The sequence below is a fragment of the Brucella sp. RRSP16 genome, assembly GCF_052246815.1.
GTDB lineage: Bacteria > Pseudomonadota > Alphaproteobacteria > Rhizobiales > Rhizobiaceae > Brucella > Brucella intermedia.
Genome location: NZ_JBQQAM010000005.1, coordinates 115,343 through 313,530 on the forward strand (window position 1 = coordinate 115,343; position 198,188 = coordinate 313,530).

The following is a 198,188-nucleotide window of genomic DNA, read 5'->3' on the forward strand; positions in this document are numbered from 1 at the left end:
TTATATGAGCGCGCAAAGCTGCGTGAAGCAAGCCGGTCTTTGGAGTTCCGGCCGCAAATTCGCAATTGCCGGGCTTGCGGGACGGCATTTGCCAGCGGTGGGAAACTCCAATAGTTTTGCACCTGCTGATCGAATGATAAACGTAGCCGATGCGATATTCTGCTTGGGCAGGCCGATACCGGGATGCAATTCATGAACTTCAACAACAGAAGCACCCGGGGAAATTTCCGCTCTGCCCTATTGCCGTTTTTCGTGTGGCTGCTGATCAATCTCGTGGCGATGGGCGGCCTTGTGATCTACCAGCGCGCCGCACTTTTGTCCGAGCTTCAGGCCGCCAGTTTCACGTTGCACCGCGAGGCCTCGCAGCGCGCAGGCCAGCACGATGCCCATCTGACTGCGCTTTCCACGATAGCCCAGTCCAAGGCGCGAACCGCCGATGTTTCGCAGAACGATGTCTTTCTCGAAGTGGCGGGGACGATCACCCGGTTCTATCCGCGCATCGACGAAATTCAACTGGTGCCGATGGACCCGGCCCTGCCCGTGGCCGGCACCAGAGCGCTGGAACCGGAGTTGGCCGACACCATACGGGCGGCCGTCCGTTCCTATCGCGGCCTTCCGGAATTGCTGGCGCCATCCGCGCGGCCCGGCCACTACATGATGGTAAAACGCAGCCCCAATACCGACAATCCGCATGACGGTCTCACATTGTCGATCGATGCGGGGAGCCTCATCGGTTCCGACGATGCGTTCTGGAGCGGCAAAGGTGTCGCGCGACGCATCCTCATGCCCGATGGCACGGTTCTTTTCAGCCATCCGGCCTCCTTTGGCGATGTGGATTTCTCCAAGAAGCTCGGCAGTGCCTCGCAGCCGCTGCTTTTCCAGACAGCGCTTGCCATGAGCTGGGGCGACCTGCTGCCGTTTGACCAACTGATACCGCTTCTCATCCTCACCAACCTGTTGTTCTTCGGCGGATTGTTCATCGTTCGCCAGACGCAACGCACCCGCCATGCGGAACGCCGCGCGGAGCTGAGCGGCTTCGAGGCGCGGCTCGCCCATGCCTCGCGGGTCAATACGATGGGCGAAATGGCAAGCGGCATGGCGCATGAGCTGACGCAACCCCTGACCGCCCTTCTTGCCGGCGCGCAGGCAGGGCGCCGCCTGTTGAGCCGCAACAATACGGCGGCTCTCGCCGGAGCGCTGGACGATATGGTGGAACAGGCACGCCGGGCATCCGCCATTCTGGACCGTCTGCGCAACTGGTCTCGTCCGCAACGCCGGCAGACGACGCATGCCGATCTGCGCCTGTCGCTTCAAAACGTGCAGACCCTGCTCGCCTCGGAAGCCGCCCGCCGGGGCGTCAAGGTCGAGCTTGGGATGCCGGAGACACCGGTGATGGCAGCGGTCGATCCGGTGGAAATGGAACAGGTCATGTTCAATCTTCTCCGCAATGCGATCGAATCCTTTCATGAGGATGATCGGGACCGGCGCGTCAACGCGTCCCTGAAAGCCGATGGAGCGGTGGCGGTTTTGGAAATTGCGGATAATGGTCCGGGCGTCGCGCCGGACCTGTTGCCCCGCCTTTTTACCCCGTTTACCACGAGCCGTCCTGAAGGGACCGGCCTCGGTCTGGCCCTCAGCCAGCGGCTGGTGGAGCGTTTTGGCGGAGAGATTTCCTATATCCCACGGGAGCGCGGCGCGCTGTTTCGCGTTGTGCTGCCAATCGCCGAAGAGACAGGAAGTTAAGAGAATGGTTCAGCCGGTCTATCTTGTCGATGACGATGAAGCAGTGCGAAAGTCGCTCAGCCTGCTTTTGTCGACCATAGACATGGAGGTCAGGAGTTTTGCCGATCCGTCTGCATTTCTGGCGCAGCTGCCCCGGTTGAAGCCGGGCTGCATGATCTTCGATATCCGCATGCCGGTCATGACCGGCCTGAAACTCCAGGAACTTCTGGCCGGACAGGAAATCGACTGGCCGGTGATCATCATTTCGGGCCATGGCGACATCGAAGCCTGCCGCCGCGCGTTTCGAAACGGCGCGGTGGACTATCTTTCCAAGCCCGTCGATGAGCAGGATCTGATCGATGCAATCCAGAAAGCGCAGCAATTGCTGGATCAGCGGCTCGGGAGCAAGGCGCTGAGGGCCGAAACACTGGCGCTGCTGGACACACTGACGGCGCGCGAGCGTGAAGTGCTTGGCCGTATCGCGCAGGGGTTCACGACCCGGCAGATTGCCGATGGGCTTGAACTGTCGCCACGCACGATCGACAGCCATCGCGCCGCCATCGGGTCGAAACTGGGCACGACCTCGCAGGCGGAAATGACGCGCTTGTGGCTGGAAGGGCAGTCCACTCCGTAGAACTACCGAGAAGTTTGTAAGAGCTACGGATTTCGCCGCACGCCGACGGAAACTAAATGTTCCTCATCACAACCGAGGAACGACCATGATCCGTAAACTTGCAATTGTCGCCCTGTCAATGGCTCCCGCTACCGCTTTCGCCCAGACCCTCCCCAGCACGCCTTACCTGCCGCTCGATCTGGCAACCAAGGTCGCACAGGCTGCGCTGGATGCCTGCGTCGCCAAGGGCAGCAATGTGAGCGTCGCGGTCGTGGCGCGCGACGGGGCAACCAAGGTTCTGCTCAAGGCCGATCTTTCCGGTCCGCATACTGGCAACAGTGCCGAAGGAAAGGCATTTACGGCAGCCGCTCTGGGCCGCGACTCGGGCGAGCTTGCGGAGTTCATCGCTTCGAAGCCAGCCAATAACGGCATGCGCGACATGGATTCGCGCTTCGTTATCCAGGCGGGCGGCCTGCCGATCAAGATCGGCGACGCGCTGGTCGGCGGCATCGGAGTCGGCGGCGCACCGTCCGGCGCGGTTGACGCGGAATGTGCTCTGGCCGGTCTTCAGGCTATCGAAGCCAAGTAAAATGACAGGCAGGGCCGGACATTGTCCGGTCCTGCCTTTATGTGCCCACGGGCAACTCCCCGACGCCCGCGCCCTGATCGCCGCAATCCCTGCAAAAGCCGTGCCGCTCAAGGAATATGGCTTGCATCGGGGCGCAGGGGCTGATTTTCTGCTCGCCAAAGCCGACGCATCGACGGCTTCGTGGCCGGCGGAACACCGCATCTGCGGATTTTCTGATACGCTTGTATCGCAGACGAAAATCGGCACCGTGACCTGCGGTGGGCGGTCCATCCTGCGCGAACCGGCCCGAAACGTCGCATGCTCGGGATAATGCGGAGGGGACGGAATGGCCGCGAGCCCGGAAAAGCGACTGACGACATTCGGCATGGTTATTCTGCGTGAAGCGGTCGGCGTCTACTGGACGCTGATCAAGATCATGCTGCCGGTGATGGTGCTGACACAACTGGCTATCGAAATGGGGTTGATCAAGGCCATCTCGCCCGCCTTCGCCCCGGTCATGCAGTTCGTCGGCCTGCCGCCGGAGGCAGGGTTCGTCTGGGCGATGAACCTTCTGGTCGGCATCTGGAGCGGGGCCGTGGTGATGTTCGCCGTCCTGCCGGTCGACACACTGACCACAGCCCAAGTGACAATCCTCGGTTCGCTTTTCCTCTTTGCCCATGCTCTTCCCATCGAACAGCGTATTGTTCAGAAGGCGGGTCCGCGCCTGATCGTCTCGACGCTGATCCGGCTTGGCGGCGGGCTTTTCTTCGCCTGGGGAATTAACCTGATTTCCAGCCGCACCGGATGGCTCGCGGAACCCGCTGCGCCAAACTGGGTGCCGGGCCATTACGATGCAAGCTGGACCAGTTTCGTGGCGGATACGGCCTCCACGCTGGTCTGGATATTCATTGTCCTGCTCGGTCTGGTCGCGGTGCTGAGAACAATGGACGCCCTCGATGTAACGCGCTTCCTCAACCTGCTTCTTTCGCCCCTCCTGCGCCTGCTCGGCATAGCGAAGGACGCCGCTCCGCTAACGGTGGTCGGGTTGGTGTTGGGACTGTCCTATGGCGGGGGCCTCATCATTCGTGAAGCGCAGCGCGGCCATATCCAGCCTCGCGACGTCTTTCTGGCGTCGAGCTTCATGGGGCTCTGCCACAGCCTGATCGAAGATACGCTGATCGTCGTGGCTCTCGGTGCGGATATCTACGTGGTCCTGTTTGGCCGCCTGATTTTCTCGGTTCTGCTGGTTGCAGTTCTCGCAAGGCTTCTGCGCGGAACGGGCGACGCCTTCTTCTTCCGCTTTCTTTACCGCGACAGGATGCATGGCAAATCGCGGCTGCAATACGGGACGGCCGCAGAGGGCCCACTGGATTCGTAGGTGGAGATTTCGGAAGCTTCAGATATGACAGCGCGCTTCAGTTCGCACAAAAAAATCCCCCACGCGAGGGCGTAGGGGTAGGGGATCCACAGATTAATGGGTGGATGCAACCGAGGGGAAGCGCTTCCATGAAAACAAATAATCAAAATAGTATTCTGAGGCTGAACGGAGTCCTAATCTGTTCGTGCTATCAATATGGATAGAAAGCACCTTTCTCACCTGCAAATCAATCGCAACAATTAGAGGGGGAAAAGTTGGGACCCTTAATTCGGAGCTGGAAGCCGTCGGGCAAAAGAAACCCCGGTGCTGTTGCTGCGCCGGGGCTGTGCGCGGCAAGGGCCACTCTACCACCGGCTTTGCACACAAGAAGTGTAGGAAAAGGCTGGAAGGTGGGAAATCCCATGGTTGCGGGAGGGCATTCTGGATCGCATCTGGCTCGGAACAGGCAGAGTTTCCGTGACCTGAGCGCATCTGAAAAGTGTGAAACGCTTTTCAGAACAGGTTGCGGGGAAGAATCCCGGACAATCGATATTTGGAGAGGCCGTCAATGTTCCATGGCGGGTCGCAGGAACAATGCCTCGGCTATTGTTGAAAGATCCTTGTGGCGAGCGCTCAGCACGAAACCGGCGAAGCGCTGGCTGTCCAGTCTGGGATTTTCGGGCAGGGCGAATATGAAGGGTATGGCACCCCGTTCCAGTTGGTCGATGAGCGGGAGCACCGCGTCCGGTTCCAGCGCGACATCCATCACAACGGCGTCTACCGCGCCGCTTTCCAGATAATTCAGCGCCTGGTTGGCAGTACTGACCGGACCAAGCACGATGGCTCCGGCATTTGTCAGTCTGGCTGCCGCTTCTTCCGATAGCAGGAACCCGTCTTCAAAAACCAGAATGCGTTTTCCCGAGAACAGACGCATAATATCATCATTAGACTTATTCATTACAAACAGTTGGCCATGTCTGGGACCAAATGACAAGATGCCTCGTGCTGAATTCACATCGCGGGCCAAAACACGATAGCGCGGGATAATACGCCTGAAAAACACTATCTAGGCTCCCTCCATGATATCGTGCAGTTTGTGTCGAGCGCGGTGCAGGCGGCTCTTCACCGTGCCGATCGAGCAATCACAAAGCTCTGCGGTACGCTCATAGCTTTTGCCTTCCAACACCACCATCGCCAATACCCGACGATATTTATGAGGCAGGGTCGCCATCGCGGTCTGCACATCATGCGCTTCAAGGGTCAGTTCCTGCGAGGCTTCCACCGAGACTATCGGGGAAACGCACTCGACTGCGCCTGGTGCTTCGCGTTTCTGAATCCGAATCCGGGTGCAGAATGTGTTGCGCATGATCGTAAAAAGCCACGATTTCAGCGGCGAATATGGCGTGTACTTTTCCCGGTTGGCCAGGGCTTTCATCAGGGTTTCCTGAACGAGATCTTCAGCGTCTTCCTTCTGGCTGTAAAATGTGCGGGAAAAAGCGCGAAGCGCCGGTATCATCTCGACGAGATGTTCCGGCTCCAGCATGTAGTCGGGATCGGGGGTGAACGACATCGCAGTGGCCTTTCCGAACCAATGTCCGGTTAGAGGATGGGGCGGCACAAGGCCGCCCCTTTAATTTACGAATTCTTATGGCTCTGCTGGCCTGCCTTCACATGCTGTTCGTGGCTTCCGCCACGCGAAGATGACTGCTGCTTGTCGCCGCCGCCTCCGCTGCTTGCTTGCTTGCCATCGTTCTTGTGGCTCTGCTGGCCGGCTTTCACGTGTTGTTCGTGTGTGCCACCTTGCGTGTGATTCTGTGCCATTCTCTTTCCTTTCAGTGGTTCCAGACCAATGATTTTGGGAGTGGAGTTTGTCGCGCGTGACATAAGCCTAACCTTGAGGCCCGGAGGATGTTCCAAGAAAAAGCCTGTAACAAACTTCACGTTTCGGACGCGCGCCCGAACTCCGCAACCTGGCCAAGTTCCTTCAGGAACATCGCCCGTTCGCGGTCGTAGCCGCTCCTGCCGCGCAGCCGCAGCAGATAGGAGGGGTGGATGGTCACAAAGACGTGGCGGTTTTCGTGCTGCAGGCGACGGCCGCGCACGGCGGCTATCTTCACAGGCTTATCAAAAACGGCGCGGGCGGCCACGGCTCCCAGCGCAACGATGATATGCGGCGACACGTGTTCGATTTCCTGCTCAAGCCACCACCGGCAGGCTTCTATGTGGCTGGTCGACGGGCGCTGGTGGAGGCGTCTCTTGCCGCGCTGGATGTGGCGAAAATGTTTGACGGCGTTGGTGATGTAGCACCGTTCGCGCTCAATGCCGACTTCGGCGAGACAGGCGTCGAAGACCAGGCCCGCAGGACCGATCAGCGGGCGCCCTTCGAAATCCTCCTTGTCGCCGGGTTGTTCGGCGACAAAGAAAATTCCGGCCCCGACAGGGCCTTCCCCGAAAACGGTCTGTGTCGCATCCTTGTAGAGCTCGCAACGCCGACAAGTCTGCGCTTCCGCGCAGACTTGCTCAAGGGTAGGCTGGCGATGTGAAATTGCCGGGGCGGAGCTTGTCATTGCCGCCCCGTGGCGGAAGGCGGCGGCTGCGATTCCGTGGATGCAGGCGGTGTGCTGTTGTCATCCATGAAACCGCGCCCCGGACGCATTTGTCCGTAAAGTTCCACCGCGCCCCAGACAATCATCGCCAGTATCAGGCTGGAAACGAGGATTGTGAGGATACGCCCTCCATTCAAACCTTGACGGGCCTTGCGCGGATCTACCTCTTTCATTGGCCGATCCACCTAGCCCCAGCGCTGACGTTCGCGTTCGATCTCGTCTGCCGTGTAGGGCGCAGCCGACGCATTGAAGCTCTCCCATCCTTCCTCCAGATAAGCGTCGCGGCGCTGGCCGATATTGACACGTCCCCAGTCTTCCAGAATGGCTTCGACCTTCTCGCGCTCGCTTTCGTCGCAGCGGACCGCGACCAACGCGCTGCCCCGGCGAATGGCTTCGCTATAGGCCTGCGCCTCTTCCTCGGGTACGCCGGTATCAACGAGGGCGCCAACGATACCCCCTGCGACGCCGCCGGCTGTCGCGCCGCCAACAAGCCCGACCAGCGTGGCGGTCAGCCACCCACCTGCCACGACGGGGCCAACGCCGGGAATGGACAGAAGGCCAAGCCCCGTCAGCAGTCCGGCACCGCCGCCTGCGACCGCGCCGAGACCGGCCCCGGTTTCGACGCCCGTCACGGTGCTCCCGTCCCCTTCCACGGCATCACCTGCATATCGACCATCGGTATTATTCGAAATCAGGCTGATATTGTCCGAAGAAATCCCCGCTTCCTCAAGGGAACGAACGGCGTCCATTGCTTCGTCATAATTGTCGAACAGACCTGTGATATAAGCCATTTTCATCTCCTTTAATTCGGTTGCCGGTTACAGCCGGATCACTGCGTGGTGATGTTTCCCTGGAAATCGAAAAGAACCTTCACGGGCTGCCCGTTACGCGCAGCATCGGCGCGCCAGACGCCATCCTCGCCAAGCTGAAGGTGCATGATGTTGGTATAGCCTCCTTCGGTCAGGCGTTCCTTCACCTGATCTTCGGTAAAGCTGTTCTGCCCCGGCACGGGCGCCTTGGGGTTTTTCTCTCCGGGTGTCGTCACCGCAGGTGTTTGCGGGTCACTGGAGGGGGCGGCGGTTTGGGCAAAAGCTGCCGGCGTGACCAGCAGGAAAACCGCGCTTGCGCAATATCGAATAGACTGTTTCATCGTAGGCTCCCTTGTTTCTGGGGACTGTCCCAACCAACGAGCCGATCGAATGTTCCCTTGGAATTTCAACGGGCACCGAGAACCATTTCCCTGATCCAGCGGGTCAGGAGCTGGTTGTAGGTCTTTTGATGGCGCTCTTCCGTGAGGGCATGGTCTGCGCCGTCCAGCATGCGAACGGTCAGCGAACGGGCATTGATGAAGGCGGTTTGATAGCTCGCCACTGTCGGATGCGGAACGATGACGTCATGCTCGGACTCGACCAGAAGCACATCGCCGCGAAATTCCCGCGCCTGCCGCAAGGCGCGGTTGTCGTCATAACTGACCAGTGCCGAGCGATAGGATTGCAGGTCCCTGCGATCGAGCCTTGCCTTGGGAACCTGCCAGAGCTCGTCACGATAAAGGGCGGGGGCTCTGAGCGCCAGCCAGCGGACGGGGCGAAATTCTGTCAGCAATGTCGCGAGATATCCGCCATAGCTGCTGCCTATGACGACAATAGAGTCGTCCTCGACCATCTTGAGGCTGGCCAGGCTGTCATAGGCGGCGATTGCGTCGTCGAGGTTTTCGCCGCGCGTCACGGTCTTGTTGCCGGAGAGCAAATCCCCGTGGCCGCGCATATCGAAGGTGAGGCAAACGCAGCCGAGCGAGGATATTGCATTCGCCCTTTCGATGTCGCGTTCCTGGCTCCCGGCCCAGCCATGAAGAAAAAGGACGCCGGGAATGGTGGTGTCTGGAGAGATTACTGTCGCGGCCAGTTCATACTGGTCGACACGGACGGCGGTATCGTTACGGATCATGATAGATTTTCTCGATTCTCGCATACTTATGCAGGGGCTGACCGAAATCGTCCTCACCGGAATAGACGATGAAATCATCATCCCGGAATGCCGGTGCTTCATCGCGGCTCTCGTGCAGAACGGCCTGCACGGCGGTCACGGTTTCATCCTGCATCAGTTTTTCCATTGCCAGCAGTTCAGCGGGGGAAGCGCCTCCCACGCGCCACGACTGTTCAAGCACTCCACAGCGCACGCCGTTTTCGGTTATCGGCCCGACAAGCACGTCATAGTTCCTGCGGGATGCGACAAGTCCAAGATGCTCGCGGGCCGCTTCATCGTAGCGCCGGGCATTCTCCACGACCTTGCGTGCAGTTGGCGATTGCAGAAGGTGAAGAAGCGCATCCCAGTCGCCGCGCACCACGCGCAACCGGCTGCCGGCATAAAATTCCTTACCGGCCTTGTCGCGGGAACTATACTGACGGCCCAGATAGGTTCCGACATGGTTTTCAAGCTGGATCTGCCCGACGGAATAGGTCGTGGAATTGTCCACATCCTCTTCGAGAACCAGTCCGTTTGCGATATCGACCTCTGAAACCTCGGCAAGAAAACTGTCGAGCGAGCGGACGGTGTCGATGACGCTCTGGTCCTCGCCGCCGGACGCATAGGGATTCTTGAACCGTATTTTGTGGTTTTTCAGCAAGGCACTCGCGGCTTCCAGAGCGTGACGGTGCGAGAACACCGAGAAGCCCGGCAGAACGCAATCCTGCAAACATGCCGCGAACTGTCCCGTCCATCCCTCGGGCAGGTCGTCGTAGTCGTGCCAATGTGGATGGGTAACGAGCTTTGTCGCCATGAAACCGCGATGAACGATGCCGCCATAGAAGCGATCCACAGTCATGTCGGGGTTCCCGTCCTGCCGGGCGAGAGCGAAGGTCGGGACGAAAAACATTTCGCCGTCTTCGTCGAAGTCTTGCCCAGTGGGAAGTAGCTGTCGGCCTGTGAGGGCCGAAAGACGGGTAGCCAGCGCTTGCGCGCTGGCTACGGTGTGGCGGCTGTCCGACGCCCGGCAGACGACGCGAATTTTCCGCATGGGGTCTTCCCGCAAAAGGACGCTTTCCATGCCGTCACCTCGCTGTCGATCCCGGGCTAGCGGTTGCGTACAGGCTGCGATCAGGCCGCTTCCGCACGGAGATTGGCGGAAGTTTCAGCAAGCTTGGTCAGGTCCTTGTCGGTCTGGCCTTCTTCCTGCAGGGTTTGATCGAGGATATTCGCCACGTCCTTGTATCCAAGAGTTTCAGCCCAGCGCTTCAATGTGCCGTACCGGGTGATTTCATAATGTTCCACGGCCTGGGCAGCGGAGATCAAACCCGCGTCGAGCGCAGGGCTGTTCGAAAATTCCTCCATGATCTCCTCGCCCTCGGCGATGATGCCTTCAATGGCGTCACAGGTCTTGCCCTGCGCACGCTTGCCGAGAATCTCGAAGCACTGCTGCAGACGTTCCACATGTCCTTCGGTCTGTTCCCGGTGTTTTTCGAACGCGCTCTTCAGCTTCTCATCATTGGCCGCGCGGGACATTTTCGGAAGCGTTTTCAGAATCTTGCGCTCCGCGTAATAAATGTCCTTGAGGGTATCGTAGAAAAGATCTTCGAGATTGCGTTGCTTGGTGCTGGCCATTTCAGGCTCCTCCTATGGTTCCGAAACTGTCATTGTCGTGCGGCTGAAAATCCCGACGACGGCACACCTAACTCCCCAGCGATCGTTTTGTTTCGCCCGTTGGACAAAAATCAAAATGTCAGGGCTGCGTGGGAGAGCGGGCCGGTTGGGTTGGGCTCTCCGGCGAGACGTCCCCCTTGTCGGAAGTGATGAACAGGCTGCCCAACCCCAGCAGCGCCACGGCGAACATCACGACGGCAAGCCATTTCAAAGTGGTCATCGTTACGTCCCGTCAGGATTTCGACTTGTGCTCGGGCTTGCCCTTCTGCTTGGTGGAGGCCATCTTCTCGAGCTCTTTTTCGCTCATGGATTTGGCCATTTCCTTGGACGCTCCACGCAGTTCGCTTTTTGCCTTGTCTCCGCGCTTTGTGGCCAAAGCCGCGCCGGCAGCCTGTTGCTGCGCTTTGGATTTTGCAGGCATCTTCACCTCCTGTGATGGTCAGTTCTGTTCGGTTCCACGGCTTTCCCGCCGCAGTTCACGCGCGCTGGGGTTGGCCAGATCATTCGGGCGCTCGCCGTTGGGGCTGTCGAAATCGAAATCCGTTTGCGGGTCGTCCGGCTGCGGCTGGCGCGGGTTGCCCGGCGCGTTCGACTGCTCATGCGTCGGTCGCGCCTGATGATCGCGTGGATCGTGCTCGGACGGTTCGCCCGCCCCGACGCGATCCTTGTCGAAGCAAGGAAAGCGGATGCTTGCGGCATCGTAGAACATGACGGTTCCTCCAGTTGGGTGCCATGGGGTGCCCATGGGTGTCATGACGGCTGAACGTGCTTCCGAACCGGCTTGCGAGCAGTTTGTTCCATCGAGGCACCGAAACCGGTCGATGTCGCGGACAGGTAAGTCGATGTCGCGGACAGGTAAAAGGAACATGGGCAGCCTTCCGCAGTTATCGAAACTCGCAATAGAGGAGTTTTGATATGGCCCAGACAAGGAAATGGTCAGGCGAAGTAACAGAACACAGCGACGCGCTCGATCTGGAGCCGCATGTGTTCGAACAGGACGATCCGAAGAAAATTGCAGCTTCCCTGAAGCGCTCAGCGGACAAGAGCCATAAGCGCAAGGCGGAGCCGTTCCGCTCGGCAATGTCCATGCTGACTTTCTACATCAACCGCGCGGGCAAGAATCTACCGGAAAAACGCAGGCATGTGCTGGAAGCAGCCAAGGGCGAACTGCGCAAGGCCTACGGCAAGCCGGACCACGCTTGACGCCCGCTGAAGGGAGAAATCGCATGAAAACTCATATCGAAGAAAGGGACGCGGCATCGAGGTTCGTCCTGTCCGCAGACCCTGAGCTGCCTTCCGATCCACCGGAAATACCCGAAAAGGAGCCGGAAGGCATTCCCGTCGAGCCGCCTGAAACCATTCCGCAACCGGACAAGGGACCGTTCAGCCCCGACGAACCGGAACAGATACCGCCGCTTCCCATGCCCGAACATCCTTCGCCCGGTCCGGCAAGTCCGGATCAGCCGACAATGCAGCAAGCATCGGGGTGAATGGAGCGACGGTCGTCATCCGTCGTCGTCATTTCGTCCCGCATGCTTCGGCTCACTCAGCGCATCGGAAAGGTTCTTGCGGTCGGGATCGGACAGGTTGTGCCCGGCGGCGTCGCGCTTTTTTGCCGGGTCATCAACGGCGGGTTCATAGCCGCGCGGCCTGTTTTCCGGCGGGCCTTCCCATTTCGGCTTCTGGTCCGTGGTGCCGGCTTTCGGGTCGTGTTTCATTGCAGCCTCCATTTGTTGAAACTCATCCCCAACCGAGCAAACGCCTGATTGTTTCGTTGAACGACGCGAACGCTGCGTGAAGGCAAGGCGGCACGATTGTCGAGATAAAGTTCCGGAACAATTGGCCCGCCTCATGGTTGGAACCCGGAGGTCCAAAGCGATGAACACAGTTTCAGAAAACAAAAGCACTGGCGCCCGCACGCGAGGCGCGATCCAACGGGGCGAGACCGGCGACAAGGTTCCCGGTTTCGATCCTGCGGCAGCTCCTATGGAAACGGACGCCGAGGCAGGCGGCAGTTCCCAGCCTGCTGGCAAGCCCCAGCCGCAGCCCGCGAAGGCTGATGACAGCAACGCTTCCAGCCATGCATCCGGCCTGCGGGCGTGGTCGTCCGAAGGAAACGCGCAAACCGCAAGAGGAAAAGCCCCACTGAGGGAAGGCCCTGCCTATCTCGTCTGGTGGTTCATCATCGCGATGGTCGTCATCGGTTATTTCATAATCTCATGGGTGTGGCGATGAATATGCAATCGAAACCTGAGCAAGACAAAAGAGCCGAGCCTTCGCGAACGCTCGGATACTTTCCGCGCTTCGCCCTGGTCATATTGGCGGTTCTGCTGCTTCTGTTCCTTGGGTGGAGCCTGACCGGCGGCGGATCGGTATCGCAGCAGCAGGGCATAGAGACGCCCCCCCCGACGGATACCGGCGACCAGCCGGACAAGAACCCGCCGGTCGAAAACCAGCGGCCGCAGACGGGCACGGGAGGCGACCAGCCGACCAATCCGCCAGAAGGACAGAAATGAAGGGCGGAAACGGAGATCAGAAAAGAGGTCGATTATGAACAAGCAACCAACCACCCCGCTTACGGATGATGAAGACGTAAAGTTTCTTGCCGAGAACTCGGATGTTTCACCGCTTCAGGCGCGCCAGCTGATCGAACGTTTCGGCAGGGACAGGGAAAAGCTGCTTGAAGAAGCGAAGAAGTTTAAAGCGGAAGGATAGGACAATGGCTGAGATCACACGCGATCACGACAAGATCCGCCGGTGGGCGGAAGACCGCAACGGACACCCGGCAATGGTGGATACTGGCAAAGAAGGCGGCATATTACGCATTGATTTCGCGGAGAAGGACGAAGACCTGGAAGAGATAAACTGGGACGATTTCTTTGCGATATTCGACGACCGAAATCTTGCCTTCCTCTACGAAGATGCGGGCAGCAGCCGCTTCAACAAGTTTGTGGATGCAGACAAGAATGCTTGAAAGCACCCGGAGCGTATAGCGGAACCCGGCAGATCAGGAAGAGGCTTCCGAGTCCGGCACGATGTTCAGGTTAGCAGCGGCGGTGTCTCTGCGTGGCGGTCCTGATATCGCTTGTGGGCAAGTCGCGACGCCAGTTCGGCAATGTAGTTCAGGTCCCTCAGGCCGTTCTGGTAAAGCATTATGATGGCGGTAGAAAGATCTGTCGCAGCATATTCCCTGTCGCTTTCTTCAAGAATAATCGCGGCATGGGAAAAGCAACTGCCCATGAAGGTCACTTCTTCCGGCTTATAGATACGGCTCGCTTCGTTGAAGAGCGGCATACGATCCTCCTTCGGGACACATCAACAATACGCTTCTTAACTATTTAAGATAGGCATGATTGATCACTTCATATTTCGGTGCTGCCATGGGCTCACGGCAGGCGGCCGCTTCCTTGTTCGGGATGGCGCTCAAGGTTTTGGCGGTTGAGGCAATCGAAAACCCGCTGCGCCTCCTCTTCGTTCAAGGCGATCTGCAACCGCCCCTCGAACGTGATGGGGTTGCCCTTGAAGGCATCGATCACCGACCAGGTGCCATCGCCATTCTTTTGAAGTTTGTACCCGTTTTCTACCATCGTCGTCTCCCGTCGCCGCCAGTCTCCGGCAAACTCGATGGGCCCGAATTCAACGGGTACCCATGGTCGATCTGCTCGAGGCCGCCCGGCTCCAGATGAAGCCGAGCCACCATTGATGCAAATGCCGGAGAAAAGAAGTTAACGAAGCAATGGTTCGGTTGGTTCCGTCGAACGCTGGACAGCATGCGGTCCGCCAGATGCAGCGCCGCGATATTCCAAGTTTCGGCGACAGGGGGGTAGGGCGTCAATCCGGTAGCGAATTGACGCCCGTGGGAGTGTTTACAGATGATCGCGCGGAATGGTCTGGTTCCATTCGCGGGTCGTCACCGCGTCACCATTTTCCTTTGCCGTAAGCACGCCGGAAATATAGAAATTCGCGGCGTCCGAATGCATTTTGGTGGTGCTTTCGATATCGATCATCCAGCCTTCGCGGCCCATCTGATAAGCCTGTGTCAGCACGTAGGATGCGGACAGCGGGTCGTTGTCATTGATGCGCAGTTCACGCTTGAGGCTGTGGCTCAACTGCGTACCGATATCGTCAAAGCGCAGAATTCCCTCACCGAAAAGACCGCCGATGCCCTCCGTCACATAAAGCGTTTCGCCGGTGACGTGATCCTGCTCGGTCCAGCGGCGCACGCTGCCCGGATCAAGCTGGGTGATCGGCGTCGCAGGTCCATGAGCGGGTTTCTGGAAGGAAATCTTTGCATCGTCGGCGGAAGCCGGACGTAGCGGCAGATCGAGGACCGACGCTGCGGTATCGAGTGTCAGTGTCACACGTTTTGGCGATGGCCAGACCATCGGCCAATAGCCGGTGGCAACCGAAAGACGGATGCGATGTCCTTTCTTGAAGCTGTAGCCGCTGTCGTTGAGCTTGATCGCGATTTCATAGGTCTTGCCCGGCACCAGCATTTCCGGCTTGTCGTGGCCATTGATGTGATTGATGTTGAAGACCTGATAGCTGACACGGGTGATACGGCCATCGGGCAGAATATCGCTCAAACGCAGCGAAACCTGCGCAACCGGCTGATCAACAGTAAACTTCAGACGCGCAACCGGTGCACCAAGAATTTCGAGATCTTCGATAAGAACAGCAGTGTCGAAGTTGAGCGAGCCGCCATCGTCGAGGCGTTGGTCGGTCGGGTGCTCGCCAGGACAGCCCGTAGCCATCCATTCGCCACCTGCCTTGCCATGACTGTTCGGCGAAGAGATCGAAAGCACACCGTGAACGGCATCGGCCTTGCCGAGCGTGAAGTCTGCGCCAAGAGCAAAAGGCTTCGGCGTGATTTCGGTCGATGGCCAGTTTTTTTCGCCAACCCAGCGACCATTGGTGAAGTCGCGCGAGCCGGTCGGTTCGATGGTGTCGCAGATATAGGCACGGAGCTTCGGCTCATCCATGATGCCGGTCTCTTCGCCCTTGAGCCACTGGTCCCACCAGCGCACTGCTTCCTGCAGAAAGCCGATAGCCGGCCCTGGCAAGCCGCCCTGCGGGTAGACATGACCCCAAGGACCGATAATGCCACGCGCTGGAACCTGAAGGTTTTCGAGCAGGCGGGGAACAGCATTGGTATAGCTGTCGGCCCATGCGCCGATGGCCAGAACCGGGCACTGGATCGCAGACCAGTCTTCGCAGACAGAGCCATGCTTCCAGTATTCGTCGAAATGCTGGTGTTCGAGCCACAGCGCCGGGAAGAACGGCAGGCGTTCCAGACGTTCGATCCAGGCATCGCGCCAGCCAGCGCCCACAATCGCCGGATCGAGCGGACGCGACTGATAGGCGAGCATGATCGTGCCCCACCACAGATTATCGTTGAGCAGCAGGCCACCCATGTAATGAATGTCGTCGCGGAAACGGTCGTCGGTCGAATAGGCGGTAATGATCGCCTTCAGTGCCGGTGGACGGCAGGCGGCGACCTGAAGGCCGTTGAAGCCGCCCCAGCTTTTTCCCATCATGCCGACATTGCCGCTGCACCAGGGCTGGGCCGCAATCCAGGCAATGACTTCCAGCGCATCATTTTGTTCCTGCTGGATATATTCGTCCGCCATATGACCATCGGATTCGCCCGTACCGCGCATATCGACGCGGATTGCCGCATAGCCGTTCTGCGCGAAATAGCCGTGCATCGGCTCATCGCGGCCACGCGTACCGTCACGCTTGCGATACGGAATATATTCGAGCACGGCAGGAACGGGATTTTCCTCGGCGCCTTCAGGCAGCCACAGGCGCGCGCCAAGACGGGTGCCATCCTTGAGGGTGATCCACAGATGCTCGGTGACGTTTACGGTCATGATGGGTTCCACTTGTTCAATGAGAGTTTCGATGCGGCATTGGCGCCGCATCGACAGGTCGACTGGTGCTAGACGGCGGCGCGAGCCTTGAGGATGTCGTCCAGCCAGTCACGGCGCAGCTCCGGAACGGATGTGATGAGCTGCTCCGTATAGGGCTCGTAAGGCGGTTCGAAGATAGCCTTCGTGGTGCCGGTTTCGACCACCTTGCCCTTCTGCATCACCATGGTGCGGTCGGCGAGCCGACGGACGACGCCAAGGTCGTGGGTGATGAAGAGATAGGACACGTGCAATTCGTCCTGCAACTTGCGCAGAAGCTTCAGGATTTCCTCCGCGACCAGCGGGTCGAGCGCCGAAGTGACTTCATCGCAGATGATAAGATCCGGCTTTGCCGCCAGCGCCCGGGCGATGCACACGCGCTGTTTTTGCCCACCCGAAAGCGCGCCGGGCAGGCGGCTTGCAAAATCGGCAGGCAGACCGATGAGTTCGAGCAGGCGCCTGACCTCGATCTCACGCTGATCCTCATTCATGCCGAAATAAAACTTCATCGGACGTCCAATGATTTCGCCAACAGTCTGGCGCGGGTTCAGCGCCACGTCCGGAAGCTGATAGACGAGCTGGATGCGGCGCAGTTCTTCACGGCTGCGCTTTTTGTAACTTGCTTCCAGACGTTGTCCGGCGAGCGAAATGATGCCGCTCGAATGGGGTGGCAGGCCCGCAATAATCCGCGCGAGCGTGGATTTGCCCGACCCGGATTCACCAACAATGGCAAGCGTTTCGCCGCGACGGACATAACAATCTACATCGGTCAGAACGAGCTTCTTGCCATAATAGGCAGTCGCGTTCTTCACTTCGAGCAGGATTTCGCCCGTCTTGTGCTCGGCCTGCTCGCCCGAAATGCTGGCTTCGCGTTCGGACACCAGACGCTGCGTGTAGTCCTGCTTTGGCGCTTTCAGGATTTCTTCCGCAGAACCAAGCTCAACCATTTTGCCATGACGCAGAACCATGATGCGGTCGGCGATCTGGGCCACCACTGCAAGATCGTGCGTGATGTAAAGTGCAGCGGTGTTGTAACGCTGGATCAGGCTGCGCAGGAGTGCGAGCACTTCGATCTGGGTTGTCACGTCCAGCGCTGTAGTAGGCTCGTCCAGAACCAGAATATCGGGGCGGCAGGACATAGCCATGGCCACCATGGCGCGCTGCAGCTGCCCCCCGGAGACCTGATGCGGATAGCGGTCGCCGAAATTATCCGGGTCGGGAAGTTGCAGCGCGTGCAGCAGTTCCAGCATCCAGCTCCTGGCTTCCCCTTTGGTCATGAGCCCATGATAGAGCGGACCTTCCATGATCTGGTCGCCGATGCGATGCGCGGGATTGAACGACGCTGCCGCGCTCTGCGCCACGTAGGCGATGCGTGCGCCGCGTACCTTTTCACGCGTTTCGCGGGTGCCATCCATCAGCGAAACATCGTCGACGACGATGGTGCCTTCAGCGATCCTGCAACCGCCGCGACCATAACCCATTGCAGCGAGCCCGATGGTGGACTTGCCCGCACCGGACTCGCCAATCAGGCCCAGCACTTCGCCACGCTTCAGCGTAACGTCCACATGGTCGACAAGCGTTGCGCCAGTGGGTGCTTTGACGACAAGGTCGGAGATTGAAAGAACGATATCCTTGTTCATCGGTCCGCTCCCTGCGTGGTTGTGCGTCCGGCCAGAAGCCAGTCAACGACCAGGTTGACGCCAACCGTGAGGATGGCGATTGCAGCCGCCGGGAAAAGCGGTGCGTAAAGCCCGTAGAGAATAGCCTGCTGGTTATCCTTCACCATGCCGCCCCAATCCGCGAATGGCGGCTGGATGCCAAGGCCAAGGAACGACAGGCCGGCAACGAACAGGAAGGTGAAACAGAAACGCAGACCGAATTCCGCAATCAGCGGCGGCAGCGTGTTGGGCAGGATTTCCCGCCAGATCAGCCAGCCAAGACCTTCGCCACGAAGGCGTGCGGTTTCGGCATATTCCAGCACATTGACGCCCTGCGCCACGATGCGCGCCAGACGGAACACGCGGGTAGAATCGAGCAATGCGATGGTGATGATCAGAACCGGCAGTGACGAGCCGAGCGCCTGCAGGATGACGAGCGCCGAAATGAGCACCGGAATGCACATGACGGAATCGACAATGCGCGACAGGATCGTATCGACCCAGCCGCCGAAAATGGCGGCAAGAAAGCCGAGCGGCACGCCGACGCTGAACGACAGGAGCGATGCGGCAAGCGAAACGCCAATGGACATCTGCGCACCAAAGAGCAGGCGCGAGAGCATATCACGGCCATTCTGATCGAGACCGAACCAGAACTGTGCCGATGGCGGATCAAACGGTGCGCCGACGATTTCTTCCTGACCATAGGGCGCGATCAGCGGGCCAAACAGGAACATCAGCAGGCAGATGGAGACGATGGCGAGACCGACCCATGCCGTCAAGGGAATAGATTTCTTCATAGTCTTCATCGTGGGTGCCTCAGGCGCGGATTGAGCGCGATGGCAGCGACATCGGCGATGATATTGAGAATGACATAGGCCGCACCGAAGACGAGGGCCGCTGCCTGCACGAGCGGAAGATCACGCTTGGAAACGGCATCAACCATGAAGCGGCCAAGGCCGTTATAGTTGAACACGGCTTCAACAAGCACCACACCAGTTATGAGGTAAGCAATGTTGAATGCCACCACATTGACGATAGGCGCCGCTGCATTTGGCAGGGCATGTTTGGTCACGACGCGCTTGGTGCGCAGCCCCTTGAGATATGCCGTTTCGACATAGGCCTGATCCATGACCGACAAAACGGCGGTGCGGGTCATGCGCATCATCTGCGCAACGGTCACCAGAACCAGTGTCAGTGCGGGCAGGGCGGTTGCCTGAACCCATTCGAGGAATGTCATGCCTTCATAGGTGTCGGCAAGGCTTGGCAGCAGGTTGAAGCGGATCGACAGAAACAGGATCAGCAGCAGGCCAAGGAAATATTCAGGCAAGGACACGAAAGCCAGCGCCACGATATTTATCACCCGGTCGAAAATGCCGCCGCGCTTTACCGCAGTGACAAGACCGAGAAGAATGGCGACAGGAACACTGACGACGGCAGCAAAGGCTGCGAGCGCCATCGTATTCCAGAAACGTGGCCAGAGGAGATCAGCTACCGGTTGTTGATTGGCAAGCGAGGTGCCCAGATCGCCGGTAACAAACCCGGCGAGCCACGAGAAATAGCGCGCAAGGACCGGTTGATTAAGCCCGAGGCTTTCGCGCAGCGTGGCGAGCGCTTCCGGGGTGGCATTCTGACCGAGAATGGCTGATGCGACATCGCCCGGCAGGATCTGCGTGCCGGCGAAAATCAACGCCGACACGAGGAACAGCGTGAGGAACCCGAGCCCCACACGCTTGAGAATTAGAACGAACATTTATGCTTCCAGCCAGACTTTTTCGGCAAGGCGCGCACCCATCAGATTGAACATCGGATGCGTGGTCACGCCCTTGAGCTTCTTGGAGGTGGCGTCGAGATAGTCGCCGAACATTGGGATAAGAGCACCACCATCATTGCTGATCATGGCCTGCAGTTCAGCATAGATTTCCTTGCGCTTGGCCTGATCGAGCATTGCGCGGGCTTCGAGCAGCTTGGTGTCGAAATCGGCGCTCTTCCAATGCGTGTCGTTTTGCGATGCGTTGGAGGCATAAGCGACTGAGAGAGCTTGATCGGCGGTTGGACGACCACCACGATAAGACATGCAGAACGGTGCCTTCATCCAGACATTGTCCCAATATCCGTCAGCGGGTTCGCGCTTGATGTCGATCTCGATGCCCGACTTGGCGGCGGCGGTGCGGAAGATCGCCGCTGCATCGACGGCGCCGGTGAAGGCCGCATCGGAAGCCGCGAGCTGAATTTTCAGCGAATCCATGCCAGCCTGCTTCAAATGGAACTTGGCTTTCTCCGGATCATAGGCACGCTGCGGCAATGCCGCATCGAAGAACGGGTCGGTGCTTGGGATCGGGTTATCGTTGCCCAGACGACCGTAACCCCGCAAGGCCGTCTTGAGCAGCTGTTCGCGGTCGATGGCATATTTGATGGCGAGGCGGACATTGTTGTCGGTGAACGGTGCCTGCGTGCAATCCATCAGGAAGGAGAAATGCTGGCCACCGGAAGACTGCACGATGTTCAGGTTCGGGTTGCGCTTCAGCAGATCGACGGTCTTGAAGTCGAGCTGGTTGATGGCGTGCACCTGACCGGACATCATGGCGTTGGTACGGGCAGACACGTCGTTGATAACGATGACCTCAACTGCATCAACCCAGGCCGTGTTCGGCTTCCAATAGCTTTCGTTGCGCGTGAAACGCGAACGCACGCCCGGCTGGAAACGCTCGAAGACGAAAGGTCCGGTGCCGACCGGTTTGTTGAAATCCGTCCAGTCCTTGGGAACCACGAGGAAGTGATAGTCGGACAGGATGTAAGGCAGATCGGCATTGCCGCTCTTCAGCGTAATCTTGACCGTCCCGGCATCAACCTTGATGACATCGGTGAATTCCGATGCGAGGGATCGCGCGCCGGAGGTGGTTTCGCCGCGATGCAGGTTGATGGAATAGATGATGTCATCGGCGTCCAGTGTCTTGCCGTTGTGGAAGGTCACGCCTTGCCGAACCTTGAAGGTCCATTCCTTGGCATCGACTGACGGTTCCCAGCTCTCGAACAGTTCGGGTACAGCCTTGTTGTTGACGTCGATTTCCACGAGGCCGTTCATCAGCATGTAGGCCTGATTGACCGGAACCCAATCCTTCAAGAGACGCGGGTCGAAATTGTCGGTGGTGGAGCCGCCGCCGATGCCGAGCTTGAGCACTCCGCCTTTTTTGGGCGTGCCGTCGCCTGCTGCGGCAGCGGGCGAAGTAATCAGACCTCCCATGCCGCTAAGGCTAACCAGGCCGATGCCGGCTGCACCCGCCATGAAAGAGCGACGCGTCAATTGAAACTGGCTTTTTTGCTCAGGCATTTCGTACCCCTGTGTTTAAGTCATAGCCTATTGGCTTTTAGGGGTGGGTAACTTACCGCACCCCTCGTTTTCAAGGGTTGATGTCCGGTTGATGGGTATGACTTTTGTGCATACCCCCATGCGAAATGTGTGTGTTGGCATTTGCGCGAACAAGAATAAAGGAGCGTCCAACAGTAATGGCAGGGCGCTTTCTTCGAGGAACGTGATTGCTGCCTTTTCGGATTTGGATGATCCTGGAGATCAAAAATGGGTTTGCCGGATGTTATCGGCTTGGTGGGCGCGTTCTTCTACCTTTTGGGCTACGCGCTGATTCAATTGCGTATTTTTACCGTCGACGATCCGGTCATTCCGTTGCTGAATGTTCTGGGCGGGGTCGCCCTGATTTATTCACTCGCCTGGAATTTCAACCTCGGTTCCTTCATCTCGCAGGTAGCCTGGCTCATCATTACCGTTATCGGTTACATCCGTTTTCGCCTGGTTTCGCGTCGCCGCTCCGCGCTTCCGCAGGAATGAAGCGGAGCCGGAGATCCGATCATCTTTATGTGATCGGATCGGTTCCGTTGCTGGCGATCAGCCACTCCGAGACCTCGCGCACGATTTTCCGCTGGTGGCGATCAGCAGGCCGCATCAGATAGAAATAGGCGTCCGACCGCATCATATGGTCATGGGCGGCCACCAGTGTTCCGCTGGCGAGCTGTTCCCGGATCAGCCATGTCCAGCCGAGCGTAATGCCGATCCCCTGTGCTGCGGCGGCGACGCAAAGGCCATAATCCCCGAGCCGCCATTCCAGAGCACCGGGCGGGGGCGACAGCCTGGCATCGTGCCACCATTCCGGCCAACCCTGCCATTCGCGCATTGTATCCTCGATCGCCAGCAGAACCGGTGCTTCCTGCTCCATGATGCCGGGAGCGCCGGGTGCCGAAACCGGCACCACTTCCTCCCGACCCAGCACCGTCAGATTGACTCCGATGGGCCGTTCCTTGCGGTAGAACAGGGCAAGATCGAACTCGTCCAATCGCAAATGTGCGACGTCATCCGTTACGCGCAGCCGTATTTCGATGCCGGGGATATCGGCTTTCAGCTTGCCGATCCGCGACAGGAACCATTGGTCGGCGATCCCGCGCGAGCAGGCGATGGTGATCTGTCGGGGCCCGATCCATGCACGAAGGCCATCGGTGACGGCGCTGAGGTCACCCAGGAGACGGCTCACTTCGGAAGCGTAGCTTTCGCCGATGGCAGTCAGCTGCACACCTGCGGGCAGGCGGTTGAACAGTTTAGAGCCGATGAACGCTTCCAGCTTGCCGATCTGGCGGCTGACGGCGCTCTGGGTGAGGCCGAGTTCCAGACCGGCGCGCGAGAAGCTGCCAAGCCGGGCGCGCTGTCGAAGGCAACCAGCGCATTGAGGGGAGGCATGGATTGACGACCGACCGCCAAGTGATTTCTCCATTTTCCAGTGCATCGTTTCAACGGTTTGGTTTTACCGTAGCCGATCTCGGGGATCGTTGTTCGCGTCCCCACACCGTCGGTCCTGCGTCTCTATCCAAATAACGCGCTGATATCCATGGGTGCGGCTCGCTCTTCATTAAATCAAATTGCTTCAGGAACAAACCCGGTCGAGTGCGGTTCGGAGTGCTGTCATCACGACTGTGAAGAGGAGCAATCTCATGCCAGGTCGATATCAGAACGAAGATCGTGACGATTACTACAACGAACCCTACCGGGAGCGCGATTATGAAGCGCGGGGAGGCGACTACCGAGGCTATGATGACCGCTACTCTAGCGATTATGCCCGGGGACGCTACTCCGACGACAATGACGAACGATATGCTTCCCGGCGAGAGCCAAACCGCGAGCGGGAAAGTGACCGGTACCGTCAGCGGACGGAAGGCCAATCCCGAAGCAGCTACGCTTCAGGCGGCCAGCATCGGGGAAAAGGACCGAAGGGATACACACGCTCCGATGACCGCATCAAGGAGGACGTATCGGACGCATTGATGGAAGATGCGGAACTCGATGCATCCGATATAGAGGTGACGGTCAAGAAGGGCGAAGTGACCCTGCAGGGGCAGGTTGGAAATCGTCAGGACAAGCGCAGAGCAGAAGAATGCGCAGAAATGTGCGCCGGCGTTGTTGATGTTCAGAACAACATCAAAATCCGTTCAGCAACATCGGCTTCGTCAAAGGGTACTGCCTGAAATTTGAAACTCGCGGCTGGAGAACGCAGCCGGAGATGAGCCCTTGGCGGGGCTCATGCGCCTTGGGGCGCGAAAACTCACAACAATTGGAGGATGAAATGCCACGCAATATGCCAGAACGTGACGATCAGGGCCGTTTCGTAAGCGATGACGACCGGGGTCGGGGCGGAGATGATCGCCGCAGATATGCCAGCAGTCGCCGGGATGACGACGACCGCCGTTCCAGCCGTTATGACGACGACGACCGGGGCCGCGGCCACGGAGGCTGGTTCGGGGATTCCCGCGGCCATGCTGAAGCTGCCCGTCGCGGATGGGACGAGCGTCGGGACGATCGTGACTATGATGACCGGCGCCGCTATTCCAGCCGCGAAGACGACTACGATGATCGCCGTTCCAGATATGACGACGATGACCGCGGACGGGGTTGGCATGGCGATTCCCGCGGCCACGCGGAAGCCGCACGGCGCGGATGGGACGAGCGACGCGACCAGGATTATGACGACCGTCGCAGATATTCCAGCCGCGACGGTGACCGTGGATATTCGAGCCGGGACGATGATCGTCGCTCGGGCGGCGGTCGGGGTCATGGCGGTTGGTTCGGCGACTCTCGCGGCCATGCGGAAGCTGCCCGCAGGGGTTGGGAGGAGCGCCGGGACGATGATTACGACAACCGTCGCGGTCGCTAGAGCATGAGTTCCCCAAAGCGGAAAGCCGGTTTTGGAACAGTAAATGCTCTGGACACCGGCAAACAGACAGGGCGGCCTTCGGGCCGCCTTGCACGCCTCTCCGCAGGAATGAGCGTTCTTTTCAAGGAATTTCACGATGGGTGCTAAAGCCACGCGCGAATTGGATATCATCGCCGAAAAGGCGCGCCTTCGCTACCTACGAGCCCGCAATATGCTGATACTGGAAGCAGCAATCAGCGCTATGCTCGACACCGAAACGCCGCAGGACGCCGCAAAAACCCTGCGGGAACAGGCGGATTTGCTCGTTCGCTATCTTTGAGAACCCATGAAGCTTCCACTCGATTGCCTGCGCGCGATGGGGCCGGAACATAATTCTCCGGCGTGGGTTCGAATTTCTTTCAAGGGAAAGGAAACAGGATCATGAAAACAGTATTGCTTGCCTTCTCGGCAATTCTTCTCATGTCGGCTCCGGTATCTGCCCAGTCGACGAGCGAGAAGACAGGGATCAATTCTCTCGTCGGATCAGCGCCGTCCACTCAGGATTTCGTGACACTGAGCGGAAGCGGCGACATGTTCGAGATTGAATCGAGTAAACTCGCGCTTGCAAAGGCCGATCCAACCACCAAGAGCTTTGCTCAGCAAATGATCGCCGATCATCAAAAGACCAGCGAGGAACTGAAAGCGCTCCTGAGCACGAAAGTGAACTCGGTGAAGGCCCCGACCGCGCTTTCCGATGATCATCAGGAAATGCTGGACAAGCTGAAGGGGCTCGAAGGCGAGGATTTCACGAAGCAGTATCGAAGCGATCAGGAAGAGGTGCACGAAGACGCTGTCGATCTGTTCAAGCGATATGGCGAAGGCGGCGAGAATGCCGACCTGCGGGCCTGGGCCAATGCGACTCGGCCCGCGCTGGAGCATCATCTCGAAATGGCAAAGAAGCTCAACGAATAAGCGGGAAGGTCTCGCGATCACCGCGTGCGGCGCTCAATAAGGCAATGCCGAATGCAATGCGGATCGCGAGCCCCCGCCCGGCAAAAGCAGCAATGCTGATTCAGTCATTGGAGCCGTTACGTTCCATAGTGATAACGCCTCGTGGCGTGTCTATCGGCTCGTCACTGACGCGATGCACCTGATAGGATTTCTCGTTGCGAAATGCACTGAAATCGTTAGTCGTAAGGTCGGTATCCCCTATTGCTACCTGTCCCCGGAAGGCCTCCGTCTCACCCTGGCTGGCGACTACTCTCGCATCGGCCTCGGAGCGGGCGGAAACCAGAGCCGTTCCATGCTTGGGAGCAAGCTCATTGTCGTCTCCCGGTGAAGGAATGAGCAGGAAGGCATAGCATTGGTAATCGGTCTGGACCTTTACGCCGCTGTCCGGCGTTTCTTTCCATTCGGTGAAAACATTTTTGTCCCGATATTCCATTTTTACCTCCATTGGCTGCAAGGGCCGTGCTCTTGCAGCCGGGCCTGAGCTGCCAGCCCGGTCGCCCTTGATAAGGATGTTGTTTCGTCGCGTACTCGCGGCAAATTCCTCTGCCGCGAGTGCCAAGAAAGAGCTGCTGACGATTGAGTTCCGGCATGCTTCTGCCGAACTGGCACTCACATGGAGTGCGCCGTTACGTTGCCGTCCGCATCAAGCGTTACCATGACGGTCTCGGCTCCCTTCATGGCTGACGCTTCCCACAATCCCTTGTCGTTCAGCTTGAGATTGGAAATTCCGGTATAGCCGGCTTTGGTAAAGCGTTCGGTGGCCTGCTCTTCGGTGAAGCTGTTCTGGCCTGCATCGGGCGCCTTGTCGTCATGCGTCGTCGGCGTAGCGGAAGTAGGGGCATTGGCGTTGGGCGCAGGCGCATTGGTGGATGGCGTGTTCGGCGTCGTCGTCGCATCCTGAGCACTGCCGACAGTCGGAACAATTACGAGTGCGCTTGCCAATAGAATAGCTGGAATGTTCATCTATCTTCCTCCGTTTTCAGCCCCACCGCGTTGTAACAAAGGCAACTCGGGATTGTTCCGCTTTCTGAACTTGGAATTTTCGATCTCTATTCAGATAGCCCCTGCTGTTAATCCTCGAACGTCTTGTCGCTTTATTCGACAGGGCTTCGAAAAATAAAAAGTTTGGGGAACACCCTTCTGCGAACATTGTTAGAAAGGGGAAACCTCAAGCAAAGGAGAAGCCCAATGGCTGATCAGACGGCGAACTGCAATTTTGCGTTCAGGGCTGACAAGCAGCGCGAGATTGCTTCCAACGAGGGCCAGGCATCCGGCGGCAACGTCAAAACCGACCCGGCGCGCGCGGCCGATGCGGGCCCAAGGGTGCAGAGCACTGGAGGCGCTTTATTGCGGTGATGTCGATGAGAACCGTTTTCATGATTGTTATCGGAATAGTGCTCCTGCTGGTGGCGGGGGCGCTTCTGCGTGGCATTGGTCCGGCTGCGGACAATGGGCAGAGCCCACCGCATTCCCTGCAGACCGATCCACCCGACTGAACCATGGGCGAGGGGCCTGATCGCAGTTCATAAACATGTCTACGTCAACGAAATCTCCAAACACGATCCGACAGGGCGGCCCCGGAGCCGCTCATGAAAATGCAAAAAACGATCTGAAGATTACCAAACCGCCAGCCGATGGGGAAACCAAAGGCCGCCGCAGCAAGGTCTCCGGCGGTGGCGGAGAAAGGGACATCCACCATACGCACAATCCCGCGACCAAGAAGTGAAGCCTCTGGCTGAACCGGCGAATGTCTGCGTCCATTTCGCTTGGATATGCGGCGCATCTGCAAGAACGCGGCAGGCGGTTCATTTTGCTTTGAGGAACAAGACTTGATGCTCCGCAGTTAGGTCTATCGAAGGAGATAGACAATGAGCACAAAGCTTCCCCCTGTACCCAAAGGCAACCGCAGCGGAAAAGGCCCCGGCGAACAGAAACATGTTCCGCTGAAAAGCAACCTGTCGCCCCAGGATAACAAATCCGGAAAACAAGGCCAGCAGGCCAACACCAGGATCAATACGACACACCAGGGCTTGCAGCAGGACCGTTAGTCCAATGGAGGAATGGAATGCGTTCGTTTCTCAGAGACAACGGATTGACGATTGCGCTCGCCATCTTGTTCGGCATATCGATCCTCGGCATGGCAGCGGCAGGCTTTGCAAGCTACAACGAAGAGCTTGCAAAACACGGAGAGGCTCCTCTGCCCCTCCTCCAATATTTGATAAGCGGACAATTTCTCTCGGCCCTTTTTGAAAACTGGGAGAGCGAGTTTTTGCAGATGGGGGTCTATGTCGTGCTGACAGCATGGCTCTTTCAGCGCGGTTCGGCGGAATCGCGTGACCCGGACGAGGAAAAGCCGGAGAAGGAGCGGATCGGGCAACCGTCTTTTCTTTATTCGCATTCGCTGGGGCTGACGCTGTTCGGGCTGTTTATTGCCAGCTTTTTGCTGCACTGGTTCGGCAGTGCTCGTGCCTCGGAAATGGATATGGCCCGCCACGGAGCCGCTTCGACCGGTTACCTGCAATATTTGCTGGATGCCGAATTATGGTTTGAATCCTTCCAGAACTGGCAGTCGGAATTCCTATCCACGGCAGTCCTTGTAGTCCTCTCCATCTTCCTGCGCGAAAAAGGTTCGCCGGAATCCAAACCCGTCAGCGCTCCTGACGAACAGACAGGGAGCTAGACGTCCTCGGGAGCGATGGTTTCACCATTCGCGTATGAACTGGTGCGGGAGCGCGTGTCGAACGGTAATTTCGTTCGACACGCGCATCGCAGTCAGGCCGCGCCTCTCAGATGCACGAACCGAGATCAGAAGCTGTTACGTTCGTGATAGGTGCGCAGGAAGCTCTGGATACGGGCGTCTTGAGGTTGATGCAGAATTTTGGCAGGAGCGTCCACGCCCACCAGTTCGCCCTTTTCCATGAAGGCCACCTGATCGGCGACATGGGCCGCAAATCCCATTTCATGGGTTACCACGACCATGGTCATGCCTTCAGCAGCAAGCGTCTTCATCACGCTCAGCACTTCACCAACCAGTTCAGGATCGAGCGCCGATGTAGGCTCATCGAATAACATTAGCCGCGGCTCCATGGCGATAGCCCGGGCGATGGCCACCCGCTGCTGCTGGCCGCCGGACAGGCGGGAAGGGAAGCTGGCGGTCTTGTCAGACAGTCCCACTTTTTTCAATGCCTCGGCAGCGCGCGCCTCTGCTTCCGCCCTCGGCAGGCCACGTACGCGCAGCAGCCCCTCGGCGACATTCTGGAGCGCGGTCATGTGCGGCCACAGATTGAACTGCTGGAACACCATGCCGATGGAGCGGCGCATCTCCCGCAATTTGCTGCCCGGCATCTTGCGACCGCCGGGGCTGACATAGCCGATCATCTGCCCATCGATGCTGATCTCGCCGGAATCATATTCCTCCAGAAAATTGATGCAGCGCAGCAGCGTGGACTTGCCCGAGCCCGACGGCCCGATCAGACAGGTGACCTTGCCAGGCAGGATAGACAGGTTCACATCTTTCAGCGCGTGAAAGGGGCCGTAGAATTTGTTGACCTTGCGGATCTCGACGGATGACGCGGCGAGCATCTTACGTCCTTTCAACCAGATGTTTCGTTATGCGCGCCTCCAGCCAGCGGCCGGCGCGTGAGATTGTCTCGACCAGTGCCCAGAAAAACAGCGCCAGCACGAGATTTGCTTCGAGATAGCGGAAGGTTTCCGTGGACATGCGCTGCACTGAATACATGAGTTCAGGCACCGTGATGATCGACAGAATCACTGTTTCCTTGGTCAGAATGATCGAGAAATTGACCAGTGCGGGCAGGGCCGAGACGAGGCCGAGCGGCAGGAGAATCCGACGCACGATGGTCGGTTCCGACATGCCGATGGCTCGGGCGGCCTCAAGCTGTCCCGCCGGCACGGCGAGGAAGCCGGCGCGGAAGATTTCGGCGAAATAGGGGCTGCCGTAAACCGTCAGGCCTACAAGCCCCGCAGTCAGCGCCTCGAGCCGCAATCCGATCAGCGGGCCGCCATAATAGAGGACGAAGAGCTGCACCAGAAAGGGCGTGCCGCGAATGATCTCGATATAGGCCTGGATCAGCCAGGACACCGGGCGCGGCCCGTAGCGCTGCACGAGCGCAATGACAAGACCCAGCGCCATGCCAAAGAGAGTGCCCAGCGCCCAACACAGGATCGTCAGCGCAAAGCCGTTCGACAGGATAGGCCAATATTGTTGCAGGATCGTCAGGCTCATGTGGCGCTCATCCTGTGTTCGAGATAGCGCCCCAGTGCGGCGAGGCAGAGATTGATGAGCAGATAGATGCACGCGGCTGCAACATACACTTCCAGAGGACGGAAAGTGGTTGCCGCCTGTGCCTGGCTGGCGCGTGTGACTTCCAGTATGCCAACCACGGAAACCAGCGACGAAGCCTTGACCAGCAGGATCATCTCATTGACAAGGGCAGGCAGTGAAAGCCTGGCCGCCTGCGGCAGGATGATCCGGGTCCAGATATCGCGCGGCCCCATGCCGATGGCGGATGCGGCTTCTGCCTGTCCCGGCGGCAGGGCGATGATCGCACCGCGCCAGATTTCCGAAACATAGGCGCTTGAACAGATGCCGACCGTAACCACGGCGGCGACCAGCGCGGGAACATTGATGCCGATGACGGGCAGAAGATAATAGCAAAGCAGAAGCTGCACCAGCAGCGGCACCCCGCGCAGGAAACTAACCCAGAGTGCAGCAAACCTGCGCAGCCAGACTCTGCGGGAAAGTGCCGCCGCGCAGATCAGCGCGCCGATCACCAGTCCCAGTCCGATGCCCAGCAGGGATATCAGCAGCGTGAAACGCGCCGCCCAGAAGAGCGGCCCGAAACTGGCCAGGAAGGTCGAGGTGGAAAACATCGCTGCTCCGTTTGGTGGCGGGCAGGATTGCTCCTGCCCGCATGTCGTATCACTTGGTCGGAACTTCGCGAGGCAGTTCGGTATAGGTGCCCAGCCACTTCTCCTGAATGGTCTTGATGCGGCCATCATCCGTCATCTTGAGGATAGCGTCATTCACGGCCTTGATGAAGCTTGCACTGTCGGCGTCCTTGCGAGCGACCCAGGCGAAGTAGGTCGGGTTGCCAAAGGTCGGCTTGTCGGACATCGCGAAGGTTTCCGGCCGTGTCTTCACCAGATATGTGAGGTTGGGCAAGGAGCCGGCGACGGCATCCAGACGTCCGGCCGCCAGGTCGGCATAAGCCTCGTCGGTGGTGCCGTATTCCTTGACGTTGACGCCGCCCAGGCTTTCCCCGAAAGCCTGCAACTGCTTGAACTGCGCGGTGCCCTGCTGGACGCCGACGGTCTTGCCCTTGATATCCTCGGGCTTCTTCAGTTCGGTGTTGCTGGCAGCGTGCACCAGCGCCACCGTGGCGTCGGCGATCGGCAGGCTGAAGGCGTAGCGTTCGAGACGCTCGGGGGTGATGGTGACGGGCGCGATCACGATATCGAACTTCTTGACCTCGAGACCGGGAAGTTCCGCAGTCCACGGAATATCCTGGTAAACCGGCTCTGCGCCGAGTTCCTTGGCGACGCCGTCGAAGAGATCCTTCGTCATGCCTTCATACGTGCCATTGGTCAGCATGTCGAACGGCGCATAGTGCATATCGGTAGCTGTTTCGATCTTGCCCTTGGCCTTGATATCCGACAGCTGATCGGCCATTGCAGGCATGGTCAAGCCCAGCACGGCGATACCGAGGAGGGCGGATTTCAATGTTCCCGAAAACGTCATTTTATTTTCTCCCAGATAAACTGCGTGGCGATGTTCGCCCTACAGAACGTTATTAAGCACATTTCACGCGGCGCCGGATATGGCCGCTCACAGAAAAGTCGAGCGGGATGATAACCGAACCCGTCAGGCCAGCATATTGCCGGAGATGATCATGCGCTGGATTTCGCTGGACCCCTCATAGATACGCATGATGCGCAGGTCGCGATTGATCCGCTCTATGGGGAAATCACGCGTGTAACCGTAACCGCCGTGTATTTGCAGCGCTATATCGGCTATTTTCCCGGCTGCTTCGGAAGCGCCGAGCTTGGCCATGGATGCTGCCAGCGAGAAGCGTCCACCCTGGTGATGCGCCAGATCGCGCTGGCGCGAGGCTTCCTGCGACAGCAAAAGTGCAGAATGATATGCAAGGGCCATATCGGCGATCATCCATCGGATGCCCTGCCGCTCGGACAGCGGCATGCCGCCGATGATGCGTTCTTTCGCATAGGCGATGGCAGCATTCATCGCTGCGCCAGCAAGGCCGAGACATTGGGCGGCCACTTCAATGCGGCCATTGTCGAGCACCTGCATGGCAGTGCGAAAGCCCTTGCCCTCTTCACCGAGCAAAGCATGTTCGGGAAGTGTGCAGTCCAGATTGAGCGTGAAGACATGGCCGCCTTTGAGGCCCATTGTCTTTTCCGCCGGGCCCGCCTCGAAACCAGGCGTATCCTTCGGCAGAATGAAAGCAGAAATGCCTCGATGCGCCTTTTCAGGATCAGTGACTGCATAAACCACAATGAAGTCGGCCACACCGCCGTTCGAAATAAAGCACTTTGTGCCTTTGAGATGCCAGCCGCCCTCTATTCGCTTGGCACGTGTCTTCATGTCCGCAGGATCGGAACCAGCCGTCGGCTCGGTGAGCGCGAAGGCGGCGAGCGCTTCGCCGCTGGCAGCTTTTGGTAACCACTCCTGTTTCTGGGCCTTCGTGCCGCCGATCAGGATGGAATCGGTTGCCAGATAATGCGCTGTCAGTGCCGAGGCTGTGGACCCACAGGCGGCCGCCACGATTGACACGGCTCGCAGCAGAGCGGGCGCGGAAATGGCGCTGCCGCCATAGGCTTCCGGCAAGTTGGCTCCCATCATGCCCGCTTCGCCGAGTGTGGCGATCTGCCGGTCGACAAAGCGCGATGTCTCGTCGGTTTCTGCCGCCAGCGGCGCAATCTTGTCAGCACATATCCGCTCCAGCACATCGCAGAACATGCTCTCTTCTTCGGCCAGCATATGCCAGGGATCATTGATCTGCGTCATGCGCGCTCCTTCAGTCCGAATTCCTTCAACACCGTGGCGATGTCGCCGCCAAGTCGTGGTGCGGCGGTCGCAGCGACGGGCTTGTGTCCATCGAAACGAACTGGCTGTCCAACCACTGGCACCTGACCCAGAACCGAATGGGCGAGCTGGGTAACAAGGCCGCGCGCAGCCGCATGTTCATTGTCGGCGGCCTGTGCGATGTTCCAGATTGGCGCGGCGGGCAGGCCTTCCGCTGCGAGCGCCGTCACCGCGTCTTCAGTGGTCATGCTGCCCGACCATTCCTCGATGAATGCCTTGAGTGCCGGTTCGTGTTCGGTACGGCTGCTGTCGCTGGCAAAACGCGGATCGTCCGCAATCTCCGGTTTGCCCATGAGTTTTGCCAGTTTTCCGAACTGCCCTCCGTTCAGCACTGCGATTACCACCTCTCCGTCACTTGTGTTGAAACAGCCGAAAGGCGTGGATATCGGATGTCGGTTGCCAACACGGCTTGGCAGAACGCCGCTGTAGAAATGCTGGGCGTGACTGGTGGTCAACATCGAAAACAGCGCGTCATACATGGCAACATCGAGCGTCGCGCCATGCCCCGTCGCATTGCGCTGAACCAGTGCGGCCATAATCGACCAGCTGGCAAACAGGCCCGCGATCAGATCGGCGATGCTTTCGCCGGTTTTCAGTGGCGCGCCGCCCTCTTCGCCGGTAGCTGTCATCAGGCCGGACATGGCCTGCACCACCAGGTCATAGGCTGGAAGGTCCCTGAACGGCCCCTCCTGCCCGAAACCGGAAATGGAACAATAGATGAGCCGGCGATTGGCTTCGCGCAAGGCAGCTGCGCCAAGTCCAAGCCGGGCGGCAACGCCCGGGCGGAAATTTTCCACGACTACATCCACGCGGGCCGCGAGCGTCCGCGCCAGTTCAAGGTCAGCCTGGTTTTTAAGATCGAGTGCTATGCTTTTTTTGCCGCGATTGTTGAGCGTGAACAAGGCACTTTCACCATCCTTGAACGGCCCGACATGTCGATAGTCGTCACCCGAAAGCGGTTCCAGCTTGATGATTACCGCCCCCAGATCGGCGAGCAGTGCCGTGCAATACGGCCCCGCGAGAACGCGGGACAGATCGAGCACCCGGATTCCCGTCAGCGGGCCGCTCATATTTTCCACTCCCGGCCCGGGATTTCGATCCGTTCGATCCGTTCGATTCGATCGTCTTCGATAATGATGGAAGTACGTTCTGCAGGGAGACAGCTCCTCTGCTTTCCCTCCATACGCGCGGTGGCATGCTTCAAAATCTGCATCTGGGCTTGCTCCCGAAAGCCTCGCTATTTTTTGTGAGCTAATCATAAAAAAATGTATATGTCTAAACTTATTTCTTTATATGTTTAAACTTATCGATGCGGTAAACTGGCGGACACGGCGTGGGTGTTCGTATTGCGAAAGTCGGAATGGACATGTATCGTTCGGCGCTGAGCATGTTGAGTTGCTGCTGTGTGTCCTGGGGATTGATGCAGGAGCGACGGCTGCAGGACGTAAATTCGATGCCAAACAGGCTAGCCAGCGACGTCCGGGCTGTGAGGCGTCATGGGGTGCGAAATGGCATGCATCTTGACCATGATCGTATGATCGCTGATTACCTGATTTCTATCGGCGGATTGCAGGAGTGCATGTGATCGACAAGCGATCTGGCGGCCATCTGGGCTCAACGTCTCCAAAAGCACAGAAAATTGCCAGCGAAGTGCGGCGCCGCATCGTTGAACTTGAATGGCGTCAGGGCGACCGAATTCCGGACGAGGCCGATCTTGCGATCGAGTTTGACGCCGCGCGAGCGACCGTCAACAAGGCATTGCAGCTGCTGGCTGACGAAGGATTGTTGGACCGCCGCCGCCGAGCCGGTACTCGTATCGCGATTGATCCGGTGCGCAAGGCGACAGTCTCAATCTCGATTGTGCGTGAACAGGTTGAACAGGCCGGCATGGTCTACAGTTATCGCGTCGTGGCGCAGCGGAAAAGTCCGATCCCGGCAGAGGTTGCGGCGCGGCTCGGTCTTCCGGAAGGGGAAATTCTCGTTCATATGAAGGCTGTGCATTACGGCAATGGCCAGCCCTTCCAGCTGGAGGACCGCTGGGTCAATCTGCGCGCGTCACCAGAACTTGAAAAGGCCGACTTCTGGCAACTGAATGCCAATGAATGGCTGGTGCGCAACGCGCCTTATTTGAGAGCTGACCTGACATTTTCAGCCGAAAATGCCAATCGCCGCGATGCCAGATTGCTGCAGACCGAACCGGGGCAGGCATTGCTGATCATGCACCGCACGACCTGGAACGCGCTGGGCCCAATCACGACCGCCCGGGTGGCGTTCCAGCCCGGCCATCTCGTAAGTACAGAAAAGGCTGCGAACCGAGGCTGAGTTTGATCGCGTGCGGAAAACTGCGATCGGCCACTTCGGCGAGGCAGACGCATAGACTGGGGACCGAACTCTCTCATGGCGAGGCAGCCATTACAGTTCACGGCAGCACTCGGTTCAAGCGCGCCTTGTACCATTGAGATCAGGCTGCTTCTTTCAAAATAGCGCGGATAGGCTGGGGTGCGGTGCCGAGATATCCCGCAACCATCCGGGTGATATGTTCCACAATATCCGCTTCATCGGAAAGGGAGTGGCCGCAGTCATTGAGAACGATGGCATGGGTCAATGTCTCCACGGTAGTCACGCAGATGAATGCAGCCGTATCCAGATCTTTGAGCTGAATGTCGTCCTTGCATTTTTCGAGATAATGCCGAACCAAATCCAGCGTATCCTTTCGGATGGCTTCCACCTCGGCGAGTTTTCCAATTCTGGGCACTTCTTCCTTGAAGATGCGGTGGAGATCCGGGTCGACCCGGTGTGCAGCGATCATCGCGCGAATGAGCTCCCGCATGGCGCTGTTCAGGTCGTCTGAGGCGCATGCCTGCATCGCGTTTCCCAACAGAGCCAGAATTTCACGATTATGTCTGGCGACGAGCGCAGCCACAAGCGACTCCTTGTTGGGAAAATACTGATAGAGCGATCCAATACTCACGCCTGCCACGGCGGCGACGCGATTTGTGCTGGTTCGAGCGTATCCTTCGCGCACCAAAACGCGAGCAGTGGCATCCAATATCGCCTCGACAGTCATCCGTGACCTCTCTTGCGAGGCCGATTTTCTGGGAGTTGTGGCGCTGAACTTGCTCATATCCTCGATTTTCCTAATGCGAGTAGACAATGCGAGTAAACACTCACATATTTTGTATAAATCGTCAACAACAATGAACGTGAATAATATTTCGGCAATAAATTGTCGAAATTCAACTTACCTGTTCCGCGTTCAAAATAGATAACAAGAGTTTTACAATATGATGAAGGTCGTCCGAGGATTTTTACTCGTTTCTGTGGTGGCACTCGCAGCTGGCTGCGTCAGTTCCGGGCAAAAAGACGTTTTCGTTGCAGAATGTGCTCTTGCAGGGCATGGTGAAACAATCAATGAAAAATGCAACGCGTCGAAACTGGGCTGGAAGGGCGCGAATTCGAGCGATTTCACCTTTAGCCACTAATCGACCGCTGATGGTCGAAAATCTCGGTACTCGGTAACCTGTCTCTGACAGCTTCACGAGATGAAGCGAGGGGAGATCAGTTCAAGCGGTCACGTCGAAAGGTTATGGCCGAAACCGGGAAATCGTCGAAGCCGGATTAGACGATGGGTGCGTTTCTGGCGTCGAAAGGCCTGGGACGCTCGGAAACCGTACGGGCGGCATTTTCAATCAAGGGGCCAAAATTGTCGCTGAAGCTTTCTACCGACCATTCCTGTAGATTGCCAGCGATATGGATTGCTCCGATGGGCACGCCCTTTGCATCGGTAACCGGCGCGCCGATTGCTATTTCGTGGGCCAGCAACTGACGGCAGAGAACGGAGTGTCCCCGTCTGCGCGTGGCATCGACCTGTTCCATTACGCCGGCAAGATCGGTGATGGTATAGGGCGTGAACGGGGTGAGGTCGGAACGGTTTACGATATCCGCAATTCGGTCGTCCGGCAGGCGCGACAGGACTGCGATGCCGCCCGCCGTGCAGTAAGTCGGAACCGCATTGCCAACGATGGTTGCGCTGAAAACTTCGTGTTTTGACGGCATACGCAGGGCATAGACCAGCCGTACATCATCGAAAAGCGATAGATCCACGCGTTCGCGCACCCTTCGGCGCAGTTCCAGCATAACCGGATTGGCTCGCTGGAGCATCGGGTTCAGCCGCAGAAAATCATGTGTCATATCCAGAATTCGTAAGCCGGGAAGATAGCCGCGATCCTCCGGGTCCCGCGCAACCATGCCGAGTTTCATAAGCGAATTGACGATGCGCTGCGTCGCGCTGCGATCAAGTCCCGATGCGGTCGCTATCTGCGTAAGGGATAAGGGGTGTCGAGCGCTCTGGAAGGCGGACAGCACAGCGACCGTGCGCGCAACCGAACGTAGAAACAAGGGGTCGTCTTTGAATTCATCCGCTTCGTCAGGGTCGAAAGTGGACAATCCGGTCAGGTCGCGAAATTGGTTCATGGGTCCAAGCTTTAGTCGCCATTCATAGATTGACAAGGAGCAAAATTGGTTCCTATCATAAAAACAATATAGATGTATCGCTGACAGATACACGTTTTCGCTCTGGGGATAAATCGTTAGATGGGAGTATGCTCGTGCTCAAGCGCGTGGCTGTGGCTGGCTTCTTGCATGAAACGAACACCTTCGCTTCGGCGCCAGCCGATATGGCGGCGTTTGTCCAGGGAGGCGGATATATTCCGCTCTCTCGCGGCGAGGCGGTTCTTCAAAATGCGCGGAATGTAAATCTCGGTATTGCCGGTGCGCTGGATTTCGCTCGCGAAGCTGGGTGGGAAGTCGTTCCCATTTTGTGGGCCGGTGCTATTCCGTCCGCCCCGGTCACCCGGGATGCCTATGAAACCATCGTTTCAGAAATTGTCGAAGAGCTCAGGGATTGCGGCCGGCTCGACGGGATATTCATCGACTTGCATGGTGCTATGGTCGCCGCGCATGTCGACGATGGCGAGGGGGAGCTGCTTGAGCGTGTGCGGGCGGTTCGCCCGACCGAACCGATAGCTGTCGCCCTCGACCTCCACGGAAATATCACGCGAAGGATGTTCGAACATTGCGACGTGATGGTAGGTTTTCGTACCTATCCTCATGTTGATATGGCCGAAACCGGCTACCGGGCGGCACAAGCGTTGCAAGCCTTGATGGACAAGCCGAAGGGCTGGCACAAGGCAATGCGGCAGGGTGATTACCTAATCCCGATTGCCTGGCAATGCACGGATGAGGAGCCGGCTAAAGGCCTTTATGCCCTGACGGCGGAGCTGCCTGAGAATGTGTTGACGGCATCCTTGTTCATGGGCTTTCCGGCAGCAGACTTTGCCGAATGCGGTCCGTCCGTTTTCGCCTATGGTTGGGATCGGACGGCCGTTGAGGCCCACGCAAACGCGATCATTGCCGCATTGGCCGCTGCCGAACCCTCCTTTGCGGGCACGGCTTATCAGCCAGAGGAGGGAGTGGCGAAGGCGATTGAGCTGGCGCGAGACGCACGCCGACCGATCATCATCGCAGATACTCAGGATAATCCGGGAGCAGGTGGCAGTTCCGATACGACCGGGATGCTTCGTGCACTCGTGGCCTGTGGTGCGGAGCGGGCTTCCATCGGGTGCATTCACGACCCGGAAGCGGCAAGGATTGCACATCAGGCCGGAGAGGGAGCGGCGGTGGAAATCGCGCTCGGCGGTAAGTCGGGGATTGAGGGCGACGCGCCGTTCAAGGCCCTGTTTACCGTGGAAAAGCTTTCGGACGGCAAGGCTCATGCGACAGGACCCTACTACGGTGGAACCTGGCTGAACATGGGGCCGTCAGCATGCCTGCGTGTGGGCGGCACACGGATCGTCGTCACCACCAATCTCGCCCAGATGGCGGATCGTGCGCTTTATCGCATGGTGGGTATCGAGCCGGAAAAGGAAGCCATTCTCGTCAATAAGAGCTCGGTACATTTTCGTGCAGACTTTGCACCCATTGCCGAACAACTCCTGGTCTGCACCGCACCGGGCGCGATGCCGCTCAGCCCGGCCAGACTATCATGGAAAAATTTGCGTTCGGGCATACGGCTGGAGCCGCTCGGACTGGAATTCAAATAAAAACAAAAACAACCTTCAGAGGAACCCAAGCAGATGCAGTTTTTCAAATCTCCTGAACCTGGCCCCGTTCTTCGCAGGCTTAAATTTGGCCTTGCCGCTTCCCTGTTTGCTCTGGGCGCTGGCAACGCATGGGCGGAAACCACACTCACTGCCGTAATGCATTCGGATTTGCGCATCCTCGATCCGATAATCACGACTGCGCATATCACCCGCGATCATGCCTATATGATCTATGACGTGTTGATCGCCGTAGACGAGAACTTCAAGCCTCAGCCGCAGATGGCCGACTGGACCGTTTCAGACGACAAGAAGGTCTATACTTTCACGCTGCGCGACGGTCTGAAATTCCACGATGGAGCGCCCGTCACGGCTGCTGATGCCGTGGCTTCACTGGAACGCTGGTCCAAGCGCGATGCTGGTGGCCAGCTTATCATGGACATCACAGATTCGCTTAAGGCGACTGATGACAAAACCCTTGTCTGGACCCTGAAAGAGCCGTTTGCGCCCTTCCTCGATACCCTGGCCAAGCAGGCGGCTCTGCCTCCTTTCATCATGCCCGCGCGTATCGCGGCGACGCCAGCCGATACAGCCATCACCGAACATATAGGTTCCGGGCCGTTCAAATTCGTGCCGGGTGAGTTCCAGCCCGGCGTCGGCGTGAGCTACGTCAAGAATGAAGATTATGTTCCGCGCAAGGAACCGGCAAACTGGATGGCTGGCGGCAAGGTCGTCAATGTCGACAAGGTTCGCTGGGTGACGATGACCGATGCGCAGACAGCCGTAAATGCCCTGACCAGCGGCGAGATCGACTATATCGAGCAGGTTCCGGTTGATCTCGTTCCATTGCTCGAAGGTGACGACAGTGTTGTGCTGGAGCAGCGAGATCCGCTGGGATACCAGACGATGGGCCGTCTCAACTTCAAGCATCCCCCTTTCGACAATCCCGATATCCGCCGCGCAGCTTTTCTCGCCATGTCGCAGGAGCCGGTGCTTGCCGCTCTGATGGCTGATCCGAACTATTACAAGGTTTGTGGGGCGATTTTTGGTTGCGGAACGCCCAATGCCACTAATGTCGGCTCCGAGAGCATCATAGGGCAGGGCAATATCGAAGAAGCGAAGGCGCTGTTGCAGAAGGCAGGTTATGACGGCAAGCGGGTTGTGCTGATGCAGCCGACGGATGTTACCAGCCTGTCGCCGCAGCCTGTTGTTGCCGCGCAACAATTGAGAGCCGCCGGGTTTAACGTCGACATGCAGCCGATGGATTGGCAAACGCTGGTCGGCCGCCGTGCGTCCAAGGACGAACCGTCCAAGGGTGGATGGAATATCTTCTTCACGAACTGGCAGATACCGGAAATTTGGACGCCGCTGAACTCGGTCATGTTGAACGGCCGTGGCGATCAAGGCTGGTTCGGCTGGCCGCAGGATGACAAGATCGAAGCGTTGAAGAAAGAGTATATTTCAGCCCAGACGCCTGAAGATCAGAAAGCTGTGGTCGAGAAGATCCAGGCGCACACGCTTGAGAATGTGCTCTACATTCCGCTCGGCGAATACAACCCGCCTCAGGGACGTCGTGCCAATATCGTTGAGATGCTTGGTTCGCCCGTGCCGGTCTTCTGGAACGTGAAGAAGAACGAAGAGTAACTTTGCCCGCCGTTATCGTGCCCATCTGTTTTGGGCGCGATAACTCCCAGTCCACCGCGGAGCTGGTTTTTTCAGCCGGTTCCGCATCACGCGGGGCGTGCATATGGCTGTCTATCTCATAAAACGCATTTTTGCGCTGGTGCCGGTGTTGTTGCTGGTATCGATTTTCGTATTCCTCCTCCTGAGACTGACGCCGGGCGATCCGGCTGCAATTCTCGCGGGGGATGCCGCGACGACAGAGCAATTGGAGCGTATTCGTGAGGCCATGGGCCTTAATGAACCGATCCTGACGCAATATTTCACATGGATGGGGAAGATCTTTCAGGGCGATCTTGGTGTTTCGTTGATTTCGGGCGTGCCTGTTCTTGATATGGTTTCGCAGCGCATCGGACCGACGATTTCGATCGCTGTCCTGACCATCATCATTGCGATCCTTGTTGCGATACCGATGGGTGTACTTGCTGCATGGCGGCACCGCTCATGGATCGACTATCTGGTAATGAGCTTTTCCGTCCTCGGCTTCTCCGTCCCGGTTTTTCTGGTCGGCTATGTGCTGTTGCTGGTCTTTTCCGTCAATCTGGGCTGGCTGCCGGTACAGGGGTTCAAACCGATCTCGGCGGGTTTGGGCGCCTTCATGGAACGGGCAATCCTGCCTGCACTGACACTGGCTTCCATCTATATCGCACTTATCGCCCGCATGACTCGCGCAGCGATGCTGGACGTTCTGGGCGAGGATTATATCCGGACCGCGCGTGCCAAAGGTGTGAGTGATCGCCGTCTTCTGTTCGTGCATGCTTTGAAGAACGCGGCCGTGCCTGTCGTTACCATTGTGGGGACGGGCTTCGCGCTGCTGATCTCCGGCGTCGTGGTCACGGAAAGCATCTTCAACATACCCGGTATCGGCCGCCTGACGGTGGATGCGGTGCTTGCCCGCGATTATCCGGTAATTCAGGCCATGATCTTGCTGACGAGTGCACTCTATGTGTTCGTCAATCTGGTGATCGATCTCTCATACACATTGTTCGACCCGAGGATTCGTTATTGATGCGCACAGAATCGACATCGGCTGGCATGCACTGGATGCTTCGCCTGTTTTCGCTACCGCGCGTCGCCCGCGTTGGCATCGGACCGCTGATTGCTGCCTTGCTTCTCGCCGCAATCATTATTCTCACTCTGATCTCTCCGTGGATCGCACCCCATGATCCGCTGGCCATGAACCCGATGATGCGTCTCAAGCCACCTTCAGACGAATATCTGCTTGGCACGGACAATTACGGTCGGGACCTTTTCTCGCGTATGATCCTCGGGGGGCGCATTTCCCTCCTCATCGGGCTTTTCGCGGCGGCTTCCTCGATAATGGTCGGTGTATTCATCGGTCTTATCGCCGGTTTCTTCCGTACTGCCGATGCGATCATCATGCGCATGATGGATGCGCTGATGGCGATGCCCTCGATCCTGATCGCCATTGCGCTGGTCGCGCTTAATGGACCCTCCATTGGTTCGGTGATCGTGGCGATCACGATTCCGGAAATTCCCCGGGTGGTGCGTCTGGTCCGTTCAGTCATTCTCAGTGCCAGAGAGGAGCCTTATGTCGAGGCCGCCTTGGCGCTCGGTTCCAGCACGCCGAAAATCCTGTTCCGACATCTTCTGCCGAACACAATGGCACCGCTGATCGTGCAGGGCACATATATCGTTGCATCGGCGATCCTTACCGAAGCAATCCTTTCCTTCCTTGGAGCTGGCATCAGCACCGAGATACCGACCTGGGGGAACATCATGGCGGAAGGGCGCCAGTTCTTTCGCATCAAGCCGTCGATCGTGCTCTGGCCGGGACTTTTGCTGACGCTATGCGTCCTTTCTATCAACCTTCTGGGCGATGCGGCACGCGACACACTCGATCCGCGCCTGAAAAAGCGGGAGGGCTGACATGGAACTGCGAAATCGCGACTTTTCGGCAGAGCCTGTCGTTTTGGAAGTGGATAATCTTGCCGTGGCACTTCCCGCAGGCACGCCTGTACTTCGCGGCGTGAGCTTCGATATTCGAAAAGGCGAAACCGTCTGTCTCGTAGGTGAATCGGGGTCGGGAAAATCCGTCACATCCCTCACGGCCATGGGGCTTTTGCCGCAAAATGCACTGCGCGTGACGGGTGGTGCAATCCGCCTCGACGGGCGGGACCTGCTGCAACTATCGCCGGCTGATATGAAGCAGATGCGTGCCACGCGCATCTCGATGATCTTTCAGGAGCCGATGACCGCGCTCAATCCTGTGATGCGGGTCGGAGAGCAGATCACGGAAGTTCTGGATATCCATACCGGGCTTTCGGCTGCCGCCAAGCGTGCCAAAGTCATCAATATCATGGAGCAGGTCCATCTGCCGGACGTGGAACGCATCTACCAAAGCTATCCGCATCAGTTGTCGGGCGGCCAGCGCCAGCGCATCATGATTGCCATGGCGCTAATCCTGGAGCCCGTGGTTCTGATTGCAGATGAGCCGACCACAGCGCTCGACGTAACGACACAGAAGCAGATTCTGTCCCTGATCGCCGAACTACAGGAAAAGCACGGAACAGCTGTGCTGTTCATCACGCATGATATGGGCGTCGTTGCCGAAATCGCGGACCGGGTCTGCGTCATGCGCAGTGGCGAAATCGTGGAGCGTGGCACTATTCGTCAGGTTTTGTCTGAACCTCAACAGCAATACACGAAGGATCTGCTTGGCTCCGTTCCAAGTCTCATCCCTCGCCCTGCACGCGGAAAGGAAGAGCGGGAAGCCGTCATCCGGGTGCGTGATCTCGGTATGACTTATCGAAGCGGCGGGCTTTTCAGCAGGAAGCCAGGCGTCAAGGCATCGCGCGCGGTCAGCTTCGATCTCCAGCCGGGGCGAACGCTGGGCATTGTTGGCGAATCGGGTTCAGGCAAAACCACTGTGGCGCGTTCGATCATGCGTCTGATCGAGCCGACGGAGGGAGAAATCGTCGTGGGCGGACGCGACATTGCCCACCTTGGAAAACGCGACATGAAGCCGTTCCGAAAAAAACTTCAGGTAGTCTTTCAGGACCCGTTTCGCTCGCTCAATCCTCGTTGGACCATCGAACAGAGCCTGACCGAAGGGCCGCTGAACTATGGCGTTCCCTATGAGGATGCGGTCACTGAAGCGAGGCGTCTGCTCAAGATCGTTTCATTGCCGGAAGATGCGCTGAAGAGATATCCGCATCAGTTTTCGGGCGGGCAGCGCCAGCGCATCGCGATTGCGCGCGCCGTCGCTCTTCGCCCGGACATTCTCGTCGCTGATGAAGCCGTGTCTGCGCTCGATGTGTCCGTGCAGGCGCAGGTTCTCGATCTTCTGGCTGAATTGCAGAAGGATACCGGTATCGCGATTATTTTCATCACGCATGACCTGCGTGTTGCGGCACAGATTTGCGATGAAGTGCTGGTAATGAAGCACGGTCAGGTTGTGGAGCAGGGTAACGCCGCGGACGTGCTCGGCAATCCTTCCCACGACTATACGCGCTCGTTGATCGAAGCCGCCCCGGGCCGCTTCTGGGATTTTGCCGCGGGACGTCCCGCAGCCTGATCGAAGGGCTGCAGGTGGCAGCCCTGGTCTTCAAAGTTTCAAACAGGAATGAAATCATGCCCATCATACCGTTTATTGAGGAGAAAGCCGGCGAGATGCGCGCGGTTTTCGAAGATCTCCATCGTCATCCCGAAATCGGCTTCGAGGAGAAGCACGCTTCCGGTGTGGTGGCCGCACTGCTGGAAAGATGGGGTTTCGATGAAGTTCATACCGGCATCGCCGGGACCGGCGTCGTCGGCATATTGAAGGGGCGCAATGGTGGCAATCGCCGCATCGGCCTGCGCGCCGATATGGACGCACTGCCCATCGATGAGATTTCCGGCGTCCCCTACAGCTCGCAAAATCCGGGGCGCATGCATGCATGCGGCCATGACGGACACACGACGATGCTGCTTGGCGCCGCACAGTATCTTGCGGCAACGCGCAATTTCGAAGGCAGCGCGGTTTTTGTCTTCCAGCCAGCCGAAGAAGGCCTTGGTGGAGCGCGCAGGATGATTTCGGAAGGGCTTTTCGAGCGATTTCCCTGTGATGAAATCTATGGAATGCACAATCAGCCCCTTGGTACACTGGGCAAAGCCGCGATCCGCAAGGGCGCAGCCATGGCGGGCGCCAGCTTCTTCGACATCAAGCTGACCGGCAAGGGCAGCCATGCGGCCCAGCCACATAATGCGCGTGACGTACTGGTGATCGGTGCCGATCTTGTCGGCCAACTGCAGACCATTGTTTCCCGCAATATTCCAGCTACGGAAGCCTGTGTCGTCTCCTGCACGCAATTCCATACCGGCAGCGCCTACAACATCGTGCCGGAAGTCGCCACGATCACCGGCACGATCCGTTATTTCGAAAAGCGGGTCTGCGATCTGGCCGAAGCCCGCCTGCGCGAGATCTGTTCCGGTATCGCTGCAGGTTTCGGCATTACTGTCGATGTCGATATCCGCAACGTGTTTGATGTTCTGCGCAACGATCAGGGATTAACCGACGCTTATATCGCCGCAGCACGCGATGTGCTGGGCGAGGAAAACGTGACCGAGGATTGCCCCGCTTTCATGGGCAGCGAAGATTTCGCCGACATGCTAGCCCGCGTTCCCGGTGCTTACATCAATGTGCTGCACGGCGGCAAAGCCGCCCTCCACAATCCTGCCTTTACGCTCGATCCCGCGACGTTGCCCATCGGATCGTCGATCTATGCCCGGATCGTGGAAACCCGTTTGCCAGTGAATAAGGAACTTTCCGCATGAGTGCGCATGAATTGCCGTTCGATCTCAATGATATGATTGCCCGCTTGCGTCCATGGATCGAAACAGAAAGTCCGACCTTCGACGCGGCCGCCGTGAACCGCATGGTTGACACTGCGGCCTATGATTTTGCTGCTGCCGGTGCGAGCGTGGAATTCATACCCGGCCGCATGGGCTTTGGAGGGTCGTTGCGTGCCCGTTTTCCCCATGCGGATCAAGGCAGGCCGGGCATTCTGGTTTCCGGCCATCTCGATACGGTCCATCCGCTCGGCGTCATCAATGTGAACCCCTATCGCCGCGAGGACGGCAAGATTTACGGGCCGGGCATCCAGGATATGAAGGGCGGCAATTTCGTGGCCCTTGAGGCAATGCGCCAGATCGCCCGTTCGGGACTGACGACAAAGCTGCCTGTGACGTTCCTGCTGACTCCTGACGAGGAGGTCGGAACGCCCTCCACACGTGATCTGATCGAACAGGAAGCACTCAAAAACCAATATGTGCTTGTCCCTGAGCCGGCGCGCCGCGACGGTGGTGCCGTCGTGGGACGTTACGCGATTGCGCGCTATAATCTCGAAACGATAGGACGTCCGAGCCATGCTGGCTGGTTGCTCAAGGAAGGTCGTTCTGCAATCCGCCGCATGTCGGAAAAGATACTGGAGATCGAAGCTCTGACGACGGATGACTGCACCTTCTCGGTCGGTGTCATTCATGCCGGACAATGGGTCAATTGCGTATCTTCGAGCTGCAAGGCGGAAGCACTCAGCATGGCCAAGACCCAGCGGGATCTGGAAGAGGGTGTTTCTCGCATCTTGGCGCTTGCCAGCGTGAAAGACGATGTGGAATTCATCGTGACGCGCGGCGTCACGCGCCCGGTTTGGGAACACGGACAGCCGCAAGATATGGAGCTCTTCAACTTCGCCAATGATATTGCGAAGGAGATCGGGTTCAAGATGACGGCCCAGAGTTCTGGCGGTGGTTCGGACGGCAATTTCACAGGCGCGCTTGGCGTGCCGACGCTCGATTCCATCGGCGTTCGGGGGGAAGGTCTTCATACCTTGGGTGAACATATCTTCGAGGACAGCCTCATAGAACGGGCGCGTCTCCACGCGGGCTTGTTTCTGCGGCTCAACTGAACAAACGGATATAGCCATGCGCGACGAGAAGCGACTTGCAGCCCATGAGGTTCCAGGTCTTAAGGAAGACGTCACGATCAGGGTCGACCGGTGGGGCGTAGCCCATATTCAGGCGAACAATTTTCATGATCTTTTCTTCGCGCAAGGCTGGAATGCCGCACGTGATCGCCTCTGGCAGATCGATATCGCGCGCAAGCGCGGTCTCGGCCTGCTGGCACGTGATTTAGGTCCCGGCTATCTCGAACAGGACAGGGCGGCGCGGCTGTTTCTCTATCGCGGCGATATGGCACCCGAATGGAAAGCCTATGGGGCTCACGCGGAAGAAATCTGCTCCGCATTCGCCAATGGGATCAATGCCTATATAGATGCCTGCGATGCAGGTTCGATACCACTTCCGCCGGAGTTTACGCTGCTTGGCCATCGCCCCGACCGATGGAAGGCGGAAGATGTGGTGCGTGTGCGCACCCACTCGCTGACACGCAATGCATCTTCCGAACTATTGCGGTCAAAGGTGATGGCCGCTGTTGGAAGCGAGCTTGGCGCAAGGCTCGATGGATTGCGCAAGCAGTTGTCGCATGGCGTTGTGTCGAAGCCGGTCGATGGGTTTGATCCGACGATCATGACGGATCGAGTTTTGCGTGATTTCAACCTTGCCGTCAGTCCGGCGACCTTCTCCCGTGACAGGCTTTCGGCCACGCTTATGGATGCAGCTCTCTGGACGACCGTTACGCCATCCGGTGAGATCATCAGGGCTTCCTTCGAAGAAGGCTCAAACAATTGGGCAATCTCAGCCGAGAAAACCACTACAGGGCGCCCGATACTGGCGCTTGATCCGCATCGGACGCATGTCTTGCCGTCTATTCGTTACGTAGTGCATCTGTCGGCGCCGGGCCTTGATGTGATTGGCGCAGGCGAACCGATGGTGCCGGGAATATCGATGGGTCATAACGGGACTGCCGCTTTCGGGCTCACCATTTTCGGGGCGGATCAGGAAGACATCTATGTCTATCGGACCCGTGAAGATGATCCTGAACGATATGTGTATCGGGATGGTTGGGAAAAACTCACGACCATTACGGAAGCCATTCCAGTAAAAGGTTGTCCAGACCAGTCAGTGGCACTGGAGTTTACCCGCCATGGCCCTGTCATCTATCGGGATGCTGTGAACAATAGGGCTTTTGGACTGCGAACCGTCTGGATGGATGCTGGTATGGCACCTTACATGGCCAGCCTCTCCGTCATGGAGGCAAGGAACTATGCGGAATATGTCAAAGCGTTGAATGGATGGGGCTGTCCGTCCGTCAATCACATTTACGCGGATACGACCAATAAGATTGCATGGAAACCCTCCGGTGCGTCGCCCATACGTCAGAATTGGGATGGGTTGCTACCCGTTCCCGGTGATGGGCGCTACGAATGGAACGGTTATCTGCTCCCGCAAGCAGGACCGTGTGAAGTCAATCCCGCGCGTGGTTTCATCGCGACCGCCAATGCGATGAACGTGCCGGATGACTGGGCTGCCGCAAGTCCGGCCATTGGCTATGAATGGCTCGACAGCAGCAGGCACGACACGCTGCATCGAGAACTGTCGCGCGAAACGCCGATTTCCCTTGAGGATTGCGTGAGATTGCAATGTTCGACCTTTTCGCCCATTGCTACGCGCGCTCTGAAATGCCTGAAAGCGATGGGTGTAACGGGCGAGCCCGCCGCATGGCAACTGCTTCGAAACTGGGATGGTAATCTGGCAGCAGATTCAGCTCCTGCCGCCTTGTTTGAAGTTTGGCTCAGCAAGCATCTCGGCCCGCTTGTCGCCCGAAGGGAAGGCGCGGAGCCTCATATCATTCCGATGCTCATGCCGTTCGATGCTCCCAGCATCGTGGAATGGCTGGAAGAAGCGGTGCCGGCAGGAGAGGTCCACAAGAATATTGCACAAAGTCTTGATGATGCCTGGGCAGAGTGCGTGTCATTGATGGGAGAGAAGCCGGACGAGTGGTCGTGGGGCCGTGTTCATCGACTCAAGCTCTCTCATCCCCTGCAATCCCTGACGGACGAGGACTGGTCCCTCGCGACTTTGGAGTTGGGCGGTAGCAGCTCCACCCTCAATTATGCCAATTACCGCCTCAATGATTTTTCTGTTCTGGCTGGCCCATCGGTCCGGATGGTGATCGATGTGGGAGAATGGGACAACAGCCTGTTCGTCAACAATCCGGGACAGTCTGGCTTGCCCGGCTCGCCCCATTACAAGGACCTTCTTCCCCGCTGGCACGAGGGCGTCCATTGTCCCCTGGTCTATTCACCAAATGCCGTGCAGGCTGCGACTGTGCACACGATCATGCTGAAAGCATAACCAATAAGGTCGCCCGTCCCGCCTTCCGTCGTAGCCGGGCCGGAGAGGGATCATTCGCTGACTGCTTCGCCATCCTCCATAAGACACTTGTGGATGGCTGTGCAGGCTTCCTGTTCGAGGATCAAATGGATGATTAACGTCTCTATGGCTGAAAAGCCACGACGAAGCCGAAGTTTTGACCGAAATTCCGAAAACGATAAGGCCCTACGCTGATTCTGTTCTGAGGAGATCTACAGTGTTCCAACGCATCCATGTAGCCGGGGCTGCCGCACTGCTCCTTGGTACTGCACTTTCCGGTATCGCCGTAGCGGGTGATGGCGGTGGGGTCGACGCGATCCGGTTATCCTCTGGCGGATTGGCGGAAATTTCCAGAAAAGCCGTCCCAACGGCTGACGGAACGATACAGATCGAAGTGCCCTTCGACCAGGTCGACGACATTCTGAAAAGCCTGGTCTTGAATGGCAACGCTGGAACGATCGATCGGGTATCGCTCGCCGGACCAAGGCCTCTCGAGGAGACCTTCAAGGGGCTGCCGTTCACGCCTGAAACTTTAGCGTCAGCGCCTGCACTTCTCGCGTCCATGCAAGGTACGGTGGTATCGGTCACGAGTGGCGGAAAAACAGTGACGGGCAAGGTTCTTGGCGTGGAAACGCGCGACAGCGAGAAAACGGCTGAACGTGCACTGCTGACAGTGCTTGGCAAGGACGACCGGATTGACACACTCAAACTTGGCGACGATGCCGCGTTGACAGTCGAAGATCCGGAAATGCGCCAGAAACTGGCCGACGCCGTTGCGGCGACGGGACGCGCAAAGAATGACGGTGCACGTGTCGTTAATGTGCATATTGCCGGAACTGGTGGACAAGAAGTCCGGCTTAACTATGTGATCGCCGCGCCGATCTGGAAGACAGCCTATCGGGTGGTTGTCGGCAAGGACGCCAAGGCTCGTCTTCAGGCGTGGGCCATACTTGAAAATGCCAGCGGAGTAGATTGGAAAGGTGTGAAGATCGCGCTGTCCTCGGCCGATCCCGTTACGTTGAAACAGCGCTTGCATCAGCTCTACTGGAAAGAGCGGTCAGAAGTCGTCGTCAACACGGCGTCGGATAATGTGGCGGCACCCGATACAGGCAACTTGTTAAATCGAGTTCGGACGCGCGCCGCTTCCGATAAAAAAGCCATGATGGCGCCAACCATGGAGACTGTAGCGGAGCAGGCGGCAGTAGCGCCGGCTCCCGCGGACTATGGGGGTGGGACAGGGGAGGCGGAGACTGGCGCAACTGCCACCGAAAGCGACACTTCAGCCACGTTCGATTTGCCCGGCAGCTATGATCTGGCAAATGGCGATACCCTCTCGGTTCCTATTGCGGATGCCTCAGTGGAGGCACAGATGGTTTCTGTCTATACCGCGGGAAGCAAGCTGCGCCATCCGATTGCGGCGATCAAGATCAGCAATTCGACGGGCGCAAGCATGCCGGGCGGTATCCTGACCGTTTATGATGCCAATGCAGGCTATATTGGTGATGCCGAACTCACGGGTTTGCCCAAGGGCGATATACGCATGGCAAGTTTTGCCACGGACCGGAAAGTGACCGTAACCGAGGATCGCAAGCCAACGCAGAAGATCGTGGATATCAAAGTCGTGGATGGGGCGATCCGCACGACAGAAAAACTGCTGGAAACCACGACCTATACGATTTCGGGTGCTCTGGATGGTGAACGGACAATAGTGATCGAACATCCGGTTCGTGAGGGCTGGTCGTTTGTGTCGCAGGCAGAGAACGGTCGAACCGCCACGCATCACCGGTTGCAGACAAATGTTGAAGCGGGGGGCGAAGCTTCCGTCACCGCGGTAGACGAACTGCTCCTAAGTAACAGCTACACACTGGCTGGCGCGGAACCGGACGTTCTGCTGGGCTGGTCATCTTCCGCCAGCGACAAGGGGGTGGCGGAAAAGCTTGAACAGCTTGCCGAGGCACGCAGGAAGCAGGTCGATGCGCACAGGGAACTGGAAAAATCCAGTGAAGATATTCAGCGCCTTGCTGGAGAGCAGGAGCGCATTCGAGAAAACATCGGTGCCGTTCCTGAAAATAGCGACTTGAAAACCAAGTATCTGAAAATTCTTGAAGAGAGCGAAACGAGTATCGCTCGGGCTGTTGAAAAACGCGAAGCCGCCCAGAAAGTCGCGGATCATATTGATGAACAGGTGCGTGAGACGATCCGCCAATTTTGATCGGCCTTGAAGCTCGAGGGGCGGCTTGGCGCCCCCAGCACACATTCGCGGGGCATACCTTGAAGCTATTGGGCGTGTGGGTTTGGTCGAATAGCCAATAGGTTCACCTCAGGCTCGACGAACCTGAAGAGCGCCACATATCAGCAGCGCTACTTTTCATAACCAATTGATTTGTTTTGGGTTCGAATGGTGGGCGTGACAGGGATTGAACCTGTGACCCCTACGATGTCAACGTAGTGCTCTCCCGCTGAGCTACACGCCCATTCGATGTGGCGCATACACCATATCGCGTTGCGCCCGTCAATGCCCTTTTATGAAGTTTTTTCGTCTTTTTGTTGATGACAAAACAAAGGGGCGCAAATCCGCCCGATCGCCTCAGGCGGCGATCAGCATTTTTTCGATTTCATTCACCAGATCGCGCAGGTGGAACGGCTTGGAGAGCACCTTTGCGTCGCGCGGTGCGTCCGAATCGGGATTGAGCGCGACAGCGGCAAAGCCTGTAATGAACATGATCTTCAGGTCGGGGTCGATTTCTGTCGCGCGGCGCGCCAGTTCGATACCGTCCATTTCCGGCATGACGATGTCGGTCAGCAGAAGCGAGAAGGGCTCTTCCTGCAGTCTTTCATAGGCGCTCGCACCATTGTCGAAATGCGTCACGTGATAACCGGCTTTTTCCAACGCCTTGACGAGGAAGCGGCGCATATCATTGTCATCTTCAGCTAGAAGGATTCTCTTCATTGTTCCGTCCGAATTCTGTGTCGTGTTCATCGCTCAAAAGCTGACCCTTAACGACTCAATATCCACCGTAGAAAACGCTTCTTTGGTAAATATGGAATGAATGCTCGCACGAATGTTAATTGTTATGGCGCGTATTTGGCAACAAGCTGTTCAGTGTGACAGGATTGTCGCATATGGACACCGGGAAGGGTTCGAAAGATTCGTCTTCCGGCCATTTGCGCGCATGGGCTGTCTGACGTAGTTTGTTACGTTATTAACGTGGATCGTTGGCGAATGGCCTGACTATTGCGGTCGAGAACGGGTGAAGAATGAGTTTGGAGCGCGATTTTAGTCTGATACCGCCCTTCGAGATATGCGCTCCGGCGGAACAGCGCATTCCGTTCGTCTTTAATTCCCCGCATAGCGGGCGCTATTACCCGCATTCCTTCATCGAAGCGTCGCGTCTGGATGCCTTGAGCATTCGCCATTCGGAAGACTGTTACGTCGATGACTTGTTTGCTTCGGCGGTGCGGCTCGGCGCGCCCCTGCTCAAGGCGCATTTCCCACGGGCTTTTCTGGATGTGAATCGTGAAGCCTATGAGCTCGATCCGCGCATGTTCGCCGAGCCGCTGCCGCCTTTCGTGAACAGCCAGTCGGCGCGCGTCGCTGGCGGGCTTGGCACCGTGCCGCGTCTGGTCGGTGAGGGCCAGTTGATTTATCCGGGCCGAATTTCCCTCGCGGAAGCATTTTACCGCATTGAAGATCTCTACAAGCCTTATCATCAGACGCTTGATGCTTTGCTTCAATCCACGCGCCAGCGTTTTGGCTATGCGGTGCTGATAGACTGCCACTCCATGCCGGGCGGCACACGTCCCGGTGAAGTCGGGTCACGACCGGATTTTATCGTCGGCGACCGTTTCGGTCGTTCGTGCAGCGAAAGGCTGACGCAGGCTGCCATCGATCTCCTCCAGGACCTGGGTTACACGGTTGCGCACAACAAGCCCTATGCGGGTGGCTTCATCACCGAGCATTATGGACGGCCAGCTACCGCTTGCCATGCTCTCCAGATCGAGATCAACCGAAGCCTTTATGTGAACGAACAGAGCTTGCACAAGCTTGCCGGTTTCGAAACGCTCTGCGCCGATCTCCATGGATTTCTGAGCGACCTGACATCCCTGCCGGATGATCTCTTTTTCGCGCCTCCTCTGGCGGCGGAATAAGCCGTTCCTTAAGCTCCTCTCGCAGATAAAAAGAACCGCGCCCGAACGATACGAGCGCGGCCAAAGACTAGGGAGGAAATGCCCCGAAAGGCATAGACAGGAAAACCTGTCAGGAATTTAAGTTACGTCTGAACGGCGCTAACGTCAAGAAAACAAGCATATTTTTTGAGCTGATTTTATCATGCTCATTATATAGGCAAAATTAGCATGGTTTGCACAAGCGCGCGCCATGCATTGGAAACAGGAGTTCGGGGTTGCTGATCGACAAGGCATTTTTTTCCGAAGTGGCTGCTGCTGCGGCTGCTGAAACGCTTCCGCGTTTTCGTCAACTGACGGAAATAGACAACAAATATAGCGTTGGTTTCGATCCGGTGACCGAAGCAGACCGCGCGGCGGAGCGTGCGATTCGGGCGGTGATTGGCGAGGCTTTTCCCGACCATGGCATTCTGGGGGAAGAATACGGACCGGAGAATATCGACCGCAGCCATGTCTGGGTTATCGATCCCATCGATGGAACCCGCGCCTTCATTTCCGGCCTGCCGGTGTGGGGCACACTTCTGGGCCTCACTGTCGATGGCGATGCCCGGGCGGGAATGATGTCGCAGCCGTTTACCGGCGAACTTTTCTACAGCGACGGCGATGGCGCCTATCTCGCCCGCCAAAGCGGTGAAGATATGCCGCGCCGTTTGTCGGTGCGCCAGAACGCCGCCCTGGCCGATGCGACGATGTTCACGACGACGCCTGCTCTCTTCAAGGGAGACAACCGCAGAGGTTTCGACCGGCTGGAAAATTCTGTCCGTCTGTCGCGTTACGGGGTCGATTGTTACGCCTTCGTCATGCTGGCAAGCGGCTTTGCCGATATTGTGGTCGAGGCCGGTTTGCAGCCCTATGACATCGTTGCCCTCATCCCGCTGATTGAACAGGCGGGCGGAGTGGTGACGCAACGCGATGGTGGTCCGGCGGAAAAGGGCGGTGACATTGTCGCCGCCGCTTCTCCCGAACTGCACAAGGCAGCGCTCGATCTGCTCAACAGCTAGCTAAATACCGGAGGCCACGGGTTCAATGGTCTCCGGCATGGTCTCGACTTCCGACGATCCGGGAATGAACGCATCGAAGGCAGCCCAGAGCTGCTCCCGATAAAAATCGGCTTCCTGCAGCATTTCATGACGTGCGCCGGCAATCGTCGTCAGTGAGACATTGCGCGTTCGCGCCACAAAACGTTCGATCACCGGCGTGGAAACCACACGATCCGCGCCGGCGGCGACGATAAGAACCGGCACCGTTGACCCTTCGTAGAAATCCGGCTGGTTGATCCGCCGCGATGTTTCGAGCGCGCTCCAGAGCCAGCGGGCTGTCGGACCGCCAAGCGCAAGGTCGGGATGAAGACGTGGAATTTCCATATTCCGCATGAAGCGCTCCGGGTCGCTGGTCAGCGGATTGCCTGCAAAGGGGCGGGAAGCAAGCCTGCGTCCGCCGGAGGCGTAAACCCGCCCGAGGCCGAGCCATCGAAAGGCGGAGGCGATGCGGCGTACGTTGTCGTCGCTGAGTTTTTGGCCATCGAGCCCCATGAAGGGTGCACAGAGCACCATGCGGCTGACACGGGATGTCAGCCTGCCCATTGAAGCAAGCGCCACGAGCGCGCCTGCGGAGTGACCGAGGACGTAGAAGGGCGGCGGACAGTCAGGCAAAGCGATCTGGCTCAGGGTCAGATCGAGATCGTCGGAATAGTCGTCGAAACTGCGGACATAGCCACGCTGGCGATCCTTCAGCAGTCGGGTCGAGCCGCCTTGTCCGCGCCAGTCGAAAGTCAGGACCGTGAAACCGCGAGCACTCAGGTCGGCCATGGTTTCAAAGTATTTTTCAATGAACTCGTTGCGCCCCTGCAGCAGGACCACCGTTCCCCGCATCGGCCTTGTCTCGGCTTTCAGGATGGCATAGCGCAGCGTCTTGCCCCCATGTGCTTCAAGCAGTCCGGCTCTTATCCCATGCGGGACGGGATTCGCATCGGTTTCGAAAAGCAGTTCCGACATCCGATTGCGGGCCTTTCTGTTCGGTTGGGATATGCGCTGCCAGCATAATGGAGCAATTGATGATAAAAAGTAACCGGAAGTTCGAGAGAGAACTTCCGGTTCAAAGAACAGCCGGTGCAAGGGACGTTACGCCAGCTGATATGTTCAGAAACATGAAGAGAGATCAGTAACCGCCCGGACGACGTTCGCCGACGATGCGGCCTGAATAGGCGTCGACCATAACGATGACACGACGGCCATTTGGCCGCGTGGCGCGGACGAAATAAGTGTCGCGGTTAAGGCGCATATCGCCGACATCATAGCCGCGGCGTTCCAGCGAGCGCGCGATACGGCGCGGGCTCATGATGTCGCGGCGACCGTACTCATCGCCCCAGCCCGGGCGGCGGTCCGGGCCACCATCCCAGCCGGGACGCGGACCCGGATAAGGACGCGGCGGACGATAGCCGTCATCATCGTAATACTGAACCTGAACGCTCAGGCCGCTATCGGCTGCGAAGGTGGGCGTCGCAAAACCGGTCGCGACGGTGGCAAGTGCGGCAAAAGCAAGAACAGCTTTTTTCATAACCGTGATCCTTTGATGAACCCGCTTTGCAGCAGGCATGGTGGGACATTAGCCCCAAGCGGCTGAACGCTCGCCAAAGATGATGTTCATTTTGGGTTCATTGTGCGGCGAACCCTCAAGATTGTAGCCCCCTATCGATCAGGAGTTATTACGCAGCGTGACAGCCCGTGTTTCGCAAATCTTCGCGCGCTACTGGTCTTGAAAAGAAAAAGAACCGTTCCCAAATGAGTTTTGCGGTCGCCTGGAAGGGGCCGCCGGCAACAAGGAATTCGCCATAAGGGAATTTCGCCGCCCTGCATGATCCCGGACGCGTCTGGCGCTGTTCGGAAAAGATCATGCTGAACAAGCATCTTGTCGCTCTAAAGGAGGGCTAATACATGCGTCACGTAGATTTTTCCCCGCTTTATCGTTCCACGGTCGGTTTCGATCGTCTTTTCACCATGCTTGATACGCTCGCTTCGCCGGAAGGTAACCAGTCCTACCCGCCGTATAATATCGAGCGCACGGGTGAAAACACCTATCGCATCACCATGGCGGTTGCGGGCTTTTCCGAAAGCGAACTCGAAATCGAAGCACATCGCAACCAGTTGACCGTGAAGGGTCAGAAGGCCGATGAGAATGCTTCCGATATCGGTGAAGTTCTCTATCGCGGTATTGCTTCACGTGCTTTCGAGCGCCGTTTCCAGCTTGCCGACTTCGTGGAAGTCGCCGGTGCGAGCCTCAAGAATGGCCTCCTGCACATCGATCTCAAGCGCGAAATCCCGGAGCAGATGAAGCCGCGCAAGATCGAAGTCACCAAGGCTGGCTCGGAAAGCGCCCAGCAGATCGAGGCGAAAACCGCGCATTAAAGCATTTCCAGCTGAGTACAAAAAAAGGCGGCGCTCAAAGCGCCGCCTTCTTTGTTTTCATGCTTATTGAAAGGCGTCAGGCAATCAATTCGGCGAAGCGGTCCACGTCTTCTTCCGTATTGGCGAAGCTCGTGACGAAACGGGCGAAAATCTCGCCGTCGCTGATGCGGTTCACTTCCGAATGCGGCGGGTTCCAGTCGTAGAAAATCGCTCCGGCATTGCGCAGGCGGTCATAGACCGACTGTTTCATGATGGCGAACACCTCGTTGGCTTCCGGCTTCCAGGCAAGGCGCATCTGGCTCGACGCATTGATATGGCCGGCAAGGCGCGTTGCAAGCGCGTTTGAATGACGCGCCAGTTCCAGCCAGAGATTGCCTTGCAGATAAGCATCGAACTGAGCGGCCACGAAACGTGTCTTGGAAAAGAGCTGGGCCGCGCGCTTGCGGATGAACGGCAGGTCGCTGGCGCGTGCAGGGTCCATGAAGACCAGAGCTTCGGCGCACCAGCAACCGTTTTTCGTCCCGCCGAAGGAAACGATGTCCACACCCTGTTTCCAGGTCATTTCGGCAGGCGTCATGTCCAGGGAAACGAGTGCGTTGGCAAAGCGTGCACCGTCCATGTGCAGCGGCAGGCCTGCATCGCGGCAGATCTTGGAGATGGCGGCGATATGCTCGGGCTGGTAGAGTGTGCCGACTTCGGTCGCCTGCGTGATGCTGACGGCCATCGGCTGCCCGGCGTGAACGAAAGCCGGATTGAACCGCTTCAGTTCGCGCTTGAGAAGCTCGGGGTCGATGCGGCCATGTGCGCCGTCAATCGGATGCAGACGGGCTCCGCCGGTGAAATATTCCGGCGCGCCGCATTCATCCTCGATCACATGCGCCTCGCGGTGTACCAGCGAAACGCCGCCGGGCCGGTTGACGCTGGCAAGCGCCAGCGAGTTGGCGGCGGTGCCGGTTCCGACAAAGAATACGGCAACTTCACGCTCGAACAGTTCGTTGAACCGTTGCTCGACGCGCTTGTCGATTTCACTTGCGCCATAGGCTGCCGCAAAACCCGCAGCATGCAATGAAAGGCTCTCGGCGATTTTCGGATGGGCACCTGCCCAGTTGTCTGACGCAAAATGCACGTGTTCCTCCGGATGCGTTCAATCAGGCTGTCGCCAGCCCTCGTGTCTATGGCTGTCTACAGCATCGTTTGGAGAATCGGAATCACTTTTCGGAAAGTACGACGCGCGGATTTCACTGGGTTCCTGCGCTCGAACGTATCCGTTAGCGCGCAGCGTTCTGCAAAAGCGGTTGGGGCTGCTTGTGATAAAAATGCCGCCACGCTGCCTATTTTTTAGGCATAAAAGAAGAAAACGGCGTGGGGCCAAACTGACGCAATGGCCGCCAAACGCAATTTAAAGCCCACAAAATCACCGCTTTTGATATTTTATTACGGAAGTTGCCGAGAAAAATTGCGTTTCCATCTTGTGAGGCAATTTGAATTCTGTCATACGTAATTAGGACAGCAATGCTGTCCAATTAGAAGCTGATGCGAACGGAAGCGACGCAGCGCTCTCCGAAAGTTTCAGAAAGAGGCGCCGGAACCGGCAGGCAGATCGCCTGGCGGTAACAGGCGCCCCGACCGCGACAGGAGGAATTCGAGTGCGCCGTTCCGGCGGGCTGGGTGTCGTCTGTCCAAGCCTGATGAGAATAAGGCGCTAAACATCGTTCCTCGCATCGGCTTTGCCGCTCGTCCGGAACCTCGTCCAACGCCTTGTCGATAAGGCTTCCTTTATATGCAAAGCAACGGCGGGATGGTTGTCACACCATCTCGGTATATACTGATCGCGCACCTCATGATGAGGGCCAAACGGAGGGAATGACGATGACGCATTTGACGCCATCTGTATCGACTGTGGTTTCTCACAACGTACAGAACGGAACGGTCAAAGCTGCGACGACCGCTCCCAACCGAACGACGCGAAAAACGAAAGCGGCGGGTTTGCCCGCAGCGCAAGGACTTTATGATCCGCGCAATGAACATGATGCGTGCGGCGTTGGTTTCATTGCGCATATGAAGGGCAAGAAGTCGCATCAGGTCGTGAAAAGCGGCCTCCAGATGCTGGAAAACCTCACCCATCGCGGTGCGGTCGGTGCCGATCCGCTGATGGGCGATGGCGCTGGTATTCTGGTGCAGATTCCAGATCGCTTCTTCCGCGAGGAAATGGCGCGTCAGGGCATCGATCTGCCGCAGCCGGGTCACTACGGCGTCGGCTATCTGTTCATGCCGCGCGATGCGCAACTGCGCGCCCATATTGAAGAGATCGTCAAGGAAGTGATCGCTGCCGAAGGCCAGACCTTCATCGGCTTCCGCGAGGTTCCGGTCGACAACTCATCGCTCTCCAAGGCGCCTGACATTGCCGCAACCGAACCGTTTCACGTTCAGGTCTTCATCGGGCGCAATCCGATGCTGGAGACGGATGACGATTTCGAGCGCCGCCTGTTCGTTCTGCGCAAGGTCATTTCCAACCGCATCTATCAGGAAAACGACGGCGACGATAAAGGCTTCTATGTCGTGTCCATGTCGGCCCGCACGGTCGTCTACAAGGGCATGTTCCTCGCCTATCAGGTCGGAGCCTATTATCAGGATCTGAAGGACCCGCGTTTTGAAAGCGCGGTGGCGCTGGTGCACCAGCGTTTCTCCACCAACACTTTTCCGTCCTGGCGTCTGGCGCATCCATACCGCATGGTTGCGCATAACGGCGAGATCAACACGCTGCGCGGCAACGTCAACTGGATGGCAGCGCGTCAGGCCTCTGTCGACTCGGAACTGTTCGGCAACGACATTTCCAAGCTGTGGCCCATTTCCTATGAAGGCCAGTCGGATACGGCCTGCTTCGACAATGCGCTCGAATTCCTGCATCAGGGCGGTTACAGCCTTGCCCATGCGATGATGATGCTGATCCCGGAAGCATGGTCCGGCAACAAGCTGATGTCGGATGAGCGCCGCGCATTCTACGAATATCACGCAGCACTGATGGAACCGTGGGACGGCCCCGCCGCCGTTGCCTTCACCGATGGTCGCCAGATTGGCGCGACGCTCGACCGCAATGGCCTGCGTCCCGCACGCTATATCGTCACCGACGACGATTTCGTCATTCTGGCTTCGGAGGCAGGCGTGCTGCCGGTCGAGGAAAAGAAGGTCGTCAAGAAGTGGCGTCTCCAGCCGGGCCGCATGCTGCTCATCGATATGGAAGAAGGCCGCATCGTCTCGGATGAGGAAATCAAGTCGCAGATCGCGCAGAAGCATCCTTACAAGCAGTGGCTCGCCAATACGCAGCTCATACTGGAAGAGCTGAACCCGGTCGAACCGCGTGCGCTGCGCAAGGATGTAAGCCTTCTCGACCGCCAGCAGAGCTTCGGCTACACGCAGGAAGACACGCGGATTCTGATGGCTCCCATGGCCACGACCGGTCAGGAAGCCATCGGCTCGATGGGAACGGACACGCCTATCTCGGCCATGTCCGACAAGTCGAAGCTGCTCTACACCTATTTCAAGCAGAACTTCGCGCAGGTCACCAACCCGCCGATCGATCCGATCCGCGAAGAACTGGTGATGAGCCTGGTCTCCTTCATCGGCCCGCGCCCGAACATCTTCGATCTTGTCGGCACGTCGCGCCGCAAGCGTCTGGAAGTGCGCCAGCCGATCCTGACCAATGGCGATCTGGAAAAAATCCGCTCCATCGGCCACACAGAAGACCGTTTCGACACCAAGACGCTCGACATAACTTATAATGTCGGAGAAGGTGCTGCGGGCATGCATGGCGCAATCGAACGCCTTTGCGACCGCGCCGAAGCAGCCGTCCACGGCGGCTATAACATCGTCATCCTGTCGGACCGTCAGGTCGGGCCGGACCGCATTCCGATCCCCGCCCTTCTGGCAACGGCAGCCGTGCACCATCACTTGATCCGCAAGGGCCTGCGCACCTCGGTCGGCCTTGTGGTGGAATCGGGCGAGCCGCGCGAAATCCATCATTTCTGCTGTCTTGCCGGTTATGGCGCCGAGGCGATCAATCCTTATCTCGCCTTCGACACGCTGCTGGACATGCACCGCCGTCGCGAGTTTCCGCCGGAGGTGGACGAAGATGAAGTGGTCAAGCGCTACATCAAGTCCATCGGCAAGGGCATGCTCAAGGTCATGTCCAAGATGGGCATCTCGACATACCAGTCCTATTGCGGCGCGCAGATTTTCGATGCCGTGGGCTTGCAGTCGAGCTTTGTCGATAAATTCTTCTTCGGCACGGCGACGAGCATCGAAGGCGTCGGCCTTGATGAAGTCGCGGAAGAAACCGTACGCCGCCACCGCGACGCCTTCGGCAATGATCCGGTTCTGCTGACCGCGCTGGAAGTGGGCGGTGAATATGCATACCGCATGCGCGGTGAGGCGCATTTGTGGTCGCCGGATGCGGTGGCAAGGTTGCAGCATGCGGTGCGTACCTCCAATCCGGAGACCTTCACCGAATATACCTCCATGCTTGACTCCAAGTCGGCGCAGGCGAAGACCATTCGCGGCCTGTTCAATATCCGCTTCGCCGAAGAACGCGGTCTGAAGCCGGTTTCCATCGATGAGGTTGAACCGGCGGCGGAAATCGTCAAGCGCTTCTCCACTGGCGCGATGTCGTTCGGTTCCATCTCGCGTGAAGCGCATACCACGCTTGCCCGCGCCATGAATGCCATTGGCGGCAAGTCGAACACAGGCGAGGGTGGTGAGGAGCCGGATCGTTTCTATCCGCTGCCGGATGGCACGCCGAACCCGGAACGCTCTGCAATCAAGCAGGTGGCATCGGGCCGTTTCGGTGTGACGACGGAATATCTGGTCAATTCCGACCTGATCCAGATCAAGGTCGCGCAGGGCGCCAAGCCCGGTGAGGGCGGCCAGTTGCCGGGGCACAAGGTCGATGCGACCATTGCCAAGACCCGACATTCCACGCCGGGCGTCGGTCTCATTTCGCCGCCGCCGCACCATGACATCTATTCCATCGAAGATCTGGCGCAGCTGATCTACGACCTAAAGAACGTCAATCCGGCTGCTGATATTTCGGTCAAGCTGGTGTCGGAAGTAGGCGTTGGCACTGTTGCCGCGGGCGTCGCCAAGGCGCGCGCCGACCATATCACGGTGTCGGGATATGATGGCGGCACTGGTGCCTCGCCACTCACTTCGCTCAAACATGCTGGTTCGCCTTGGGAAATCGGCCTTGCCGAAACCCACCAGACGCTGGTGCTGAACGGGCTTCGCTCCCGCGTGGCATTGCAGGTGGATGGAGGCTTGCGTACCGGGCGCGATGTCATCATCGGCGCGCTGCTCGGTGCCGACGAGTTCGGTTTCTCGACCGCTCCGCTGATTGCGGCTGGCTGCATCATGATGCGCAAGTGCCATCTGAACACCTGTCCGGTGGGCGTGGCCACGCAAGATCCGGTTCTGCGCAAGCGGTTCAAGGGCACGCCGGAACACGTCATCAACTTCTTCTTCTATCTGGCGGAAGAGGTGCGGGCGCTTTTGGCCGAAATGGGCTTTACCAGGCTGGAACAGATTATCGGCGAAACGGAGTTGCTCGAAAAGCAGGCCATGATCGATCACTGGAAAGCCAAGGGACTGGATTTCAGCCGCATCTTCTACAAGCCTGAGGCCGAGAAGCACGAAATCCACTGGACCGAACGCCAGCATCACCCGATCGAGGATGTTCTTGACCGCAAGCTGATTGCCGAGGCCATGCCAGCGTTGGAAGACCGCCAGCCGGTGAAGATCGACGTGGAGATCAAGAATGTCGACCGTTCTGCCGGTGCGATGCTTTCCGGTGAAGTTGCCAAGCGCTTCCGCCACAAGGGTCTGCCGGAAGACACCATCGCCGTTACGCTTCGCGGTACGGCTGGCCAGTCCTTCGGCGCGTTTCTGGCGCGTGGCATCTCGTTCGAGCTGATCGGCGACGGCAATGATTATGTCGGCAAGGGTCTTTCGGGTGGCCGTATTGTCATACGTCCGCCAGAAGATACGCGTATCGTTGCCGAAGATTCCATCATCGTCGGCAATACGGTGCTCTATGGTGCGCTTGAAGGCGAATGCTACTTCCGCGGCGTGGCAGGCGAGCGTTTTGCCGTGCGCAACTCTGGTGCGGTGACGGTTGTCGAAGGTGTGGGCGACCATGGCTGCGAATATATGACCGGTGGCGTTGTCGTGGTCATCGGGCAGACGGGCCGCAACTTCGCGGCGGGCATGTCGGGCGGTGTCGCCTATGTGCTCGACGAGGAAGGCGATTTCGCCCAGCGCTGCAACATGGCGATGGTCGAACTCGAGCCTGTGCCGGAAGAGGACGACATTCTCGAAAAGCTGCATCACCATGGCGGCGACCTCATGCATAAGGGCCGCGTGGACGTTTCCGCCAACATGACCCATCATGACGAGGAACGTCTCGTGCAGCTGATCGCCAATCACCTGCATTACACCGGCTCGACGCGGGCGAAGGACATTCTCGACAATTGGGAGAGCTATCGCCCGAAATTCGTGAAGGTCATGCCGGTCGAATACCGCCGCGCTCTGGAAGAGATGGAGCGTATGCGGATCGGTGTCGCGGCTGAGTAAGTGCTATCGTTAAAACGCAGTGCTTGTGCGCCTGGGATGGCGCACGGCACGGCGAGCCTCGCACAGCGAGAGGAGAATAATATGGGTAAGGTAACTGGTTTTCTTGAAATCGACCGGCAGGTGGCAAAGTACCAGCCAGCGTCGGATCGTATCCGTCACTTCCGCGAGTTCACCATTCCAATGACGGATGGTGAAGTGCAGAAGCAGGCGGCACGCTGCATGGATTGCGGCATTCCGTTCTGCCATGGGCCGACGGGCTGCCCGGTGCACAACCAGATCCCGGACTGGAACGATCTCGTCTATAACAACAACTGGGATCAGGCGATCCGCAACCTGCATTTGACCAATAATTTCCCGGAATTCACGGGTCGCGTCTGCCCCGCGCCCTGCGAGGAAGCCTGCACGCTGAACCTTGAAGATACGCCGGTTGCGATCAAGACGGTCGAACAGGCGCTCGGCGACAAGGCATATGAGTTGGGCTATATCGTGCCGCAGCCCGCCGCCAACAAGACCGGCAAGTCGGTCGCCATCATCGGTTCCGGCCCGGCGGGTCTCTCGGCCGCGCAGCAGCTGGCCCGGGCCGGTCACATGGTCGATGTCTATGAGCGCGAAAGCCGTCCCGGTGGCCTGCTGCGCTACGGCATTCCCGATTTCAAGATGGAAAAGCACCTGATCGACCGCCGCATCGCACAGATGGAAGGCGAGGGCGTCCGCTTCCTGTGCGGCGTGAATATCGGCGTGGACAAGCCGCTGCGCGGCCTCCTCGATACCTATGATGCCGTCCTTTATTCGGGCGGTTCGGAAACGCCGCGTCCGGCGGGCATTCCGGGGGCTGATCTGGAAGGTGTGCATGATGCCATGCCTTATCTGGTGCAGCAGAACCGTCGGGTGGGCCGCGAAAATATCGAATCCGTCGCCTGGGCTTCGGCTCCTATTCTAGCTGGCGGCAAGCACGTCGTGGTGGTCGGCGGCGGCGATACGGCTTCGGATTGCGTGGGCACCGCATTTCGTCAGGGCGCGGTCAACGTCACCCAGCTCGACATTCGCCCGCAGCCGCCGGAAAAGGAAGACAAGCTCAGCGTCTGGCCCTATTGGGCGACCAAGATGCGCACGTCCTCCAGCCAGGCGGAAGGTGCATCGCGCGAGTTTCAGGTGGCGACATTGGAATTCATCGGCGAAGACGGCCGTCTGACCCATGTGAAGTGCTGTCAGGTCGATGAAAAGCGCAAACCTATCGCCGGCTCTGAGTTCTTCATCAAGGCCGACCTCGCCTTCATCGCGATCGGCTTTGCCGGCCCGGCAGAAAACAGCGTGGTCAAGGAACTGGGCGACAAGCTTGAAATTGCCACCGACCGCCGTGGTTCCAAGTCGGTCAAGGCCAATGAACGCGATTACCGCACCAATGTCGACAAGCTCTACGCCGCGGGCGATGTGCGCCGTGGCCAGTCGCTTGTCGTCTGGGCAATCCGCGAAGGCCGCCAGGCAGCGCACGCCATCGATGCCGATCTGATGGGGAGTTCGGTCTTACCACGTTGATAAGGCCATATGGAATTGAAAAAGCCCGCCGATTGGCGGGCTTTTTGCTTTTAACCTTGGCTGCGCCGTGACTTCATCACCAGATAAGCGACGGCGAGAAGCACGAACCACACCGGCGTGATTTTCAGTGCTGCCGCAGTATCCGGCTTTTGTGCCAATGCCCACAGAATGAAGGCGAAGAAGGCGAAAACCATCACCACGGCTGCGCGTCCACCGGGCATCTTGAAGGTGGACTTTTCATGCAGGTCCGGGCGCTTGCGGCGATATTGAAGATAAGACGCCAGAATGACCGACCAGATGAAGATGAAGAGCAACGCCGAAATCGTCGTGACGATGGTGAAGGCTTCAATGATGCTCTGGCCCGCATAAAGCAGCACCACCCCTGCGAGCAGGAAAATGCACGAGAAGAACAGCGCGTTGACCGGTACTTTTCGCTTGTTCAGCTTGCCGAACGCCTTTGGCGCGAGTTTGGACGTGGCGAGACCGTAGATCATGCGCGACGTCGAATAGATGCCGGAATTCGCGCTCGACGTTGCGGAAGTCAGCACGACGAAATTCACGACATGGGCGGCGATACCGAGACCAGCGAGCGAGAACATGGCGACGAACGGGCTTGAACTCGGGTCGACCTGATCCCAGGGAATGACGGTGATGATGACGAAGAGCGCGCCGAGATAGAACAGCACCACGCGGATCGGAATGGAGTTGATCGCCTTGGGCAGATTGCGCACGGGGTCCTTGGTTTCCGCAGCGGCGGTGCCGACCAGTTCGATGCCGACGAAAGCAAAGACCGCGATCTGGAAACCGGCGACAAAGCCAAGGAAACCATTGGGGAAGAACCCGCCATGGTTCCAAAGATGCGCGACCGATGCCTGGCTGCCGTTCGGCAGGGTGAAGCCGGTCGAGAGCATGTAGACGCCAGCAATAATCAGGCCGACAATGGCAACGATCTTGATGAGAGCGAACCAGAATTCGATTTCACCGAAATTGCGCACCGTTGGCAGATTGAGCGCCAGAAGCGTAAAAATCAGGCCGAGGGCCGGTATCCAGAGCGCCAGTTCCGGGAACCAGAACGAGACATAGCCCGAAACGGCGACAACGTCGGCCACGCCGGTCACGATCCAGCAAAGCCAATAGGTCCAGCCGGTGAAGAACTGCGCCCAGGGCCCCAGATAATCGCCAGCGAAATCCGCGAAGGAGCGATATTCGAGATTGGACAGCAGGATTTCGCCCAGTGCGCGCATGACGAAAAACAGCATGAAGCCGATCACTGCGTAGACGAGCAGGATCGAAGGGCCTGCCAGCGAAATGGTCTTGCCCGAGCCCATGAAAAGGCCCGTGCCGATGGCCCCGCCAATGGCAATCAGCTGAAGGTGCCTGTTGGACAGATTGCGTGCAAGATGGGGTTCCTCCTCCCGATGTGGATCGACAGAAGGCTTTGATGCAATATTCATTCAAACGCCTCTTGTTTTCTGACGGACGCCAAGAACAATTCCTCGCTCACGCGAGTGATTGCGCCCTCCCATGAGCCTTTTCAGGCCGACGGTGCCTCCTGATAGACGATGCAGACGCTTCTGGAAACAGCGCGGAATGTAGCAATTAGAATCATATTGGGTAGAGGAAGCCGCTGGCTATCAGTTGGGTGATAGTTCAATCCTACTGATATGGGTGCAGAAATTAGGGATTTGCGCTCTTCTGCGGCCAGGAAAAATCATCTGCCCGACCGGGGGACGGCTTGGTGTCATTTCGGGGGAGGCGTGCGGCTTGCGGGCGCGCTGCGAGGTTGCCCCCCATCAGGACGCCGCTTTCATCCTTGTCGATATCGCGAATGCTGACCGGGGCTACGCGATCAACCGGTTTAGACGGATCGTGGGCGCCTGCCGCGGGCAGGGGCTGATCCTCTTCCTTCGCCCCGCCGAGATAGGCGCGAAGCGATTTTTCGGCATAGAAAGCAAGCTTGCGCTTGCCTGCCGAAGTGATGTTGATGCCGTCATTGCCGCGCAGGCGCGCGGTCTGGCCGTTGATATCGAAGCCAGTCTGGGTAAAATTGCCTTCTTCATCGACAAAACCATCCCAGACATCGGCGAATTTGCCTCCCGCCTTCTCGGTGGCGGTGCGGTGGATTTCGTTGAGCGCCAGCATATCCTGCGACATGCCCTTCGGGCGGAAAGGCGGCTGGCCGATCCAGGCGAACGGGACGTGCCGGTCACCGATCGCCTTGATGAAAACCGCGACGCGCTTCTGGTATTCTTCGTTCCATTCCGGAGACCGGGGCGGCAGGCTCACGCCCTTCTCTGTCATTGCCTGCCTGTCATTGGAGCCGATCATCACGACAAGGGCAGCAGGCTTCTCCTCATCCAGTATCTTGCCGATATTGTCTGGCCAGTCGAAATGGTCGTTGCGGACAAAGCCGGAAGAGCCGTTTATGCGCGATACGACCTTGAGATCGGGGTCAGAAGCGAAGGCAAGGTCGAGCCCTTCCGCAAGACCATTGCCAATGAAATCTCCGACAACCAGAATCTTCCTGGCATCCGGCTTCTTGTCCACGAATTCGACAGCGGGGCTCGCCAATGGCGGCGGTGTCGGGCGTGATGCGGGCGATGCCGCCTTGGGTCGTTTCGGTTTAGGCCGTGCACGCTGCGGAGCAGGTTGCTGATATTGCCGCTGCGGTTGCGCTTGCCGGGGCCCGAACAACAGATCGAAAAGCGTGCGCGGGCGCTCCTGCGCAGAGGCGGTGGCGACGGCTGAAAACAGCAGCGCTGCAATGGCGAGCACCATGCCAGCAGCTTTCATCAGCTTCCGCAACTTTCGACTTTCGTGCATTCGTCTCGCCTTCATGCCTGTATATTAGCTCGACGATGTTGAAAAACCAAATGGGCGCACTTCTGTTGAAGCGCGCCCATTTGATCAATTCGCCAGTTTAACGGCGGCGCAGGACCGACAGAACTTCCTTGCTCGGATGGCCGTCCGGCTGAAGTCCATTCCGCTGCTGGAAGGCTTCGATGGCGGCCCGGGAGGTGGAGCCGATCTTGCCGTCGATATTGCCGTCATAATAACCGAGCGCTTTCAGATGGGTCTGTAATTCCAGCCGCTCATTCATGGAAATGGGCGTGAACGGGCGATTCCAGTCCTGCCGAAGCCCCTGATAGCCGCCGATACGGTCCGCGAGCAGGCCCACGGCCAGCGCATATTTGTCGGCGTTGTTATAGCGCTTCAACACGAAGAAGTTCTTCGTCATCAGGAAGGCTGGCCCCTGACGGCCATCGGGAACTTTCAGTGTCGCCTTTTCATTCGGATCGGGGAACGGGCGTCCGTTGGCTCGGACAATGCCGATCTGCTGCCACTCGGCAATCGAGAGCGATCCGTTGGGGAACTTGCGTCCCTGCGGCAAGGCTACTTCGTAGCCCCAGGTGCGGCCGGGCTGCCAGCCATTGCGATGCAGCAGGTTCGCAGCCGTACCAAGCGCATCGGGAACCGAGTTCCAGATATCACGCTTGCCGTTTCCGTCCACGTCGACGGCATAAGCCTGATAGCTGGTCGGGATGAATTGCGTGTGGCCGAGCGCACCGGCCCACGAACCGGAAAGATGGCCGCGGTCGATATCCCCGGTCTGGAGAATCTTCATTGCGGCAATGAGCTGTGTGCGGCCGTACTTGGCGCGGCGCTGGTCCGCATAGGCAAGCGTTGCCAGCGAACGCACTGCATCCCGCATGACGTCGTCGCGCTTGAGGATTTCGCCGTAATTGCTTTCCATCGACCAGATGGCAAGCAGGATATTGCGGTCAACCGAAAAACGCTGCTCGATGCGCTGGAGCCACGGACCCCATTTGCGAGCCATGCTCTGGCCGACGGAGACCGACTGTTCGTTCACGCGATTGTCGATGTAGTTCCAGACAGGCTCGGTAAATTCAGGCTGATAGCGCGCTTTCTGCAGCACAACCGGGTCAGGCGCATCCACGCCGCGAAATGCGCGGTCGAACGTGGAGGGCGAAACACCTGCCTTTATGGCGACAGGACGGAAGCTCGCGACCCATTGGCGAAATTGCGCATCAGCCAGTGCAGAACCGGTCGTAAGCGTTGAGGCGAGCGCAGCTATCGCAACCGTTGCAGCTTTCAGCTTCATTGACGGGTTCACCGTGAATGGAAATCGCAGCATTCTGTGTTTCCCTTCTGCAATCAAATTTAGCCGATACCGGCGCGTTTCCCTTCGACCTGGATTCTGCTCGCCCCGGATTGCATTAATCAATTAATACCATCCTGTGTTGAATTTGAGCCAGCGGAAAATTCCTGGTCGAACTGTTGAACGTTCAAATTAGAACCTGTCGGTTAGCAATTGGTTTACCATCGCCGCTTCAGGTAAGAATTTGCCCGAAGTTTCGAAAAATTTTTGAATCAAGCAACATTAAGGGCGGGTCATTGAATGTGATGGGATCGGTCCGGCAATTTCGTCGTTCTTTAATGAAAAGGCCTTATTTGAAATTCAGTCGTTTCAATGCTTTGATAGCAAATCTGAAATAGTGAAATCGAGGAGAGGAATGAGTTCGATCCGAAAAATTCGCAAGGCCGTGTTCCCTGTCGCAGGTCTTGGCACCCGTTTCCTGCCCGCCACCAAATCGATCCCGAAAGAAATGCTGACGGTCGTCGACAAGCCCGTCATCCAGTATGTAGTCGATGAGGCGCGCGAAGCTGGTATCGAACATCTGATTTTCGTCACCGGACGCAACAAGGCAGTTATCGAAGACTATTTCGATGCGCAGGTGGAGCTTTATTCCACGCTCGCCGAACGCGGCAAGACGGCGGAACTGGAGCATCTGCAGGATATCCAGCCGCAGCCGGGAACGACCAGCTTCACGCGCCAGCAGGTGCCGCTCGGCCTTGGCCATGCGGTCTGGTGTGCGCGCGAACTCGTCGGTGACGAGCCGTTTGCTTTGCTGTTGCCGGATATGGTCATGCAGTCCAAGAAGGGCTGCCTGAAGGAAATGGTCGAGCTTTACGAAAAGACCGGCGGCAATGTCGTCGCCGTGCAGGAATGCGATCCGGAAGAGGCGCATAAATACGGCATCGTGGGCAAGGGCGAAACCATCGGCAGCGGTTTCGAGATCACGCAGATGGTCGAAAAGCCAGCCAAGGGCACAGCGCCATCCAATCTCTACATCAATGGCCGCTACATCCTGCAGCCGGAAATCTTCGAGCTTCTGAGCAAGCAGGAAAAAGGTGCCGGCAATGAAATCCAGCTGACCGATGCGATGCTGAAGCTTGCTGATGCCCAGAAATTCTTCGGCTTCAATTATCAGGGCCTCACCTTCGACTGCGGCTCCAAGGCCGGCTTCATCGAAGCCAATGTTGCTTTCGCCTTGTGGCGCAACGATATTCGCCCCTCGGTGGAAGGCTCGATCGGCCATCTGCTGAATACAATCAAGCCAGCCTGATTAAATCCGGTCTGGACTCTGGTCGCGCCCCCTGAAAAGGGGGCGTTTTTTTTTGTGATTTGAGCACTATTTCGTGAAATTTGCTTTTCCGGACAACGATAGTAGGTATTTTGCCTAGTATGCATCCCAAAAAGTGTGAAACACATTTAGGGCGCAATGATAAACGGGCTCCTCCCCACATAAGGAATAAAGCATGCAGGAATTCCAGCAGACGATGGGTGCGGGTGCGCTCATCTCGATAGCGGTTGGCGCTGTCCTCTTATTGCTTTTGCTCATCATCCGGTTTCGCGTTCATGCTTTCGTGGCGCTTGTGATCGTCAGCCTTTTAACGGCGCTCGCGACCGGCATCCCGGCGGGCAACATCCTGACCACCATCACATCGGCCTTCGGATCTACCCTTGGCGGGGTGGCGCTTCTGGTCGGCCTTGGAGCGATGCTCGGCCGTTTGCTTGAAATATCGGGCGGCGCGCAGGCGCTCGCCGATGATCTCATCCGGCGATTCGGCGAAGAACGCGCACCCATGGCGCTTGGCATCGCATCGCTGATTTTCGGCTTTCCGATCTTTTTCGACGCGGGGCTGGTCGTGATGCTCCCGGTGGTCTTCACGGTCGGGCGGCGCCTCAAGGGAAGCCTGCTGCTCTATGGTATCCCGGTTGCCGCAGCCTTTTCGGTGATGCATGTTTTCGTGCCTCCGCATCCGGGTCCGGTCGCGGCATCCGAGCTTTTGGGCGCTGACGTGGGGCTTCTCATTCTCGTCGGGATCGTCGTCGTCATCCCGGTCTGGTTTATCGCCGGGCACCTTTTCGGTGCGTGGATCGGCAAGCGGATCAATCTTACCATCCCCGACAATTTCGATGCCGGGAGGGACGTGGAGGAGACGAAAAACCCCCCGAGTTCCAGTCTGGTCGTATTGCTTCTTCTTCTGCCGCTGGTCCTCATTTTCATCAATACGGGTCTCGACTTCGCCCGCGCGCAAGGCTGGGTCAACGCCGACGCAAACTGGTATCAGCTGGCGCGAATGATTGGATCGACGCCGGTTGCTCTCCTGATTTCGGTGCTGGTGGCTTCCTACGTGCTGGGACCACGGCGCGGCACAGATGCAGCCAGCGTGGAACGCATTCTCGATTCGGCGCTGGGCCCGGTCTGCTCCATCATCCTGATCACGGGAGCAGGCGGCATGTTCGGCGGCGTCCTGCGTGCTTCCGGCATTGGCGATGCCTTGTCCACCGCGTTCGCGAATACGGGATTGCCCGTCATCGTGGCGGGATTCCTGCTCGCAACGATTTTACGTGTAGCACAAGGGTCGGCAACAGTGGCGCTGATCACTGCTGCCGGGCTTGTTCAGCCTGCCGTTCAGGCTGCCGGATATCACGGGCTTGAAACCGCGGCGATGGTGATCTCCCTTGCTGCAGGTTCTGTCATGCTGTCCCACGTCAACGATTCCGGTTTCTGGCTGGTCGGACGTTTCTTCAACATGGATGTGAAGACGACGCTGAAAACATGGACAGTTCTGGAGACCCTTATTGGGCTTCTGGGATTCGGCATTGCCTGTTTGCTGTTCTGGCTCGCCTGAACGCACCTCGACACGGCATCCCGGAAGGGATGCCGTTCTCTTTTCTAGCGCTGAACTTTTACGCCAAGATAGACGCTGTCGGCTCTATATTCGCGGTCGGAGATGCGGCTCGTCAGGAATTCGTGACGCAGGCGCGCATCCAGTCCGACGAACCGATTGATCCAATAGGTTGCACCAATCTGCGCGCCAAGGGTGTAGTCGGTGCCGGTCCCGTCCTTGTTCTGCCGGATATTCGCGTCGAGCCTGCCATTGAGGCTGAGGTCGGAACGTATGCGGCGGGTCACCTCCAGGCTTGCGAAATGCAGGAGCGACCCGGCAATACCCGGCGTGGTGGAAGTATCGACCGTACTCTGGGCATAAAGGCGCACATCGGTTCCGCGCAGCGGTGACCAGTTGAGCGCAGCATTGACAGAAGGACCGCTAACGCCGCCGAGACGGGAATCATCGCTGTTGGCGCGCATGTATCCGGCAGCGAACTCGCCGCTCAGTTTTTCGCCCATGTCGAGCATCAGGCCGCCGCGCAGTGCGAATTGCGATCCGCTGCGCTCATAGCCGTTGCTGTCCACCTTCTCATCGAAGATGCGCTTGCCCAATTCGACTTCCGCGAAGGGGTTGATCGCCGGCGACAGGCTGAAGCCGCCGCGCAGCGTAATGCTGGCATAGGTGTTGTCGCGGTCTTTCTGGCTGACGGTGCCGCCGGACGACAGTTCGGCGTCGCCATAGATATTGTGCTCTACCCGCCCCGTGGCGCTGCCGAAGAGCAGGCCCATATCGCGTTCGATGCCGAGACTTCCATTGAGGGTATGAACCAGCGGGCGTTGCAGCGCGCCGACCACCCCATTCGGGCTGGACGCGCTTTCACGGCGCAACTGATAACTGGCACCGGTATTGACCGTCGTCTGGTCGCCGAGATCGAGCCGAAGCTTGCCCTGAATATCAACGCGCGGTTCGGAAACGTCTTCTCCCGAAATGGATTTGGACCACGTACCCGATGCGTCGAGCGTTGCCCGATGGCGTGCCCAGTCCGACTGCGCATTGAGCCGCAATGTTGTTTCGTTGAGAACGGCGCTAGAACCGGCAGCGCTATTGTCGCCGTTGGTGGTAGCCCGGATACCCTGTTCGAGCGAGGGTCGCAGGACAAACGAACCGGTGCGAATGCCGAGCGGTGCGAACGGATCGGCGTCCTGTGTAGAACCGCGCCCCTGCTCGGGCAACTGCCGCAGATTTTCGCGCTGTGTCCGGCCCGTTTCCTCACCCGCCTCGGTATCGACCGAGCCCACACGCATGTTGTCGGGTGGAATGGACTGGCGGTCCTGCGGCACGGGAACCGTCGGAGCAGTTTGGACTGTAGTGGCCGGGTCAGTCGCCGTGGTGTTTTCAGGCGGGGTGTAACTGTCGTTGTCGGTCGTCTCGCCAGACCCGTCATCATATCCCGGCGCGGCAAGTCCGCGATTCGCCAGTGTCTCCGGCGAGGAGGCCGAAAGCACGTCCTCGGCAACGCTTCCGCGCAGATAGGCTTCCTGGGCAAATGCAGAACCATGACAAATTGCCAGCGCCACGCCCGACAAAAACAGGCATCGCAGCCTGCGGGCAATGGGCGTCGAACCGCCAGATGGGGCCTTGGCAAAAAGCATGTCGTGTTTTCAAACCGTCGCAACGTGGTGGATGAACGGTAAAGGCACATGGTTAATTCTTGGTTGCTGCGGCCCGCATCCTGACGGTTCCGGCCACACAAATGTTTGGACAAGCGCCTGCGAAGAAGCTAACCCTTGCGGCCATGGAAAAGCTCGATCAGATCACCCCTCCGGCAAACGCAGAAGCGGCCATCGCGTCAGCGTTGCGCACCATAAAAACCGAAAATGCGGGTCTCGCCGCGCTGGAAGACGCGCTGAACAATGGCCTTTCCGCCCCATTCGTCGAAGCGGTGAAGCTGATCGTCGCTTCGCGCGGACGTCTGGTCGTGACCGGCGTCGGCAAAAGCGGTCATATCGGTTCCAAGCTTGCGGCCACCTTTGCCTCCACCGGCACCTCGGCATTTTTCGTCCATTCGGCAGAAGCCAATCACGGTGATCTCGGCATGATCGGCCGCGATGATGTCATTCTGGCCATCTCATGGTCGGGCGAAACGGCGGAACTGAAGGGCATCGTCAATTATTCGCAGCGCTTCCGTATTCCGCTGATCGCGATCACTGCAGGCGAGAATTCGGCCCTCGGCCGCGCGGCGGATGTCGTGTTGCTGCTGCCGAAGACCGCCGAGGCCTGCCCGCATGGTCTGGCGCCCACGACCTCGACCATGATGCAGCTCGCCATCGGCGACGCGCTGGCAATCGCGCTGCTGGAAGCGCGCGGCTTTACCCCGAGCGACTTCAAGACTTTTCATCCCGGTGGATCCCTGGGCGCAAGTCTGATCCATATCCGCGATATCATGCATCGCGGCGATCGTATGCCGTTGGTAAAGATGGGCACCTCCATGCCCGATGCGATGAAGGTACTGGCCCAGAAGAGCTTTGGCTGCGTCGTTGTTGTGGATGATGGCGGCGATCTGGCCGGCATTGTCACGGATGGCGATATCTCGCGCAATCTGAGCCGCAACCTTGCCGCGTTGTCGGTCGATGAAATCATGACGCGCAAGCCGAAAACCGTTGACCAGAACATGCTGGCGACCGCAGCCCTCAATACGATCAACGAAAATCACATCGGTGCGCTGATCGTCGTTGAGGCCGGTCGCCCGATCGGGCTCGTGCATTTCCACGATCTGTTGCGCATAGGCGCAGCCTGACAAGACGTTCAAGCCGTTTGTTTTCGCGCCAATGCGGCCAGTCCGGCCATCGAAACGATAGCCGGATTGCGTGAAGGTCGATTTGCGAGCCTCATAGAGGCTCATTTTGCGGAACTATCTGCATTCGTCGCCCGGTCAGCAAGCCGACGGGGCGACGATGGTTCCAAGATCAGGGGCGATCTGCTGGCGTAACATCCTCGATCTTCTCATCGCCCTGGATCGACACTTTCACCATGTCCTTCCCGTCGATATCCATCTTCATGAGATCAACAGAGCGGATCTGGCTGTTTTCGTAAGTGCGAAAGAAGTAGCGCTTGCTCTTCAAATCGCTGGCGCCTGTCCAGATCGTATAATCAGCCATTACATTGCCGTTCGCGTCCTTTTCGCCGTCTCGCGACGAGCCTCTAGGAATGTCGAACTGGTTGAGAATCTTGAAGACCTGCAGGACGGCGTCCTGTTCGGTTTTTGGCTGAAATACCGATTGTGAGAATGCAACCGCGCGAACGAAGCGCGATGGCGGAGTGAAATCGCCCGGCAAGCCAAGCATGCCCGAGCCCTGACCCGTCGGGACACTTTCAACCGAGCCGAGCTTGATCGAAGGCTTTCCCGTCATGGAAAAATTCGTGTACTGGCGCAGATTGTTCATATGAAAATCGAAGCCCGGTGTATTCGTGATAACGCCGAGGGGATTGTCATACACATTCAGCTTGCCGCCGACATATTCAACGACAATGCTTTTTTCCGTCGCATCATGCACGATGTAATGTGCTTCCGGGGCAAAGCCCCATTGGGAGAATACCGAGGACGCTACCACGATATTCCCGATATTTTCCTTCACTTCATCGACGGTAGCAAAATTTCCGAGGACATAAGACACGAATTCCCATTGGGAGATTGTTCGGTCCGAAACCTCAGCCGTATAGGGCATATAACCTGCGGAAGTGGGGAAATAGAACATTCCCGCACCCAGTCCCTTTTCGTTCAGGCCATCGAACAGGTCGGGCAGGCCCGCTCCATTCATGCCGACAGATGCGTATTTGGCAGTCCATTTCAGACCGCCTTTGCCGTCAGGGGTGGTGCCGGTGCGCGAAAAGCCACGCGGCACCATCATGATTTCTGACTTGACGTCGAGGCCGAATTCGAGGGTTCGTGCGTAAACGACACTGCCGTCTGCCGCGATCAACCTGATGCCGGTGCACGCCTGAGCTGCCGGAATTACATTTCCCAGCATCAAGGCGCAGGCTGCGGCAATGGACGTAATTTTTTAAAGGCTCGCCTTTGCATCATTTGTACTGGTCCTCGTTGTATGTGGATAAGACGTTGTGGGTGTCCGGTTGGTCTCTGTGCCGAACCTCGGCTGTCCTGTTGCCCGCGGTGACACGATCCCTCATTGAGAGAAAGCGCTTCGCCCGGGAGGGTGTCCTTGAATTTCATCTCATAACAAAACAAGCAATTGTATCAGTTAGAACAAGTTCTCACGGCGGGACGTCTCATTTTATTCTTCATTTTATCTCACGGATGTGCTTTAACGTGCCTGCGCTTGCATAAATAAGTGCCCGCTATTTGTAGTTTTGGCGGTCATGCGTGCGAACGAAGGCTTTGCTCTCATCCCGCGCCGGGAATGAAAGTCGGCTGGCGTTACGTCTGTTATCGGTGTCTTGGCGGCGCGTTGCATGATGGCAGGGGTAATGAGTAACGAAACCTTATCTCAACCGCTATGGTGGAAGTCGACGCGCGCAATGATTTCTGGCGCGAGGCCACTCGGCCCGTATTCGACACCATGCCCCTTTCGCCAGACAGCAAGGAACCTCTGGAGGGAACGATAAGTTCTCGTCCGCTGGGTTCGATTGCAATCGGATCGGTATCGTTCAACGGCCAGCGATATATTCGCGATCACCGCACTATCGTGCACAGCGATCTGGATTATTATCTTATCCAGCTCTCTACATCGGGAAAGATGAACGGCGATTTCAACGGTCTCGGCGTGCGCGCCGGCGTTGGCGATATCTGCTTTCTCGACCTTTCGAAAGCCTTCAAGAGCGAGGTCGATGCGGGCTCCAGGATTTCGCTTGCAGTCTCACGGCGCGATCTTGAAAAGGTGATCGGGCCGCGCAGCCTCCATGGGGTTGTCCTGCGTGGGGACCAGCCAATGACCCGGCTGATCGCAACCTACCTCAAGGGGATACGGTCTCTTGAACGCTCCCTTTCGCCGGTAGAGGCTCTGGCATCGGAGGAAGCACTGATCGCGCTTTTGGCGGGAGCCGTGAAAGGGGATGCGCTGGAGTCCCTCGAAGATTACCCTTCCATGAGCATAGCTCTTCGTCAGAGGGTCCTGGCCTTCATCGATCAGAATATTGGTGAGCGGGAGCTGTCTCCTGAGCTTATTCAGCAAAAGCTCAGGGTTTCGCGCTCCCATCTTTATCGTGCGTTTGCAGAGGATGGCGGCGTGGCGAAGTTCATTCGCGACCGGCGGCTGGATGAAGCGTTCAAGCAATTGACCAAGCCGTCCAAGCAGTCCCGTTCGGTTAGCCAGATTGCCTATAGTTTAGGATTTTCGAGCGGTAACCAACTATTGCGCGGCTTTCGTGCGCGTTTCGACATGACGCCGAAAGAAGCGCAGATCGAACGGGAACGTCTCCAGTTCGAAAGGCAGGCGAACAACGATCTCCACGGATATTTCACGGAGATGCTTAATCGCACCGTCAAGTCGTAGCATTGCGACCGGCTAATACACGCCGGTGCCGTCTTACTCGGCAACTTCGATTTCCAGCGACAGCGGATCGAAGGCAATCACGCGGACTTCAGTGCCGGCTGGCAGGTCGGGTCCTTTCACACGCCACATCGTATCGTTGATACGGATACGTCCACGCCCGTTGAGGATGGGTTCCGTCAATGTGGCGCGCCGGCCGACCAGCTGCTCCCCGCGACGATTGAGGAAGGCCTCGTCGGCATCGGTGCTGCGCGAGCCGAACAAACGGCGCCCCGCCAGCACGAAGATGACAGCCAGAACAAGGAACACCACGGTCTGAAACTGCCAGCCGAATGCCGCCGTTGAAGACAGGAGAAAGGCGAGGCCGCCTGTCACGAGAGCCGCAAGCCCGAACCAGATGAAGAAAAAACCGGGCGCCAGAATTTCCAGAATGAGCAGGACCAGCCCGAAGACGAGCCAGTTCCATATGCCGAGACCGGATAGAAATTCAATAATCATGGCGCCCTCTTTCCTGGTTTCAGCGCGTTGCTGGCGGAACGTTGCGTGGGCGGGACGGGGCTGGCGGCTGCGGTGTCGGATCGACCGGCCGGTTGCCATCGCTAAAGACTTCCCTGGCAATTGCGCCAATGCCGCCAAGCGAACCGATGAGGGAGCTTGCCTCAAGCGGCATCAACACGACCTTCTGGTTCTTGGCGCTCGCAATATTGCTCAGGGCTTCGGTGTATTTTTGCGCGACGAAGTAATTGAGCGCCTGCACATTGCCGTTGGAGACAGCTTCGGAAACCATGGTTGTGGCTTTCGCCTCGGCCTCGGCAAGGCGCTCGCGTGCCTCCGCCTCGCGTTTGGCCGCTTCCAGCTTGCCTTCTGCTTCCAGAATCTGCGACTGCTTCTGGCCTTCGGCGCGCAGAATCTGCGCGTTGCGGTCGCCTTCCGCTTCCAGAACCTGCGCGCGCTTGTCGCGCTCGGCCTTCATCTGGCGGGCCATTGATGTCACTATGTCTGCCGGCGGGTTGATATCCTTGATTTCGACGCGGGTCATCTTGATGCCCCACGGATGGGCGGCCTCGTCGACGACACGCAGCAGGCGGTCATTGATCGCATCGCGGTTGGAAAGAAGCTCGTCGAGGTCCATCGAACCCATGACGGTACGAATGTTCGTCATGGTCAGGTTGAGGATTGCATATTGGAGGTTGGCGACCTGATAGGCCGCCTGAGCCGCATTCAGCACCTGATAGAATGCCACGCCGTCGACGCCGACGATGGCATTGTCGCGGGTGATGACTTCCTGCGTCGGGACATCCAGCACCTGCTCCATCATGTTGAGACGGGCCCCAATGCGGTCGAAAAACGGCACGATCAGATTGAGGCCGGGATTGAGGGTGCGCGTATAGCGGCCGAACCGTTCGACCGTATAATTAAAACCCTGCGGCACGGTCTTGATGCCGGCAAACAGTGTCGCCAGAACCAGTGCGGCCAGAATGAGTAACGTGATATCGAAACCGGTCATTGTTTTTCCTTAAGGCAATAGGGCAGTAAGGCAGTAGGTGGAATCTAGCACAGATCAGAACATACTGCCTTACTGCCCTATTGCCTTACTCCCTTCAATCTAGACCCAACCCTGCAACTCGCGACGTACCAGCGTCTCGATGACTTTCATGCCGTCTTCGCCGTCATTGAGACAAGGAATGTGGCTGAAATTCTCGCCACCATTTTCAAGAAATTCTTCGGCTGCTTCGTTGCCGATCTCGTCCACCGTTTCCAGGCAGTCGGCAACGAACCCCGGATTGAGAACGGCCATCGACTTAACCCCGTGCTTGGCCAATTCCTCGACCGTTTCGTCCGTATAGGGCTGAAGCCATTCTTCAGGTCCGAAACGCGACTGGAATGTGGAACGAAACTGGCTGTCATCCAGACCCAGCCGTGCCTGCAGCAAGCGTGATGTTTCAAGGCATTGCTGGCGGTAGGGATCGCCCTTGTCCGAGTAGCTTTTCGGAATGCCGTGATAGGAAGCGAGGATCACTTCCGGCTTGAAGGAAAGCGTTTCCAGATGTTTCTCGATGGAACGTGCCAGCGCCTCGATATAGACCGGTTCCGCTTCATAGGATGGCACGATGCGCACCGCCGGCTGGAAGCGCTTCTTCATGAGCGCTTCGAAGAACTTGTCGTTCACCGTCGCGGTGGTCGTCGCCGAATATTGCGGGTAGAGCGGGAACATGACGATCCGCTCGCAACCCTGCTCCAGCAGGCGGTCGGTGACGCTTTCAATGGACGGCTGGCCATAACGCATCGCCCAATCAACCACCACGTTGGGGTATTCAGCGAGCGCCCGGGCCAGTTTCTCGCCCTGCGCGCGGGTGTAGGTCCGCAAGGGAGATTCGTTCTTCTCGCGGTTCCAGATGCGGTCGTAAAGTCTGCCAGACCGTTTCGGGCGGGTGTTGAGAACGATGCCGTAAAGGATCGGGTACCAGATTAGGCGCGGCCATTCGATGACGCGGCGATCCGAGAGAAACTCGGCCAGATAGCGGCGCATCGGGCCATAACTCGTGCCATCCGGCGTGCCGAGATTGACCAGCAGAACACCAACTTTCGGCAGCTTTCCCTGCGCCTCCGGTCTGGTTGTCTGGTTGGGCTTCTCCTGCACTTTGTCCATCTCACTCATCGTCCGACTCCTGTTCAGCCGGAAAACTAGAGAAAAAAAGACAAATTACAATCCTGACAATTGCCGCTGGCGAAATTCTATCGGCGCGGGTGTTGCCCGCGCCGTCAATATTCGAGATTTACGCGAAATATCCGCTGCTTAACCGGCTGCCCGACGCGTGAGGGAGAAGCGCGAGCCCGACGAGGACGTGCAGTTCAGCTGCGTCGGCGAGACGAGGGCGCAGTTTACCTTCGACGAGGTGCCGCGCACGATGGAGCGCATGTCGATTTCGACAAGCTGTGGCGACTGGTAACGATAGTTGCCTTCGGCAAGCTTTTCGTTCGTGTCGGTGGCGCGGGTCTCGAAAATGCCGCCATTGAAGGACGAAACGATGCCGTTGGGATCGACCCAGCTGCCTTCGATGCCAGCTGGCGCGCGGGAGACGACCGGGACATTGCCGCCGACCGGCCCAGTCGTTTCGCACGCTGCCAACGCCAGCGACATGACTGCAAGAGGGGCAATGATGCGGAAGCGTTTCATATCCATGCTCTCCATTAGAGCATTCCGAGCCAGAACCGTAGCTTAGCTGGCATCTGAAATGCGTAACCAGATATTTAGAGCGGTATCAACGACACCGTGCTGATGGGAACCGCTCGGGATGATTAGTTTGATGTATGGAAACTTGCACGAAAACAAGTCCTCATTGCGAGGAATAGGTGCCGGGCCTGTCGATTTGTTAGCTATGATGCAAGATCGCCGCGCTGGGCAAAGGGTACGCCGGTCCTTCTGCTTCGCGATTACGACCCCAAAACGAGCATGACGGATATCGCCAGAATGACGGTTGCGATGACCGACGACGTTGCAAGCATGCGGTGGAGATAGCGCCCGGCCGCATTATTGCTCTTGAACGAGGCTTTGGACGCAAGGGATTTCGCTATCTGATAAAGAACGAGATAGACGACAATCGAGATCAGTCCGATTGTCCATCCAAGCCGTACCATAGGGGCAGGATGACCCGGCACGCCCAGAATCCAGGGCAGAACGAGCAGCCCGCAGAGCAGAGCCACCAGATCGGGAAACCGGCTTGCAATCAGCCTCGTCATGTTGCGGGCAGAGAAGGACAGACGCATATCCTCATGGAATGGCCCGGTCAAAACCGGGCCGGTTCAATCAACGCACCAGAATATTGCGGAACTGCCATGGGTCCTTGGTATCGAGGTCTTCCTTGAACAGGTGGCCGCGACCTTCCAGCGGCGTCCAGTCGGTATAATAGCCCTTCACGGGCCCCAGATATTGCATCTGGACTTCAAGGCAGCGGCGGTAATCCATTTCGTCCGTCTCGACGATCCCACTCTGCGGATTTTCCAATGCCCAGACCATGCCAGCCAGAACGGCGGAGGAAACCTGCAGGCCGGTTGCGTTCTGATAGGGCGCAAGCTTGCGCGCCTCCTCGACCGTCAGTTGCGAGCCATACCAATAGGCATTCTTGTCGTGGCCATAAAGCAGCACGCCGAGCTCATCGCTGCCATCGAGAATTTCATGCTCTTCCAGAACGTGCTGCACCGGCTGCGCTTTGCCGCCCGCACCGAACATTTCATCAAGCGCCAGAATGGCGTCGTTGCTGGGGTGATACGCGTAATGGCAGGTCAGGCGGAAGTCGAGCTTGCCCTTCTTGTCGCGCAGCGTGAAAAAATCGGCGATGGAAATTGCTTCATTATGGGTGACCAGCAGGCCATATTGCGCACCGAGCGTCGGGCACCAGGTGCGGATGCGGGTATTGCCGCCGGGCTGCTCGAGGAAAATCGCGGCCTTGTTGCCCTTCTTCTGCTTGCGGGCGTTCTTGGGCATCCATTTTTCGTGACTACCCCAGCCAAGTTCCGCCGGTTGCAGGCCTTCGGCGATAAAGCCCTCGACGACCACGTGTTCCAGAAAGTGTTGAAGGGCTTGGGCTCCTTGGCGCGCTGGGTGTCGCGTTCCGCGATATGGATGCCCTTAACGCCAGCCTTCTTCATCAGTTTCGCCCAGCCGTGACGGTCATCCGCCGCCGGTTCGGTGAAATCGAGCTTCAGATCGGTCGCGAGGTCGACAAGCGCTTTCTTGACGAACCAGGAAACCATGCCCGGATTGGCGCCGCAGCAGGAAACCGCGGTCGTTCCGCCGGGGTTCTTGCGCTTTTCAGCGCGGACTGTTTCGCGCAGCGCGTAATTGGTGCGCGAGGCATTGTCGGCTTTTTCATCGAAATAAAAGCCGAGCCAGGGTTCCACCACCGTGTCGATATAAAGCGCGCCATGCTCGCGGGCGTAACGCATCAGATCGAGCGATCCGGTATCGACCGAAAGATTTACGACGAAGGGCTGGCCCTCCGTTCCCTTCAGAAGGGGACCGAGAACCTTCTTGTAATTTTCCTTGGTGATCGCTTCCTTGAGGTACCGGATGTCCTTGTCGTCGAGGATCTTGCGGTTGGCTTCGCTCGGATCGATCACGACCATGCGGGATTTGTCGAATTTGAAATGACGTTCAATCAGCGGCAGGGTACCGCGCCCGATCGACCCGAAGCCGATCATGATGACAGGGCCAGTTATCTCGCCATAGACTTGCCATTTCGCTTTCGCCATTTTCTTCCTCTCAGATGCCGCAGAATTGCGGTCAGGTTATCACCCGCTTTAGCTGATGTGCCGGAACGATAACACAACTTCATAGAAAGAAAGAAACGTCACAAGGCTATGACATCAATACATGTTTAATGGATATTAGGATTTCAGAGGTCGACAAGCTTTGCGCGGATCATGCCGCGCAACGAATTGCCGACAAGAATGTTGCGCGCGTTTTTCAGCGTCTCGACGGTAACGATACCTTCTTCAACGACGTTGTCGTTCAGCAATTCACGTCGCAGCACCCCGTCGAGCAGGCCGCATGAAAGCGCGGGCGTCATGCAGGCCGCACCGCCGATATCGAGAAATATCGAGGTGATCGTGCCTTCGCAGACCTCGCCACGATCATTGAGCAGGATGACTTCGTCAATCTCTGCGGGCGAGTATTCCTCGCGAGCCGCGATATAGGCCTGCCGCCGGGTCGTCTTGTGGCGCAACAGGGGATCGTTGTGATTGAGATGCGTGCGGGCTATCGCAACCCGCCAGATCGTCTGGGATGGCAACGGTTCGTAGGGAGCGCTCGAGACAGTGGCGGCACCATCCGGAGCGAGCGTCAGCCGCAGTTTCAAGGCCTGTTCGCCAGCCCCGGCTTCTGCAACCTTCTGCCGAATGGCTTCCATATTGCAGGCAAAGCCGAGTTCACGGGCGGAATTCTCAAGGCGCGCCATGTGCAGGTCGAAGCGCAGAATGCCGGAGAGCGGTTCCGAGCGCATCGTTTCGATCAGTTGATAATCGGGTTCCATCGTCACGGCTTGCGCCCCTTGTGGCTCGACAGTGCCGCGAACCGTGCTTTCAGAAGACATTCCTCGTACTCCGCTTGCGCCGTGGAATCGAAGACCACACCGCCCCCGACATTGAAGATCGCACGATTTTCATCCAGAAGCGAGATCGTACGAATGGCAACGTTGAAACGCATACGTCCGCCCGGCTCGATCCAGCCGAGCGACCCGCAATAGATGTCGCGCGGCCCGGTCTCCAGTCTACGCAGGATTTCCATGGCGCTGATCTTCGGCGCGCCGATGATCGACCCGCACGGGAAGAGGGCGGCAAAAAGCGAGCGCAGCGGCAGGTTCTCTTTCAGACGCGCGCGCACGCGGCTGATCATCTGATGGACGGTCGGATAGGTTTCGACGCGGAAAAGTTCCGGCACGTCGAGCGAGCCTACTTCACTTACGAGCGAAATGTCGTTGCGAAGAAGATCGACGATCATGCGGTTTTCGGCCTGGTTCTTCGGGTCGTTCAGCAGGAACTGGCGGTTCTGCTCGTCCTCTTCAGGCGTGGCACCGCGTGGCATGGTGCCCTTCATCGGGTGGGCCTCGATCCATCCATCGCCATCGACCTCGAAGAAAAGTTCCGGCGAGCGCGACAGGATGATCGGTCCGCCCAGATCGCAATAGGTCGCGTAGCGAACCGGCTGGCGCTTCGCAAGCATGTTGAACAGGACCAGGGGATCGCCGCCCCATTCCGCGTGGATGGGAAAGGTGAGGTTGCCCTGATAGCAATCGCCTTCGCGTAAATGCTGGTGCAAGCGCTCGAAACGCGGCGCATAGTCTTCGAACGACCATTGCGCGATCGGATCGCGCAGGAAGGTGGCCAGGGAGGCGGCATTGTCTTCGCTGCGACCGTGCATCCGTTCATCGGATGGGCCGTCGAATACGCCGAAGCAGAGAAGCGGCGCCTTGCGTCCTTCGGGCAGAAGCGGCTTGAGCTTGGGTTCGAGAAGATAGCCCGCTTCATAGGAAAGATAGCCCGCAAGCCATTTTCCGGCCTTGTGCGCTTCTTGCATTGCATCCCATGCAGGCTCGAATTCATCCGGCGTGTCGGCACGGATGATCGATGAAGGGGCCGCGAAAAGCACGTCGCGGCCCGCCTTGTCGTCCCGAAAGAGAATGAGCGGTTTGTTACCCGTTCGGGTCACTGTCGCCTCAGTCTTCCATGGCTTCAAGCTCGTCGATAATGCCTTCGATCACCGACAGGCCCTTGCTCCAGAAATCGGGATCGCTCGCATCAAGGCCGAATGGCGCCAGCAATTCCTTGTGGTGCTTGGTGCCCCCAGCCTTCAGCATGTCGAAATATTTCTGCTGGAAGCCCTTTTCCGAGTTCTGGTAAACCGCATAAAGCGAGTTCACCAGGCAGTCACCGAAAGCATAGGCATAGACATAGAACGGCGAGTGGATGAAATGCGGGATATAGGTCCAGAAGGTCTCATAGCCCGGATTGAGATTGACGGCATCGCCAAGGCTTTCGCGCTGCACATCCATCCAGATTTCGCCGATGCGCTCAGCCGTCAGCTCGCCTTCGCGCCGCTCGGTGTGGAGGCGACGTTCGAACTGGTAGAAAGCGATCTGGCGCACGACCGTGTTGATCATGTCTTCGGCCTTCTGCGCCAGCATGGCCTTGCGTTCACGCTTGTCCTTTGTACGCTCCAGAAGCGAGCGGAAAGTCAGCATTTCGCCGAACACGGATGCGGTTTCAGCGAGCGTCAGCGGCGTTGAAGCCATCAAGGCACCCTGGCTGCCCGCCAGAACCTGATGCACGCCATGGCCCAATTCGTGCGCCAGCGTCATCACATCGCGCGGCTTGCCCATATAGTTGAGCAGCACATAGGGATGCGCCGACGGAACAGTCGGATGCGCGAATGCGCCCGGCGCCTTGCCGGGGCGGACCGGCGCGTCGATCCAGTTCTTGTCGAAGAATTTCTTCGCGATCTCGGCCATTTCCGGGGCGAAGTTGCCATAGGCGGAAAGCACTGTTTCGCGTGCATCGTCCCACGGGATCAGGGCCTGCGGCGTTTCCGGCAATGGTGCGTTGCGATCCCAGTTCTCAAGCTTTTCAAGGCCGAGCCATTTGGCTTTCAGGGCGTAATAACGGTGCGAAAGACGCGGATAGGCGTCTTCCACCGCCTTTGCCAGAGCATCCACAACGTCGCGCTCCACGCGGTTGGCAAGGTGGCGGCTGTCGGCGATGTCCTGAAAACCGCGCCAGCGATCGGAGATTTCCTTGTCCTTAGCCAGCGTGTTGGTGATCAGCGTGAAAGTGCGAAGATTGGCTGCGAAAGTCTTTGCCAGCGCTTCCGATGCCTTCCTGCGCACAGCGCCATCGGCGTCCTGAAGCATGTTCAGGGTCGGCTCGATGCTGAGTTCCTTGCCGTCGATTTCAAACCGAAGTCCCGACATGGTTTCATCGAACAGCCGGTTCCAGGCGCTATAGCCGGTGATCGATTTTTCATGGAAGAGCTGCTCCAGCTTGTCGTCAAGCTGGTAAGGCTTGTCCAGGCGCAGATCGGTCAGCCATGGGCGGTAATGACCGATTGCCGCATTGTCGTTCATAGCCTTTTCGAGAACGGCATCATCGATGCGGTTCAGTTCGAGACCGAAGAAAATGAGATGCGTGCTGGCGTCAGTCAGCTTTTGCTGCGTGTCGCCGAAAAGCTTCATGCGCTTCGGATCTGTGGTGTCGCCGTAATAATAGAGGCCGGCGAAAGAGCCGATACGGCCCATCAGCTCGTCCAGAGCCTCGAATTCCTTGATTGCATCGGCAAAGTTACCGCCATTTGGCTTGGCTGCTTCGTCGTCGAGTTTGCCTTTCCAGCGCTCCTCGAAGGCCGCTGCATCCTTCATGGCTTTTTCGATATCGTTTTTCAGTTCCGGGCTGTCGGCAGACGGATAAAGATCGCCCAGATTCCATTCCGGAAGGTTGCCGAGATCAGCCTTTTCGGCCGCAGCCGCATCGCCGGCAGGCGCATGCGAAGCTTTGTTGAAGAAAACGGATTCTGAAAAACGGGTCATGAACATTCTCCAAGAGCATTTCCAGAAAAAGTGCGAAGCGGCTTTTCGTCGGATAATGCGTACAAACAAAGAGAGAGCGCGGCTCCGCGATCCGGCGCTGACCGGAGCCGCTCTGTCAGGTTCCTTCTCGCACGTCTTGTCAGGATCGCCAAGAGGTGGGAAAAGGGCTTCGATCATTTGTGATGGCCCCCCCGATCAGGCCGCTGGACAGGCAGATGGTTGAAGCTGGGAGTGGATTCAGGATACAAATTTTGTGAAATGGGACACCGAGGCACATTTTAGTACCTTGCATTCGCTGAAGGCTTGGCACCAAATAACACGCCTAGAATATGAGACATTTAAACTGTTTAAGTATTTCGGGCGCGGGAACTCTATAGGTAATGATAACGGTTAATGGCCACGCGCATTCTCATAGCGGATGACGATCCGATCCAACGACGCAATCTGGAAGCGGTAGTCATGCGCATGGGCTATCGGACCATCCTGGCGGATGGCGGGGCCAGCGCACTCAGCTTCGTCAGCCAGCGCAAGGACATTGTGCTGATGCTGCTCGATCTTTCCATGCCGGATATGGATGGCCTGACCGTTTTGCGGCGCATTCGTGAAGCCGGAAACAGCGTGCCGGTGATCGTTCTCGTCCAGAACGATGATCTCCAGCCGGTTCTCCAGGCCATGAAAATGGGTGCGGTCGACTTCGTGACCAAGCCGGTCGCCTTCGAGCGCGTTCAGGTTTCCGTTTCCAATGTGTTGAAGATCGATGCGCTGACGCAGGAAATCCGCCGCGCGCGTTCCTCTCTGAAGGCTCATCTGACGCTTTCCGACATGGCGATCAAGAGCCCCGAGATGGAGCGTGTCGGCATTCTGGCGCGTCGGGCTTCGGCGCTGGATGCGCCGCTTCTGATCGAGGGAGAGCCCGGCAGCGGCAAGGAGACGCTGGCGCGCGCCATTTGTAGCGGCAGTGTCCGCTGGCGCGGCCCTTTCGTGACCGTCGATTGCCGCACCCTGACGGTGGATAATGCCGACGAGGTTTTTTTCGGCGTTTCGACAGCACGGCGCGACCGTCGCGATGGCGATGCCCTGCGCAGCCTCGGAAAGCTTGCGGAAGCCGATGGCGGCACGCTTTTCCTTGACGAAGTCGGCGCGCTGCCGCGCCACACGCAGATCAAGCTTTTTGCCGCAATGCAATCCGGCCAGTTCGAGAGCGGCGGCGAGCGCACGCTTTCCAATGCGCGCATCATGGCGTCGAACAGCCGTCCGCTGGCCGATCTCGTCGATATGGGACGTTTTCATGCCGGGCTCTACCATCTGCTCGGCTCCTTTGCGGTAGCCATGCCGCCCCTGCGCAATCGTCCGGAAGATATTCCGATCCTGCTGCATCAGTTCATGATGCGCTTTGTCAGCGAAGAGCGCATGGGCCATATTACCGGCATCACCACCCACGCGCTGGAAAAGCTGAAGGCCTATCATTGGCCCGGCAATGTGCGGGAACTGAAAAATGCCGTTTACCGTGCGGTGATCCTCTGCGACACTGGCGAGCTGACAGCGGGTGATTTCGCGCAGATAGGTGCGGGCAGCGAGGCCATGAGGCCTGCACAGCAATCCGCCCGGTTCAACCTTGTCGATCAGGATCCAGGCGTGACTTCGGCCGGTCTGTTCAGTGGAATAGACGGAGCGGGCGAGGTTCGCACGCTTGCCGCAGCCGAGGAGGAGATGATCCGGTTCGCCATCGCTCATTATGACGGACAAATCAGTGAAGTGGCCCGGCGTCTGGGCATCGGAAGAACCACGCTTTACCGGAAGCTGAAGGAATATGGCATCGATGTGGCGTCGATTTCCGGCAAGGGATCAGCCGCCGAGGAAGAGGCCGGTATCACCCCTTTCAACCGCGTTGCGGGCTGATCGATCCGGCCTAACATATTGAATATCAGTCATTTATAATAGACCTACTGTCGGTCTTCGCAGGTACTGTTGCGAATTAAAGACTGTTAATAATTTTTTAACCATGGCGAAAATAGATGCACGTGTGTGGCTTTTTTGCCATGGTGTTTCCTCATTTGTTGTTCACTAAGCGTCCATTAACCATTAAATCCGACAATCGGAGTTCAAGCGGAACTGGGACGCAGGCTTTTTGTGGCACCACAAAGAAAGCCCCGAGGGAAGCCTGGAGAATGCCTCTGGGGGCGGAAAACGGTAAGGCGATACGATTCGATGAACAGCATATCGACCATTAAAGCGCGCTTTGCGAAGGTTTGGACCGGAATAAAGGCCACGATGAAGGTATCTGTGTCCGCTCCGTCTGCCCTTGCCGTCGCTGCGGTTGTCCTGGCGCTGTCTCCTTCGCAGGCATCGGCTGAAACCCGCTCTCTCAAGCTTTATTACGTTCATACCGGTGAAAAGGCCGAAATCGTCTTCAAGAGAAATGGTCGCTTCGATGCGCAGGGCTTGAAGAAGCTGAATGTTTTCCTGCGGGACTGGCGCCGTAACGAGCCGACCAAGATGGACCCGCGCCTGTTCGACCTGATCTGGCAGGTTTATCGCTCCACCGGTTCGAGCCAGTATATCACCGTCGTCTCCGCTTATCGTTCTCCGGCAACCAACGCCATGCTGCGTTCGCGTTCCGCCAACACCGGCGTTGCCAAGAAGAGCCAGCACATGCTTGGCCGCGCGATGGACTTCTACATTCCCGGCGTTCCCCTGGCCAAGCTGCGCGGCATCGGCATGCGCTATCAGATCGGCGGCGTTGGCTATTATCCGCGCTCCGGTTCGCCTTTCGTCCATATGGATGTCGGCAATGTCCGTTCATGGCCGCGCATGAGCCGCCGCGAACTGCTCGCGCTGTTCCCGGATGGCAAAACCGCTCACCTTCCCGCCGATGGCAAGCCATTGCCGGGTTATGAGCAGGCACTGGCCATGATCGAAAGGCGCAAGGCTGGTGGCGGCGAGGTCATGGTGGCCAGCAATACATCCCCACGCCGCAGCAAGAGCCTGTTTGGCGCGCTGTTTGGCGGTGGTGCCGACGAAGAAGAGGAAAGCGGCGGTGAGGTGAGTGCTCCACCGGCATCCGCACGTCCTGCCCGCGCAGTGCCTGCGCGTCAGGCTCCGGCAGTTCCGGAAGAACCGGTCCAGCAGCCGCGTGAAACGATGATTGCCGCCCTGCCCGCCCGTGAGGCTCCGGTGCCGATGCAGGCGCCGCGTCCCGAAGCCGGGCTCGATGCCCAGGCGCAGGCCGCAGCCGAAGTTCCGGTGGCCGCGCTCAATGTTCCGATACCGGCTCGCAAGCCGGCAATGGCGCCGCAGGATGCCGTGGCGCTTGCCGCAGCCGAGCCGGCCGCCGATGCTGCTGCCGCGGCCCGCGCCGCCGTGGATGCGAACACGGTTCAGGTTGCCGATGCCGGTACGCCTTCGCCGCTGATGAATGGTTTTGTGCCGGTGCCGTCGGCCCGTCCGCAGCTTGAGACGGATAATATGCAGCTCGCCGCCGCAGTGATCCCGTCAGCACGTCCGATGCGCCCGGGCGAAAAACCTGCCGCAAGCGGCCAGGATGCGATTGCCGCGCTGGTCAACAGCGAGCAGAACGAACCGACACAGGTTGCAGATGCTGGCACTGTGGCAGTGCCGCAGCCGGGCGAAACGGCAGCTTTCCCGTTGCCGAAGGAAGCGCCGCGCGCCAATACGCAGCTTGCCCTGCTTTCCAAGAAGGATGAGATCGGTGAGCTGATCGCACCGCCTTCCGACGATTATTATGACAGCAAGCCGGTTGTAGACGCCGCACCGAAGCAGGCGCCGGCAGCTGTGCAGACGGCTTCTGTGGCCCGCACCGCGCCAGCCAAGGCGACTGCTACGGCTTCCGCCGCTGTCCAGAAGAAGGTCGCAGCGATTGGCAAGGCTGCCGAGACGGGCGTTCGCGCCACAGCAAAGGGCGGACGCTACATCGCCAAGGCCCAATCCACGCCGCGTGCGGTGGTTCAGCCTGCCGTAATGCCGACTTCGGAAGTTGCCCTGTCGGCGGAATCCGTTTCCAGCGCCGTGCCCGTGACAAACCCGGTCCTCCGCAACGATGCGCTGCGTTCCGCACCGGCCATGGTCTACACGGCAGGTTTCCAGCGTGGCAATCTGCCTACCGAACGCGCCAACCAGTTCAGCGGTAATGCCGTTACCTTCCTGACGGTGGCCAAGTTCACGGAAACCAACTGATCGTCGGTCAGATCGAAACAAAGCAAAATAAAAGGGGCCCGAAGGCCCCTTTTTATTTTCCCGTTTGGGCTCGCTCAGCCTTTCAGGCCAGCCGCTTCGCTCGCAAGCCGGGTAATCGCATCCCAGTCATCTGCCTCAACGAGTTCCTTCGGTGCAACCCACGAGCCGCCGACGCAGACAACGTTCGGCAGTGACAGGTAGTTTTTTGCATTGGCGAGGCTGATGCCGCCGGTTGGGCAGAAGACCGTTCCAGCCAGGGGTGAGGACAACGCCTTCAGGAACGATGCGCCGCCGGCCTGTTCAGCCGGGAAGAATTTCAGATGGGTGTAGCCTTCTTCGCGCAGCGCCAGCATCTCGCTCGGCGTGATAGCTGCGGGCAGCAGCGGCACGTCGCTGTCATTGGCGGCTGCAACGATATATTTGGTTGCGCCGGGGCTGACGATGAAGCGCGAACCCGCCTTCGCTGCATCCTCATATTGCTTGGCGTTGAGGATAGTGCCAGCGCCGACGATTGCTTCCGGCACTTCCGACGCCACCGCACGGATGGCGTCAAGCGCCGCAGCCGTGCGCAAGGTGATCTCGATAGCGGGCAATCCACCCTTGGCAAGCGCCCGTGCCAGCGGAACAGCATGTTCTACCCTGTCGATCAACAAAACCGGAATGACCGGCTGGCCTGTCATGATGGGAACGAGAAGGTCGGTTTTCTGGGACATCGGCTTGCTCGGCTGTTTGAGTGGATAAATCGATTTAAATCCCTGTCGGCGGTTTGTCCACCACCGAAAGTTACTGGTTCATGCGGCTCTTTTAAGCGTGTCGAGCTGTTTTTGCCAGCGCTGATAGGCTTCAGCCATCCGCTTGTCATATTCGTTGCGGGCAAAGGCAGGACCATTATAGCGCCGGGCGAATTCGCGCCAGTTGCGGGCCTTCAACATTTCAAGAAGCTCCGCCTTTTCGATAAAGCGCAGCATCAGCCGCGCTTGCCCGGCAACCGACCCGCGTGCTTCCGCCACAAGGTCGTCAACGGTCGCATAGCCAAGCCATTCCCAATGTGCGCCCATGACCTGTCCCAGCCCCCAGGAGGTGGATTCAAGCGCTGCCTTCTTGTTCAGGCCCATCGCCCGTTCAAGCAGAAGCCAGCGTTCCCCCTGCGATTTGGGATTGCGTATCCGGCCTGCAATGGGCGCCGACAGGCCGTTGCTCCTTGCGTATTCGCGCAAGCGTCCGGATAGCCTGCGGTCGAAATAATGTCCCTCGAACCGGATGGCGGGTTCCTTGCCGCCATTGACGTTGTGAAGCGCACGACCGCCGCTTTCCACTTCCGCGATCGCCAGCAAGGCCGCCGGTTCGATTTTCGCCTCGTTCGCCATCATTGTCAGGGCTGCAATCGTCTGGCTGTCGAACATCTATTGCTCCTCGAAAAGTTGATCTGCGAGGCCGATTTTGGGGCGACTTCGACGCATGAGGATAAAGTTGACTTGAATTCGCCGTTTGCGGGGATTAGTTGCGAGGTGAATTTTCAAAGAAGACAGAACCGATGAGCAATTTGCCTTTCACCGTTGCCGCCCTTTATTGCTTTGCGCCGCTGCCGCAATATGAGAGCCTGCGCGAGCCGCTGGCTCAGCTTTGCTGCTCGAATGGCATCAAGGGAACGCTGCTTCTGGCGGCGGAAGGCATCAACGGGACAGTTGCGGGCACAGCCCAGGCGATTGAAAAGCTCGTGCAGCACATCACGGCCATTCCCGGCCTGGCAGAGCCCGAACTCAAATATTCCCATGCCAGCGAAATGCCGTTCCATCGCATGAAGGTGCGCTTGAAGCGCGAGATCGTCACCATGGGCGTCGAGGGCATCGACCCGTTGAAAAGCGTGGGCACCTATGTCGCGCCTCAGGACTGGAACGCCCTCATCGCGGATGAAGACACTGTCGTGGTCGATACGCGAAACGACTACGAATATGCCATCGGCACATTTGAAGGAGCGATCGATCCGCAGACCAAGACTTTTCGGGAGTTCCCCGAATGGGTCGAGCAGAACCGCGACAAGCTCGAAGGCAAGAAGATCGCCATGTTCTGCACCGGCGGCATTCGCTGCGAAAAGGCGACAGCCTTCGTCAAGGGGCTCGGCTTCGAGGATGTCTTCCATCTCAAGGGCGGTATCCTGAAATATCTTGAAGAAGTCCCGCGCGAGGAAAGCATGTGGAACGGCGAGTGCTTCGTGTTCGATGAGCGCGTGGCCGTTGGCCATGGCCTCGCTGAAAGCGACGTCGAACTCTGCCGCGCCTGCCGCCGCCCGATTTCGCCGGAAGACAAGCTTTCGCAGTATTTCGAGGAAGGCGTTTCCTGCGCTGGCTGCTATGACGAACGCACGCCGGAAGATCGCGCCCGTTATGCGGAGCGCCAGAAGCAGGTAAAGCTTGCCGAGAAGCGCGGGGCGCACAAACATATCGGTAGCTGACGCCGCACGCTCTTCATAGGGCTGGTCAAACGGGTTTCACCGCATTATGGTGGCTCTGGTTCCGGAACGATCTGAATTCGTTACGGAATTTTGGGCGGCTTTTGCATGGACGCCCGTGCATCAAGGGTTTGACGGCATCCGGGTCGCGTTTGCCTCCATCACACCCATCATCGCAAGTCAGGGCATGGAAATTTCCCATGTCCGAACAGAAACAGCGCCGGTTTTCCGGCGGATGATGGTTTGCCTGCTGTTGCAGGTGATATGGAGGATATTCATGAAGAAACTGATCGCCGCATTTCTCATCACTGTTGCTGCTGGTGCCGCCTCGGTTGCTCATGCTGCCGAAAAGGTGACCGTTTTCGCGGCCGCCAGCATGAAAGACGTTATTGAGGAAGCCGCCAGGCAGATGAAGGCCCGGAACGGCACGGAGGTGGTCGCGTCCTTTGCTTCTTCGTCGGTTCTGGCCAAGCAGATCGAGCAGGGCGCTCCGGCGCAGATTTTCATCTCCGCCGATCTCGACTGGATGGATTATGTCGAAAAGGCCGGTGCCATCGACAAGGCGTCGCGCAAGGTGATCGCAGGCAATGCGCTGGTGATCGCAACGCAGAAGGACACGCCGAAGGGCGAGGCCAAGGAGCTTTTGGGCGGCGGACGTTTTGCCATGGGCGACCCATCGAATGTCCCGGCGGGCAAATACGGCAAGGCAGCGCTGGAAAAGCTCGATATCTGGAAGGATGTCGAAAAGAACGCGGTCTTCGCCGAGAATGTGCGCGTTGCGCTGCAATATGTCAGTCGTGGCGAAGTCGGGGCGGCCATCGTCTATGCATCGGACCGTGCGGCGGCACCCCGACTGGTCGAAGCCTATCGGTTCCCGGCTGACAGTCATGCGCCGATCCTCTACCCTGCGGCGCTTGTGGCGAAAAACGAAGCCGACGCCGCCAGGGCTTTCCTCGCTTTCCTTGAAAGCGATGCCGGTCAGGCGATCATCAAGGACAAGGGGTTCGTGGGCGCGTCGGAGGCTGCTCAATAAATGATCGCCAAAAATGATTGAGAGTAATGTCTGGCAGATTGTGTCTCTGTCGCTCCGGGTTGCCGGAATAGCCATCATTGTCGCTCTGCCGGTAGCCTTTGTGGTCGCGTGGATTCTTGCCCGGTTCAATTTTCCGGGCAAGTCTCTGGCGCAGGCTATCGTCACCATGCCGCTGGTTCTGCCCCCGGTGGTGACGGGCTATCTGCTTTTGATCCTGTTTGGCGCGCGGGGTGCGCTTGGCGCTCCCTTGCAGGAATGGTTCGGACTTTCCTTTTCCTTTCGCTGGACGGGTGCTGCCCTTGCCGCCGGTGTGATGGCGTTTCCACTGCTCGTCCGTCCGATCAGGCTTTCGATAGAAGGGCTTGACCGCGGGCTGGAGGAAGCTGCCCGCACGCTTGGAGCCAGTCGTTTCACCGCCTTTTTCACCGTCATTCTGCCGCCGCTTCTGCCTGGTGTTCTGGCAGGCGCCGTGCTTGGCTTTGCCAAGGCGCTGGGCGAGTTTGGCGCCACGATCACTTTCGTGTCCAACATTCCGGGCGAGACGCAGACCCTTTCGCTTGCCATCTATGCCCTGATGCAGACCCCATCCGGCGACGCGGAAGCATTCCGCCTGATTGCGATATCTGCTGCCATTTCAGTGGTTGCCGTGGTGCTGTCCGAATGGCTGCAGCGCAGGCTTGCGGGAGCAACGAAATGAGCGGGCTTGCTGTTTCGATTAATGGCCGCAACGGCAAGTTCCCTGTTGAGGCAGATTTCGCAGCCGATTGGGGTGTGACCGCTTTGTTCGGCCATTCCGGTGCGGGCAAGACGACGCTTTTGAAAATGATTGCCGGAACGCTTCGCCCTGAACGTGGACGCATCGCTGTTGGCGACTTCACGCTGTTCGATGCCGAAAGAGGCATAAACCTGCCGCCGGAAAAGCGCCGCATCGGCTATGTGTTTCAGGAGGCACGGCTTTTTCCGCATATGAGCGTCAAGCGCAACCTGACTTACGCGCGCTGGGCAGGCCGCAGGCAGGCGACGCGCAGCTTTGACGAAGTGGTGGCGCTGCTTGGCATTGGCCATCTTCTCGACAGGCTGCCATCGACGCTTTCGGGCGGCGAACGCCAGCGTGTCGCCATCGGTCGCGCGCTTCTGTCCGATCCGGCGCTCCTGCTGCTGGACGAGCCGCTTTCCTCGCTCGACCATGCGCGACGACAGGAAATCCTCCCTTTTATCGAACGTCTTCGTGATGAAAGCCATGTGCCGATCGTCTATGTGAGCCATGAGATCGACGAGGTGGCGCGGCTTGCCGACCAGATCGTGCTCCTGTCCGCTGGCCGGGTGACGGCAAGCGGTGCGGCGGCAGATGTCTTTCCGCTGATCGACGCCGAGGGCGAGGGCGGCGGCGTGCTGCTGGAAGGGACGGTTTCGTCCTATGACGAGCATTACAAGCTGGCGGAGATCGATCTTGGCGGCGCATCGTTTCAGCTCAGCGATGCGGGGCTGAAACTGGATATGCATGTGCGGCTGCGCGTGCGTGCGCGCGATGTTTCCATTGCCCGCAAGGCGCCTGAAGCGATCAGCATTCGCAACGTGCTGCCGGTGACGGTCACGGCCATCACGATGGATGGCGGTCCCAACGCCTATGTCGCGCTCGACTTCCGGGGGCGTCATCTGGTTGCGCGGCTGACGCGACGCTCGGTCGACGAACTGGCATTGCGCGCCGGTGACGAGGTGGTGGCGCTGGTGAAAGCCGTTTCGGTTGATCGTGCGGCCATTCGGGAAAAATGACACGGACACAATAATCCGGTTTTCGTCCCCCTTCTTTTATGCTCCTGTCCGGTCGAATGGGAGAATTGGCATGACTGATTTGCAGAACTGGACGCCGCGTCCACAGCCGGAACGCAAAGTGCTTGAAGGCCGCTATGTGCGGCTGGAACCGCTGAACCCCGGGAAGCATGGTGACGAACTGTTTGCCGCTTCCTCGGTGGAGGATGTTGACCGGCGCTTTACCTGGCTGTTCGAGTTTCCGCCTGCAACGCGCGAAGAATTCGAGCCATGGCTGGAAAAGGCGTCAAAAAGCGACGATCCGCTGTTTTTCGCCGTCATCGACAAGGCGAGCGGCAAGGTGGCGGGGCGGCAGGCGCTGATGCGCATAGATCCTGTCCATGGCGTCATCGAGATAGGCAGCATCTATTGGGGGCCGCAGATTTCGCGGAAACCCGCCGCCACGGAAGCGCAGTTCCTGTTCATGCAGTATATTTTCGATGAGCTTGGCTACCGCCGCTACGAATGGAAGTGCCACAATGAAAATGGGCCTTCCAAGCGTGCCGCCGAGCGTTTCGGGTTTCAGTTCGAGGGTGTATTCCGCCAGCATATGGTGGCCAAGGGCCGAAACCGCGATACGGCGTGGTTTTCCATTCTCGACAGCGAATGGCCTGCCTTGAAGAAAGCCTATCAGGCATGGCTTGCACCGGAAAACTTTGATAGTGACGGTCAGCAGAAGAAGAAGCTGGAGGAGTTTCGTGACCGTGGCTGAGCGCAAGAAGAGCAATCCGGCAATTGCCGCCGCCGTCATCCTGATCGGCTTCGGGGTGCTTGCCTATTTCGTGCCCAGCATCATGCTGGCGCTGGGCGAGCGCTCACAAATCGCGGCGATCATCTTCCCGATTGTCTTCGTTCTGGGCTTCTTCGCAATTTTCTGGCTGCGCTCGAAGCGGCAAAATAAAGATTAGAGCGCATCCCGAAAAGTGTGAAACGGTTTTCGGAAAAGACGCGCGTCAAAACAAAGAGATAGAGCGCCGATCTGATTCACTCAGATCGAAACGCGCTCTAACTCACCAGCGAAGCGCTCAACAACAGCGCACCGGTCAGGGCGATGAACAGGGCGGCGGCCACCTCGATTGCCGCCTTCAGGCGACCCGACATGGCCTTGCTGCTCGCAAAGCGCAGCGCGGTGTTCTTGGCGGTGACGGCCAGCGTGGCAAGAACTGCCACCGTGATGAACGTGCCGAAGGCCATGGCGAAGACCGAAAGCAGACCGCCAATCATCAAGCCATTCAAAAGCGCAAATGTCAGCACGATCAGCGCGCCCGAGCATGGGCGCAGGCCCACCGACAAAATCGCCGACCATGCCGTCTTCCAGTTGAAATCGTCGCCAAGCGTCGAAGGATCGGCAATATGGGCAATGCCGCATGCGGCGCACACGTCCCCTTCACCGATGAAGATATGATCCGATGCAGCAGCGGTTGCGGGCTTGTAATTGAGCTTGACCGCGCTGCCGGTCGCAGCCGCGCGCGTGGCTTGCGAAACCGTGCCCTGCCATGCCGGGCCGGAAGCCATTGCGGGCTCGGGCGTGGCGGCAAAGAGCGATGCGGTCGGGCCGGGGCCTGCATCCTCGCGCTTCCTGAAAAGCAGCGGCAGCTTGCGCGCCAGCAGCCAAAGGCCGAAAAACAGCACAAGCGCAAAACTGGCGATCTCCATGTAGCGCGCTGTCTGGTTCATCGAGATGCCGGTGCCGCGCAGCAGGAACCATGCGAGGCCGACGACGGCAATCGCCATGAGTGCCTGTAAAAGCGACGAAATGAACGAAAGGAAGATACCGCGCCGCAGCGCCGTTTCATTGGCGATCATATAGGACGAGATCACCGCCTTGCCGTGGCCCGGTCCAGCCGCATGAAAAATGCCATAAACGAAGGAAAGTCCCACGAGAACCGAAGCCTGCCATGGGTCTTCGCGCATGGCTTTCAGAGCGTTGGTCATGGGGAGATAGAAAGAGCGCTGCTGTTCGTTCATCCAGAGGATGATATGCGCGAAAGGCCCAGTCGGCTTCATCGCCACCTCATTCGCGCCGATACCAAGCGAGGACTGCGCATAGGCTTGCGCAACGATCATCGTAAGGCAGAGGGCCAGAACGAAGGCTGCCGCTTTTCTCATCAGCCAGTCTTTCCTTTCGGTTCGCAGTCTATCTCGAGACGGGTTGCAAATATCTTCGACATGTCCGTGCCTGTCGGATCGTTGAAAAAGGCATCGGTTAGTGTCGCCTGGTTCTGGGCAAGCGCCTCGTCCGGATCAGGACGGACAACCTTGGATGTGCAGCTTGCGGGCAGGCCCTTCACGACCAGGTCGCTGTCATTCATGTAATCGATGGCGGTATAGAAGGTCGGGTCATAGACGCCGAAGCTGATCTTGTGGCCCGCGGCAAGCTTCAACGGTTTTTCGGGCTTGCTGGTGAAGATGATGAGCAGGCGATTGTCCGTGAAATCGGCGGCAAGATCGGTCGGCCTGGCCATTTTCACATCCTTGCCATTGTCCAGAACAGTCTGGAAATATTTGAATTCGGCAATGGAGCCATTGATGACATGGCCAAGGTCGATCAACTCCTGTTTGTCGAGCTTGAGATCGCCATTCTTGTCGAATTCCATGAGGACGGTGGAGGAAAAAACATCATCGAAACGCCAGACATGGGCAAGCTGCTGTACCGTGCCGTCGGGCGATATGGAGAGTTCCAGCCGCGCCTCGGCGAAGACATGCGGGTGGGCAAGTGCAACCGTGGGCAAACAGCCCGCCAGCAACGCGATTGCTGCAGGCCGGATGAAACCGCGCTTGAACAAGGATGAAACCACCATCGAAAATTCCATTAGAACACGCTTATGCCCGAAGGCGGCGAAAGTGCGACGTCTCTGGAAAATCCAGAGCATGTTTCCCGAAAGTTTGACCGGGTTCGGGAGAAGGCAGACAGGAATGCTTTACTGCATTTCCCTGGAGTTGTTTTCCCTGTCCTTGAACCATTGGGTCAGAAAATCGACCAGCGCCCGGATTTTTGCCGGCAAATAGCGCCGATGCGGATAAACAGCGTAGATGCCGCCATCCTTCACGATAAATTCGTCCAGACAGGAGACCAGCCTGCCGCGCTCGATTTCTTCTTCGGCGATGAAGGCGGGCAGCATGGAAAAGCCCAGACCGGCGAGTGCGGCGTTCTTTGTGGCGACGGGGCTGTTCACTTCAATCGGGCCGTTGACGGGAACCGTCATCATCGATCCATCCGTATTGCGGAAATGCCAGTTGTTGCGCGAGCGCGCATTGGTGTCGATGATGCAGGGCCGGTCGGCCAGGTCTTCGGGGCGCTCCGGTTTGCCGACACGGGCGATCAGTTCCGGCGCGCCGCACAGGACGGAGTGGAACGGCGACAATCGCTTTGCGATGAGGGAAGAGTCCTGCAAGCGCGTGATGCGGATCGCAAGGTCGAAGCCTTCTTCCACCAGATCGACAAACCGATCATCCAGCCGTACGTCGAGCACGATTTCGGGATGGGCGAGGCAGAAATCGATCAGGGACTGGCCGATGACGGCATCGGCGAAGGTGCGCGGGGCCGACAGCTTGATGCGCCCGCGCGCATCGGAACTGGTTTCGCTGACGGCATCCTGCAGCGCGTCGATCTCGCGGATGATTTCGACCGCGCGGTGATAATAGGTGTGGCCCGCTTCGGTCAGCGAGAATTGCCGCGTGGTGCGGTTGAGAAGACGCGCTCCAAGCTCGTCTTCCAGCTCGCGCACATATTTGGAAAGGAGTGCCTTGGAACGCCCGATTTTTCGCGCTGCGGCGGAAAAGCCTTCCGCCTCGACCACGTCGATGAAGGCGCGCATACGTGTGAGGGTGTCCATGGTCTAGCCCCGCTTCCCGATGATGTTTCTGGCCAGCCCGATCAGCGCCCGGTCGCTGCCGCGTGGTCCTATGAAAGAAATGCCGAAAGGTGCGCCCTGCACCTGCCCCAGGGGTAATGTGATTTGCGGCAGGCCGGAAAGCACCGAAAGGCAGAGCAGGCGCAATGCCTGCTCGCGATAGGCCTGCAAGGTCTCGAAAGGTTCCTTTGCGAGCGGAGCCGCACCCGGTACGGTCGGCAGCGCCAGCACGGCGTCGTTCCCGATGATCTTCTCAAGTTCCTGCGTGAATTGCGCCCGGCGCACGCGCTGGCTGGCAACGAGATCAGCGGCGATTTCCGCGCCGAAGGCAAAACGGTCCGCGACGCCGGGCCCCAGCTTGCGGTCACCCGACGAAATCCAGCCACCATGCGTCGCCCAGGCTTCCGCCCCCTGAATGTGACGGAAGACCAGATAGAGTTCATCTATTGAAAGCGTCGGCTGGCTTGCCGCCTTGAGGCTCGTAAAGTGCGGGCGCACTTCGGCAAACATGGCGCGATAGGCGTCCGTTTCGGCCTCGCCCAGCAAAAGCTGTTCGAGAACCGGCATATAAAGAAGCTTCGTCAGAGTGAATTCTCGAGCGTCGTCGCCAAGCAGGATGGCGCCAACCCGGTCATAAAGCTCTATGTCGCGCGCAAACCATCCGATCGTGTCGAGCGAGGGCGCAAGCGGCATGATGCCCTTGAGCGGAATGCGGCCGTGGGTGCTGCGTAAGCCCACGAGACCGCAGAAGCTGGCAGGAGCGCGAATGGAGCCGCCCGTATCCGAACCGAGCGCAATGTCGGCGAGCTTGCCTGCAACGGCCGCCGCCGAGCCGGAGGATGAGCCGCCGGTAACGCGGTCCGGCGCTGCCGGATTGATCGGATAGGGGAAATGCGAATTCTGCCCCATCAGGGAAAAGGCAAGTTCGTCGGTCTGTGCCTTGCCGACCAATTCCGCCCCGGCGGCGAGCAGCCTTACCACCACCGGAGCCGATCTTTCGGCGCGCGGTGATTCGGCCTCGATCTGCGGATTGCCGCATCCCGTCACCATTCCGGCAACGTCATAAATGTCTTTTACGGCGAGCCGTTCGCCTTCAAGCGGCCCTTCCAATGCGTGAACGGGCGGCTTTTCAGCTTTTGCAATGATGGCGTTGAAGGGATCGAAACTGGCCATTGTTCACAACATGCAACAATTAACGGGATATTTACGCTCTTTCGAGACGGATTTGCCTGTTGAATGTTTCACTAATATTGAACAATGGCAAGCGTGCAGCGCACAGCGATCCTGCCAAAAATAAATTCGCTCAACGAATTTTTTGTCATTGAATGGACACGACTTTGCGCTTATATCGCGCTTGCCCAAAGTCGCACGTGCCTGTGGGTGTCCGCCGATCCTCGAATGGTGAGGAATTCGGTACGGTACCTGGACCTAACCGCTCCAGTCGATCTGATGGCCAACCGCCAGATCGAGGACATCTTGAAGCAACGACGGTGCGGGCCTTTCTAGTGTCTTTCGGCTGTCCAAAAGCCGAAATTACTGAAGAGGCACACCTTCATTGCCAGAAGTGCGGATGCGGTTCTCCAATTCCAATCCAAGGCAGACAAAGCGGAGTAACGCGGGTTTAGCGTTGTTCCATCGCCGCATGAGTTTTCGCGTGACATCAGCACCTCCAAAGGCTGGCTTCACGGCGGATGCGTTCATGCACACTTTGTCCCTTTGAAAGCGGTGAAGACAACCGCGCGGGAGAACGACCATGGCAACGCAGCGTATTATCGACTTCCTCAACACCCGCCGTCCGGACGGTCCTTGCCTCGTCGTCGATACCGACGTCGTGCGCGACAACTATTTGAGCTTCGAGAAGGCTTTACCCTATTCGCGCATCTTCTATGCGGTGAAGGCAAATCCTGCGCCGGAAATCCTGCGCCTGCTCGCTTCGCTCGGCTCGTGCTTCGATACCGCTTCGGTCGCCGAAATCGAAATGGCGCTGGAAGCCGGCGCGACGGCGAACTGCATTTCCTATGGCAACACCATCAAGAAGGAGCGCGATATTGCGCGCGCTTTCGAGCTGGGCATTCGCCTTTACGCGGTCGATTGCGTGGAAGAAGTCGAGAAGGTTGCGCGCGCCGCCCCCGGCAGCCGCGTGTTCTGCCGCGTGCTGACGGACGGTGAAGGCGCCGAATGGCCGCTGTCGCGCAAGTTCGGTTGCGTGCCTGCGATGGCCATCGACGTTCTGCGCCATGCAAAGTCGCTGGGTCTCGATTCCTATGGTGTGTCGTTCCACGTCGGCTCTCAGCAGACGGACCTCACCGCATGGGACCGTGCGCTCGGCGATGCGGCCAAGGTGTTCCGCACCCTTGCCGATGAAGGCATCGTGCTGCGCATGGTCAATATGGGCGGCGGTTTCCCGACCCGTTACCTCAAGGACGTGCCGACCGCGCAGGCCTATGGCATGGCGATCTTCGACGCGCTGTCCAAGCATTTCGGCAACCGCATCCCGGAAACCATCATTGAACCGGGCCGCGGCATGGTCGGCAATGCAGGCGTGATCAAGACCGAAGTGGTTCTGGTCTCGCGCAAGGCGGACAACGACAATGTGCGCTGGGTCTATCTCGACATCGGCAAGTTCGGCGGTCTCGCCGAAACCATGGACGAGGCGATCCGCTACCAGATCGTGACCCCGCATGACGGCAGCGAAACCGAACCATGCGTGCTGGCTGGCCCGACCTGCGACAGTGCGGACGTTCTTTACGAAAAGACGCCGTATCCGCTGCCGGTCTCGCTGACCATCGGTGATGAAATTCTCATCGAAGGCACGGGCGCATACACCACCACCTACTCGGCGGTGGCGTTCAACGGCTTCGAACCGCTCCGATCCTACGTCATCTGATCTTTGGGGCTGGGTACGATCCCGAAAAGCGCGAACGCTTTCCGACCTCGATCATACCTTTGAAAGTCTGAAAGATCCTCTCAATCCGCCCGGTGCTGCAAGGCGTCGGGCGGGGTGTGCTGCTGCCGCTATGCGGGGATAGATGTGATGAACGCAACTCTTGAAATTCAGGAAAACACCGTAACCCTCGTTGCCCCGGCTTTTTCGATCGCGGGCGAGGCGCTGGAGCATGTGCTGGCGCGCGAAGCCTTGCTGGATCGCGCGATGGGTGAAGGCCGCCGCCGCAAGTCATCGGAAAAGCTGCGTCGCGGTCGCCTGCCCGCAGAGGGGCTGGCCTTTGCCGCACTTGGCGAAGACGGAGCGCTCGCAGGCACCGTGCGGCTGTGGGATGTCCATGCCGGGCTCGACGCCTTCGGTTTTCCCGTGCCCGCCTTGCTGCTCGGTCCGCTGGCCGTCGAACCTTCCGCCGCCGGTTGCGGCATTGGTTCGGCCCTGATGCGTCATGCCATCGATGAGGCCATGCGCCTTGGCCATGGCGCGATCCTGCTCGTGGGCGATCCGGAATATTACGGGCGCTTCGGCTTTACCGCTGAAAAGACCGGCGAGCTTGCCATGCCAGGCCCATATGAAAAGCGCCGTTTTCTGGCGCTCGAATTGAAGCCGGGCCATCTGGACGGCGCACATGGTGTCTTGCGCGCCAGCGGGCGCAAAGTGCCGCGCGCCGAGGTGCACGCACGCCAGTCGGCATGAGTTGATCGATAAGATTATACTTCAAATGGAAGAGATTAGAGCATTTCCAGCAAAAGTGTGAAACGTCTACGGGGGGAAATCAGTTCACTGGACTGATTTCTTATCCCGCTTCGACGCGTTGGATAATGCGAGAAAACAAATAGTTAGAGCGGTTCCGGCGTTTCTGTTAGCAGGAACCGCACTAGAGGCGCAGCAGCCGTCCGAAATTGCGGACGGCTGTGATCGCAAGCCCTGCGAGGAAGCCGGCAATCAGCCCGGCGATGACGATCAGCTTGCGGGATGTGCTGGCCGGATCGAGCGGCGGGCGGGCTTCCGACAACACCCTGACATTGGCGGTATTCAGCCCTTCCTGTTCGTTCGTCTCGCGCGAGCGCAGGAGGAAGGCTTCGTAGACGGAGCGGCGCGCGGTCGCCTCGCGCTCAAGCTCACGCAATTTCACCAGATCGCCGCTATTGTTCGCCTGCTGTGACTTGAGCTGCGCCAGACGCGCGGTCAGGTCTTTTTCCTGCTGCACGGACCGCGAGACCTCGACTTGCAGCGAGGAGCGGATGCGCCGCAATTCAGCGTCGATGTCGTTCAGCACTGTGCCCGCCTGCGACTGCGCCTGAATGAGCGCCGGGTGACGGGGGCCAAGCTGGGTGGACAATCCGCTTGCCGTCTGGCGCGCCTGCGCATATTGCGCCCGCAACGCCGTCAGCGTGTTGGATCGCAAATCTTCGGGCAAAGTCCCGGTCACCACACTGTCGGAAGTGGCGTTGCTCAGCACCTGCACACGGGCCTGAAGCCGCATGGTTTCGGCGCGCTGGTTGGTCAGTTGATCGTTGAGCCGCGTCAGGTCGTTATCGCTGATCAGCTTGCCATCGACATTGACGAGATCGTGCGATGCGCGGAAATCAGCCGCTGCGCGCTCCGCCTGTTCGACATTGGCGCGCATGTCTGCAAGCCGGTTCGACAGTTCGTCCGAAGTGCGCCGTGCGGCATCGGATTGCAGCGATGCAAGCTCGCTCTGGAAAACGGTGCTGATGGTGTTCGCAAGCGAGGCTGATTTCTGCGGATCGCGGGTTTTCACCGAGATCGAATAGATGAAGGTCTTGGCGTCGCGCCCGATGGCGATGCTCTTGTGCAGGTTATAGAGAACGCGGGTTTGCAGCGTCTGGCTGTCGCTCGCCTTTTTTGGAGACAAAATATCCTTGATCTGCGCAAACAGTCCAGCAATGCCGGTCGGAACCAGCGTGCCGTTGAATTCGGGGTCTTTTGTCAGGTCCGTCCTGTCGATCACTTTCAGCAGAACACTGCTGGAATCGATGATGCGGGCCTGGCTTTCGGCAACGGCAAGCGACGCATCGGTCGGGAGTTGCCCCGGGGTCAGTTCGTCTCCAACCGTCTTGATGTTGCGCGGATCGACCAGAATATCGGTCGAAGCGACGTACATCTGCGGCAGCGACAATGCATAGAGCGCGGCGACCACACCGCCCAATATCGTGCTGACCAGCAGGAGCCTGCGCGATCCCCGCACCACATCGATGGCGATGCGCGGATCGATCAGCGGTTTCCATTCGGCATCCGAGGCCGGGCGGTCAGCAACAGGATGCTCGCGCATGACGGGTTCGCGGGCTGGCTCGGGGGGTGGAGCGTCAGCCTCGATTGCGATTTTGCGACGTTCGCGTTCCTGAACCTTGCGCTCCAGTTCCGCTTCGATGAGCGCCACGCGTTTTTGCAACTCGGCCACGTCCGCATCGTCCAGTTCTTCCTCGATAACGGGTTCTGGCGTTTCTTGCGCATCATGGTCGTGTTCATGAAAGAACGCAGCGCGTTCATCCGATGTGGCGGGTGGTGTCCATGGCGGTGCGGCTTCGCTATCACAGGGAGCAGTCGGGCGACCGGTGGGGCGACCCGCCGGGCGCACGTCGGAAAATGCGAGAAGAGGTTTCTCAACTCCCGCCTTTCTGCGCCCCTCATGATCGCTCATTGTCGAATTCGTCCGTATCTGTAGCCGTTGCGGCCGTTTCCGGTGCCCGCCGCCGCCATGAAATCCATAAAACAGGGCTTGCACATGCCAAACCGGAATCCGCTCGCCCCAAACCTGATGGCCGAATGTAATTTTTTATAGAAAACAAAAAGTTAAAATAATGTCGGCCTGAGCCGCGAAATGCTCGGCCCTCTTATTTTAGCTTTTGCTTGTCTGCTCTTTGAGCTTGCAAAGAAGAGTTTAAGTCTTTTTAGCTAAATCTCTTTATCTCGCCCCGCTCCAATGGGTCGAACGCACCACGAGACCACGATGGATGAGGCTCTCTGTTGATAGCGAAAGCGCTGCGGAAACTGTCAGGCAATAATGCCGGAATAGTGCGCGATTACCTGTCCCTGTTTTCCGGCTCCGCTGGCAGGCTGGTGGTTTCACTCGTCTATTTCATCGCGCTTGCAAACACGCTGCCGACGGGCGATTTCGGCATATTTGCCACTGCATCAGGCACGGGCGTGGTGCTGTCGCGCATCGTTTCCCTCGGGTTCAGTTCGCCGCTTTACCGCATATCGACAGTGAAGCCGCGCCTGCTCGGCATCTATACGGCGGGCTTTCTCGTCGCCATTCTGATGTCGCTTCCGCTGTTCGCGCTGGCCTCCTGGCTGGTTTACTTCGTCTTTTTCAGCCGCGATATTTCCTTCCTGCCCTTTGCCGTTGTGGTGTTTGCCGAGGCCCTGTTCTGGCGGTCGACGGAAATCGTCATCATCGTCAATAACGGCCTGCGCCGCTTCGGCATATCGGCGGGACTGGTGATTTTCGGCACGGCCACGCGAGCCGTCGCAGCCCTTCTGTTCATGTGGCTGGCAAGCGCCCACGATATCGCGCATTGGGCATGGTGGTATGCGGCTGCAAATGGGGTCGCACTGCTTGCTGCGCTGCGATTTTACCCGTCGATCCGGCTTCGCTTCAGACCATCACTTTATATGCGGCGGCTTTCCGATGCGATTGCCGTGATGGGCGCCGAACTGCTGTTCTATATCCAGGCCGAGCTGGACAAGCTTCTCGTTTTGACTGTCGGCGGGCCTGCGACAGCGGGGCTTTACGCGATCATCATGCGCCTTGTGGACCTTACTGCCCTGCCGGTTCGCTCCTTCAACATGATGCTGGTGCAAAAGCTCATGCGCGCGCCGGACATGCTGTCTTCCTTGCGCATCCGCGCCGGACTGGAGCTTGCGGTCTTCTCCGTCTCGGTGGCAGGTCTCGGCGCGATGGTCGTGTTCCTGCAAATCTTCCCGAACGCACTCGGTTCAAGCGTTGCGCCCATTGTGGGCCTGTTGCCGCTGGTGCTGCTCGTACCCGGTTTCCGCAACCTGATCGAATACCAGACCGAAATTCTGTATGCGCGCGGCCAGTCCGGTCTCAGGACCTTGAGCATGGTGCTGATGACCGCGGCCAAGGCATTCTTCGTCTGGCTGTTGCTGGTGAACTATGCCGACAGTCACGACTGGATTCTGGGGCTCAATATCGTGTTTGGCGGCCTCTATCTGCTGTCGCTGGTTTTCACCTATTCCAGCATCCGTTTGCCAGCTAAACGAATTTGACGTTCACGCTCCGATAATGCGCCGGATATCGTCGACCGAAAGGCCGAGAAAGGACTGCATGCCGATGGCAACCTGATGCGGTTCCATTTCTGCGATGAAGGTGCGGAATTCCTCTTCGCTCGGTGGCGGGGCGAACCATTGCATCCGGCAGAGATCATGCGTGTCGCTGAAATGGCCCGAGCCTTGCAGCACGTCATCGACATAGCGACCATAGATGAAGCATTCAGAAAAGCGTCTTATATTGCCAAGGGCCGCCACCCAATGCTGTCCGGTATGGGCTTCGATCCGCTCGCACATCGAAATCACACTGTCGCGCCGCCATGAAACAAGCTGGCCGATATAGTCGTTAAGCCCGCTTTTGCCGTTTTCGATGCCCAGCAGTTTCGCTGCATTGGCTGCCCAGACCGGATGCTCCGGCCATTCGGGATTGGCGAGCGCATTGGGGCGCACGAAAAGCCGAAGCTGTTCACCTTGCCAGAGTGTGCCGCAGTCGAAGAGGCGCAGAAAGGCCGTGTCGGAATCCGTGTAGAGAAAACCGTCTTCCTCCACGGCAGCGGCAAGCGCGATCCGGCGCAACTGCTGCACATGCCAGCCACGCAGCGGCTTGGTCCGGAGCGAAAGCCAAACCCGCCTGCGCCAAAGATAGGTCGGGTCCCAGAAGGCATGCAGCCAGGAGGGGAGAAGATCGCGCTCATCGATGATGACCCGGTGCGCGCTTTCGAGCTTGCGAAACAGGGCGACATCCTTGCTGTCTACGAGGATGTAGTGCTTCGTGAAACCGCTGACATATTTGTCCACGGTTTCGCAAAGCAGCCTGCAGCGCTCGAAATCCTGATCCCAGCTGGCCGTGACGATTGCGGTTCTCACCGGGGTTCTCCCTTCATCCAGCCTTTGGCGACGCGCCACAGGAATACGGGATTGCCGATGAGATAGCGTTTCGCGAGCCTTCGCGGTTCCTGCAACAGCCGGTGCGCCCATTCCATCTGGATCTTGCGCATCCAGTGCGGCGCGCGCTGCACGCGCCCCGTATGCAGGTCGAACAGCGCGCCGACCGCGCTCGCTATCGTGCAGTGCTCCGCGGTGATATGCTTGTCGATGAAGAGTTCCTGGCGCGGGACGCCCATCGCGACGAGCAATATGTCGGCGTGGAATTCCTTCAATTGCGCCAGAATGCCGTCGAGGTCGGCGGGCTTGAAGAAGCCGTCGGAAATAACGCGATATTCATGGTGGGGTATCTGCTGCCTGAAAAGCTGCGCGGCGTCGGCAGCGACGCCCGGACCGCCGCCGAGAAGTGCAACCTTCAGCGGGCGTTTCATATGCTGCAAGAGCCCCGGAATGAAGTCCGTTCCGTTGAGATTGGCAGGGAATTTGCTCCCATAGGCGACCTTGCTGGCAATATCGACACCCACCCCGTCGGGCAGGATCAGGAAATCCTGCAACGCAGCGCGATAATCCGGGGTTTCGTCCGCAATGTTGGAATTGTTGGCATTGAGCCAGCCTTGCTTCATGAACCGGCCTTCATTGATGCGGTTCTCGAAGAAGGCGAAGGCGCCGTCCCAATCAAAACAGGCGACCTTCACGCCAAGGATGTTCCGGTAGGTTACATTTTCGGTATGCATCATGCCTGGTCCGTCATTCTATTTTCGCCGCGAAGTGCTTGCAGACCGCGGGCAACCGCGCGGTCCATGCCTTCGATTTGTGACCGGGTGAAGGCCTTGCCGTCCAGTCTCTGGCTGTCCCCCGATCTTGCCTTCCCGATCCGTTCGATGATTGCCGCCGCGAAGGCTCGCGGGTCATCGGCAATGGTGCAATTGGCCGGGATATTGCCGATACCGCGCACGGAATGCGTCGTGGCGACGCTTGGCATGCCCAGCTCGAATGTTTCAATGGTTTTCAGCTGCACCCCGGTTCCCGCCCGGCTGATGAGCGGAACAAGCGCCCCGCTTTCCACGAATTCCGTCGCATCCGGCACCTTGCCGACGAAGTTGACGCCAGACCAGGCAGAGACGAGATCAGCGGGTGTGTTGCCTGCAATCGCGATGGAAATATCGCCGGGAAGATGCGGCTTTACCTCACGCAGGAACCATTCCAGCCCGATGCGGTTCGGGTGCCATGTCCATGTGCCGATGAGGGCAAGGTCGTATCTTGCCGGGCGTGGCTGCGCCGCCTGCGTTCCGCCCGGCGTGACGAGCGGCATCGTCGCGAACCGGTCGGGACCAAGTCCAAGCGCCGGCCCGTCATCTTCGGCAAAGGTGAAGACGAAATGCGCCGTTCCGCTGAGGCGGCTTTCCAGTCCTTTGAGAATGCGCGCCTCGCGGGCGAACAGGAATTTCTGAATGAAGCTTCGGGCGTCGGCGGCATTTTCCTCCGCCGAGCGATATTCCACATTATGCGCCACGAAGAGCGACGGCTTGTCCTTGAAAATATCTTCAAACGCGCCGGGCAGGGTCACCCCGTTCAGCACATAGGCATCGAAAGGGCCGATCCGTCCGATGGCCTCGCGCAGTTTCTGCGCTGGAATCACCCGCAACTTCGCCGAGGAGACAGTCAGGCCCGTCAGGAAGGATTTCACCACCCAGCCGATCTTGCGCCGGATGCCAGCGCCTTCGGTTCGCACTTCCACCTCGCCCAGCACGACCGTATCCGCAGCATCGGCTTTCACGCCCGGCCATGTGAAACCAAGCACGGTCACCTTTGCACCCGAACGCCGCAGGCCATCGACCACAGCCGAATTCGCCACTTCATAACCGGTAGTCGGGATTCCATGCGGAACAATCGATGTTACGAAAACAAGGTGAGGGGACGGCAAGTCAGCTCCTGCATATTACGGATCAGCGTTCTCTATGATAGTTTCAGGCTGTGCTTACAACCACGCGGTGAACTTTTCTTTAATTGTTTTTGAATAGGCCCGGTGAAAACATGGGTCGTTAAATATTGGGTGGCGTAATGTCTGTATTACCGGATCATATACAAGTAATTGCTAAAACACCTAAACTTCGTTTCGATGAAGTAGAGGTGGTGGTGACCTTGCCGACATTTCGCCGCCCGGAGCATGTCATCCGCACGCTGGATACGCTCAATGCCCAGGTCACCAGCCGCCGCTTCGCGGTCGTGGTGATCGAAAACGAGGCGGAGGACCGGGAAGGCGCCAAGGTTGCGGCACCACAGTTCGAGGCCGGAAAATATAACGGCATGCTGATCGTGGAATCCCATCGCGGCAACTGCAATGCCTATAATGCAGGCTGGCTGACGGCGACGACCTATTTCCCAAATTTCAAATATGTCATCGTCATCGATGATGACGAACTCGCCGATCCGGCCTGGATCGAAAACATGGTGGCGACCGCCGAGCGCTATAATGCCAGCCTCGTCGGCGGTCCCCAATATCCGATCTTTGAAAAGCCGGGTTCGGAAAAATGGGCACGGCATCCGGTTTTCCTGCCGCACTACAGCAAGACCGGGCCGGTCCCGATCATCTATTCATCCGGCAACCTGTTGATCGCCCGCCCGGTTCTGGAAGCTATCGGCTATCCGTTCATGGACCTGAAATTCAATTTCACCGGCGGCGGCGATTCCGATTTCATCAACCGCTCCCGCGCCAAGGGCTTCACGATTGCCTGGTGCAACGAAGGCATCGTGCGGGAGACTATTCCGGCACGGCGGCTGGAGAGCGACTGGATCACGGCGCGAGGCTTGCGCAACGGCGTCCTGTCGACGCTGATCGAGCAACGCCAGCGCAAGGACGAGCCTTTGGGGCAGGTGCGTGTTTTTTTGAAAAGTCTCGCTCTTTTGGCTTATTCTCCGATCAAGGCCCTGCGGCGCGGCATCGCGGCGCGCTTCGTGCCGGTAGGGACCTATTTCATCCATATCGGGCTGGGCCGCGTCATGGCCCATTTTGGATATCTGAATGAGCAATATCGCAACCCGGACAAGAACTGACGCGCGTTCCGATGTTGCGGCGCAAGCGAACCTGCGGGCGACAGTCCGCACGATTGCGCTCGTTATCGCCACGATAACATTCTGCATTCTGCTGATTTCCTTCCGTCCCTTCAATCCGCTCAGCGCCGCGGCGAGCGGGGATGCGTCGGGCGGCGGCGATGCCATCAACCAGCTCGGTTTCGGCTGTCTCGGAGCCGTGTCCCTGCTGTCGCTTGCCATGTTCGCCGATCCGAAGAAGGTGGCCAAAATCGTCAGCCCCGGCTGGCTGCTGATGTTTGCCTTCCTGTTGGCGTCGGTTTTCGCAAGCCCCGATCCGGCAACCGCGATACGCGGCGTATTGTTGACGATGATCGGCATTCTGACGGTCATTGCCGTCCTCAGCCTGCCGCAGGACGGCGACGCCTATTCGGCCATGCTGGTCACTGTGGCTTCGATCGTCATCGTCGTTTCCTATGCGGGCGTCGTGCTTCTGCCAAATCTCGGCACCCACGGCGCCGACGCGCTGGAACCGCAAAACGCCTATCTCTGGCGCGGCGTCTTCACGCACAAGAACATTGCCGGTCCGGTCATGGCAGCCTTTTCCTTCGCCGGTGTCTATCTGTGGCGGCGCGGCTGGCGGGTGAGCGGATTCCTGATTGCCGTCTCCGCATTGGTCTTCGTCTCGCAGACCGGATCGAAGACGACGGCGGCACTGGTGCCGCTGGCCATGCTGCTCGTGATCACCCCCGGTCTTTTCGGCCTCCGTTTCCTCGCGCCGGTGGCAGTCTTCACGATCCAGTTTTTGCTTGCGCTGTTTACCTTCGGCACGGTCCTGTTCGAGCCGATGCATCAGCTCGTTCTGCAACTCGACGTCGATCCTACCTTTACCGGGCGCACCTCCATCTGGGCCTTTGCGGTGGAAGCGCTGTCCCAGCGCCCCTGGACCGGCTTCGGCTATGAAAGCTTCTGGGGCACACCGATCGCGAAACAGGCCGCCAATCCGTATTATCTCGACTGGGATGTGCGCGGCATCGTGCATGGGCACAATGGTTATCTCGATATCGCGCTGTCGATGGGGATTCCGGCGCTCATCTGCGCCATTTTCGTCATCATCGTCATGCCGCTGGTCAATTACGCGCGCTGCCGCCCGGTGCGGGAAAACCTGCTGCTTGCCGATTTCTTCCTCATGGTCGTGTTCTTCGGAACATTGAACGCCATGCTGGAAAGCTTCTTCTTCCGCCGCATGGACCCGGTCTGGCTCACGCTCGTCTTTGCGATCTTCGGGCTCAGGCTGACCGCGAAAATCATCATCCCGAAACGATAGAGCGGTTCCAGTGAGAACAGAATCGTGGAACCGCTCTATCTCTTTGTTTACACGCATTATCCAACGCAGGACCGTATCGCACTTTTGCTGGAAATGCTTTTAGCCGGAGCCACTTCATGAATATCGCAATTGTCGGGACCGGATTTGTTGCCGACTACTACATGACCACGCTGCGCAATTATCCTGAACTGACGCTGCGCGGCGCCTATGACCGCTCTCCCGATCGGCTGAAGGCGTTCTGCGCGCATTATTCGGTCAGTGCTTATGAGAGTTTCGAAGCAGTCCTCGCCGATCCGGACGTGAAGATCGTCGTCAACCTGACCACGCCCGAAAGTCATTTTGAAATCTCCCATGCAGCGCTTTCGGCGGGAAAGCATGTCTATTCCGAAAAGCCGCTGGCGATGAATTATGACGATGCGGAAGCACTGGTCGCTTTTGCGCGGCAGGCGGGGCTCACGCTCGCGGCAGCTCCGGCCAACGGCCTCAGCGATGCCTATCGTCTGGTGGCAAGCGTAATGAATGGCATCGGCGTGCCGCGTCTTGTCTATGCGGAAATGGAAGACGGGCCGGTATTTCGTGACAAATGGTCAAGCTGGCGTTCGCAGTCGGGAGCGCCGTGGCCCGGCCTGCACGAATTCGAGATCGGCTGCACGCTGGAACATGCAGGCTATGCGCTGTCATGGCTGGTGTCGCTGTTCGGTCCGGTCGAAAGTATCTCGGCATTTTCCGCGATAACCTTTCCGGACAAGGGGCCGGGAACCGAGCATCTGCATATGGCGCCTGATTTCTCGGTCGGCTGTCTCGTTTTCAAGTCGGGGCTGGTGGCGCGTCTCACATCGGGGCTTGCCATGCCCAAGGATCGCAGCCTGACAATCGTTGCCGACAAGGGCTCGATAGTGGTGGACGATCTCTGGGATAATCGTTCGGTCGTCCGTCTTGAACGCACGGAGGAAAAGCGCCGTTTTCTCGCGCGCCTCTTCGGCATCATCGAAATGCGCGTCGGCAAGTTTCTGTCATGGAAACCGACTGTCGGCACAAAGCTGTCCTATCCGAAGGCCGACAAGCGGTCGCTGCCCATGTATCCCTCACAGATCGATTTCGTGCGAGGCGTCGCCGATCAGGCCCGCGCAATCCAGACGGGCGACAAGGCATTCTTTTCTGGCGATGTGGCGCTGCATATCACTGAAATCGCGCTTGCCCTGAACAATGCCGGTGACAATGCGCAGCCTTACAGGATGAGAAGCAGTTTCTAGAGAGCCGATCTCGGCTTTTCTCTCTGAAAATTCAGCTCAGCGCGCATCTTATCCGAGAACCGTTTCACACTTTTCGGGATGCGCTTCTAACCCTTCGACAGCACCTTGCGGATGATGTCGGCAACGGCTGCACTATGGTCGAGCGGCATGATCGCATCGGATATCCGGCCGCTTCGCACCGCATCGCGGACCGCTTCGGCCTGAAACTGCAATCCGTTGCCGGAAAAAGCATAGGTTTCGATGGTGCGGCCCGGCAGGGGCAGGCGGTTCAAGACCTTGCCTACAAATCCCTTGCCGCCATTCGGCCCGAGCGATGACCGCGCGGCAAAGGCAGAAAACAGCGTCAGCCTCTGGGCTTTCAGAAATGGCGCATGGATCAGGATCGTGCCTTTGGTCCCCTCGATCAGCATGCTGTTCTCGCCGTCGCGGTCGAAGCCGCAGGAGAGGCTGGCTGTAGCGCCCCGCCAGCCGAGCTGGAAATCCGTGCGCATGTCGACACCGCTTCTGGCGCGCTGCCAGCGACCGTCCGCATGATCCGGCAAGCCCAGGAAATACAGTGCCAGCGAAACCGGATAGACGCCGAGATCGAACGCAGCGCCGCCGCCAAGTTCCGGGCTGAAGAAGCGGCTTTGCGGGTCATAGGCGCGGATATAGGACAGATCGGCTTCGATGCGCGTCACCGCGCCGATGCGACCGCTGTCGATATGCTTCCTGGCGGCGCGGATCGCTGGCAGAAAGCGGCTCCACATCGCTTCCATGGCGAAGACATTTTTTGCTTTTGCAGCGGCTTCGATCTGCCGTGCGCCAGCCGCATCCAGCGACAGCGGCTTTTCGATCAGGCATGGCTTGCCCGCCGCGATTGCCTGCATGGCCTGCAGCACATGCATCGCGCTCGGAGTGGCGATGTAGATGGCATCGATATCCGGATGGGCAAGAAACGCACCTGAATCGCTGAACGCCTTGTCAGCGCCGATGCGGCGGCGGAAAGCTTCGGCGGTCTCCGCCGCGCGCGAGCAGACAGCGGTGACACGCATCCCCGTGCTTGCCTGAATATCGTCCGCAAAGGCGTTGGCTATCGTGCCAGTGCCCCATATGCCCCAGCGAAAGTCGTTCTTTGCCTGCCTGTCCTGATTCACGTGCTTGCCCCGCAGCTTCATACAGGTGCTATATAGCTCATGTAATGCGGCTAACGAAGTTTCTTTGTCCTGTCAGGATGTCTTTCACAAGGTGGATTTGATGAGCGGATTTGTCGTGGCTGTAGCGCGGGATGGTGAGCATCGTTTTTCCAAACAGGTCGTGCCGGAAATCCGCATCATCACGGGGCATGGCGTCGAAGGCGATGCGCATCAGGGCGTGACGGTGAAGCACCGTTCCCGCGTGCGGGCCGACCCGACACAACCCAATCTGCGGCAGGTGCATCTCATCCATGCCGAGCTTTTCGACGAGCTGGCCGAAAAGGGGTTCGATGTTGCGCCCGCCGACCTTGGCGAGAACATCACCACGCGTGGTGTCGATCTGCTGGGCCTGCCCCAGGGCGCCCTGATCAGGATCGGCGATGAAGTCGTTCTGGAAGCGACCGGCCTGCGCAACCCTTGCTCCCAGATAGAGAATTTCCAGGCCGGGCTTCTGGATGCTGTGCTGGACCGCACTCCCGATGGCGAACTGGTCCGCAAGTCGGGCATCATGACCATCGTTCTTGCAGGTGGCATGGTAAAGGCGGATGACGCGATCACTATCGAATTGCCGCCGCTGCCGCATCACAAGCTGGAACGGGTGTGAAAATCGCGAAACACGGGGTTTTCAGGCCAGCTAACCGATTTAACAAGGCGGTTGTGCAGGCAAAACCGGTGATTTTCGTGACGGGAGGCCTATCAACTTTGCGTCATATGCCCTAGATCATCCCACAATAGGATACAGATTGACATGCGCTGCTGCCGAAATTCGGCGGCGGCCTATTCTTATCGGTTCGGCTTGTCGGCGTTCGATGTTCTGCATGTGTCTAGACGACGGCCGGTCGGTTGCATTTGCGAAGGGCACAAAATGGAAAAAGCAGATATCGGAATGGTCGGCCTTGGCGTCATGGGCTCCAACCTGGCGCTGAACATAGCCGAGAAGGGCTATACGGTAGCCGTCTATGACCGTGATGAGCCTGTGCTGAAAGCCTTCCTCGAAAAGGCTGGCCCGCTGCGCGACAAGATCATTCCTTGCCCCACTTTCGAGGAACTCGCGGCGAATATCCGCAAGCCGCGCCCCATCATCTTCCTCATCAAGGCAGGCGCTCCCGTCGATGCTGAGACCACTCGCCTCAAGGCCTATCTTGAGAAGGGCGACATCATGATCGACGCCGGCAATTCCGATTATCGCGACACGGTGCGCCGCCTGAAGGCGCTCGGCCCCAATGATCCGACCTTTGTCGGCATGGGCGTTTCCGGCGGTGCGGAAGGTGCGCGCCACGGTCCGTCGATGATGGTTGGCGGCACCGAGGAAGCCTATGAGCGCATCGCGCCGATCCTGCTTGCCGCTGCCGCCAAATACAAGGACGAACCGTGCTGTGCGCTGGTGGGGCCCGATGGCGCCGGTCACTTCGTCAAGACGATCCACAACGGCATCGAATATGCCGACATGCAGATGATTGCCGAAATCTACGGCATCCTGCGTGACGGTCTCGGGCTTTCCGCCCCTGCCATCGGCGATGTGTTCGAAAAGTGGAACCAGGGGCCGCTCAACTCCTATCTGATCGAGATCACCGCCAAGGTGTTGAAGGCGACCGATCCGGAAACCGGCAAGGCGATGGTCGACATGATCCTCGATGAAGCCGGCCAGAAGGGCACGGGCCGCTGGGCGGCCATCGAGGCGCAGATGCTGGGTGTTCCGGCAACCGCGATTGAAGCCGCGGTCGCTGCCCGCTCCCTGTCCTCGCTGAAGGCGGCGCGCGCGCTTGCCGCAAAGGCCTACAATCCCGGCCAGCGCAGCCTCGAGATTTCCGATCAGGCAAAATTCCTTGCCGATCTGGAGCAGGGCCTGCTGGCGGGCAAGATCGCCGCTTACGCTCAAGGGTTCGCGGTGATGGAAGCCGCATCGCAGGAGCACGGCTGGAACATTCCGCTTGCCGAAACCGCCCGCATCTGGCGTGCGGGCTGCATCATTCGTTCGCAGCTTCTGGACGATATCGCCCACGCCTTCGAGGACAGCGAAAGCCGCAACCTGCTGCTGGCGCCCGCCTTTGTCGAACGCATGAGCAAGGCTTCCAACGGCCTTCGCCAGATCGTCGCCAAGGCGGCGCTCGCTGGCCTGCCTTTGCCCGCACTGGGCTCGGCGCTCAGCTATTTCGACAGTTTTACGCAGGCGCTCGGAACCGCCAATCTCATTCAGGGCCAGCGCGATTTCTTCGGTTCGCACGGCTTCAAGCGTATCGACAAGGACGGGGATTTCCACGGTCCTTGGGGCGAATAAAATTCGCTGTAATTGAAAAAGCCGCCCAGTGGGCGGCTTTTTTGTAGGTTCTGAAATTCAGACTGCCAGTCTTGCATTCTGCATAGAATATCAGGGTCTATCGGCCTTAATTTCTATCATAGGTTCCGATTTGCAAGCCACATCGATAACATGGTCCAAGCAAACAATCGCGTAATGTTTGGTGCTTGGACTATCTTCAAAATCCCATGTTTTCTTTTCCACAAAATCTAGAAACCGGGATGATTCGTATGTGCGTAACAGTGAGGAGTAATCTTCCGTCTCCTCTGCAAGAGCATGTGTTTCATCTGTTACAGCGTAAAGGATGTATCCCTCAAAAGTTATTTTGAAAGCGTTGCAGGTTTCATCGACAGAGATTGGGAAAACCGGAATATCGCCGCTATCAATCTCGGGCAACCCGGTAGCAATCGGTGTGGATTGTGCTTTGGCTTCTACGACATGGATAAGAAGACTGTGGTCAGGGCCTGTTTCCGCTTTATCAAGATATAGATACTTACATTCATTGAGCTTGGCGCTAGCTGAATATTGATGTTCCATTTCATTTTCATTCGAAAAAGGCAGCAAGAGATTCTAATCCGCCAGGACCAGAAGATCGCGCGAGGCGAAATGCACGGTCACCTTGTCGCCGCGCTGCGGCGGCGGATGAGTCGGATCGTTGAACGTGTCGAACGAAAGGCGGTTCTTGCCCAGCGTCACACGCGTGCGAATGACGGAACCGAGGAAATGCACATCGTCGATCGTTGCTTCCAGCGCTGTATCGTGGCTCTTGCGCGCTTCGAGGCTGACAGCTTCCGGGCGCAAGGCCAGCGTCAGCGGCTTGCCCTTCGGATGATGATCGAGCGTTTCCTGCACCGTGATGGTGCGGCCGTCGAGCTCGATGCTGTTCCGGCCCGGCTCGCTGACCGAGGCTTCCAGCATGTTGAGCGTGCCGACGAACGACGCCACGAAGCGCGAGGCAGGGCGGTTATAGATGTCGAAAGGCGAGCCGATCTGGTCGGCGCGGCCTTCATGCATGACCACGATGCGGTCGGAGATCGACAGCGCTTCTTCCTGATCGTGGGTGACGAAGACGGTCGTAATGCCGAGCTTCTGCTGGATGGCGCGGATTTCTTCGCGCAAGGATATGCGGATTTTCGCATCGAGTGCCGATAGCGGCTCGTCGAGCAGAAGAACCTGCGGCTTGGTGGCGAGCGCACGCGCCAGCGCAACGCGCTGCTGCTGGCCGCCGGACATCTGGTAGGGATAGCGGTCCGCCAGATGGTCGAGGCGAATGAGGCCCAGCATTTCCTTCACCGTGGCGTCGATTTCCGCCTTCGGCTTTCCGGCAACGCGCAGGCCGAATGAAACATTCTGCGCCACCGTCATATTGGGAAACAACGCATAGGCCTGAAACACCATGCCGATATTGCGCTGGTTGGGCTTGAGGTCCACCACATCCTTGCCGTTGATTTCGATGGCGCCGCTGTCGGGCATCTCGAAACCGGCGATCATGCGCAGAACGGTCGTCTTGCCGCAGCCCGACGGGCCGAGGAAGGAAACAAATTCGCCCTTTTCCACGGCAAGGTTGAAATCGTGGACGACGGTATTGGCGCCGAAGCTCTTTTTCAGGTTTTTGATATTCAGAAAAGCCATGAATCTTACCCGGCGGTTGTCTTGAATTTATTGAGGCGTGAGACGAGCTGCAGCATGATGATGCTGAGCCACGTTATGCCAAACGAAATGATCGCCAGCGCTGACGGTTCGTAGGCGCGGTTTGCGCCGACCAGCTGCAGATAGGGACCGAAGGCAGGGCGGTTCAAAAGCGAGGCCAGCGTGAACTCGCCGATGACGATGGCGAATGTGATGAAGGCACCGCTCATCACGCCGGAAATCACATTCGGAAAAATCACCTTGAACATGATGCGGCCCCAGCCAGCGCCGAGGCTTTGCGCGGCTTCCGTCAGCGTATTGACGTCGATGGTGCGCATTGCCGTATCAACCGCACGATACATATAGGGCAGCGAAAGCGTCATATAGCCGAACATCAACAGAAGGTCGGTCGCTCGCGTCGATGCCGTGAACGGCAGCCAGGATGACGAGTTGTAGATGCGCAGATATCCGAACACGATGACGATGGCCGGAATGACCAGCGGCAACAGCGTGATGAATTCCATCACCGGGCGCAATTGCGGCAGGCGCAGGCGCACCCAATAGGCGGTCGGCACGACCAGAAGCACGCCGAAGATGATGGTCAACAGGCCAAGCAGGATGGAATAGCCGAAGGTCGCCTGGAAATTCGGGTCGGAGAACACGACGCGATAGGCGTCGAAGGAATATTCGCCGCGCCGCATGCGCAGCGAGAATTCGAACGTGCCGATGAGCGGCACGAGGAAATAGATCGCGCCAATCAGGAAGGCGATCCAGGCGCCGATTTTCTGGGCGTTTATGCCTTTCTTTTTCATCGCTGCCACCTCTCGGCGCGAATGCGCAGCCAGATATAGATGAGGTTGGAGATACCTGTGATGACGATCATGCCGAGGGCCAGCGCATAGCCGAGGTTCTGGTTATGCAGAACGTCGCCGCGGATCTGGGCAAAGAGCAGGATCGGCACGATGTTGAGCGAGGAACCCGTCAAGGCGTAGGCGGTGGCGATGGCGCCGAAGGCGTTGGCGAACAGGAGAAGCGTCGTGCCGAGCAGGCTCGGCCACAGGATCGGAAAGGCCACCATGCGCCAATATTGCGCGGTGGTCGCACCCAGAATGGAAGATGCCTCGCGCCACTCTTTCTTCAGTCCGTCGAGGGCGGGCGTCAGGATCAGCACCATCAGCGGTATCTGGAAGAACAGATAGGTCAGCGTCAGGCCGAAGAAGGAGAGCAGGTTGAAACCTGTCGCATAGAGGTTGAAGCCGAACCATTCCTTGAGAAGGATCGTCACGAAGCCGGTTCGCCCCAGCGTCGCAAGAAAGGCGAAGGCAAGCGGCACGCCTGCGAAGTTCGAGGCAACGCCCGAAAAGGTCAGCACCGTCGGCCGCAGCCAGGAGGGCAGGTTGCCGAGGACAACCGCCCAGGCCAGAAAGAAGCCGATGATCGCGCCGCCGATGGCCGAGGCCAGACTGACCTTGATGGAAATCCAGTAGGCGCTCATGATCTGCGGCTGAAAGAGATCATGGATGTTCTGGAGCGTGAAGTTTCCAGCCGGGTCCTGAAAGGCGCCGATGATGAGGTACATCGTCGGCCAGATCAGAAACAGGATGGCGAAGATGAAAAACGGCGTCACGCCAAGCCATGACAACGGAAGCCGGCGCTTGCGCACTCCGCTGGGGGCTGATGTTTCGGCAATTGAACTCATAGGTTCTTTCTTTGGACCGGTTCCCGGCAGAACGGAACTGACAGAACCGTTCCGACTTCTTGTTTCTATCTTGCGATCGGCAGGGCCGTCATTCGCCCCTCGGGGAATTTCATTGCATCTTTGCAGTCTGCCCATCCTGTTTGCCAAAGAGCGCGGCGCTGTTTGGAAAAGAGGACGGGAGGGCAAATGAAACCAGTTTGATGCCGCGCCGACCGTTTGAGGCCGACGCGACATGTGTTCGATGCGACAGAAGCGCTTACTGGACGTTTGCGCCCACGACGCTGTCCCATTCCTTGGTGATCGTGGCCTGTGCTGCCTCGATCTGTTCCAGGGTCGGGAAGATAGCCTTTTCATAGGCTGCTGCTGGCGGCAGCTTGTCGAGCAGTTCCTGCGGGATCTTGCCAGCCTTCGCCATCGCGTTGAAGCGGATCGGGTGGCAGTAGCCCTTCAGGTAGCCGAGCTGGCCTTCATCCGAATAGATGTGCTCCATCCACAGCTTCGCAGCGTTCGGATGCGGTGCGTAGGCGCTGATCGCCTGCACGTAGACACCGGCGATGACGCCCGTCTTCGGGATGACGGTCTCGATTTCCGGATTGCCCTTGAGCGTATCGCGGTCGGCGAGCGCGTTATAGTCCCAGCGGATGACGATAGGGGTCGAGCCCTGCGCCAGCGAAGCGGCCTTGCCGATGACCGGAACGAAATTGCCGTTGGCGTTCAGTTCCTTGTAGAACTCGAGGCCCTTCTTGCCTGCGGCTTCGCCCGGCTCGCCGCCACGGGCGATGCCGGCGGCATGAACGCCGAGAATGGCCTGTGCGGAAACGCGCGGATCGCCTGCAAGCGCAACGGAATTTGCGTAGTCGCTCTTGAGCAGGTCTTCCCAATCCTGCGGGATGTCCTTGACGATGTCCTTGTTCACTTCGAAGGCGAGCACGCCGTAATAATCGCCATACCAGTGGCCTTCAGGGTCCTTGGCGCTGTCCGGGATTTCGTCCCAGGTCGCGACCTTGTAAGGCTGGATCAGGCCGTCCTTCTTGGCCGAAGCGCCGAAGGCGAAGCCGACGTCGATGACGTCAGGAGCCTGTGGGCCCTTGTTGTCCTTGTTGGCCTTGATGGCTTCGATTTCATCGCCCGAACCGGCGTCCGGGTTCAGTTCGTTGACCTTGAGGCCGTACTTGTCCTTGAAGCTCTTGATGATTTCGCCATAGCCGCACCAGTCATGCGGGAGTGCGATGGTGGTCAGTTCGCCTTCCGCCTTGGCAGCGGCGATCAGTTCGGCTGACGGTTCGGCAGCGGCGATGGAAACCCCGGCAACGGCGATTGCCGTCGAAAGCGACAGCAGACGCGCTGTGTAAGCAAGCATTGTTTGACTCCCCTGTTTAAGGTCCGGCGAACGCCCCCGGTCGATTCCGGTGCTCGCGCATTCCCGATATCCGCCCTATATGACGGTTGGATGACAGTTTGTGGCTTGTCACAAACTGCCAGCGGTGGAAAGTGAAACACGTTTTCAGAGACTTAGCAATTCATCCGTTTGCGTGAGCAGCATTTTTATGACAGGAAATGTGACAGTAAATTCGTCGTTGTCATAATTCTGCAAGAGGCTTTTCCCTGCGCGACAGGGGTTTGTCTCCGCGCGGCATCACGGTCGAATAGCTGCGATAAACGAAAATTTCTGAAAGATGATCGAACCCTAATAGGTTTCGTATGAAATTGGGAGGCGGAGAGCTAATGCCCTCCACCGCCACCGCCGACCTGCTTGGGTTTGCGCAGCATGATGGCGCAGACGGCAAGCGAGCAGAACATCATCGTGAGGATGAAAAACACGTCGATGAAGGACAGAAGGGTGGCCTGCTGGCGCACCATGCCGGAAAGCTTGGCGATGGCAATCGTCGCGCCGTCCATGCCTGCCGCATTGTATTTGGCGGTCAGGTTGGCGATCATCCTTTCCGCTTCGGCATTGCCCCAGCGAACATGTTCGGCCAGCCGCTCATAATGCATGTCGCCGCGCCGGGTCAGGATCGTATTGATGACGGCAAGGCCGACGGCGCCGCCCAGATTGCGGGTCAGGTTGAAGAGGCCCGATGCGTTTTTCAGCAGGGAAGGCGGAAGCGTGCCGAGCGCCAGATTGTTGATCGGCACCATGCACAGCATCAGCGAGCAGCCACGCAGAATCTGCGGCAACAGCAATTCGTGGAAATCCCAGTCGGCCGTCAGACCCGTCACCATCCATGTGCCTGCCGCAAAGCCGAGGAAGCCGATCATCATCATCAGGCGCGGGTCCATCCTGTTGGAAAGGAAACCCGCCACCGGCGCGGTGAAGAACATGGCGAGACCGCTGACGAACAGCGCTTCGCCGATCATCAGGGCATCATAACCGCGAACAGTGCTCAGATAGAGTGGATATAGATATGTGAGGCCATAAAGGCCTACGCCCATCACGAAGGAGAACACCGAGCCGAATGCGAAATTGACATTCCTGAAGGCTCGCAAGTCCACGATAGGCTCTTCGGCGGTAAAGGCCCTGAAGAAGAAGAGAATGCCGCCGACGATCATAACGCCGGTCAGGACGAAGATGGCTTCATCCTGAAGCCAGTCATTGCGCGGGCCTTCTTCCAGAACATATTCCATCGAACCGAGGAATGCGGCCATGCCGAGAAGGCCCCACCAGTCGAACTTGCTCAGAAGGGAGCTGTCGCCTTCGTCGAAGTCGATGAGGTTCCATGCGGCGATGGTAACGAGGATGCCGGGGCCGACATTGACCAGAAACAGCCAGTGCCATGAGAAGGCGTGGCTCAGATAGCCGCCGATCGTCGGGCCGATGGTTGGCGCAAGCGTTGCGACCAGACCGATCATCGGCGAAACGATGGAACGCTTGGAAGGCGGGAAGATGGTGAAGGCGGCTGCGAACACGCTCGGGATCATGCCGCCGCCGATGAAGCCCTGAATGGCGCGGTAGACGATCATCTGCTCGATGTTCGTCGCCGTCGCGCAGAGCATGCTGGCCAGTGTGAAACCTGCTGCGGAAACGGTGAAGAGCACGCGCGTCGACAAAAGGCGTCCAAGGAAGCCCGACAGCGGAATCATGATGACTTCCGCAATCAGGTAGGACGTCTGGACCCAGGAGATTTCGTCGGAACTGGCGCTGAGACCCGCCTGGATTTCAGCCAGCGAAGCCGAGACGATCTGAATGTCCAGGATCGCCATGAACATGCCGAACACCATGGCCAGAAAGCCGATGGCCTTCTTGGGGTCGATGCGGTCTTCTGCCGGGGCCATTGGCCCCATTGTCGTGTCTGCGGCCATGACGGCGCACTCCGGAATGGAAGAGAAAGGCGGCGCGAAATCCGTTTCGCCGCGCCGCCATCTGTTATTTCAAGTGAGCCAAAGAGCTCGATCAGTCGGCCTTTTGCTCGGGGGCCGTGCGCGTGTCGATATCGACCACGACGCTGAGGCCCGCGCGGATCTTGCCGGATTCCAGCGCTTCCTTCGGGATCATGATGCGCACGGGAACGCGCTGCACGATCTTGGTGAAGTTGCCGGTCGCGTTTTCCGGCGGCAGCAGCGAGAACACGGCGCCCGAAGCCGGAGCGATGGACGCGACCTTGCCGTCGAACTTCGTGCCGTCGATAGCGTCGACATAGATATGCGCGGTTTCGCCGGTCTTGATCTTTGCGAGCTGCGTTTCCTTGAAGTTCGCGTCGATGTAGAGCTCGTTGACCGGGACAAGCGCCGCAATCTTCTGGCCCGGCGAAACGAGATCGCCCTTCTTGCCGGAAAGATTGCCGACCACGCCGTCGAAGGGCGCGCGCAGCGTCGTGAAGGACAGGTCGCGTGCGGCTTTGTCGCGGGCAAGTTCCAGCGATTTTACCGTGCTTTCGGCTTCGCTATATTGGGCATTGAGCACTTCGATATTGGCCTTGGCAGAAGCGATCTGCGCATCGCTGCCGGCAACCTTGGCGCGCGCCTGGTCCAGCGAGGACTGGGCCGTGTCGAGCTCGGCCTGCGCGACGAAACGCGTGTCGTGCAGCTTCTGCACGCGCGCGATCGTGTTCTGCGCATTGGTCAGGACAGCCGTTGCGGCCTGCTTGTCGGCATCGGCCTGTTGCAGGGTTGCCTGCGCGGCGTCGGTCTGGGCCTTGATGCGAACGAGGGTCTGTTTCTGGGTCGCGAGCCTGGCTTCGGCTTCGTCGAGCGCGATCTGGTAGTCGCCTGCATCAAGCTGGAAGATCACATCGCCAGCCTTGACCTGTTGGTTCGCGGCCACGGGGATGTTTTCGATATAGCCGGTAACTTTCGGCGCGATGGACGCAATGTCACCCTGCACATAGGCGTCGTCGGTCGAGACCATGAACCGTCCGACCGTCCACCAGTCATAGGCGAACCAGAGGCCGCCCGCGACCGCGACCGTCAGAATGCCGGGCAAAAGGACGCGTTTGCCGAAGCCCTTCTTCTTGCCGCCCTTGGCGGTTTCCCCGGTTTCCCTGGGTGCGGCTTCCTGCGGGTTCGGCACGGTATGGGGCTGCGATCTCTCGCTCAGCGGCGCCTCATTCGTCGCCGGCTGGGTTGCCGAGGCGAAGTTCTTGGCGTTGGGAAACGGATGAATATCGGCCTTATCAACGGACTTCGGGGCGGACATAGGGAAACTCTCTGGACATCCTTGGGATTGAACCGCTCGGTTCGATGTTGACATAGATCAATAAGATGCGCATATCAAGAGCATATCGAACCGCTTGGTTCGAAAAAATTCAAGAGTCTCTAAAATGAAGCCTGATCGCAAGACCAAAGGAACAACGGATACGATGATGCATGACCGGAACCGGCATGATGGGAAAGATGTCGGCATGATGGGTCAAAGCAAGTCGTCCTGCTCCGAAACGGAATGCGGTCGCACGCGGCTGGGTGCCGGTCAGGATCCTGCGAAACGCCGCCAGATTCTTGAAGGCGCTCAGGATGTGTTCCTGCGCATGGGTTTCGATGCAGCCAGCATGAACGACATCACGCGTGAGGCTGGCGTGTCGAAGGGCACGATCTACGTCTACTTCAACAGCAAGGAAGACCTGTTCGTCGCATTGTGCGAACACTATCGCCACACGATGTTCAGCGAATTGATCGCCACCCTCGACAGCGGTTTCGGGAACCGTCAGGAGTTGACCGATTTCGGCGTGGCGCTGGTGACGCTCATCACTTCCTCCACCGCCATCCGCGCCCAGCGGATCGTGCTGGGCGTGAGCGAGCGCAAGCCGGAGCTTGCCGCGCGGTTCTATGAACGTGGCCCGAAGCGCAGCCTCGTGGTGATGGCCGACTATCTCAGGCGGATGATCGAGAGCGGCAAGCTCAAGCCTTTCGATGCCGACCGGATGGCCTATCAGCTTTCCGATCTTTTCCTGTCGGGCCTCTACAGGCCGCGGCTGTTCGGGGTCTTGTCGGAGCCGCCATCAGCGGAAACGATTCGCAGCAATGTCGAGCTGGCAGTGGATTTCTTCTACAGAGCTTACGGAAATGAGAATGAAACTGTTCTGAAATAGAACAAGTTGAGCATGGCATTGCTTGATTCTCAAAAAAAGTTTACCGCCACACCAATTAACTTCTCATTTAGGCCTTATTTCGGCACCGCTTTTGTGTGCAATTCTTTGCTATCGATTAATTGAAGGTTGTCAGACCCCCTGTTTTTTTTGTCACTTATACAAAAGATTGAATGGCTCCAGGCCCCGATTCGGCCCCCCTTTTTGGACACGGTAATAATCGCCTGCCAGCATTAAGGACATTATATTAATGACACTCGATCTGATTCATTTTCCGAATTTTAAGAAGACATTTTTTGGCACTTCCTTCCAGAGCGATACGCTTGCTCTGCTGACACGAATTCGCGACGAGATCGGTTGTCGTCACATCTTGCACACTTATCGTGGACGGATGGGCGATTGCTCGAAAACCAGTTCTTCCGACATGACGGTTGTGATGACCGTGCCCGCCAACTGGGCTGCCCGCTACTCCACCAAGAACTATTTCGTTGTCGACCCGATCTTTCAGGAAGATGCGCCCTATTTCAAAGACGATGTAAGCGGCATCGTTCGCAATCTCCAGGAAGACGCAGACCAGTGTCCGGCTGTCGCCGACATGCTGCAGGACGCGGAAAAGCACGGGCTGGGCAATATTTTCATCGCCGTCTCGGCCCGCGGCCAGAAAGGTGCGGTCGGCTGTTCGCTGTTCAGCTTCGAGATCAGCCCGGACGAAGACCGTGAACAGTTCGTGGCGAAGCTTCGCCCGCGCCTGTTGAGCCTGTCGGGCATCATCCATTCGGCGCTGTGCGGCTGCAAGGATGTGGCGACGGTGTCCAGTCTTCTGACCCCGCGCGAAGTCGACTGCCTGCGCTGGGCCGCAAATGGCAAGACGGACGGCGAGATCGCGGAAATCCTGAACATCGCGCGTTGGACGGTGGTGACTTATCTCCAGAACGCCAAGATCAAGCTCAACTGCTCCAACCGCACTTCAGCCGTGGCGACGGCGCTGTCGCTCGGCATCATCGAAATGCCGGAAGTCCATCATCTGAACTGATGCCAGCGGACTTGCAGAGACAAGAACACCGGATGTTTCAGGCATCCGGTGTTTTGTGCTTTCAGGCCCTTTTTCTGAGCGGCAGGCGGGCGGCGTCGAAGGCGTTGGCAAGCCGCGCCGTGTTCCTGGCCGGGTCTTCGTCGGCGTCCTCGAAGGCGATGTGGTTCAGCTCGATCCCCGCCGACTTGTCGGTCAGCGTCAGCCGAAAATAGGCGTAGACGCCCTGATTGCGAAACTCCATGTCGAGCACGATGGCCGGTGGCGACTGCCAGTCGCAGCGATATTCCCCGCCATATCCGAGTTCCAGCGTGCCGGGAAAGAAGTAAAGCTCGGTCGCCGAACTGACGATATCGGCGATATTGGCAAAAAGCTCGCAGCGTATGAAGGCGATGTAGTCGGCCGGATCGACCAGACGAAGATCGGTTGCGACTTCGCGCAGGTTCCCGGCAATGATCGCCTCGCGCTCGTTGGAGAATTGCAGGCTTTTCATGGTCTCACCGCCAATCTGGGGAACAGGCCGTCACTGTTCCGGAACATATAAATATCATGATTATCCATTTGTTCTTATGCATGTCTCACTCCCAGTTCCCACCTTTGAGACATGCTCTAATGTAATGCATGCCGCGTGTTGATGACCCGGATCAGCTCGGCCACGGCCTTGTAGAATTCCGGTGCGATCATCTGGTCGACATTGACCTGTTTATAGAGCGCGCGCGCCAGCGGAACGTCCTCGAATATCGGGATGGAATGCTGCGCGGCGATCTCTCTTATCTTGAGAGCGATCAGATCCTGCCCCTTTGCCACGACGACCGGGGCCGCATCCTGATCAGGCTTGTAGCGCAGTGCTACGGAAAAATGAGTCGGATTTGCGACGATGAGCGTTGCCGTCGGAACGGTGTTGATCATGCGGCGGCGCGCACGGTCGCGACCGAGCGATCGCAGGCGAGACTTGACCAGCGGGTCGCCTTCCGACTGCTTCAGTTCGTCCTTCACCTCCTGCCGGGTCATGCGCAGTTCCTGCCGCCAGTGAATGCGCGACCAGGCAAGGTCGAAACCGGCAATTGCGTGATGGCCAGAACATTGGCGACCAGCAGGCGCACCATGTTCTCACGCAGGAATTCGGGCAAGGCGCTGGGGTCCGAGGCGACCGCATCGGTGAAAAGGCTGTTGCCGCTGAAAAAGACGACGAAGACGATGACGCTTGCCGCCAGAAACTTGGCCAGCGATTTGAGAAACTCGACCTGACCGCTGCGCCCGAAAATGCGCTGCCATCCCTTGAGGGGCGATATGCGCGAGGCCTGCGGGCGGATGCGCTCGCCGACGAAGCGCGGCGCATTCTGGAACGCGGAGGCCGCAATGCCGGCAAGCGGAATGATGATGAATACCGGCACGAGGGCCGCGCCGACGGCGAGCGCCAGAACGCCGAACAGACGGCTCGCATCCTCGGCGCTGTTGAGGAGCCAGTCTTCGGGGCGGTCGATCAGTTCCCGCAGGAAGACGGCAAGCTTCGTTGTGGCAGGTCCAGCGACAAAGACCGCGATAATCAGAAAGGAGGCGATACCGGCGAGGATCGGCGTTTCGCGGGAAAAGGGCATATTGCCCTTTTCCAAGGCGTCGCGGATCTTCTGTTCGGTGGCTTCTTCTGTTTTGCTTTCCTTGTCCGCATCATCTGCCATGGGTCACCGCAATCAGGACGAAGCTTCGCCAGCGTCGAGGGTGATGATGCCGCGCTCGGAGAGATCGATGGCGATACGGGCTATCGTGCGGCGCGCATCGGCAATGTTCTGCGCGGTTATGTTGCCTTGCTCGGCGCCAAGCTCGGTTTCCACCATCCGGCGGCCACGGGTCGAGAGCGAGGAGAGAACGAGTTCCTGAAGCCTTGTGTCCGCCCCGCGCAGCGCCGTTGCGATCTGTTCCGTCTGCACTTCATCGAAGAGCAGCAGGCGCGCGCGCTGCGACAGGCGCTCGATGTCTTCGAAGGTGAAGAGCTTGGCCTTGATGCGGTTGAGATCGTCGCGGTTGAGGTCTTCAAGGCTCGCCATCAGTTCTTCCATCTCGCTTCTGTCGAGCTGGTTGAAGATATTGGCGATCTGGCCGTGATGCGCCTTTACCGGTCCGGAATCGCTGCGGCCCAGAAGATCGCGCCGCAGCACGTCTTCGAGAAGTTCCGCCGCAGCCGGTGCGACATTGCCGATATGGAGCGAGCGCTGCACGACGGCGTTGCGCAACTGCGGCGGCAATACCACGAACAGCCGGGCTGCAAGGTCGGACGGCAGCTTCGACACGATATAGGCGATGATCTGCGGATGCTGGTCCGTCAGATAGGCCTGCAGGCTTTCCACCGGCAGGCGGCCGAGCTGCACCCAGACGGATTCCTGAACGAGTTGCGGCTGGACGCGCTCTTCCAGAACCGCATCGACCTCTTCCTGCGGCAGCGTTTCGCGCAGCAGGCCCTCGAACCGCTGGGCAGCTTCCGAAACCGGCGCGCCTTCGGCAAAGGAATCCTCGAATTGCTTGACCAGATGTTCGAAATCGAGCGGTGAAATCGGCTCCAGCGTGCGGGCATGACCGGCAAGCTTGCGCAGGTCCTCGGCATTGAAATGCTTGAGAAGACGCGCGGCGGCAGGGCGGCCGATGGCAACGAGGATCGCCGCCGCCTTTTGCGGGCCGGTCAGCGTATCGACGAGGCCGGTGGCGGTCCCTTCAAGGTCTTCCGCGAGGGCTTGCTGTTCATTGTCGGCCATGGTCACGTCCGTTACTTGCCGATGATTTCGGTGAGGCTGACACCGAAACGCGAGGAATCGTCTTCAAGGACGATCACTTCGCCACGGGCGATGACGCGGCCATTGACCACGATATCGACCGGATCGCCGATCTGCTTGTCGAGCGTGATGACCGCACCGCGACCGAGCTTCATCAGATTGGCAACCGGCATGGTCGTGCCGCCCAGAACAACCTGCACGTCGACGGGAATGCCCATGATGAGTTCGAGATTCGGCTTGGATGGCCCCTTCTGCGCGCTGCGCGGCTTTTCCTCGCGCAGTTCCTCAATGGCTTCGTCCAGTTCCTGCTGCATGTTCTTGTCCTCGGTTTCCTTGCTCATGCCTGGCCTGCGAGTTCGACCGTTGCCTTCCTGACCGTGCGGCGCACGAAGACCGGCAGTGCGTTCTTTTCCTTCGGGAGCGATTGTTCGGCGGCGGCGGTCCGGTCGTCGGTGCGCCGCGCGCTGTCGGCGACATTGCGCGCATGGCGGATGTCGCGGGTCAGCGCCTTGCGCAGCCGGTTCAACTCCTCGATCGCCTCTTCCATTTCGCGGCGCACGCGCTGCGTTTCGGCAAGGCGGGCTTCAAGCCTGGTGTTTTCGTCAGCCAGGGCAGTGCCAAGATCGGTGCGCTCGCTCTGGATGGCCTTGACGGCGCGTTCCAGCCCGTTGGAGGCGGCTGCAACGCGCAGCGCCAGCAGCTTGCCGAGCTTGATCGTCTCATTGGCCTTGCGGCCAACCACGATCAGGGCCGCAAGCGAGGCGAGAGCCATCAATGTGGAAAGCACGTTAGCCAGCAACAAGCTCATCGATGAAATCCTCTTCCTGATTGACGGGGTCGCCGACCTTGACTGTGAAATGAATGCCCGATTTGCCGAGCGTGCACTTGAAAAGCTGCTGATCGCCGGCGCGCAGGCGCACCTGCTCCATGGCGTCGGCAGGCAGTTTCAGAACCTGACCGATTTCCAGCATCGACAATGCGTCCAGCGTCATCGATCCCTGCTGGATGAATGCCTCCAGCTCGATGCGCGCGCGGCTGACCTCGTGCCGCATCTTCTTCGCCCAGCTCGGATCGGCCTGATTCATCGGGCGGCGCAAAAAGGCGGCCACGGCATCCTGCATCGGCTTGTGCGTGCTGCGCGGCAGCAGCAGGTGCACCCGGCCGGTCTTGCCCGCGGCGGTAACATCGATGCGGCAGGCGAAAAGGCGCGAGCGCTCGAAATTCTCGCGGTCGAATTCGGCGGTATCGATGCATTCACCGGCAGCAAAAAGCGCCTGCCCGTTTCCGGCGAACACCTGATCGAGCGATTTGGCAAGATGACCGGCCAGAAGTGCGGAAATCTTCTGCTCCAGCATCCCGAAGGGACGGTCCTCATCGACGGAACCGACACTGCCCCCGATACTGCCTTGCGCACCGAACATCGCCTCGATCACGGAGAAGACGAGGGTTGCATCGGCGGTCAGATAAAGCGTGCAGCCCCAGCGCTCGGCCTTCAGCGGCGCGATGATCGCCGCCTTGTCGAGAATGTCGGCAAAGGCGGCATCGTCGGTGCTTTCCACCTGACCCGCATCAATGTCGAACGCGGCGGCGCAGCCATGTTTCAGCCGGTCGCAGAAATGCGTCGAGGCATCCTTGAACACATGGGCAAGCGATTTCAGGTCGTCGCCGGAAAGGCCGGCTGCGCGCAGCACATTCTCGGCCAGAACATCGGTTTTGCGGTTTTGTCCCAATGTGGCAGTTTCGGCGGTGGTCATCTTATGCGGCCTGCTGTGTCGGCGCGCTCGCCATGGTTTCCTGCTCGACCACATCGATGGTCGGGCGATCATAGGCGGAGATGGTCTTGCGGCCATATTCCACGGCGATCTGCGGCAGGGAGCCGTTCATATAGGCGAGCAGCGTCTGCTTCACGACGATATAGAGGCGGTTGTTCTTTTCGCGGGTCGATTTGATCTTGGCTGCGATCGGGCCGACCACGCCATAGGAGAAGAAGATGCCGGCAAAGGTGCCGACGAGGGCCGCGCCGATCAGGTGGCCCAGCACTTCCGGCGACTGGTCCAGCGCGCCCATGGCCTTGATCACGCCGAGGACGGCGGCAACGATGCCGAGCGCCGGAAGCGCTTCGGAAATGCTGACCATGGCATGGTAGGGCTTGAGCTTGTCGCGGGCGATGGTGTGGATTTCCTCGTCCATCAGCGCTTCGATTTCATGCGAGCGCACATTGCCGACGATGATGAGGCGGCAATAATCGCAGATGAAATTGGTGAGGTCCTCTTTCTTCAATACGCTTGGATAGGCCTGAAAGATCGGCGATTCCTTCGGATTGTCGATATGCACTTCAACTTCATTGCGCGACTTGGCGCGCAACTCGCGCATCAGGCTGTAGAGCACGCCCAGAACGTCCAGATAATCGCGCTGCTTTGGGACGGCATTGCTGAATGCCTCCATGCAGGCGCGGCCCGTGTCCTTCACCAGCGAAAAGGGGTTGGCGATGAAGAAGGTGCCGAGTGCGGCACCCAGAATGATGACGAACTCCCAGGGCTGGATAAGCACGCTCACATGTCCGCCCATGGCGATAAAGCCGCCCAGCATACAGCCCAGTGTGATGACAAGACCGACAATAATGCCCAAAGCTCGAGACTCCCGCCTACATTCTGTTTGCCGGGAACCTAAGCGCTGCGCCTTGCGCGAACCTTGTCTGCAGCGCGCAGATAAAATCAGCTTCGGACAAGCTTGGTCCTGCATAAGGATCGAAATAGAGTCAGGGGGTCATGCGCATGGTCGATACGATGACGAGCTATCGCCTGATCGCGTCGGATATGGCGCGGTCGTTGCAGCGTGTTTCGAAGGAACCGATGGTGGAGCGGGAAACCGCCTACTACAAGGAGAATATCGGCAAGGTGAAATCCGTCGATGATTTCATGGCCGACAGCCGCCTTTATAATTATGCGCTGAAGGCGTTCGGTCTGGAAGACATGGCCTTCGCCAAGGCGTTCGTGCGCAAGATATTGACCGAAGGCATCAAGAGCGATGATGCCATGGCCAACAAGCTGACCGACAAGCGCTACAAGGAATTTGCGACGGTCTTCGATTTCGAGGGCAAGGGCGCGGAGGCGACCCAGAGCACTGCGGCGCAGCAGGGTGTGGTCGACAAATATCTCCGCCAGACGCTGGAGACGGAAGCCGGAAGCCAGAACGAAGGCGTGCGGCTGGCGCTCTATTTTCAGCGCAAGGCGCCGACGCTCACCAATGCCTATGAAATTCTGGGCGACAAGGCGCTGGTGTCGATGATCCAGACGACCTTCGGCTGGCCCTCCACCATATCCAATGCCGATATCGACAAGCAGGCGAAGATGATCGAGGACAAGATCGACTTCACCAAGATGTCGGACCCCGATTACGTCTCGAAGCTCATTTCGCGCTTTACCGCCATGTACGAGATGAACAACCCGACCGCGAGCAGCCCGGCGTCGATCGCGTCCCTGCTTCTGGGCGGCACTTCTTCCGTCGGCATTTCGATGGATATTTTGAGCACCTTGCAGAACTTCAAGCCGGGCGGGCGCTAGGCGATGCAGAACAATTCGATCTATGTCGGGCTTTCCTCGCTCATCACGCTGGAACGGCGGATGGATGCCATTGCCCATAACGTGGCCAATGTCTCCACGGTCGGCTTCCGGGGCGAGGGCACCAAGTTCAGCTCGATTGTTTCGGACAAGGCCAGCGACGATGTGAGCTTCGCGACCGCAGGCAAGAGCTTCATCCGCACCGAGGCGGGCCCGATGATCAAGACCGACAACCCGCTGGATGTTGCGGTCAAGGGCGATGTGTGGATGTCTGTCTCCACGCCGCAGGGCCAGATCTATACGCGTGACGGGCGCATGAACATGCTGCCGACCGGCGATCTCGTCACCGTCACCGGCCATCCGGTGCTGGATGTCGGCGGCGCGCCGATCGTGCTCAACCCGGCAGGCGGCGCACCGAAGATTTCAAGCGATGGCGCGATCTACCAGAACGGCGCGCAGATCGGCGCGATCGGTCTCTTCACCATCCCCGCCGATGCGGAGCTGACCTATGCCGGTACATCCGGCGTGATCCCCAACAAACCCGCCCAGCCGGTGGCCGATGACAACAGCGTTGGCGTCGTGCAGGGCATGATCGAGGGATCGAATGTCGACGCCATGACGGAGATGACGCGCCTCATCAGCGTGAGCCGCGCCTTCGAACAGGTCAACAACCTGCTGGCGCAGCAGGAGACGACCGTCTCCGAAGCCATCAAGACCCTGGGCTCCAGAAACGGATGACGCCTGATCTGCCGCTCTCCCGTCTGGCCGCCTTTGCCCGTCAGCAATCGGTAGCGCCGAAGCCGCTCACCGGTATCGGCGGAACGGTAAGCGATGTGTCGCGTTCGGCGATTGCAGTGCGCGGGCTTTCGCGGGATGCGCGGCTGGGCGATGCGGTGGCGATCCACGCGCAGGGCAGCCAGTGCCTTGCCGAGATCATCCGGGTGGCGGACGCGCAGGTTCTGGTGAAACCCTTTGACGACCGCATCATTCCCTCGCTCGGCGCTGCGGTTTTCGAGGAAGGCCCGCTGCAGATCCGCCCCGCGCCGGAATGGCGCGGCCGGGTCATCAATGCGCTGGGACAGGCGATTGACGGCAAGGGCGCATTGCAGCCCGGGACCCGGCCCATGGCGTCCGAGAGCCTTGCACCCGCCGCCTTGCGCCGTGCGCGGGTGGATCGGGGTTTGCGCACCGGCGTCAATGTCATCGATATTTTCACGCCGCTCTGCTTCGGCCAGCGCATCGGCATCTTTGCGGGTTCGGGCGTCGGCAAGTCGACACTGCTCGCCATGATGACGCGTGCGGCGGATTTCGACACGGTGGTGCTGGCGCTAACGGGCGAACGCGGACGCGAAGTGCGTGAGATGCTCGAAGAAACCATGGCGGGCCATCTCGACAAGACCATCACTATCGTCGCGACGGGCGATGAAAGCCCGATGATGCGCCGCCTCGCGCCCAACACCGCGACGGCCATTGCCGAATATTTTCGCGATCTTGGCCATAATGTGCTGCTGATCGTCGATTCCGTCACGCGCTTTGCCCATGCCGCGCGCGAGGTGGCGATTGCGGCGGAAGAGCCGCCGGTTTCGCGCGGCTATCCGCCAAGTGTCTTCAGCCAGCTGCCGCGCCTTCTGGAGCGGGCGGGGCCGGGCATTACAGAAGCTGGCGGCAGCATCACCGGCATTTATTCCGTGCTGGTCGATGGCGACGATCATAACGATCCGGTTTCCGACACTATTCGCGGCACGCTGGATGGCCACATCGTGCTCGACCGCGCGATTGCGGCGCAGGGGCGCTTTCCGGCGGTCGATATTCCGGGCTCGGTTTCGCGCCTTGCAAAGCACAACTGGACGCCGGAGCAGCGCAAGCTCGTCAGCCAGTTGCGGGGCATGGTCGCCCGTTTCGAGGAAACGCGCGATCTGAGGGCCATCGGCGCCTATCAGAAAGGCCATGACGGCCTTCTGGACCAGGCGGTCGATCTTGTGCCGCGCATCTATGACGCCTTGCAGCAATCGCCGGAAACCGGCCTATCGGATGATCCCTATAACGACCTTGCCGCAGCACTGCGCGGCGACAGACAGGCGCAACACGCATGATGACGGGCTTTCAAAAGTCGAAGGAAGACAAGAACCTTGCCCAGCTTACGGCGGAGGTGGAAGCCGCCGCCCGGCAGGAGGGCATGAAGAAGCCGCAGAGCAAGGTGGACCGCTATCTGAAGATCGCGGCAATCACGCTTGCCGCCGGAAGTGCGATGCTGCCCTTCATCACCTATTTGCAGCGGGCCGATCTGGGCGCGCCGGAAAAGGCCGAGCGCAAGATCATCGATCCGCTCGACCGTTCCGAACAGAAGACGGTGCGCCGCTTTCCGTCCTTCCGCCCTTCCGAACATGTCGCGCCGAATGCGGGTGTGGACGACACGATGACGGGTTCCGTCATGTCGAACGGCAAGGGCCTTCCGGGAACGGGCGCTGGCGGCGGCGACGGCAATGGCGGCGACGGGCAGGCCATGCCTAAGCCGGTTTTCGCATTGCGCGAGGTGGTCGGCGGCATGGCGATGATCGAGGATACGTCCGGCTACTGGTTCGTCGAAAAAGGCTCGCTTCTGCCGGATGGCAGCCGCCTCGTTTCCATCGGTCGTGGTGCGGGAACATGGCAGCTTACGACGTCATCGGGCGATGTGATCCAGAAGGCGCCGTAAGCCATTTTTCAAGTCCCCGCCCCAGAGGGCGGGGCAGCTAGAGCATTTCCAGCAAAAGTGTGAAGCGTCTACGCGGGGAAATCAGTTCACTGGACTGATTTCTTATGCCGCTTCGATGCGTTGGATAATGCGATAAAACAAATAGTTAGAGCGGTTCCGGCTTTTCTGTCAGAACAGGAACCGCTCTAATATTGCGTGTTGCGGTCCACGACGTGCTCCAGCGTCCCGTCGCGCTCGAAGGCTTCGATCTGTCGGATGATCTGCGGCACAAGGGCGGTGGCGGATGAGCTTGCCGCCGCATGCGGGGTGATCGTCACGCGCGGATGATCCCAGAGCGGGCTGCTGGTCGGCAATGGTTCCTGCGTGAACACGTCGAGGGAAGCTGCCGAAAGAAGTCCGCGATCAAGTGCTGCCAGAATATCCGCTTCGTTCTGCAATCCGCCGCGTCCGGCATTGATCAGCACCGGAGCGCCAAGCGGCCCGTCGCTCTTCAACTGCGCGAACATCGACATGGAGAGGATGCCCTTCGTGTCGGGCGTCAGCGGCAGCAGGCAGACGAAGATGTCGGCCGTCTTGAGGAATTTCGCAAAGCCGTCCTTGCCATGATAGGTCTGAACGCCGTCGATTTCCTGCGGACGGCGGCTCCAGCCGGTGACATTGAAGCCAAGGGTTTTGAGCTTTTCAGCCGCATCGCGGCCGAGCACGCCAAGGCCCATGATTCCGACCGTTACCTCATGCGCGGCTGGCTGGCGGCGATCTTCGTGCCAGACATGGTTCTGCTGCTGCTTGCGATAACGCTGTCCGAGACGGTGATGATCCAGCACCTGCCAGACGACATATTCCGTCATGCGCATGGTGAGATCGTCGGAGATGATGCGCACCAGCGGCACATCGGGAATCCGGTCATCGCGGAAGACGTGATCGACGCCTGCACCCAGCGAGAAGATGACCTTCAGATTAGGCAGGTTGGCAAGCGAGCCGGGCTTCTGCTTCCACACGAGCGCATATTTGATGGAGGGATCGTTTTCCGCACGATCCGTCACCACCGGACGGTCCGGCGCGTGATCGCGAAACGTCTTCAGCCAGATTTCCGGGTCCCAGTCTGTGATCGCCAGAAGGATATTGCCTTTGGTATCGGTCATTGCCTCACTCCCCCTTCGGTCGCCTCCATATGGAAAGCTGCTGCCATCAGTGTCTTGGTGTACTCGGTCTGCGGATTGGCAAACACATCTTTCGCCGCGCCATATTCCACCGCCTTGCCGTTGCGCATCACCAGCACGTCATTTGCCAGCGCCCGCACCACTTTCAGGTCGTGGCTTATGAAAAGATAGGCGAGATCATGCTTCTTCTGCAATGCGCGCAGCAGATCGACCACCTGCGCCTGCACGCTCATATCGAGCGCCGAGGTGGGCTCGTCCAGCATGACGAATTTCGGGTTCAGCACCATGGCGCGTGCAATGGCGATGCGCTGGCGCTGTCCGCCGGAAAATTCGTGCGGGTAGCGGAAGCGTGTTTCCGGGTCGAGGTTCACCTCGTTGAGCGCGGCAATCACGCGCGCATCGCGGTCGTCCGCTGAAAGCTTCGGCTCGTGCACCAGAAGCCCTTCGGCGATGATGTCGGCGATGGTCATGCGCGGTGACAGCGACCCGAACGGGTCCTGAAACACGATCTGCAATTCGCGGCGCAGCGGGCGCATGTCCTTGAAGCTGAACTTCGCGATGTCGCGACCGTCGAAATTGATCTCGCCCCTGGATGAGATCATGCGTGAAAGCGCCAGGCCAAGCGTCGTCTTGCCGGAACCCGATTCGCCGACAACGCCGAGCGTCTGGCCGGCGCGCAGGTTCACGTCGATCCCGTCCACCGCCTTCACATGGTCGACGGTCTTGCGCAAAAAGCCCTTCTTGATCGGGAACCAGACGCGAATATCCTTGCCTTCCATCACCGTTCTGGCAGCAGGATCGGCGGCGGGCGGTTCGCCCTTCGGTTCTGCGGCAAGCAGGTGCCTGGTGTAAGGATGCTGCGGGTTCTCGAAAATATCCCGGGTCGGCCCGGTCTCGACGATCTTGCCCTTGCTCATCACGCAGACCCTGTCGGCGATCTTGCGCACGATGCCGAGATCGTGGGTGATGAAGAGCATCGACATGCCCTGTGCGGCTTTCAGTTCGGCAAGCAGCTTCAATATCTGCGCCTGCACGGTAACATCGAGCGCGGTGGTGGGCTCGTCGGCAATCAGCAGTTTCGGCTTGTTGGCAAGCGCCATTGCGATCATGACGCGCTGGCGCTGCCCGCCGGAAAGCTGGTGCGGGAAAGCGGACAGGCGCTTCTCCGGTTCGCGAATGCCGACTTCGTGCAGAAGTTCCAGCGTTCGCGCCCGCGCTGCCTCAACGCCCATGCCCTGATGCATTTTCAGGATTTCGCCGATCTGACGCTCCACGCTGTGCAGCGGATTGAGCGAAGTCATAGGCTCCTGAAAGATCATCGTGATGTCGTTGCCGCGCACACGGCGCAGTTCCGGCTCCGAGGCCTTCTTCAGGTCGCGGCCATTGAAGAGAATTTCACCGGAAGGATGGCTGGCGGACGGATAGGGCAGCAGTTTCAGGATCGACAGGGCCGAGACGGACTTGCCCGATCCCGATTCACCCACCAGCGCTACCGTTTCGCCTTCGGCAATGTCGAAGGATACCCGGTCGACAGAAATGCGTTCCTCGCCATTCTGGCGGAATGCGACGGACAGATCGCGGACGGAAAGCAGCGTATTATTTCCAGAATCGTTCATTGATCCGCTCATCGGCTCGCTCATTGAAATGCCTTTCGCGGATCGAAGGCGTCGCGTGTTGCTTCACCGATGAAGATCAGGAGCGACAGCATCAGCGAGATGACCACGAAGCCGGTAATGCCGAGCCAGGGGGCCTGGAGATTGTTCTTGCCCTGGGCGAGGAGTTCGCCGAGCGAAGCCGAGCCGGGCGGCAGGCCGAAGCCGAGGAAGTCGAGCGAGGTAAGCGTGGTGATCGAGCCGTTCAGGATGAAAGGCAGGAAGGTCAGTGTCGCCACCATGGCGTTTGGCAGGAGATGCCGCCACATGATCGTGCCGTTCTTCACGCCGAGCGCGCGTGCTGCATTCACATATTCAAAATTTCGCGCCCGCAGGAATTCCGCGCGCACCACGCCGACGAAGGCGACCCATGAGAACAGGAGCATGATGCCGAGCAGCACCCAGAAGCCGGGCGGCAATATCGCCGCGATGATCAGCAACAGGTAGAGAACCGGGATCGAGGACCAGATTTCAATGAAGCGCTGGAACAGAAGATCGACCCAGCCGCCGAAATAGCCCTGAACCGCACCTGCCGTCACGCCGATAATGGCGGAGAAGAAGGTGAGGATTAGGCCGAAAAGCACGGAAATGCGGAAGCCGTAGAGCGCGCGCGCAAAGACGTCACGCGCCTGATCGTCGGTGCCGAGCAGGTTGAAATTGCCGAAGCGGCAATTCGGGTCTTCCACGCCCTGCGGGTAACGCTGGCAGCGCTCTTCCGCCGAATAGAGCCAGAACGGCCTTGACGGAGCCGCTTCCGGTATCTCGTTGTTCACGGTGTTGTAGGAATAGCGGATCGGTGGCCAGATGGCCCAGCCATGGGCGTTGATCTCGTCCTGTATCACCGGGTCGCGATAATCGGTGACGGCGTAAAAGCCGCCGAATCTTTCTTCCGGATAATCGACGAAAACCGGCATCAGCAGCTCGCCCTTGTAGGAAACGAGGATGGGCCGGTCATTGGCGATGAACTCGGAACAAAGCGCTGCGATGAGCAGGAACAGGAATATCCAAAGTGACCAGTAACCGCGCTTGTTCGCCTTGAAATTTTGCCAGCGGCGCTTGTTGAGCGGCGACAGAAAGGGGCGTTTCACGGGAACGGCGGGCGACAAGGGGGTGTCGGTCATCAGACGTCCCTCCGGTCAAAGTCGATGCGCGGATCGATCCACGTATAGGTGAGGTCGGAAAGGAGGCCGACTAGAAGCCCGATCAGCGAGAAGATGAAGAGATTGGCGAACACCACCGGATAATCGCGGTTGATGACCGACTGGTAGCCGAGGAGACCAAGCCCGTCGAGCGAGAAGATCGTTTCGATCAGAAGCGAGCCGGTAAAGAAGGCCGATATGAATGCGCCCGGAAAACCGGCAATCACGATCAGCATCGCATTGCGGAAGACGTGGCGATAGAGAACCTGATTCTCGGTCAGCCCCTTGGCGCGTGCCGTGGTCACGTATTGCTTGCGGATTTCTTCCAGAAACGAATTCTTGGTCAAAAGCGTCGTGGTGGCGAAGGCGGAAAGCACGAGTGCGGTCACCGGCAGCACCATGTGCCACAGATAGTCGCCGATCTTGCCCCAGAACGACATCTGCGCGAAATCCGGTGAGGTAAGGCCGCGCAGCGGGAACCAGTCGAAGAAAGAGCCGCCCGCAAAAAGCACGATCAGCAGGATGGCGAAAAGGAAGCTCGGGATCGCATAACCGACGATGATGACGGCGCTTGTCCAGGTGTCGAAGCGCGACCCGTCCTTGATCGCCTTGCGGATGCCGAGCGGAATCGAAATCATGTAGGACAGAAAGGTCAGCCACAGGCCGAGCGAGATCGAAACCGGCATCTTCTCCTTGATGAGGTCGATCACGCTGATATCGCGGAAATAGCTGCGACCGAAATCGAATCGCAGATAGTTCCACAGCATCTGGCCGAAACGTTCCAGCGGCGGCTTGTCGAAACCGAACTGCTTTTCCAGATCGGCGATGAATTGCGGGTCAAGCCCCTGTGCGCCGCGATATTTGGAATTGACCGAGCCGCTGTCGACAGCGCTTTGCCCGAAATCGCCGCCACCGCCCGAAAGGCGGTCGAGAGCGTCGCCGCCCTGTCCGGAAAGCTGCGCGATCACCCGCTCGACCGGACCGCCGGGGGCGAACTGAACGACGGCGAAGGAAATGGCCATGATGCCGAAAATCGTCGGGATCATCAGAAGCAGACGGCGGAGAATGTAAGCGCCCATCAGCCCGTTTTTCTCCGCAGGTTCGATTCAGTCTTGTGGCTTGCCAACAGCTTCTGCCTTTTCGTCATTCACAATCATTGCTTTATCCACCACAGCGTCTCGACGGGAAAGCCGTAATCGGGCTTCGGCTCCTTGAAACCGAACCGGTCCCAATAGGCCACGAGATGATTCGCTGTCGTCCAATTTGGAATCCAGTCGCGTCGGATACGCAAGTACCGATCGAGCACCCGCATCGTGGCGACGAGTTCTTCACGCGTCGAAACCTTGCCGATATCCGCAATCAGCGCATCGATCAACGGATCTTCCGTGCCGGGAAGATTATAGCTGCCCGGCACCTTGGCCGATTCGGAGCCGAATATGCCGGCAAGCGATTCCTGTGTCGGCGTGGGGCTGAACTGCAACGCCATGCCCACCATGTCGAACTGGAAATCCTGCATGCGCGACTGATACTGGCTTGCATCGACAAGCCGCAGGCTGGCGTCGATGCCGATGGCGCGCAATTTCTGCACATAGGGATTGTATACGCGAGAAAATCCCTCCGAATTGCTCAGGATTTCCAGCGCGAACTTCGATCCGTCCTTGTCATGGAACTGGCCGTTCTTGCGCTCGAAACCGGCTTCCTCCAGCAACTTGATGGCCTGCGCGAACTGTTTCCGGTCCCGTCCTGTTCCGTCGGAAACCGACATCAGCACGGCCTCCCCGAAAACCGCGTCCGGCAGTTTGCCGCGATAGCGTTCAAGCACCTTCAGCTCATCGGGCGTCGGCAGGCCGCTTGCCTGAAAATCCGATCCGTTGAAGCAGGATTGGGAACGCGCATAGACATTGTAGAAAAGATGCTCGTTGGTCCATTCGAAGTCGAAGCAGAGCGCGATTGCTTCACGCACGCGCGGATCGCGGAACCGTTCGCGGCGCTGGTTCAGCGCCCAGGCCTGCATCAGTGGGCGCTTTTCCGGCGGAAAGGTGCGCTTGACGACCTTTCCCTGCTGGATGGCCGGGAAATCATAGGCCGTCGCCCAGTTCTTGGAGACGGTTTCCTCGCGATACTCGATGCTGCCTTTCTTGAAGGCTTCGAATTGCGGCTGGCGGTCGCGGAAAAACTCGATGCGAATACGGTCGAAATGGTTGAAGCCCTTCTGCACCGGCAGGTCCTTCGCCCAGTAATCCTCGACGCGCTCATACTCGATGAACTGGCCGGCGGCGAAGTTGCCGACCTTGTAGGCACCGGAACCCAGTACCGGCTCCATGGTCGTGGCTTCAAAGTCGCGATCCTTGAACCAGCTTTCCGACAGGATCGGCACCGTCACGGCGTCGAGGATGGCATTCGGCCCGCGCCCTTCGACGAAGCGCATGCGCACTTCCCGATTGCCGGTTGCCTCCACCTTTTCCACGCCAGTCAGAGACTGGCGCAGCGTCGGATGGCCCTTCTGCTTGATGGTCGTATAGGTGAACAGCACGTCCTTCGCCGTGATCGGCGAGCCATCGTGAAAGCGCGCTTCCTTGCGAAGCTTGAAAGTGCAACTGCGGCGGTCTTTCGAAAGCGTCGCACTTTCCGCGATGAGGCCATAGACAGAATCCGGCTCATCCAGCGCCGAAGCCATCAGCGTATCGAAGGTCAGTTCCATGCGCGGCGGCGCGTCGCCCTTGAACGTGAAGGTGTTGAGCGTGTTGAACGTGTCGGTGTTCTGGTTCCAGACCCAGCTCGACGGCGCGAAATTGAAGGTGCCGCCCTTCGGCGCTTCGGGGCTGGCATAGTCGAAATGGGTGAAATCAGGACCGTATTTCAGGTCGCCGAAAGCCGAAAGTCCGTGGAGGGCCTTTCCCGTTCGTATGTCGGCAAAGGCCCTTGGTGGCAGGAACGGCGCAAGAGCGGCACCTCCCGAAAGCCCCAGAAAATGGCGGCGATTCATGCGAAGGATTGTCATTCTCGTCGGCCCTCATTCACTGCCGGTCTTGAGCTTGGCTTCCTTCGCAGGGTCAATCCACCAGGAGAACGGGTCAATCCCCATATAATCGGGCTGCTTTTCAGGCATTCCGAACTTGTTCCAATAGGCCACGTTGATCTTGTCGGAATACCATTGCGGAATGACGTAATAGTTCCACAGCAAAGCCCGGTCGAGCGCGTGGGTCGAGGCGACGAGTTCGTCACGGTTCTTGGCATAGATGACGCGGTCGATCAGCTTGTCGATCGCTGGATTCTTGATGCCTGCATAATTGCGGCTGCCCTTGAAGTCGGCAGCTTTGGAGCCCCACATGTCGCGCTGTTCATTGCCAGGCGAGGCGCTTTGCGGGATGACGGAGGTGATGACATCATAGTCGAAATCGTTGACGCGGGCCTGAAATTGCGCCGTATCGACGATGCGCACCGTCGCGTTGATGCCGATCTTGCGCAGGCTTGCGGCGAACGGGTTGTAGATGCGCTCGTCGGTCGGGTCCTTGCCGAGAAATTCGATGGTGAACGGATTGCCCTTGGCATCGACGAGCTTGTTGCCCTGCAATGTCCAGCCCGCTTCCGAAAAGAGTTTCAGGGCGGTGCGCAGGTTATCGCGCGTTGCCTGCGGCGTGTCATAGACCGGCAGCTTGAATTCCTTGGTCAGCGCCTCGGCGGGAAGCGAATCCTTCACCGTTTCCAGTATCGCCTGCTCTGCCGGTGTCGGCGGGCCGCTCAGTTCGAGTTCATTGCCCGCGAAATAGCTGTTGATGCGCTGGTACTGGTTGAAGAACAGCAGGCGGTTCATCGATTCGAAATCGAAGGCATAGGTCAGGGCCTGACGCACCTTCGGGTCCTTGAACTTGTCGCGGCGCATATTGAGGAAATAGCCCTGCATGCGCCCGACGGCATGGTAGGGGAAAGAGGCCTTCACGACATCGCCGCGCTGTACTGCCGGGAAATTATACTGCTCGGCCCAGCGCTGGGCACGATTCTCGTTGCGATAATCGTATTGGCCGCCCTTCTTGAAGGCTTCCCAGGTCGCGTCCTCGTTGAAATAATACTCGTAGCGCAGCCGGTCGAAATTGTTGCGCCCGACATTGACGGCCAGATCCTTTCCCCAATAGTCGTCGACGCGCGCCCAGGTGATGGAGCGTCCCGGCGTCATGCTCTCGATCTTGTAGGCGGCGGAGCCGAGCGGGATTTCGAGCGTCGGGCGGGTGATGTCGCGCTGCTTGCCCTGCGCGTCCTTGCCCTCCCACCAGTGCTTGGGCAGAACGGCAAGCTGCCCCATGATCTGCGGCAATTCGCGGTTGCCCTTCTGGCTGAAGGTGAATTTCACTTCATGTTCGCCGGTCTTTTCCGCCTTCTCCACGTCGCCATAATATTTGTTGTACATCGGCGACTGCTTCTTCAGCACATCGAACGACCAGATCACGTCATCGACCGTGATCGGCTGGCCGTCATGCCATTTCGCCTTGGGATTGAGCTTGAACTTCACCCATGAAAAGTCGTCGGGATATTGCAGGGCTTCGGCGATCACGGGATATTGGGTCGAGGCCTGATCGGCCGAATCCGTCATCAGCGTATCGTAAAGCATCCCGCCGCCGAAGTCCGACAGGCCCGCGGCAGGAACCCCTTGCACCACGAACGGATTGAGACTGTCGAAGGTGCCGACGGCAACCATGTTCAGCGTGCCGCCCTTCGGCGCATCCGGGTTCACATAGTCGTAATGCTTGAAATCGGCTGGATATTTGGGCTCGCCAAGCAGGCTGGAGGAATAGCGCCATTGGGGTTCCGCGTCATTTGCGTGAACCATAGAAACCGTGCTCGCAAGCATGGCTACCGCGAACGCACCCGCCCAAAAAGCTCTCATCCAGCCTCTCCGTTCCTGTTTCGGATATATTAGGAGAAGTCTTATGGGATTTTGCGGAGGAAGAAAGGCATGCGGGCAAGAAATTTGATGCGGGCAAGAAAAAAGCCCGGCGAGCCGGGCTTTGATCATTTTGTCTCGTTGGCTTAATTCGCCGGAGCCGGTTCCGCAGGCTTCTGTTCGCCGCTTGCCGGTGCGCCAGAAGGTGCGCCACCTTCGGCTGGCTTTTCGCCTTCGGCCGGCTTGGCATCGCCGCCAGCAGCAGGTGCGGCATCGGCGGTCGGCAGCGGGGCAGGGTTGTCGGACAGCGTGCGCAGATAAGCGATCAGGTCGGCGCGTTCGTTGTCCTTCTTGTCGCCGGCAAAGCCCATGGCCGTGCCCTTGATGAAGCCCTTCGGCGAGGTCAGGAACTTGTTGAGATGTTCAAAGTCCCACTTGTTGCCCGCAGCGCCGAATTCCTTCATCGCAGCCGAATAGCCGAAACCTTCAACGGAGGCAGCCGGACGGTTCACGACATCCCACAGATGCGGACCCACCTTGTTGGCGCCACCCTTTTCACCGGTATGGCATGCAGCGCAACGCTTGAAGACGGTTTCACCGCGTGCCGGATCGGCAGACTGCAGCAAGGTCGCAATCGAAACTTCTTCCTTGGCCGGTGCAGCTCCCCCTTCGCCGGTCGAGGCTTCCGCCGCTTCGATGGCAAAGCCCGGCTTTTCAGGCGCAGGCGAGTGAAACAGCGAATCGGACAGGATGCCCGTCGTCATGACAACGAAAACCGTTGCCAGAAAAGCCATGATAAACTTGTTAGTCCGGGTTGAATTCATCGCCGGTCAGCGCTCCCTCTACCAAAACGCTCTCCCCGAGAACGCTCTCCTAGCCGGCATGCAAACCTTTAATAAAGGTCACAATTCTCTCCCCGGCATCGGGCGGAAACTAGGTCTTTTGCCAGGGCGATGCAACACCTATAAGGGTGACCGGACCCGTGACTTTTTGACACTTTTGATGCATTTCCAGCACCGGCGAAGCGCGTTACAAGGCGTTCGCGACCTTATTATTCTCAAGAGGCGATCATGCTGCAGACCTTAAAGACCCTCACGCTGATTCCCGCACGGATGGCCTCCACGCGCCTGCCGAACAAGCCGCTTGCCGATATTTGCGGCAAGCCGATGATCGTCCATGTGGCCGATCGCGCAGCGGCTGCGAAGCTGGGCCGGACGGTGGTTGCTACCGACAGCGAGGAGATTTTTTCGGTCGTGACCGCACATGGCCACGAAGCGATCATGACGCGCGAGGATCACGAATCCGGTTCCGACCGCATTTATGAAGCGCTTTTGAAAGTCGATCCCGCGGGCGAGGTCGATGCGGTGGTCAATGTTCAGGGCGACCTGCCGACCATCGATCCGGACATCATCCGCCGCGCGCTTCTGCCGCTGGAAGACGGACCTGCCGACATTGCGACGCTTGGCGTCGAAATCGAGGAAGAATCGGAAAAGACCAATCCGAGCGTGGTGAAGATCGTGGGCTCGCCGCTGGCAGGCAACAGCCGCCTGCGCGCGCTTTATTTCACCCGCGCAACCGCGCCCTATGGCGACGGTCCGCTCTATCATCATATCGGCCTTTACGCCTATCGCCGCCCGGCACTCGAACGCTTTGTGAAGCTTGGGCCGTCGCCTTTGGAAAAGCGGGAGAAACTGGAGCAATTGCGGGCTCTCGAAGCCGGAATGCGCATTGATGTGGAACTGGTGAAGACCGTGCCGCTGGGCGTTGACACGCAGGCTGATCTTGACCGAGCGCGCCTTCTTGTCGCAAAGGGTATCTGACGACCGCCGTCGAGCGGCAATTGAGAAAGCATGGACACGATGAAGACCAACAGGATTTCCTTCCAGGGTGAAGCGGGCGCAAATTCCGATACGGCGTGCCGCAACATGTTTCCCGACATGGAGCCTTTGCCGTGCCCGACTTTCGAGGATGCCTTCAACGCGGTTGAAACCGGCGCCGCCGACCTTGCGATGATCCCCATCGAGAACACGCTGGCCGGTCGCGTCGCGGATATTCATTATCTGCTGCCGCTTGCCGACATGCACATCATTGGCGAATATTTCCTGCCGATCCATTTCCAGCTCATGGTGCTTCCGGGCGTCAAGCGCGAGGAAATCAAGACCGTTCACAGCCACGTCCATGCGCTCGGCCAATGCCGCAACGTCATCCGCCAGAATGGCTGGAAGGGCGTCATCGCGGGCGATACGGCAGGGGCCGCGCGTCTCGTCGCCGACATGAAGGACCGTTCGATGGCGGCGCTTGCGCCAAGCCTTGCTGCCGATCTCTACGGCCTCGATATTCTGGAAGAAAATGTCGAGGATTCGGAAGACAACGTGACCCGCTTCGTGGTCCTGTCCAAGAACAAGCAGTGGGCGCCGCGTCCGGAAAACGGCGAGCGCATCGTGACGACTTTTGTCTTCCGCGTGCGCAACGTCCCGGCTGCGCTCTACAAGGCGCTGGGCGGCTTTGCCACCAATGGCATCAACATGACCAAGCTCGAAAGCTATCAGATCGGCGGGCGTTTCATCGCCACGCAGTTCTATGCCGATGTCGAGGGGCACCCGGAAGACCACAATCTCCAGCTTGCGCTGGAGGAACTGCGCTTCTTCACCAAGGAAGTACGCATTCTCGGCGTCTATCAGGGCAGCGATATTCGCGGCACGCAGTTGCTCGCCGCCGAGTAATCCAGAGAATATCGGGCGGGATCAGTTTTCCGCCCAGGCTTTTATCAGATGGGTTGCGATGGCGCCGGATGGCGGCACCCGCAACCCGTTTTCATGTGTACCCGCCAGCATGGTGCGCACTTCGGCCCTGGAGAACCAGCGGCCGTCTTCCAGCTCCGAGCGGTCGATGGTGAAATCGTCGCTCAAGACCTCGGCATGACAGCCGATCATCAGCGAATAGGGAAACGGCCAGGGCTGGCTCGCGTGATAGGCGACGCGGCCGATGGAGAGCCCCATTTCCTCCACACTTTCGCGGCGCACGGCGGCCTCGATCGTTTCGCCATGCTCGATAAAGCCTGCAAGACAGGAATAGGAGCCGGGCGCGAAATGCGGCCCACGCGCCAGAATGCATTTCTCGCCGCGCACCGGCAGCATGATGGCCACCGGATCGGTGCGTGGAAAATGTTCGGCGCCACAGTTCGGGCATTGCCGCTTGGCCCCGCCGCCTCGCATGTCGGTTTTTGTGCCGCAGCGCCCGCAGTATCGATGATTGGTGTGCCACGCGGTGAGCGCCGCCGCCTGCGCCAGCGCGCCCAGCAGGTCGGCTGAAACCAGCCCTTCCGTGTAGATGCTGCGATAATCCTGCAGCCGGAACGGTGCTTCCATCGTCTCCGGATCAAGCGGGGTCGTCAGAGCCACGATAGGCACGCCGTCCTGAAGGCCGAGCAGAATAGGCTCTTGAAGATCGGCCGCAAATTCCTTCGCCTCGCCGAGGCGGAACAGCGCGCGCGGCGCATTCTCATCGGCATAGTCGAGAAGCAGCCTGTTGCCGCCCAGCAGCATGATTCGCGTTTCGGGAAGTTCCAGCGCCGTGAAGGCAGAATCATCCTGCCGCTTTTCGGACTGGCGGTCGATCCGGTTGCCGGAAAACCCGACAGATCGACTCGGTTCTATTTCCGGCAGGTCGTAGAGACGGAAAGCCATGGTGCTCTCGAATATTGTTCAGGGGATCAGAAGCCTGTCCCGAAACTGTGAATGATTTTCGGGAAAGTGGCGTGTTCAACCAGATCTACAGCGCCGCGAGAATATCGGCGATCAGCCGGTGGGCGTCCTTTTCGTCATAGGTCTCGCGGGTGCCGAAGCCCCAGACCGGGCCAGGCCAGCCCGCATCGCCCTCGCTGCGGGCGATCACATGCAGATGCAGCTGGCGCACGATATTGCCGAGCGCGCCGGTATTGATCTTGTGGCACGCCGTCACTGTCTTGAGCGCCTGCGCCACGATGCCGGTCTCGAACGTCAGCATGGTCTGGTCCAGCGGCGTCATGTCGTGAATTTCAGTGAGGTCAGGGCGGCGCGGCACCAGGATCAGCCACGGCCAGCGCCGGTCGTTCATCAGCCGAAGCTCGCACAGGCCGAGCTTGGCGACAAAAAACGTGTCGGCATTGAGCCGTTTATCGAGTTCGAATTGTTCCATAAGCGGTTTCTATCAGTTTTTTTCGCCCGGCGCTTGCTTTTTGCACGGTGCCCTTCTTGCATTTTGCTTCACAATTGACGATATGCAAGCCGGGAGGTTGGTGGTGGACGAGCCACTCGCCAACCGGGTCAGGTCCGGAAGGAAGCAGCCCTAACGAGCCACGGCACGGGTCATCGTGCCAGCCTCCCACCCTTTCTCACGACGCCGACGACTGTTGATGGGCAGCCTCTTTGGTTGACGTCGCTCATGAGTCCGGTCCAAACTGGCGACTGGGAAAAAAAGCGGAACAGGAAGAACGGAAGGGCAGCTCATGGACACAAAATCCGCCGGCTTTGCTGCCGATGGGGCCTATCGCGTTCTCGCCCGCAAATATCGCCCCCAGAATTTCAACGATCTCATCGGCCAGGAGCCGATGGTCCGCACGCTCAAAAACGCGTTCGAGACGGGCCGCATCGCGCAGGCCTGGATGCTCACCGGCGTTCGCGGGGTCGGCAAGACCACGACGGCGCGCATTCTGGCGCGCGCGCTCAACTACAAGACCGATACGGTTGACCAGCCGACCATCGACCTTTCCGTACCGGGCGAAAACTGCCAGGCGATCATGGAAGGCCGCCATGTCGACGTGATCGAGATGGACGCCGCCTCGCATACCGGCATCGACGACATTCGCGAGATCATCGAGCAGGTGCGTTACCGCCCGGTCTCCGCGCGTTACAAGGTCTATATCATCGACGAAGTGCACATGCTTTCCACTGCCGCCTTCAACGGCTTGCTGAAGACGCTGGAAGAGCCGCCCCCGCACGTCAAGTTCATCTTCGCCACCACGGAAATCCGAAAAGTGCCGATCACGGTCCTGTCGCGCTGCCAGCGCTTCGACCTGCGTCGCATCGAATCGGGCACGCTAGCCGCACATCTGCGCCGCATCGCGGAAGCGGAAGAGATCGCGGTGGACGACGCGTCGCTCGCCATGATCGCCCGCGCAGGCGAAGGCTCGGCCCGCGATTCGCTGTCGATCTTCGATCAGGCCATTGCGCATGGCGCTGGCGCCGTCACGGCGGAAGCCGTGCGCTCCATGCTGGGCCTTGCCGACCGCGCCCGTATCATCGACCTGTTCGAGATGCTGATGCGCGGCGATGTCGCTGGCGCTCTGACCGAGTTTCGCGCGCAATATGATGTGGGCGCCGATCCGTCGGTGGTGCTGACCGATCTTGCCGATTTCAACCATCTGGTGACGCGCCTGCGCTTTACGCCGGATGTGGCGGAAGACGTGTCGCTGTCGGAAGACGAGCGTGTGCGCGGCCGCGAATTCGCGCAGAAGCTTTCCGTCCGCGTGCTGTCGCGCACCTGGCAGATGCTGCTCAAGGGCATTGCGGAGGTCGACACGGCGGCGAGGCCGGTACAGGCTGCCGAAATGCTTTTGATCCGGCTTGCTCATGCAGCCGATCTGCCGACGCTGGACGAAGCGATCCGCGGTCTCGACAATGGTTCGGTTGCAGCGCCGCGCCCGCAGCCGGGCAGCCCGCGCCCGAATGGCGGCGGCGGTCAGCCTGAAGCGCGCTTTGCCGCCGATGCGGTTGGCTCGTCTTCGATGGCTCCTGCCTCCGGCGGTCCGGCCACGGCCATGCGTATCGTGGAAACGCCGCCGCAGCCGGTTGAGCCATCGGTCGCGCCCCAGCAATTCGTGGAGCCCACGCCGCAACCTTCCGTTCCGGTCAACAGCCTGCACGATGTCGTCGCGCTCGCCGACAAGCACCGCGACATGCAGTTCAAGATTCTGGTCAAGAGCTGTGTGCGCCTTGCATCCATTGCACCCGGACGGCTCGAAATCGGCCTGACCGACGACGCGCCGAAATCGCTGCCGAGCGACATTTCACAGCGCCTCCTGAACTGGACCGGCATTCGCTGGATCGTTACCGTCGCCCGCGACGTGGCGGGGCAGACCATTTCGGAGGCGGAGACCGAGCGCCGCGACAATCTGGTGACCGACGCCCGCGCCGATCCCGATGTTGCCGCCATTCTCGCGGCCTTTCCGGGCGCGAAGATCACCGACGTGCGCATCGCCGTGCCGGAACAGAATGATGACGAGGACATTGACCTCGATGCAATACCGGAAACACCCGGTGCCCTGTCTGAAGACGACTGAATTACGGAATGATGGAGTAAACCCATGCGTGACATGATGGGCATGATGAAGCAGGCGAAGGAATTGCAGGCCAAGATGAAGGCCATGCAGGACGAGATCGCCAATCTGGAGGCCTCGGCCTCTTCCGGCGGCGGGCTGGTGACGATCACCCTGTCGGGCAAGGGCACCCTGTCGGCGCTGAAGATTGACCCGACTTTGATGAAGGAAGAAGAGGTGGAGATCCTCGAAGACCTGATCATCGCCGCGCATAACGACGCCAAGGCCAAGCTGGAAGCGGCCATGGCGAAAAGACGCAGTCGCTCACCGCCGGCCTGCCGATCCCTCCGGGGTTTAAGCTGCCGTTTTAAGGCAGTAGGGGAATAAGGGAATAGGGGAGTATGTTTTGGTGGGCTGACTGCCGCCATGCCGCATCTCCCCTTGATCCCGTTCCCTACTCCCTTATTCCCCTATTCCCTTACTCCCTTAAGCCAATGTCCAAACGAATAGCCGGTCCAGAAATCGAACGTCTCATCCAGCTCCTGGCCCGTGTGCCGGGGCTTGGGCCGCGTTCGGCCCGTCGCGCGGCGCTGCATCTCATCAAGAAGAAGGAAGCGCTTCTGGTGCCGCTTGGCGGCGCCATGCAGGAGGCCGCCGAAAAGGTGCGCATCTGTTCGTGCTGCGGCAATGTCGACACAAGCGATCCGTGCACGATCTGCACCGATGAGCGCCGCGACCCCGCCACCCTCATCGTGGTGGAAGACGTGTCCGATCTCTGGGCATTGGAGCGCGCCGGTACGATGAATGTGCGCTATCATGTTCTGGGCGGTCGCCTGTCGCCGCTCGATGGCATCGGCCCGGACGATCTCAACATCAAAGGACTGGTGGAGCGCGTCGCCGCCGGTGAAATCAGGGAAGTGATTCTGGCAGTCAACGCCACCGTCGAAGGCCAGACCACCGCGCATTACATCACCGACCAGCTTTCGAGCTTCGACGTGCGCGTGACACGGCTCGCCCACGGCGTTCCGGTCGGCGGCGAACTCGATTATCTGGATGAAGGCACGCTTGCTGCCGCCTTGCGGGCAAGAACCACCCTTTAGAACTAATGGAGAAGGCATGGCAGCGGGAAATTGGAAGCATAGCCTGAAGATTGGTCTTGCACTGGTTGCCAGCCTTGCCATTTCTCCCGCCATCGCCGCGCCGTCCAAAGCGCAGGTTGAAAACCAGTATCGCAGCTGGCTGGAAAAGGACCTCTGGCCGGAAGCGAAGGCGGCAGGCGTGTCCCGCGCCGTGTTCGATCAGGCCTTCGCCGGTGTCTCGATCAACTGGAAACTGCCCGATCTCGTGATTCCCGGCGAAAAGCCCTCGACGCCGAAAGAGCAGAAACAGGCTGAATTCGGTGCGCCTGGCAAATATTTCAATGCCAGGACGATGAGCGCCGTCACAAGCGGCGGACAGGCGCGCTATGGCCAATATGCCAGCCTCCTGAAGCGCATCGAACAGAAATACGGCGTTCCGGGGCCGATCCTGCTTGCCGTCTGGGGCCGCGAATCCGGCTTCGGCACGGTCAAGATTCCGTACAATGCCTATGAGGTTCTCGGCACCAAGGCGTTTATGGCGACCCGCAAGGACATGTTCCGCAAGGAACTGATAGCCGCGCTCGAAATCGCTTCCAGGGGCTATATCGATGAAAGCGCCATGAAAAGCTCATGGGCGGGCGCGCTCGGTCAGCCGCAATTCATGCCGACTTCCTATCTGAAGCACGCCGTCGATTTCGACGGCGACGGCAAGCGCGACATCTGGAATTCGGTCCCCGATACGCTCGCCTCCATCGCCAATTATCTGAAACTGCATGGCTGGCAGAAGGGGCGTGACTGGGGTTTTGAGGTCAGCGTTCCGCAGAACGTGTCCTGTTCGCTGGAAGGTCCGGATCAGGGCAAGACGATTGCCGAATGGGCAAAGCTCGGCATCACGCGTGTGAATGGCAAGCCATTTCCGGCCAATGAAATGAAGAGCGAGGGCTTCCTGCTCATGCCCGCCGGTCGCTATGGCCCGGCCTTCGTGGTGAGCCCGAACTTCTACGTGCTCAAGGACTATAATATGAGCGATCTCTATGCGCTCTTCATCGGCCATGTCGGTGATCGCATCGCCTATGGCGCGGGCGATTTCAGTCACGCATGGGGCGGTGTCGGCTCCATGTATCGCTCCGATATCGGCGCGATGCAGAAGCGCATGCAGGTGCTGGGCTATGATGTCGGCAAGCCGGATGGCCTCCCCGGCTTCAAGACCCGCCGCTCCATTGGCCTGTGGCAGGCGAAGAATGGCATGGCCTCCACCTGCTTCCCGCAGCCGGAATTGTTGCGTCAGATCCGCTGATCTCCGCCGCTTAGCAAATTGGCGAAAGACTGAAGCGCTTTCGTCCTGTAGCGGTCATTGTGCTGCAGCATGAGAAACTGGCGTTGCGGCAGGGCAAAGCCTGCCTTCACCAGTGTTCCGGCTTTCAGATGCGGAGCGGCGACAAGTTCGGATATGGCGGTTACATAATCGCCGGAGCGCACCGCCGAACAGATGGCCTCGTTCGAGGGCAGTTCCAGCGCCACATGCAGCCGCGCCGGATTGTATCCGGAAGCGCGCATGGCATCCTCGAAAACGCTGCGCGTTCCCGATCCCTGCTCTCGCAATATCCATTTCCCCTCGAAAAGCCGGTCCCAGGTCAGTTTCCCGCCCGCGGCCCAGTCATGGTCGGGACGCGCCACGAGAATAAGCTGGTCGCTTGCAACCTTGGTGATCGACAGCGACGGAGCCTGCACCGCCCCTTCCACAAGGCCGATATCGGCAACGCCTTCCTCTGTCGCCTGGGTCACACTTTCCGTATTTCCGAGTGTCAGCCGCACATCGATCAGCGGAAACTCGCTGTGAAACCGTGCCAGAAAAGACGGCAGCCAATAGCTGGCAATGGTCTGGCTGGCATGGATGGCAAGAATGCCACGCTTGCCACCGCCAAGTTCGGAAAGCATTCGCTCGGCGGAACGGGCGCGGGCCAGCGTCGCGCGCGCCTCGTCCAGAAACATGCGTCCGTCGCCGGTCAGTTCGATCCGCCGCCCGATGCGGTTGAAAAGCGTTGCCCCGTAGCGATCCTCCATGGTCCGGATGGCCGAACTGACTGCTGAAGGGGTCAGATGCAGGGCTTCCGAGGCTCGCGTCAGGTGTTCGCGCTCGGCAACTTCAATGAAAATTCGTAGCTGTTCCAGTGTCATAGCAATGATCGTTCGATTTTACCGAATGAAATATGACATATAATGAAATGGATTGAACAGGTAAAATCGGGCATCTGATCGGAAAATAATTCTTTTCAGCGCAGTATTCAGAAAATGACCTACTCAAAGATCCAGAACATCCTCCCGGGACTTGGCCTGAGCGTCGCGGTTGCAATCGCGGCAATCGGAATTGAGAGGGTCGAGGAACATTATGCGGGTCGCGCCTGGCTCGAAGCGCTGGTAATCGCCATTCTCCTCGGCACGCTCGTGCGGACGTTCCTGCGTCCGGGTCCGCAGTTCAACAAGGGTATAGGCTTTTCGGCCAAGCTGCTTCTGGAGATCGCCGTGGTGCTGCTCGGCGCGTCCATCAGCGCGAGCGCTGTCGTGGCTGCGGGTTCGGGGCTCATTTTCGGCATTGCCGGCGTCGTGGTGCTGGCGATTACGCTCAGCTACGGGATCGGACGCCTGCTGAAACTTCCGCACCGCATGGCCGTGCTGGTCGCCTGCGGCAATTCCATTTGCGGCAATTCCGCCATCGCCGCAACCGCTCCGGTCATCGGTGCGGAAAGCGAGGACGTGGCGGCTTCTATCGCCTTCACTGCAATTCTGGGCGTGGCCGTCGTGCTGCTCCTGCCGCTTCTGGTGCCGCTTCTGGGGCTGTCGCACACGCAATATGGCGTGCTGGCGGGACTTACCGTCTATGCCGTGCCGCAGGTGCTGGCCGCCACCGCCCCGGTCGCCACGATCAGCGTGCAGCTTGGCACGCTGGTGAAGCTCGTGCGCGTGCTGATGCTGGGACCGGTCATTCTGGCTCTGGCGCTACTTGCCGGAAACAAGGACGCGAATGCCAAGCCTGGCTTCTTCCAGCTTGTGCCATGGTTCATCCTCGGCTTCCTCGGCATGATGGCGCTGCATTCGCTGCACCTGATACCGGAATCGATCCTGCCCGGTATCCAGTCTGCTTCGACAATCCTCACCATCGTTTCCATGGCGGCCCTTGGCCTCGGCGTGGATATCCGTTCGGTGGCTTCCGCCGGTGGCCGCGTCACGCTGACGGCAGTGCTTTCGCTGGTGGCTCTCGGCGCCATCAGCCTTGGCCTGATCCATATGCTCAGTGTTGCCTAGCTCGATCGGACAATAAAAAGGCTTTAGTGAAATGTGTGAAAGGCCGGGATGGTGACATCCCGGCCTTTCTTCTGCGAGCATTGCGCTTCGATTTGCGTTGGCAGCGTTCTCTATGACGTGGTGCTGCAAGACCGTTTACCCGCCAATGTGCGTGTCCCCATTCAATAAAGAAAAAGCCCGCCATAAGGCGGGCTTTTCCATGTTCGGTCAAAGAGGAAAAGATTAGTTCTTTTCCTGCTTCTTCAGAGCGGCACCGAGGATGTCGCCGAGCGAAGCGCCGGAGTCGGACGAACCGTACTGAGCGACAGCTTCCTTTTCTTCGGCGATTTCGAGCGCCTTGATCGAGACCTGCAGCTTGCGGGTCTTCTTGTCGAAGGCGATGACGCGGGCGTCAACCTTCTGACCGACCGTGAAGCGTTCCGGACGCTGTTCGTCGCGGTCACGCGACAGATCCGAACGCTTGATGAAGCTTTCCAGATCGTGGTCGACGAGACGGACTTCCAGGCCACCGTCGGTAACGGCGGTCACTTCGCAGGTCACAACGGCGTTCTTGCGCAGTTCGCCCGAAGCTGCTGCTTCGCCGACCTTGTCGCCGGAAAGCTGCTTGATGCCGAGCGAGATGCGTTCCTTCTCGACGTCAACGTCGAGAACGACAGCCTTGACGACTTCACCCTTGTTGTACTCTTCGATGACCTGTTCGCCCGGACGGTTCCAGTCGAGGTCGGAGAGGTGAACCATGCCGTCAACGTCGCCGTCGAGGCCGATGAACAGGCCGAATTCGGTCTTGTTCTTGACTTCGCCTTCAACAACGGTGCCGACAGGGTACTTCTGGGCAAAGGTCGTCCACGGATTGTCGAGGGTCTGCTTGAGGCCGAGCGAGATACGGCGCTTGACCGGATCAACTTCGAGCACAACGACTTCGACTTCCTGCGTGGTGGAAAGAATCTTGCCCGGATGGACATTCTTCTTGGTCCACGACATTTCGGAAACGTGGATGAGGCCTTCGATGCCCGGCTCGATTTCGACGAACGCACCGTAGTCGGTGATGTTCGTGACGGTGCCGGTGATCTTCTTGCCGATCGGGTACTTCGCGCCGATGCCATCCCAGGGATCGTTCTCGAGCTGCTTCATGCCGAGCGAGATACGATGGGTTTCCTGGTTGATGCGGATGATCTGCACCTTGACCGTCTGGCCGATGGTGAGGATTTCCGACGGATGGTTGACGCGGCGCCATGCCATGTCGGTCACGTGCAGCAGACCGTCGATGCCGCCGAGGTCGACGAACGCACCGTAATCGGTGATGTTCTTGACGACGCCTTCAACGACCTGACCTTCTTCAAGGTTCTGGACGATTTCCGAACGCTGTTCCGCACGGCTTTCTTCAAGAACGGTACGGCGCGAGACAACGATGTTGCCGCGACGCTTGTCCATCTTGAGGATTTCGAACGGTTGCGGGACGTGCATGAGCGGGGTGACGTCGCGGATCGGACGGATGTCGACCTGCGAACGCGGCAGGAACGCAACAGCGCCGTCGAGGTCGACGGTGAAACCGCCCTTGACCTGATTGAAGATCACGCCATCGACGCGCTCGCCGTTGGCGAACTTCTGCTCGAGCTTGACCCAGCTTTCTTCACGGCGTGCTTTTTCGCGCGACAGGACAGCTTCGCCCAGAGCGTTTTCGATGCGCTCGACGTAGACTTCCACTTCGTCGCCCGGCTTCAGCGAGCCGTCTTTGCCCTTTGCGCCGAATTCCTTCAGCGGCACGCGGCCTTCGACCTTCAGACCGGCGTCGATGATCGCCATGTCCTTTTCAATGGCCACGATGCGGCCCTTGACGACATAACCTTCAGCAAGGTCGTTCGTGGCAAAGGATTCCGCCAGCAGCGACTCGAAGTCTGCGAGGGATGGATTGAATTCTGACATGAATACTCCTGGTGCATCCGGAAAATTCATCGGATGCAGCGCCGGGGGTTAGTGTTGCGTTGTGCCCGACCTCGGCCCCGTCTTTGCAGACAACCGGCGCGTGGAACGCGAAGTCAGGCTTTTCAGTATGAGTGCAGCCTATATAGGTCCGAACTCAGGATAATCCAGCGTTTCGAGGCACAATGATATCCAAAAGGCCTTAAAACCTGCCGGATTTCATCCCCGATGCTGCGCCAAAGCGTGATCGATCAGCTTTTTTGCGGCCAGAAATGCCGCTTCTATACTCATTTCGCTCGTATCAAGCAAGTGCGCGTCTTCCGCGGGCTTCAAGGGAGAATCGATCCGGTTCGTGTCACGCTCGTCGCGCTTCCTGAGATCGGCGAGGATTTCCGCAAGATCGGCCTCCTCGCCGCGCGCCACGATTTCCTCATGGCGGCGCTCCGCACGCACTTCGGGCGACGCCGTGACGAAGAGCTTTATCGCCGCATCGGGACAGACGACGGTGCCGATGTCGCGCCCGTCAAGCACGCTCGAGGGCAGGGCATTGGCGAAATTGCGCTGCGCCTCGACGAGCGCCCGCCTGACCTTCGGCATGACGGCGACCTTGGAGGCCGCCTCGCCGATGGTGTGGGCGGAAAGGACGGCCTTGTCCATCTCGCGCAGGTCGAGATTGCGTGCTGCCTCAGCCGCCACCGCCTCGTCGTCGAGCGGCAGGCCCTTGTCGAGAAGCGCCTTGGCGACGGCGCGATAGGTCAGCCCCGTATCCAGATGCGGCATGCCGTAGTGAATGGCGATGCGCCGGGCAAGGGTTCCCTTGCCCGAAGCGGCCGGTCCGTCGATAGCGACGATAAACGGCGTCATTGCGCGTTGCTCAGCTCGATCTTCGCGCCCAGTCCCGGCATCATGTCCATGAATTCGGGGAAGGACGTCGCGATCATGTTGCTGTCGTCAACCGTCACCGGCTTTTCCGACGCAAGGCCCATCACGAGGAAGCTCATCGCGATGCGGTGATCGAGATGGGTTGCAACCGTGCCGCCGCCCAGTCCCTTGCCGTCGGGACGGCCGCGAACCGTCAGCGACATCTCGCCTTCGGTGCAATCAACGCCATTGGCTTCAAGGCCGCGTGCGACCGCTGTCAGACGATCCGATTCCTTGACACGCAGTTCGTCGAGCCCGTCCATCACGGTTTCGCCGTCCGCGAAGGAGGCGGCAATCGCCAGGACCGGATATTCGTCGATCATCGACGGCGCGCGTTCCGGCGGAACGACGACGCCCTTGAGCTTCGAGGCCCTGACGCGCAGATCGGCGACATCCTCGCCGCCAGCAAGACGGGCATTGAGCACTTCGATATCGGCGCCCATTTCCTGCAAGGTGAGGATGAGGCCGGTACGGGTCGGATTCATCAGCACGTTGCGGATGGTGACGTCGGAACCGTCCACCAGGAGGGCCGCAACGAGCGGGAAAGCAGTCGAGGACGGATCGCCCGGCACGTCGATGGTCTGGCCGACAAGCTTGCCCTGGCCGGTGATGCGGATATGGCGCACGCCCTCCTTGTCGGTCTCGACCGTGAGGTCGGCGCCAAAGCCCTGCAGCATCTTTTCGGTGTGGTCGCGGGTCATGACCGGCTCAATGACCGTGGTGACGCCCGGCGTGTTGAGACCGGCGAGCAGCACGGCGGATTTTACCTGCGCGGAGGCCATCGGCACGCGATAGGTGATCGGATTGGCCGTCTTCGGGCCGATCAGCGTCAGCGGCATGCGGTCGCCATCGGCTGCTTCCACCTGAACGCCCATTTCGCGCAACGGGTTCAGCACGCGGCCCATCGGGCGCTTCGACAGCGAGGCGTCGCCGATAAAGGAGGTCTTCATGTCATAGGTGCCGACAAGGCCCATGGTGAGGCGCGCGCCGGTTCCGGCATTGCCGAAATCGAGCGCTGCTTCGGGCTGCAACAGGCAGCCATTGCCGACGCCGTTGATGATCCAGACATCGCCATCCTTACGGATTTTCGCGCCCATGGCCTGCATGGCGCGGCCTGTATTGATGACGTCCTCGCCTTCCAGAAGGCCGGTGATGCGGGTTTCGCCCGATGCGAGACCGCCAAACATGAAGGAGCGATGCGAGATGGACTTGTCGCCCGGAATGCGGATTTCGCCCGTGAGTGCCTCCGAGCGGCGGGCGGTTGCTGGTTTCGGGGATGCAGAATGGGACATGGATTTTTCACAGTCACATTTTGGCGCGATCTCGCGCCGGGATTGAGAGATAAGCGGGGCTTCCCTAGCATAGTAATATTGTGTGGTCATCCGCGAATACGCGGCGCAGGCGACACGGAGGCGGAAGAGTCTGCATATGCGCGTGCGTTTGGCTTTGACAAACGCGCCAAATTGCGTTTATGCACCGGACAACACTGTAAACGCGCTTGAGACTTGCCCCTTGCCATATGGTTCAGTGAGCAGCATGGTGATGGGCTGTATGCTTCGAGGCAGGCATCCCGGCGCGATAATATGAATTTGTGTCCCCGTGCAAATTAACGAGGCTAGACGTGGCAAAAGCTGAACTTGGTACCAAGCGTATCGACCCGGAAACGGGCAAGAAATTTTACGATCTCAATCGTGATCCGATCGTTTCGCCTTACACCGGCATTTCCTATCCGCGGTCCTATTTCGACTCCACGCTTGAAAGCCGTGTCGTTGAAGAGGAAACCGAAGAGGAAGAACTGGATACGGCACTGGAAAAGCCGGATTTCGTCTCGCTCGAGGACGCCGACGACGAAACCAAGGGCGGCGGCGACGATCTGCCGGATATCGACGACGACGATGTCGATCTGGGCGACGACGATGACGACACCTTCCTCGAAGAAGAGGAAGACGAGGACGACGACATGTCGGGCATTCTCGGTGGCGGCGTCGGCGGCGACGACGAAGAAGGCTGATCCATTCAGCCGGTCCGGACATGATGCTTTTGCGAGGCGGCCTTCGGGTCGCCTCGTTTCGTTTTGGGCGCCTCTTGCATGAATACCGCCGCGATCTGTGAATTATTTTTGGCAGATGTGAAAAGAGTTGCGATTTAGCTCTTGATCTTCTCGCGAACGCCATTTAATAAGCCGCCACACCGGGCAGCAAGTCCTGCCTGGCCCACCTCGAAAGAGGTCTGATGGGGCCATAGCTCAGCTGGGAGAGCGCCTGCATGGCATGCAGGAGGTCAGCGGTTCGATCCCGCTTGGCTCCACCAAATTTTCCTTCCCGACAAGCCAGTCACAGACCAGTTCGATCATCGCGACAGCTGTCATCGAACCAGCAATGTTTCGCGCCGGAAAACCGCGCGACATTCGACCGGCTTTCCCGGACGGCCATGCTCGACAACTCCCAAAAAATTGGTAAGTAGAGTTTCGTAAAAGTAATTTTCATGGCTTTTGTGAATGAGCAGGCTTCCTGATTTCGATGGATTGCGGTTTCTATTGTGTATAGGGATCGCCGTCTTTCATTTTTCCTTCCGAATTCCGGTGAAGAATGAAACATTGAATGAATTTATATTAGCCTTTTCTTATTTTACAGATGTCTTCTTTATCGTTTCCGGGCTCTTTCTGGCGCGGCGGCGGAATTATCTTTGGAGCTGGCCCCGTTATGTGGCTTTCGTCGGCAAGCGGCTGGCGCGGATTTATCCGCTGCACGTGGTTGCCTTTTCCTGTTTCGCGCTGCTATCCGCCCTCGCGGCGGCGGGAATCCTGCACCCTCTGGGCGAGCACAGTACAAGCTGGCGCGACGGGCTGGCACAGTTGCTGCTGGTCCACAATTGGGGATTGGGCCACACCTCCTCCTACAATTATGTCAGCTGGTCGCTGAGCGCGCTTCTGGCCATGTATCTGGCTTTCCCGCTATTCGACATGGTGTGCCGCCGTTTCGGGAGCTGGGTCCTGGTGGGCGTCATTGTTGCGACTGTGGCAGGCGAATATCTGGCGCAAAAGCTCGGCGTCCTGTCGCTTACCCGCATTCAGCTGTCCAATGTGGGCGTCTTCCGGGCCTTGCCTTCCTTTCTGTTCGGAATGTGGCTTGCCCGCAGGGAACATCCGGCCATGCCGGGGGCGGTCGTCAAAAGCCTGCTTGCCGGCTGCCTCGCCGTCTTTCTGTTCTGCCACCCGGAAAACGGCCCGGGCGAACCCCACACACTGGAAGGTCCCTTGCGGCTGGCATTCATTTATACGGGCGTCTATGTGCTCTATCTCGCATCCAGTCAGGGGATTTATACGCCGCTGCAATGGCGCCGGCTGGCAAGCCTCTCCCGTTACAGCTTTGGCATCTTCATCCTGCATCCGCTGGTCGGGATGATGTTTTTCCGAATGGCGCCGGAGCGGTGGAGCGAGACGACGGCGGGCGCGGTTCTGGTCATCTGTGGGGCTGCTGTCGCCAGCGTGTTGACCGCGGCTGCTGCCTATCACCTGTTCGAGAATCCGCTCCACCGCTGGCTGGTGAAAAGGCTCGATGTTTGGGTCGGCGGATATGAGCGCGGCTCTGCCGAAGCCACGCAAGACTGCCTGCCTGTCGTCCGATAGGCAGGCGTGCCACCGGCTCCGTCAGGCCGTGCGCGTCGTGCCGCTGTCCTGCCGCATCAGATAAAGCGATGCGCCGACGATCAGCGCGGCCCCCGGCCAGAAGTTGATGCCCGGCGCGGCGGCAAAAACGATCCAGCCGAAAATCACATTGATCGGTAGTCTCAGATCGTCGAACGGCTGCAGATAAACCGCATCCGCGATCGAATAGGCTGCAATCTGGAAATATTGCGCCAGGGCAGTGAAAGCTCCGATGACGATCAATATCGACCAGATTTCGACGTTCGGCGCGGCGATTGCCGTCATGCTGAGGCCGGATGCGAGCCAAAGCGCTGCATTGATGGGGGTGAGCAGCACCAGCATATAGGCCGAAATGCTGGCGGGCCTTTCAAAACGGGTCAGATATTTGGTCATCACCGAATAGCCCGCCCACAGTGCGGCGGCGAGGACCGGCAGCAGCGAATAGACCGTATAGGAATCCGACCAGGGCGCGATGATGACCAGCGCGCCGACAAAGCCGGCGAATGTGGTGAGCAGCCGCGCCGGCGTGACCTTTTCCCGCAGAAACAGCCGCGCGCAAAGGATGACGAAGAACGGCGAGGTCATGGAAAGGGCGACCACCTGCCAGATCGGCACATGGGTAAGCGCGTAGATCCACACCTGCACGCCGGCTGCGGCCAGCGCGACGCGCATGACATGAAGGCCGAAGCGGCTGGTGCGCAGGGCTCCCGCGCCATCGCGAATGAGCATGGGCAGTGTCAGCACCAGCGCGATCACATATTGCCAGAAGGCGATGATGACGGATGGAATGCCGGTACGTGTTCCCGCCCATTGGGTGGCGACGTTGACTGCGGCATAGGCCGAACAGGCCGCGACCATCAGCGCTGCGCCGCGCACGGTCGGTTTTAAAGTTGGGGCAGAGGCAAGTTGGCTCAACGGTTTCTTCCTTCGGAGCATTTTGCAGCCAAATGAAAACATCTGGCGACGCAAAGATGCGGCAAAACGATAGGGCGCGTTCCGGTTTCGGCGGAACTTGCCCTGGCAAGCCTGTCACCTCAGGGTACGGGAAGAAAAACAACACAATGAAGACGGCAAGCCGTCCGGCACGCGCATGCTTCCAACCTCGTTCTCTTTCATCCGGACTATGACCGTCGGCTTCGGAATTGCACCGAATCTGCTGACCCTGACACATTTGCCGTGACAGGCGCTCGCGGGCTTCGGGTCCTTGACCCGTTACCGCCGGTGGGGAGTTTCACCCCGCCCTGAGAACTGGATATCTTTCTTGCGCCAAAGGCAGGAACTGCACTCCGGCGCTGGCTTTAAATAGGCCACGCTTTTTTGCATGGCAAGACAGTCGCTGCTCATGCGGCAATGATGCGTTGCAGATGCCTCTTCTTGCGCCCTTGATCGTCAGCCCATGGGAAAAGCATGGACGGATCGGAAACTCTCTTCTAGAAATCCGTGACGGAGTTGATCGGGAGAGGATCTGCTCCGCATGGTTCTGGGAGGAATGATGAGCACCAACGCAGTCCCCACGCAGCTTTCGCATGACCGCCCCCTGTGGCAGCCGGATGCGGGGCGCATCGCCGCCAGCAATCTGGAGCAGTTCCGCATTCGCGCCGAACAGCGCACGGGCCTGAGCCTGCCGGATTATGCCGCGCTGCATCGCTGGTCTGTCGAGGATCGCGCCGGTTTCTGGCAGCTTGTGTGGGATTTCTGCGAGGTCGTCGGCGAGCGCGGCAATACGGCCCTTGTCGACAAGGGCCATATGCGCGAGGCAAGGTTCTTTCCGCAGGCGCGGCTCAATTTCGCGGAAAACCTGTTGCGCCATGAGGGCGACGGAGAAGCCATCGTCTTTCGCGGTGAGGACAAGGTCGAACGGCGCCTGAGTTGGGACGATCTTCATGCGCTGGTGTCCAGATTGCAGCAGTTCATGCTGGCGGAGGGTGTTGAGCCCGGCGACCGTGTCGCGGGCATGATGCCCAACATGCCGGAGGCGGTTGCCCTCATGCTGGCCGCTTCGTCCATCGGCGCGGTCTGGTCTTCCTGTTCGCCGGATTTCGGCGTGCAGGGCGTGCTCGACCGTTTCGGCCAGATCGAGCCGAAGCTTTTCTTCGCCTGCGACGGCTACTGGTATAACGGCAAGCGCATCGACGTGGCCGGCAAGGTTGCCGAAGTGACCGCAAAACTGCCGGGGCTGAAGCGGGCCGTCATCGTCACCTATCTGGGCGAAGCGGAAGCCGTGGCTGAGAGGGCGGAAAAGGGCATTGCGCTCGATGCGGCCCTTGAGCCATTCCGGGCCAGAGCCGTGGAGTTCACCCGGCTGCTCTTCGATCATCCGCTTTATATCCTGTTTTCCTCCGGCACGACGGGCATTCCGAAATGCATCGTGCATCGGGCGGGCGGCGTGCTGTTGCAGCATCTGAAGGAACACCGCCTTCACGCGGATTTGCGCGAGGATGACCGCTTCTTCTACTTCACCACCTGCGGCTGGATGATGTGGAACTGGCTGGCTTCGGGCATCGCTTCCGGCGCAACGCTGCTGCTCTATGACGGTTCGCCCTTCTATCCCGATGGCAATGTTCTGTTCGACTATGCCGCCGCCGAGGGCATGACCTATTTCGGCACGTCGGCGAAATTCATCGATGCCGTGCTGAAAGCCGGGCTGAAGCCCGGTGAGACGCATGATCTGTCGGCGCTGCGCACCATTTCGTCCACGGGTTCGCCGCTGTCGCCGGAAGGCTTTGCCTTCGTCTATGACGCGATCAAGAGCGACGTGCATCTTGCCTCCATTTCCGGCGGCACCGATATCGTGTCCTGCTTCGTGCTCGGCGTCCCCACGGAACCGGTGTGGCTCGGCGAAATCCAGGGCCCGGGCCTTGGCATGGCGGTCGATGTCTGGAACGACGATGGCAAGCCGGTGCGGGGCGAGAAGGGCGAACTGGTTTGCACGAAAGCCTTTCCCTGCATGCCGCTGGAATTCTGGAACGATCCGGAGGGCGCGAAATATCAGGCCGCCTATTTCGAGCGTTTCGACAATATCTGGTGCCACGGCGATTTTGCCGAATGGACCGGGCATGACGGTATCGTCATCCATGGCCGTTCGGATGCGACGCTGAACCCCGGCGGCGTGCGCATCGGTACAGCGGAGATCTACAATCAGGTCGAGCAGATGCCGGAAGTCGCGGAGGCGCTCTGCATCGGGCAGGACTGGGACAAGGATGTGCGGGTGGTGCTGTTCGTGCGGCTTGCCGAAGGTGTCGCGCTGGACGACGATCTCAAGGCCCGCATCAAGGCGAAAATCCGTACCGGCGCCACGCCGCGCCATGTCCCGGCGAAAATCGTCGCCGTCCGCGATATTCCGCGCACCAAGTCGGGAAAGATCGTGGAGCTGGCCGTGCGCGACATCGTGCATGGACGCGAGGTGAAGAACCGCGAGGCGCTGGCCAATCCGGAAGCCCTGGAGCTCTATCACGACATTGCCGAGCTTCATCAGGACTGATTTGACCATCCTGCAACTGTTTGGAATGGCCGGGTAGCGAGCGCAACAAAATTTCGTTATCCGGCAATAAATAGCCACAGAACGCCACGCAAGGCCATTGCCTATTTGACCGCCACGGGACACTCTGCCTTCAACATAAGCCATCCTGCAGAGGATGGTCGCCGGGCAGAACTTGTGGAGGACGAGTATGTTTGCATCGGGCCAAAATTGGGGGGGCATGAATTTCGGTCTTGGCGAGGAGATCGAAGCCCTTCGCGATACGGTGCGCCGTTTTGCGGAAAGCCGCATTGCGCCGCTGGCCGCTGAAACCGACCGCAACAATCAATTTCCCATGCATCTGTGGCGTGAACTGGGTGAGCTTGGCGTGCTTGGCATCACCGCGCCTGAAGACTATGGCGGCGCCGGCATGGGCTATGTTGCCCATTGCATCGCGATGGAAGAAATCAGCCGTGCTTCCGCTTCCATCGGCCTCAGCTACGGCGCGCATTCCAATCTCTGCGTCAACCAGATCACCCGCAACGGCTCGCCCGGACAGCGCGAGAAATATCTGCCGAAGCTCATTTCCGGCGAGCATGTCGGCGCGCTGGCCATGTCCGAACCGGGAGCCGGTTCCGACGTCGTTTCGATGAAGCTTCACGCCGAAAAGCGCGGCGAGCGTTATATTCTCAACGGCAACAAGATGTGGATCACCAACGGCCCCGATGCCGATGTGCTGGTGGTCTATGCCAAGACCGATCCGTCGGCAGGCCCGCGCGGGATCAGCGCCTTCATCGTCGAAAAAACCTTCAAGGGCTTTTCGACCGCGCAAAAGCTCGACAAGCTCGGCATGCGCGGCTCCAACACCTGCGAACTGGTGTTCGAGGATTGCGAAGTGCCTGCCGAAAACCTGCTGGGGGTCGAGGGCAAGGGCGTCAATGTGCTGATGTCGGGCCTTGATTATGAGCGCGTGGTGCTGGCGGGCGGGCCGCTCGGCATCATGGCGGCGTGTCTCGATGTCGTGGTGCCCTATGTGCATGAGCGCAAGCAGTTCGACCAGCCGATCGGCGAATTCCAGCTCATGCAGGGCAAGCTTGCCGACATGTATGTGACCTTCAACGCCTCACGCGCCTATACCTATGCGGTGGCGGCTGCCTGCGACCGGGGCGAGACCTCGCGCAAGGATGCGGCGGGCTGCATCCTCTATACGGCGGAAAACGCCACGCAGATGGCCTTGCAGGCGATCCAGGCGCTGGGCGGCAATGGCTATATCAACGATTATCCCACCGGACGCCTGCTGCGCGATGCCAAGCTTTATGAAATCGGCGCAGGCACATCGGAAATCCGGCGCATGCTGATCGGGCGGGAACTGTTTCAGGAGACCCGTTGATGGCGGTTCTCAAATCCGAAATTTCCACCCGAAGCGCCAGCTTCGAGGCCAACCGCAAGGCGATGCTTGCGGCAATCGACGTGGTGGCGGAAGCCTCGCGCATTGCGATCGACGGCGGCGGCGAGAAAGCCCGCGAACGCCATGTTTCGCGCGGAAAACTGCTGCCCCGTGAGCGCGTGGCGCAATTGCTCGACCCGGGTTCTCCCTTTCTCGAAGTGGGGCTGACGGCGGCGCATGGCATGTATGACGGGGCGGCTCCTTCGGCTGGCATCATCACCGGAATTGGGCGCGTGTCGGGCCGCGACTGCATGATCGTCTGCAACGATGCGACGGTGAAGGGCGGCACCTATTATCCGGTGACGGTGAAAAAGCACCTGCGTGCGCAGGAAATCGCGGGCGAAAACCGTCTGCCCTGCATTTATCTGGTCGATTCCGGCGGGGCCAACCTGCCCAATCAGGACGAAGTTTTCCCTGATCGCGACCATTTCGGGCGCATCTTCTATAATCAGGCGCAGATGTCGGCGGCGGGCATTCCACAGGTCGCCGTGGTCATGGGTTCATGCACGGCAGGCGGTGCCTATGTGCCCGCCATGAGCGACGAAACGGTGATCGTGCGCGGTCAGGGCACGATCTTTCTGGCAGGCCCGCCCCTGGTCAAGGCTGCAACCGGCGAGGTGGTGAGCGCGGAAGATCTCGGCGGCGGCGATGTGCACACGCGGCTTTCCGGTGTCGCCGATCATCTGGCCAATGATGACGCCCATGCCTTGCAGATCGCGCGCGCCATTGCCGCCAATCTCAACAGCGAGAAGCGCGGCTTCATTTCGCGCGGCGATGGCGCTGCCCCGCTTTACGACCCGGAGGAGCTTCTGGGCGTCGTTTCCGCCGATACGCGCATTCCCTATGATGTGCGCGAGGTGGTCGCACGGCTGGTCGACGGTTCGGATTTCGATGAATTCAAGGCGCGCTACGGCACCACTCTGGTGTGCGGTTTCGCCAGCGTCTATGGCATGCCGGTCGGCATCATTGCCAATAATGGCGTGCTGTTTTCGGAAGCAGCGCTGAAGGGCGCGCATTTCATCGAACTTTGCTGCCAGCGCAATATTCCACTGGTGTTCTTGCAAAACATTACCGGCTTCATGGTCGGGCGCAAATACGAGGCCGAAGGCATCGCGAAGAATGGCGCCAAGCTGGTGACGGCGGTGGCAACCGCCAATGTGCCGAAGATCACCATGCTGATCGGCGCATCCTATGGCGCGGGCAATTACGGCATGGCGGGGCGGGCCTATTCGCCGCGCTTCCTGTGGACATGGCCGAACAGCCGTATCGCGGTGATGGGCGGCGAACAGGCGGCAGGCGTGCTTGCAACCGTCAGGCGCGACGGGATCGAGCGCACGGGCGGCACATGGTCGGCGGAGGAGGAAGCGGAATTCAAGCGCCCGACGCTGGAGATGTTCGAGCGCCAGAGCCACCCGCTCTATGCCTCGGCGCGGCTCTGGGATGACGGCATCGTCGATCCGCGCAAGAGCCGCGAAGTGCTGGGCCTGTCGCTTTCCGCCACGCTGAACGCGCCGGTCGAGCCGACGCGTTTCGGCCTGTTTAGAATGTGAGGCAATCACATGTTTAGCAAAATACTGATTGCCAATCGCGGAGAAATTGCCTGTCGGGTCATCCGGACGGCGCGCAAACTGGGCATTGCAACGGTTGCGATTTATTCCGATGCGGATGCCGGTGCGCTGCATGTCGAGATGGCTGACGAGGCGGTGCGGGTCGGCCCTGCCATTTCCGCGCAGAGCTATCTGAATGTCGAGGCGATCATCAAGTCCGCAAGGCAAACCGGCGCTGAGGCCATCCATCCGGGCTATGGTTTCCTGTCCGAAAATGCGCGCTTTGTGGATGCGGTTGAAGCCGCCGGGCTTGTCTTCATCGGCCCATCGGCCAGCGCCATTCGCGCCATGGGGCTGAAGGATGCCGCCAAGGCGCTGATGGAAAAGGCAGGCGTGCCTGTCGTTCCGGGCTATCATGGCGACAATCAGGATGGCGCCTTCCTCAAAAGCGAGGCCGACCGCATCACCTATCCGGTGCTCATCAAGGCGCGCGCGGGCGGCGGCGGCAAGGGCATGCGCCGTGTCGATCAGCCAGACGATTTCGCGGCAGCACTCGCCAGTGCGCGGCGCGAGGCGGAAGCCTCTTTTGGCGACGGCGCCGTGCTGGTCGAAAAATACATGGCGAAGCCGCGCCATATCGAGGTGCAGGTCTTTGGCGACAGCCACGGCAATGCCGTGCATCTGTTCGAGCGTGATTGCTCGCTGCAACGCCGCCACCAAAAGGTGATAGAGGAGGCGCCTGCACCCGGCATGACGCCGGAAATGCGCGCCGCCATGGGCGAAGCGGCGGTGAAGGCCGCGCTCGCCATCGGTTATTGCGGTGCGGGCACGGTGGAGTTCATCGCCGATGTATCGGAAGGGCTGCGACCGGACCGCTTCTTCTTCATGGAAATGAACACGCGCCTGCAAGTGGAGCATCCGGTGACGGAAGCCATCACAGGGCTTGATCTGGTGGAATGGCAATTGCGTGTGGCTTCCGGCGAGGCGCTGCCGAAACGTCAGGACGAACTTTCCATAAACGGCTGGGCCTTCGAGGCGCGGCTTTACGCGGAAGACCCGGCGCGTGATTTTCTGCCTGCCACCGGCAAGCTCGCTCTGTTCGCACCGCCTGAAAATGCCCGTGTCGATTCGGGTGTGCGAACCGGCGATACGATCACGCCGTTCTATGATCCGATGATCGCAAAGATCATCGCCCATGGCGCAACGCGCGATGAGGCGCTGAACCGGCTTGATGCGGCACTAAACAAGACCCGGATTGCCGGCCTCGTCACCAATCGCCAATTCCTCTCGGCGCTTTGCAAGCTCGAAGCTTTCCGCACCGGCGATGTCGATACGGGCCTGATCGGGCGCGAGGCGGCGGCGCTTTTCACCGCTGAGCCGCCTTCGGATATTGCCTTTGCGCTGGCCGCGCTTGGTGCGCTCGACCTTTTGGATGCGCCGCAAGAAGGTGATCCCCCACGTGATCCATGGACGAACCTGCGCGGGTTCCGGCTTTGGGGCGAGGCATCGCGCTCGGTTCTGCTCGATCATCACGGCGAGCGCCGCATGGTCAGCTTTACGGCCAGAGGCGGCGGACATTTTGGCTTCGCCTTCGGCGAACTGGAAATCCGCGCCCATGAAAACGGGCTGGTTCGTTTTGCTGTCGATGGCCGCATGAGGGAGGCCTCGGTCTCGCGCATCAGGCATGATGTGACGGTGCAATTCGAGGGCCGGGACACCATATTTCATCATGTGCAGTCGATAGGCGCGGAAGAGGATGCTTCGAGCGAAAGCCGCATCCTGTCGCCGATGCCGGGGCGGGTAGCGCTGGTTTCCGTCGTGGAAGGTGCAAGCGTCGCCAAGGGCGATCCGCTGGTGACGATGGAGGCGATGAAGATGGAACTGTCACTGACCGCGCCGCGCGACGGCAAGATCGCATCCGTAACCGTTGCGGCGGGCGATCAGGTCAGTGAAGGTGCATTGCTGGTCGAATTGGAGGAGCAACATGGCTGAACACGTGGAAATCGTTGAAATGGCTGCGCGTGATGGCCTGCAGAATGAGAAGCGGTTTGTGCCGACAGCCGACAAGATCGCGCTGATCGACCGCCTGTCCGATTGCGGCTATTCGCGCATTGAGGCGACAAGCTTCGTCAGCCCCAAATGGGTGCCGCAACTGGCCGACAGCACGGAAGTGATGGCCGGGATCAGGCGCGCCGACAGCGTGCGTTATTCGGCGCTGGTGCCCAACATGAAGGGCTATGAGGGTGCTGCTGCCGCCAATGTCGATGAGATTGCGGTTTTCATTTCCGCCTCGGAAGGTTTTTCAAAGGCCAATATCAACTGCTCAATCGCGGAGAGCATCGAGCGCCTCTCTCCGGTCATCGGTGCCGCCATCAATGACGGCCTGGCCATTCGCGGCTATGTAAGCTGCGTGGTCGAATGCCCCTATGACGGGCCGGTGGCCCCGCAGGCGGTTGCCGATGTGACCGAGCAGCTCTTTTCGCTCGGCTGTCACGAGGTGAGCCTTGGCGACACGATCGGACGCGGCACGCCGGACAAGGTGGCCGCCATGCTCGATGCGGTGCTGGCCATCGCACCGGCGCACAGCCTTGCCGGTCATTATCACGACACTGGCGGGCGGGCGCTCGACAATATCCGCGTCAGTCTGGAAAAAGGCCTGCGCGTGTTCGATGCATCGGTTGGCGGTCTTGGCGGCTGTCCCTTTGCGCCGGGCGCGAGGGGCAATGTCGATACGGTTGCCGTGGTCGAAATGCTGCATGGATCAGGGTTTGAAACCGGCCTTGATCTGGACAAGCTGAAGCAGGCTTCCTTGTTCGCGCAAAGCCTGCGTCAGGATAAAGCCGCATGAAGGAATTCGAGACGCTTCAAATCGCTGTCGATCAGCGCGGCGTCGCGACGCTGACGCTCAACCGGCCCGACCAGCATAATGCCTTGTCCGGCCTGATGATCGATGAGCTGACGACGGCAGCGCTGCATCTGGCGGATAATGAAGCCGTGCGCATCGTGATCCTGACCGGCGCGGGCGCGAGCTTTTGCGCGGGCGGCGACCTTGGCTGGATGCAGGAGCAGGTCAAGGCGACGCGCACGCAGCGCATCGAGGAGGCGCGCAAGCTTGCCCTCATGCTGAAAGCGCTGCGCGACCTGCCGAAGCCGTTGATCGGTCGCATCAACGGGCAGGCCTATGGCGGCGGCGTCGGCCTCATCAGCGTGTGCGATGCGGCAATCAGTATTTCCGGCGCGCGCTTCGGGCTGACGGAGACGAAGCTTGGCCTGATACCGGCCACCATCAGCCCCTATGTGGTGGCGCGTATCGGCCAGGCCAATGCGCTGCGCACATTCACCTCGGCGCGGCTGTTCGATGCCGAGGAGGGGCGGCGCATCGGGCTGTTGCACGATGTGGTCGAGGCGGAGCGTCTTGATGCGGCGGTGGAGGCGGAGATCAAACCCTATTTCGCCACCGCGCCCGCAGCCGTTGCCGCATCCAAGCGGCTGGTCCATGCGCTGGGCGCGCCGATCGACGAAGCGGTGATCGACATGACGCTCACCCGCCTTGCCGACACATGGGAGACACCGGAGGCCGCGGAAGGGATCGCGGCCTTTTTTGCGAAGAGATCACCATCATGGAAGAAGGAGGGAGGAGCCAGTTAGGAGGAGGCGGTTTTTCGTTGTATTTGCGGGTACTTGGCCCCTTGCAATCGGAAGCCGGAAATGCATTCTTATTACATCATGAAAGCTCGCTCCCGTTCCGGAGCATGATTCCGAAAGGGCGGATGCTATTTCGGATAATATTATGGCTCCGGCCTCTTCGAGGCAGCGGTGTGGCGTGCTTTGAAGCGCATCCCGAAAAGTGTGAAACGGTTTTCGGGCAAGATGCGCGTTGATGCATATGATTTGGAGCGTCTGGCGCTCTGGATCACCCCTTTGAGATCATGCGATGAACAAAAGGGAGGGCCCGGCAATTCGGCAGCGCGGATGCGCTGAGATTTGACCGGCAAGGGTTGTCTCGGGGCCGTCGGAGGACGCCGCCCCACCAAAGGAGAAAAAGAATGAACCTGAAACTTCTGTCCAGCGTGGCTTTCGCAGCTACACTCGGCTTTGCCAGCGCCGCCTATGCAGACATCACCATCGGCGTCGTTGCACCGCTGACGGGTCCTGTCGCCGCTTTCGGCGACCAGGTGAAGAAGGGCGCGGAAACCGCCGTCGAAGTCATCAACAAGGCTGGCGGCATCAAGGGCGAGAAAGTCGTTCTGAAGTTTGCCGACGATGCCGGTGAACCGAAGCAGGGCGTTTCCGCCGCCAACCAGATCGTCGGCGACGGCATCAAGTTCGTTGTCGGCCCGGTCACGACCGGCGTCGCCATTCCGGTTTCCGACGTTTTCGCGGAAAACAACGTCCTGATGGTCACCCCGACCGCCACCGGCCCGGACCTGACCGCGCGCAATCTGGAAAACGTGTTCCGCACCTGCGGCCGCGACGACCAGCAGGCCGAAGTCATGGCCGATTACGTCCTGAAGAACCTGAAGGACAAGAAGGTCGCCGTGATCCACGACAAGGGCGCCTATGGCAAGGGTCTGGCCGACGCTTTCAAGGCGGCGATCAACAAGGGCGGCGTCACGGAAGTGCATTATGATTCCGTCACGCCGGGCGACAAGGATTTCTCCGCGCTCGTCACCAAGCTGAAGTCTGCCGGTGCCGAAGTGGTCTATTTCGGCGGCTACCATGCCGAAGGCGGTCTCCTGTCGCGCCAGCTGCACGACGCCGGTCTCCAGGCTCTGGTTCTCGGCGGCGAAGGCCTGTCCAACACCGAATATTGGGCAATTGGCGGCACCAACGCGCAGGGCACGCTCTTCACCAACGCCAAGGACGCCACCAAGAACCCGGCCTCCAAGGATGCCATCGAGGCACTGAAGGCCAAGAACATCCCGGCTGAAGCCTTCACCATGAACGCCTATGCCGCCGTGGAAGTCATCAAGGCTGGCATCGAACGCGCCGGCTCTGCCGATGACTCGGCTGCCGTCGCCAAGGCTCTGCATGACGGCAAGCCGATCGAAACGGCTATCGGCACGCTGACCTACGGCGCCAGCGGCGACCTCAGCTCGCCGAGCTTCGACATCTTCAAGTGGGATGGCGGCAAGATCGTCGGCCTCGAATAAGGTCGTTGCCTGAAAGAGAGCGCATCCCGAAAACTGTGAAACGGTTTTCGGATGGGATGCGCGGTTCAAATAAACAGAAAACGCCGGGGTTTCGCCCCGGCGTTTTGCGTTCGTGGAGCGGCAGGGTCAGGAGCCGGTATAACCGAGTTCGGCTTCGATAGCCTCGAATGTCTTTTCCATCGCATAGGTTGGGCTCAGCGGAAAACCGAAATGCCCGTAGGCGATGGACAATTGCCGTTCGGCCTTGCTCTCGCTGCCCTTGGCGATTGCCGCCACATAGAGCGCGGCAGCAAGCCCCGTGCGGTCGGAGCCCGATTTGCAATGGATGAGCACCGGCTTTTCCGCATTCTGCATCAGCGCGATCAACTGTCTGGTCTGTGCAGGATTGAGTTGCTTGCTGGATGACATTGCGAAATCGGTGTGGCTGATGCCGAGCGTCTTCGCGGCGGCGATCTCCTCATCGTACCATTTCGATCCGGGTTCGGCGCCGCGCAGATTGATGATCGTCTTTATGCCGTAAAGCTTCTGCATTGAAGCGATGCGCGCGGGGTCGGGCTGGTTGGAGCGATAGGCCTGCCCGACGACGATGGCGTGGATATTGCCCTTATATTGCAGCGTATAGAGATAGCCGCCCATGACGCTTCCGCCGATGAGCAGCCCGAGCCCGGCCAGCCGGACGTAAGTAAAGGACCAATCGATATATCTGCGAAAGAACGACATAATGGCCTCATCCGAATGAAAGAATATAATAAAATAAACCGCGCAGAAATTTTCTTCTTGGTTTTCGCGGAAAATATACTAAGAATTTGACCTAATCTTGTCCTTGGAGGCAAGAGTTTGATGTTTATGTTTAAGTTATTTTTTAATTAGGGTCCCGCAGTTACGTGCGGGAAATTTGTTGGAACAGGCGTCTGTCCGGTGTGGGGTGTCGGTTGAACGGACGGTTTTTCGTGGCTTAAGCTTCGGTTAACCATGTCTGTTTAATCTGTGACCGTGGATGGGGCAGTTAGCGGAGCAGGTTTATGCAGCGCTACAGATTTGACGATAAAAGAATTCTGATCGAGGCAATTGTTGAGTTACTCAACCGGGGCGTTGAGCCCGACGAACTCGATCTCGTATTGAGCCGGATCGGTCCGGTCGATCTCGATTTGATGCGGCAGTGCCTGATTGAGGTCTGGAACTACAATCATCCCGAACTGGCTGAAGCGCCGATGGCGGCCTGACGGCAAGTTTCGGGGGACAGGCATCGGACCGCGAAGCGGGATGGATGCCGACGGAATTGGGCGCGATGCGGCGCTCGCACGGGAATACGGCAGTTGCCGGCACGGTTTGGGGCCGAAACTGTCGGGGCAGGGCCGGGTTGGACCGGTTTTGGAGCAATCTGGCCACTGCCCGCAACGTCATATTTCTGAAACGCAAACGGGTTATATCCATATGCGTATCGGGAATTCACTTGGGATCGTGACCACGGATGTACTGGCGCAACTCAGGTGAAAGCGGAAGGTCGGGTTCAGCCCGGCCTTTTTCGCGTCGAGCGCATGGCTCCCGAAAGTGGGAGCTGCCTTCGATTTTTTTGCTGAAAATGCTTTATGAAAGACATTGCCTGCCGCCATTTCCGGAGGCGGCGCGATCTTCTTCAGTCAGGAAAGCGGTTCATGATACGCCATATCGTCCTCATCAAATTCAGGCCCGAACTCGAAGCCGCGCAGATCGAAGAGAGGTTGCAGTCGGTCGTCGCGCTCAAGGACAAGATCGGCGGCATCCTGTCGGTAACGGCTGGCGAAAACAACAGTCCTGAAAATCTTGAAAAGGGATTTCGCCACGGCTTCGTCGTGGATTTCGCGGATGGCGCGGCGCGTGACGCCTATCTTCCGCATCCCGAGCACGCGAAGGTCGGAAAAAGCCTGGTCGAAGCAGCCGAGGGCGGCATCGAGGGCATATTGGTGTTCGACTACGCGATCTGAGTTTTGTCGAGCCACGCGGGGTGGCTCGGACGGCGTCCAGCATTTCCAGCAAAAGCGCGAAGCGGTTTTGCGTCCGGAAATGCGGCAAGACGAAAGCATTTCCAGCAAAAGTGGGAAGCGGTTTTGCGTCCGGAAATGCGGAAGACAAAAAGCATTTCCAGCAAAAGTGCGAAGCGGTTTTGCGCCCGGTAAAGCCGACGCCGAAAACGGTTCTGACGATTCTGTCAGAACAAGAACAAGGCTAAAGCACCAGCCCGCCCACGCCCATGCGGGACAGGTCGTCGGCGGTAAGCGCAATCCCCGCCATCAGGCGATCCAGCACCCGGTCGAGACTGTTTTCACGGGCGCTGCGCGCCGATCCGGGCGCGGCAACGACATATTTGCCGTCGTAACGGCCCAGAACCAGCAGATTGCCGGGATCGACCGGCATGCCGATGCGCAGGATTTCGCCTCCCGAAATGCGGATCGATTGCGGCACGATATCCGCCTCGTCGGCAACCGCCGAAGCGCTGAAAATCACGATGATGTCGCAACTCCTGCCCACGTCCGCGATGGCAGCAGCCAGCGCCGCCTGATCGTGCGCGACCCGCTTTTCGCAAACAAGCGTCCCGCCATTGCGGACCGCACGCTTTTCCATCAGTTCGCGGGTCTTCTCAAGAACCGTCTCGCGTATGGAAGGAAGGCGCGACTGGATCAGGCCGATCCGCGCACCATTGAAGGCGCAGACATGCAGCGCGGGCCGAGCATCGAGGCTTATCTCATGCAGGAGCGTCTCCGGCACGGCAAAAGGAATGATCTTGACGGTGGCGATCATCTCACCGGCTTCCACCCGCACATGGTTGCGCAGCGTCGCGATGGAAATGCGCGCATCATGTGCGTTGATGGCGTCAATACGGTCTGCATCTGCCAAAAACATGCCGTTCTTCCGGGCATGCAGGTTGACGCGCCCGGTCGTGGTGTTGCCGGTTTCCACATCGGCGGAAGCAATTATGCGCGCGATGGCAAGTGCCGCCTCGTCCTCGCCAATGTCGCCCTGTTCCAGACGCGCGGCCAGCACCGAGCCTACGCCGGCCTCCCGCAGCAGGGAGAGGTTGAGCGCATCGAGAACCGTGCCTTTGCGCAAGGTGAGCGCACCGGCAGTCGTCGCATAGCCGAGGATCGCGCCTTCGGCCTCCTCGAGCGGCATTTCAGCAAATATCATCTCTACCCCCAATTCCCCCCAACTTCCTTCGTGAAATTCCAATAGAACATAATCCAACCGGAGTGAAACCCGGTGGACCGGGATTATGCGGTGGGAGGCCCCGTTGGAGCGCGTTTCGACCTGATTGGATCAGATCGGCGCTCTAAATTATTCTGTTTCGAGCATAATCTTATCGATCCTCGTTTCACTCCGGTCGGATTATGCCTCTAAAGCCGCGTGGCGATTGAGGATTTTCGTGAATCCAGTGAGGAATACGTGGCGGTCGGTTCACGGCGGATTCGGTAAAATCCCATCACGATCCCGTTCATTCGTGGGAAAAACGGTGGTTTTCATCTTGCAAACCCCGCGCTTTGGGCCTATTCGCTGCGCCGCATCCTGATGGCTGGCGGCCCTTGGCCGCTCCAAGACAGCGCCGCATCGGCACCGGGCCGGATTGTTCCGGCAAAAGGCCGCTTTTGGGCGCGACATTACGATCCAGCACAATTTTCGTCAGACACGTGACAAACGCGACTATTCGTTATAACGGTACTTTTGGAAATTTCAGAATTTACCGAAAACTAGGAAATGACGCATGCGCCGGAGGTGACACTCTGCGCGCAGGATGGAAAGACAAATGAAACACGGCACCCCCCGGACGATCGTTTCGTTCGCCGTCATGGCCCTCACGGCGTTTCTCGCCGGCTGCGAGAACCAGGTCCTTCTGTCCCCGAAAGGGGAAGTCGGCATGGCAGAACGCGATCTTATCTTCTTTGCGACCGGCATCATGCTGCTTGTCGTGCTTCCCGTCATCTTCATGACGCTCTACTTCGCCTGGAAGTACCGCGCCTCGAACGAGAAGGCGGACTACCAGCCCGACTGGCACCACTCGACCAAGATCGAGCTTGCCGTCTGGCTCATCCCGATGGCGATCATTGTGGTTCTGGGTACGGTCACCTGGATCAGCACCCACAAGCTCGACCCGTATCGTCCGCTGGAATCGAACGCGAAGCCGATCAATGTCGAAGTCGTCGCGCTCGACTGGAAATGGCTTTTCATCTATCCCGACCAGGGCATCGCCACCGTCAATGAAATGGCAATGCCGGTCGATGTGCCGGTCAATTTCAAGCTGACCTCCAGCAACATCATGAACTCCTTCTTCATCCCGCAGCTCGGCAGCCAGGTCTACACCATGCCAAGCATGCAGACGAAGCTGCATCTGGTTGCCAATCATGCAGGCGAGTTCGACGGTATCTCCGCCAACTATAGCGGTCAGGGTTTCGCCCAGATGCGCTTCAAGGCGCATGCCTACAACCAGGCCGACTTCGACAAGTGGGTGGCCGATGTAAAGGCCAAGGCGAATGGCGAAGAGCTGAGCCGCGACCGTTACGCCTCGCTGGTCCAGCCGAGCGAGAAGGTTCCGCCGCAGTTCTTCACCTATAGTGACCAGGCGCTGTTCCACAACATCGTGAACCGCTGCTGGGACGGCAAGTCCGTCTGCCTCGACGATGAGATGCATCGTCAACAGATGATCCGCGAAGCACGCGCCAACCTGCGCAAGTCTTCGCCCGTCGATTTCAGCCAGTGGGCGAGCGACATCATCTGCGCAGTCCAGCCGCAGCGCCTCTCGCAGCTCGAAAACTGATGTGCCGATAGGCCCGTGACCTCGCAAGAGGTCGCGGCCATCCGCATTCAATCCCTTGTTTCACGCGGTTCCGGAACGATAGCCTTCATGCGCCGTCCCGGAATTGCTCCAATCGAAGCGTGATAAAAATGTTCGGAAAACTTACGCTCGAAGCGATACCCTTTCACGAGCCAATCATCATGGTCACTTTGGCCGCGGTGGCTGGCGGGGCGCTCGCTATTCTGGCAGCCATAACCTACTACCGCAAATGGGCACCGCTCTGGAACGACTGGCTGACGTCGGTCGACCACAAGCGCATTGGCGTGATGTATATCATCCTCGCACTCGTGATGCTGTTCCGCGGCTTCTCGGATGCCGTGATGATGCGCGCCCAGCAGGCGCTCGCTTCCGGGGCCAATGAAGGCTTCCTGCCGCCGCACCACTACGATCAGGTCTTCACCGCCCATGGCGTGATCATGATCTTCTTCGTGGCGATGCCCTTCATCGTCGGCCTGATGAACTTTGCCGTGCCGCTTCAGATCGGCGCGCGCGACGTGGCTTTCCCCTACCTCAATTCGCTCAGCTTCTGGCTGACAGTTGCCGGTGCGATCCTCGTCAACATCTCGCTCGGCGTCGGCGAATTCGCCAAGACCGGCTGGCTGGCCTATCCGCCGCTTTCCGGCAAGGAGTTCAGTCCGGATGTCGGGGTGGATTATTATATATGGGCCTTGCAGATTTCCGGTATGGGCACGCTGCTTTCGGGCGTCAACCTCATCACCACCATCATCAAGATGCGTGCGCCCGGCATGGGCATGATGCAGGTTCCGGTCTTCACCTGGACCGCGCTCTGCTCCAACGTGCTGATCGTCGCGGCCTTCCCGATCCTCACCGTCACGCTGGCGCTCCTGTCGCTCGACCGCTATCTGGATTTCCACTTCTTCACCAATGATGCCGGTGGCAATCCGATGATGTATGTGAACCTCATCTGGATCTGGGGTCACCCGGAAGTCTACATTCTGGTCCTGCCGTGCTTCGGCATCTTCTCGGAAATCGTGGCCACCTTCTCCGGCAAGCGCCTGTTTGGCTACAAGTCGATGGTTTACGCCACCGTCGCCATCACCATCCTGTCGTTCCTCGTCTGGGTCCACCACTTCTTCACCATGGGTGGCGGCGCCAACGTCAACGCCTTCTTCGGCGTGGCGACCATGATCATCTCCATCCCGACTGGGGCGAAGGTCTTCAACTGGCTCTTCACCATGTACAAGGGCCGCGTGCGCATGGAAACGCCGATCATGTGGACCATCGGCTTCATGTGCACCTTCGTCGTCGGCGGCATGACGGGCGTTCTGCTCGCGGTTCCACCGGCGGACTTCGTGCTGCACAACTCGGTGTTCCTGATCGCCCACTTCCACAATGTGATCATTTCGGGCGTTCTGTTCGGCTGCTTTGCCGGCCTCGTCTACTGGTGGCCGAAGGCTTTCGGCTTCAAGCTGAACGAACGTCTGGGCAAGAACGCCTTCTGGTGCTGGCTCGTCGGCTTCATCCTCGCCTTCATGCCGCTCTACGTGCTCGGCCTGATGGGCATGACCCGTCGTCTGAACCACACCGAAAACCCGGCATGGCACATCTATCTCATCGTTGCCGCCATCGGCGTTGCGATCATCCTTGCGGCATCGTGTTCCAGGTTCTGCAGATCGCTGTTTCGATCCGCGACCGCGAAAAGCTGCGCGACAACAATGGCGACAGCTGGGGTACGGGCCGCACGCTCGAATGGTCGCTGGCTTCGCCGCCTGCCTTCTACAACTTCGCCGAAGTTCCGCATGTGCGCGATCATGACGGCTGGTGGGACATGAAGCAGAACGGCTATGTGCGCCGCACCGAAAAGTTCGCGCGCATCCACATGCCGAAGAACACCGGCACCGGCTTCATCATCGGCATGCTGAACATCCCGCTCGGCTTTGCCCTGGTATGGCACATCTGGTGGCTGGTGATCGCCTCCGCCCTCGCTGTGCTGGCCGTTGCCATCGCTCACTCCTTCAATAATGACAGAGACTTCTACGTCTCGGCCGATGAGGTGCAGGAAGTCGAAGACCTCCGTACCCGGCAACTGACTGCTCAGGAGGCCTGATTCCGATGAGCGCAAGCATTTCAACCACCGCTCCGTTCCTGGGCGGAAACGAGCACCCCGCCCACGAGGATCATCATGATGCAGGGTCGACCACGCTGGTCGGCTTCTGGATCTACCTGATGAGCGACTGCGTCCTGTTCTCGGGGCTCTTTGCAACCTACGCCGTTCTGGCGCACCAGTTCGCGGGCGGTCCGACCGGTCGTGAACTGTTCGACCTGAACTTCGTCCTGATCGAAACCATGCTCCTGCTGGTGTCGTCGCTGACCTATGGTCTGGCAACGCTTTCGATGTTCAAGAAGAACCGTGCCGGCCTTCTGTTCTGGCTGGGCATCACCTTCCTGCTGGGCGCAGCCTTCCTCGCGATGGAAGTCTATGAGTTCAATCACCTGATCCATGAAGGTGCAGGTCCGGGCCGCAGCGCCTTCCTGTCCGCCTTCTTCGCGCTGGTGGGAACCCACGGTCTTCACATCACCTCCGGCCTGATCTGGATTCTGGTGCTTTCCGCCCAGCTCCTGCGTGACGGCCTGACCGAAAAGAACCAGACGCGCGTGATGTGCCTCAGCCTCTTCTGGCACTTCCTGGACATCATCTGGATCGGCGTCTTTACCCTTGTCTACCTGCTGGGTGTACTGTGATGAGCTCTGCACACGAAACACATGACCACGCCGCTCACGGCAGCCTGAAGTCCTATCTGATCGGCTTCGTGCTGGCGGTCGTCCTCACCGTCGTTCCCTTCATGCTGGCCATGAACGGCTACTTCACGCCCGCGACCACCGCCGCCATCGTGCTCGGTCTCGCCGTCGTGCAGATCCTGGTGCATCTGGTTTATTTCCTGCACCTCGATCCGAAGTCGGAAGGCGGCTGGAACATTCTGGCGCTCATCTTCACGGTCATCATTCTGGCCATCGTGCTTGCTGGCTCCATCTGGGTCATGCACCACCTCGATACCAATATGATGCCGATGTACATGTCGCCGGAAGACGTGCGCAACCTGCCATAAGCTTCGCCAAGGGCATTCCCTGCATGGCAATGCTTGCGGGGAATGCTTCTGCGAACCTCGCGAAACAACTGGCCTGACGGCCCGTGATCGCGGCTTTATCCTCCCTCTCTCCCCCCAAAGCCGCGTGGCGCCCCGGTTCATTCCGGGGCGCCTTTCTTTTGCGCGATCGACAGCCAAGGCCGCATGGTTAAAACTAAAGTAAAATTTATGTAAAATTTATGTAAAATTGTCTATGTTGTCGGTAAATCAAAGTCTATGGCTGAATTATCCAAGTGTAGAAAAGTATAATATACGGCATTGATTTACCATTATTGAGTCGGATATTTGCATTTGTGCCAATATTGGCCTAGTATCGATTTTGTTTGATACTTTATTGCGTCTCTGCGTACTCGCAAATCTGGAGTATATGCGATGTCATTATTTAAGAGAGTGCTTAATAAAAATCATGTTATCGGCGCCGCCGTTGCGGCTGTTGTTCTGATCACACCCGCCGTTGCTTTCGCGGCGACGGCCTATGTCTCGGCGGCGGTCAATATACGCTCCGGGCCGGGCGCCAACTATGCCCGGCTGGCGGCGCTTCCCGCCGGTGCCGCCGTCAATGCCGGTTCCTGCCGCAACGGCTGGTGCCAGGTTTATAACGGTAACGGCACCGGCTGGGTGTCGGCGCGTTATATCCGCTTCGGTTCCTATGGAGGCCAGGCCTATGCCGCGCCGTCCACGACGACCGTGGTCGTCGATAATGGCTATTATGACAGCTGGGCGCCGGGCTTCGGCGCTGGCCTCGGTGTCGGCTGGGCCACCGGCGGCTATTGGGGCCCCGGCTATTGGGGACGAGGCTGGCGCGGCGGCCCGAACTACTACAATGGCTGCATTGGCCGTAACTGCCAGTCCTGGCGCGGCGGGCATAATCGCTGGGATCCGCGCTGGGGCGTCGGCCCCGCATGGCGGACCCGGCACGCTGGCCACTACTGGGGCCCGGGTCCGGTAAGGCCGCGCTTCAACGACGGCGGCTTCAATCGCCCCGGTTTCAACAGGCCCGCATTTAATCACGGCTTCGGCGGCTTCGGCGGCGGTCATTTCGGCAATGTGCGCCCGATGCATGCTGGCCGCTGATCGCAACCCCTAATCGAATCGGCTCTGTCAGGTCATCCTCCTCCCTCCTCCCGTGACCTGATGGGCGGCCCGCCGACACCCCGCCGGCGGGCCGCGCTTTTTGGGAATTTTCGATAATCACCGGCGAATGCGCGGCGCTGTCCGCTCAACCTGCGCGAGCGGTCGCAGGAGTGTGGTAACGTTAATACTCCGTTGACTGAAATGGTCCATATCTAGCGTTGTCGCTTGGAGTTCTGTTCTCCCCATGGTAATCCCTGAAACGTCCTGGGCTGGGGGTGTGAACGGGACGCTGCCAGGCGACCGCATAGACAGGAACCGGACAGTAACGCGTATGACTTGGAGTAACAGGACGATACAGGGAAAGAGCATCGCCATGCTTTTGCTGGCGGCGCATTTTTCCTCGCTCACGGTGTCGCCTGCGCTGGCATTCGAGCTGTTCGGAATCCGCCTGTGGGGCGAGGACAAGAAGGAAGACCCGGATATCATCGACCCGAAGACCTATACGGTCGAGGTCACGACCACGGGCGACCGCAAGAATGCGGACGGCACTGAAGCCGATCTGAAATCCATCATCGAAGGCGCGTCGGGCCTCGTCGCGGATGCGGAGCGACCCGCTTCGGGTTCCGCCGGACTGCTCGCCAAGGCGCGCGGCGACTATCGCCGCATCCTGGCCGCGCTCTATGGCGAGGGCCGCTATGGCGGCACCATTTCCATCCTTGTCGATGGCCGCGAGGCGAACGAAATTCCGCCCGATGCGGATATTCCAAACGATCCGAAGATCGCGATCACCGTCGATCCCGGCCCGCAATTTCTGTTCGCGCGCACCGCGATCTCCAATATTGCGCCGCCGCCGGTCGACAAGCGCGATCACGTGCAATCGCCCGAAGAGGCCGGTTTTGCGCCGGGACAGGTGGCGCGTTCGGGCACGGTCATCCGGGCCGAGCGTCTCGCCGTCGAGGCATGGCGCCAGCAGGGTTACGCCAAGGCGCGCGTTACCGATCAGGACATCGTGGCCGATCACGCCGACAACCGGGTTTCCGCCGATATTTCGCTCGATCCGGGCCAGAAGGCGCATTACGGCCCGGTCAGCGTGGTCGGAACGGCGCGCATGGACCCGCAATTCGTCGCCTGGATGACGGGGCTGAAAGAAGGCCAGGAATACGATCCCGACGATATCGAGAAAGCAAAGAAGCGTCTTGGCCGCATGGAAGTCTTCCGCGCCATGAGCTTCGAGGAAGCCGAAAAGATCGAGCCGGACGGCAGCCTGCCGATGACGCTCAATGTGCAGGAGCGCAAGCCGCGCCGCTTCGGCTTCGGTGCCGAATATTCGACCATCGACGGCTTCGGCCTCACCGGATACTGGATGCACCGCAACCTGTTCGGACGCGGCGAGCGCCTGCGCTTCGACGCCAAGGTCAGCGGCATTGGCGGCACGCAGGACAATTCCTTCGACCCGAAGAACTTCACCTATCTTCTGGGGACAACTTTTACCAAGCCGGGCGTCTATACGCCGGACACGGATTTCGTCGCATCGCTCGACGCCAAGCGCGAAGTGCTGGACGCCTATACCGAAACCTCGGTCAATGCGAAGACCGGTTTCACGCAGATATTCAGCGACGAACTGTCGGGCGCGCTCTATGCCAAGGCGAGCCATGGCCGCTTCAACGACGATGTGTATGGCGACCGCACCTTCACGACGGCGGGTCTGGAAGGCAATCTCCTCTATGACAGCCGCAACAACAAGCCGGACCCGAGTTCGGGCTTCTATCTGGAAGGCAATATCCAGCCTTTCTATGAATTCCAGTATGGCAATTTCGCCACCCGCTTCACCGCCGAAGGCCGCACCTATTACGGTTTCGGCGCGAAGGACCGGGTGATTCTGGCGGGCCGCCTGAAGGTCGGTTCGATAGTCGGCGCATCCGCTGCGGACCTACCGCCAAGCCAGCTTTTCCTGGCAGGCGGCGGCGGCTCGGTTCGCGGTTACGGCTATCGCAATATCGGCGTCAGCGCAGGCAATGGCGAGATCGTCGGCGGGCGTTCGCTCGTCGAGGCCAATGGCGAAGTGCGCGCCCGCATCACCGATTCGATCGGGGCGGTGGCATTCGTCGATGCCGGCTATGTCGGTGAAAAGTCGTTCCCCGATTTCTCGGAACAGATGCGTGTCGGCGTCGGTGGCGGTCTGCGCTACCTGACCGGCCTTGGGCCGATCCGCCTTGATGTCGCCGTTCCGCTCAACCGCCGCTCGGGCGATCCGAGCTATGGCTTGTACGTAGGTATAGGACAGGCGTTTTGACCAGATTTCTCGCAATCATCGCCTTCATCGCCTTCGCCGTCACGGCAGTCATCTTCGGCTGGCCGGAACAGCAGAAGCAGTCGCAGGCTCAAGCTCAGGTTCCCGCCCAAGCTCAAGATCAGGCCTCTGGACAGGAACAGGCAGAAGCACCAGCAGAAGAAGAGAAATCCTATTTCCTGTCCTTCGTGGAAAGCCAGCTTTCCGCGCCCAACCGCCGCATTTCCATTTCCGGCATCAGCGGCGTTCTGTCTTCGGAAGCCACCGTCGGCTCGATCACCATCGCCGACCGCGAAGGTGTGTGGCTGCGCATCGAGAATGCCAAGCTGAACTGGAGCCGCACCGCGCTTCTGGTCGGGCGTCTCAGCATCCAGTCGCTTGCCGCCGAACGCATCGACGTCATCCGCAAGCCATTGCCGGACAACAGCCTGCCGTCGCCGGAATCGTCCAGCTTCAGCCTGCCGGAACTGCCGATCTCGATCAATCTCGACCAGCTCGCCATTGCGCGCCTGCATTTCGGGCCCGACATTTTCGGTCTCGAATCGGAAGTCTCGGCCAATGGCCGCCTGTCGCTTGCCGATGGCTCGCTGGATTCCAGCTTCGACATCAAGCGCCTCGACGGCCCGGGCGGCACTTTCGCTCTTCGCGCCGCCTATGCCAATGCCGACCAGAAGGTCGATCTCGACCTGAAAGTCTCGGAACCGGCCAATGGCATTGTCGCCAACCTGCTGAACATCGATGGCCGCCCCCCGGTCGATCTCACCTTGACGGGCGCCGGCCCGCTCGACGGGTTGAAGGTCGATCTGGCGCTCGACACCAATGGCAGCCGCACGCTGACGGGCCAGTTCACGCTCGACCGGCAAGGTCAGGCGCCCGATGGCGGTCGTGTTTTCTCCGCCCGTTTCAACGGTCCGATCGCGGTTCTGGTGCCGCCGGTATTCCGCGATTTCTTCGGTGCTGAAACGGTGCTCTCCGCCGATGGCTTCCTCAAGGATGCAGGCGGTTTCCGTCTCGACGATCTGGCGCTGAACAGCGCGGCCCTGAAACTCAAGGCTTCCGCCGAAACCGGCAATGACCGCTTCCTGAACAAGCTGCACATCGATGCTTCCATTGCCGATGAAGGCAAAGGACGCGTTCTCCTGCCGGTCAAGGGGGCTGAAACCTATATCGACAATGCGAAATTCCAGGTCGCCTTTGGTGATCGCCCGACCAATGACTGGACGGGAACGCTTGCCATTGCCGGTCTCAGGAACGCCACGATTTCCGCTGAAAGCATCGCGCTCGACATGGGCGGTGTTGCCGAAAACCTGAATGACGCCACCAATCGCCATATCACCTTCAAGGTGAATGGCGGGGTGGACGGCATTTCGGCGGAACGCGCCGAAATCGCCGAGGCGCTCGGCAACAGGATCGCGCTCGCCGTCGACGGCGCATGGCGCGCCGGTTCGCCGGTCGAACTGGCCCAGGCCAACATCTCCGGCAACGGTCTCAGCCTTGATCTCAAGGGCAATATCGACGACTTCGCCTTCAATGGCGATATCGCCGCCAAGGTGGCAAGCCTCGCGCCTTTCGGCGCTCTGGCCGATCGTGACCTGGCGGGCAGCATCGATGTCAACGCCAGGGGCATCGTCCGCCCGATCAGCGGCGGTTTCCAGCTCGACCTCAACGGCACGGCGCAGAACATGCGCACCGGCACGCAAGCCGTCGACCGCATTCTCGATGGCGCGGTTACGCTGGGCGGCGCTCTTGGCCGCAGCGCGGAAGGTTTTTCGGCGCGCGATTTCCGCATCGGCAACGAGTTGAGCGAAATTACCGCCAACGGCTCCTTTGCCTCCGACAAGGCCAATTTCGATTTCGGCGTCATGCTGTCCGATCTCAAGCTTCTTTCCGATCAGGCATCGGGCCGGATGACGGTCAAGGGCAGCGCGCGCGGTGACGACAAGCTGATCGCGCTCGCATTGCGCGCCGATGCGCCGCAAGGCACTCTGGCCGGGCGCAAGCTTTCCGAAGGCGGCCTCGATTTCAACGCCATGCTCGACGGCAACGCCACGACGGGTGCCGCCTTGTCCGGCAAGCTTGCGGGCAGCGCCTTCCTCAACGGCCAGCGCGTCGATCTGGGAACGCTGATCGATATCGTCAATGACGAAAAGCGCCTGACCGACCTCGTCTTCAATGCGGGCGGCGCGCATCTTTCCGGCAATGTGACCCAGAACGCGAAAGGTCTCCTGACCGGCGCGCTGAAGCTCGACGCCCCGGATATTTCCACGGCCGCAGCCCTGGCGCTTGCCGAAGCGACCGGTGCCGCCAATGCCGACATTACGCTGGACGCCAGCGATGGTCGCCAGAATGCATCCGTCACCGCAAACGCCAAGGGCATCAAGGTCAATGGCAACCGCATCACCTCGGCTGATATTGCGCTGACGGCCCGGGACCTGTTCGGTGTACCGGTGGTCGATGGCAATGCTGCGGCGCGCGACATCATGGTCGGCACGTTCGGCATCGACAGCTTTGACGCCAAGGCCAATGCGACCGGTTCGAAGACCGATTTCACTGCCAATACCAGACTGAAGATCGGCACGGTTGCCAGCGCCGCCGGTTCGCTTGAGCCAAAGGATGGCGGTTTTGAACTGGGGCTCGCCTCGGCCAATGTGAAGCAGGGCACGCTCAGCGCCAATCTGGCCGCGCCCGCCACCATTTCCATGAAGGGCGAGGAAATCTCCTTCGGGGATATCATCATCAATACGGGCGCGGATGCCAGCGCCGGTCAGGTCAAGGTCAACGGCGTCGTCGATGGCCGTCTCGATCTTTCGGTGGCGCTTTCCAATCTGCCGCTGGCGCTCGCCAATACGTTCAAGCCGGAACTGGGGCTTGGCGGCACGGTCAACGGCACGGCCCGCATCACCGGTACCAAGGAAGCGCCCAATGTCGCCTTCGACATGGCGGCGCGCGGCGTGACGGCGGCCGAACTCAAAAAGCAGGGCATCGCGGCTCTCAATGCCGACGCCAAGGGCACCTCGGCCAATAACCGGCTCAATGTCGATGCGCATGTCACCGGAGGCGGCGGCATCGATGTGCGCGCCAATGGCGGCGTGCCGCTTGGAAAAGGTGATCTCGCTCTCGACGTCAACCTCGCCAATCTTCCGCTGACGGCGCTGAACGGTGCGGTCAAGGGACAGGATCTCGCGGGCAATGTCACCGGCACGGCGCGGGTCACCGGCCCGCTCACCAACCCTGCGGCGACCTTCAACCTGCGCGGCACCGGCCTTGCGGCCCGGCCGCTGCGCGAAAACGGACTTGCGCCGCTCACCTTGCAGGCTGCGGGCAGCTATGCGGCCATGGCCATCGACTTTTCGTCGGTCACCGTCGACGGTCCGCGCGGCCTCAATGTCACCGCCAGCGGCAAGGTGCCGTTCTCGGGGCAGGGGCTCGGCGTCAATGTCAATGGCAGCGTTCCGCTGGCGCTCGCCAACCGCTTCCTCGCAGATCGCGGCGCACAGGCAAACGGCACGCTGACGTTGACCGCCAGTGTTTCGGGCGGCTTCAACCGTCCGCAATTGCGCGGCATGTTCTCCACCAATGGCGCGACTTTCATCGATCCCGATACCAATGTCCGCCTCAACAATATCAATGTCATGGGCAGCATGGATGGTGAAACCATCACGCTGCGTCAGGTCAATGCCGCGCTTGGCAGCGGCGGATCGGTTTCCGCAAGCGGCACGATCTCGACCAACGCCGAAGCAAACTTCCCGGCCAATATCGAGATCAAGCTCGATCGCGCCCGCTATGCCGACGGCAAGCTGGTCGTGGCGACCGTCAATGGCGGGATTACGATCAATGGGCCGCTGATGCGCGATCCGCTGATTTCAGGCCGCATCGACGTCGACCGGGCTGAAATCTCCGTGCCGGAAAATCTCGGCGGCGGCGCGGCCTATGTCCCGGTCCGCCACAAGAACACGCCGAAGAATGTTCAGGTGACGCTCGACCGCGCCCGGGTTGAAACACGCCGCAGCCGGGTGCCGACCCCGACAGCACGCCCGACCGTGCCGCGCCTCGACGTTCTCATCAATGCGCCGAACCAGATTTTCGTGCGCGGTCGCGGTCTCGATACGGAACTGGGCGGACGCCTTCGCCTGACCGGACCTGTGACCGATATCAAGCCGGTCGGCTCCTTCGACATGATCCGCGGGCGCATCGGCATTCTCGGCCAGCGCATCACCTTCGACGAAGGCCATGTCACGCTGGTGGGCGATCTCAATCCGCAGCTCAACTTCGTGGCCCGCTCGGAAGGCAATGAAATCACGGCAATCGTGACGGTGACGGGTACGGTCGACAATCTCGACATCAAGTTCTCTTCCACGCCGGAACTGCCGCAGGACGAAGTGCTGGCGCAGCTGATCTTCAAGCGCTCCATCGGCGAATTGTCGGCGTTCCAGATCGCACAGCTTGCCGCTGCCGCAGCCGAACTTGCGGGCGGTTCCAACAACTCGCTGATGAACAAGCTGCGCGCCGGGACGGGTCTCGATGATCTCGACGTGGTGACGGATGAGAAGGGCCAGACGGCGGTTCGCGCCGGACGTTATATCCGCGACAACATCTATCTGGGTGTCGAAGCAGGCTCGGGCGGCTCGACCAAGGGCACGATCAATCTCGACATCACCCGCAACCTCAAGGCCAAGGGCGCACTGGGTGCGGAAGGCGATTCCAGCGGCGGCATCTTCTACGAAAAAGATTATTGATCGCCGCAGACAATGGTTTCATGGGCCGGGTTTTGCGACCTGGCTTTTTGCCATCCGGATGCAACTGGAAATAGTGAAAAGGCGCAAAAGCCACAATTTCGCCATCAAAAAACCATTTCAACACACCTTCGCCGTATTTGCCTTGATATTTAAATCGATTGAATAGCGGTGATCGCTGCAATTTAAGCTTTAAACTGCAATTTTGAGACACGTTTGCGCGAGTTGTTTAACCGTTCTTCAACCATAAGAACGCAAATTGCTGTTCAGTATGGCGGTCGCGTTGCGGCTGTTTTTCAACCGTCGTTTCATCCCTTGTTTCAGGGTCAGTTGCATGTCGAAGTCGCGTGATGATCTAAGCCGCCGCCATTTCCTTTTCGGCACCGGAGCCATCCTCCTCACCGGTGCTGCCGGCTGTTCGCAGACGATGGATATGTCGGCCTTCCAGATGAATGTCGATCCGATGTCGACGGGCGGGATCACGCCGATGCGCCCGCAGATCAGCGTCGACAGGGCCATCACCACGCCGGACGTCATGTATGCGTCGGTGAAGGAAGGGCCCTACGATCTCCCGGCCATTCCTTATGACAAGGTGCCGAAGCAGTTCCGCCGCCAGATCGTGCCGGACCCGACCGGGCAGGCGCCGGGCACCATCGTGGTCAGCCTCAAGGACCACTATCTCTACTACGTCCTGCCGGGCGGCGAGGCGCTGCGCTATGGCGTCGGCATCGGCAAGGCCGGTTTCGAGTGGCAGGGCACCGCCAACGTCCAGTACAAGAAGCAATGGCCGCGCTGGACGCCGCCGCCGGAAATGATCCAGCGCAAGCCGGAACTGGAAAAGTACCGCAACGGACAGGAACCCGGCCCGCAAAACCCGCTCGGCGCCCGCGCGCTCTATATCTACCAGAACGGCCGCGACACCGGCTATCGCATCCACGGCTCGCCGGAATGGTGGTCGATCGGCCAGTCCATGTCCTCGGGCTGTATCCGCCTGATGAATCAGGACATCATCGATCTCTATAATCGCGTGCAGGGCAAGGCGCCGATCATCGTCGGCTAGAGCGGCTCCTGTTCTAACGCAATCGCCGGAACCGCTTTAACTATTTGTTTTATCGCATTATCCAACGAAACCGTTTCACACTTTTGCTGGAAATGCTCCAGGGCCGGACGTCGCTGGAGTGAAACCGACCGTTTCGGGTCAAACAAAAAGGCCGCGCCAGATCAGGCGCGGCCTTTTCCGTTTCGGTTTCAAAAGCTTATTCGAAGCGCACCGACTTCGGCATGGCTTCTCCAAGCCTGACGAAATGGCGCAGTTCGGCGCGCAGGTTTTCCGCCGAAGCCATATGGATATGGCTCTGCGGCGCGACCTGGTTCTGCACGACCTGGGTGGATACGCCCGGCATGACAAACGCTCCTGCGGTCAGGACGAGGGCGGCGGCAATGCCGAGGCGTCGTTCGGTTCTGGCCTGCATTTCTATCTCCTTGCGCCGATGGACGGCGGCTTAAAATATCGAATCACGTTCATTCGCAGACGCTGGGACCTTTCAGTCAGGGGGCCCGTCAGGAGCCGTTCAGTGAAAAGTCGCGCGCGGCGTAAAATTCAAGGCGCTGTCGATGGCATGGATCGGTATTGGCAACAAAGTCTGGCCGAAATCAGCCAGCGTGTCGGCAAAATTGCGTGCAGCCCCTGCCACATCGTCGCAGCGGCGATGACAGGCAATGGCTTCAAGGCAGGTATCGAGCATCAGCGCGTCCTGGTTCTGGATGCCGGAAATCAGCCCCAGCGTCAGGCATTCCTCGCGGCAGACATGGTGCGAATCGAAGGGGAAGGCCCGCAAGGGACAGCTGGCGCAATGACGCAGAACGCGGATGAAATGCGACAGCTCGCCCACCGCCCGCCTGGCCTCGCTTGCCCCAAGCACTTCCGAATAGAGGCCCCAGGTCATTTCCCACGGGATGATCGAACCCGTCTCGAAACCCGCGGTCCAGCGGCGATAGCCTTCCAGCACCAGCTTTTCCGGCAGGCGGTCGAAATAGCCTGCGGTGTTGGCACCGTTCAGTTGGGATATGCGCATATTCATGTCCGCCTCCCGAAGAAGGAGCGGAACGAACACGAGGCTGCGGATGCGGAGCCACGCCCGCCCGCCCGGAAACGTTCCGTTTCCCCTCGCACATTGCAATATCCGGTCGGCAGGAGACGAAGCTGCCAGGGCAGGCCGTCGACATTTGCGGACCGGCATTCGCCGAGACCAATCATAGGGTCCTCCAATCGAAAGGGTTCAAGGCCCAGACATCAAAGGTTGTGAATTTGCACCATCCATAAAAGCCCGAAAATCCATCTGGAGTCAATTACTCAAGTTTAAAATCTTGTTGGATTTCAATTGTTTGGAATTATTCTAGACTCTAATAGTCATGTTTACAGCATTCAGGAAGGAACGCAACCGCTGCGGGGGTTCAGCGGTTGCGGCAAACGGGCGCATAATGCGCGAGGGAGAGACGACGCGGATCATCCGCCCCTTTGCTCACCACAGTCGCATTCTCCGGGACGCCGGGCTGCAAAGAGCAATCGGTCTGCGCATCCTGCTCGCGTCGCTTTCTCCGCCGCATGATCCTTTGCGAAAAGCCTGCGGCCTTTCGGGATCATGCCCGGAAATACGCTCCGCGCGGTACGCGAAAATCACTCTTCCGCCACAGCCTGCGAATATGCGACCGCAGTGCCGGGGGCATCCCGAACCGTGAAACGGTTTCGGGATGCGCATCAGAGCTTTTCGACCTGTATGGATCAGGCCGGCGCTCTGACTTCTTCAAGCATGATCTTGATCGATCCTCGTTTCACTCCGGCCGGACTGCGCTCTGGAGACGCACCAGCCGGGTGTCACTCGGGTCGAACCATGCTCTAGTGACCCGAATGGTCTTCGTCCTTCTGGCCGCTTTTCGCGGTGACGGGGAAGTCGATCGTCACCTTGCCAGCCTTTTCGAATTCCAGCGTGACGGAAACGGTCTCGCCTTCCTTGTAGGGCTTCTCCGGCTGGATGAACATGAGGTGGTAACCGCCGGATTTCAGCTCGACCTTCCCGCCTGCCGGAATCTCCAGGCCGCCTTCAAGCTGGCGCATCTTCATCACGTCGTTCTGCATCGACATTTCGTGGATTTCGACGCGCTTGACGTCTTTGGTGGTCACCGAAACCAGCTTGTCGGCCTCCTTGCCGTCATTGGCGATGGTGAGAAAACCGCCAGCAACCTTGGCGCCGGGAACCATGGCCCGCACCGAAGGAGCCGTGATTTCCAGTTCGCCGAGCCTGGTCGGGGCCGCCGCCTGCATGGAGGCATGGTCCATCTTGCTCATTTGACCATGATCGCCGTGACCGCCGCCATGTTCGTCGTGTCCGTCATCGGCACCGGCGACCTTCACCAGAAGCTGCGGCGCGGGATGTTCGAGATCGTGCGGGTTTTGGCCTTCCTTGGGAATTTCCGTCCAGGCAACCGACGCGGCGCTTCCGCAAAGCTGCGTCACGGGGAAGGAGAGGGTGGTGTCCTTGTCGAACTTGGCGAGCTGGCCGACGACGGTGAATTCGTCATAGAAATCGCCCGGCAGGCTGCCATCGGTGAAACGCACTTCGCGAACGCCGGAGGTCACGTCCTTGCCGTGCACCTTGTAGCTCCGGGCGTAGTCGCCCTTGGCGGTCTCGATCTTCCAGCCCGCCTTGGCCTGCGGCTGGGCGGAAACGAAGCCCTCGGGAAGCTCGATCTTCACTTCGGTCGTGGCCATGCCGTCGCAGCCATGCGGCACGCGGAAGGTGGCCTTGTAGAAGCTGCCGGCCTTGGCTTCGCCCTGGTCGAGCGAGGAATGGGCCTGTGCCAGACCTGCGGAAGCGCACAGCGCGGCAAGCGAGATTGCGGAGGCGAAAAGACGATGGTTCTTCATTGTTTCAAACCTGAATAATCATTGGTAGGCACACCGAAACAGGGTTCGGGCGCGTTCAATTCCGAATGCGGGGGCATTCGTTCAAAAGATCATATTCAGGCGAGAGGCGGCGCTTGCGGCGGTGCCGATGGCGGGTAGGTGCTGTGCCGCAGGATGGGCTGCGGCGGCACGATGCCGTCGGCCATGGCGATGTGCGGGGCGGCGCCGGTGGAACCGGCTGGCGCGGGGCACAGGAAGGCCGAGGAAATCCGGCAGGCTTCGCAACCATTGTTGCTGAAGTGCTTGTCATGGCCATTCTGGTCCGGATCGGAGCCATGATCGCCGATGCAGAGCACCGGATAGCTGCCATCCGGCAACTGGTATTGGGCCAGCAGGTAGCTGTCGGGTGCATTGAGGTCGACGGGCTTGTGCGCAAAGGCGACGAACATCAAGGCGAATACGCTGAGGATGCGTATCGCCAGAGACATCCGATATTGGCCGATGCTCGTCTTCAACTCAAAGCTTCTCCATGCAAGCCGAGATTACGTATCCCATGCAGGCCGTCTTTGCCAAGCATCAAACAGAAACGGCGCGAATTGGTCGCGCCGTTTCCGCCTTGCAGCGGTCGGGGGGAGGATAGGCCGGGCGTCAGGGGCGGATGCGCCCGGTTCGCGCTTCCGCCCTTTTTGTTCCATGCGGGTCAGGCGATCTTCGGTTTGATTTTACGCATGTCTTTCTCCCAAAACCGTTTCACACTTTTGGGAGACATGCTCTGGAGCGGTTCCTATTCTGACAGAATCGCGGGAACCGCTCTAACTATTTGTTTTATCGCATTATCCAACGCAAAACCGTTTCACACTTTTGCTGGAAATGCTCTAGATCGCCCGCTTCTTCATCTGTTCGGCAATATAATCCGCCTGACGGATGGCGAGCGCCACGATGGTCAGGGTCGGATTTTCCGCCCCGCCGGTGGTGAACTGGCTGCCGTCGGAAATGAACAGGTTCTTGATTTCATGCGTCTGACCGTGCTTGTTCACCACGCCATCCTGCGGCTTTTCGCTCATCCGGTTGGTGCCCAGATTATGCGTTGACGGATAGGGCGGCGTCGGAAAGGTGCGGATCGCGCCGACGGCTTCGTAAAGCGCCTTGCCCTGCGCATAGGCATGGTTGCGCATGGCAATGTCGTTGGGATGGTCGTCATAATAGACATCGGGAACCGGCAGGCCGTGTTCGTCCTTCACATCCTTGCTGAGCGTGATGCGGTTTTTCTCCTGCGGCATGTCTTCGCCGACGATCCACAGGCCCGCCATGTTGACATAATCGTCAAGCGCCGAGGTGAAGCCGCGTCCCCAGCCGCCCGGATTGAGGAAGGCCGCCATGAAGGGCAGGCCGAGCGAGATGGTTTCCATCTCATAGCCGCCGACGAAACCGCGTTTCGGATTATGCGCAGCCTCGTCGCGGATGATCCCCGCCATGGTCGTTCCGCGATACATGTGCACCGGCTTTTCGAATGAGGCATAGACCGAGCCGGTGGTGTGGCGCATATAGTTGCGCCCCACCTGTCCCGAGGAATTGGCAAGGCCGTCCGGGAATTTCGATGAGGCCGAGTTCAGCAGGAGGCGCGGGCTTTCGATCGAATTGCCAGCCACGCAGACGACGCGCGCTTTCTGGAAATGCTGCTTGCCGTCCTTGTCGGCATAGAGCACGCCCGTCACCTTGCCTGCCGCATTGTGCTCGATCTTGAGCGCCGTGCATTCCGGGCGAACTTCCAGCCTGCCGGTTTCCTCGCCCTTCGGGATTTCCGTATAGAGCGTCGACCATTTCGCGCCCCATTTGCAGCCCTGGAAGCAGAAGCCGGTCTGCTGGCAGCCCATGCGGTCGTCGCGCGGCGCGGAGTTGATCGCCATGCGGCCCGTATGGCATTCCTTGTAGCCGAGCTTGTCGGCGCCCGCCTTCAGAACCTTGAAATTATTGTTGCCGGGCAGACCCTCGATCCCGTTGGTGCGGGTGACGCCCATCTTGTCCTCTGCCTTGACGTAATAGGGCTCCAGTTCGGCGAGCGTGATCGGCCAGTCGAGCAGGTTCGCCCCTTCGACCTTGCCGTAATGGGTAAGCGTCTGGAACTCGTAATCCTGAAAGCGCAGCGATGCGCCCGCCCAGTGCGTGGTGGTGCCGCCGACGGCCTTCACGATCCATGCGGGCAGGTTCGGGAAATCGTGCGACACGCGCCAGCTGCCCGATGTGGTGCGCTTGTCGAGCCAGGCGAGCTGGTCGAAACTGTCCCATTCGTCATTGATGAAGTCTTCGAATTCGTGGCGTTTTCCCGCTTCCAGAATGACGACGTCGATGCCTTTCTGGGCCAGTTCGTTGCCGAGCGTGCCGCCGCCTGCGCCCGAGCCGATGATGACGACGACCTTGTCGTTCTTGAGATCATATGGAGCAGCCATTGTTTCCTCCCAATGCTCTCCCGTTTCCGCAGGCAAGGCGCTTGCAGGACGGGGATGCCGCTTTGAAATTGGTGTGTTCCGGCGCCGGAGCGCTTACAGCCATTCGATATCGTCGAAGCCGCGCTGGATATAGCCGCCCTTGGAATAGGCCTCGCCCTCGTAGCCGAAGAGCGGCCAGATTTCCTTCTGGTTGTAGAGGCCGGTCACAAGCCCGCTGCGCACCTTCTGGAAGAAGGGGCTCTTCTCGATATCGCGCAGGATCGCGACGCGCTCTTCCTCCCAGCCCAGACCCAGATAGCCTCCGGCTCCGGCCCGCTTGTCCAGATCGGCGACACCGTCCTCGATCAGCTTCTTCAGCGTCTCGTCCTTGGCGGAATCCGCATCATAGGGCTTGACGGCGATGGCGTAGAAACGGTCGGGCAGCTTGTCGTGCGGGTAGATGTCGCGTGCGAGCTGGATCAGGGTCGCCATGGTTTCGGGCTTGAGCGTGGCGGTCTCCAGCGCCCATGCGAATTGCGGGCAGATAACGGCGTTGCCGCTGATGACCAGCATGGCCCCGAGGCTGAGGCCCGCGCCGCGCTTGAGAATGTCGCGGCGCGACAGCGTCCTTTTCTCCCGGGTGGAAAGACCGTCGAAAACGGTTGTCATTCGGTTCTCCTCCATTGCTTGCCCGTCCGGGATGGGCGGGCTGGCTGTGCGTTCCCGGAGATTTCCACCACCGGGAGCGCTGGCATTCGCATCCTTCAGGGCCGCTCCTCCCGGCCATGAGGGACGATGGGCGGGCCTACCGGTAACGGCCCCCGCGTTGCAGAACTTCGATCTTGTAGCCGTCCGGGTCTTCCGCGAAGAAGAAGCGGGCAAGCTGCACGCCATTGTTCTTGAAATCGACGAGCTTGCCGACCTTGAAGCCAAGTTCGCTGAAGCGGGCATGTTCGGCATCGACATCATCGACCACGACGGCGAGATGGCCGTAGCCGTCGCCCAGGTTGTAAGGCTCGGTGCGGCCCTTGTTGACCGTCAGTTCGACTTCGAAATCGGCTTCGGCATTGCGTAGATAGATCAGCGTGAAGGTTTCGAAATCGATGCGCTCGGCAATATCGAGGCCAAAAGCCTGTTTGTAGAAGGAAACGGATTTTTCCTCGTCGAGAACACGGATCATCGAATGAATGGCTTTGGCCACATGCTACTCCTGTTTCTTTCGCCGCTTCGTCAAATGCGGCTTGCGATTGTCTTGCTGGTTGTCGATTATGGAAGAAAAAACCACGGCGTGGTGGCAATCGGCTACCACAGCCAGTTTCGTGCTCTTAATGAATGGAGGAACCCATGTGCAAGGTTTTCGCCGAGCAGGACCCGGAAGGCTACCGGCAGATCAACCGCTCCGTGCGCATAGGCGGCCATTCCACCAGCATTCAGCTGGAGGCCACCTTCTGGCGCCTGCTGGACGAGATCGCGGCCAGCCAGAACCTGACCACGCCCCGCTTCATATCGACGCTTTACGATGAAGCGCTGGAGGCCAATGGCGCGATCCCCAACTTCGCCTCCATGCTGCGCACGACCTGCGCGCTTTATCTCATGGGCCACCGCCCCGAGGCTGCCGTTTGTGAGGAAGCGGCCTGAATGAATATTGGCCTCTTGGTGAAATGGGAATAGGGGAGTAGGGGAGTATGGGAATAGGCAGTAAGGCAATATGTTTTCAAACATACTCCCTTACTCCCCTATTCCCTTACTGCCTTTGTTAAAGGAATCGAAATGGCAAGCGTAACACGCGAACAGGTTCAGGAGCGGCTGCGGGCCGTGACGGGACCGGATTTCGAAAGCGATGTCGTGTCGCTCGGTCTGGTGTCGGATATCTTTATTGCCGACGGCAAGGTCTTCTTCTCCATCACGGTTCCTGCCGAGCGCGCCGACGCGCTGGAGCCGATGCGGCTTGCCGCCGAGAAGGCGGTGAAGGAAATTCCGGGCGTCACCGGCGCGCTGGTCACGCTCACCGCCGAAAAGAAGGGCGGACGCACCAGCGACGACGCGCCCCCACCGCCAAAACCCCAAGCTAGACCAGCAGCCGCACCGGCGCAGCACCGCCATCCCGCGCCGCCGCAGCGCGCGGCGACGAAGCCGGGCATTCCCGGCGTCGGCGCGATCATCGCCGTTGCATCGGGCAAGGGCGGCGTCGGAAAATCCACCACGGCGGTCAATCTGGCGCTCGGCCTTGCCGCCAACGGGCTGAAGGTCGGCATTCTCGACGCCGATATTTACGGGCCGTCCATGCCGCGCCTGCTCGGTCTTTCCGGTCGTCCGGAAACGGTGGAGGGCCGCATCCTGAAGCCGATGGAAAATTACGGCATCAAGGTCATGTCCATGGGCTTCATGGTCGATGAGGAAACGCCGATGATCTGGCGCGGACCGATGGTCATGTCGGCGCTGACGCAGATGCTGCGCGAAGTGGCCTGGGGCGAGCTTGATGTGCTGGTGGTCGACATGCCGCCCGGCACCGGCGACGCGCAGCTCACCATGGCGCAGCAGGTGCCGCTGGCGGGTGCCGTGGTCGTTTCGACACCGCAGGATCTGGCGCTGATCGATGCGCGCAAGGGGCTGAACATGTTCCGCAAGGTGGATGTCCCACTTCTGGGCATCGTGGAAAACATGAGCTACTTCATCGCGCCCGACACCGGCGCGCGCTACGATATTTTCGGCAATGGCGGCGCGCGCAGGGAGGCCGAACGTCTCGACGTGCCGTTCCTCGGCGAAGTGCCGCTGCATATGGACGTGCGCGCCTATTCGGACGCCGGAACCCCGATCACGGTCAAGGAGCCGGAGAGCGAACACGCGAAAATCTATCGCGATATTGCGGCCAAGGTCTGGGACAACATGAAGGGCGGCAAGGGGGCTGGAAAGCCAGCGCCGGCGATTGTGTTTGATTAAGGGGTTAAGGCAGTAGGGCAGTAAGGCAGTATGTTAAGGGAATAGGGGAATAAGGGAGTAGGGGAGTATGTTTGGCTTGCGGACGACCGCAACGCACATATCCTTCTCTGCCCTACTGCCCTACTGCCCTACTG

General features: G+C 59.0%; 185 protein-coding genes, 2 tRNA genes, 1 other RNA gene, 4 pseudogenes and 1 riboswitch. Of the genes and pseudogenes, 92 read left to right on the forward strand and 100 right to left on the reverse strand.

The genetic code is table 11. The annotated features are described in order from the left end of the window. Positions 1-192 precede the first annotated feature (192 nt). The 5 genes from ACS5UA_RS09720 (at position 193) to ACS5UA_RS09740 (ending at position 4,281) form a co-directional block, all read left to right on the forward strand. The gene (locus tag ACS5UA_RS09720) at positions 193-1,743 is read left to right on the forward strand and encodes a sensor histidine kinase (RefSeq protein ID WP_112701820.1); all 1,551 of its coding nucleotides are present in this window, start codon (positions 193-195) and stop codon (positions 1,741-1,743) included. A gap of 4 nt (positions 1,744-1,747) precedes the next feature. Continuing rightward, positions 1,748-2,356: a response regulator transcription factor gene (locus ACS5UA_RS09725; protein ID WP_112701775.1), complete on the forward strand. Its 609-nt coding sequence runs from the start codon at positions 1,748-1,750 to the stop codon at positions 2,354-2,356. Positions 2,357-2,441: 85 nt separating this feature from the next. After that, positions 2,442-2,924: a GlcG/HbpS family heme-binding protein gene (locus ACS5UA_RS09730; RefSeq protein ID WP_021585391.1), complete on the forward strand. Its 483-nt coding sequence runs from the start codon at positions 2,442-2,444 to the stop codon at positions 2,922-2,924. 1 nt (position 2,925) lies between these two features. Next, positions 2,926-3,234 (forward strand): hypothetical protein, encoded by a 309-nt coding sequence (locus tag ACS5UA_RS09735; protein WP_156368248.1) that lies wholly within the window; start codon positions 2,926-2,928, stop codon positions 3,232-3,234. Positions 3,235-3,249: 15 nt separating this feature from the next. Next, the gene (locus tag ACS5UA_RS09740; RefSeq protein ID WP_021585389.1) at positions 3,250-4,281 is read left to right on the forward strand and encodes a hypothetical protein; all 1,032 of its coding nucleotides are present in this window, start codon (positions 3,250-3,252) and stop codon (positions 4,279-4,281) included. Positions 4,282-4,825: 544 nt separating this feature from the next. On the opposite strand, the gene ACS5UA_RS09745 is transcribed toward ACS5UA_RS09740, so the two are convergent. The 13 genes from ACS5UA_RS09745 to ACS5UA_RS09805 all read right to left on the reverse strand — a co-directional run bounded on the left by ACS5UA_RS09745 (position 4,826) and on the right by ACS5UA_RS09805 (position 11,370). Beyond that, the gene (locus ACS5UA_RS09745; protein ID WP_112701776.1) at positions 4,826-5,194 is read right to left on the reverse strand and encodes a transcriptional regulator; all 369 of its coding nucleotides are present in this window, start codon (positions 5,192-5,194) and stop codon (positions 4,826-4,828) included. 132 nt (positions 5,195-5,326) lie between these two features. Next, positions 5,327-5,830 (reverse strand): sigma-70 family RNA polymerase sigma factor, encoded by a 504-nt coding sequence (locus ACS5UA_RS09750; RefSeq protein ID WP_006470797.1) that lies wholly within the window; start codon positions 5,828-5,830, stop codon positions 5,327-5,329. A gap of 65 nt (positions 5,831-5,895) precedes the next feature. Further along, positions 5,896-6,081, reverse strand: a complete 186-nt coding sequence (locus tag ACS5UA_RS09755; RefSeq protein ID WP_006469543.1) for a hypothetical protein — start codon at positions 6,079-6,081, stop codon at positions 5,896-5,898. A 116-nt stretch (positions 6,082-6,197) separates the two neighbouring features. Beyond that, the gene (locus ACS5UA_RS09760; RefSeq protein WP_021585387.1) at positions 6,198-6,827 is read right to left on the reverse strand and encodes a UdgX family uracil-DNA binding protein; all 630 of its coding nucleotides are present in this window, start codon (positions 6,825-6,827) and stop codon (positions 6,198-6,200) included. Continuing rightward, positions 6,824-7,039 (reverse strand): hypothetical protein, encoded by a 216-nt coding sequence (locus tag ACS5UA_RS09765; RefSeq protein ID WP_025091830.1) that lies wholly within the window; start codon positions 7,037-7,039, stop codon positions 6,824-6,826. The genes ACS5UA_RS09760 and ACS5UA_RS09765 overlap by 4 nt, the downstream gene beginning before the upstream one ends. A gap of 12 nt (positions 7,040-7,051) precedes the next feature. Further along, on the reverse strand, positions 7,052-7,657 hold the full coding sequence (locus ACS5UA_RS09770) for a membrane protein (protein ID WP_021585385.1): 606 nt from the start codon (positions 7,655-7,657) through the stop codon (positions 7,052-7,054). Between the two features lie 38 nt (positions 7,658-7,695). After that, complete coding sequence (locus ACS5UA_RS09775; RefSeq protein ID WP_021585384.1) at positions 7,696-8,016, reverse strand: hypothetical protein; 321 nt, start codon at positions 8,014-8,016, stop codon at positions 7,696-7,698. A gap of 65 nt (positions 8,017-8,081) precedes the next feature. Beyond that, entirely contained in the window at positions 8,082-8,810 is a 729-nt protein-coding gene (locus ACS5UA_RS09780; protein ID WP_021585383.1) for an alpha/beta hydrolase family protein, read from the reverse strand. After that, positions 8,800-9,879 (reverse strand): DUF3182 family protein, encoded by a 1,080-nt coding sequence (locus tag ACS5UA_RS09785; protein WP_021585382.1) that lies wholly within the window; start codon positions 9,877-9,879, stop codon positions 8,800-8,802. Before ACS5UA_RS09785 ends, ACS5UA_RS09780 begins: the two co-directional genes overlap by 11 nt. A gap of 80 nt (positions 9,880-9,959) precedes the next feature. Continuing rightward, positions 9,960-10,463, reverse strand: coding sequence for a YciE/YciF ferroxidase family protein (locus tag ACS5UA_RS09790; RefSeq protein WP_021585381.1), 504 nt, complete (start codon positions 10,461-10,463; stop codon positions 9,960-9,962). A 118-nt stretch (positions 10,464-10,581) separates the two neighbouring features. Next, positions 10,582-10,722 (reverse strand): hypothetical protein, encoded by a 141-nt coding sequence (locus ACS5UA_RS09795; RefSeq protein ID WP_006469537.1) that lies wholly within the window; start codon positions 10,720-10,722, stop codon positions 10,582-10,584. A gap of 12 nt (positions 10,723-10,734) precedes the next feature. Beyond that, the gene (locus ACS5UA_RS09800) at positions 10,735-10,923 is read right to left on the reverse strand and encodes a DUF3008 family protein (RefSeq protein ID WP_021585380.1); all 189 of its coding nucleotides are present in this window, start codon (positions 10,921-10,923) and stop codon (positions 10,735-10,737) included. Between the two features lie 18 nt (positions 10,924-10,941). Beyond that, positions 10,942-11,370: a hypothetical protein gene (locus ACS5UA_RS09805; protein ID WP_241084262.1), complete on the reverse strand. Its 429-nt coding sequence runs from the start codon at positions 11,368-11,370 to the stop codon at positions 10,942-10,944. 47 nt (positions 11,371-11,417) lie between these two features. On the opposite strand from ACS5UA_RS09805, the gene ACS5UA_RS09810 reads away from it, so the two are divergent. Beyond that, positions 11,418-11,705, forward strand: coding sequence for a DUF3175 domain-containing protein (locus tag ACS5UA_RS09810; protein ID WP_006471825.1), 288 nt, complete (start codon positions 11,418-11,420; stop codon positions 11,703-11,705). A 23-nt stretch (positions 11,706-11,728) separates the two neighbouring features. After that, on the forward strand, positions 11,729-11,992 hold the full coding sequence (locus ACS5UA_RS09815) for a hypothetical protein (RefSeq protein ID WP_021585378.1): 264 nt from the start codon (positions 11,729-11,731) through the stop codon (positions 11,990-11,992). A gap of 15 nt (positions 11,993-12,007) precedes the next feature. On the opposite strand, the gene ACS5UA_RS09820 is transcribed toward ACS5UA_RS09815, so the two are convergent. Next, positions 12,008-12,220 (reverse strand): hypothetical protein, encoded by a 213-nt coding sequence (locus ACS5UA_RS09820; RefSeq protein ID WP_025091822.1) that lies wholly within the window; start codon positions 12,218-12,220, stop codon positions 12,008-12,010. A 160-nt stretch (positions 12,221-12,380) separates the two neighbouring features. Here ACS5UA_RS09820 and ACS5UA_RS09825 point away from each other — a divergent pair, with 160 nt between their 5' ends. From ACS5UA_RS09825 to ACS5UA_RS09840, 4 genes are read left to right on the forward strand one after another with little or no spacing between them, the layout of a single operon-like run. Continuing rightward, entirely contained in the window at positions 12,381-12,737 is a 357-nt protein-coding gene (locus ACS5UA_RS09825) for a hypothetical protein (protein ID WP_021585377.1), read from the forward strand. Between the two features lie 2 nt (positions 12,738-12,739). Further along, on the forward strand, positions 12,740-13,018 hold the full coding sequence (locus tag ACS5UA_RS09830) for a hypothetical protein (protein WP_241084263.1): 279 nt from the start codon (positions 12,740-12,742) through the stop codon (positions 13,016-13,018). Between the two features lie 34 nt (positions 13,019-13,052). Continuing rightward, complete coding sequence (locus ACS5UA_RS09835) at positions 13,053-13,217, forward strand: hypothetical protein (RefSeq protein ID WP_006469529.1); 165 nt, start codon at positions 13,053-13,055, stop codon at positions 13,215-13,217. A 4-nt stretch (positions 13,218-13,221) separates the two neighbouring features. Next, positions 13,222-13,476: a hypothetical protein gene (locus ACS5UA_RS09840; protein ID WP_021585375.1), complete on the forward strand. Its 255-nt coding sequence runs from the start codon at positions 13,222-13,224 to the stop codon at positions 13,474-13,476. A 65-nt stretch (positions 13,477-13,541) separates the two neighbouring features. On the opposite strand, the gene ACS5UA_RS09845 is transcribed toward ACS5UA_RS09840, so the two are convergent. The 7 genes from ACS5UA_RS09845 to ACS5UA_RS09875 form a co-directional block, all read right to left on the reverse strand. Next, on the reverse strand, positions 13,542-13,796 hold the full coding sequence (locus tag ACS5UA_RS09845) for a hypothetical protein (protein ID WP_112701778.1): 255 nt from the start codon (positions 13,794-13,796) through the stop codon (positions 13,542-13,544). Positions 13,797-13,888: 92 nt separating this feature from the next. Further along, complete coding sequence (locus tag ACS5UA_RS09850; protein WP_006471830.1) at positions 13,889-14,089, reverse strand: hypothetical protein; 201 nt, start codon at positions 14,087-14,089, stop codon at positions 13,889-13,891. 279 nt (positions 14,090-14,368) lie between these two features. After that, positions 14,369-16,375 carry a CocE/NonD family hydrolase gene (locus tag ACS5UA_RS09855; protein WP_162718834.1) on the reverse strand — a complete coding sequence of 669 codons (2,007 nt, stop codon included), beginning with the start codon at positions 16,373-16,375 and terminating at the stop codon, positions 14,369-14,371. A 68-nt stretch (positions 16,376-16,443) separates the two neighbouring features. After that, positions 16,444-18,051, reverse strand: a complete 1,608-nt coding sequence (locus ACS5UA_RS09860) for an ABC transporter ATP-binding protein (protein ID WP_021585372.1) — start codon at positions 18,049-18,051, stop codon at positions 16,444-16,446. Next, positions 18,048-18,866, reverse strand: coding sequence for an ABC transporter permease (locus tag ACS5UA_RS09865; RefSeq protein WP_420703417.1), 819 nt, complete (start codon positions 18,864-18,866; stop codon positions 18,048-18,050). Before ACS5UA_RS09865 ends, ACS5UA_RS09860 begins: the two co-directional genes overlap by 4 nt. Before the next feature lie 5 nt (positions 18,867-18,871). Beyond that, positions 18,872-19,819 (reverse strand): ABC transporter permease, encoded by a 948-nt coding sequence (locus ACS5UA_RS09870; protein WP_021585370.1) that lies wholly within the window; start codon positions 19,817-19,819, stop codon positions 18,872-18,874. After that, positions 19,820-21,397, reverse strand: a complete 1,578-nt coding sequence (locus ACS5UA_RS09875; protein WP_031346117.1) for an ABC transporter substrate-binding protein — start codon at positions 21,395-21,397, stop codon at positions 19,820-19,822. It abuts the gene before it with no gap. Positions 21,398-21,643: 246 nt separating this feature from the next. Here ACS5UA_RS09875 and ACS5UA_RS09880 point away from each other — a divergent pair, with 246 nt between their 5' ends. Continuing rightward, positions 21,644-21,910: a CBU_0592 family membrane protein gene (locus tag ACS5UA_RS09880; protein ID WP_021585368.1), complete on the forward strand. Its 267-nt coding sequence runs from the start codon at positions 21,644-21,646 to the stop codon at positions 21,908-21,910. Positions 21,911-21,935: 25 nt separating this feature from the next. On the opposite strand, the gene ACS5UA_RS09885 is transcribed toward ACS5UA_RS09880, so the two are convergent. Then, positions 21,936-22,844: a LysR family transcriptional regulator gene (locus ACS5UA_RS09885; RefSeq protein WP_443101283.1), complete on the reverse strand. Its 909-nt coding sequence runs from the start codon at positions 22,842-22,844 to the stop codon at positions 21,936-21,938. 217 nt (positions 22,845-23,061) lie between these two features. On the opposite strand from ACS5UA_RS09885, the gene ACS5UA_RS09890 reads away from it, so the two are divergent. Further along, positions 23,062-23,592, forward strand: a complete 531-nt coding sequence (locus tag ACS5UA_RS09890) for a BON domain-containing protein (protein ID WP_082465593.1) — start codon at positions 23,062-23,064, stop codon at positions 23,590-23,592. A gap of 77 nt (positions 23,593-23,669) precedes the next feature. Here ACS5UA_RS09890 and ACS5UA_RS09895 read toward each other — a convergent pair whose 3' ends face one another. Then, positions 23,670-24,209, reverse strand: a complete 540-nt coding sequence (locus ACS5UA_RS09895) for a hypothetical protein (RefSeq protein ID WP_156368246.1) — start codon at positions 24,207-24,209, stop codon at positions 23,670-23,672. Positions 24,210-24,414: 205 nt separating this feature from the next. On the opposite strand from ACS5UA_RS09895, the gene ACS5UA_RS09900 reads away from it, so the two are divergent. Together ACS5UA_RS09900 and ACS5UA_RS09905 are read left to right on the forward strand one after the other, a co-directional pair. Beyond that, on the forward strand, positions 24,415-24,597 hold the full coding sequence (locus ACS5UA_RS09900; protein ID WP_021585362.1) for a hypothetical protein: 183 nt from the start codon (positions 24,415-24,417) through the stop codon (positions 24,595-24,597). 101 nt (positions 24,598-24,698) lie between these two features. Further along, positions 24,699-25,229, forward strand: coding sequence for a DUF4142 domain-containing protein (locus tag ACS5UA_RS09905; RefSeq protein ID WP_021585361.1), 531 nt, complete (start codon positions 24,699-24,701; stop codon positions 25,227-25,229). A 100-nt stretch (positions 25,230-25,329) separates the two neighbouring features. On the opposite strand, the gene ACS5UA_RS09910 is transcribed toward ACS5UA_RS09905, so the two are convergent. After that, complete coding sequence (locus ACS5UA_RS09910) at positions 25,330-25,701, reverse strand: hypothetical protein (RefSeq protein ID WP_021585360.1); 372 nt, start codon at positions 25,699-25,701, stop codon at positions 25,330-25,332. Between the two features lie 176 nt (positions 25,702-25,877). Beyond that, positions 25,878-26,231: a hypothetical protein gene (locus tag ACS5UA_RS09915; protein ID WP_021585359.1), complete on the reverse strand. Its 354-nt coding sequence runs from the start codon at positions 26,229-26,231 to the stop codon at positions 25,878-25,880. Between the two features lie 225 nt (positions 26,232-26,456). Here ACS5UA_RS09915 and ACS5UA_RS09920 point away from each other — a divergent pair, with 225 nt between their 5' ends. From ACS5UA_RS09920 to ACS5UA_RS09940, 5 genes are all read left to right on the forward strand, one after another. Continuing rightward, positions 26,457-26,624, forward strand: coding sequence for a general stress protein (locus ACS5UA_RS09920; protein ID WP_176056272.1), 168 nt, complete (start codon positions 26,457-26,459; stop codon positions 26,622-26,624). Positions 26,625-26,629: 5 nt separating this feature from the next. Continuing rightward, complete coding sequence (locus ACS5UA_RS09925) at positions 26,630-26,764, forward strand: hypothetical protein (protein ID WP_266017190.1); 135 nt, start codon at positions 26,630-26,632, stop codon at positions 26,762-26,764. 35 nt (positions 26,765-26,799) lie between these two features. Next, the gene (locus tag ACS5UA_RS09930) at positions 26,800-26,994 is read left to right on the forward strand and encodes a hypothetical protein (RefSeq protein WP_006473205.1); all 195 of its coding nucleotides are present in this window, start codon (positions 26,800-26,802) and stop codon (positions 26,992-26,994) included. Positions 26,995-27,136: 142 nt separating this feature from the next. Continuing rightward, positions 27,137-27,316, forward strand: coding sequence for a hypothetical protein (locus tag ACS5UA_RS09935; protein ID WP_021585356.1), 180 nt, complete (start codon positions 27,137-27,139; stop codon positions 27,314-27,316). A gap of 17 nt (positions 27,317-27,333) precedes the next feature. After that, positions 27,334-27,948, forward strand: a complete 615-nt coding sequence (locus ACS5UA_RS09940) for a DUF6766 family protein (protein ID WP_021585355.1) — start codon at positions 27,334-27,336, stop codon at positions 27,946-27,948. A gap of 125 nt (positions 27,949-28,073) precedes the next feature. Here ACS5UA_RS09940 and ACS5UA_RS09945 read toward each other — a convergent pair whose 3' ends face one another. The 6 genes from ACS5UA_RS09945 to ACS5UA_RS09970 form a co-directional block, all read right to left on the reverse strand. Further along, on the reverse strand, positions 28,074-28,850 hold the full coding sequence (locus ACS5UA_RS09945) for an amino acid ABC transporter ATP-binding protein (RefSeq protein ID WP_443101304.1): 777 nt from the start codon (positions 28,848-28,850) through the stop codon (positions 28,074-28,076). A gap of 1 nt (position 28,851) precedes the next feature. Beyond that, on the reverse strand, positions 28,852-29,514 hold the full coding sequence (locus ACS5UA_RS09950; RefSeq protein ID WP_021585353.1) for an amino acid ABC transporter permease: 663 nt from the start codon (positions 29,512-29,514) through the stop codon (positions 28,852-28,854). After that, complete coding sequence (locus ACS5UA_RS09955) at positions 29,511-30,161, reverse strand: amino acid ABC transporter permease (protein WP_021585352.1); 651 nt, start codon at positions 30,159-30,161, stop codon at positions 29,511-29,513. Before ACS5UA_RS09955 ends, ACS5UA_RS09950 begins: the two co-directional genes overlap by 4 nt. A gap of 49 nt (positions 30,162-30,210) precedes the next feature. Next, positions 30,211-31,029, reverse strand: coding sequence for a transporter substrate-binding domain-containing protein (locus ACS5UA_RS09960; RefSeq protein ID WP_443101284.1), 819 nt, complete (start codon positions 31,027-31,029; stop codon positions 30,211-30,213). 123 nt (positions 31,030-31,152) lie between these two features. After that, positions 31,153-32,316, reverse strand: a complete 1,164-nt coding sequence (locus ACS5UA_RS09965; protein WP_021585350.1) for an acyl-CoA dehydrogenase family protein — start codon at positions 32,314-32,316, stop codon at positions 31,153-31,155. Then, positions 32,313-33,464: a CaiB/BaiF CoA transferase family protein gene (locus tag ACS5UA_RS09970; RefSeq protein ID WP_443101285.1), complete on the reverse strand. Its 1,152-nt coding sequence runs from the start codon at positions 33,462-33,464 to the stop codon at positions 32,313-32,315. The genes ACS5UA_RS09965 and ACS5UA_RS09970 overlap by 4 nt, the downstream gene beginning before the upstream one ends. A gap of 511 nt (positions 33,465-33,975) precedes the next feature. Here ACS5UA_RS09970 and ACS5UA_RS09975 point away from each other — a divergent pair. Beyond that, positions 33,976-34,716: a GntR family transcriptional regulator gene (locus tag ACS5UA_RS09975; protein WP_443101286.1), complete on the forward strand. Its 741-nt coding sequence runs from the start codon at positions 33,976-33,978 to the stop codon at positions 34,714-34,716. A 139-nt stretch (positions 34,717-34,855) separates the two neighbouring features. On the opposite strand, the gene ACS5UA_RS09980 is transcribed toward ACS5UA_RS09975, so the two are convergent. Then, the gene (locus ACS5UA_RS09980; protein ID WP_036592426.1) at positions 34,856-35,518 is read right to left on the reverse strand and encodes a TetR/AcrR family transcriptional regulator; all 663 of its coding nucleotides are present in this window, start codon (positions 35,516-35,518) and stop codon (positions 34,856-34,858) included. A 160-nt stretch (positions 35,519-35,678) separates the two neighbouring features. Between ACS5UA_RS09980 and ACS5UA_RS09985 the strand changes: the two genes are divergently transcribed. After that, positions 35,679-35,876, forward strand: a complete 198-nt coding sequence (locus ACS5UA_RS09985; RefSeq protein ID WP_156368245.1) for a hypothetical protein — start codon at positions 35,679-35,681, stop codon at positions 35,874-35,876. A gap of 136 nt (positions 35,877-36,012) precedes the next feature. On the opposite strand, the gene ACS5UA_RS09990 is transcribed toward ACS5UA_RS09985, so the two are convergent. Continuing rightward, on the reverse strand, positions 36,013-36,867 hold the full coding sequence (locus ACS5UA_RS09990; protein WP_021585345.1) for an IclR family transcriptional regulator: 855 nt from the start codon (positions 36,865-36,867) through the stop codon (positions 36,013-36,015). Between the two features lie 128 nt (positions 36,868-36,995). Between ACS5UA_RS09990 and ACS5UA_RS09995 the strand changes: the two genes are divergently transcribed. The 9 genes from ACS5UA_RS09995 (at position 36,996) to ACS5UA_RS10035 (ending at position 50,655) form a co-directional block, all read left to right on the forward strand. Then, a complete protein-coding gene (locus ACS5UA_RS09995; protein WP_021585344.1) occupies positions 36,996-38,495 on the forward strand; it encodes a M81 family metallopeptidase in 1,500 nt (499 codons plus the stop codon). Positions 38,496-38,528: 33 nt separating this feature from the next. After that, positions 38,529-40,136, forward strand: coding sequence for an ABC transporter substrate-binding protein (locus ACS5UA_RS10000; RefSeq protein WP_021585343.1), 1,608 nt, complete (start codon positions 38,529-38,531; stop codon positions 40,134-40,136). 103 nt (positions 40,137-40,239) lie between these two features. After that, positions 40,240-41,181, forward strand: coding sequence for an ABC transporter permease (locus ACS5UA_RS10005; protein WP_021585342.1), 942 nt, complete (start codon positions 40,240-40,242; stop codon positions 41,179-41,181). A 35-nt stretch (positions 41,182-41,216) separates the two neighbouring features. Beyond that, the gene (locus ACS5UA_RS10010; RefSeq protein WP_376780813.1) at positions 41,217-42,062 is read left to right on the forward strand and encodes an ABC transporter permease; all 846 of its coding nucleotides are present in this window, start codon (positions 41,217-41,219) and stop codon (positions 42,060-42,062) included. Position 42,063: 1 nt separating this feature from the next. Continuing rightward, positions 42,064-43,710, forward strand: coding sequence for an ABC transporter ATP-binding protein (locus tag ACS5UA_RS10015; protein WP_021585340.1), 1,647 nt, complete (start codon positions 42,064-42,066; stop codon positions 43,708-43,710). A gap of 56 nt (positions 43,711-43,766) precedes the next feature. Further along, positions 43,767-44,948, forward strand: a complete 1,182-nt coding sequence (locus tag ACS5UA_RS10020) for a M20 aminoacylase family protein (protein ID WP_021585339.1) — start codon at positions 43,767-43,769, stop codon at positions 44,946-44,948. Then, positions 44,945-46,078: a M20/M25/M40 family metallo-hydrolase gene (locus ACS5UA_RS10025; protein ID WP_021585338.1), complete on the forward strand. Its 1,134-nt coding sequence runs from the start codon at positions 44,945-44,947 to the stop codon at positions 46,076-46,078. Before ACS5UA_RS10020 ends, ACS5UA_RS10025 begins: the two co-directional genes overlap by 4 nt. Positions 46,079-46,094: 16 nt before the next feature. Next, positions 46,095-48,425 carry a penicillin acylase family protein gene (locus ACS5UA_RS10030; protein WP_443101287.1) on the forward strand — a complete coding sequence of 777 codons (2,331 nt, stop codon included), beginning with the start codon at positions 46,095-46,097 and terminating at the stop codon, positions 48,423-48,425. 175 nt (positions 48,426-48,600) lie between these two features. After that, positions 48,601-50,655, forward strand: coding sequence for a DUF4139 domain-containing protein (locus ACS5UA_RS10035; protein WP_112701786.1), 2,055 nt, complete (start codon positions 48,601-48,603; stop codon positions 50,653-50,655). A 187-nt stretch (positions 50,656-50,842) separates the two neighbouring features. Here ACS5UA_RS10035 and ACS5UA_RS10040 read toward each other — a convergent pair. Both ACS5UA_RS10040 and cpdR read right to left on the reverse strand, forming a co-directional pair. After that, positions 50,843-50,917: transfer RNA gene (locus tag ACS5UA_RS10040), tRNA-Val, on the reverse strand. Positions 50,918-51,030: 113 nt separating this feature from the next. Then, positions 51,031-51,393, reverse strand: a complete 363-nt coding sequence (gene cpdR / locus ACS5UA_RS10045) for a cell cycle two-component system response regulator CpdR (protein WP_002966536.1) — start codon at positions 51,391-51,393, stop codon at positions 51,031-51,033. 308 nt (positions 51,394-51,701) lie between these two features. Between cpdR and ACS5UA_RS10050 the strand changes: the two genes are divergently transcribed. Together ACS5UA_RS10050 and hisN are read left to right on the forward strand one after the other, a co-directional pair. Next, positions 51,702-52,592 (forward strand): N-formylglutamate amidohydrolase, encoded by an 891-nt coding sequence (locus ACS5UA_RS10050; RefSeq protein ID WP_443101288.1) that lies wholly within the window; start codon positions 51,702-51,704, stop codon positions 52,590-52,592. Between the two features lie 254 nt (positions 52,593-52,846). Further along, positions 52,847-53,629 (forward strand): histidinol-phosphatase, encoded by a 783-nt coding sequence (gene hisN / locus ACS5UA_RS10055; protein WP_443101289.1) that lies wholly within the window; start codon positions 52,847-52,849, stop codon positions 53,627-53,629. Here hisN and ACS5UA_RS10060 read toward each other — a convergent pair whose 3' ends face one another. Beyond that, positions 53,630-54,622 carry an alpha/beta fold hydrolase gene (locus ACS5UA_RS10060; RefSeq protein WP_021585333.1) on the reverse strand — a complete coding sequence of 331 codons (993 nt, stop codon included), beginning with the start codon at positions 54,620-54,622 and terminating at the stop codon, positions 53,630-53,632. Positions 54,623-54,785: 163 nt separating this feature from the next. Then, positions 54,786-55,184: an Antifreeze protein, type I gene (locus ACS5UA_RS10065; protein WP_021585332.1), complete on the reverse strand. Its 399-nt coding sequence runs from the start codon at positions 55,182-55,184 to the stop codon at positions 54,786-54,788. Positions 55,185-55,561: 377 nt separating this feature from the next. On the opposite strand from ACS5UA_RS10065, the gene ACS5UA_RS10070 reads away from it, so the two are divergent. Continuing rightward, positions 55,562-56,032, forward strand: a complete 471-nt coding sequence (locus tag ACS5UA_RS10070; RefSeq protein WP_006469490.1) for an Hsp20 family protein — start codon at positions 55,562-55,564, stop codon at positions 56,030-56,032. 76 nt (positions 56,033-56,108) lie between these two features. Here the strand turns inward: ACS5UA_RS10070 and ACS5UA_RS10075 are convergent, their stop codons facing one another. Continuing rightward, the gene (locus ACS5UA_RS10075) at positions 56,109-57,158 is read right to left on the reverse strand and encodes a threonine aldolase family protein (protein WP_021585331.1); all 1,050 of its coding nucleotides are present in this window, start codon (positions 57,156-57,158) and stop codon (positions 56,109-56,111) included. Between the two features lie 743 nt (positions 57,159-57,901). Here ACS5UA_RS10075 and gltB point away from each other — a divergent pair. Both gltB and ACS5UA_RS10085 read left to right on the forward strand, forming a co-directional pair. Next, on the forward strand, positions 57,902-62,653 hold the full coding sequence (gene gltB / locus ACS5UA_RS10080; RefSeq protein WP_021585330.1) for a glutamate synthase large subunit: 4,752 nt from the start codon (positions 57,902-57,904) through the stop codon (positions 62,651-62,653). Between the two features lie 81 nt (positions 62,654-62,734). Beyond that, complete coding sequence (locus ACS5UA_RS10085) at positions 62,735-64,189, forward strand: glutamate synthase subunit beta (protein ID WP_021585329.1); 1,455 nt, start codon at positions 62,735-62,737, stop codon at positions 64,187-64,189. Positions 64,190-64,239: 50 nt separating this feature from the next. Here the strand turns inward: ACS5UA_RS10085 and ACS5UA_RS10090 are convergent, their stop codons facing one another. The 3 genes from ACS5UA_RS10090 to ACS5UA_RS10100 form a co-directional block, all read right to left on the reverse strand. Continuing rightward, positions 64,240-65,643 carry an amino acid permease gene (locus ACS5UA_RS10090; RefSeq protein ID WP_021585328.1) on the reverse strand — a complete coding sequence of 468 codons (1,404 nt, stop codon included), beginning with the start codon at positions 65,641-65,643 and terminating at the stop codon, positions 64,240-64,242. A 223-nt stretch (positions 65,644-65,866) separates the two neighbouring features. Beyond that, entirely contained in the window at positions 65,867-67,012 is a 1,146-nt protein-coding gene (locus ACS5UA_RS10095) for an SGNH/GDSL hydrolase family protein (protein ID WP_021585327.1), read from the reverse strand. Between the two features lie 97 nt (positions 67,013-67,109). Further along, positions 67,110-68,345, reverse strand: coding sequence for a lytic murein transglycosylase (locus ACS5UA_RS10100; protein WP_021585326.1), 1,236 nt, complete (start codon positions 68,343-68,345; stop codon positions 67,110-67,112). A gap of 379 nt (positions 68,346-68,724) precedes the next feature. Between ACS5UA_RS10100 and galU the strand changes: the two genes are divergently transcribed. Further along, a complete protein-coding gene (gene galU, locus ACS5UA_RS10105) occupies positions 68,725-69,618 on the forward strand; it encodes a UTP--glucose-1-phosphate uridylyltransferase GalU (RefSeq protein ID WP_021585325.1) in 894 nt (297 codons plus the stop codon). A gap of 193 nt (positions 69,619-69,811) precedes the next feature. After that, complete coding sequence (locus ACS5UA_RS10110) at positions 69,812-71,191, forward strand: GntP family permease (protein ID WP_021585324.1); 1,380 nt, start codon at positions 69,812-69,814, stop codon at positions 71,189-71,191. 44 nt (positions 71,192-71,235) lie between these two features. On the opposite strand, the gene ACS5UA_RS10115 is transcribed toward ACS5UA_RS10110, so the two are convergent. Then, positions 71,236-72,825 carry an outer membrane beta-barrel protein gene (locus tag ACS5UA_RS10115; protein ID WP_443101290.1) on the reverse strand — a complete coding sequence of 530 codons (1,590 nt, stop codon included), beginning with the start codon at positions 72,823-72,825 and terminating at the stop codon, positions 71,236-71,238. Between the two features lie 143 nt (positions 72,826-72,968). Here ACS5UA_RS10115 and ACS5UA_RS10120 point away from each other — a divergent pair, with 143 nt between their 5' ends. Next, a complete protein-coding gene (locus tag ACS5UA_RS10120; RefSeq protein ID WP_151661296.1) occupies positions 72,969-73,970 on the forward strand; it encodes a KpsF/GutQ family sugar-phosphate isomerase in 1,002 nt (333 codons plus the stop codon). A gap of 169 nt (positions 73,971-74,139) precedes the next feature. Here the strand turns inward: ACS5UA_RS10120 and ACS5UA_RS10125 are convergent, their stop codons facing one another. After that, on the reverse strand, positions 74,140-75,201 hold the full coding sequence (locus ACS5UA_RS10125) for a linear amide C-N hydrolase (protein WP_021585321.1): 1,062 nt from the start codon (positions 75,199-75,201) through the stop codon (positions 74,140-74,142). A 486-nt stretch (positions 75,202-75,687) separates the two neighbouring features. On the opposite strand from ACS5UA_RS10125, the gene ACS5UA_RS10130 reads away from it, so the two are divergent. Next, complete coding sequence (locus ACS5UA_RS10130) at positions 75,688-76,683, forward strand: helix-turn-helix domain-containing protein (protein WP_244634822.1); 996 nt, start codon at positions 75,688-75,690, stop codon at positions 76,681-76,683. A gap of 33 nt (positions 76,684-76,716) precedes the next feature. On the opposite strand, the gene ACS5UA_RS10135 is transcribed toward ACS5UA_RS10130, so the two are convergent. The 9 genes and pseudogenes from ACS5UA_RS10135 to ACS5UA_RS10175 all read right to left on the reverse strand — a co-directional run bounded on the left by ACS5UA_RS10135 (position 76,717) and on the right by ACS5UA_RS10175 (position 85,757). Then, the gene (locus tag ACS5UA_RS10135; RefSeq protein WP_112701797.1) at positions 76,717-77,178 is read right to left on the reverse strand and encodes an NfeD family protein; all 462 of its coding nucleotides are present in this window, start codon (positions 77,176-77,178) and stop codon (positions 76,717-76,719) included. A 19-nt stretch (positions 77,179-77,197) separates the two neighbouring features. Beyond that, positions 77,198-78,187, reverse strand: a complete 990-nt coding sequence (locus tag ACS5UA_RS10140) for an SPFH domain-containing protein (protein ID WP_112701798.1) — start codon at positions 78,185-78,187, stop codon at positions 77,198-77,200. Positions 78,188-78,286: 99 nt separating this feature from the next. After that, positions 78,287-79,339, reverse strand: coding sequence for a ferrochelatase (hemH, locus tag ACS5UA_RS10145; RefSeq protein WP_022570098.1), 1,053 nt, complete (start codon positions 79,337-79,339; stop codon positions 78,287-78,289). A gap of 138 nt (positions 79,340-79,477) precedes the next feature. Further along, positions 79,478-79,858, reverse strand: a complete 381-nt coding sequence (gene omp10, locus ACS5UA_RS10150) for an outer membrane lipoprotein Omp10 (protein ID WP_006473350.1) — start codon at positions 79,856-79,858, stop codon at positions 79,478-79,480. A gap of 257 nt (positions 79,859-80,115) precedes the next feature. Next, positions 80,116-80,448 (reverse strand): hypothetical protein, encoded by a 333-nt coding sequence (locus ACS5UA_RS10155; protein ID WP_112701799.1) that lies wholly within the window; start codon positions 80,446-80,448, stop codon positions 80,116-80,118. 40 nt (positions 80,449-80,488) lie between these two features. Beyond that, positions 80,489-81,933 (reverse strand): annotated as a pseudogene (locus ACS5UA_RS10160) (homospermidine synthase). Positions 81,934-82,076: 143 nt separating this feature from the next. Then, entirely contained in the window at positions 82,077-82,772 is a 696-nt protein-coding gene (locus tag ACS5UA_RS10165; protein ID WP_176056264.1) for an aminotransferase class IV family protein, read from the reverse strand. Continuing rightward, positions 82,715-83,887, reverse strand: a complete 1,173-nt coding sequence (locus tag ACS5UA_RS10170) for an aminodeoxychorismate synthase component I (protein ID WP_443101291.1) — start codon at positions 83,885-83,887, stop codon at positions 82,715-82,717. The genes ACS5UA_RS10165 and ACS5UA_RS10170 overlap by 58 nt, the downstream gene beginning before the upstream one ends. 7 nt (positions 83,888-83,894) lie before the next feature. Continuing rightward, positions 83,895-85,757 carry a M3 family oligoendopeptidase gene (locus ACS5UA_RS10175; RefSeq protein WP_112701803.1) on the reverse strand — a complete coding sequence of 621 codons (1,863 nt, stop codon included), beginning with the start codon at positions 85,755-85,757 and terminating at the stop codon, positions 83,895-83,897. Positions 85,758-86,150: 393 nt separating this feature from the next. Here ACS5UA_RS10175 and ACS5UA_RS10180 point away from each other — a divergent pair, with 393 nt between their 5' ends. Beyond that, a complete protein-coding gene (locus ACS5UA_RS10180; RefSeq protein ID WP_443101292.1) occupies positions 86,151-87,656 on the forward strand; it encodes a sigma-54-dependent transcriptional regulator in 1,506 nt (501 codons plus the stop codon). 309 nt (positions 87,657-87,965) lie between these two features. Next, positions 87,966-89,951 (forward strand): DUF882 domain-containing protein, encoded by a 1,986-nt coding sequence (locus ACS5UA_RS10185; protein ID WP_176056261.1) that lies wholly within the window; start codon positions 87,966-87,968, stop codon positions 89,949-89,951. A 74-nt stretch (positions 89,952-90,025) separates the two neighbouring features. Here the strand turns inward: ACS5UA_RS10185 and ACS5UA_RS10190 are convergent, their stop codons facing one another. Both ACS5UA_RS10190 and ACS5UA_RS10195 read right to left on the reverse strand, forming a co-directional pair. Continuing rightward, positions 90,026-90,664: a 2-dehydro-3-deoxy-phosphogluconate aldolase gene (locus ACS5UA_RS10190; protein ID WP_176056260.1), complete on the reverse strand. Its 639-nt coding sequence runs from the start codon at positions 90,662-90,664 to the stop codon at positions 90,026-90,028. Between the two features lie 78 nt (positions 90,665-90,742). Then, on the reverse strand, positions 90,743-91,354 hold the full coding sequence (locus tag ACS5UA_RS10195; protein WP_176056259.1) for an N-acetylmuramidase family protein: 612 nt from the start codon (positions 91,352-91,354) through the stop codon (positions 90,743-90,745). 131 nt (positions 91,355-91,485) lie between these two features. Between ACS5UA_RS10195 and trhO the strand changes: the two genes are divergently transcribed. The 6 genes from trhO (at position 91,486) to ACS5UA_RS10225 (ending at position 96,150) form a co-directional block, all read left to right on the forward strand. Next, positions 91,486-92,403, forward strand: a complete 918-nt coding sequence (gene trhO / locus ACS5UA_RS10200) for an oxygen-dependent tRNA uridine(34) hydroxylase TrhO (protein WP_112670966.1) — start codon at positions 91,486-91,488, stop codon at positions 92,401-92,403. A gap of 274 nt (positions 92,404-92,677) precedes the next feature. Continuing rightward, positions 92,678-93,433 carry a molybdate ABC transporter substrate-binding protein gene (gene modA, locus ACS5UA_RS10205; protein WP_176056257.1) on the forward strand — a complete coding sequence of 252 codons (756 nt, stop codon included), beginning with the start codon at positions 92,678-92,680 and terminating at the stop codon, positions 93,431-93,433. 13 nt (positions 93,434-93,446) lie between these two features. Beyond that, the gene (gene modB / locus ACS5UA_RS10210; protein WP_006469458.1) at positions 93,447-94,130 is read left to right on the forward strand and encodes a molybdate ABC transporter permease subunit; all 684 of its coding nucleotides are present in this window, start codon (positions 93,447-93,449) and stop codon (positions 94,128-94,130) included. Further along, positions 94,127-95,206: a molybdenum ABC transporter ATP-binding protein gene (gene modC, locus ACS5UA_RS10215; RefSeq protein WP_112701809.1), complete on the forward strand. Its 1,080-nt coding sequence runs from the start codon at positions 94,127-94,129 to the stop codon at positions 95,204-95,206. The genes modB and modC overlap by 4 nt, the downstream gene beginning before the upstream one ends. 70 nt (positions 95,207-95,276) lie before the next feature. Then, complete coding sequence (locus ACS5UA_RS10220) at positions 95,277-95,954, forward strand: GNAT family N-acetyltransferase (protein ID WP_112701810.1); 678 nt, start codon at positions 95,277-95,279, stop codon at positions 95,952-95,954. Then, positions 95,941-96,150, forward strand: coding sequence for a hypothetical protein (locus ACS5UA_RS10225; RefSeq protein WP_006469453.1), 210 nt, complete (start codon positions 95,941-95,943; stop codon positions 96,148-96,150). The genes ACS5UA_RS10220 and ACS5UA_RS10225 overlap by 14 nt, the downstream gene beginning before the upstream one ends. 97 nt (positions 96,151-96,247) lie before the next feature. Here the strand turns inward: ACS5UA_RS10225 and ACS5UA_RS10230 are convergent, their stop codons facing one another. The 4 genes from ACS5UA_RS10230 to ACS5UA_RS10245 form a co-directional block, all read right to left on the reverse strand. Then, complete coding sequence (locus tag ACS5UA_RS10230) at positions 96,248-97,351, reverse strand: nickel/cobalt transporter (RefSeq protein ID WP_443101293.1); 1,104 nt, start codon at positions 97,349-97,351, stop codon at positions 96,248-96,250. Next, entirely contained in the window at positions 97,351-98,055 is a 705-nt protein-coding gene (locus tag ACS5UA_RS10235) for a DUF1007 family protein (RefSeq protein WP_443101294.1), read from the reverse strand. Before ACS5UA_RS10235 ends, ACS5UA_RS10230 begins: the two co-directional genes overlap by 1 nt. A gap of 108 nt (positions 98,056-98,163) precedes the next feature. Next, the gene (locus ACS5UA_RS10240; RefSeq protein ID WP_006469450.1) at positions 98,164-99,078 is read right to left on the reverse strand and encodes a LysR family transcriptional regulator; all 915 of its coding nucleotides are present in this window, start codon (positions 99,076-99,078) and stop codon (positions 98,164-98,166) included. 3 nt (positions 99,079-99,081) lie between these two features. Beyond that, positions 99,082-100,269: an amidase gene (locus tag ACS5UA_RS10245; protein ID WP_443101295.1), complete on the reverse strand. Its 1,188-nt coding sequence runs from the start codon at positions 100,267-100,269 to the stop codon at positions 99,082-99,084. Positions 100,270-100,849: 580 nt separating this feature from the next. On the opposite strand from ACS5UA_RS10245, the gene odc2 reads away from it, so the two are divergent. Together odc2 and ACS5UA_RS10255 are read left to right on the forward strand one after the other, a co-directional pair. Next, positions 100,850-101,983, forward strand: a complete 1,134-nt coding sequence (gene odc2 / locus ACS5UA_RS10250; RefSeq protein ID WP_443101296.1) for an ornithine/lysine decarboxylase — start codon at positions 100,850-100,852, stop codon at positions 101,981-101,983. 147 nt (positions 101,984-102,130) lie between these two features. Beyond that, positions 102,131-102,733, forward strand: a complete 603-nt coding sequence (locus ACS5UA_RS10255) for a GNAT family N-acetyltransferase (protein ID WP_112701813.1) — start codon at positions 102,131-102,133, stop codon at positions 102,731-102,733. 181 nt (positions 102,734-102,914) lie between these two features. Here ACS5UA_RS10255 and ACS5UA_RS10260 read toward each other — a convergent pair whose 3' ends face one another. Beyond that, a complete protein-coding gene (locus ACS5UA_RS10260; RefSeq protein WP_112700794.1) occupies positions 102,915-104,702 on the reverse strand; it encodes a GumC family protein in 1,788 nt (595 codons plus the stop codon). Between the two features lie 326 nt (positions 104,703-105,028). On the opposite strand from ACS5UA_RS10260, the gene ACS5UA_RS10265 reads away from it, so the two are divergent. Continuing rightward, positions 105,029-106,294, forward strand: coding sequence for a lipopolysaccharide biosynthesis protein (locus ACS5UA_RS10265; RefSeq protein WP_112700795.1), 1,266 nt, complete (start codon positions 105,029-105,031; stop codon positions 106,292-106,294). A 3-nt stretch (positions 106,295-106,297) separates the two neighbouring features. On the opposite strand, the gene ACS5UA_RS10270 is transcribed toward ACS5UA_RS10265, so the two are convergent. Genes ACS5UA_RS10270 through ACS5UA_RS10280 form a run of 3 tightly spaced genes read right to left on the reverse strand, consistent with a single transcriptional unit; the run spans position 106,298 to position 109,103 of the window. Further along, positions 106,298-107,161: a DUF6492 family protein gene (locus tag ACS5UA_RS10270; RefSeq protein WP_241084270.1), complete on the reverse strand. Its 864-nt coding sequence runs from the start codon at positions 107,159-107,161 to the stop codon at positions 106,298-106,300. Further along, positions 107,158-107,916, reverse strand: a complete 759-nt coding sequence (locus ACS5UA_RS10275) for a WecB/TagA/CpsF family glycosyltransferase (RefSeq protein WP_112700797.1) — start codon at positions 107,914-107,916, stop codon at positions 107,158-107,160. Before ACS5UA_RS10275 ends, ACS5UA_RS10270 begins: the two co-directional genes overlap by 4 nt. Next, positions 107,913-109,103: a glycosyltransferase family 4 protein gene (locus ACS5UA_RS10280; protein WP_112700798.1), complete on the reverse strand. Its 1,191-nt coding sequence runs from the start codon at positions 109,101-109,103 to the stop codon at positions 107,913-107,915. Before ACS5UA_RS10280 ends, ACS5UA_RS10275 begins: the two co-directional genes overlap by 4 nt. 137 nt (positions 109,104-109,240) lie before the next feature. Here ACS5UA_RS10280 and ACS5UA_RS10285 point away from each other — a divergent pair, with 137 nt between their 5' ends. The 3 genes from ACS5UA_RS10285 to ACS5UA_RS10295 all read left to right on the forward strand — a co-directional run bounded on the left by ACS5UA_RS10285 (position 109,241) and on the right by ACS5UA_RS10295 (position 112,789). After that, entirely contained in the window at positions 109,241-110,233 is a 993-nt protein-coding gene (locus ACS5UA_RS10285; RefSeq protein WP_006471419.1) for a glycosyltransferase family 2 protein, read from the forward strand. Further along, positions 110,202-111,536 (forward strand): O-antigen ligase family protein, encoded by a 1,335-nt coding sequence (locus ACS5UA_RS10290; protein WP_443101297.1) that lies wholly within the window; start codon positions 110,202-110,204, stop codon positions 111,534-111,536. The genes ACS5UA_RS10285 and ACS5UA_RS10290 overlap by 32 nt, the downstream gene beginning before the upstream one ends. A 116-nt stretch (positions 111,537-111,652) precedes the next feature. Further along, positions 111,653-112,789: a Gfo/Idh/MocA family protein gene (locus tag ACS5UA_RS10295; RefSeq protein WP_112700800.1), complete on the forward strand. Its 1,137-nt coding sequence runs from the start codon at positions 111,653-111,655 to the stop codon at positions 112,787-112,789. An 86-nt stretch (positions 112,790-112,875) separates the two neighbouring features. Here the strand turns inward: ACS5UA_RS10295 and ACS5UA_RS10300 are convergent, their stop codons facing one another. After that, complete coding sequence (locus ACS5UA_RS10300; protein ID WP_420703418.1) at positions 112,876-113,925, reverse strand: Gfo/Idh/MocA family protein; 1,050 nt, start codon at positions 113,923-113,925, stop codon at positions 112,876-112,878. Between the two features lie 100 nt (positions 113,926-114,025). Here ACS5UA_RS10300 and ACS5UA_RS10305 point away from each other — a divergent pair, with 100 nt between their 5' ends. Further along, positions 114,026-114,568: an MOSC domain-containing protein gene (locus tag ACS5UA_RS10305; protein WP_112700832.1), complete on the forward strand. Its 543-nt coding sequence runs from the start codon at positions 114,026-114,028 to the stop codon at positions 114,566-114,568. 261 nt (positions 114,569-114,829) lie between these two features. Continuing rightward, positions 114,830-116,242, forward strand: coding sequence for an NADP-dependent phosphogluconate dehydrogenase (gene gndA / locus ACS5UA_RS10310; protein ID WP_043716704.1), 1,413 nt, complete (start codon positions 114,830-114,832; stop codon positions 116,240-116,242). Positions 116,243-116,332: 90 nt separating this feature from the next. Here the strand turns inward: gndA and ACS5UA_RS10315 are convergent, their stop codons facing one another. The 7 genes from ACS5UA_RS10315 to ACS5UA_RS10345 form a co-directional block, all read right to left on the reverse strand. Next, the gene (locus tag ACS5UA_RS10315; protein ID WP_112700802.1) at positions 116,333-116,797 is read right to left on the reverse strand and encodes a hypothetical protein; all 465 of its coding nucleotides are present in this window, start codon (positions 116,795-116,797) and stop codon (positions 116,333-116,335) included. 33 nt (positions 116,798-116,830) lie between these two features. Then, positions 116,831-117,892, reverse strand: a complete 1,062-nt coding sequence (locus ACS5UA_RS10320) for an ABC transporter ATP-binding protein (RefSeq protein ID WP_025091750.1) — start codon at positions 117,890-117,892, stop codon at positions 116,831-116,833. 5 nt (positions 117,893-117,897) lie between these two features. Continuing rightward, positions 117,898-118,701, reverse strand: a complete 804-nt coding sequence (locus tag ACS5UA_RS10325; RefSeq protein WP_006471424.1) for an ABC transporter permease — start codon at positions 118,699-118,701, stop codon at positions 117,898-117,900. Beyond that, the gene (locus ACS5UA_RS10330; RefSeq protein ID WP_006471425.1) at positions 118,698-119,588 is read right to left on the reverse strand and encodes an ABC transporter permease; all 891 of its coding nucleotides are present in this window, start codon (positions 119,586-119,588) and stop codon (positions 118,698-118,700) included. Before ACS5UA_RS10330 ends, ACS5UA_RS10325 begins: the two co-directional genes overlap by 4 nt. Positions 119,589-119,844: 256 nt before the next feature. Next, the gene (locus ACS5UA_RS10335) at positions 119,845-120,948 is read right to left on the reverse strand and encodes an ABC transporter substrate-binding protein (protein WP_006469432.1); all 1,104 of its coding nucleotides are present in this window, start codon (positions 120,946-120,948) and stop codon (positions 119,845-119,847) included. 362 nt (positions 120,949-121,310) lie between these two features. Further along, on the reverse strand, positions 121,311-122,888 hold the full coding sequence (locus ACS5UA_RS10340) for a DHA2 family efflux MFS transporter permease subunit (protein ID WP_112671003.1): 1,578 nt from the start codon (positions 122,886-122,888) through the stop codon (positions 121,311-121,313). 91 nt (positions 122,889-122,979) lie between these two features. Further along, positions 122,980-124,221: an HlyD family secretion protein gene (locus ACS5UA_RS10345; protein ID WP_241084271.1), complete on the reverse strand. Its 1,242-nt coding sequence runs from the start codon at positions 124,219-124,221 to the stop codon at positions 122,980-122,982. Positions 124,222-124,345: 124 nt separating this feature from the next. Here ACS5UA_RS10345 and ACS5UA_RS10350 point away from each other — a divergent pair, with 124 nt between their 5' ends. Both ACS5UA_RS10350 and ACS5UA_RS10355 read left to right on the forward strand, forming a co-directional pair. Further along, the gene (locus tag ACS5UA_RS10350) at positions 124,346-125,110 is read left to right on the forward strand and encodes a TetR/AcrR family transcriptional regulator C-terminal domain-containing protein (protein WP_443101298.1); all 765 of its coding nucleotides are present in this window, start codon (positions 124,346-124,348) and stop codon (positions 125,108-125,110) included. Positions 125,111-125,357: 247 nt separating this feature from the next. Further along, the gene (locus ACS5UA_RS10355; protein ID WP_112671009.1) at positions 125,358-126,140 is read left to right on the forward strand and encodes a helix-turn-helix transcriptional regulator; all 783 of its coding nucleotides are present in this window, start codon (positions 125,358-125,360) and stop codon (positions 126,138-126,140) included. 61 nt (positions 126,141-126,201) lie between these two features. On the opposite strand, the gene ACS5UA_RS10360 is transcribed toward ACS5UA_RS10355, so the two are convergent. The 7 genes and pseudogenes from ACS5UA_RS10360 to motA form a co-directional block, all read right to left on the reverse strand. Next, positions 126,202-126,630 carry a hypothetical protein gene (locus ACS5UA_RS10360; RefSeq protein WP_443101299.1) on the reverse strand — a complete coding sequence of 143 codons (429 nt, stop codon included), beginning with the start codon at positions 126,628-126,630 and terminating at the stop codon, positions 126,202-126,204. Between the two features lie 116 nt (positions 126,631-126,746). Beyond that, positions 126,747-127,816: pseudogene (gene flhB, locus ACS5UA_RS10365) on the reverse strand (flagellar biosynthesis protein FlhB). 12 nt (positions 127,817-127,828) lie between these two features. Then, positions 127,829-128,884, reverse strand: a complete 1,056-nt coding sequence (locus ACS5UA_RS10370; RefSeq protein ID WP_183515313.1) for a flagellar motor switch protein FliG — start codon at positions 128,882-128,884, stop codon at positions 127,829-127,831. A gap of 11 nt (positions 128,885-128,895) precedes the next feature. Next, positions 128,896-129,243, reverse strand: coding sequence for a flagellar motor switch protein FliN (gene fliN, locus ACS5UA_RS10375; RefSeq protein ID WP_006469425.1), 348 nt, complete (start codon positions 129,241-129,243; stop codon positions 128,896-128,898). Further along, a complete protein-coding gene (locus ACS5UA_RS10380) occupies positions 129,240-129,710 on the reverse strand; it encodes a BAB2_0123 family type IV secretion system effector (RefSeq protein ID WP_006469424.1) in 471 nt (156 codons plus the stop codon). Before ACS5UA_RS10380 ends, fliN begins: the two co-directional genes overlap by 4 nt. Beyond that, the gene (locus tag ACS5UA_RS10385; protein ID WP_113368707.1) at positions 129,691-130,656 is read right to left on the reverse strand and encodes a flagellar motor switch protein FliM; all 966 of its coding nucleotides are present in this window, start codon (positions 130,654-130,656) and stop codon (positions 129,691-129,693) included. The genes ACS5UA_RS10380 and ACS5UA_RS10385 overlap by 20 nt, the downstream gene beginning before the upstream one ends. Position 130,657: 1 nt before the next feature. Beyond that, complete coding sequence (gene motA, locus ACS5UA_RS10390) at positions 130,658-131,530, reverse strand: flagellar motor stator protein MotA (RefSeq protein ID WP_021585290.1); 873 nt, start codon at positions 131,528-131,530, stop codon at positions 130,658-130,660. Between the two features lie 146 nt (positions 131,531-131,676). Here motA and ACS5UA_RS10395 point away from each other — a divergent pair, with 146 nt between their 5' ends. Genes ACS5UA_RS10395 through ACS5UA_RS10410 form a run of 4 tightly spaced genes read left to right on the forward strand, consistent with a single transcriptional unit; the run spans position 131,677 to position 135,157 of the window. After that, complete coding sequence (locus ACS5UA_RS10395; protein ID WP_006471433.1) at positions 131,677-132,465, forward strand: DUF1217 domain-containing protein; 789 nt, start codon at positions 131,677-131,679, stop codon at positions 132,463-132,465. 3 nt (positions 132,466-132,468) lie between these two features. Further along, entirely contained in the window at positions 132,469-133,200 is a 732-nt protein-coding gene (gene flgF / locus ACS5UA_RS10400) for a flagellar basal-body rod protein FlgF (RefSeq protein ID WP_100649110.1), read from the forward strand. Then, on the forward strand, positions 133,197-134,555 hold the full coding sequence (gene fliI, locus ACS5UA_RS10405; protein WP_113368706.1) for a flagellar protein export ATPase FliI: 1,359 nt from the start codon (positions 133,197-133,199) through the stop codon (positions 134,553-134,555). Before flgF ends, fliI begins: the two co-directional genes overlap by 4 nt. Then, positions 134,552-135,157 carry a hypothetical protein gene (locus ACS5UA_RS10410; RefSeq protein ID WP_443101300.1) on the forward strand — a complete coding sequence of 202 codons (606 nt, stop codon included), beginning with the start codon at positions 134,552-134,554 and terminating at the stop codon, positions 135,155-135,157. Before fliI ends, ACS5UA_RS10410 begins: the two co-directional genes overlap by 4 nt. 185 nt (positions 135,158-135,342) lie before the next feature. On the opposite strand, the gene ACS5UA_RS10415 is transcribed toward ACS5UA_RS10410, so the two are convergent. The 7 genes from ACS5UA_RS10415 to ACS5UA_RS10445 form a co-directional block, all read right to left on the reverse strand. Next, positions 135,343-136,299 carry a 2-hydroxyacid dehydrogenase gene (locus ACS5UA_RS10415; protein ID WP_063619880.1) on the reverse strand — a complete coding sequence of 319 codons (957 nt, stop codon included), beginning with the start codon at positions 136,297-136,299 and terminating at the stop codon, positions 135,343-135,345. Next, complete coding sequence (locus tag ACS5UA_RS10420) at positions 136,296-137,945, reverse strand: ABC transporter ATP-binding protein (protein WP_162929051.1); 1,650 nt, start codon at positions 137,943-137,945, stop codon at positions 136,296-136,298. Before ACS5UA_RS10420 ends, ACS5UA_RS10415 begins: the two co-directional genes overlap by 4 nt. 8 nt (positions 137,946-137,953) lie before the next feature. Continuing rightward, positions 137,954-139,090, reverse strand: a complete 1,137-nt coding sequence (locus ACS5UA_RS10425; protein ID WP_006465728.1) for an ABC transporter permease — start codon at positions 139,088-139,090, stop codon at positions 137,954-137,956. Continuing rightward, entirely contained in the window at positions 139,090-140,187 is a 1,098-nt protein-coding gene (locus ACS5UA_RS10430) for a microcin C ABC transporter permease YejB (RefSeq protein ID WP_021587664.1), read from the reverse strand. Before ACS5UA_RS10430 ends, ACS5UA_RS10425 begins: the two co-directional genes overlap by 1 nt. A gap of 74 nt (positions 140,188-140,261) precedes the next feature. Beyond that, positions 140,262-142,109, reverse strand: a complete 1,848-nt coding sequence (locus ACS5UA_RS10435; RefSeq protein WP_112702097.1) for an extracellular solute-binding protein — start codon at positions 142,107-142,109, stop codon at positions 140,262-140,264. A gap of 12 nt (positions 142,110-142,121) precedes the next feature. Beyond that, a complete protein-coding gene (locus ACS5UA_RS10440) occupies positions 142,122-143,990 on the reverse strand; it encodes an extracellular solute-binding protein (RefSeq protein WP_063619882.1) in 1,869 nt (622 codons plus the stop codon). Positions 143,991-144,133: 143 nt separating this feature from the next. Beyond that, positions 144,134-144,811, reverse strand: coding sequence for a c-type cytochrome (locus ACS5UA_RS10445; protein ID WP_063619883.1), 678 nt, complete (start codon positions 144,809-144,811; stop codon positions 144,134-144,136). 246 nt (positions 144,812-145,057) lie between these two features. Here ACS5UA_RS10445 and ACS5UA_RS10450 point away from each other — a divergent pair, with 246 nt between their 5' ends. Continuing rightward, complete coding sequence (locus ACS5UA_RS10450) at positions 145,058-145,807, forward strand: 3-deoxy-manno-octulosonate cytidylyltransferase (RefSeq protein WP_063619884.1); 750 nt, start codon at positions 145,058-145,060, stop codon at positions 145,805-145,807. Between the two features lie 39 nt (positions 145,808-145,846). Then, positions 145,847-146,710: a prephenate dehydratase gene (locus ACS5UA_RS10455; protein WP_036593082.1), complete on the forward strand. Its 864-nt coding sequence runs from the start codon at positions 145,847-145,849 to the stop codon at positions 146,708-146,710. A gap of 21 nt (positions 146,711-146,731) precedes the next feature. On the opposite strand, the gene nudC is transcribed toward ACS5UA_RS10455, so the two are convergent. Together nudC and ACS5UA_RS10465 are read right to left on the reverse strand one after the other, a co-directional pair. Further along, positions 146,732-147,673, reverse strand: coding sequence for an NAD(+) diphosphatase (gene nudC, locus ACS5UA_RS10460; protein ID WP_063619885.1), 942 nt, complete (start codon positions 147,671-147,673; stop codon positions 146,732-146,734). A gap of 85 nt (positions 147,674-147,758) precedes the next feature. Then, a complete protein-coding gene (locus tag ACS5UA_RS10465) occupies positions 147,759-148,163 on the reverse strand; it encodes an HIT domain-containing protein (RefSeq protein WP_063619886.1) in 405 nt (134 codons plus the stop codon). A gap of 92 nt (positions 148,164-148,255) precedes the next feature. Here ACS5UA_RS10465 and ffs point away from each other — a divergent pair. From ffs to ACS5UA_RS10490, 5 genes and pseudogenes are all read left to right on the forward strand, one after another. Continuing rightward, positions 148,256-148,353, forward strand: an RNA gene (ffs, locus tag ACS5UA_RS10470) — signal recognition particle sRNA small type. A 120-nt stretch (positions 148,354-148,473) separates the two neighbouring features. Continuing rightward, the gene (locus ACS5UA_RS10475; protein ID WP_063619887.1) at positions 148,474-150,306 is read left to right on the forward strand and encodes a DNA polymerase III subunit gamma/tau; all 1,833 of its coding nucleotides are present in this window, start codon (positions 148,474-148,476) and stop codon (positions 150,304-150,306) included. 24 nt (positions 150,307-150,330) lie between these two features. Continuing rightward, positions 150,331-150,653: pseudogene (locus ACS5UA_RS10480) on the forward strand (YbaB/EbfC family nucleoid-associated protein). A 123-nt stretch (positions 150,654-150,776) separates the two neighbouring features. Beyond that, the gene (gene recR / locus ACS5UA_RS10485; RefSeq protein WP_021587673.1) at positions 150,777-151,382 is read left to right on the forward strand and encodes a recombination mediator RecR; all 606 of its coding nucleotides are present in this window, start codon (positions 150,777-150,779) and stop codon (positions 151,380-151,382) included. Between the two features lie 16 nt (positions 151,383-151,398). Beyond that, positions 151,399-152,658, forward strand: a complete 1,260-nt coding sequence (locus tag ACS5UA_RS10490; RefSeq protein ID WP_063619889.1) for a lytic murein transglycosylase — start codon at positions 151,399-151,401, stop codon at positions 152,656-152,658. On the opposite strand, the gene ACS5UA_RS10495 is transcribed toward ACS5UA_RS10490, so the two are convergent. Further along, on the reverse strand, positions 152,646-153,539 hold the full coding sequence (locus tag ACS5UA_RS10495; RefSeq protein ID WP_112702099.1) for a LysR family transcriptional regulator: 894 nt from the start codon (positions 153,537-153,539) through the stop codon (positions 152,646-152,648). The two genes, ACS5UA_RS10490 and ACS5UA_RS10495, sit on opposite strands and share 13 nt — an antisense overlap. 114 nt (positions 153,540-153,653) lie before the next feature. On the opposite strand from ACS5UA_RS10495, the gene ACS5UA_RS10500 reads away from it, so the two are divergent. After that, a complete protein-coding gene (locus ACS5UA_RS10500) occupies positions 153,654-154,664 on the forward strand; it encodes a YeiH family protein (RefSeq protein ID WP_006465742.1) in 1,011 nt (336 codons plus the stop codon). Between the two features lie 222 nt (positions 154,665-154,886). Here the strand turns inward: ACS5UA_RS10500 and rpsA are convergent, their stop codons facing one another. From rpsA to aroA, 3 genes are all read right to left on the reverse strand, one after another. Beyond that, a complete protein-coding gene (gene rpsA / locus ACS5UA_RS10505) occupies positions 154,887-156,587 on the reverse strand; it encodes a 30S ribosomal protein S1 (RefSeq protein WP_006471225.1) in 1,701 nt (566 codons plus the stop codon). Positions 156,588-156,803: 216 nt separating this feature from the next. Then, positions 156,804-157,448, reverse strand: a complete 645-nt coding sequence (cmk, locus tag ACS5UA_RS10510) for a (d)CMP kinase (RefSeq protein WP_063619891.1) — start codon at positions 157,446-157,448, stop codon at positions 156,804-156,806. After that, positions 157,445-158,797 carry a 3-phosphoshikimate 1-carboxyvinyltransferase gene (aroA, locus tag ACS5UA_RS10515; RefSeq protein ID WP_241084620.1) on the reverse strand — a complete coding sequence of 451 codons (1,353 nt, stop codon included), beginning with the start codon at positions 158,795-158,797 and terminating at the stop codon, positions 157,445-157,447. The genes cmk and aroA overlap by 4 nt, the downstream gene beginning before the upstream one ends. Positions 158,798-159,126: 329 nt before the next feature. On the opposite strand from aroA, the gene ACS5UA_RS10520 reads away from it, so the two are divergent. The 3 genes from ACS5UA_RS10520 to ACS5UA_RS10530 all read left to right on the forward strand — a co-directional run bounded on the left by ACS5UA_RS10520 (position 159,127) and on the right by ACS5UA_RS10530 (position 161,133). Next, positions 159,127-159,516 carry a TIGR02300 family protein gene (locus ACS5UA_RS10520; RefSeq protein ID WP_006471224.1) on the forward strand — a complete coding sequence of 130 codons (390 nt, stop codon included), beginning with the start codon at positions 159,127-159,129 and terminating at the stop codon, positions 159,514-159,516. 223 nt (positions 159,517-159,739) lie between these two features. Continuing rightward, a tRNA-Ala gene (locus ACS5UA_RS10525) sits at positions 159,740-159,815 on the forward strand. Positions 159,816-160,002: 187 nt separating this feature from the next. After that, positions 160,003-161,133, forward strand: a complete 1,131-nt coding sequence (locus tag ACS5UA_RS10530) for an acyltransferase family protein (protein ID WP_063619893.1) — start codon at positions 160,003-160,005, stop codon at positions 161,131-161,133. Between the two features lie 21 nt (positions 161,134-161,154). On the opposite strand, the gene ACS5UA_RS10535 is transcribed toward ACS5UA_RS10530, so the two are convergent. After that, the gene (locus ACS5UA_RS10535; protein WP_266018190.1) at positions 161,155-162,066 is read right to left on the reverse strand and encodes a DMT family transporter; all 912 of its coding nucleotides are present in this window, start codon (positions 162,064-162,066) and stop codon (positions 161,155-161,157) included. Positions 162,067-162,251: 185 nt separating this feature from the next. After that, positions 162,252-162,404, reverse strand: a riboswitch (FMN riboswitch). Between the two features lie 239 nt (positions 162,405-162,643). Between ACS5UA_RS10535 and ACS5UA_RS10540 the strand changes: the two genes are divergently transcribed. The 7 genes from ACS5UA_RS10540 (at position 162,644) to ACS5UA_RS10570 (ending at position 172,755) form a co-directional block, all read left to right on the forward strand. Further along, positions 162,644-164,632 (forward strand): acetoacetate--CoA ligase, encoded by a 1,989-nt coding sequence (locus ACS5UA_RS10540; RefSeq protein ID WP_063881956.1) that lies wholly within the window; start codon positions 162,644-162,646, stop codon positions 164,630-164,632. 187 nt (positions 164,633-164,819) lie between these two features. Next, positions 164,820-165,998 carry an isovaleryl-CoA dehydrogenase gene (locus ACS5UA_RS10545; protein WP_063619896.1) on the forward strand — a complete coding sequence of 393 codons (1,179 nt, stop codon included), beginning with the start codon at positions 164,820-164,822 and terminating at the stop codon, positions 165,996-165,998. Next, the gene (locus ACS5UA_RS10550; RefSeq protein WP_063619897.1) at positions 165,998-167,605 is read left to right on the forward strand and encodes a carboxyl transferase domain-containing protein; all 1,608 of its coding nucleotides are present in this window, start codon (positions 165,998-166,000) and stop codon (positions 167,603-167,605) included. Before ACS5UA_RS10545 ends, ACS5UA_RS10550 begins: the two co-directional genes overlap by 1 nt. A 9-nt stretch (positions 167,606-167,614) precedes the next feature. Continuing rightward, a complete protein-coding gene (locus ACS5UA_RS10555) occupies positions 167,615-169,594 on the forward strand; it encodes an acetyl/propionyl/methylcrotonyl-CoA carboxylase subunit alpha (protein WP_443101301.1) in 1,980 nt (659 codons plus the stop codon). Beyond that, entirely contained in the window at positions 169,587-170,450 is an 864-nt protein-coding gene (locus ACS5UA_RS10560; RefSeq protein ID WP_021587688.1) for a hydroxymethylglutaryl-CoA lyase, read from the forward strand. Before ACS5UA_RS10555 ends, ACS5UA_RS10560 begins: the two co-directional genes overlap by 8 nt. Continuing rightward, a complete protein-coding gene (locus ACS5UA_RS10565) occupies positions 170,447-171,250 on the forward strand; it encodes a crotonase/enoyl-CoA hydratase family protein (RefSeq protein ID WP_063619900.1) in 804 nt (267 codons plus the stop codon). Before ACS5UA_RS10560 ends, ACS5UA_RS10565 begins: the two co-directional genes overlap by 4 nt. 398 nt (positions 171,251-171,648) lie before the next feature. Next, positions 171,649-172,755, forward strand: a complete 1,107-nt coding sequence (locus ACS5UA_RS10570) for a branched-chain amino acid ABC transporter substrate-binding protein (RefSeq protein WP_021587691.1) — start codon at positions 171,649-171,651, stop codon at positions 172,753-172,755. Between the two features lie 126 nt (positions 172,756-172,881). On the opposite strand, the gene ACS5UA_RS10575 is transcribed toward ACS5UA_RS10570, so the two are convergent. Then, positions 172,882-173,475 (reverse strand): tyrosine-protein phosphatase, encoded by a 594-nt coding sequence (locus tag ACS5UA_RS10575; protein ID WP_006471215.1) that lies wholly within the window; start codon positions 173,473-173,475, stop codon positions 172,882-172,884. Between the two features lie 302 nt (positions 173,476-173,777). On the opposite strand from ACS5UA_RS10575, the gene ACS5UA_RS10580 reads away from it, so the two are divergent. Next, the gene (locus tag ACS5UA_RS10580) at positions 173,778-173,978 is read left to right on the forward strand and encodes a hypothetical protein (protein ID WP_006465760.1); all 201 of its coding nucleotides are present in this window, start codon (positions 173,778-173,780) and stop codon (positions 173,976-173,978) included. A 432-nt stretch (positions 173,979-174,410) separates the two neighbouring features. Continuing rightward, the gene (locus tag ACS5UA_RS10585; protein WP_025090690.1) at positions 174,411-174,719 is read left to right on the forward strand and encodes a Dabb family protein; all 309 of its coding nucleotides are present in this window, start codon (positions 174,411-174,413) and stop codon (positions 174,717-174,719) included. 241 nt (positions 174,720-174,960) lie between these two features. Here ACS5UA_RS10585 and ACS5UA_RS10590 read toward each other — a convergent pair whose 3' ends face one another. Beyond that, complete coding sequence (locus ACS5UA_RS10590) at positions 174,961-175,920, reverse strand: molybdopterin-binding protein (RefSeq protein WP_112702102.1); 960 nt, start codon at positions 175,918-175,920, stop codon at positions 174,961-174,963. Positions 175,921-176,533: 613 nt separating this feature from the next. Between ACS5UA_RS10590 and cyoA the strand changes: the two genes are divergently transcribed. The 8 genes and pseudogenes from cyoA to ACS5UA_RS10630 all read left to right on the forward strand — a co-directional run bounded on the left by cyoA (position 176,534) and on the right by ACS5UA_RS10630 (position 189,844). Then, positions 176,534-177,541, forward strand: coding sequence for a ubiquinol oxidase subunit II (cyoA, locus tag ACS5UA_RS10595; protein WP_006471213.1), 1,008 nt, complete (start codon positions 176,534-176,536; stop codon positions 177,539-177,541). A 128-nt stretch (positions 177,542-177,669) separates the two neighbouring features. Then, positions 177,670-179,648, forward strand: a pseudogene (gene cyoB / locus ACS5UA_RS10600) (cytochrome o ubiquinol oxidase subunit I). Positions 179,649-179,653: 5 nt separating this feature from the next. Continuing rightward, positions 179,654-180,283 carry a cytochrome o ubiquinol oxidase subunit III gene (gene cyoC / locus ACS5UA_RS10605; protein ID WP_112702103.1) on the forward strand — a complete coding sequence of 210 codons (630 nt, stop codon included), beginning with the start codon at positions 179,654-179,656 and terminating at the stop codon, positions 180,281-180,283. Then, entirely contained in the window at positions 180,283-180,648 is a 366-nt protein-coding gene (gene cyoD / locus ACS5UA_RS10610) for a cytochrome o ubiquinol oxidase subunit IV (RefSeq protein ID WP_006471211.1), read from the forward strand. The genes cyoC and cyoD overlap by 1 nt, the downstream gene beginning before the upstream one ends. Before the next feature lie 411 nt (positions 180,649-181,059). Next, positions 181,060-181,761, forward strand: a complete 702-nt coding sequence (locus ACS5UA_RS10615; RefSeq protein ID WP_443101302.1) for an SH3 domain-containing protein — start codon at positions 181,060-181,062, stop codon at positions 181,759-181,761. Positions 181,762-182,092: 331 nt separating this feature from the next. Next, positions 182,093-184,054, forward strand: a complete 1,962-nt coding sequence (locus tag ACS5UA_RS10620) for an autotransporter assembly complex protein TamA (protein ID WP_425393938.1) — start codon at positions 182,093-182,095, stop codon at positions 184,052-184,054. Beyond that, on the forward strand, positions 184,051-188,787 hold the full coding sequence (locus ACS5UA_RS10625) for a translocation/assembly module TamB domain-containing protein (RefSeq protein ID WP_262074498.1): 4,737 nt from the start codon (positions 184,051-184,053) through the stop codon (positions 188,785-188,787). The genes ACS5UA_RS10620 and ACS5UA_RS10625 overlap by 4 nt, the downstream gene beginning before the upstream one ends. Positions 188,788-189,118: 331 nt before the next feature. After that, complete coding sequence (locus ACS5UA_RS10630) at positions 189,119-189,844, forward strand: L,D-transpeptidase (RefSeq protein ID WP_006471206.1); 726 nt, start codon at positions 189,119-189,121, stop codon at positions 189,842-189,844. Positions 189,845-190,040: 196 nt separating this feature from the next. Here the strand turns inward: ACS5UA_RS10630 and ACS5UA_RS10635 are convergent, their stop codons facing one another. The 7 genes from ACS5UA_RS10635 to ACS5UA_RS10665 all read right to left on the reverse strand — a co-directional run bounded on the left by ACS5UA_RS10635 (position 190,041) and on the right by ACS5UA_RS10665 (position 196,315). After that, positions 190,041-190,256 carry a hypothetical protein gene (locus tag ACS5UA_RS10635; protein WP_006465772.1) on the reverse strand — a complete coding sequence of 72 codons (216 nt, stop codon included), beginning with the start codon at positions 190,254-190,256 and terminating at the stop codon, positions 190,041-190,043. Between the two features lie 99 nt (positions 190,257-190,355). Further along, entirely contained in the window at positions 190,356-190,865 is a 510-nt protein-coding gene (locus tag ACS5UA_RS10640; protein ID WP_443101303.1) for a hypothetical protein, read from the reverse strand. A gap of 815 nt (positions 190,866-191,680) precedes the next feature. Continuing rightward, positions 191,681-192,709 carry a DUF1775 domain-containing protein gene (locus ACS5UA_RS10645; protein ID WP_262074501.1) on the reverse strand — a complete coding sequence of 343 codons (1,029 nt, stop codon included), beginning with the start codon at positions 192,707-192,709 and terminating at the stop codon, positions 191,681-191,683. A 95-nt stretch (positions 192,710-192,804) separates the two neighbouring features. Continuing rightward, complete coding sequence (locus ACS5UA_RS10650; RefSeq protein ID WP_113474384.1) at positions 192,805-193,203, reverse strand: hypothetical protein; 399 nt, start codon at positions 193,201-193,203, stop codon at positions 192,805-192,807. Between the two features lie 360 nt (positions 193,204-193,563). Then, positions 193,564-195,135 (reverse strand): GMC family oxidoreductase, encoded by a 1,572-nt coding sequence (locus ACS5UA_RS10655; protein WP_262074503.1) that lies wholly within the window; start codon positions 195,133-195,135, stop codon positions 193,564-193,566. Positions 195,136-195,228: 93 nt separating this feature from the next. Beyond that, a complete protein-coding gene (locus ACS5UA_RS10660; RefSeq protein ID WP_025090699.1) occupies positions 195,229-195,783 on the reverse strand; it encodes a hypothetical protein in 555 nt (184 codons plus the stop codon). Between the two features lie 136 nt (positions 195,784-195,919). After that, a complete protein-coding gene (locus tag ACS5UA_RS10665; RefSeq protein WP_262074507.1) occupies positions 195,920-196,315 on the reverse strand; it encodes a VOC family protein in 396 nt (131 codons plus the stop codon). 143 nt (positions 196,316-196,458) lie between these two features. Here ACS5UA_RS10665 and ACS5UA_RS10670 point away from each other — a divergent pair, with 143 nt between their 5' ends. Both ACS5UA_RS10670 and apbC read left to right on the forward strand, forming a co-directional pair. Next, positions 196,459-196,752: a ribbon-helix-helix domain-containing protein gene (locus ACS5UA_RS10670; RefSeq protein WP_006471202.1), complete on the forward strand. Its 294-nt coding sequence runs from the start codon at positions 196,459-196,461 to the stop codon at positions 196,750-196,752. A gap of 132 nt (positions 196,753-196,884) precedes the next feature. Further along, positions 196,885-198,054 (forward strand): iron-sulfur cluster carrier protein ApbC, encoded by a 1,170-nt coding sequence (gene apbC, locus ACS5UA_RS10675; protein ID WP_006465780.1) that lies wholly within the window; start codon positions 196,885-196,887, stop codon positions 198,052-198,054. Positions 198,055-198,188 lie beyond the last annotated feature (134 nt).

Bases quoted from the DNA above. Each gene is read 5' to 3' on its own strand.
- omp10 (WP_006473350.1), bottom strand. From the start codon at position 79,858: ATGAAACGCTTCCGCATCATTGCCCCTCTTGCAGTCATGTCGCTGGCG.
- ACS5UA_RS10580 (WP_006465760.1), top strand. From the start codon at position 173,778: ATGCAGCGCTACAGATTTGACGATAAAAGAATTCTGATCGAGGCAATT.
- ACS5UA_RS09935 (WP_021585356.1), top strand. From the start codon at position 27,137: ATGAGCACAAAGCTTCCCCCTGTACCCAAAGGCAACCGCAGCGGAAAA.
- ACS5UA_RS09960 (WP_443101284.1), bottom strand. From the start codon at position 31,029: ATGACGTTTTCGGGAACATTGAAATCCGCCCTCCTCGGTATCGCCGTG.
- ACS5UA_RS09865 (WP_420703417.1), bottom strand. From the start codon at position 18,866: ATGAAGAAATCTATTCCCTTGACGGCATGGGTCGGTCTCGCCATCGTC.
- ACS5UA_RS09915 (WP_021585359.1), bottom strand. From the start codon at position 26,231: ATGAACATTCCAGCTATTCTATTGGCAAGCGCACTCGTAATTGTTCCG.
- ACS5UA_RS09940 (WP_021585355.1), top strand. From the start codon at position 27,334: ATGCGTTCGTTTCTCAGAGACAACGGATTGACGATTGCGCTCGCCATC.
- ACS5UA_RS10360 (WP_443101299.1), bottom strand. From the start codon at position 126,630: ATGAAAAGCCTGCAATTCTCCAACGAGCGCGAGGCGATCATTGCCGGG.
- ACS5UA_RS10290 (WP_443101297.1), top strand. From the start codon at position 110,202: ATGAGCAATATCGCAACCCGGACAAGAACTGACGCGCGTTCCGATGTT.
- ACS5UA_RS09785 (WP_021585382.1), bottom strand. From the start codon at position 9,879: ATGCGGAAAATTCGCGTCGTCTGCCGGGCGTCGGACAGCCGCCACACC.
- nudC (WP_063619885.1), bottom strand. From the start codon at position 147,673: ATGGCTTTCCGTCTCTACGACCTGCCGGAAATAGAACCGAGTCGATCT.
- odc2 (WP_443101296.1), top strand. From the start codon at position 100,850: ATGGCAACGCAGCGTATTATCGACTTCCTCAACACCCGCCGTCCGGAC.
- ACS5UA_RS09885 (WP_443101283.1), bottom strand. From the start codon at position 22,844: ATGGAGAAATCACTTGGCGGTCGGTCGTCAATCCATGCCTCCCCTCAA.
- fliN (WP_006469425.1), bottom strand. From the start codon at position 129,243: ATGAGCAAGGAAACCGAGGACAAGAACATGCAGCAGGAACTGGACGAA.
- ACS5UA_RS10560 (WP_021587688.1), top strand. From the start codon at position 169,587: ATGGCTGAACACGTGGAAATCGTTGAAATGGCTGCGCGTGATGGCCTG.
- ACS5UA_RS09895 (WP_156368246.1), bottom strand. From the start codon at position 24,209: ATGGCCGCGAGAGTCGCCGAACCAACCGCCATGACCCCGACCGCCGCC.
- ACS5UA_RS09825 (WP_021585377.1), top strand. From the start codon at position 12,381: ATGAACACAGTTTCAGAAAACAAAAGCACTGGCGCCCGCACGCGAGGC.
- modC (WP_112701809.1), top strand. From the start codon at position 94,127: ATGAGCGGGCTTGCTGTTTCGATTAATGGCCGCAACGGCAAGTTCCCT.
- ACS5UA_RS09755 (WP_006469543.1), bottom strand. From the start codon at position 6,081: ATGGCACAGAATCACACGCAAGGTGGCACACACGAACAACACGTGAAA.
- ACS5UA_RS09780 (WP_021585383.1), bottom strand. From the start codon at position 8,810: ATGATCCGTAACGATACCGCCGTCCGTGTCGACCAGTATGAACTGGCC.
- ACS5UA_RS10245 (WP_443101295.1), bottom strand. From the start codon at position 100,269: ATGGCCAGTTTCGATCCCTTCAACGCCATCATTGCAAAAGCTGAAAAG.
- ACS5UA_RS09930 (WP_006473205.1), top strand. From the start codon at position 26,800: ATGTCTACGTCAACGAAATCTCCAAACACGATCCGACAGGGCGGCCCC.
- ACS5UA_RS09890 (WP_082465593.1), top strand. From the start codon at position 23,062: ATGCCAGGTCGATATCAGAACGAAGATCGTGACGATTACTACAACGAA.
- ACS5UA_RS10255 (WP_112701813.1), top strand. From the start codon at position 102,131: ATGAACGCAACTCTTGAAATTCAGGAAAACACCGTAACCCTCGTTGCC.
- ACS5UA_RS10620 (WP_425393938.1), top strand. From the start codon at position 182,093: ATGACTTGGAGTAACAGGACGATACAGGGAAAGAGCATCGCCATGCTT.
- ACS5UA_RS10025 (WP_021585338.1), top strand. From the start codon at position 44,945: ATGAGTGCGCATGAATTGCCGTTCGATCTCAATGATATGATTGCCCGC.
- ACS5UA_RS09925 (WP_266017190.1), top strand. From the start codon at position 26,630: ATGAGAACCGTTTTCATGATTGTTATCGGAATAGTGCTCCTGCTGGTG.
- ACS5UA_RS09945 (WP_443101304.1), bottom strand. From the start codon at position 28,850: ATGCTCGCCGCGTCATCCGTCGAGATCCGCAAGGTCAACAAATTCTAC.
- ACS5UA_RS10050 (WP_443101288.1), top strand. From the start codon at position 51,702: ATGAGTTTGGAGCGCGATTTTAGTCTGATACCGCCCTTCGAGATATGC.
- ACS5UA_RS09870 (WP_021585370.1), bottom strand. From the start codon at position 19,819: ATGTTCGTTCTAATTCTCAAGCGTGTGGGGCTCGGGTTCCTCACGCTG.
- ACS5UA_RS10180 (WP_443101292.1), top strand. From the start codon at position 86,151: ATGGCCACGCGCATTCTCATAGCGGATGACGATCCGATCCAACGACGC.
- ACS5UA_RS10370 (WP_183515313.1), bottom strand. From the start codon at position 128,884: ATGGCCGACAATGAACAGCAAGCCCTCGCGGAAGACCTTGAAGGGACC.
- ACS5UA_RS10325 (WP_006471424.1), bottom strand. From the start codon at position 118,701: ATGAAAAAGAAAGGCATAAACGCCCAGAAAATCGGCGCCTGGATCGCC.
- ACS5UA_RS09850 (WP_006471830.1), bottom strand. From the start codon at position 14,089: ATGGTAGAAAACGGGTACAAACTTCAAAAGAATGGCGATGGCACCTGG.
- ACS5UA_RS09750 (WP_006470797.1), bottom strand. From the start codon at position 5,830: ATGTCGTTCACCCCCGATCCCGACTACATGCTGGAGCCGGAACATCTC.
- fliI (WP_113368706.1), top strand. From the start codon at position 133,197: ATGACGCCTGATCTGCCGCTCTCCCGTCTGGCCGCCTTTGCCCGTCAG.
- ACS5UA_RS10070 (WP_006469490.1), top strand. From the start codon at position 55,562: ATGCGTCACGTAGATTTTTCCCCGCTTTATCGTTCCACGGTCGGTTTC.
- ACS5UA_RS10005 (WP_021585342.1), top strand. From the start codon at position 40,240: ATGGCTGTCTATCTCATAAAACGCATTTTTGCGCTGGTGCCGGTGTTG.
- ACS5UA_RS09995 (WP_021585344.1), top strand. From the start codon at position 36,996: ATGCTCGTGCTCAAGCGCGTGGCTGTGGCTGGCTTCTTGCATGAAACG.
- ACS5UA_RS10030 (WP_443101287.1), top strand. From the start codon at position 46,095: ATGCGCGACGAGAAGCGACTTGCAGCCCATGAGGTTCCAGGTCTTAAG.
- ACS5UA_RS09725 (WP_112701775.1), top strand. From the start codon at position 1,748: ATGGTTCAGCCGGTCTATCTTGTCGATGACGATGAAGCAGTGCGAAAG.
- ACS5UA_RS10630 (WP_006471206.1), top strand. From the start codon at position 189,119: ATGTCGAAGTCGCGTGATGATCTAAGCCGCCGCCATTTCCTTTTCGGC.
- ACS5UA_RS09790 (WP_021585381.1), bottom strand. From the start codon at position 10,463: ATGGCCAGCACCAAGCAACGCAATCTCGAAGATCTTTTCTACGATACC.
- ACS5UA_RS10490 (WP_063619889.1), top strand. From the start codon at position 151,399: ATGGCAGCGGGAAATTGGAAGCATAGCCTGAAGATTGGTCTTGCACTG.
- ACS5UA_RS10455 (WP_036593082.1), top strand. From the start codon at position 145,847: ATGAAGACCAACAGGATTTCCTTCCAGGGTGAAGCGGGCGCAAATTCC.
- ACS5UA_RS09745 (WP_112701776.1), bottom strand. From the start codon at position 5,194: ATGCGTCTGTTCTCGGGAAAACGCATTCTGGTTTTTGAAGACGGGTTC.
- ACS5UA_RS10570 (WP_021587691.1), top strand. From the start codon at position 171,649: ATGAACCTGAAACTTCTGTCCAGCGTGGCTTTCGCAGCTACACTCGGC.
- ACS5UA_RS10465 (WP_063619886.1), bottom strand. From the start codon at position 148,163: ATGGAACAATTCGAACTCGATAAACGGCTCAATGCCGACACGTTTTTT.
- ACS5UA_RS09985 (WP_156368245.1), top strand. From the start codon at position 35,679: ATGATGAAGGTCGTCCGAGGATTTTTACTCGTTTCTGTGGTGGCACTC.
- ACS5UA_RS10550 (WP_063619897.1), top strand. From the start codon at position 165,998: ATGGCGGTTCTCAAATCCGAAATTTCCACCCGAAGCGCCAGCTTCGAG.
- gndA (WP_043716704.1), top strand. From the start codon at position 114,830: ATGGAAAAAGCAGATATCGGAATGGTCGGCCTTGGCGTCATGGGCTCC.
- ACS5UA_RS09965 (WP_021585350.1), bottom strand. From the start codon at position 32,316: ATGACGCAGATCAATGATCCCTGGCATATGCTGGCCGAAGAAGAGAGC.
- modB (WP_006469458.1), top strand. From the start codon at position 93,447: ATGATTGAGAGTAATGTCTGGCAGATTGTGTCTCTGTCGCTCCGGGTT.
- ACS5UA_RS10530 (WP_063619893.1), top strand. From the start codon at position 160,003: ATGAGCAGGCTTCCTGATTTCGATGGATTGCGGTTTCTATTGTGTATA.
- ACS5UA_RS10235 (WP_443101294.1), bottom strand. From the start codon at position 98,055: ATGGAATTTTCGATGGTGGTTTCATCCTTGTTCAAGCGCGGTTTCATC.
- rpsA (WP_006471225.1), bottom strand. From the start codon at position 156,587: ATGTCAGAATTCAATCCATCCCTCGCAGACTTCGAGTCGCTGCTGGCG.
- ACS5UA_RS09830 (WP_241084263.1), top strand. From the start codon at position 12,740: ATGCAATCGAAACCTGAGCAAGACAAAAGAGCCGAGCCTTCGCGAACG.
- ACS5UA_RS10260 (WP_112700794.1), bottom strand. From the start codon at position 104,702: ATGAGCGATCATGAGGGGCGCAGAAAGGCGGGAGTTGAGAAACCTCTT.
- ACS5UA_RS10165 (WP_176056264.1), bottom strand. From the start codon at position 82,772: ATGTCTTCTGAAAGCACGGTTCGCGGCACTGTCGAGCCACAAGGGGCG.
- ACS5UA_RS10320 (WP_025091750.1), bottom strand. From the start codon at position 117,892: ATGGCTTTTCTGAATATCAAAAACCTGAAAAAGAGCTTCGGCGCCAAT.
- ACS5UA_RS09950 (WP_021585353.1), bottom strand. From the start codon at position 29,514: ATGAGCCTGACGATCCTGCAACAATATTGGCCTATCCTGTCGAACGGC.
- ACS5UA_RS10410 (WP_443101300.1), top strand. From the start codon at position 134,552: ATGATGACGGGCTTTCAAAAGTCGAAGGAAGACAAGAACCTTGCCCAG.
- ACS5UA_RS10195 (WP_176056259.1), bottom strand. From the start codon at position 91,354: ATGTTCGACAGCCAGACGATTGCAGCCCTGACAATGATGGCGAACGAG.
- ACS5UA_RS10355 (WP_112671009.1), top strand. From the start codon at position 125,358: ATGACACTCGATCTGATTCATTTTCCGAATTTTAAGAAGACATTTTTT.
- ACS5UA_RS10540 (WP_063881956.1), top strand. From the start codon at position 162,644: ATGAGCACCAACGCAGTCCCCACGCAGCTTTCGCATGACCGCCCCCTG.
- ACS5UA_RS10190 (WP_176056260.1), bottom strand. From the start codon at position 90,664: ATGTCCCAGAAAACCGACCTTCTCGTTCCCATCATGACAGGCCAGCCG.
- ACS5UA_RS10655 (WP_262074503.1), bottom strand. From the start codon at position 195,135: ATGGCTGCTCCATATGATCTCAAGAACGACAAGGTCGTCGTCATCATC.
- recR (WP_021587673.1), top strand. From the start codon at position 150,777: ATGTCCAAACGAATAGCCGGTCCAGAAATCGAACGTCTCATCCAGCTC.
- ACS5UA_RS09765 (WP_025091830.1), bottom strand. From the start codon at position 7,039: ATGAAAGAGGTAGATCCGCGCAAGGCCCGTCAAGGTTTGAATGGAGGG.
- ACS5UA_RS10590 (WP_112702102.1), bottom strand. From the start codon at position 175,920: ATGATATTTGCTGAAATGCCGCTCGAGGAGGCCGAAGGCGCGATCCTC.
- ACS5UA_RS10140 (WP_112701798.1), bottom strand. From the start codon at position 78,187: ATGACCGGTTTCGATATCACGTTACTCATTCTGGCCGCACTGGTTCTG.
- ACS5UA_RS10385 (WP_113368707.1), bottom strand. From the start codon at position 130,656: ATGACCACCGCCGAAACTGCCACATTGGGACAAAACCGCAAAACCGAT.
- ACS5UA_RS10115 (WP_443101290.1), bottom strand. From the start codon at position 72,825: ATGCTTTTTGCCAAGGCCCCATCTGGCGGTTCGACGCCCATTGCCCGC.
- ACS5UA_RS09805 (WP_241084262.1), bottom strand. From the start codon at position 11,370: ATGTTCCTTTTACCTGTCCGCGACATCGACTTACCTGTCCGCGACATC.
- ACS5UA_RS10565 (WP_063619900.1), top strand. From the start codon at position 170,447: ATGAAGGAATTCGAGACGCTTCAAATCGCTGTCGATCAGCGCGGCGTC.
- ACS5UA_RS10495 (WP_112702099.1), bottom strand. From the start codon at position 153,539: ATGACACTGGAACAGCTACGAATTTTCATTGAAGTTGCCGAGCGCGAA.
- ACS5UA_RS09900 (WP_021585362.1), top strand. From the start codon at position 24,415: ATGGGTGCTAAAGCCACGCGCGAATTGGATATCATCGCCGAAAAGGCG.
- apbC (WP_006465780.1), top strand. From the start codon at position 196,885: ATGGCAAGCGTAACACGCGAACAGGTTCAGGAGCGGCTGCGGGCCGTG.
- ACS5UA_RS10315 (WP_112700802.1), bottom strand. From the start codon at position 116,797: ATGGAACATCAATATTCAGCTAGCGCCAAGCTCAATGAATGTAAGTAT.
- ACS5UA_RS10185 (WP_176056261.1), top strand. From the start codon at position 87,966: ATGAACAGCATATCGACCATTAAAGCGCGCTTTGCGAAGGTTTGGACC.
- ACS5UA_RS10110 (WP_021585324.1), top strand. From the start codon at position 69,812: ATGCAGGAATTCCAGCAGACGATGGGTGCGGGTGCGCTCATCTCGATA.
- ACS5UA_RS10285 (WP_006471419.1), top strand. From the start codon at position 109,241: ATGTCTGTATTACCGGATCATATACAAGTAATTGCTAAAACACCTAAA.
- cyoD (WP_006471211.1), top strand. From the start codon at position 180,283: ATGAGCTCTGCACACGAAACACATGACCACGCCGCTCACGGCAGCCTG.
- ACS5UA_RS09815 (WP_021585378.1), top strand. From the start codon at position 11,729: ATGAAAACTCATATCGAAGAAAGGGACGCGGCATCGAGGTTCGTCCTG.
- ACS5UA_RS10095 (WP_021585327.1), bottom strand. From the start codon at position 67,012: ATGCACGAAAGTCGAAAGTTGCGGAAGCTGATGAAAGCTGCTGGCATG.
- ACS5UA_RS10155 (WP_112701799.1), bottom strand. From the start codon at position 80,448: ATGCGTCTGTCCTTCTCTGCCCGCAACATGACGAGGCTGATTGCAAGC.
- ACS5UA_RS10015 (WP_021585340.1), top strand. From the start codon at position 42,064: ATGGAACTGCGAAATCGCGACTTTTCGGCAGAGCCTGTCGTTTTGGAA.
- ACS5UA_RS10295 (WP_112700800.1), top strand. From the start codon at position 111,653: ATGAATATCGCAATTGTCGGGACCGGATTTGTTGCCGACTACTACATG.
- ACS5UA_RS10475 (WP_063619887.1), top strand. From the start codon at position 148,474: ATGGACACAAAATCCGCCGGCTTTGCTGCCGATGGGGCCTATCGCGTT.
- ACS5UA_RS10660 (WP_025090699.1), bottom strand. From the start codon at position 195,783: ATGACAACCGTTTTCGACGGTCTTTCCACCCGGGAGAAAAGGACGCTG.
- cyoA (WP_006471213.1), top strand. From the start codon at position 176,534: ATGAAACACGGCACCCCCCGGACGATCGTTTCGTTCGCCGTCATGGCC.
- ACS5UA_RS10340 (WP_112671003.1), bottom strand. From the start codon at position 122,888: ATGGCCGCAGACACGACAATGGGGCCAATGGCCCCGGCAGAAGACCGC.
- ACS5UA_RS09920 (WP_176056272.1), top strand. From the start codon at position 26,457: ATGGCTGATCAGACGGCGAACTGCAATTTTGCGTTCAGGGCTGACAAG.
- ACS5UA_RS10085 (WP_021585329.1), top strand. From the start codon at position 62,735: ATGGGTAAGGTAACTGGTTTTCTTGAAATCGACCGGCAGGTGGCAAAG.
- ACS5UA_RS10130 (WP_244634822.1), top strand. From the start codon at position 75,688: ATGGTGGAAGTCGACGCGCGCAATGATTTCTGGCGCGAGGCCACTCGG.
- ACS5UA_RS09720 (WP_112701820.1), top strand. From the start codon at position 193: ATGAACTTCAACAACAGAAGCACCCGGGGAAATTTCCGCTCTGCCCTA.
- ACS5UA_RS10500 (WP_006465742.1), top strand. From the start codon at position 153,654: ATGACCTACTCAAAGATCCAGAACATCCTCCCGGGACTTGGCCTGAGC.
- ACS5UA_RS09905 (WP_021585361.1), top strand. From the start codon at position 24,699: ATGAAAACAGTATTGCTTGCCTTCTCGGCAATTCTTCTCATGTCGGCT.
- ACS5UA_RS09735 (WP_156368248.1), top strand. From the start codon at position 2,926: ATGACAGGCAGGGCCGGACATTGTCCGGTCCTGCCTTTATGTGCCCAC.
- ACS5UA_RS10445 (WP_063619883.1), bottom strand. From the start codon at position 144,811: ATGAATTCAACCCGGACTAACAAGTTTATCATGGCTTTTCTGGCAACG.
- ACS5UA_RS10395 (WP_006471433.1), top strand. From the start codon at position 131,677: ATGGTCGATACGATGACGAGCTATCGCCTGATCGCGTCGGATATGGCG.
- ACS5UA_RS10435 (WP_112702097.1), bottom strand. From the start codon at position 142,109: ATGACAATCCTTCGCATGAATCGCCGCCATTTTCTGGGGCTTTCGGGA.
- ACS5UA_RS10425 (WP_006465728.1), bottom strand. From the start codon at position 139,090: ATGACCGACACCCCCTTGTCGCCCGCCGTTCCCGTGAAACGCCCCTTT.
- ACS5UA_RS10555 (WP_443101301.1), top strand. From the start codon at position 167,615: ATGTTTAGCAAAATACTGATTGCCAATCGCGGAGAAATTGCCTGTCGG.
- ACS5UA_RS10125 (WP_021585321.1), bottom strand. From the start codon at position 75,201: ATGCTGGGAAATGTAATTCCGGCAGCTCAGGCGTGCACCGGCATCAGG.
- cpdR (WP_002966536.1), bottom strand. From the start codon at position 51,393: ATGAAGAGAATCCTTCTAGCTGAAGATGACAATGATATGCGCCGCTTC.
- ACS5UA_RS09860 (WP_021585372.1), bottom strand. From the start codon at position 18,051: ATGAACAAGGATATCGTTCTTTCAATCTCCGACCTTGTCGTCAAAGCA.
- ACS5UA_RS09880 (WP_021585368.1), top strand. From the start codon at position 21,644: ATGGGTTTGCCGGATGTTATCGGCTTGGTGGGCGCGTTCTTCTACCTT.
- ACS5UA_RS10230 (WP_443101293.1), bottom strand. From the start codon at position 97,351: ATGAGAAAAGCGGCAGCCTTCGTTCTGGCCCTCTGCCTTACGATGATC.
- ACS5UA_RS10060 (WP_021585333.1), bottom strand. From the start codon at position 54,622: ATGTCGGAACTGCTTTTCGAAACCGATGCGAATCCCGTCCCGCATGGG.
- ACS5UA_RS10275 (WP_112700797.1), bottom strand. From the start codon at position 107,916: ATGATGCATACCGAAAATGTAACCTACCGGAACATCCTTGGCGTGAAG.
- ACS5UA_RS10545 (WP_063619896.1), top strand. From the start codon at position 164,820: ATGTTTGCATCGGGCCAAAATTGGGGGGGCATGAATTTCGGTCTTGGC.
- ACS5UA_RS10615 (WP_443101302.1), top strand. From the start codon at position 181,060: ATGTCATTATTTAAGAGAGTGCTTAATAAAAATCATGTTATCGGCGCC.
- ACS5UA_RS10100 (WP_021585326.1), bottom strand. From the start codon at position 68,345: ATGCTGCGATTTCCATTCACGGTGAACCCGTCAATGAAGCTGAAAGCT.
- ACS5UA_RS10350 (WP_443101298.1), top strand. From the start codon at position 124,346: ATGAAGCCTGATCGCAAGACCAAAGGAACAACGGATACGATGATGCAT.
- ACS5UA_RS10450 (WP_063619884.1), top strand. From the start codon at position 145,058: ATGCTGCAGACCTTAAAGACCCTCACGCTGATTCCCGCACGGATGGCC.
- ACS5UA_RS10670 (WP_006471202.1), top strand. From the start codon at position 196,459: ATGTGCAAGGTTTTCGCCGAGCAGGACCCGGAAGGCTACCGGCAGATC.
- ACS5UA_RS10640 (WP_443101303.1), bottom strand. From the start codon at position 190,865: ATGAATATGCGCATATCCCAACTGAACGGTGCCAACACCGCAGGCTAT.
- hemH (WP_022570098.1), bottom strand. From the start codon at position 79,339: ATGAGTGAGATGGACAAAGTGCAGGAGAAGCCCAACCAGACAACCAGA.
- ACS5UA_RS10420 (WP_162929051.1), bottom strand. From the start codon at position 137,945: ATGAGCGGATCAATGAACGATTCTGGAAATAATACGCTGCTTTCCGTC.
- ACS5UA_RS09875 (WP_031346117.1), bottom strand. From the start codon at position 21,397: ATGCCTGAGCAAAAAAGCCAGTTTCAATTGACGCGTCGCTCTTTCATG.
- ACS5UA_RS10305 (WP_112700832.1), top strand. From the start codon at position 114,026: ATGAGCGGATTTGTCGTGGCTGTAGCGCGGGATGGTGAGCATCGTTTT.
- cmk (WP_063619891.1), bottom strand. From the start codon at position 157,448: ATGACGCCGTTTATCGTCGCTATCGACGGACCGGCCGCTTCGGGCAAG.
- ACS5UA_RS10430 (WP_021587664.1), bottom strand. From the start codon at position 140,187: ATGGGCGCTTACATTCTCCGCCGTCTGCTTCTGATGATCCCGACGATT.
- ACS5UA_RS10415 (WP_063619880.1), bottom strand. From the start codon at position 136,299: ATGACCGATACCAAAGGCAATATCCTTCTGGCGATCACAGACTGGGAC.
- ACS5UA_RS10330 (WP_006471425.1), bottom strand. From the start codon at position 119,588: ATGAGTTCAATTGCCGAAACATCAGCCCCCAGCGGAGTGCGCAAGCGC.
- ACS5UA_RS10120 (WP_151661296.1), top strand. From the start codon at position 72,969: ATGGAAAAGCTCGATCAGATCACCCCTCCGGCAAACGCAGAAGCGGCC.
- ACS5UA_RS09955 (WP_021585352.1), bottom strand. From the start codon at position 30,161: ATGTTTTCCACCTCGACCTTCCTGGCCAGTTTCGGGCCGCTCTTCTGG.
- ACS5UA_RS09980 (WP_036592426.1), bottom strand. From the start codon at position 35,518: ATGAGCAAGTTCAGCGCCACAACTCCCAGAAAATCGGCCTCGCAAGAG.
- galU (WP_021585325.1), top strand. From the start codon at position 68,725: ATGAGTTCGATCCGAAAAATTCGCAAGGCCGTGTTCCCTGTCGCAGGT.
- ACS5UA_RS10000 (WP_021585343.1), top strand. From the start codon at position 38,529: ATGCAGTTTTTCAAATCTCCTGAACCTGGCCCCGTTCTTCGCAGGCTT.
- ACS5UA_RS10585 (WP_025090690.1), top strand. From the start codon at position 174,411: ATGATACGCCATATCGTCCTCATCAAATTCAGGCCCGAACTCGAAGCC.
- ACS5UA_RS09990 (WP_021585345.1), bottom strand. From the start codon at position 36,867: ATGAACCAATTTCGCGACCTGACCGGATTGTCCACTTTCGACCCTGAC.
- ACS5UA_RS10220 (WP_112701810.1), top strand. From the start codon at position 95,277: ATGACTGATTTGCAGAACTGGACGCCGCGTCCACAGCCGGAACGCAAA.
- flgF (WP_100649110.1), top strand. From the start codon at position 132,469: ATGCAGAACAATTCGATCTATGTCGGGCTTTCCTCGCTCATCACGCTG.
- ACS5UA_RS10645 (WP_262074501.1), bottom strand. From the start codon at position 192,709: ATGAAGAACCATCGTCTTTTCGCCTCCGCAATCTCGCTTGCCGCGCTG.
- ACS5UA_RS09795 (WP_006469537.1), bottom strand. From the start codon at position 10,722: ATGACCACTTTGAAATGGCTTGCCGTCGTGATGTTCGCCGTGGCGCTG.
- ACS5UA_RS10135 (WP_112701797.1), bottom strand. From the start codon at position 77,178: ATGATTATTGAATTTCTATCCGGTCTCGGCATATGGAACTGGCTCGTC.
- ACS5UA_RS10240 (WP_006469450.1), bottom strand. From the start codon at position 99,078: ATGGACACCCTCACACGTATGCGCGCCTTCATCGACGTGGTCGAGGCG.
- ACS5UA_RS09840 (WP_021585375.1), top strand. From the start codon at position 13,222: ATGGCTGAGATCACACGCGATCACGACAAGATCCGCCGGTGGGCGGAA.
- ACS5UA_RS09775 (WP_021585384.1), bottom strand. From the start codon at position 8,016: ATGAAACAGTCTATTCGATATTGCGCAAGCGCGGTTTTCCTGCTGGTC.
- ACS5UA_RS09845 (WP_112701778.1), bottom strand. From the start codon at position 13,796: ATGCCGCTCTTCAACGAAGCGAGCCGTATCTATAAGCCGGAAGAAGTG.
- ACS5UA_RS10010 (WP_376780813.1), top strand. From the start codon at position 41,217: ATGCTTCGCCTGTTTTCGCTACCGCGCGTCGCCCGCGTTGGCATCGGA.
- gltB (WP_021585330.1), top strand. From the start codon at position 57,902: ATGACGCATTTGACGCCATCTGTATCGACTGTGGTTTCTCACAACGTA.
- ACS5UA_RS09855 (WP_162718834.1), bottom strand. From the start codon at position 16,375: ATGACCGTAAACGTCACCGAGCATCTGTGGATCACCCTCAAGGATGGC.
- ACS5UA_RS10440 (WP_063619882.1), bottom strand. From the start codon at position 143,990: ATGAGAGCTTTTTGGGCGGGTGCGTTCGCGGTAGCCATGCTTGCGAGC.
- ACS5UA_RS09910 (WP_021585360.1), bottom strand. From the start codon at position 25,701: ATGGAATATCGGGACAAAAATGTTTTCACCGAATGGAAAGAAACGCCG.
- ACS5UA_RS09810 (WP_006471825.1), top strand. From the start codon at position 11,418: ATGGCCCAGACAAGGAAATGGTCAGGCGAAGTAACAGAACACAGCGAC.
- cyoC (WP_112702103.1), top strand. From the start codon at position 179,654: ATGAGCGCAAGCATTTCAACCACCGCTCCGTTCCTGGGCGGAAACGAG.
- ACS5UA_RS10020 (WP_021585339.1), top strand. From the start codon at position 43,767: ATGCCCATCATACCGTTTATTGAGGAGAAAGCCGGCGAGATGCGCGCG.
- ACS5UA_RS09800 (WP_021585380.1), bottom strand. From the start codon at position 10,923: ATGCCTGCAAAATCCAAAGCGCAGCAACAGGCTGCCGGCGCGGCTTTG.
- ACS5UA_RS10175 (WP_112701803.1), bottom strand. From the start codon at position 85,757: ATGACCCGTTTTTCAGAATCCGTTTTCTTCAACAAAGCTTCGCATGCG.
- ACS5UA_RS10575 (WP_006471215.1), bottom strand. From the start codon at position 173,475: ATGTCGTTCTTTCGCAGATATATCGATTGGTCCTTTACTTACGTCCGG.
- ACS5UA_RS10635 (WP_006465772.1), bottom strand. From the start codon at position 190,256: ATGCAGGCCAGAACCGAACGACGCCTCGGCATTGCCGCCGCCCTCGTC.
- ACS5UA_RS09760 (WP_021585387.1), bottom strand. From the start codon at position 6,827: ATGACAAGCTCCGCCCCGGCAATTTCACATCGCCAGCCTACCCTTGAG.
- trhO (WP_112670966.1), top strand. From the start codon at position 91,486: ATGAGCAATTTGCCTTTCACCGTTGCCGCCCTTTATTGCTTTGCGCCG.
- ACS5UA_RS09740 (WP_021585389.1), top strand. From the start codon at position 3,250: ATGGCCGCGAGCCCGGAAAAGCGACTGACGACATTCGGCATGGTTATT.
- ACS5UA_RS09835 (WP_006469529.1), top strand. From the start codon at position 13,053: ATGAACAAGCAACCAACCACCCCGCTTACGGATGATGAAGACGTAAAG.
- ACS5UA_RS10345 (WP_241084271.1), bottom strand. From the start codon at position 124,221: ATGTCCGCCCCGAAGTCCGTTGATAAGGCCGATATTCATCCGTTTCCC.
- ACS5UA_RS09970 (WP_443101285.1), bottom strand. From the start codon at position 33,464: ATGAGCGGCCCGCTGACGGGAATCCGGGTGCTCGATCTGTCCCGCGTT.
- ACS5UA_RS10335 (WP_006469432.1), bottom strand. From the start codon at position 120,948: ATGCTTGCTTACACAGCGCGTCTGCTGTCGCTTTCGACGGCAATCGCC.
- ACS5UA_RS09820 (WP_025091822.1), bottom strand. From the start codon at position 12,220: ATGAAACACGACCCGAAAGCCGGCACCACGGACCAGAAGCCGAAATGG.
- ACS5UA_RS10090 (WP_021585328.1), bottom strand. From the start codon at position 65,643: ATGAATATTGCATCAAAGCCTTCTGTCGATCCACATCGGGAGGAGGAA.
- ACS5UA_RS10380 (WP_006469424.1), bottom strand. From the start codon at position 129,710: ATGAGCTTGTTGCTGGCTAACGTGCTTTCCACATTGATGGCTCTCGCC.
- ACS5UA_RS10065 (WP_021585332.1), bottom strand. From the start codon at position 55,184: ATGAAAAAAGCTGTTCTTGCTTTTGCCGCACTTGCCACCGTCGCGACC.
- ACS5UA_RS09770 (WP_021585385.1), bottom strand. From the start codon at position 7,657: ATGGCTTATATCACAGGTCTGTTCGACAATTATGACGAAGCAATGGAC.
- aroA (WP_241084620.1), bottom strand. From the start codon at position 158,797: ATGTCCCATTCTGCATCCCCGAAACCAGCAACCGCCCGCCGCTCGGAG.
- modA (WP_176056257.1), top strand. From the start codon at position 92,678: ATGAAGAAACTGATCGCCGCATTTCTCATCACTGTTGCTGCTGGTGCC.
- ACS5UA_RS09730 (WP_021585391.1), top strand. From the start codon at position 2,442: ATGATCCGTAAACTTGCAATTGTCGCCCTGTCAATGGCTCCCGCTACC.